The 222,734-nt window shown below is 59.9% G+C and carries 225 protein-coding genes, 3 tRNA genes, 3 pseudogenes and 1 riboswitch (2 of these 232 cut by a window edge); of the genes and pseudogenes, 139 read left to right on the plus strand and 92 right to left on the minus strand.

Translation table 11 applies throughout. The features are described 5' to 3' along the window. A protein-coding gene (gene thrC / locus QE432_RS16780; RefSeq protein WP_306625012.1) for a threonine synthase crosses the window boundary here: on the minus strand, positions 1-243 show its 5' portion. It extends 1,155 nt beyond the left edge of the window; only the first 243 of its 1,398 coding nucleotides appear in the window; it begins with the start codon at positions 241-243; its stop codon lies beyond the left edge, outside the window. A 276-nt stretch (positions 244-519) separates the two neighbouring features. Between thrC and QE432_RS16785 the strand changes: the two genes are divergently transcribed. Further along, complete coding sequence (locus tag QE432_RS16785) at positions 520-1,059, plus strand: PilZ domain-containing protein (protein ID WP_162690541.1); 540 nt, start codon at positions 520-522, stop codon at positions 1,057-1,059. Between the two features lie 196 nt (positions 1,060-1,255). Here the strand turns inward: QE432_RS16785 and QE432_RS16790 are convergent, their stop codons facing one another. Further along, positions 1,256-1,945, minus strand: a complete 690-nt coding sequence (locus tag QE432_RS16790; protein ID WP_003511821.1) for an HAD family hydrolase — start codon at positions 1,943-1,945, stop codon at positions 1,256-1,258. Positions 1,946-2,136: 191 nt separating this feature from the next. On the opposite strand from QE432_RS16790, the gene QE432_RS16795 reads away from it, so the two are divergent. Next, complete coding sequence (locus QE432_RS16795; RefSeq protein WP_013635630.1) at positions 2,137-2,817, plus strand: GntR family transcriptional regulator; 681 nt, start codon at positions 2,137-2,139, stop codon at positions 2,815-2,817. Positions 2,818-3,032: 215 nt separating this feature from the next. Beyond that, complete coding sequence (locus QE432_RS16800; protein WP_306627082.1) at positions 3,033-3,494, plus strand: DUF1284 domain-containing protein; 462 nt, start codon at positions 3,033-3,035, stop codon at positions 3,492-3,494. Here QE432_RS16800 and QE432_RS16805 read toward each other — a convergent pair. After that, positions 3,454-4,554, minus strand: a complete 1,101-nt coding sequence (locus QE432_RS16805; protein ID WP_306625014.1) for a hypothetical protein — start codon at positions 4,552-4,554, stop codon at positions 3,454-3,456. The genes QE432_RS16800 and QE432_RS16805 overlap by 41 nt on opposite strands. A gap of 232 nt (positions 4,555-4,786) precedes the next feature. On the opposite strand from QE432_RS16805, the gene QE432_RS16810 reads away from it, so the two are divergent. Next, a complete protein-coding gene (locus QE432_RS16810) occupies positions 4,787-5,929 on the plus strand; it encodes a site-specific DNA-methyltransferase (RefSeq protein WP_003511827.1) in 1,143 nt (380 codons plus the stop codon). 336 nt (positions 5,930-6,265) lie between these two features. Here the strand turns inward: QE432_RS16810 and QE432_RS16815 are convergent, their stop codons facing one another. Together QE432_RS16815 and mutY are read right to left on the minus strand one after the other, a co-directional pair. Beyond that, positions 6,266-6,877, minus strand: a complete 612-nt coding sequence (locus QE432_RS16815; protein WP_003511829.1) for an HAD family hydrolase — start codon at positions 6,875-6,877, stop codon at positions 6,266-6,268. Continuing rightward, complete coding sequence (gene mutY, locus QE432_RS16820) at positions 6,874-7,977, minus strand: A/G-specific adenine glycosylase (protein ID WP_065702726.1); 1,104 nt, start codon at positions 7,975-7,977, stop codon at positions 6,874-6,876. Before mutY ends, QE432_RS16815 begins: the two co-directional genes overlap by 4 nt. A gap of 97 nt (positions 7,978-8,074) precedes the next feature. Between mutY and QE432_RS16825 the strand changes: the two genes are divergently transcribed. From QE432_RS16825 to QE432_RS16835, 3 genes are all read left to right on the plus strand, one after another. Next, on the plus strand, positions 8,075-8,587 hold the full coding sequence (locus QE432_RS16825) for a DUF721 domain-containing protein (protein ID WP_003511832.1): 513 nt from the start codon (positions 8,075-8,077) through the stop codon (positions 8,585-8,587). A gap of 128 nt (positions 8,588-8,715) precedes the next feature. After that, on the plus strand, positions 8,716-9,396 hold the full coding sequence (locus tag QE432_RS16830; RefSeq protein WP_003511833.1) for a DsbA family protein: 681 nt from the start codon (positions 8,716-8,718) through the stop codon (positions 9,394-9,396). 84 nt (positions 9,397-9,480) lie between these two features. After that, a complete protein-coding gene (locus tag QE432_RS16835) occupies positions 9,481-12,948 on the plus strand; it encodes a chromosome segregation SMC family protein (RefSeq protein WP_003511835.1) in 3,468 nt (1,155 codons plus the stop codon). A 270-nt stretch (positions 12,949-13,218) separates the two neighbouring features. Here QE432_RS16835 and QE432_RS16840 read toward each other — a convergent pair whose 3' ends face one another. Beyond that, positions 13,219-14,196, minus strand: coding sequence for a VOC family protein (locus tag QE432_RS16840; protein ID WP_013635635.1), 978 nt, complete (start codon positions 14,194-14,196; stop codon positions 13,219-13,221). A 228-nt stretch (positions 14,197-14,424) separates the two neighbouring features. Between QE432_RS16840 and ppdK the strand changes: the two genes are divergently transcribed. Beyond that, on the plus strand, positions 14,425-17,151 hold the full coding sequence (gene ppdK / locus QE432_RS16845; RefSeq protein WP_306625017.1) for a pyruvate, phosphate dikinase: 2,727 nt from the start codon (positions 14,425-14,427) through the stop codon (positions 17,149-17,151). On the opposite strand, the gene QE432_RS16850 is transcribed toward ppdK, so the two are convergent. The 3 genes from QE432_RS16850 to QE432_RS16860 all read right to left on the minus strand — a co-directional run bounded on the left by QE432_RS16850 (position 17,129) and on the right by QE432_RS16860 (position 19,473). After that, a complete protein-coding gene (locus QE432_RS16850; RefSeq protein ID WP_003511845.1) occupies positions 17,129-17,401 on the minus strand; it encodes a hypothetical protein in 273 nt (90 codons plus the stop codon). The two genes, ppdK and QE432_RS16850, sit on opposite strands and share 23 nt — an antisense overlap. Positions 17,402-17,583: 182 nt before the next feature. Then, a complete protein-coding gene (locus tag QE432_RS16855) occupies positions 17,584-17,916 on the minus strand; it encodes an MliC family protein (protein ID WP_306625020.1) in 333 nt (110 codons plus the stop codon). A 192-nt stretch (positions 17,917-18,108) separates the two neighbouring features. After that, positions 18,109-19,473, minus strand: a complete 1,365-nt coding sequence (locus QE432_RS16860; protein ID WP_019564166.1) for a dicarboxylate/amino acid:cation symporter — start codon at positions 19,471-19,473, stop codon at positions 18,109-18,111. 531 nt (positions 19,474-20,004) lie between these two features. Between QE432_RS16860 and QE432_RS16865 the strand changes: the two genes are divergently transcribed. Further along, positions 20,005-20,925, plus strand: coding sequence for a DUF1499 domain-containing protein (locus tag QE432_RS16865; protein ID WP_013635638.1), 921 nt, complete (start codon positions 20,005-20,007; stop codon positions 20,923-20,925). Positions 20,926-21,048: 123 nt separating this feature from the next. Here QE432_RS16865 and QE432_RS16870 read toward each other — a convergent pair whose 3' ends face one another. Next, a complete protein-coding gene (locus tag QE432_RS16870; protein ID WP_003511851.1) occupies positions 21,049-21,957 on the minus strand; it encodes an MBL fold metallo-hydrolase in 909 nt (302 codons plus the stop codon). 202 nt (positions 21,958-22,159) lie between these two features. On the opposite strand from QE432_RS16870, the gene QE432_RS16875 reads away from it, so the two are divergent. Further along, positions 22,160-22,234 (plus strand) — tRNA-Gln (locus tag QE432_RS16875). Positions 22,235-22,497: 263 nt separating this feature from the next. On the opposite strand, the gene mqo is transcribed toward QE432_RS16875, so the two are convergent. Further along, positions 22,498-24,231, minus strand: a complete 1,734-nt coding sequence (gene mqo, locus QE432_RS16880; protein ID WP_306625024.1) for a malate dehydrogenase (quinone) — start codon at positions 24,229-24,231, stop codon at positions 22,498-22,500. A gap of 388 nt (positions 24,232-24,619) precedes the next feature. Beyond that, on the minus strand, positions 24,620-25,039 hold the full coding sequence (locus QE432_RS16885) for a hypothetical protein (protein ID WP_003511854.1): 420 nt from the start codon (positions 25,037-25,039) through the stop codon (positions 24,620-24,622). Between the two features lie 264 nt (positions 25,040-25,303). On the opposite strand from QE432_RS16885, the gene QE432_RS16890 reads away from it, so the two are divergent. Next, a tRNA-Pro gene (locus QE432_RS16890) sits at positions 25,304-25,380 on the plus strand. 160 nt (positions 25,381-25,540) lie between these two features. Here QE432_RS16890 and QE432_RS16895 read toward each other — a convergent pair. Together QE432_RS16895 and QE432_RS16900 are read right to left on the minus strand one after the other, a co-directional pair. After that, positions 25,541-25,861: a hypothetical protein gene (locus QE432_RS16895; protein WP_306625026.1), complete on the minus strand. Its 321-nt coding sequence runs from the start codon at positions 25,859-25,861 to the stop codon at positions 25,541-25,543. Then, entirely contained in the window at positions 25,858-26,079 is a 222-nt protein-coding gene (locus QE432_RS16900) for a hypothetical protein (protein ID WP_003511857.1), read from the minus strand. The genes QE432_RS16895 and QE432_RS16900 overlap by 4 nt, the downstream gene beginning before the upstream one ends. 103 nt (positions 26,080-26,182) lie before the next feature. On the opposite strand from QE432_RS16900, the gene QE432_RS16905 reads away from it, so the two are divergent. Then, the gene (locus QE432_RS16905) at positions 26,183-26,410 is read left to right on the plus strand and encodes a hypothetical protein (protein ID WP_075807497.1); all 228 of its coding nucleotides are present in this window, start codon (positions 26,183-26,185) and stop codon (positions 26,408-26,410) included. Between the two features lie 79 nt (positions 26,411-26,489). On the opposite strand, the gene cysN is transcribed toward QE432_RS16905, so the two are convergent. The 3 genes from cysN to QE432_RS16920 are packed head-to-tail and all read right to left on the minus strand — an operon-like array spanning position 26,490 to position 29,734. Then, on the minus strand, positions 26,490-27,971 hold the full coding sequence (gene cysN, locus QE432_RS16910; protein WP_003511861.1) for a sulfate adenylyltransferase subunit CysN: 1,482 nt from the start codon (positions 27,969-27,971) through the stop codon (positions 26,490-26,492). Next, a complete protein-coding gene (gene cysD, locus QE432_RS16915; protein WP_003511863.1) occupies positions 27,971-28,924 on the minus strand; it encodes a sulfate adenylyltransferase subunit CysD in 954 nt (317 codons plus the stop codon). The genes cysN and cysD overlap by 1 nt, the downstream gene beginning before the upstream one ends. 27 nt (positions 28,925-28,951) lie before the next feature. Then, complete coding sequence (locus QE432_RS16920) at positions 28,952-29,734, minus strand: phosphoadenylyl-sulfate reductase (protein WP_013635643.1); 783 nt, start codon at positions 29,732-29,734, stop codon at positions 28,952-28,954. A 204-nt stretch (positions 29,735-29,938) separates the two neighbouring features. On the opposite strand from QE432_RS16920, the gene QE432_RS16925 reads away from it, so the two are divergent. The 5 genes from QE432_RS16925 (at position 29,939) to QE432_RS16945 (ending at position 34,623) form a co-directional block, all read left to right on the plus strand. Further along, on the plus strand, positions 29,939-30,379 hold the full coding sequence (locus QE432_RS16925; protein ID WP_025592702.1) for an RrF2 family transcriptional regulator: 441 nt from the start codon (positions 29,939-29,941) through the stop codon (positions 30,377-30,379). Between the two features lie 245 nt (positions 30,380-30,624). Then, positions 30,625-31,650 carry a sulfate ABC transporter substrate-binding protein gene (locus QE432_RS16930; protein WP_003511869.1) on the plus strand — a complete coding sequence of 342 codons (1,026 nt, stop codon included), beginning with the start codon at positions 30,625-30,627 and terminating at the stop codon, positions 31,648-31,650. 201 nt (positions 31,651-31,851) lie between these two features. Beyond that, positions 31,852-32,709 (plus strand): sulfate ABC transporter permease subunit CysT, encoded by an 858-nt coding sequence (gene cysT / locus QE432_RS16935; protein ID WP_025592705.1) that lies wholly within the window; start codon positions 31,852-31,854, stop codon positions 32,707-32,709. After that, complete coding sequence (cysW, locus tag QE432_RS16940) at positions 32,702-33,571, plus strand: sulfate ABC transporter permease subunit CysW (protein ID WP_003511871.1); 870 nt, start codon at positions 32,702-32,704, stop codon at positions 33,569-33,571. Before cysT ends, cysW begins: the two co-directional genes overlap by 8 nt. Positions 33,572-33,582: 11 nt before the next feature. Continuing rightward, the gene (locus QE432_RS16945) at positions 33,583-34,623 is read left to right on the plus strand and encodes a sulfate/molybdate ABC transporter ATP-binding protein (protein WP_003511873.1); all 1,041 of its coding nucleotides are present in this window, start codon (positions 33,583-33,585) and stop codon (positions 34,621-34,623) included. A 563-nt stretch (positions 34,624-35,186) separates the two neighbouring features. On the opposite strand, the gene QE432_RS16950 is transcribed toward QE432_RS16945, so the two are convergent. The 3 genes from QE432_RS16950 to QE432_RS16960 form a co-directional block, all read right to left on the minus strand. Then, entirely contained in the window at positions 35,187-36,200 is a 1,014-nt protein-coding gene (locus QE432_RS16950) for an NAD(P)H-quinone oxidoreductase (protein ID WP_162632936.1), read from the minus strand. 88 nt (positions 36,201-36,288) lie between these two features. After that, entirely contained in the window at positions 36,289-38,091 is a 1,803-nt protein-coding gene (locus tag QE432_RS16955) for a GGDEF domain-containing protein (protein WP_013635646.1), read from the minus strand. A 183-nt stretch (positions 38,092-38,274) separates the two neighbouring features. Next, positions 38,275-38,514, minus strand: coding sequence for a ribbon-helix-helix domain-containing protein (locus tag QE432_RS16960; protein ID WP_025592709.1), 240 nt, complete (start codon positions 38,512-38,514; stop codon positions 38,275-38,277). A 346-nt stretch (positions 38,515-38,860) separates the two neighbouring features. On the opposite strand from QE432_RS16960, the gene betI reads away from it, so the two are divergent. The 3 genes from betI to betA all read left to right on the plus strand — a co-directional run bounded on the left by betI (position 38,861) and on the right by betA (position 42,695). Then, on the plus strand, positions 38,861-39,481 hold the full coding sequence (gene betI, locus QE432_RS16965) for a transcriptional regulator BetI (protein WP_003511878.1): 621 nt from the start codon (positions 38,861-38,863) through the stop codon (positions 39,479-39,481). An 11-nt stretch (positions 39,482-39,492) separates the two neighbouring features. Next, a complete protein-coding gene (gene betB / locus QE432_RS16970; RefSeq protein ID WP_306625031.1) occupies positions 39,493-40,974 on the plus strand; it encodes a betaine-aldehyde dehydrogenase in 1,482 nt (493 codons plus the stop codon). A gap of 71 nt (positions 40,975-41,045) precedes the next feature. Beyond that, positions 41,046-42,695, plus strand: coding sequence for a choline dehydrogenase (betA, locus tag QE432_RS16975; RefSeq protein ID WP_306625033.1), 1,650 nt, complete (start codon positions 41,046-41,048; stop codon positions 42,693-42,695). Positions 42,696-42,698: 3 nt separating this feature from the next. Here the strand turns inward: betA and QE432_RS16980 are convergent, their stop codons facing one another. Beyond that, a complete protein-coding gene (locus tag QE432_RS16980; RefSeq protein ID WP_019564154.1) occupies positions 42,699-42,998 on the minus strand; it encodes a type II toxin-antitoxin system RelE/ParE family toxin in 300 nt (99 codons plus the stop codon). Then, positions 42,995-43,267, minus strand: a complete 273-nt coding sequence (locus QE432_RS16985; protein WP_306625035.1) for a YlcI/YnfO family protein — start codon at positions 43,265-43,267, stop codon at positions 42,995-42,997. The genes QE432_RS16980 and QE432_RS16985 overlap by 4 nt, the downstream gene beginning before the upstream one ends. A 146-nt stretch (positions 43,268-43,413) precedes the next feature. Between QE432_RS16985 and QE432_RS16990 the strand changes: the two genes are divergently transcribed. After that, the gene (locus QE432_RS16990) at positions 43,414-44,757 is read left to right on the plus strand and encodes a chloride channel protein (protein ID WP_306625036.1); all 1,344 of its coding nucleotides are present in this window, start codon (positions 43,414-43,416) and stop codon (positions 44,755-44,757) included. Between the two features lie 7 nt (positions 44,758-44,764). Here QE432_RS16990 and QE432_RS16995 read toward each other — a convergent pair whose 3' ends face one another. After that, complete coding sequence (locus tag QE432_RS16995) at positions 44,765-45,517, minus strand: DUF3750 domain-containing protein (protein WP_003511884.1); 753 nt, start codon at positions 45,515-45,517, stop codon at positions 44,765-44,767. A 73-nt stretch (positions 45,518-45,590) separates the two neighbouring features. On the opposite strand from QE432_RS16995, the gene QE432_RS17000 reads away from it, so the two are divergent. Both QE432_RS17000 and QE432_RS17005 read left to right on the plus strand, forming a co-directional pair. After that, positions 45,591-46,583 (plus strand): asparaginase, encoded by a 993-nt coding sequence (locus QE432_RS17000; protein WP_013635650.1) that lies wholly within the window; start codon positions 45,591-45,593, stop codon positions 46,581-46,583. 244 nt (positions 46,584-46,827) lie between these two features. Continuing rightward, positions 46,828-47,448: a glutathione S-transferase family protein gene (locus QE432_RS17005; RefSeq protein WP_013635651.1), complete on the plus strand. Its 621-nt coding sequence runs from the start codon at positions 46,828-46,830 to the stop codon at positions 47,446-47,448. 99 nt (positions 47,449-47,547) lie between these two features. On the opposite strand, the gene QE432_RS17010 is transcribed toward QE432_RS17005, so the two are convergent. Continuing rightward, on the minus strand, positions 47,548-48,207 hold the full coding sequence (locus QE432_RS17010) for a glutathione S-transferase family protein (protein ID WP_003511889.1): 660 nt from the start codon (positions 48,205-48,207) through the stop codon (positions 47,548-47,550). Positions 48,208-48,288: 81 nt separating this feature from the next. Next, entirely contained in the window at positions 48,289-48,804 is a 516-nt protein-coding gene (locus tag QE432_RS17015; RefSeq protein ID WP_003511890.1) for a MarR family winged helix-turn-helix transcriptional regulator, read from the minus strand. Positions 48,805-48,945: 141 nt separating this feature from the next. On the opposite strand from QE432_RS17015, the gene QE432_RS17020 reads away from it, so the two are divergent. The 4 genes from QE432_RS17020 to QE432_RS17035 all read left to right on the plus strand — a co-directional run bounded on the left by QE432_RS17020 (position 48,946) and on the right by QE432_RS17035 (position 54,574). Then, positions 48,946-50,478, plus strand: a complete 1,533-nt coding sequence (locus QE432_RS17020; protein ID WP_003511892.1) for an MDR family MFS transporter — start codon at positions 48,946-48,948, stop codon at positions 50,476-50,478. Positions 50,479-50,704: 226 nt separating this feature from the next. Further along, positions 50,705-51,721 (plus strand): ligase-associated DNA damage response exonuclease, encoded by a 1,017-nt coding sequence (locus QE432_RS17025; protein ID WP_162719775.1) that lies wholly within the window; start codon positions 50,705-50,707, stop codon positions 51,719-51,721. A gap of 1 nt (position 51,722) precedes the next feature. Then, positions 51,723-53,348, plus strand: coding sequence for a cisplatin damage response ATP-dependent DNA ligase (locus tag QE432_RS17030; RefSeq protein WP_041694325.1), 1,626 nt, complete (start codon positions 51,723-51,725; stop codon positions 53,346-53,348). A 260-nt stretch (positions 53,349-53,608) separates the two neighbouring features. After that, the gene (locus tag QE432_RS17035) at positions 53,609-54,574 is read left to right on the plus strand and encodes an alpha/beta hydrolase family protein (protein WP_306625039.1); all 966 of its coding nucleotides are present in this window, start codon (positions 53,609-53,611) and stop codon (positions 54,572-54,574) included. 45 nt (positions 54,575-54,619) lie between these two features. On the opposite strand, the gene QE432_RS17040 is transcribed toward QE432_RS17035, so the two are convergent. After that, positions 54,620-57,340, minus strand: a complete 2,721-nt coding sequence (locus QE432_RS17040) for a heavy metal translocating P-type ATPase (RefSeq protein WP_306625041.1) — start codon at positions 57,338-57,340, stop codon at positions 54,620-54,622. 167 nt (positions 57,341-57,507) lie between these two features. On the opposite strand from QE432_RS17040, the gene QE432_RS17045 reads away from it, so the two are divergent. The 3 genes from QE432_RS17045 to QE432_RS17055 all read left to right on the plus strand — a co-directional run bounded on the left by QE432_RS17045 (position 57,508) and on the right by QE432_RS17055 (position 60,596). After that, positions 57,508-58,416 (plus strand): L,D-transpeptidase, encoded by a 909-nt coding sequence (locus QE432_RS17045; RefSeq protein ID WP_019564146.1) that lies wholly within the window; start codon positions 57,508-57,510, stop codon positions 58,414-58,416. 159 nt (positions 58,417-58,575) lie between these two features. Then, positions 58,576-59,301, plus strand: a complete 726-nt coding sequence (locus QE432_RS17050) for a L,D-transpeptidase (protein WP_013635657.1) — start codon at positions 58,576-58,578, stop codon at positions 59,299-59,301. Between the two features lie 266 nt (positions 59,302-59,567). After that, on the plus strand, positions 59,568-60,596 hold the full coding sequence (locus tag QE432_RS17055) for a calcium-binding protein (protein WP_209159378.1): 1,029 nt from the start codon (positions 59,568-59,570) through the stop codon (positions 60,594-60,596). 46 nt (positions 60,597-60,642) lie between these two features. On the opposite strand, the gene QE432_RS17060 is transcribed toward QE432_RS17055, so the two are convergent. Then, entirely contained in the window at positions 60,643-61,509 is an 867-nt protein-coding gene (locus tag QE432_RS17060) for a hypothetical protein (RefSeq protein WP_306625046.1), read from the minus strand. A gap of 78 nt (positions 61,510-61,587) precedes the next feature. Continuing rightward, positions 61,588-62,046 carry a MarR family winged helix-turn-helix transcriptional regulator gene (locus QE432_RS17065; protein WP_038490190.1) on the minus strand — a complete coding sequence of 153 codons (459 nt, stop codon included), beginning with the start codon at positions 62,044-62,046 and terminating at the stop codon, positions 61,588-61,590. A gap of 193 nt (positions 62,047-62,239) precedes the next feature. Here QE432_RS17065 and QE432_RS17070 point away from each other — a divergent pair, with 193 nt between their 5' ends. From QE432_RS17070 to QE432_RS17080, 3 genes are all read left to right on the plus strand, one after another. Next, entirely contained in the window at positions 62,240-62,662 is a 423-nt protein-coding gene (locus tag QE432_RS17070) for an organic hydroperoxide resistance protein (protein WP_003511906.1), read from the plus strand. Positions 62,663-62,758: 96 nt separating this feature from the next. Beyond that, on the plus strand, positions 62,759-63,142 hold the full coding sequence (locus tag QE432_RS17075) for an MbcA/ParS/Xre antitoxin family protein (RefSeq protein WP_038490193.1): 384 nt from the start codon (positions 62,759-62,761) through the stop codon (positions 63,140-63,142). Continuing rightward, the gene (locus QE432_RS17080; RefSeq protein WP_164876627.1) at positions 63,102-63,863 is read left to right on the plus strand and encodes an RES family NAD+ phosphorylase; all 762 of its coding nucleotides are present in this window, start codon (positions 63,102-63,104) and stop codon (positions 63,861-63,863) included. Before QE432_RS17075 ends, QE432_RS17080 begins: the two co-directional genes overlap by 41 nt. 43 nt (positions 63,864-63,906) lie before the next feature. Here QE432_RS17080 and QE432_RS17085 read toward each other — a convergent pair whose 3' ends face one another. The 4 genes from QE432_RS17085 to QE432_RS17100 all read right to left on the minus strand — a co-directional run bounded on the left by QE432_RS17085 (position 63,907) and on the right by QE432_RS17100 (position 66,763). Further along, positions 63,907-65,421, minus strand: coding sequence for an ABC-F family ATP-binding cassette domain-containing protein (locus QE432_RS17085; RefSeq protein WP_306625050.1), 1,515 nt, complete (start codon positions 65,419-65,421; stop codon positions 63,907-63,909). A gap of 158 nt (positions 65,422-65,579) precedes the next feature. Continuing rightward, a complete protein-coding gene (locus tag QE432_RS17090; protein ID WP_306625052.1) occupies positions 65,580-65,768 on the minus strand; it encodes a hypothetical protein in 189 nt (62 codons plus the stop codon). Between the two features lie 25 nt (positions 65,769-65,793). Further along, positions 65,794-66,216 (minus strand): YciI family protein, encoded by a 423-nt coding sequence (locus QE432_RS17095; RefSeq protein ID WP_038490203.1) that lies wholly within the window; start codon positions 66,214-66,216, stop codon positions 65,794-65,796. 100 nt (positions 66,217-66,316) lie between these two features. Then, complete coding sequence (locus tag QE432_RS17100) at positions 66,317-66,763, minus strand: MarR family winged helix-turn-helix transcriptional regulator (protein ID WP_019564141.1); 447 nt, start codon at positions 66,761-66,763, stop codon at positions 66,317-66,319. 150 nt (positions 66,764-66,913) lie between these two features. Between QE432_RS17100 and QE432_RS17105 the strand changes: the two genes are divergently transcribed. From QE432_RS17105 to QE432_RS17115, 3 genes are all read left to right on the plus strand, one after another. After that, the gene (locus QE432_RS17105; RefSeq protein WP_025592728.1) at positions 66,914-67,642 is read left to right on the plus strand and encodes a DUF899 domain-containing protein; all 729 of its coding nucleotides are present in this window, start codon (positions 66,914-66,916) and stop codon (positions 67,640-67,642) included. Between the two features lie 26 nt (positions 67,643-67,668). Further along, the gene (locus QE432_RS17110) at positions 67,669-68,157 is read left to right on the plus strand and encodes a DUF1579 domain-containing protein (RefSeq protein ID WP_003511919.1); all 489 of its coding nucleotides are present in this window, start codon (positions 67,669-67,671) and stop codon (positions 68,155-68,157) included. A 100-nt stretch (positions 68,158-68,257) separates the two neighbouring features. Continuing rightward, on the plus strand, positions 68,258-69,040 hold the full coding sequence (locus tag QE432_RS17115) for a VOC family protein (RefSeq protein ID WP_065702682.1): 783 nt from the start codon (positions 68,258-68,260) through the stop codon (positions 69,038-69,040). A gap of 46 nt (positions 69,041-69,086) precedes the next feature. On the opposite strand, the gene QE432_RS17120 is transcribed toward QE432_RS17115, so the two are convergent. After that, entirely contained in the window at positions 69,087-69,983 is an 897-nt protein-coding gene (locus QE432_RS17120) for a LysR family transcriptional regulator (protein WP_111783249.1), read from the minus strand. Positions 69,984-70,105: 122 nt separating this feature from the next. Between QE432_RS17120 and QE432_RS17125 the strand changes: the two genes are divergently transcribed. Both QE432_RS17125 and QE432_RS17130 read left to right on the plus strand, forming a co-directional pair. Then, entirely contained in the window at positions 70,106-70,828 is a 723-nt protein-coding gene (locus QE432_RS17125) for an SDR family oxidoreductase (protein WP_111783248.1), read from the plus strand. Positions 70,829-70,842: 14 nt separating this feature from the next. Next, positions 70,843-71,193 (plus strand): Atu4866 domain-containing protein, encoded by a 351-nt coding sequence (locus tag QE432_RS17130; protein ID WP_306625055.1) that lies wholly within the window; start codon positions 70,843-70,845, stop codon positions 71,191-71,193. 60 nt (positions 71,194-71,253) lie between these two features. Here the strand turns inward: QE432_RS17130 and QE432_RS17135 are convergent, their stop codons facing one another. Next, positions 71,254-72,816 carry a helicase HerA-like C-terminal domain-containing protein gene (locus QE432_RS17135; RefSeq protein WP_111783246.1) on the minus strand — a complete coding sequence of 521 codons (1,563 nt, stop codon included), beginning with the start codon at positions 72,814-72,816 and terminating at the stop codon, positions 71,254-71,256. A gap of 311 nt (positions 72,817-73,127) precedes the next feature. On the opposite strand from QE432_RS17135, the gene QE432_RS17140 reads away from it, so the two are divergent. Continuing rightward, positions 73,128-73,520 (plus strand): hypothetical protein, encoded by a 393-nt coding sequence (locus tag QE432_RS17140; protein ID WP_003511926.1) that lies wholly within the window; start codon positions 73,128-73,130, stop codon positions 73,518-73,520. 9 nt (positions 73,521-73,529) lie between these two features. On the opposite strand, the gene QE432_RS17145 is transcribed toward QE432_RS17140, so the two are convergent. Next, positions 73,530-73,961, minus strand: a complete 432-nt coding sequence (locus QE432_RS17145) for a winged helix-turn-helix transcriptional regulator (protein ID WP_013635666.1) — start codon at positions 73,959-73,961, stop codon at positions 73,530-73,532. A gap of 103 nt (positions 73,962-74,064) precedes the next feature. On the opposite strand from QE432_RS17145, the gene QE432_RS17150 reads away from it, so the two are divergent. From QE432_RS17150 to QE432_RS17160, 3 genes are all read left to right on the plus strand, one after another. Next, positions 74,065-74,823, plus strand: coding sequence for an SDR family oxidoreductase (locus QE432_RS17150; protein WP_306625058.1), 759 nt, complete (start codon positions 74,065-74,067; stop codon positions 74,821-74,823). Positions 74,824-74,892: 69 nt separating this feature from the next. After that, positions 74,893-75,699, plus strand: coding sequence for an AraC family transcriptional regulator (locus tag QE432_RS17155; RefSeq protein ID WP_113291410.1), 807 nt, complete (start codon positions 74,893-74,895; stop codon positions 75,697-75,699). 125 nt (positions 75,700-75,824) lie between these two features. Continuing rightward, positions 75,825-76,436, plus strand: a complete 612-nt coding sequence (locus QE432_RS17160; RefSeq protein ID WP_111803555.1) for a LysE family translocator — start codon at positions 75,825-75,827, stop codon at positions 76,434-76,436. A gap of 22 nt (positions 76,437-76,458) precedes the next feature. Here the strand turns inward: QE432_RS17160 and QE432_RS17165 are convergent, their stop codons facing one another. After that, a complete protein-coding gene (locus QE432_RS17165) occupies positions 76,459-77,286 on the minus strand; it encodes an aldo/keto reductase (protein ID WP_111803556.1) in 828 nt (275 codons plus the stop codon). A gap of 186 nt (positions 77,287-77,472) precedes the next feature. On the opposite strand from QE432_RS17165, the gene QE432_RS17170 reads away from it, so the two are divergent. Both QE432_RS17170 and QE432_RS17175 read left to right on the plus strand, forming a co-directional pair. Beyond that, positions 77,473-78,183 (plus strand): helix-turn-helix transcriptional regulator, encoded by a 711-nt coding sequence (locus QE432_RS17170; RefSeq protein WP_306625061.1) that lies wholly within the window; start codon positions 77,473-77,475, stop codon positions 78,181-78,183. A 49-nt stretch (positions 78,184-78,232) separates the two neighbouring features. Further along, a complete protein-coding gene (locus QE432_RS17175) occupies positions 78,233-78,601 on the plus strand; it encodes a VOC family protein (RefSeq protein ID WP_019564132.1) in 369 nt (122 codons plus the stop codon). 108 nt (positions 78,602-78,709) lie between these two features. Here the strand turns inward: QE432_RS17175 and tam are convergent, their stop codons facing one another. After that, positions 78,710-79,480 carry a trans-aconitate 2-methyltransferase gene (tam, locus tag QE432_RS17180; protein ID WP_003511945.1) on the minus strand — a complete coding sequence of 257 codons (771 nt, stop codon included), beginning with the start codon at positions 79,478-79,480 and terminating at the stop codon, positions 78,710-78,712. Between the two features lie 393 nt (positions 79,481-79,873). On the opposite strand from tam, the gene QE432_RS17185 reads away from it, so the two are divergent. Together QE432_RS17185 and QE432_RS17190 are read left to right on the plus strand one after the other, a co-directional pair. Next, positions 79,874-80,755, plus strand: a complete 882-nt coding sequence (locus QE432_RS17185) for a branched-chain amino acid aminotransferase (protein ID WP_111783242.1) — start codon at positions 79,874-79,876, stop codon at positions 80,753-80,755. 260 nt (positions 80,756-81,015) lie between these two features. Further along, positions 81,016-83,364 (plus strand): methyl-accepting chemotaxis protein, encoded by a 2,349-nt coding sequence (locus QE432_RS17190; RefSeq protein ID WP_080799137.1) that lies wholly within the window; start codon positions 81,016-81,018, stop codon positions 83,362-83,364. Between the two features lie 174 nt (positions 83,365-83,538). On the opposite strand, the gene QE432_RS17195 is transcribed toward QE432_RS17190, so the two are convergent. Then, the gene (locus QE432_RS17195; protein ID WP_065702667.1) at positions 83,539-84,426 is read right to left on the minus strand and encodes a LysR family transcriptional regulator; all 888 of its coding nucleotides are present in this window, start codon (positions 84,424-84,426) and stop codon (positions 83,539-83,541) included. A gap of 95 nt (positions 84,427-84,521) precedes the next feature. On the opposite strand from QE432_RS17195, the gene QE432_RS17200 reads away from it, so the two are divergent. After that, positions 84,522-85,064, plus strand: a complete 543-nt coding sequence (locus QE432_RS17200) for a GNAT family N-acetyltransferase (protein ID WP_003511952.1) — start codon at positions 84,522-84,524, stop codon at positions 85,062-85,064. A 4-nt stretch (positions 85,065-85,068) separates the two neighbouring features. On the opposite strand, the gene QE432_RS17205 is transcribed toward QE432_RS17200, so the two are convergent. Beyond that, positions 85,069-85,413 carry a hypothetical protein gene (locus QE432_RS17205; RefSeq protein WP_173994939.1) on the minus strand — a complete coding sequence of 115 codons (345 nt, stop codon included), beginning with the start codon at positions 85,411-85,413 and terminating at the stop codon, positions 85,069-85,071. A gap of 220 nt (positions 85,414-85,633) precedes the next feature. On the opposite strand from QE432_RS17205, the gene QE432_RS17210 reads away from it, so the two are divergent. Beyond that, complete coding sequence (locus QE432_RS17210; RefSeq protein ID WP_003511955.1) at positions 85,634-86,236, plus strand: superoxide dismutase; 603 nt, start codon at positions 85,634-85,636, stop codon at positions 86,234-86,236. Between the two features lie 132 nt (positions 86,237-86,368). Next, on the plus strand, positions 86,369-87,238 hold the full coding sequence (locus QE432_RS17215; RefSeq protein ID WP_080799133.1) for a metallophosphoesterase: 870 nt from the start codon (positions 86,369-86,371) through the stop codon (positions 87,236-87,238). Between the two features lie 110 nt (positions 87,239-87,348). On the opposite strand, the gene QE432_RS17220 is transcribed toward QE432_RS17215, so the two are convergent. Continuing rightward, the gene (locus QE432_RS17220; RefSeq protein ID WP_065702661.1) at positions 87,349-88,074 is read right to left on the minus strand and encodes a helix-turn-helix transcriptional regulator; all 726 of its coding nucleotides are present in this window, start codon (positions 88,072-88,074) and stop codon (positions 87,349-87,351) included. A gap of 133 nt (positions 88,075-88,207) precedes the next feature. Here QE432_RS17220 and QE432_RS17225 point away from each other — a divergent pair, with 133 nt between their 5' ends. The 6 genes from QE432_RS17225 (at position 88,208) to QE432_RS17250 (ending at position 92,106) form a co-directional block, all read left to right on the plus strand. Beyond that, positions 88,208-88,837, plus strand: coding sequence for a LysE family translocator (locus QE432_RS17225; protein WP_306625066.1), 630 nt, complete (start codon positions 88,208-88,210; stop codon positions 88,835-88,837). Between the two features lie 115 nt (positions 88,838-88,952). After that, positions 88,953-89,387 carry a c-type cytochrome gene (locus QE432_RS17230; protein WP_035197982.1) on the plus strand — a complete coding sequence of 145 codons (435 nt, stop codon included), beginning with the start codon at positions 88,953-88,955 and terminating at the stop codon, positions 89,385-89,387. A gap of 86 nt (positions 89,388-89,473) precedes the next feature. After that, positions 89,474-90,394, plus strand: a complete 921-nt coding sequence (locus tag QE432_RS17235) for a c-type cytochrome (protein ID WP_121556455.1) — start codon at positions 89,474-89,476, stop codon at positions 90,392-90,394. A 91-nt stretch (positions 90,395-90,485) separates the two neighbouring features. Next, positions 90,486-90,710, plus strand: a riboswitch (cobalamin riboswitch). 166 nt (positions 90,711-90,876) lie between these two features. After that, positions 90,877-91,059 (plus strand): CbtB domain-containing protein, encoded by a 183-nt coding sequence (locus tag QE432_RS17240; RefSeq protein WP_065688102.1) that lies wholly within the window; start codon positions 90,877-90,879, stop codon positions 91,057-91,059. Positions 91,060-91,070: 11 nt separating this feature from the next. Then, positions 91,071-91,787, plus strand: a complete 717-nt coding sequence (locus tag QE432_RS17245; protein ID WP_306625068.1) for a CbtA family protein — start codon at positions 91,071-91,073, stop codon at positions 91,785-91,787. A 4-nt stretch (positions 91,788-91,791) separates the two neighbouring features. After that, a complete protein-coding gene (locus tag QE432_RS17250; protein WP_080799128.1) occupies positions 91,792-92,106 on the plus strand; it encodes a hypothetical protein in 315 nt (104 codons plus the stop codon). Positions 92,107-92,211: 105 nt separating this feature from the next. Here the strand turns inward: QE432_RS17250 and QE432_RS17255 are convergent, their stop codons facing one another. From QE432_RS17255 to QE432_RS17270, 4 genes are all read right to left on the minus strand, one after another. Further along, entirely contained in the window at positions 92,212-92,778 is a 567-nt protein-coding gene (locus QE432_RS17255; protein WP_306625070.1) for a type 1 glutamine amidotransferase family protein, read from the minus strand. A 21-nt stretch (positions 92,779-92,799) separates the two neighbouring features. Beyond that, positions 92,800-93,288: a GNAT family N-acetyltransferase gene (locus tag QE432_RS17260; RefSeq protein ID WP_306625072.1), complete on the minus strand. Its 489-nt coding sequence runs from the start codon at positions 93,286-93,288 to the stop codon at positions 92,800-92,802. 205 nt (positions 93,289-93,493) lie between these two features. After that, the gene (locus tag QE432_RS17265; protein ID WP_065658158.1) at positions 93,494-93,907 is read right to left on the minus strand and encodes a MerR family transcriptional regulator; all 414 of its coding nucleotides are present in this window, start codon (positions 93,905-93,907) and stop codon (positions 93,494-93,496) included. A gap of 96 nt (positions 93,908-94,003) precedes the next feature. Further along, positions 94,004-94,357 carry a hypothetical protein gene (locus tag QE432_RS17270; protein WP_111783235.1) on the minus strand — a complete coding sequence of 118 codons (354 nt, stop codon included), beginning with the start codon at positions 94,355-94,357 and terminating at the stop codon, positions 94,004-94,006. A 127-nt stretch (positions 94,358-94,484) separates the two neighbouring features. On the opposite strand from QE432_RS17270, the gene dmeR reads away from it, so the two are divergent. Beyond that, positions 94,485-94,757, plus strand: a complete 273-nt coding sequence (gene dmeR / locus QE432_RS17275; RefSeq protein WP_003494395.1) for a Ni(II)/Co(II)-sensing transcriptional repressor DmeR — start codon at positions 94,485-94,487, stop codon at positions 94,755-94,757. 81 nt (positions 94,758-94,838) lie between these two features. Continuing rightward, on the plus strand, positions 94,839-95,849 hold the full coding sequence (gene dmeF / locus QE432_RS17280; protein WP_025592771.1) for a CDF family Co(II)/Ni(II) efflux transporter DmeF: 1,011 nt from the start codon (positions 94,839-94,841) through the stop codon (positions 95,847-95,849). A 10-nt stretch (positions 95,850-95,859) separates the two neighbouring features. Here dmeF and QE432_RS17285 read toward each other — a convergent pair whose 3' ends face one another. The 5 genes from QE432_RS17285 to QE432_RS17305 form a co-directional block, all read right to left on the minus strand. Next, a complete protein-coding gene (locus tag QE432_RS17285; protein WP_013635687.1) occupies positions 95,860-96,327 on the minus strand; it encodes a hypothetical protein in 468 nt (155 codons plus the stop codon). A gap of 178 nt (positions 96,328-96,505) precedes the next feature. Further along, positions 96,506-97,612: a quaternary amine ABC transporter ATP-binding protein gene (locus QE432_RS17290; RefSeq protein WP_111783234.1), complete on the minus strand. Its 1,107-nt coding sequence runs from the start codon at positions 97,610-97,612 to the stop codon at positions 96,506-96,508. Continuing rightward, entirely contained in the window at positions 97,605-98,513 is a 909-nt protein-coding gene (locus tag QE432_RS17295) for an ABC transporter permease (RefSeq protein WP_003511991.1), read from the minus strand. Before QE432_RS17295 ends, QE432_RS17290 begins: the two co-directional genes overlap by 8 nt. Before the next feature lie 240 nt (positions 98,514-98,753). Beyond that, positions 98,754-99,764: an ABC transporter substrate-binding protein gene (locus QE432_RS17300; RefSeq protein ID WP_019564115.1), complete on the minus strand. Its 1,011-nt coding sequence runs from the start codon at positions 99,762-99,764 to the stop codon at positions 98,754-98,756. A gap of 495 nt (positions 99,765-100,259) precedes the next feature. Then, a complete protein-coding gene (locus tag QE432_RS17305; RefSeq protein WP_145166364.1) occupies positions 100,260-102,359 on the minus strand; it encodes a S9 family peptidase in 2,100 nt (699 codons plus the stop codon). Positions 102,360-102,582: 223 nt separating this feature from the next. Between QE432_RS17305 and QE432_RS17310 the strand changes: the two genes are divergently transcribed. The 4 genes from QE432_RS17310 (at position 102,583) to QE432_RS17325 (ending at position 105,969) form a co-directional block, all read left to right on the plus strand. Next, positions 102,583-102,984, plus strand: a complete 402-nt coding sequence (locus QE432_RS17310) for a DUF930 domain-containing protein (protein WP_003511997.1) — start codon at positions 102,583-102,585, stop codon at positions 102,982-102,984. A 105-nt stretch (positions 102,985-103,089) separates the two neighbouring features. Continuing rightward, positions 103,090-103,998, plus strand: a complete 909-nt coding sequence (locus QE432_RS17315) for a dihydrodipicolinate synthase family protein (RefSeq protein WP_111803563.1) — start codon at positions 103,090-103,092, stop codon at positions 103,996-103,998. 52 nt (positions 103,999-104,050) lie between these two features. After that, positions 104,051-104,776, plus strand: coding sequence for a polysaccharide deacetylase family protein (locus QE432_RS17320; RefSeq protein WP_019564112.1), 726 nt, complete (start codon positions 104,051-104,053; stop codon positions 104,774-104,776). Between the two features lie 116 nt (positions 104,777-104,892). Then, entirely contained in the window at positions 104,893-105,969 is a 1,077-nt protein-coding gene (locus tag QE432_RS17325; RefSeq protein ID WP_306625078.1) for a bifunctional transcriptional activator/DNA repair enzyme AdaA, read from the plus strand. A gap of 7 nt (positions 105,970-105,976) precedes the next feature. Here QE432_RS17325 and QE432_RS17330 read toward each other — a convergent pair whose 3' ends face one another. Both QE432_RS17330 and QE432_RS17335 read right to left on the minus strand, forming a co-directional pair. Next, positions 105,977-107,161, minus strand: a complete 1,185-nt coding sequence (locus tag QE432_RS17330; RefSeq protein WP_013635695.1) for an AI-2E family transporter — start codon at positions 107,159-107,161, stop codon at positions 105,977-105,979. 83 nt (positions 107,162-107,244) lie between these two features. Further along, positions 107,245-108,105: a VOC family protein gene (locus tag QE432_RS17335; RefSeq protein ID WP_306625080.1), complete on the minus strand. Its 861-nt coding sequence runs from the start codon at positions 108,103-108,105 to the stop codon at positions 107,245-107,247. A 272-nt stretch (positions 108,106-108,377) separates the two neighbouring features. Here QE432_RS17335 and QE432_RS17340 point away from each other — a divergent pair, with 272 nt between their 5' ends. The 4 genes from QE432_RS17340 (at position 108,378) to QE432_RS17355 (ending at position 110,632) form a co-directional block, all read left to right on the plus strand. Beyond that, positions 108,378-108,788 (plus strand): universal stress protein, encoded by a 411-nt coding sequence (locus QE432_RS17340; protein WP_174049264.1) that lies wholly within the window; start codon positions 108,378-108,380, stop codon positions 108,786-108,788. Between the two features lie 61 nt (positions 108,789-108,849). Next, a complete protein-coding gene (locus tag QE432_RS17345; RefSeq protein WP_003512004.1) occupies positions 108,850-109,170 on the plus strand; it encodes a TraR/DksA family transcriptional regulator in 321 nt (106 codons plus the stop codon). A 188-nt stretch (positions 109,171-109,358) separates the two neighbouring features. Next, a complete protein-coding gene (trhA, locus tag QE432_RS17350) occupies positions 109,359-110,027 on the plus strand; it encodes a PAQR family membrane homeostasis protein TrhA (RefSeq protein WP_003512005.1) in 669 nt (222 codons plus the stop codon). Positions 110,028-110,134: 107 nt separating this feature from the next. Continuing rightward, a complete protein-coding gene (locus QE432_RS17355) occupies positions 110,135-110,632 on the plus strand; it encodes a GNAT family N-acetyltransferase (RefSeq protein ID WP_003512007.1) in 498 nt (165 codons plus the stop codon). A gap of 20 nt (positions 110,633-110,652) precedes the next feature. Here the strand turns inward: QE432_RS17355 and QE432_RS17360 are convergent, their stop codons facing one another. Both QE432_RS17360 and msrB read right to left on the minus strand, forming a co-directional pair. Then, positions 110,653-111,279, minus strand: coding sequence for a LysE family translocator (locus tag QE432_RS17360; RefSeq protein ID WP_019564107.1), 627 nt, complete (start codon positions 111,277-111,279; stop codon positions 110,653-110,655). 116 nt (positions 111,280-111,395) lie between these two features. Then, on the minus strand, positions 111,396-111,803 hold the full coding sequence (gene msrB / locus QE432_RS17365; protein WP_306625084.1) for a peptide-methionine (R)-S-oxide reductase MsrB: 408 nt from the start codon (positions 111,801-111,803) through the stop codon (positions 111,396-111,398). Positions 111,804-112,008: 205 nt separating this feature from the next. Here msrB and QE432_RS17370 point away from each other — a divergent pair, with 205 nt between their 5' ends. From QE432_RS17370 to QE432_RS17415, 10 genes are all read left to right on the plus strand, one after another. Then, complete coding sequence (locus QE432_RS17370; RefSeq protein ID WP_003512011.1) at positions 112,009-114,378, plus strand: putative monovalent cation/H+ antiporter subunit A; 2,370 nt, start codon at positions 112,009-112,011, stop codon at positions 114,376-114,378. Continuing rightward, positions 114,375-114,794 carry a Na(+)/H(+) antiporter subunit B gene (locus QE432_RS17375; RefSeq protein ID WP_003512013.1) on the plus strand — a complete coding sequence of 140 codons (420 nt, stop codon included), beginning with the start codon at positions 114,375-114,377 and terminating at the stop codon, positions 114,792-114,794. Before QE432_RS17370 ends, QE432_RS17375 begins: the two co-directional genes overlap by 4 nt. Beyond that, positions 114,794-115,171, plus strand: coding sequence for a Na+/H+ antiporter subunit C (locus QE432_RS17380; RefSeq protein ID WP_003509263.1), 378 nt, complete (start codon positions 114,794-114,796; stop codon positions 115,169-115,171). The genes QE432_RS17375 and QE432_RS17380 overlap by 1 nt, the downstream gene beginning before the upstream one ends. Positions 115,172-115,191: 20 nt before the next feature. Next, positions 115,192-116,769 (plus strand): Na+/H+ antiporter subunit D, encoded by a 1,578-nt coding sequence (locus QE432_RS17385; RefSeq protein WP_003512023.1) that lies wholly within the window; start codon positions 115,192-115,194, stop codon positions 116,767-116,769. Next, the gene (locus tag QE432_RS17390; protein WP_121556461.1) at positions 116,766-117,245 is read left to right on the plus strand and encodes a Na+/H+ antiporter subunit E; all 480 of its coding nucleotides are present in this window, start codon (positions 116,766-116,768) and stop codon (positions 117,243-117,245) included. Before QE432_RS17385 ends, QE432_RS17390 begins: the two co-directional genes overlap by 4 nt. Beyond that, on the plus strand, positions 117,242-117,628 hold the full coding sequence (locus tag QE432_RS17395) for a cation:proton antiporter (RefSeq protein WP_306625093.1): 387 nt from the start codon (positions 117,242-117,244) through the stop codon (positions 117,626-117,628). The genes QE432_RS17390 and QE432_RS17395 overlap by 4 nt, the downstream gene beginning before the upstream one ends. Beyond that, positions 117,625-117,957, plus strand: a complete 333-nt coding sequence (gene mnhG / locus QE432_RS17400) for a monovalent cation/H(+) antiporter subunit G (RefSeq protein ID WP_003512029.1) — start codon at positions 117,625-117,627, stop codon at positions 117,955-117,957. The genes QE432_RS17395 and mnhG overlap by 4 nt, the downstream gene beginning before the upstream one ends. 431 nt (positions 117,958-118,388) lie before the next feature. Then, positions 118,389-118,817, plus strand: a complete 429-nt coding sequence (gene ros / locus QE432_RS17405; protein ID WP_003512037.1) for a MucR family transcriptional regulator Ros — start codon at positions 118,389-118,391, stop codon at positions 118,815-118,817. Between the two features lie 391 nt (positions 118,818-119,208). Next, positions 119,209-119,631 carry a helix-turn-helix domain-containing protein gene (locus QE432_RS17410; RefSeq protein WP_003512040.1) on the plus strand — a complete coding sequence of 141 codons (423 nt, stop codon included), beginning with the start codon at positions 119,209-119,211 and terminating at the stop codon, positions 119,629-119,631. Next, complete coding sequence (locus QE432_RS17415; protein WP_306625097.1) at positions 119,624-120,481, plus strand: DUF6456 domain-containing protein; 858 nt, start codon at positions 119,624-119,626, stop codon at positions 120,479-120,481. The genes QE432_RS17410 and QE432_RS17415 overlap by 8 nt, the downstream gene beginning before the upstream one ends. Before the next feature lie 4 nt (positions 120,482-120,485). Here the strand turns inward: QE432_RS17415 and QE432_RS17420 are convergent, their stop codons facing one another. Together QE432_RS17420 and QE432_RS17425 are read right to left on the minus strand one after the other, a co-directional pair. Further along, complete coding sequence (locus tag QE432_RS17420) at positions 120,486-120,902, minus strand: SufE family protein (protein WP_025592801.1); 417 nt, start codon at positions 120,900-120,902, stop codon at positions 120,486-120,488. A gap of 199 nt (positions 120,903-121,101) precedes the next feature. Continuing rightward, entirely contained in the window at positions 121,102-121,527 is a 426-nt protein-coding gene (locus tag QE432_RS17425; RefSeq protein ID WP_025592804.1) for a DUF5330 domain-containing protein, read from the minus strand. Between the two features lie 485 nt (positions 121,528-122,012). Between QE432_RS17425 and QE432_RS17430 the strand changes: the two genes are divergently transcribed. The 3 genes from QE432_RS17430 to QE432_RS17440 all read left to right on the plus strand — a co-directional run bounded on the left by QE432_RS17430 (position 122,013) and on the right by QE432_RS17440 (position 124,903). Then, entirely contained in the window at positions 122,013-123,542 is a 1,530-nt protein-coding gene (locus tag QE432_RS17430) for a sensor histidine kinase (RefSeq protein ID WP_003512044.1), read from the plus strand. After that, positions 123,514-124,437, plus strand: a complete 924-nt coding sequence (locus QE432_RS17435) for a peptidoglycan-binding domain-containing protein (protein WP_013635711.1) — start codon at positions 123,514-123,516, stop codon at positions 124,435-124,437. The genes QE432_RS17430 and QE432_RS17435 overlap by 29 nt, the downstream gene beginning before the upstream one ends. Positions 124,438-124,549: 112 nt before the next feature. Beyond that, positions 124,550-124,903, plus strand: coding sequence for a DUF1491 family protein (locus QE432_RS17440; RefSeq protein ID WP_003512046.1), 354 nt, complete (start codon positions 124,550-124,552; stop codon positions 124,901-124,903). 58 nt (positions 124,904-124,961) lie between these two features. Here QE432_RS17440 and QE432_RS17445 read toward each other — a convergent pair whose 3' ends face one another. Then, on the minus strand, positions 124,962-125,870 hold the full coding sequence (locus QE432_RS17445) for a DUF2336 domain-containing protein (RefSeq protein ID WP_003512047.1): 909 nt from the start codon (positions 125,868-125,870) through the stop codon (positions 124,962-124,964). Between the two features lie 555 nt (positions 125,871-126,425). On the opposite strand from QE432_RS17445, the gene QE432_RS17450 reads away from it, so the two are divergent. Beyond that, positions 126,426-126,614, plus strand: a complete 189-nt coding sequence (locus QE432_RS17450; protein WP_013635714.1) for a hypothetical protein — start codon at positions 126,426-126,428, stop codon at positions 126,612-126,614. A 20-nt stretch (positions 126,615-126,634) separates the two neighbouring features. On the opposite strand, the gene QE432_RS17455 is transcribed toward QE432_RS17450, so the two are convergent. Together QE432_RS17455 and QE432_RS17460 are read right to left on the minus strand one after the other, a co-directional pair. Continuing rightward, positions 126,635-127,183, minus strand: a complete 549-nt coding sequence (locus tag QE432_RS17455; protein ID WP_306625099.1) for a DUF1254 domain-containing protein — start codon at positions 127,181-127,183, stop codon at positions 126,635-126,637. Continuing rightward, positions 127,176-127,763, minus strand: coding sequence for a DUF1214 domain-containing protein (locus QE432_RS17460; protein ID WP_003512054.1), 588 nt, complete (start codon positions 127,761-127,763; stop codon positions 127,176-127,178). The genes QE432_RS17455 and QE432_RS17460 overlap by 8 nt, the downstream gene beginning before the upstream one ends. A 108-nt stretch (positions 127,764-127,871) precedes the next feature. On the opposite strand from QE432_RS17460, the gene QE432_RS17465 reads away from it, so the two are divergent. Then, a complete protein-coding gene (locus QE432_RS17465; protein ID WP_306625101.1) occupies positions 127,872-129,260 on the plus strand; it encodes a M20 family metallopeptidase in 1,389 nt (462 codons plus the stop codon). Here QE432_RS17465 and QE432_RS17470 read toward each other — a convergent pair. Beyond that, positions 129,257-129,865: a LysE/ArgO family amino acid transporter gene (locus QE432_RS17470; protein WP_003512058.1), complete on the minus strand. Its 609-nt coding sequence runs from the start codon at positions 129,863-129,865 to the stop codon at positions 129,257-129,259. The two genes, QE432_RS17465 and QE432_RS17470, sit on opposite strands and share 4 nt — an antisense overlap. Positions 129,866-130,162: 297 nt before the next feature. Between QE432_RS17470 and QE432_RS17475 the strand changes: the two genes are divergently transcribed. After that, positions 130,163-131,062 carry a LysR family transcriptional regulator ArgP gene (locus tag QE432_RS17475; RefSeq protein ID WP_306625102.1) on the plus strand — a complete coding sequence of 300 codons (900 nt, stop codon included), beginning with the start codon at positions 130,163-130,165 and terminating at the stop codon, positions 131,060-131,062. Between the two features lie 6 nt (positions 131,063-131,068). Here QE432_RS17475 and QE432_RS17480 read toward each other — a convergent pair whose 3' ends face one another. Together QE432_RS17480 and QE432_RS17485 are read right to left on the minus strand one after the other, a co-directional pair. Continuing rightward, positions 131,069-131,527, minus strand: coding sequence for a VOC family protein (locus QE432_RS17480; protein WP_306625104.1), 459 nt, complete (start codon positions 131,525-131,527; stop codon positions 131,069-131,071). 181 nt (positions 131,528-131,708) lie between these two features. Further along, positions 131,709-133,904 (minus strand): transglycosylase domain-containing protein, encoded by a 2,196-nt coding sequence (locus tag QE432_RS17485; protein WP_013635720.1) that lies wholly within the window; start codon positions 133,902-133,904, stop codon positions 131,709-131,711. A 255-nt stretch (positions 133,905-134,159) separates the two neighbouring features. On the opposite strand from QE432_RS17485, the gene QE432_RS17490 reads away from it, so the two are divergent. The 4 genes from QE432_RS17490 to cueR all read left to right on the plus strand — a co-directional run bounded on the left by QE432_RS17490 (position 134,160) and on the right by cueR (position 136,819). Further along, complete coding sequence (locus QE432_RS17490) at positions 134,160-134,639, plus strand: YcgN family cysteine cluster protein (RefSeq protein ID WP_019564095.1); 480 nt, start codon at positions 134,160-134,162, stop codon at positions 134,637-134,639. A 150-nt stretch (positions 134,640-134,789) separates the two neighbouring features. Then, a complete protein-coding gene (blaOXA, locus tag QE432_RS17495; RefSeq protein WP_003512067.1) occupies positions 134,790-135,611 on the plus strand; it encodes a class D beta-lactamase in 822 nt (273 codons plus the stop codon). A gap of 34 nt (positions 135,612-135,645) precedes the next feature. Then, positions 135,646-136,254 carry a class I SAM-dependent DNA methyltransferase gene (locus QE432_RS17500; protein WP_306625106.1) on the plus strand — a complete coding sequence of 203 codons (609 nt, stop codon included), beginning with the start codon at positions 135,646-135,648 and terminating at the stop codon, positions 136,252-136,254. Positions 136,255-136,393: 139 nt separating this feature from the next. Next, positions 136,394-136,819 carry a Cu(I)-responsive transcriptional regulator gene (cueR, locus tag QE432_RS17505; RefSeq protein ID WP_306625108.1) on the plus strand — a complete coding sequence of 142 codons (426 nt, stop codon included), beginning with the start codon at positions 136,394-136,396 and terminating at the stop codon, positions 136,817-136,819. 28 nt (positions 136,820-136,847) lie between these two features. On the opposite strand, the gene QE432_RS17510 is transcribed toward cueR, so the two are convergent. Further along, positions 136,848-137,096 carry a hypothetical protein gene (locus QE432_RS17510; RefSeq protein ID WP_003512073.1) on the minus strand — a complete coding sequence of 83 codons (249 nt, stop codon included), beginning with the start codon at positions 137,094-137,096 and terminating at the stop codon, positions 136,848-136,850. A 175-nt stretch (positions 137,097-137,271) separates the two neighbouring features. Between QE432_RS17510 and QE432_RS17515 the strand changes: the two genes are divergently transcribed. Continuing rightward, a complete protein-coding gene (locus QE432_RS17515; protein WP_173992588.1) occupies positions 137,272-138,660 on the plus strand; it encodes an MFS transporter in 1,389 nt (462 codons plus the stop codon). Between the two features lie 22 nt (positions 138,661-138,682). Here QE432_RS17515 and QE432_RS17520 read toward each other — a convergent pair whose 3' ends face one another. The 3 genes from QE432_RS17520 to QE432_RS17530 all read right to left on the minus strand — a co-directional run bounded on the left by QE432_RS17520 (position 138,683) and on the right by QE432_RS17530 (position 141,766). Beyond that, positions 138,683-138,856: a hypothetical protein gene (locus tag QE432_RS17520; protein ID WP_003512077.1), complete on the minus strand. Its 174-nt coding sequence runs from the start codon at positions 138,854-138,856 to the stop codon at positions 138,683-138,685. Positions 138,857-138,913: 57 nt separating this feature from the next. After that, on the minus strand, positions 138,914-140,632 hold the full coding sequence (locus tag QE432_RS17525; RefSeq protein WP_306625111.1) for a glycoside hydrolase family 32 protein: 1,719 nt from the start codon (positions 140,630-140,632) through the stop codon (positions 138,914-138,916). Positions 140,633-140,695: 63 nt separating this feature from the next. Beyond that, positions 140,696-141,766, minus strand: coding sequence for a sensor histidine kinase (locus QE432_RS17530; RefSeq protein ID WP_246662299.1), 1,071 nt, complete (start codon positions 141,764-141,766; stop codon positions 140,696-140,698). Between the two features lie 177 nt (positions 141,767-141,943). Between QE432_RS17530 and QE432_RS17535 the strand changes: the two genes are divergently transcribed. Beyond that, positions 141,944-143,404 (plus strand): protein adenylyltransferase SelO, encoded by a 1,461-nt coding sequence (locus tag QE432_RS17535; protein ID WP_038492730.1) that lies wholly within the window; start codon positions 141,944-141,946, stop codon positions 143,402-143,404. Positions 143,405-143,541: 137 nt separating this feature from the next. On the opposite strand, the gene QE432_RS17540 is transcribed toward QE432_RS17535, so the two are convergent. Beyond that, positions 143,542-144,642 carry a saccharopine dehydrogenase family protein gene (locus QE432_RS17540; RefSeq protein WP_003512083.1) on the minus strand — a complete coding sequence of 367 codons (1,101 nt, stop codon included), beginning with the start codon at positions 144,640-144,642 and terminating at the stop codon, positions 143,542-143,544. 147 nt (positions 144,643-144,789) lie between these two features. Here QE432_RS17540 and QE432_RS17545 point away from each other — a divergent pair, with 147 nt between their 5' ends. Continuing rightward, positions 144,790-145,221: an Lrp/AsnC family transcriptional regulator gene (locus tag QE432_RS17545; RefSeq protein WP_003512084.1), complete on the plus strand. Its 432-nt coding sequence runs from the start codon at positions 144,790-144,792 to the stop codon at positions 145,219-145,221. Positions 145,222-145,324: 103 nt separating this feature from the next. Here the strand turns inward: QE432_RS17545 and QE432_RS17550 are convergent, their stop codons facing one another. Beyond that, positions 145,325-145,696, minus strand: coding sequence for a winged helix-turn-helix transcriptional regulator (locus QE432_RS17550; RefSeq protein ID WP_019564087.1), 372 nt, complete (start codon positions 145,694-145,696; stop codon positions 145,325-145,327). A gap of 143 nt (positions 145,697-145,839) precedes the next feature. Between QE432_RS17550 and QE432_RS17555 the strand changes: the two genes are divergently transcribed. Beyond that, complete coding sequence (locus QE432_RS17555; protein WP_306625117.1) at positions 145,840-146,679, plus strand: SDR family oxidoreductase; 840 nt, start codon at positions 145,840-145,842, stop codon at positions 146,677-146,679. A gap of 26 nt (positions 146,680-146,705) precedes the next feature. Here the strand turns inward: QE432_RS17555 and QE432_RS17560 are convergent, their stop codons facing one another. Continuing rightward, positions 146,706-148,346 (minus strand): alpha/beta hydrolase, encoded by a 1,641-nt coding sequence (locus tag QE432_RS17560; protein ID WP_065704941.1) that lies wholly within the window; start codon positions 148,344-148,346, stop codon positions 146,706-146,708. A 253-nt stretch (positions 148,347-148,599) separates the two neighbouring features. Here QE432_RS17560 and QE432_RS17565 point away from each other — a divergent pair, with 253 nt between their 5' ends. The 11 genes from QE432_RS17565 to QE432_RS17615 all read left to right on the plus strand — a co-directional run bounded on the left by QE432_RS17565 (position 148,600) and on the right by QE432_RS17615 (position 157,050). Beyond that, the gene (locus tag QE432_RS17565; protein WP_013635731.1) at positions 148,600-149,127 is read left to right on the plus strand and encodes a hypothetical protein; all 528 of its coding nucleotides are present in this window, start codon (positions 148,600-148,602) and stop codon (positions 149,125-149,127) included. Beyond that, positions 149,124-150,383, plus strand: coding sequence for a DNA-packaging protein (locus tag QE432_RS17570; protein WP_162633821.1), 1,260 nt, complete (start codon positions 149,124-149,126; stop codon positions 150,381-150,383). Before QE432_RS17565 ends, QE432_RS17570 begins: the two co-directional genes overlap by 4 nt. A 450-nt stretch (positions 150,384-150,833) precedes the next feature. Continuing rightward, positions 150,834-151,472 (plus strand): hypothetical protein, encoded by a 639-nt coding sequence (locus QE432_RS17575; protein WP_111789466.1) that lies wholly within the window; start codon positions 150,834-150,836, stop codon positions 151,470-151,472. A 43-nt stretch (positions 151,473-151,515) separates the two neighbouring features. Then, complete coding sequence (locus tag QE432_RS17580) at positions 151,516-151,839, plus strand: Dabb family protein (protein ID WP_003512096.1); 324 nt, start codon at positions 151,516-151,518, stop codon at positions 151,837-151,839. Between the two features lie 185 nt (positions 151,840-152,024). Continuing rightward, a complete protein-coding gene (locus tag QE432_RS17585) occupies positions 152,025-153,191 on the plus strand; it encodes a phage portal protein (RefSeq protein ID WP_306625119.1) in 1,167 nt (388 codons plus the stop codon). A 187-nt stretch (positions 153,192-153,378) separates the two neighbouring features. Continuing rightward, positions 153,379-153,699: a DUF6107 family protein gene (locus QE432_RS17590; RefSeq protein ID WP_003512100.1), complete on the plus strand. Its 321-nt coding sequence runs from the start codon at positions 153,379-153,381 to the stop codon at positions 153,697-153,699. Positions 153,700-153,740: 41 nt separating this feature from the next. Beyond that, positions 153,741-154,331, plus strand: a complete 591-nt coding sequence (locus QE432_RS17595; protein ID WP_065658134.1) for an HK97 family phage prohead protease — start codon at positions 153,741-153,743, stop codon at positions 154,329-154,331. Positions 154,332-154,368: 37 nt separating this feature from the next. Next, a complete protein-coding gene (locus QE432_RS17600) occupies positions 154,369-155,637 on the plus strand; it encodes a phage major capsid protein (RefSeq protein ID WP_041694343.1) in 1,269 nt (422 codons plus the stop codon). A 112-nt stretch (positions 155,638-155,749) separates the two neighbouring features. Then, complete coding sequence (locus QE432_RS17605) at positions 155,750-156,319, plus strand: head-tail connector protein (protein WP_111789361.1); 570 nt, start codon at positions 155,750-155,752, stop codon at positions 156,317-156,319. Positions 156,320-156,322: 3 nt separating this feature from the next. Further along, positions 156,323-156,658, plus strand: a complete 336-nt coding sequence (locus tag QE432_RS17610; RefSeq protein ID WP_065658132.1) for a phage head closure protein — start codon at positions 156,323-156,325, stop codon at positions 156,656-156,658. Further along, positions 156,655-157,050 (plus strand): DUF3168 domain-containing protein, encoded by a 396-nt coding sequence (locus QE432_RS17615; RefSeq protein WP_111783217.1) that lies wholly within the window; start codon positions 156,655-156,657, stop codon positions 157,048-157,050. Before QE432_RS17610 ends, QE432_RS17615 begins: the two co-directional genes overlap by 4 nt. A gap of 7 nt (positions 157,051-157,057) precedes the next feature. Here QE432_RS17615 and QE432_RS17620 read toward each other — a convergent pair whose 3' ends face one another. After that, positions 157,058-158,257, minus strand: a complete 1,200-nt coding sequence (locus tag QE432_RS17620) for an MFS transporter (RefSeq protein ID WP_306625123.1) — start codon at positions 158,255-158,257, stop codon at positions 157,058-157,060. A 107-nt stretch (positions 158,258-158,364) separates the two neighbouring features. On the opposite strand from QE432_RS17620, the gene QE432_RS17625 reads away from it, so the two are divergent. The 21 genes from QE432_RS17625 (at position 158,365) to QE432_RS17725 (ending at position 178,253) form a co-directional block, all read left to right on the plus strand. After that, positions 158,365-158,772, plus strand: coding sequence for a phage major tail protein, TP901-1 family (locus QE432_RS17625; RefSeq protein ID WP_003512111.1), 408 nt, complete (start codon positions 158,365-158,367; stop codon positions 158,770-158,772). Continuing rightward, positions 158,772-159,128: a gene transfer agent family protein gene (locus tag QE432_RS17630; protein ID WP_111783216.1), complete on the plus strand. Its 357-nt coding sequence runs from the start codon at positions 158,772-158,774 to the stop codon at positions 159,126-159,128. Before QE432_RS17625 ends, QE432_RS17630 begins: the two co-directional genes overlap by 1 nt. Next, positions 159,125-159,346, plus strand: a complete 222-nt coding sequence (locus QE432_RS17635; RefSeq protein WP_174042351.1) for a rcc01693 family protein — start codon at positions 159,125-159,127, stop codon at positions 159,344-159,346. The genes QE432_RS17630 and QE432_RS17635 overlap by 4 nt, the downstream gene beginning before the upstream one ends. A gap of 97 nt (positions 159,347-159,443) precedes the next feature. Then, the gene (locus tag QE432_RS17640) at positions 159,444-160,025 is read left to right on the plus strand and encodes a phage tail tape measure protein (protein ID WP_065658129.1); all 582 of its coding nucleotides are present in this window, start codon (positions 159,444-159,446) and stop codon (positions 160,023-160,025) included. Between the two features lie 92 nt (positions 160,026-160,117). Then, positions 160,118-160,756: a TIGR02217 family protein gene (locus QE432_RS17645; RefSeq protein WP_111789359.1), complete on the plus strand. Its 639-nt coding sequence runs from the start codon at positions 160,118-160,120 to the stop codon at positions 160,754-160,756. Next, complete coding sequence (locus tag QE432_RS17650) at positions 160,753-161,637, plus strand: DUF2163 domain-containing protein (RefSeq protein WP_111789358.1); 885 nt, start codon at positions 160,753-160,755, stop codon at positions 161,635-161,637. Before QE432_RS17645 ends, QE432_RS17650 begins: the two co-directional genes overlap by 4 nt. Then, the gene (locus tag QE432_RS17655) at positions 161,634-162,068 is read left to right on the plus strand and encodes a C40 family peptidase (RefSeq protein ID WP_111789357.1); all 435 of its coding nucleotides are present in this window, start codon (positions 161,634-161,636) and stop codon (positions 162,066-162,068) included. Before QE432_RS17650 ends, QE432_RS17655 begins: the two co-directional genes overlap by 4 nt. A 17-nt stretch (positions 162,069-162,085) precedes the next feature. Then, positions 162,086-165,889 (plus strand): baseplate multidomain protein megatron, encoded by a 3,804-nt coding sequence (locus QE432_RS17660; RefSeq protein ID WP_306625127.1) that lies wholly within the window; start codon positions 162,086-162,088, stop codon positions 165,887-165,889. Positions 165,890-165,923: 34 nt separating this feature from the next. Next, the gene (locus QE432_RS17665; protein ID WP_003512133.1) at positions 165,924-166,130 is read left to right on the plus strand and encodes a hypothetical protein; all 207 of its coding nucleotides are present in this window, start codon (positions 165,924-165,926) and stop codon (positions 166,128-166,130) included. A gap of 139 nt (positions 166,131-166,269) precedes the next feature. Beyond that, positions 166,270-166,524 carry a hypothetical protein gene (locus tag QE432_RS17670; RefSeq protein ID WP_003497070.1) on the plus strand — a complete coding sequence of 85 codons (255 nt, stop codon included), beginning with the start codon at positions 166,270-166,272 and terminating at the stop codon, positions 166,522-166,524. 96 nt (positions 166,525-166,620) lie between these two features. Further along, positions 166,621-167,292: a response regulator transcription factor gene (locus QE432_RS17675; protein ID WP_003512135.1), complete on the plus strand. Its 672-nt coding sequence runs from the start codon at positions 166,621-166,623 to the stop codon at positions 167,290-167,292. Continuing rightward, a complete protein-coding gene (locus QE432_RS17680; RefSeq protein ID WP_003512137.1) occupies positions 167,282-168,682 on the plus strand; it encodes a sensor histidine kinase in 1,401 nt (466 codons plus the stop codon). Before QE432_RS17675 ends, QE432_RS17680 begins: the two co-directional genes overlap by 11 nt. Before the next feature lie 107 nt (positions 168,683-168,789). Next, positions 168,790-169,218, plus strand: a complete 429-nt coding sequence (locus QE432_RS17685; RefSeq protein ID WP_025592860.1) for a membrane protein — start codon at positions 168,790-168,792, stop codon at positions 169,216-169,218. A 143-nt stretch (positions 169,219-169,361) separates the two neighbouring features. Beyond that, positions 169,362-170,516 carry a c-type cytochrome biogenesis protein CcmI gene (gene ccmI, locus QE432_RS17690; RefSeq protein WP_162693163.1) on the plus strand — a complete coding sequence of 385 codons (1,155 nt, stop codon included), beginning with the start codon at positions 169,362-169,364 and terminating at the stop codon, positions 170,514-170,516. After that, positions 170,513-171,025 carry a cytochrome c maturation protein CcmE gene (ccmE, locus tag QE432_RS17695; protein ID WP_306625140.1) on the plus strand — a complete coding sequence of 171 codons (513 nt, stop codon included), beginning with the start codon at positions 170,513-170,515 and terminating at the stop codon, positions 171,023-171,025. The genes ccmI and ccmE overlap by 4 nt, the downstream gene beginning before the upstream one ends. After that, positions 171,022-173,016, plus strand: coding sequence for a heme lyase CcmF/NrfE family subunit (locus QE432_RS17700; RefSeq protein ID WP_306625142.1), 1,995 nt, complete (start codon positions 171,022-171,024; stop codon positions 173,014-173,016). Before ccmE ends, QE432_RS17700 begins: the two co-directional genes overlap by 4 nt. Continuing rightward, positions 173,013-173,477, plus strand: a complete 465-nt coding sequence (locus QE432_RS17705; protein ID WP_306625144.1) for a cytochrome c-type biogenesis protein — start codon at positions 173,013-173,015, stop codon at positions 173,475-173,477. Before QE432_RS17700 ends, QE432_RS17705 begins: the two co-directional genes overlap by 4 nt. A 156-nt stretch (positions 173,478-173,633) precedes the next feature. Then, complete coding sequence (locus QE432_RS17710; RefSeq protein WP_003512147.1) at positions 173,634-175,187, plus strand: Do family serine endopeptidase; 1,554 nt, start codon at positions 173,634-173,636, stop codon at positions 175,185-175,187. Positions 175,188-175,458: 271 nt separating this feature from the next. Continuing rightward, complete coding sequence (locus tag QE432_RS17715) at positions 175,459-176,217, plus strand: response regulator transcription factor (protein ID WP_013635754.1); 759 nt, start codon at positions 175,459-175,461, stop codon at positions 176,215-176,217. A gap of 9 nt (positions 176,218-176,226) precedes the next feature. Then, positions 176,227-177,636: a sensor histidine kinase gene (locus tag QE432_RS17720; RefSeq protein WP_111783210.1), complete on the plus strand. Its 1,410-nt coding sequence runs from the start codon at positions 176,227-176,229 to the stop codon at positions 177,634-177,636. A 191-nt stretch (positions 177,637-177,827) separates the two neighbouring features. After that, positions 177,828-178,253 (plus strand): thiol-disulfide oxidoreductase DCC family protein, encoded by a 426-nt coding sequence (locus tag QE432_RS17725; protein WP_065661211.1) that lies wholly within the window; start codon positions 177,828-177,830, stop codon positions 178,251-178,253. A gap of 113 nt (positions 178,254-178,366) precedes the next feature. Here the strand turns inward: QE432_RS17725 and QE432_RS17730 are convergent, their stop codons facing one another. After that, positions 178,367-179,230, minus strand: a complete 864-nt coding sequence (locus QE432_RS17730) for a MipA/OmpV family protein (protein WP_162690529.1) — start codon at positions 179,228-179,230, stop codon at positions 178,367-178,369. A 323-nt stretch (positions 179,231-179,553) separates the two neighbouring features. On the opposite strand from QE432_RS17730, the gene QE432_RS17735 reads away from it, so the two are divergent. Further along, entirely contained in the window at positions 179,554-182,523 is a 2,970-nt protein-coding gene (locus QE432_RS17735) for a bifunctional [glutamine synthetase] adenylyltransferase/[glutamine synthetase]-adenylyl-L-tyrosine phosphorylase (protein WP_306625147.1), read from the plus strand. Between the two features lie 62 nt (positions 182,524-182,585). On the opposite strand, the gene QE432_RS17740 is transcribed toward QE432_RS17735, so the two are convergent. The 3 genes from QE432_RS17740 to pepN all read right to left on the minus strand — a co-directional run bounded on the left by QE432_RS17740 (position 182,586) and on the right by pepN (position 188,273). Then, positions 182,586-184,922: a PAS domain-containing sensor histidine kinase gene (locus tag QE432_RS17740; protein WP_019564062.1), complete on the minus strand. Its 2,337-nt coding sequence runs from the start codon at positions 184,920-184,922 to the stop codon at positions 182,586-182,588. A gap of 238 nt (positions 184,923-185,160) precedes the next feature. Further along, positions 185,161-185,481: a carboxymuconolactone decarboxylase family protein gene (locus QE432_RS17745; protein ID WP_003512161.1), complete on the minus strand. Its 321-nt coding sequence runs from the start codon at positions 185,479-185,481 to the stop codon at positions 185,161-185,163. Between the two features lie 143 nt (positions 185,482-185,624). Next, positions 185,625-188,273: an aminopeptidase N gene (gene pepN, locus QE432_RS17750; protein ID WP_306625149.1), complete on the minus strand. Its 2,649-nt coding sequence runs from the start codon at positions 188,271-188,273 to the stop codon at positions 185,625-185,627. Between the two features lie 493 nt (positions 188,274-188,766). Here pepN and QE432_RS17755 point away from each other — a divergent pair. Then, positions 188,767-189,706: pseudogene (locus QE432_RS17755) on the plus strand (DMT family transporter). Between the two features lie 161 nt (positions 189,707-189,867). On the opposite strand, the gene QE432_RS17760 reads toward QE432_RS17755, so the two are convergent. The 3 genes from QE432_RS17760 to QE432_RS17770 form a co-directional block, all read right to left on the minus strand. Further along, positions 189,868-190,059, minus strand: a complete 192-nt coding sequence (locus QE432_RS17760; protein WP_003497027.1) for a hypothetical protein — start codon at positions 190,057-190,059, stop codon at positions 189,868-189,870. Between the two features lie 153 nt (positions 190,060-190,212). Then, positions 190,213-191,112 carry a uracil-DNA glycosylase gene (locus tag QE432_RS17765; RefSeq protein ID WP_003512166.1) on the minus strand — a complete coding sequence of 300 codons (900 nt, stop codon included), beginning with the start codon at positions 191,110-191,112 and terminating at the stop codon, positions 190,213-190,215. A gap of 43 nt (positions 191,113-191,155) precedes the next feature. Then, positions 191,156-192,454, minus strand: a complete 1,299-nt coding sequence (locus QE432_RS17770) for an Hsp70 family protein (RefSeq protein WP_003512167.1) — start codon at positions 192,452-192,454, stop codon at positions 191,156-191,158. Between the two features lie 299 nt (positions 192,455-192,753). On the opposite strand from QE432_RS17770, the gene QE432_RS17775 reads away from it, so the two are divergent. Further along, a complete protein-coding gene (locus tag QE432_RS17775; RefSeq protein ID WP_038490403.1) occupies positions 192,754-193,731 on the plus strand; it encodes a sensor domain-containing diguanylate cyclase in 978 nt (325 codons plus the stop codon). A 22-nt stretch (positions 193,732-193,753) separates the two neighbouring features. Here QE432_RS17775 and QE432_RS17780 read toward each other — a convergent pair whose 3' ends face one another. After that, positions 193,754-194,542, minus strand: coding sequence for an SDR family oxidoreductase (locus QE432_RS17780; RefSeq protein ID WP_013635763.1), 789 nt, complete (start codon positions 194,540-194,542; stop codon positions 193,754-193,756). A gap of 143 nt (positions 194,543-194,685) precedes the next feature. On the opposite strand from QE432_RS17780, the gene QE432_RS17785 reads away from it, so the two are divergent. From QE432_RS17785 to QE432_RS17800, 4 genes and pseudogenes are all read left to right on the plus strand, one after another. Further along, entirely contained in the window at positions 194,686-195,606 is a 921-nt protein-coding gene (locus QE432_RS17785) for a cation diffusion facilitator family transporter (RefSeq protein WP_111783206.1), read from the plus strand. Between the two features lie 218 nt (positions 195,607-195,824). Then, positions 195,825-196,589 carry an isocitrate lyase/PEP mutase family protein gene (locus QE432_RS17790; protein WP_003512171.1) on the plus strand — a complete coding sequence of 255 codons (765 nt, stop codon included), beginning with the start codon at positions 195,825-195,827 and terminating at the stop codon, positions 196,587-196,589. Positions 196,590-197,093: 504 nt separating this feature from the next. Continuing rightward, positions 197,094-198,760: pseudogene (locus QE432_RS17795) on the plus strand (electron transfer flavoprotein-ubiquinone oxidoreductase). Positions 198,761-199,061: 301 nt separating this feature from the next. After that, positions 199,062-199,802: a pentapeptide repeat-containing protein gene (locus QE432_RS17800; protein ID WP_003512182.1), complete on the plus strand. Its 741-nt coding sequence runs from the start codon at positions 199,062-199,064 to the stop codon at positions 199,800-199,802. A 55-nt stretch (positions 199,803-199,857) separates the two neighbouring features. Here QE432_RS17800 and QE432_RS17805 read toward each other — a convergent pair whose 3' ends face one another. Further along, positions 199,858-200,874, minus strand: coding sequence for a zinc-binding alcohol dehydrogenase family protein (locus tag QE432_RS17805; RefSeq protein WP_019564052.1), 1,017 nt, complete (start codon positions 200,872-200,874; stop codon positions 199,858-199,860). A 103-nt stretch (positions 200,875-200,977) separates the two neighbouring features. Between QE432_RS17805 and QE432_RS17810 the strand changes: the two genes are divergently transcribed. Together QE432_RS17810 and QE432_RS17815 are read left to right on the plus strand one after the other, a co-directional pair. Next, positions 200,978-201,367 (plus strand): winged helix-turn-helix transcriptional regulator, encoded by a 390-nt coding sequence (locus tag QE432_RS17810; RefSeq protein WP_013635769.1) that lies wholly within the window; start codon positions 200,978-200,980, stop codon positions 201,365-201,367. A gap of 120 nt (positions 201,368-201,487) precedes the next feature. Continuing rightward, positions 201,488-202,324: an undecaprenyl-diphosphate phosphatase gene (locus tag QE432_RS17815; protein WP_003512187.1), complete on the plus strand. Its 837-nt coding sequence runs from the start codon at positions 201,488-201,490 to the stop codon at positions 202,322-202,324. 68 nt (positions 202,325-202,392) lie between these two features. Here QE432_RS17815 and mgtE read toward each other — a convergent pair whose 3' ends face one another. Further along, positions 202,393-203,766 (minus strand): magnesium transporter, encoded by a 1,374-nt coding sequence (gene mgtE / locus QE432_RS17820; protein ID WP_306625153.1) that lies wholly within the window; start codon positions 203,764-203,766, stop codon positions 202,393-202,395. A 286-nt stretch (positions 203,767-204,052) separates the two neighbouring features. Beyond that, complete coding sequence (locus tag QE432_RS17825) at positions 204,053-205,297, minus strand: MFS transporter (protein ID WP_013635774.1); 1,245 nt, start codon at positions 205,295-205,297, stop codon at positions 204,053-204,055. Positions 205,298-205,532: 235 nt separating this feature from the next. On the opposite strand from QE432_RS17825, the gene QE432_RS17830 reads away from it, so the two are divergent. The 3 genes from QE432_RS17830 to QE432_RS17840 all read left to right on the plus strand — a co-directional run bounded on the left by QE432_RS17830 (position 205,533) and on the right by QE432_RS17840 (position 208,559). Beyond that, positions 205,533-206,441, plus strand: a complete 909-nt coding sequence (locus QE432_RS17830) for a diacylglycerol/lipid kinase family protein (RefSeq protein ID WP_003512196.1) — start codon at positions 205,533-205,535, stop codon at positions 206,439-206,441. 211 nt (positions 206,442-206,652) lie between these two features. Then, a complete protein-coding gene (locus tag QE432_RS17835; RefSeq protein WP_038490419.1) occupies positions 206,653-208,029 on the plus strand; it encodes an aspartate aminotransferase family protein in 1,377 nt (458 codons plus the stop codon). A 59-nt stretch (positions 208,030-208,088) separates the two neighbouring features. Beyond that, positions 208,089-208,559, plus strand: a complete 471-nt coding sequence (locus tag QE432_RS17840; RefSeq protein ID WP_025592887.1) for an OsmC family protein — start codon at positions 208,089-208,091, stop codon at positions 208,557-208,559. A 4-nt stretch (positions 208,560-208,563) separates the two neighbouring features. On the opposite strand, the gene vapC is transcribed toward QE432_RS17840, so the two are convergent. From vapC to QE432_RS17875, 7 genes are all read right to left on the minus strand, one after another. After that, positions 208,564-208,953 carry a type II toxin-antitoxin system VapC family toxin gene (gene vapC / locus QE432_RS17845; RefSeq protein WP_013635778.1) on the minus strand — a complete coding sequence of 130 codons (390 nt, stop codon included), beginning with the start codon at positions 208,951-208,953 and terminating at the stop codon, positions 208,564-208,566. After that, the gene (locus QE432_RS17850) at positions 208,950-209,180 is read right to left on the minus strand and encodes a type II toxin-antitoxin system VapB family antitoxin (protein WP_013635779.1); all 231 of its coding nucleotides are present in this window, start codon (positions 209,178-209,180) and stop codon (positions 208,950-208,952) included. Before QE432_RS17850 ends, vapC begins: the two co-directional genes overlap by 4 nt. A gap of 66 nt (positions 209,181-209,246) precedes the next feature. Beyond that, positions 209,247-210,752, minus strand: coding sequence for an AMP nucleosidase (gene amn, locus QE432_RS17855; RefSeq protein ID WP_003512205.1), 1,506 nt, complete (start codon positions 210,750-210,752; stop codon positions 209,247-209,249). 102 nt (positions 210,753-210,854) lie between these two features. Next, a complete protein-coding gene (locus tag QE432_RS17860) occupies positions 210,855-211,028 on the minus strand; it encodes a hypothetical protein (protein ID WP_003509979.1) in 174 nt (57 codons plus the stop codon). 11 nt (positions 211,029-211,039) lie between these two features. After that, positions 211,040-211,222: a hypothetical protein gene (locus tag QE432_RS17865; RefSeq protein ID WP_013635780.1), complete on the minus strand. Its 183-nt coding sequence runs from the start codon at positions 211,220-211,222 to the stop codon at positions 211,040-211,042. Positions 211,223-211,381: 159 nt separating this feature from the next. Then, on the minus strand, positions 211,382-211,978 hold the full coding sequence (locus QE432_RS17870) for a hypothetical protein (protein WP_306625157.1): 597 nt from the start codon (positions 211,976-211,978) through the stop codon (positions 211,382-211,384). Between the two features lie 121 nt (positions 211,979-212,099). Further along, positions 212,100-212,438, minus strand: coding sequence for a DUF2147 domain-containing protein (locus QE432_RS17875; protein ID WP_013635782.1), 339 nt, complete (start codon positions 212,436-212,438; stop codon positions 212,100-212,102). Between the two features lie 481 nt (positions 212,439-212,919). Here QE432_RS17875 and QE432_RS17880 point away from each other — a divergent pair, with 481 nt between their 5' ends. Beyond that, positions 212,920-213,186: a sel1 repeat family protein gene (locus QE432_RS17880; protein WP_003496982.1), complete on the plus strand. Its 267-nt coding sequence runs from the start codon at positions 212,920-212,922 to the stop codon at positions 213,184-213,186. A 412-nt stretch (positions 213,187-213,598) separates the two neighbouring features. Here the strand turns inward: QE432_RS17880 and QE432_RS17885 are convergent, their stop codons facing one another. Together QE432_RS17885 and QE432_RS17890 are read right to left on the minus strand one after the other, a co-directional pair. After that, complete coding sequence (locus QE432_RS17885; protein ID WP_065704888.1) at positions 213,599-214,711, minus strand: pyridoxal phosphate-dependent aminotransferase; 1,113 nt, start codon at positions 214,709-214,711, stop codon at positions 213,599-213,601. Between the two features lie 159 nt (positions 214,712-214,870). Further along, complete coding sequence (locus QE432_RS17890; protein WP_013635784.1) at positions 214,871-215,218, minus strand: hypothetical protein; 348 nt, start codon at positions 215,216-215,218, stop codon at positions 214,871-214,873. A gap of 328 nt (positions 215,219-215,546) precedes the next feature. Here QE432_RS17890 and QE432_RS17895 point away from each other — a divergent pair, with 328 nt between their 5' ends. Together QE432_RS17895 and QE432_RS17900 are read left to right on the plus strand one after the other, a co-directional pair. Continuing rightward, positions 215,547-216,764 carry an NAD(P)/FAD-dependent oxidoreductase gene (locus QE432_RS17895; RefSeq protein WP_065704886.1) on the plus strand — a complete coding sequence of 406 codons (1,218 nt, stop codon included), beginning with the start codon at positions 215,547-215,549 and terminating at the stop codon, positions 216,762-216,764. Positions 216,765-216,771: 7 nt separating this feature from the next. Further along, on the plus strand, positions 216,772-217,572 hold the full coding sequence (locus QE432_RS17900; RefSeq protein ID WP_111796138.1) for an aldolase/citrate lyase family protein: 801 nt from the start codon (positions 216,772-216,774) through the stop codon (positions 217,570-217,572). A gap of 3 nt (positions 217,573-217,575) precedes the next feature. Here the strand turns inward: QE432_RS17900 and QE432_RS17905 are convergent, their stop codons facing one another. After that, positions 217,576-217,752, minus strand: a complete 177-nt coding sequence (locus tag QE432_RS17905; protein WP_013635788.1) for a hypothetical protein — start codon at positions 217,750-217,752, stop codon at positions 217,576-217,578. Between the two features lie 83 nt (positions 217,753-217,835). Further along, positions 217,836-218,189, minus strand: coding sequence for a hypothetical protein (locus tag QE432_RS17910; protein WP_306625159.1), 354 nt, complete (start codon positions 218,187-218,189; stop codon positions 217,836-217,838). Between the two features lie 163 nt (positions 218,190-218,352). On the opposite strand from QE432_RS17910, the gene QE432_RS17915 reads away from it, so the two are divergent. The 3 genes from QE432_RS17915 to QE432_RS17925 all read left to right on the plus strand — a co-directional run bounded on the left by QE432_RS17915 (position 218,353) and on the right by QE432_RS17925 (position 221,908). Further along, positions 218,353-218,443, plus strand: a tRNA-Ser gene (locus QE432_RS17915). Between the two features lie 779 nt (positions 218,444-219,222). Further along, on the plus strand, positions 219,223-220,269 hold the full coding sequence (locus tag QE432_RS17920; protein WP_111798960.1) for a porin: 1,047 nt from the start codon (positions 219,223-219,225) through the stop codon (positions 220,267-220,269). Positions 220,270-220,861: 592 nt separating this feature from the next. Next, a complete protein-coding gene (locus QE432_RS17925; protein ID WP_080849603.1) occupies positions 220,862-221,908 on the plus strand; it encodes a porin in 1,047 nt (348 codons plus the stop codon). A 145-nt stretch (positions 221,909-222,053) separates the two neighbouring features. On the opposite strand, the pseudogene QE432_RS17930 reads toward QE432_RS17925, so the two are convergent. Then, a pseudogene (locus QE432_RS17930) lies at positions 222,054-222,734 on the minus strand (lytic transglycosylase domain-containing protein); it runs 1,393 nt beyond the window's last position.

Raw genomic sequence — 222,734 nt, forward strand, 5'->3', positions numbered from 1 at the left:
CGCATAGGCGTCGTCGATCATCGCCCTGAACTTGTCGGCCGGAATTTCACCACCGGTGAAACGGTAGAGAACCTCAAACGCGATGTCCTGATAGGACTTGCCGCGCAGGTTGCGGATTTCATTTTTCGACATGGAGGGCCATTCGCGCGGCACGTAAAGCCCGCCATCACGGCCAAGGCCCGCCAGAAGCGCGTCGCAGAAACCAAGCGAAGGGGCCGCACCCCTGGTCGATACATATTTCACGAGATAGTCCCTTGTCGTTTACCGGTCTGTCCGTTGCCGTTACCGGCTCTTTATCAGCAGCATCCCGCCGGAATGAGGCGATTGGCGAGGTAATGAAGGGCTTTTTTGAAAATTCAAGCAAAACCAAACATGCCAATCGATTTTTTCCGGCGTCGCTGCTATAGACCATCGCCAACCTGCGTGAAAGGTCAATAAACAGCGTCTCCGGTTCGGTTCCGGGACAATGGAGAGGGAATTAGAAGAGTGTCAGGGAATTTCTTGCGTTTGTCCGCCGCGATGTCGCTTCTGGCCGTTGTTGCAGGATGCAATTCCTCCAATCCGTCAGACTCGCTTGCCGTCAACCCTCCGGCGGCGCAGGCAAATGCCGTTGCTCCGGTGGTGCAGGCCAACTGCCCGACGGTCACGGTTCTCGATGCCAATGCCGTCCACCGCGTCTATGCCGGTGGCGCAAAGGACGATCCGCAGAAGCTCGCCTATCAGGTTTCGCTGTCAGACACGACGCGCTCTTGTACCGCGAACGAAACCACGCTGACGGTAAACGTGCTGGCTCAGGGCCGTCTCGTTCCCGGCCCGATGTCGAAGCCCGGCCGCGTGACCGTACCGATCCGCGTCACCGTTAAGGACGGCGACGGCGAGATTTACGGCGAAACGACCAATTTCGCCATCGACGTTGCTGCAGGCAGTGCCGGCACGCAGTTCATCTTCAACAACGATCATGTCGCCATTCCCAACGGACCGGGCGGCGCACCGAGGTCGGTCAGTGTCTATATCGGTTTTGCCGAGCAGGGCGCTAAGGCCAAGACCAAGCGCCGGTGATTTGACGGCCGAAATGTAAAAACCGGAGGCTGCTTTTGCGGGCTTCCGGGCAGATCGCAAACAAACCATGGCTCATACGCAACGTCATCCTCGGGCCCGTCCCGAGGATTCAAACACGTATAGCAAAATCAACGCGTTGCAGATGCTCGGGACAGGCCCGAGCATGACGAAGTGGCGTTTGTGACAAAGCCAGAGATTAAAAAGCGCCTTCCCATTCCGCCATCGCTGCAATAACGGCGGGCAGGTCCTGCATGCGTGAAATCACCGTTTCCGCGCCCGCATCCGTCAACCGGTCGGCATGGCTGGGATAGGTGTGGGATGCGCCGGTGAAGCCGATGACGCGCATGCCGGCTGCCTTTGCACCATGCACGCCGTGCACGGAATCCTCGATTACGACGGCGCGATCCGGTGAAACGCCGAACTGGGCTGCGCCATGCAGGAAGATATCCGGCTTCGGCTTGACGCGGTCGGCTCCGAGATCCTTGGCGGAGTAGATATGTGGTGCGAAATAGGGTTTCAGGCCCACCTTCGTCAGCATCATGTCGAGGCGGTGGCTGGAGGAATTCGAGCAGATGCAGCGCGGTGTCGTCAGTCGCGACAGAGCGAACTTGACGCCCTCGATGATCTTCACGTCGCGTTCCAGCCGCGCGTCGAGCAGCTTTTCCGACTTGTCGAGCAGCGATGCGGAAAACGGGATGCTGGCTTCGCTTTCCACCTGCAGGAGGATGTTCTTCCAGGTCATGCCGGCGAAACGCTCGCCCATTTCCTCGACGGAGATCGGATACCCGGCCTCGGTCAGAAGGCGGGACTCCACCTGTGCGGCGATGATTTCGGAATCGACCAGAACGCCGTCACAGTCGAAAATAATGAGGTCGAAGCCGCTCATGGGCGCTCCCTGTATCGGATTTGCCTTGGAAAAAAGTGATGCCCGGGCTTTTAGACCAAGTCCGCGTCAATCTCAACCGGCTGGCCCGCAAGGGTCGGTCGCGCCCGGCTCATAGCTGGGATTTGGCTTTGCGCGTTTCCTGCGTGCAAAAACCGCTACACAGATCAGCGCCGGATGCGTTATGGGATGTTATGCCAAAGACAGCGAAAACCAGACCCGAAGATACCATTGCCGCACGCATCAGCCGCACACTGGCTGACCGCATCGTGCGCGGTGAGCTGTCGCCGGGTGAACGTCTGAGGCAGGATCACATCGCCGCCGAATTCGGCGCATCGCATGTGCCGGTGCGCGAAGCGTTCCGCAGGCTGGAGGCGCAGGGCTTGGCCGCCAGCATTCCGCGCCGCGGCGTGCGGGTCGCGGATTTCGGCCTCGCCGATGTGCGCGAAGTCGCGGAAATGCGCGCCGCGCTTGAGGTTCTGGCCCTGCGCCACGCCATTCCAAACATGACTTCAGCCATTCTCGACCAGGCGGAGGCCGCCACGCTCGAAGGCGATAGCGCGGTCGACGTGCAGCATTGGGAAGAGGCCAATCGCCGCTTCCACCGCCTCATCACGGCGCCTTGCAACATGCCGCGCCTGATGGAGGCGATCGACGGCCTGCATGCCGCGAGCGCCCGGTTCCTGTTTTCCGCCTGGCGGGCAGGATGGGAGCGCCGCACGGATACCGATCACCGCGCAATCCTCGACGCATTGCGCGGCGGCCGTGCCGAGGAGGCGGTGCGAATTCTCGACGGGCATGTGCAATGGATCGGCCGCAAGGCAATCCGCACCCCTTCAGGCTCGGTGCACGACGCCTTTGCCATCGTCGGATAGGCCGGGAACGATTGGCTGGGCTCGTTTGGACTCCGCCGGAAAAGTCGGTTATCGATATCCGCCCGCGATGACGATCCGCGGTGTGTGAAGGGAGCATGTATGGCTGCTGATACGGCGAAATCACGGAGCGGATTTTTCCTTTGTCCGCCGATCTGTTTCCTTGATCGGAAACGCGCCCTGTGACGGTCCGCCTTCGCCCCCATCACCTTCTCTGCATGCTGACCTATGTGGGGAAGGGATATACCTCCGGTTTTGTCGAAAACTACGACCGTGTCGCCGCTCGGCTGAACGCCGGCGAAGAGGATATCGAGCTGGTCGATGGGCCGGACGATATCTGCGTTGGCCTGTTGTGCGAAAGCCATGCCCACTGTTTCAACGAGGGCGTGGTGCAGAGGGACGAGGCGGCCCGGCTTTCGGTTTCAACGCTTTTGAACGAGACAATCACCGCCGGAAAGCGGCTGCGGGCAACGCCGGAGCTACTGGAGAAAATGCGTCTGGCCTTCGCCGCCGGAGACATCCGGCAGGCCTGTCGCGGCTGCCAGTGGATTAGGCTGTGCGATCGCATCGCGACATCAGGATTTACCGGCGTGAAGATTGGCGAGCCGCCGCCGCACCCGGCCGGGCATCGGCTTACTGCTACTGCGGCACATTCGTCTCGGTTCTCTCGGCGGCCTTGACCGTCGCCTTGATCTCCTTCGGCTCGCGCCCGGATTTCTTGTCGTAGCTCACCTTCACCGAATAATCGCCGGGATGCAGGGTCTCCTGATGCCGGTTGCCGTAACGGCCGGAGATTTCCTTTTGCGTACCCTGGAGGTCCTTGGTCGTTTCGACGATGTCGATCCGCTCCGCACCCGGTGCCGTGATTGCCAGAACACCAGCATCGAGGTTGAGGTTGATCTCGGTGCGCTTTCCGGCAGTTACCGTGAATGGCTGTTCCACCATGACCTTGCCCAGACGCGCGCGCATCACGAAATCGCCGGCAGGCATTTCCATGGTTTTGCCGGTGCCGTAAACGCCGTTGATGGTCTGGCGAGTGCCATCAAGCGTCTCCTTGGCTGAAAGCGCTTCGAAACGGATATCGTCCGTTTCCACAGCCTTGCCACCGTCCGTATAGGCCGCCTTGGCAACGACCACGCCGCTCGGGATGACTAGATCGTGGCTGATCGTCTCGCCCGCCTTGATGGCAAGCGTTTCCTGCGCACGCGCAGGGCCGATGCTGCCGGTGAGGAGGAGTTCGCCCGCAGGCACGAAGGTCGTGTTCTGCCCGTAGACGCTGTCCTTGAAATCGTCCTTGGTGATTTCGGTTTTCGCCTGGCTTTCCACATCGCCGCCGGGGCTGCGTTTTGGCACCACCGTCAGTTCCGCCGCGTCGAAATTCGCCTTTGGCCTCGTTAGGCTTCCCTCCTTCACCTCAAAGGGTATTTCGCGACGGATGTTGCCCAGTGCTGCCACGCCGACATATTTGCCCGCCGGCAGCTTCGCTTCGAAGGTGGCGTCGTAGGAGCCGCCGGCATTGACGTCGCTGCGCACTCCGGCCCGGTCAGCCTTGTAAAAATCCCAACGCACCCTGTCGCTGTTGCCGAGCGAGGGGCCGCCATCGAACAGCACAGCGTCGGTGACGACGTTGTATAGCGGTGCCGGCTCCTGCGCCCCCAAGCTTGACGGCAGCGCCGCCAGAAGAAGAGCCGCGGAAAAGGCATGCACTGAAAAAGAAGCCACTCGCGTTACGGACGTCATTTCGGATTACCCCCTGAGTTGCCGGTATTGCCAGCACCGACATGCGGAACAGGACAACCTGTTGTGCACAACGTTTTTGCGCCACTTCGGGTTCCCCGCCCGCGCCAGCAAATTGCGCGTGTCGGCCGCAACAGCCATTTATTTCGCATTTTCCGTGACTTGTTCAGGCTTTGATAACCATCTTCGGTAACCATAAGCATCAGTAGAGAGTAAGCGTATGGAGCGAGTACCAATGGCAGCAGTTTTTCCGCTGGCCGATTTTCGGCGTGCCGGTTTTGATCGTGCGGGCGAGAGTGACGCCTGGAAAGACAGCATAATCAAAGGTGATTGTGTCGCTGCCTTGGATGCCCTCCCGAGCCAGTCGGTGGATGCGATTTTCGCCGATCCGCCCTACAACCTCCAGCTTGGCGGTACGCTTCACCGGCCAGATCAGTCGCTGGTTGATGCGGTCGATGACGAGTGGGACCAGTTCTCCTCCTTCGAGGCCTATGATGCCTTCACCCGCGCCTGGCTGCTGGCCTGCCGCCGCGTGCTGAAGCCGAATGGTACCATCTGGGTCATCGGCTCTTACCACAACATCTTCCGTGTCGGTTCCATGCTCCAGAACCTCGATTTCTGGATCCTGAACGATATCGTCTGGCGCAAGACCAATCCCATGCCCAACTTCAAGGGCCGCCGTTTCCAGAACGCCCATGAGACCATGATCTGGGCGAGCCGCGATCCGAAAGCCAAGGGTTATACCTTCAATTACGAAGCGCTGAAGGCCTCCAACGATGACGTGCAAATGCGCTCCGACTGGCTGTTCCCGATTTGCAGCGGCCATGAGCGGCTGAAAGGTGACGACGGCAAAAAGGTGCATCCGACCCAGAAGCCGGAAGCATTGCTGGCACGCATCATCATGGCCTCCACCAAGCCTGGCGACATCGTGCTCGACCCGTTCTTCGGCTCCGGCACCACGGGTGCGGTTGCAAAACGTCTCGGCCGCCACTTCGTTGGTATCGAACGCGAACAGGATTACATCGACGCGGCCTCTGCCCGCATCGCCGCCGTCGAGCCGCTCGGCAAGGCGGAGCTGACCGTCATGACCGGCAAGAGGGCCGAACCGCGTGTTGCCTTCAACACTCTGGTGGAAAGCGGTCTCGTCCGTCCCGGCCAGGTGCTGACCGATGCAAAGCGCCGTTATAGCGCCATTATTCGTGCCGATGGTACGATTGCATCCGGCGGGACTGCCGGCTCCATTCACCGTCTTGGTGCAAAGGTGCAGGGTCTCGACGCATGCAACGGATGGACGTTCTGGCACTTCGAGGATGGCGACCAGCTGAAGCCTATCGATGATCTGAGAACAATCATCCGCAGTGAACTGGCAAAGGCCTGACAGTCTAAAGCCCAAAAGGCTGAAGGCAACGATCCACCGCCCGCCATTGTCAGCATACGTCTCCGTCCGGTTTAGTACCTTCAGTCCCGGATGGAGAACGACCAACGCCCGGCACTTCGGTGTCGGGCGTTGGTATTTTTGAATATCTAAATTTAGCCAGACAAGTTTCGCGCAAGAGAACGGTCATAGTGTCCTACGCAAAGCAATGGTTGTGAAAATCCGGTTTGGAAAGTTCACGAAAACATTGCTGTCCCATGCCGCTTGCGGCAGGACTGGCGCAGGCAGGAGACCGCCATTTCCGCCTGCGCCAATTTTCTTTTTGGATCTGATGGTCTGTCAGACATCCACGCCGTAGGATTGCAGATCCTGCTTCAGCTTTTCCGCTCCGGTAAAATGCACGGCCTGCCAGCCGGCGGCCTTGGCGCCTTCGACATTCACAAGCGTATCGTCAATGAAGATGCTTGCGGCAGGGTCGAGGCCAAATTCCTTCGCGTGCAACTCGTAGATCGCCACATCCGGTTTCAGCAGCTTCACATCGCCAGAGACCGTCACGCCGCGCGGCAGGGTGAGGAAGGGGAACATCTTCTGCGCTTCGCGGAAGGTATCTGAGGCGAAGTTGGTCAGCATCGTCACGTCGTGACCGTTATCGATCAGGCCGGTCATGATCGCGACGCTGTCGTCATAGGAATGCGAGACCATCTCATGCCAGAACTTGCGGAAGGCGCGGATATGCTCTTCCCGCTCGGGAAACTGCTCCATCAGCAGCGCCTCGGCGTCTTCCCAGCCGCGTCCGCGATCCTGTTCGAGGTTCCAGTCATGGGTGCAGACATTCTCGAAGAACCATTTGCGCTCGTCGGCATCGGGAATGAGGCGGCTATAGGGAATATGCGGATCGTAGTGGATCAGCACCTTGCCGATGTCGAATACGATATGCTCAATCTTGGTCATCGAAACTTCCTGCTTTCATCGAATGCGGATGGAATAGCCTGTGCGATGACTTTTTTCATCACCGTCGGCAAAGCTTGCGCGTCAAGATTTGTAACCGGCTCCCACCATCCGTCATCCGCGCCGGTTTCAAGCCCATCCGGTACCTGTGCCCGATAGACGGTGAGCCGCAGCTCGAAATGGGTGAAGACATGCACGATGACGCCCGCCGCTTGCCAAGACGCGGCAAAAGGCGCGTGGCTCGTGTCGGTGCCGCCATCCACGCGGGCGGTCCATGCTGTTGTCGGCACCTCCGTCATGCCACCGAGAAGGCCGCTTTCTATGCGCCGCCGCAGCAGAATTTCGCCGCTTGCATTCACCGCCACGAAGGCGGCTCCCAGCCGCACCGGTTTTGCCTTTTTCGCGGCCTTGACCGGAAACCGCTCCGGCTCGTCATGGGCAAGCGCCAGACAGCCGCCATTGAACGGACAGAGCGCGCAGGCAGGGCGCTTCGGCGTGCAGATCGTCGCACCGAGATCCATCATCGCCTGCGCAAAATCGCCCGGCCGGTCGGGAGGCGTAAGCTCCGCCACCTTCGCCTTCATGGCGGGTTTCGAGCCGGGCAGGGGTGCATCTATGGCGAAAAGGCGGGAGATGACGCGCTCCACATTACCGTCCATCACCGCCGCCTGCCGGTTGAACGCAATGGCCGCCACGGCAGCAGATGTATAGTCGCCGATGCCGGGCAGCTTCTTCAGGCCCTCTTCGGTATCGGGAAAGACGCCGCCATGCTCTTTCGCCACAGCTTCCGCACATTTTTTCAGGTTGCGGGCGCGGGCGTAATAACCAAGTCCCGCCCATGCAGCCATCACATCCTCAACCGGTGCCGCCGCCAGATCGCTGACATGAGGCCACGTTGCGAGGAACTTCAGGAAATAGGGTTTAACCGCCTGCACCGTCGTCTGCTGCAACATCACTTCGGAAAGCCAGACATGATAGGGATCGGCACGTTTTCCTTGTGCCGCCATGGCCGGCGAGGTGCGCCAAGGCAACTCGCGATGGTGGCGGTCGTACCATGCGAGCAGCATCTGCGCGTGCGATGACGGGGCGGTTTTTTGAAGCATGGTTTGCCGTTTCTCTTCGATTCGGCCTATAGTTGGGCCATTCATACCGACCTATCAAGAAGCTCCGGACTGTCCGGTCCTGAAACCCGAGTGAAAAATGCGATATCCACGCAAAGGCGTCATCCAGATTGCCGAAATAGCCAATGGCATCATGGATCCCCTCCTGTCTAAACGGGCGGGCATCAACACGGCGCTGCTCGGCTCGTGGGACGAGATCGCCGGCGATGACTTTGCCGATTGCACGCGGCCGGAAAAGATCACCTGGCCGCGTCGCGACGAGGGGCCGGATCGCGGCGGTTACCAGCCGGGCGTGCTGACGATTGCCTGCGAAGGCGCGCGGGCTCTGTTCCTCACCCATGCACAGGGCGAGCTCATCGCCCGCATCAACGGCTTTTTTGGCTTTCCGGCGGTACGCCAGATCAGGATCGTGCAGAAGCCGGTATCGCAGCCCGTTCCCCGCCGGCGAAAGCCGCCGCCGCTGCGCGGTGATGCGGCAAAACGTCTCGACGACATGATGGACGGCATAGAGAGCGAAGCGCTGCGCAAGGCAGTGGAAAGGCTCGGCACGGCGGTGATGCAGAAGAAGAAGCCGCGGGGCGGGACGATTTGATGTCGCGCACGGTCCTTGACTGGTCACAATTCTTTGACAAGAAGAGTTCAAAACCCCGCTTGTGATGAACAGGCCGTCGCTATATCGGAATCAACAGACAATAGAGTCTATTACCAACAGGTGCTTTCATGCATTTTTCCGAACTGACCATTTCCCGTCGCAGCCTTCTCGGCGGCGTTGCACTTGCTGCCCTTGCCACGGCCCTGCCGTTTGCCTTCACGCCGGGCGTTGCCCAGGCGCAGGAATTGCCTGAATCCACCGGTGACGTGGATATGGCTGCGGTGTTGAAGCCCGGTCCGCTGCCGGAAGCGGCGCTCGGCGATGCGAACGCTCCCGTCAAGATCGTCGAATATATGTCGATGACCTGCCCGCATTGCGCCAATTTCCACAACAAGACCTTTGACGAGATCAAGAAGAAATACATCGATACCGGCAAGGCCTATTTCGTCATCCGCGAATTCCCGTTCGATCCGCGTGCCGCTGCTGCCTTCATGCTGGCGCGCTGCGCACCGGAAGGACAGTATTTCCCGTTCGTTTCCATGCTGTTCAAGCAGCAGCAGAGCTGGGCAACAGCCCAGGATGCCCGTGCGGCCCTGCTGCAATTGTCGAAAATGGCCGGTTTCTCACAGGAGTCTTTCGAGGCCTGCTTGACGAACCAGAAGCTTCTGGATGATGTGAACGCAACGATGCAACGCGGTGCGACGGAATTCGGCGTCAACTCCACGCCGACTTTCATCATCAACGGCAAGAAATACGCGGGAGACATGTCGGTTGAAACCATGTCGGCTGTCATCGACAAGCTGCTCTGATCGCCGAACCCTCAAAGGAACGGGCGGCGGATATTTCCGTTCGCCCGTTTTTTATTGCCGTTATTTCAGGCGGAGCGGAGCGGCATGAAGTTCAACAAGCTCCGCGTCGTCGGTTTCAAATCCTTCGTTGAACCCTCGGAATTCATCATCGAGCCGGGTCTGACCGGTGTCGTCGGTCCCAATGGTTGCGGCAAGTCCAATCTGGTCGAAGCGCTTCGCTGGGTGATGGGCGAAAACTCCTATAAGAACATGCGCGCATCCGGCATGGATGACGTCATCTTCTCTGGTTCCGGCAATCGCCCGGCCCGCAACACCGCCGAGGTCGGCCTTTATCTCGACAATTCCGATCGCACCGCGCCCGCCGCCTTCAACGATGCCGATGAAATTCAGGTGACGCGCCGCATCGAGCGCGAAAACGGCTCGGTCTATCGCATCAACGGCAAGGAAGCGCGCGCCAAGGATGTGCAGCTTCTGTTTGCCGATGCCTCCACCGGCGCGCGTTCGCCCTCGATGGTGGGGCAGGGGCGTATCGGTGAACTCATCAATGCCAAGCCGCAGGCCCGCCGCCAGCTTCTGGAAGAGGCGGCCGGCATTTCCGGCCTGCATTCCCGCCGCCATGAAGCGGAGCTTCGCCTGCGTGCTGCGGAGACCAATCTGGAGCGGCTGGAGGATGTGACCGCCCAGCTTGAAAGCCAGATCGAAAGCCTGAAACGCCAGGCGCGGCAGGCCAACCGTTTCAAGATGCTGTCGGCGGATATCCGCGCCCGCGAGGCGACCCTGCTGCATATCCGCTGGGTAGAAGCCAAGGAAGCCGAAGGCGAAGCGGAAAGCGCGCTTAATCAAGCCACGAACATCGTTGCCGAAAAGGCGCAGGCGCAGATGGAGGCGGCCAAACAGCAGGGCATTGCCAGCCTGAAGCTGCCGGAATTGCGCGAGGATGAAGCGCGTGTCGCTGCCGCCCTGCAACGTCTACAGATTGCCCGCACCCAGCTGGATGACGAGGCTAACCGCCTGCTGCGCCGCCGTGATGAGCTGGCGCGCCGTCTATCGCAGCTTGGCGAAGACATCGTTCGCGAAGAACGGCTTGTCTCTGATAACGCCCAGATCCTTGCACGGCTCGATGAGGAAGAGGCAGACCTTCTCGAAATTCTCGCCGATTCCGGTCGTCATGCCGAAGAGATGCGCGAAGCCTTTGAGGCAGCTGCCGCTAAACTGACTGAAAGCGAAACCGTTTTCACTGCCATCACCGCCGAGCGCGCCGAGGCCGCCGCCGGGCGCCAGCAGCTGGAACGGGCGATCCGCGAGCTTTCCGATCGTAAACTCCGGCTGGAACGCCAGTCGCAGGAGGCATCCTCCGAGATCGATGCCGTCGATGAAAAACTTTCCGGCCTTCCCGATCCTTCGGAGCGCCGCGAGGCGGTCGAGGCAGCCGAGATCGCGGTGGAAGATGCTCTGATCGTGGCGGAGGAAGCCGAAGCCGCCGTTGCCGAGGCGCGTTCCGCCGAAGCGCTGGCGCGCGGCCCGCTGGAAACGGCGAGAAACCGGCTGAACGCTCTGGATACGGAAGCGCGCACCATCACCAAAATCCTGGCGGCCAGTGCTGCCGCCAATGGCAGCTTCACGCCGGTGGCGGAAGAAATGACGGTGGAACGTGGTTTTGAGGCAGCGCTTGGTGCAGCCCTTGGCGACGACCTCGAAAGTGCCCTTGATCCCGCTGCTCCCGCCTATTGGGCCGGCAATGGCGATGGTGCGGGCGATCCTGCTTTGCCGCAGGGCGTCAAGCCGCTTCTGAACTATGCGCAGGCGCCGGACGCATTAAGGCGCGGTCTCGCCCAGATCGGCGTTGCAGCCGACACTGCGGAAGCCTTGCGCCTGATGCCGTCGCTGAAGGCCGGTCAGCGGCTGGTGACGCGCGAGGGCGCGCTGTTTCGCTGGGATGGCCACATCGCCAGCGCTGATGCGCCGGGAGCCGCCGCCCTTCGTCTGGCACAAAAGAACCGGCTTGCCGAAATCGAGACGGAACTGGAAGAGGCCCGTTTCAGTCTGGAGGAGGCCGAAGAACAGCTCTCCATCAGGACCGACGACATCAAAAGCGCCGAGTTGCGGCTTTCGGAAGTGCGCGACAGAAGCCGACTGGTGACGCGTCATCTTGCCGAGGCACGAGAGGCGCTGACATCAGCCGAACGCGCCTCGGGCGATCTTCTGCGCCGCCGGGATATCGTCTCGGAAGCGCTGAACCAGATCGGCGCGCAGATCGACGAGATCGTCGTTCAGGAAGAAAACGCCCGCATCGAAATGGAAGATGCACCGGATCTTTCCGCCCTTGATCTGCGCCTGCGTGAAAGCCAGCTGGAAGTCGCGACAGACCGTGGCCTGCTGGCAGAAGCGCGCGCCCGCCACGAGGGGGTGAGCCGCGAGGCGGAAAGCCGCCAGCGCCGGCTTCAGGCAATCGCGCAGGAGCGCTCCACCTGGGCATCGCGGGCCGCCAGTGCCGCCGATCACATCGCCACCCTGCGCGAGCGTGAGGAAGAGGCGCGCGAGGAAATCGCCGAACTGGACATTGCGCCGGAAGAGTTCGACGAGAAACGCCGCAACCTCCTGACCGAGCTTCAGAAAACCGAAGACGCCCGCCGCTTGGCCGCGGACCGGCTGGCGGAGGCGGAAAACCTGCAACGCGCCGCCGACCGCGTTGCAACCACCGCTCTTTCCGAACTGGCAGAAGCCCGTGAAAAGCGCGGCCGCGCCGAAGAGCGGCTTGTTTCCGCCCGCGAGAAGCGGCAGGAAACCGAACATCGCATCCGCGAAACGCTAAATACCGAGCCGCATATGGCGTTGCGCCTGACCGGCCTTGGTCCCGACCAGCCGAAGCCAGATATTCGCGATGTCGAGCGCGATCTCGACCGGCTGAAGATCGAGCGTGAGAGGCTGGGCGCCGTCAACCTGCGTGCCGAGGAAGAGCAGGCGGAGCTGTCCGCCAAGCTCGCGGCCCTCATCAAGGAACGCGACGATATCATCGACGCTGTGCGCAAGCTGCGCGCCGGTATCCAGAACCTCAACCGCGAAGGCCGTGAACGGTTGATTGCGGCCTTCGATGTGGTCAATTCGCAGTTCCAGCGGCTTTTCACCCATCTGTTTGGTGGCGGCACGGCGGAATTGCAGCTGATCGAATCCGACGATCCGCTGGAAGCCGGCCTGGAAATTCTCGCCCGTCCTCCTGGCAAGAAGCCACAGACCATGACGCTGCTTTCCGGCGGTGAACAGGCGCTGACGGCCATGGCGCTGATCTTTGCAGTCTTCCTCACCAATCCCGCACCGATCTGCGTGCTGGACGAGGTGGACGCGCCGCTCGACGACCATAATGTCGAGCGTTACTGCAATCTGATGGACGAAATGGTTGCCTCCACCGAAACGCGTTTCGTCATCATCACCCACAATCCCATCACCATGGCGCGCATGAACCGTCTCTTCGGCGTCACCATGGCCGAACAGGGCGTGTCGCAACTGGTTTCTGTGGATTTGCAGACTGCCGAGCAACTGCGCGAAGCCGTCTGAGTTTCCCGTTCCGGGTCTACCCCTTAAGCCTTGTCCATCGCGAATTTATCTGGCCGCATCACCCATTCGGGTGGGCGACAATGCGCGGCATTTTGCTATGTCTTTTTGAAAGGAATTTGGGCTCTTTCCAGACCCCCCATCCGGTTTCCTGTACCGGATGGAAAGCCTTGCGAGGTCGCTGCCGTGGCCTCGCAAGGCTTTTTTTGGTCTTGTGCCTCGCGTCCCTCGTTCCTCAACCAGTCACAGGAAACCAGCCGACTTGCCGCCCTCTTATACCGGCACCAACCGCAGCCGCGTGCCCCACGGATCAATCGCTTCCACAACCTTGTTTTCCATCTCCACCAGCACATAACCGGCCGCCCGCAGCCGCGTTTTCTGCGCTTCAAGGTCCGTGGGATTTTTGATGGCAAGAGAGAACCAGTCGAGGCCGGTTTCGGTGGCGTTGCGCTCTTTCGCGCCCCGGCTGTTCCATGTGTTGACGGCCAGATGGTGGTGATATCCGCCCGATGACAGGAAGGAGGCATCCGAACGGGCATCCTGCGTCGGTTTGAGACCGACGGCTTCCTCGTAAAAGGCGCGTGCGGTGGCAATCTCGCCGACCCGCAGGTGAATATGCCCGATGCGCATGCCGGAAGGTGCGGCCTCGTAATCGCTCTTTTTGGTGTCGGTCAGCGTTACGAGATCATCGACGTCGAGCGGTTCGGTCCCCATTTTAACCACGCTGCCGCTCCAGACCCATGTGTCCTTCGGCCGGTCGCTGTAAACCTCGATGCCGTTGCCTTCGGGATCGTTGAGATAGACCGCTTCACTGACATTATGGTCGGCAAAGCCCGTGAGCGGCACCTGCCTTAACGCCGCATGTACCAGCCACCGCGCCAGATCCTTGCGGGTGGGCATCAGGTAGGCGATGTGGAACAGGCCGGCTGAGGTGGGGCTTTCATAATCCGCCGTTGGCTTGTGAACGAGATCAAGCAGGGGAACGGTGCCGGCGCCGAGCGTCACGCCCCGTGCGTTGCGCGCAACCTCATTCAACCCGAGCACGGAACGGTAATAATCGATCATCGGATCGAGATCGCGCACCCGAAGCGCTGCCTGACTGACATGCATCGGCGTGGTCAGCGCAAAGGGAAGGGCGGTGCCTGCACTTGCTGCTGGTGGGTCGCCTTCTGCTCTAAGAGCACCGGCAAGGGCGGTGGCGGCGCAAGAAATTCCGGCAAATTTCAACGTGTGGCGGCGAGTAAATTGCATGAATAATCTCTTTTTGGGCGATGTGGATGGCTTAGGGAACACTCCGTTTCTGCGCACTACACGAATGCGTCAGTAACGCTGTTATTTTGCTTTTGCGGCAATTCTGGCGCGCAATTCGCCGCAATTATGCTGCACTGCGATGTAAACTGGACGTTGTGGCGTTTCCAACATGCTGCCAATGCTGTAGATGATAGAAAAATGACAACGCTTCTGGGTGGAGAGCGTGGAATGAAAAAGTGGGTTTATACCTTCGGCAACGGTGCTGCCGAAGGCCGGGCAGGTGACGTTGCTATATTGGGCGGCAAGGGTGCAAACCTTGCCGAAATGGCAAGTCTCGGCCTTCCCGTTCCCCCCGGCCTCACCATCATAACCGATGCTTGCGCCCTTTATCACAAGAACGGCCGCGATCTCCCCGAAGAGCTGAAGCTGCAGGTCATGGCCGGCCTTCACGGCATGGAAGCCGTGACCGGCAAGACATTCGGCGGCCGCCAGACACCGCTGCTGTTGTCGGTCCGATCAGGCGCGCGTGCCTCCATGCCGGGCATGATGGACACGGTGCTCAATCTCGGCCTCAACGACCGCACGGTGCAGGCGCTGGGCCACGATGCAGGCGACGCCCGTTTCGCCTGGGACAGCTATCGCCGCTTCATCCAGATGTATGCCGATGTCGTCATGGGTCTCGACCATGAGCTGTTCGAGGAAATTCTCGAAGACGAGAAAGGCCGGCTCGGCCATGAATACGATACCGATATGTCGGCGGTCGAGTGGCAGCATGTCGTTGCGCTTTACAAGCAACTGATCGAGGACGAGCTGGGAGAGGCTTTCCCGCAGGATTGCCATGTTCAGCTCTGGGGCGCTATCGGCGCAGTCTTTGCCAGCTGGACGAACCACCGTGCCGTGACCTACCGGCACCTGCACAATATTCCCGGCGATTGGGGCACGGCGGTCAACGTCCAGGCCATGGTCTTTGGCAATCTCGGCTCGTCATCGGCAACCGGCGTTGCCTTCACCCGCAATCCCTCCACCGGAGAGGCGGAGCTTTACGGTGAGTTCCTCGTCAATGCCCAGGGTGAAGATGTGGTAGCGGGCATCCGCACGCCGCAATCCATCACCGAGGCCGCGAGACTGGCGTCGGGTTCCGACAAACCCTCCATGGAAAAGCTGATGCCGGAGGCTTTCGCCGAGTTCATGGTGATCTGCAAGCGGCTGGAGACCCACTATCGCGACATGCAGGATCTGGAATTTACCATCGAGCGCGGCAAGCTCTGGATGCTCCAGACCCGTTCCGGCAAGCGCACCACACGCGCCGCCATGAAAATCGCCGTCGATATGGTCGAGGATGGGCTGATTTCGCAGGAAGAAGCCGTCTGCCGCATCGAGCCGTCATCGCTCGACCAATTGCTGCACCCCACCATCGATCCCGGTATTTCCCGGCCCATCATCGGCTCCGGCCTGCCTGCCTCCCCGGGTGCGGCAACCGGCGAGATTGTCTTTACCTCGGAAGAAGCGGTCGCTGCGGAAGCCGAAGGCCGAAGCGTCATTCTGGTCCGCATCGAAACCAGTCCGGAAGATATTCACGGCATGCATGCCGCCGAAGGCATTTTGACGACGCGCGGTGGTATGACCAGCCACGCCGCCGTGGTGGCGCGCGGCATGGGCATTCCCTGCGTTACCGGCGCGGGTTCGATGCGCGTCGATATGCGCAACAAGGTGCTGATCGGCGTTGGCTGCATGCTGAAACGCGGCGATGTCATCACCATCGACGGCTCTTCCGGCCGGGTGATGAAAGGTGAAGTGCCGATGACGCAGCCTGAACTGTCAGGCGACTTCGGCAAGCTGATGCAATGGGCCGATAATCTGCGCCGTATGACAGTGCGCACCAATGCCGATACACCGGCCGATGCCCGCGCCGCCCGTGCTTTCGGTGCAGAAGGTATAGGTCTTTGCCGCACCGAGCATATGTTCTTTGAAGGCGATCGCATTCATGTGATGCGCGAGATGATTCTCGCCGAAAGCGAAAAGGGCAGGCGGGCAGCGCTTGACCGGCTTTTGCCGATGCAGCGTTCGGATTTCACCGAGCTTTTCCAGATCATGCACGGCCTGCCGGTGACGATCCGCCTGCTTGATCCGCCGCTGCACGAATTCCTGCCGAAGAGCGATGGCGAGATCGTAGAGGTCGCCGCCGCCATGGGCATGCCGCAGACCGTATTCCGCCAGCGGCTGGATGCGCTGCACGAATTCAACCCCATGCTCGGCCATCGCGGCTGCCGGCTTGCCATTTCCTATCCCGAAATTGCCGAAATGCAGGCGCGCGCCATTTTTGAGGCTGCGGTTGCCGCGGCGCGCATCACCGGTGCGCCTGTCGTGCCTGAGATCATGGTGCCGCTGGTCGGCCTCCGGTCCGAACTCGATTACGTCAAGGCTGTCATCGACACTGTGGCCGCCGAGGTGGCGGAAGAGACCGGCATGACGCTCGAATATCTGACCGGCACCATGATCGAGTTGCCGCGTGCGGCGTTGCGCGCACATGTGATTGCGGAAGCTGCGGAGTTCTTCTCCTTCGGCACCAACGATCTGACGCAGACGACCTTCGGCATTTCCCGTGACGACGCGGCACGTTTCATCAATACCTATCAGCGCAAGGGCATTATTGAACGCGATCCGTTCATCTCGCTCGATTTCGACGGTGTGGGAGAACTGATCCGCATTGCCGCCGAGCGCGGCCGCCAGACGCGTCCGGAGCTGAAACTCGGCATCTGCGGCGAACATGGCGGCGACCCGGCCTCGATCCATTTCTGCGAGGATGCGGATCTCGACTACGTGTCCTGCTCGCCCTTCCGCGTACCCATCGCGCGTCTTGCCGCCGCGCAGGCGACACTTGCCGCAAGGGCAAGGCAGGGTGAAACCGCCAGCAATGTCGCCTTCATTCCGGTCAGGGGTTTGGTTGGACGATGATCCGCCGCTCCACCACCACCGGCCGATAGAACATGTCGCGGTTCATCTGCGCCTGCCAGGCGCGGTTGTCGGCGCGGCGATCCATTTCCAGATCGAGAAGGCAACCCGCCATGGGGTCGGTGCCGGGGCGGAAACCATAACCCCGGCATGTCGCCTCATCCCGCGCCCGGCGCTCTTCCGGCGTCAGCGTCTGGCAGGCGGTGAGCGCCAGTAGAGCGGCGAGCGAACCTAAGACGATGGAAACGCGCATTTTGTTTCTCCCTAGAACATGACAGCCGGGCGGCACTTTTATTGCCGCGATTGATACGCCTGTTTCATGATCGGGAAAAGCGGGTGAAGACTGGAAAGTTGCATCGTCTATTACCTGATGCCGCAATCTTCTTTTTCACGCCAGGGATGGCCGCGGCCGCCACCCGTTCTTGTTTTGCATTATTACTCTGAGCAGCCGTCCAGTATCGTGCCCCTGCTATCTTCAAGCGAGGCGTTGCTGCCTTTCGTGCGCAAAGTGTAGCTATAGTTCGGGTCTATTGCGTTATAAACCGCTCCGGACGCCGATATTGTTTCCGCCATAGGTATCATTTCTTCCATCTGCTGGAGGATCGCGAAGCTTTTTCCATCGGCGCCGTTGACGTAAACTACACGTAGGACTTCGTTGTTGGCGCACGAATAGGATACGGAATCAACAGTTGTTTCCGCTGCTGCGGTCAAATTAGGGAGTGCAATGAAGGAGAAAATACTCAGGAGAATTATAGACGATTTTTTCATATTTTTTCTCGGTGCAATTTTGTTTCCCATAATTATATTAGGATAATTGCATTTAAAATTGATGATTCGCAAATTTATACTTCAATATTTTTGGGATTATTGTCAATGTGGGCATCGCTAAAGTGATAGCGACGCCCATCATAGAGATATGAGGGTACCACCCCGGCGGCACCACTTTCAGTCGTTCTTTGTTCAGGCAGGAACCGCGTCGCGGTCATCGAGTGCCTCGATGTCCTTGGCGTTGTTGTAGACTGCCTCGTCCAGAATGCCTTCACGTTTGGCGACGATGGTGGGCACCAGCGCCTGACCGGCGACGTTGACGGCCGTGCGGCCCATGTCGAGGATCGGGTCGATGGCGAGCAGCAGGCCAACACCTTCAAGCGGGAGACCGAGCGTGGAGAGCGTCAGCGTCAGCATCACCACGGCACCCGTCAGGCCCGCCGTTGCGGCCGAGCCAAGCACCGAGACGAACACGATCAGTACATAGTCCTGAATGCCGAGCGGCACCTGGAAGAACTGGGCGATGAAGATCGCCGAAATCGCCGGATAGATGGCGGCGCAGCCGTCCATCTTGGTGGTGGCGCCGAGCGGCACGGCGAAGGCAGCATATTCGCGCGGCACGCCGAGGCTTTTTTCCGTCACGGTTTCGGTGACGGGCAGGGTGCCGATAGAGGAGCGCGACACGAAGGCGAGCTGGATTGCCGGCCATGCGCCCGCAAAGAAGCGCGATGGCTTCAGGCCATGGGCGAGAAGCAGCGCCGGATAGACCACGAAGAGAACCAGCGCCAGACCGATATAAACGGCCGCCGCATACCAGCCAAGCTGCGAAAGCGTCGTCCAGCCATATTGGTCAACGGCGCGACCGAGCAGGCCGATGGTGCCAATGGGCGTGAGGCGGATGACCCACCACAGGATCTTGCGCACGATGGCAAGCAGCGACTGGTTGAAGGCAAGGAACGGCTCCGCCGCCTTGCCCGCTTTCAGCGCCGCGACACCAAAAGCAATCGACACCACGAGCAGCTGCAACACGTTGAAGTTCAGCGAGGTGCTGGCGGAACCGTTATTGACCTTGGTCGAGGCCTCGAGGCCGAACACGTTGGCCGGCACGAGACCCTTCAGGAAGTCGAGCCAGGAACCGGTGGAGGAGGGTGCTGCCGCTGCGGTATTGGCAATCGCGGTGTTCACGCCCGGCTGAATGACGAGGCCAAGGACGATGCCGATGACCACGGCGATCAGCGCCGTGATGGCGAACCACAGAAGCGTCTGCCAGACGAGCTTTGCCGCATTGGAGAGGTTCTTGAGATTGGCGATGGAGGCGACGATGGCCGTGAAAATCAGCGGCGGCACCAGCGCGCGCAACAGCTGCACGAAAATGCTGCCGATGGTCTGCAACGTCACGGAAAGCCAGTTCGGGCTGCCGGCGGCATCAGGACCGATATTGCGCGCAACGAGCCCGAGCAGCAGGCCGATGACCATGGCGATCAGAACCTGAAAGCCGAAGTTGCGATAAAAGGGTTTTGACCCGGATGAGCGGGCTGGCGTCGTTGCCTGTGACATGGCTTGTCTCTTTTTTATGCAAGAAAACGAGGATAATGCACTTTTTACACGCATTCTCGAAGGAAGTGACGAAGAATACGCCGATTTCCTCAGCAAATAAGGGATGAGCTTGCGTATTTGTTGCACTGCCGATGCATTATTCTCTTAAGGGGAGATAATGCGGAAAAATATTCCGCTCTATCGTGGCCGTGGGCTTTCACGCGCTCAAAACGATGTCGGAGGCTTGAGGAGCGTTTGCGTTTGCTGACGCCGTTGCGTTCCCACGCCGTCACCCCGGACCAGATCCGGGGTCCATTGCGATCAAGTCCTTGATCGCGGCAGGCTTCTTTCACCATGCAGACGCGCCGTGGCTGGATGCCGGATCAAGTCCGGCGTGACAAAGGCGGGTTTACGCACTTTACCCGCAGATCAGACCCGTCCTTGTTTTCCTAACCGCAAATCCGGTCTATGACATCATATGCAGGTGATTCCCTTGCCAGATTTCGGGTGCAACGCTTTTACGCCAATGCGATCTAACGGATATCCGCTTCCATGACTGTGCGTTTTGTCCGGCCTTTTTCAGTTGCAGCCTATCTTTCCCGCTATCTCGGTATGGCGGCGCTGGCGCTTTTTCTTGTCGCCGCCGGCATCCACCGTTTCGGACCGTTGACAACGCCCGATCTCGTCGGCCTGCTGATGATTGCCGCTGGAATCGCTTTGGTGGCAATGCTTCTGGCGTTGGTTGGTCTTGAACGGCTATGGACCACGGGTGCGCGCGGCGGCCTTTCTGCGCTTGCCGCGCTGCTGTTGTCGGCGTTGCCGCTCGGCGTCGTCGGTTACGGCGCATTTCTGTACTGGCAGCAGCCGAAGATTTACGACATCTCCACCGATCTTGCCGATGCGCCGGAATGGCTGGTGCCGCCCGTTGCCAATCAGCAATGGCTGGCAAGACCGGCCACTGTTGCAAAAGCGGACCGGGACGCGCAGGCGGTGGCCTATGCGAGCCTTGCCGGACGCCGTTATGAAGGTGCGATAGACCGCATCTACACAGCCGCCAAAAAAATGGCCGCCGCCCAGAGCATCCGCATCACCCATACCAAAGGCGTCATTGGCACGGTGGAGCCGCCCTCCGTCGGCGTTCCCGAACAGGACAAGTCGCAGCCCACCGAGGAAGCGCCGGTAGAGGACCTGCCCTCCATCGTGCCGGTTCCCATGGCACGGCCGGTCGAGGCACCGCAGCCCACCTTCTTTAACGGCAGCGGCGTGGTGCTGATGCAGGGCGAAAAGCGCACGCGCATCTGGGGCCTGCGTTTCGACATCCTCATCCGCCTGAAAGAGGAGGCGGAAACCACGATCGTCGATGTGCGCGTTGCCTCCCGTTACGGCCCGCACGATCTCGGCATGGGTGCAGCAATCGCAGAAGCCTATCTCGATGCGCTGGACGCGGAAATGCAGGGCCTGAACGACAATTGAGGCTCAGTTTCCTTCTTCGTCATTCCGGCTCAATGCCGGAACGACGGGAAAATGCGACGGTGGTTGAAATGTTTGAACCGGATATGATGACGCCGATATGAGCGTTGCGCCCACACGCCAGCCTCACGCCGGAAAATATTCCCCCAGCAACGAAGGCGCACCCTCGGTCCGCACCTCGCCCTTTTCGATCAGGTCTTCGATATGGGCCAGTACGGAAAGTGCCGCAGCCCCATGCAGGCGTTTGTCGGTGCTGGCATAGATCACCTTCACCATATCGGCGATCCGCCGGTCGCCTTCCCGGATGCGCTTCAGAACCGCCCGTTCCCGCATGCGGCGGTGGGCGCGAAGCCCGCGCATGAAGGCTGCGGGATCGTTGACCGGGCCGCCATGGCCGGGCAGGAACAGGCGGTCGTCGCGGGCGAGCAGGCGCTCCAGCGAGGCCATGTAATCGCTCATCGACCCATCAGGCGGTGCGACGATGGTGGTGGCCCAGGCCATGACGTGATCGGCGGAAAAGACGATGCCGCTGCCATCAAGTGCGAAAGCGGCGTGGTTGGCGGTGTGCCCCGGCGTGTGCAGCGCCGTCAGCGCCCAGCCGTCGCCGGAAAGGCTCTGCCCGTCGCCAAGTGCCACATCCGGCACGAAAGCCGTATCGGAACTTTCGGCAAAGGGATTGGTCTCACCCACATGCAGTGGCCGGGCGGCGCGGTGCGGGCCTTCCGCAACCGTGATAGCGCCGGTCGCCTGCCGCAGCCGCTGCGCAAGCGGTGAGTGATCGCGATGTGTGTGGCTGACGAAGATATGGGTAACCTCGCGTCCATCAAGCGCCGCCATCAGCGCCTGAAAATGCGCCTCGTCCTCCGGGCCGGGATCGATGACGGCAACGGACCGGTCGCCGACGATATAGGAGTTGGTGCCATGGAAGGTAAACGCCGAAGGATTGTTGACGGTGATGCGCTGGATGAGCGGGGCAACGGGAACCGCCTCGCCATAGGCCGGCCTGAAATCGAGATCGAATGCCGGGTCCGCCATCAAGACCTCCTGAAATATGCCATGCCACGCAGAGCCGCAGCCTCAGCCGCGCAATCGCCAAGCCCTAACATGCCATGTCAGGCACGGCATCCAAAAAGCTTGGATTTTGTGAAAAAATAAGCCGTCAGGTCATTGCCGCGTCGGGCAGGCTTTGCTAATCAGGCCCGGTTCAGGCAGCGGCGTTTCGCCCAAGCTGCCCTGTTGGGGCGTCGCCAAGCGGTAAGGCACCGGTTTTTGGTACCGGCATTCCCAGGTTCGAATCCTGGCGCCCCAGCCATCACTTCCAAAATCAGAACAGCGTGCACAGGTGCCGGCGTGCATCTACCAGCCGAGCTATTTCGCTGCGATCCCGGATGTTGTGACGCGCGAAAACCTGTCCTCCGTCATCATCAGCTTTGACCCGAGGATCCACAAGCCGTTGAAATCCATGGATCCTCGCGAAGAGGCCAGGATGACGCGTGTGTGTTAAAGGCCTGCTTAAACAGAAACGCCGCGCATCCAAAGACACGCGGCGTCCAAACTTAAAATCGCGGCTAAGCCTTAGAGCGCGATATCCGGAACCTTCTTCACCGGCGCGCCAGCAGGTGCCGCTCCCGCGCCCTTCAGCGCGCCAAGATCGATCTGCGGCGGGGTCGGCAATTGCAGGTGTTCGGCCGTATAGGCCCATTCCTGCTGCACTTTTTCCGGGTCGTCATTGAGCTTGGTGCCGTAGCTCGGAACGATCTGGCGGATCTTGGCCTGCCATTCCGGTGTTGCCACCTTGTCCTTGAAGACCTTTTCCAGAACGCTCAGCATGATCGGTGCCGCCGTGGAGGCGCCAGGGGAGGCGCCGAGCAGACCGGCGATGCTGCCATCCTGCGCGGCGACGATTTCCGTGCCGAGCCTGAGTACACCGCCCTTTTCCTCGTCGCGCTTGATGATCTGCACGCGCTGGCCCGCCTGCCACAGGCGCCATTCGCCCTGCTTCGCGTTCGGGAAATATTCCTTCAACGCGGCAAAGCGGTCGTCGTCCGACATCATCAGCTGGCCGGCGAGATATTCCACCAGCGGATATTCATCGATGCCGACGCGCACCATCGGCCAGGCATTGCTTGTCGTGACGGAGGAGACGAGATCGAAATAGGAGCCTTCCTTCAGGAACTTGGTGGAGAAGGTGGCGAAAGGTCCAAACAGGATGACGCGCTTGCCACCAAGCACGCGGGTATCCAGGTGTGGAACCGACATGGGCGGCGAGCCGACCGAGGCCTTGCCGTAGGCCTTGGCCAGATGCTGCATCGTCACGTCAGGATTGTCGTTGATCAGGAACGAGCCACCAACCGGGAAACCGGCGTAATTGTCGCCTTCCGGAATACCGGACATCTGCAACAGATGCAGCGCACCGCCGCCGGCGCCGATGAACACGAATTTCGCATCCACGGTCTGCTCAGCATCGGTCTTCAGGTTGCTATAGGTCACGCGCCAGCTGCCATCGGCATTGCGCTGGATATCGGAAACCTCGCTGTTGACCTGCAGGTCGAAATTCCGGTCGCTTTGCAGATGCGAAACGAACTGGCGGGTGATCTCGCCGAATTCCATGTCGGTGCCGAGCGGCGACCAGGTCGCGCCGATCTTCTGGGAAGGATCGCGGCCTTCCATCATCAGCGGCACCCATTTCTTAAGCTGCTCGGGGTCGCTGGAATATTCCATGCCCGCAAAAAGCGGGCTTGCCTTCAGCGCCTCGTAGCGCTTTTCGAGATAGGCGATGTTCTCATCGCCCCAGACGAAGCTCATATGCGGCGTGTGGTTGATGAAGGAGCGCGGGTTCTTCAAAACGCCGTTACGCACCTGCCATGCCCAGAACTGCCGGGAAATCTGGAAGGATTCGTTGATGTTGACGGCTTGGCTGATCTTGATGTTGCCGTTGTCGTCTTCCGGCGTGTAGTTCAGCTCGGCAAGCGCGGAATGGCCGGTGCCGGCATTGTTCCAGCCGTTTGAGCTTTCAAGCGCCACGCCGTCCAGCCGCTCGAGCATCTGCATCGACCAGGTCGGCTCCAGTTCACGCAGCCACACGCCGAGCGTCGCGCTCATGATGCCGCCACCGATCAGAAGCACGTCGACCTTCTTGGTAGCCGTATTGGCGAGAAGCGAGGATGTCGGCAGCGCTGTCGCTGCAAGCCCTGCGAGCGCAGTGCTGAGAACCTGTCTGCGGTTCATTGGAAGCGCATGGGAGGGAAGCGCGTCTGAGGAAAGATCAGTGAGCTGGGATTTGTCTTGATCGATGGGAGTCACGGCCATACCTGATTCTTGTTTTGTGTTAAAAACACTCCTCCCAGCCGCCCCGTTACAGCAAAGCCGAAACAGGCACAACCCTGACTTATTCACTCCAGTTCAAGCGCTTTTGCGGGGATTTTGCCGGGACATAAGGTCGCATTGGCAGTTTTTGCCATTTTGCGGATTGTCATTTTTGTGGTCGCGAGGATTAGACGGTGCTTTCAAACGGTTGAAAGTGTCTCAAGCGCGAATATCGCGAACACGCCGTCAATTCGGCGTTTGCCGCGCTTGGCGGATCAGGTTGCGCTGGTCCGTGTGAAAAAATTCAGGAAAAATGACAATAATCGCAAAAAAGTGAAAAGGCCCGCCGGTTAGGGCAGGCCTTGGCTCGTTTCGTCTGCTGGACGAAAACTCAGTTTGCGGCGAGGAATTCCGCGCAATAGCTCGGGCCGTTGACGCCGGGGCGGTCGGAAACCGTGCGTACCGAAGTGATCGTGTAGTCGCTGGAGACGGTGAGCTGAACCGTGCAGGAGAGCGAGGCGGTGCGGGCGGGCGAAATCTGGCGACCCTTCTTGCCGTCCTTGCCTTCTTCGAACTTGGCCGGAATGGTGGCCTTCTTGTAACCGCCGCGCCAGTTATAGATGGTCGAGCTGCCGGTTTCCGTGTCGCTCAGCGGCGGGCCGAATTTTGCAAAGAAAATACCTGCGGACTGACCGACCCACCGCGTTTCAACGGGGCTCTTCTGGGTGAAGGAAGGGGCAGAGCCCGTCGATGTCGTGCAGGCGGAGAGCGCAATGGCGAGCCCTGCGAGCGTTACGCTGCGAAATAGCATGGTGAAATGTCCTTTGTGCCGTGTCCGGCTTCCCGCCGGTCATTACGTTCCCCTAGCAGATTTGGCGGCGACGGGCAGGGGAGCTGTGCCGCTTGACGAAAATTTCCTGCCACAATTGCTTTTTTGTAACGTTTTCCCACACGCCACTCGGTGCGGCAGGCACTTGGCGACCGCCCTTCGCAGCGCGTTGAAAACTTGTCACAAAAAATGCAATATGCCGCTTGTCGAATGCTGGAGGCTGGTCTATAGAAGCGCCGCTGGTCACGGAGTGTAGCGCAGTCTGGTAGCGCACGTCGTTCGGGACGACGGGGTCGGAGGTTCGAATCCTCTCACTCCGACCAGCTTAAGCCCAATATTTCCCGGGGCTTTCAAATGATCCCAACACTTCTGAATATCCTTGGATCAAGGCATCGTACCGAGACCTGACCGTTTAAAACCGGAGGGGTAAACGCATTCGGCGTCCGCGGCTGCAAATCACGACTTTGGTGATTGCACGGAATGTCAATTTCTCCTACTCGCCAACGGGAGAATGAGCAAAACGCAAACAAGAGCCGTCGGCCAGAAGTCGGTTAAACCATCCCAGGACCAATTCCAGAAGTAATAACCTTCCAGATGGGGAGGAGGCATTTCTACGGACACCTCGTAGTCCCGCTTTTCCCGACCATGAAAATGACCGGCGGCGAAGGCCAGACCGATTATCCACGCCACTCGCCAGCTAACGAGCAGGCGAAACAGAACGGCGACAATCGCCGCCATGATGACGGCCTCTAGAATGTGCCCCGCCCAATCCCAATGGTCTTGAATGTAGGTCCAGTCGATCATCGGTAGCGGTAATCACCGCGCCAGTCGCGACGATCACGCCAATCCCTCCGGTCGCGCCAGTCACGACGGTCATAGTCACGGTAGTGGCGATCGCGTTCATAGGTGCGGTAGTACACGCCAGTCGTATAATATCCGCCGCTACGGTAGCCTCGATCATCGACACAGCCGCTTAGGATGCCCACCGAAACCAGGCAGATCGCTGCAGTCAGAATTTTCATAATCTTCATCTCCCAATGACGGACACTAACGTGCGCTGAACCACGCAGTTCCATTGCTGAGAGAGTGAGGTGTCGGTCATTAACCGTGCCTGAACACAGCGCCATGACGCTGGCCATCTTCTGGGCTCTGCCAAGCGTCGAAAACTTGATGCGTTTGACGTTATCGACTGCGATGAAGCCGTCGTCAGCGCAGTCGCAGGGAACGCAACCGCGCCTCAACCGTTATCCCACCACAACAACGATGGAGGATAACATGCTAAAAGGTATTGCACTGTGGGCGATGGGTGTTCCGATTTTTGTGATCATCCTGCTTTACATGTTCGTGTTTTAAACGAGGCCTGATCCAAAGGCTTTCAAACAAAAAAGGCGACCGCTTGGGCGGTCGCCTTTTTGTTGTGCGTGCGTGTCTGTCAGTCCAGATCGCTGATCAGCCGTGAGGCTGTCGCGCCATCCGTGCGGCGGATGTCGATCTCGTCGCGGTGCTTGGCCAGCAGTTCGCTTGCCAGAAGCTTCTCGGCCAGATGGGCGGGCAGGGAGAGAATGACGCGGTCACCCTGTTCTTCTGTCGCGCCAACGCTGCGTTTGCCGGCAATCATGCCACCCGCCACCGTGTTGTTGGTGTCGGGGTCGATCAGGATGAAGGAGCCGGTTGCCCGGTTCTGCTCATAGGCATCGAAAATCGCCGTCTCGTCGAAGGAGAGCCGCACCTTGCCGATGGCGTTCATCGGCAGCGATGTCTCGTGCGCCTGCCATTCGCCTTCTTTCAGGTTGAGCTGGCTGACCGGCTGCACGCTGACGCGCTGGCGGCGGCTGCCGCTTTTCAGCCAGTAACGTTTGCCGGCCTCGATGCCACCTGGCTGCAACGCCACGATCTGCGCGTCGAAGGCAAGCCCTGTCTGCGGTTGTGCCTCGATGGACACGATCATGTCGCCGCGCGAGACGTCCACCTGACGGTCGAGAACGAGCGTGACCGCGTCACCAGCAACGGCGGCGTTACGCACCAGATCGAAAGTGACGATCTGCTTGACATTCGCGACCATGCCCGACGGCAGCACGACAACGCTGTCGCCCGGCTTGACCGAGCCGCCGGCAACCGTGCCCTGATAACCGCGGAAACTTTCGCCGGGGCGCGACACGCGCTGTACGGGGAAGCGGAAACCACCCGATTGCGCCGAGCGCACCGTGGCAAGCTCCAGCGTTTCGACCAGCGTCGGGCCTTCATACCAGGGCATGGAGGCCTTGCCTGATAGCACGACGTTTTCGCCCTTCAGCGCCGACATTGGAATGGCTGTGATCTGCTTGATGCCGAGGTCGGAGGCGAAATCGCGGAATTCGTGGGCGATCAGTTCAAAACCTGCCTTGTCGTAATTCGTCAGGTCGATCTTGTTGATGGCCAGCACGAATTGCCGGATGCCCATCAGCGCCGCGATGGTGGCGTGTCGGCGTGTCTGTTCCAGAATGCCGGTGCGCGCATCGACCAAAAGTACGGCGAGATCGGCCGTGGAAGCGCCGGTCGCCATGTTGCGGGTATATTGCTCATGGCCGGGCGTGTCGGCCACGATGAAGGCGCGCCGGTCGGTTGAGAAATAGCGATAAGCGACATCGATGGTGATGCCCTGTTCGCGCTCTGCCTGCAACCCGTCGAGCAGCAGCGCGAAATCTGGCAGGCCGAGATCGTTCTGCTTGCCGCTATCGCGATGCAGGGTAGCGGCCTGATCTTCCTTGACGGCCTTGGTGTCCCACAGGAGACGGCCGATCAGGGTCGATTTGCCATCATCCACGCTGCCGCAGGTGATGAGACGAAGCGGGCGCGTATCACGCGTCGCCTTCGAATGTTCTGCAAAGGGCAGAATGGTGGCCGTGGAGGCGGTGTTGGTAGCAGCGGCGGTCATCAGAAATAGCCCTCGCGCTTCTTCTTCTCCATCGAGCCGGACTGGTCTCGATCGATGGCGCGGCCCTGCCGCTCGGAAACGGTGGCGATTTCCAGCTCTGCGATGACCTCCTGAAGCGTCGCCGCCTCGGAGTGGATCGCGCCGGTCAGCGGGAAGCAGCCGAGCGTGCGGAAGCGGATCGAGCCGTGCTGGATCTCTTCGCCGGGCAGCAGCTCCAGCCGCTCGTCTTCGGCAAGGATCATCATGCCGTCACGCTCGATATAGGGGCGCTCGGCGGCGTAATAGAGCGGCACCAGCGGAATGTTTTCCGCCTCGATGTAACGCCAGATATCGACTTCGGTCCAGTTGGAGAGCGGGAAGGCGCGCACGCTTTCGCCCTTGCGGACCATGCCGTTATAGATGTTCCACAGCTCAGGGCGCTGGTTGCGCGGGTCCCACTTGTGGTCCGGCGTGCGGAAGGAATAGATGCGCTCCTTGGCGCGGCTTGCTTCCTCGTCGCGGCGCGCACCGCCGAAGGCGGCATCGAACTGACCGGCGTCCAGCGCCTGGCGCAGCGCTTCCGTCTTCATGATGTCGGTGTAGAGCGCCGAACCGTGGGTGAAGGGCGTCACGTTTTCGCTCGCGCCGCGCGGGTTTGTATAGGAGATGAGATCGAGGTCATATTCCTTGACGATCTTGTCGCGGAATTCGATCATTTCCTTGAATTTCCAGCCCGTATTGACGTGCAGCAGCGGGAATGGCACGCGGCCTGGGAAGAATGCCTTGCGCGCCAAATGCAGCAGCACGGACGAATCCTTGCCGATGGAATAGAGCATCACGGGATTGTCGAATTCGGCGGCGACTTCACGGAAGATATGAATGGCTTCGTTTTCAAGCGCCTTCAGATGCGGATCGAGCGGCGGCTTGGATGCGACAGTATTCTTGCTGTCCGTCTCGTGGACTGCGTTGGACATTTTAAACTCCGGAACTGGTCTGAATGATTATCGTTGTGGGATGGCGGAAATGGCGGACGTCTGGTCCGCACCGGCGACGTGAAGACCGCATTCGCGCTTCTCGTCGTTTTCCCACCACCATCGGCCGGCGCGCTCAGGCTCGCCGGGCTTGATAGCGCGTGTACACGGCTCGCAGCCGATGGAGGGGTAACCACGCGCATGCAACGGATTGACGGGAATGTTTTCAGAAGCGACATAGGCCTTGATCTGGTCGATGTCCCAGTCCGCCAAGGCATTGACCTTGATTAGATTACGCTCGGCGTCGAACTCGGCAAAAGGTGTGGTCGCACGATTGCCCGACTGGCCGCGGCGGAGCCCAGTGATCCAGAAGGTGGCACCTTCCAGCGCCTTGCCGAGCGGGATCAGCTTTCTGACATGACAGCAGGCGTGACGGGCCTCGATGCTTTCGTAAAAACCGTTGAGGCCGTATTTTTCGGCATAGGCGTCGATATCGTCCTGTTCGGGCCGAAAGCGACGGATGTCGATGCCGAAGCGTTCCTCGGTTTCCTCGATGAGATCGACGGTTTCCTTGAAGAGCCGGCCGGTTTCCAGCGTCACGACGTCGATCGGCAACCGGTGGGTGCCGATGGCCGCCGTGATGACCTGGTCCTCGATGCCGAGGCTGGTGGTGAAGACCGCACGGCCGCCAAGACCGGCGATAAAGGAAAGTCGTCCTGCAAGATCGAGCCCGGCAAGCGTGGCGTCGAGGGATGCGGTATCGGCAGAGGCATTTGCTGAATTGATCGTCATTGTCACGTCCGGGATTTCCATGGCCGATTATTGTTGAAATCGGGCTTCTGGAACAGAAATGACAGTCTTTGTGCGCTGCACTTCAGAGCAAAAATGCCTCACGCGCACGATCTATGAGCAAAAGATGCCCGTTCACCTTCTTTGCAGCTTGGATTTGAATTGTGACAACTTCTGCGCTAAGCCGGAATTGCCGGGTATCCGGGCTTGTGTTCTACTGGTTTCACGATGATTTCGCAGAAGGCAAAATATGCGCTGAGGGCGCTTCTTTCGCTGGCAAAGGCCGACGGCGGCTGTCCTGTGCAAATTTCCGATATTGCCCGCGAACAGGCCATTCCGAAAAAATTCCTTGAACAGATCCTTCTCGAAATGAAGAAGGAACGCATCGTCGAAAGCAGGCGCGGCAAGCAGGGCGGTTATTTGCTGGCGCGCCCGGCTGCCGATATCACCTTCGGCGAGGTGCTGCGCCTCATCGACGGGCCGCTCGCTCCCTTGCCCTGCCTGTCGCAGACCGCCTATCGCCGGTGCGAGGATTGCGATGGCGAAAAGCAGTGCGAGATACGCCACGTCTTCGCCCGCGTGGCCGACGCCACCCGCAATATCCTTTTCAACACCACCGTTGCGGATGCCGTTGCAGGCGTGGAAGTGCCCGAACTTTTGACGGCCTGACGAAAAAATCGTCTAAAACCCCTGAATATTTTTCGCCGTAACGCTAAAAAATCGTCAAAAATGTGAAACGGTTTTGCATTCAGCAAAGTTTTACACGACGCTTGTTGCGCCTTTCGCCTATGCTGCGCTGTATTTGTTGCCCGTGGAAACGCTCTCGGGAAACACTTTTTCGATCGTATTCGGCCTCATTGACCAACTCTACCGGTCCAGTAGAGTTAAGCCATCTTCATCAGGAGGGAATACCGATGTCCAAGCTTCTGTCCGGTTTGAGCGTTTTCGCTCTCGGTCTATCGCTGGCTCTGGGAGGTGTCGGCTCGGCTGCCGCGCAGACCAAGCTGCTTAACGTGTCCTATGATCCGACCCGCGAACTCTACAAGGATTTCAACGAAGCCTTCGCCAAGAAGTGGAAGGCCGATACCGGTGAGGATGTCACGATCCAGCAGTCGCATGGCGGCTCCGGCAAGCAGGCTCGCTCGGTCATCGACGGTCTGGAAGCCGATGTGGTGACGCTGGCGCTGCAGAGCGATATCGATGCCATCGTCCAGAATTCCGGCAAGATCAACAAGGATTGGCGCGGCCGCCTGCCGCATAATTCCTCGCCCTACACCTCCACCATCGTGTTCCTCGTCCGCAAGGGCAACCCGAAGGGCATCCATAACTGGGGCGATCTGGTAAAGGGCGACGTGCAGATCGTTACCCCGAACCCCAAGACCTCTGGTGGCGCACGCTGGAATTACCTTGCCGCCTGGGCATGGGCGAATGAAGAGTTCAAGGGCGATCAGGACAAGATCAAGGCCTATGTCGGCGAACTCTACAAGCGCGCTCCGGTGCTCGATACCGGTGCCCGCGGCTCCACGGTCACATTTGCGCAGCGCCAGATCGGCGACGTGCTGCTGGCCTGGGAAAACGAAGCCTATCTGGCCGGTCAGGAATTCGGCGCGGATGCCTTCGACATCATCGTGCCGCCGATCTCGATCCTCGCCGAGCCGCCGGTCGCCGTGGTTGACGCGAACGTCGACGCCAAGGGCACCCGCAAGGCGGCGGAAGCCTATCTGCAATATCTCTATTCCGACGAAGGTCAGAACATTGCGGCGAAGCACTTCTATCGTCCTTCGAACCCCGCAGTTGTTTCCAAGGATCTGCTGAAGCAGCTGCCCGACATCAAGCTCGTCACCATCGACGATCCGCAGTTTGGCGGTTGGGCCAAGGCGCAGCCTGAACATTTCGGTGACGGCGGCATCTTCGACCAGATTTACAAGCCCGCCAAGTAAGCGGATGATGGGCTGAAGACAAATCCGCCCACCCCGCTTAAGGGAACTTGAAAAACGACAAATCGATCGACCGGACACCGTGCCGGTCGATCCTTTATAACAAGGCCGGGGAACACCGGCTCCCAGAGAGCATTTCCAGGAAAAGTGGACCCCGGTTTTCTGTCCGGAAATGTGCCAAACTAAAGATTATCCGGAGCGTTGATGAGCAATAATACATCCGGAAACAGGTGGAAGTGGCGTCAATCGAGCGTGATACCCGGCTTCGGCCTGACGTTCGGTTACACGGTCGTCTATCTGTTTCTTATCATTCTTATTCCGCTCGGCGGCCTCATCTGGTCCACGGCGAAACTTGGTTTTGCAGATTTTATTGCGATCGCTGTCGATAGCCGTACGCTGAATGCGCTGCGCGTCAGTTTCGGCACCGCCTTCATCGCCGCACTGGTGAACGCTGTTTTTGGTGTCATCGTCGCCTGGGTTCTCACGCGGTATCGTTTTCCCGGCCGGCGTTTCGTTGATGCCATCGTGGATCTGCCCTTTGCCCTGCCGACGGCGGTTGCCGGCATCGCGCTCACCACGCTTTATGCCAATCGCGGCTGGGTCGGCTCGCTGTTCGAACCCTTCGGCATCAAGATCGCGTTTACGCCGACCGGTATCGTCATCGCGCTGATCTTCATCGGCCTGCCATTCGTGGTCCGCACCGTGCAGCCGGTCATGGAAGAAATAGACCGGCAGGTGGAGGAGGTGGCGGCAACGCTCGGCGCCAACCGTTTCCAGACCATCAGCCGGGTGCTGCTGCCAAGCCTCACGCCCGCCATCCTGACGGGCTTCGCACTCGCCTTCGCGCGCGGTATCGGAGAGTACGGCTCGGTCATCTTCATCGCCGGCAATATTCCTTACGTCTCGGAAATCGCACCGCTCCTCATCGTCATCCGGCTGGAGGAGTTCAATTATGCGGGCGCGACGGCCATCGCCACCATCATGCTGATCATTTCCTTCGCCATGCTGTTCCTCATCAATCTCATTCAGGCCTGGAGCCGCAAGAGGTACGGTTATGTCTGATGCTTCCCGCACCTCGTCCCGACCGTTCCGCGATCCCGCCAGCGAGAGCCTGCCTGCCCGGCTGGTGCTGATTGCCATTGCTTTCCTGTTCCTTGCGGCTTTCCTCGTGCTGCCGCTGGTATCGGTGTTCTTCGAGGCATTTCGCAAAGGCGCCGATGCCTTCTGGGAAGCGATCGTCGAGCCGGATGCTCTCTCTGCCATCCGTCTGACACTGCTTGTCGCCGCCATTTCGGTGCCGCTCAACCTTATCTTCGGTGTCGCCGCCGCCTGGGCGATTGCGAAATTCGAGTTCAAGGGCAAGGCATTCCTGATAACGCTGATCGACCTGCCGTTCTCGATCTCGCCGGTCATATCGGGTCTGGTCTATGTCATCCTGTTCTCTTCGCACAGCGTGCTCGGGCCATGGCTGAAGAGTTATGGCATCGAAATCCTCTTTGCTGTTCCGGGCATCGTGCTTGCCACCATCTTCGTCACCTTTCCCTTCGTCGCGCGTGAACTGATCCCGCTGATGCAGGAGCAAGGTAATGGCGATGAGGAGGCGGCGATCTCGCTTGGCGCAACCGGCTGGCAGACCTTCTGGTATGTCACGCTGCCGAATATCAAATGGGGACTGCTGTACGGGGTGCTGCTCTGCAACGCCCGCGCCATGGGCGAGTTCGGCGCCGTCTCTGTCGTATCAGGCCATATTCGCGGCGAGACCAACACCATGCCGCTGCATGTCGAGATACTCTATAATGAGTACAATATCGGCGCGGCCTTCGCGGTGGCGACGCTGCTGGCTGGTCTGGCGCTCGTGACGCTCGTTCTCAAAACCATTCTCGAAATACGCTTTGGCGCGGGCAACGCAGCCGGCAAGCATTGAAAGGCATATTCATGGAAGTGAAAGTTTCCGGCATCACCAAGCAGTTTGATCGCTTTCCGGCGCTGAACGACGTGTCGCTCGACATTCGTTCCGGCGAGCTGATCGCGCTGCTCGGTCCCTCCGGTTCCGGCAAGACGACGCTGTTGCGTCTCATAGCCGGCCTGGAGCAGCCGACCCAAGGCCGCATCTTCTTCGGTGATGAGGATGCCTCGCACCGCTCGGTGCAGGAGCGCAATGTCGGTTTTGTGTTTCAGCACTACGCCCTGTTTCGCCACATGACGGTTGCCGACAACATCGCCTTCGGCCTGAAGGTGCGCCCTTCCGCCTCCCGCCCGCCGAAAGCGGAAATCCGCCGACGGGTATCGGAGCTTCTGGACATGGTGCATCTGACCGGCCTCGAAAAGCGTTACCCCACCCAGCTTTCCGGCGGCCAGCGTCAGCGCGTGGCACTTGCCCGCGCAGTCGCCATCGAGCCGAAAGTGCTGCTGCTCGATGAACCCTTCGGCGCACTCGATGCCAAGGTGCGCAAGGAACTGCGCCGCTGGCTGCGCGAGTTCCACGACCGCACGGGCCACACCACCGTCTTCGTTACCCACGATCAGGAAGAAGCACTGGAACTGGCCGACCGCGTCGTTGTCATGAGCCAGGGCAAGATCGAACAGGTCGGCACGGCGGATGACGTCTACGACACGCCCAATTCCCCCTTCGTCTTCTCCTTCATCGGCGAATCCTCCAGCCTGCCTGTGACGATCCGCGACGGCCAGGTGGTGTTTCAGGGCGAGAGCATCGGCGTCGCCGAAAATGGCGCAGGTGAGGGCGAGCTGTTCTTCCGTCCGGAAGATGTGGTGTTGACCGACGAGAAAAACGCGCTTTACGGCAAGGTTACCACCTGTCGCCGCCTCGCCGGCACCCGCATCGCCGAAATCGACATCGCCAATAACGGCCATGACCCCTATCACCTCGAAATCGAGGTGCCGCTCAACGCCGCCGTGGCGGTAGGTGCCGAACTGCGGTTTCGTCCGACCCGGTGGAAGGTGTTTGGCAAGAAGTAGGGGAGATGCGGCTGCGATTGGCAGCTGGCGGTTGCGCCTATCCTGAGTTCCCCGTCATACCGGCCTTGAGCCGGTATCCAGCCAACCCAACTCCGTGGGTTGAAAAGAACCTTTCCGCCGCGCAGACGCGCGTCCGACGGATGTATAAGATGTCTGCAACGCTAGCGTACACACCGTCATTCCTGTGATCGTCACAGGTTGCCAGCCGGCGCGCGTCTGCGCGGCGGTGAAACTCCATTCAGCCCAAAGACTTGGTCTGGCTGGATCTCTGTGACAAGCACAGAGATGAGGGAACCGGGTAAACGCGCCAATCACCCCAGAAACGGAAAAGGGTCGCCAGAGGCGACCCTTCCATGAGCTTGGTCCTGTTTACAGACCCGGGACTGTTTCTCAACGTTCCGAAGGCAAGAGGTTTTTACGCCGAGGGCTGCCCCGTCGAAAACCCACCCTTTCCATTGCCTGCACCAGAGACCGAAATCTCATTAGACATTGGATCACCTCCTTCCGATACGTTGAACATAACTAGAAGGTAGTACGATTCGTCATTAATGCAAGAGGTCTGATCAGGACACCCGCATCACGATCTTGCCGATATGATTGCTGGTTTCCATCAGCCGGTGGGCCTCCACAACTTCGTCCAGCGTGAAGACCTTGTTGATGACAGGCGTAACCTTGCCGCTTTCGATGAGTGGCCAGACCTGTTCGATAAGCTCATCACGGATGGCGCGTTTCTCGTCAGCGGTACGTGGCCGCATGGTGGAGCCGGTGACGGTCAGGCGTTTGACCATGATTGGCCGCAGATCAACCTTTTCAGCCACGGCGCCGCCCAGAAAGGCGATGATGGACAGACAGCCATCCTTGGCGAGTGCGGCAATGTTCTTTTCGAAATAGGCCGCACCGATCATGTCGAGAACCACATCGACACCCTTGCCATCGGTTTCGGCCTTGATGACGGCGGTGAAATCCTCGTCGCGGTAATTGATGGCCCGTTTGGCACCAAGCTTGACGCAGGCCTCGCATTTTTCCGCAGAACCCGCCGTCGCATAGACATCAGCGCCGAAGGCTTTGGCGAGCTGGATGGCGGTTGTGCCGATACCGCTGGTGCCGCCGTGGATGAGCACGCTTTCGCCTTCGGTCAGGCCCGCCATCTGGAAGAGGTTGGCCCAGACGGTGAAGAAGGTTTCCGGCAGCGCGGCGGCCTTGACGGCGTCGTACCCCTTGGGGAAGGGCAGGGCCTGCCCGGCCGGCACCGTGCAATATTGCGCATAACCGCCGCCATTGGCGAGCGCGCAGACCTTGTCGCCAGGTTTGAATTCGCTGACGCCTTCGCCGAGCGCCACCACTTCTCCGGCAATTTCGAGGCCGAGGATCGGGCTTGCGTCCTTCGGCGGCGGATAGGCGCCCTGCCTCTGCGCGACATCGGGGCGGTTGACGCCGGCCGCCTCGACCCTCACCAGGATTTCGCCTCTGGCGGGGGTTGGCAAAGGTGCTTGCGAAAGCTGCATCACCTCCGGGCCACCATGGGAGGGAAGGTCGATGAAACGCATTTTTTCGGGCAGGGTCACATTTTCGGGCATGGCCAGGGGCAATTCCTCATTTGTCGGCGTTACCTGAAGATTTAGGACAGATGTACCGCTTAGGGAAGGAGGCCCTTTGTCGCTGATGTCATTTTGTCTCCCCGAACACCCGGATGACGAGGCCGCCTTCGTTTTCTTTCGCGGCTGTCTTGATGCCGGCGATCTCGCTGCCGATGCGCTCGGGATTGGCGATGATCAAACCTTTTGGCAATGTGAGAACGCCGATGGAGCAACGCAGCAGGGCAAAATCCCGCTCATTGCCGCGACGGTCCAGCCCGACCATGCGACCGGCCTGACGGTCCTCTGGCGAATAGAGTTCGGCCACTTCACCGTGAAAATCGCTGAGCAGCCGCTCGAGGATTTCCGTCAGTTCCTCCACCGCCCAGTCACGCACGCCGACGAAGAAGTCGTCGCCGCCGATATGGCCGAGAAAGCAGTCGCCGGCGAAAAAGTAGCGACGCATCAGTGCGGAAAACAGAGTGATGGCGTGGTCGCCGGCATTGAAGCCGTATTTATCGTTGAAGGGTTTGAAATTGTCGAAATCGCAATAGCAGAAGAAACGGGTCTCATCGCCATCGCCGCAGCTGTCGGCGATGAAGCCGCCGATGGCGCGGTTGCCCGGCAGCGCCGTCAGCGGGTTCTGGTCCTGCGCCATCTTGAGCTGTTTTTCATTGATGACCTTGATGAGCGATGCGGCTGAGACGATGCCGGCGTAACGCATGTTTTCGGTCAGGATGATGCAGGCGCTGCCGCCCATGCTGGCGAACATGTTCATCAGTTGATCGGCATCGGCGTCGAGACCCACGATCGGCGCAGGATCGACGAAGTGGGAAATGGTGCGCTCGTAGATCTTGTTCTTGAGGAGATCGCGCCCGAAAGGCCGGTAGATGTATTCCTTGAGGTGATATTCGTTGATGACGCCGCGCGGTTCGCCATTGGCGTTGAGCACCGGGAAAAACGCCTGCTGCGGGTTTCTGCGGAACAATTCGAAGACGCTGTCGACGCTGTCATGCTCATAGACGGTGGGAAGACGCTCTATTTCGCGACGGATGAGGATTTCGTCCAGCGACTGGCTGTTGCGCCGCGCCACGCCCACGCGGTTGAGGTGCGGAAAGCTCTCGGGAAGTTCGCTGGTGAAAACCGTCGGCCTGGCGATCAGCCAGCCCTGCACCAGATCGACGCCATATTCGCGGCAGGTGAGAAATTCCGCTTCGGTCTCGATGCCTTCCGCAATGACCCGGACGCCGAGAACATGAGCGATGTTGACGATGTTGCGCACCAGATGCTGCTTGCGCGGAAGATGATCGACACCGCTGATGAAATGCCGGTCGATCTTCAGGTAATCAAGCGGATAGTCGCATAAAAGCTTCATCTCGCCGTGACCGGCGCCGAAATCGTCGATCGCCAGCTTGAAACCTTCCTTGCGCATGCGGGCGATCAGCGCCTTGAACTCCGGCACGCTGGTATTGTCGAAACGTTCGGAAAGTTCAAAGCATATGGAGGAGGCCGGAATGCCCGCCCGCGCCAGATGGCCAACGAGCTTGTCGAGAATGGCGTCCCCGTGCGGGATAAGCCTTACATCGAGATTGAGGAACAGGGTGGTGGTGGAAAAATCCGCCAGGGTGGAGAATTTAGCGAGCGCCCGGCTTGCCAGCATCTGCTCGAAGGCCTTCAGCTCGCCATCCTCGGCAGCCTGGTCGAGAAGCGCGAGCGGATTGGAAAACCCAAGCCGGTCATGGCCGCGCATCAGTGATTCATATCCGAAAATCGTGCCCGTCGTCGCCTCGACGATCGGCTGAAACGCGGTTTCAAGCACAAGCTTCGCCATGGGAAACATGTGCCCGGAGGCAAACCGCCTTATGACATCGTTCTCCAGCGTTACGGCCGGCATTTCTGTTCTCCGCTATTGGCCAGTTCCCGTTGGTGGCATGACAAGTCAAATGCACACACGGGAACTTGTCTCTTTTCAGCAGACAATCGCAGATTACAGGTCAACAAAAGCTTTCACGACTGTGAAGCTTTAATGAAGGTTTTGTCACGGGCCCCTCAATAGCCAGGGGTATCCGGCAGGCCCTCAGGCCCGGCGCACATGTCCGGTGTGAGCGGCGTAAAGTTCCGCAACATTCAGGCGTTCGCGATCCGCCTCGACAGGTGCTGCAGCCTCTGTATCTGCGCCGGTTGCGGCAGCAGAGGCCGCCCATAGTCTCAGCGCGGCCCTTACGACCTCGCTGCCGGATGCGTAGGCGCCGCTATTCACGGCCTCGCGCATTCTTGCTGCCTGTTCCGGGGAAATCGATACTGTCACCATTGGCATGATATCACTCCCTTGTTCAACCGTTGCGAAGGCATCTCCGGTCCGTGCCGGGACCTGATGGGGATCGCGGTCTTGCGGGCGTTTTTTCAGTTTTCGTCTGGCGCCGCTTCCAGCGAAATTTGTATCACTCAGCATATTAGCACGAAACGTGTTCCATTCCCAATTTGCAGTATATCACGGTTTAGTTTTTCCCCCGTGAGCGGCTCCTCAGCATGGGAGCGGCTAGTCTTATCCGGCCTTGCCCGGTTTTCTTTGATCCATGGCAAATCAGCGACATGAAATGGCGCGTTTTTTATTGATTGATTGATCAATCAAGAATATTTTGCCCGCCATCAAGGAGACCCTTATGCCCAAGATCGGAATGGAGCCTTTGCGCCGCAAGGCGCTTGTGGACGCGGCGTTACGCACCATAGGCCACCATGGTTCGCTGAATGTGACAATGTCGGATATTGCCCGGGAAGCGGGCGTATCGCCGGCGCTTGCGCATCATTATTTCGGCAGCAAGCAGCAGCTTCTTCTGGAAACCATCCGCAGCCTGCTGCGGGATCTGAGGCGCGATGCGGTGGCGGCGCTGACCCGCGCCAATGGACCGCGCGAACGGCTGAGCGCCATCGTTCACGTCTCTTTCCAGAGCGACCAGTTCACGCCCGAGACGGTGGCGGCATGGCTTGCCTTTTATGTGGAGGCGCAGCGCTCGGAAGAAACGCGCCGCCTGCTGGTGCTCTATTCCCGTCGTCTGCGCTCGAACCTCATGGCAAGCCTAAACCGGCTATGCCCGCCCGATGACGCGGCGCGCATTGCGGAAGGGGCGGCAGCCCTTATCGACGGGCTGTATATCAGACACAGCCTGCGTTCGGCCCCGCTTGGGCTCGCCTCAGCGCCGGCCCTTGTCGAAGACTATTTCGACTTGCAGCTCAAACCATATCCTGATGGACAGCGCCCGAAGCCGTCCGTCCGCATTCTCTAGGAGTATTCGACATGACTATCGCGACGTCTCTCAGGGCGCAGCCCAAAGCCTCGCATTTCATTGATGGCGACTATGTCGAAGACAATGCCGGCACGCTTTTTGAAAGCGTCTTTCCGGCCACCGGCGAAGTCATTGCAAGGCTGCATGCGGCAACGCCCGCGATTGTCGAGCGCGCCATTGCATCGGCCAAACGCGCCCAGAAGGAATGGGCGGCAATGAGCCCCATGGCGCGCGGGCGTATATTGAAACGCGCCGCCGATATCATGCGTGAACGCAACGAGGCGCTCTCCACGCTCGAAACGCTGGATACCGGCAAGCCGATCCAGGAAACCATCGTCGCCGATCCGACCTCGGGTGCCGATGCCTTCGAATTTTTCGGCGGTATCGCGCCTTCCGCGCTGAACGGCAACTACATCCCGCTCGGCGGCGATTTCGCCTATACCAAGCGCGTGCCGCTCGGCGTCTGTGTCGGCATCGGCGCATGGAACTATCCACAGCAGATCGCCTGCTGGAAGGCGGCCCCGGCGCTCGTTGCCGGCAACGCCATGGTCTTCAAGCCATCGGAAAACACCCCGCTCGGCGCTTTGAAGATCGCCGAAATCCTGATCGAGGCAGGGCTGCCCAAGGGCCTGTTCAACGTCATTCAGGGTGATCGCGATACCGGCCCGCTTCTGGTCAACCACCCGGATGTCGCCAAGGTCTCGCTCACCGGCTCGGTGCCCACCGGCCGCAAGGTGGCCGCCGCCGCCGCCGGGCATCTGAAGCACGTGACGATGGAACTCGGTGGAAAATCGCCGCTGATCGTGTTTGACGATGCCGATATCGAAAGCGCTGTCGGCGGGGCGATGCTCGGCAATTTCTATTCTTCCGGTCAGGTCTGCTCCAACGGTACCCGCGTTTTCGTGCAGAAAAAGGCGAAGGACCGCTTCCTCGAAAACCTGAAGCGCCGCACTGAGGCGATGATCCTCGGCGACCCCCTGGATTACGCCACCCATCTCGGCCCGCTGGTCTCCAAAGCCCAGCAGGAAAAGGTGCTTGGCTATATCGAAAAGGGCAAGGCGGAGGGTGCGACGCTGGTAACCGGCGGCGGCATTCCCAACAATGTTGCAGGCGAGGGCGCCTATGTGCAGCCGACGGTGTTTGCAGATGTCACCGATGACATGACAATCGCGCGCGAGGAAATCTTCGGCCCGGTCATGTGCGTGCTGGATTTCGATGATGAGGTTGAGGTTCTCGCCCGCGCCAACGCCACCGAATTCGGCCTTGCCGGCGGCGTCTTCACCGCCGATCTCGCCCGCGCTCATCGCGTGGTCGACCAGCTGGAGGCGGGCACGCTGTGGATCAACACCTACAATCTCTGCCCGGTGGAAATCCCATTCGGCGGCTCCAAGCAGTCTGGTTTCGGGCGCGAGAATTCGGCGGCGGCGCTGGAGCATTATAGCGAGCTGAAGACGGTTTATGTGAGCACGGGGAAGGTGGACGCGCCTTATTGAGATTTGGTGGGGGGGGGGGCCACCCTCAGCCCGTTAATCGGAACCAACGCTCATTGAAGAGAGAGCAAATCATGCACGCAGATTACGTCATCGTCGGTTCCGGTTCCGCAGGCTCCGCCATCGCCTATCGCCTGTCGGAAGACGGCCGTTATTCGGTAATTGTCATCGAGGCTGGCGGCTCGGATTTCGGGCCTTTCATCCAGATGCCGGCCGCACTCGCCTGGCCGATGAGCATGAAGCGCTACAATTGGGGCTATCTCTCCGAACCCGAACCGAACCTCGACAATCGCCGCATCACCGCCCCACGCGGCAAGGTCATCGGCGGTTCGTCCTCCATTAACGGCCTTGTTTACGTGCGCGGCCATGCCGAGGATTTCAACCGCTGGGAGGAATTGGGCGCGCATGGCTGGGCCTATGCGGATGTGCTGCCTTATTTCAAGCGCATGGAACACAGCCATGGCGGCGAAGATGGGTGGCGCGGCACGGATGGGCCGCTGCATGTTCAGCGCGGGCCGGTCAGCAATCCGCTGTTCCACGCCTTCATTCAGGCTGGTGCGCAGGCAGGCTTCGAGCTGACAGACGACTATAACGGCTCCAAACAGGAAGGTTTCGGCCTGATGGAGCAGACCATCCATAATGGCCGCCGCTGGTCCGCCGCCAATGCCTACCTGAAGCCGGCGCTGAAGCGCGGTAATGTCACGCTGGTCAATGGCTTCGCCCGCAAGGTCGTCATTGAGAACGGCCGTGCCGTCGGCGTCGAAATCGAGCGCAGGGGCGGGGTGGAAACCATCAGGGCCGATCGTGAGGTCATCGTCTCGGCATCGTCTTTTAATTCACCGAAATTGCTGATGCTTTCGGGCATCGGGCCTGCCGCTCATCTGAAGGACATGGGCATAGAGGTTAAGGCGGATCGGCCGGGTGTCGGCGCAAACCTTCAGGACCATATGGAGTTTTATTTCCAGCAGGTCTCCACCAAGCCGGTGTCGCTTTACTCCTGGCTACCCTGGTTCTGGCAGGGGGTCGCGGGTGCGCAATGGCTGCTGTCGAAAGGCGGGTTAGGGGCCTCCAACCAGTTCGAGGCCTGCGCCTTCCTGCGTTCAGCGCCCGGCTTGAAACAGCCTGACATCCAGTACCATTTCCTGCCCGTCGCCATCTCCTATGATGGCAAGGCTGCTGCGAAAAGCCATGGTTTTCAGGCACATGTCGGCTACAACCTGTCGAAGTCGCGCGGCAATGTCACGCTGCGTTCCGCCGATCCGCATGACGACCCGGTCATCCGCTTCAACTATATGAGCCACCCGGAAGACTGGGAAAAATTCCGCCATTGCGTGCGCCTCACGCGCGAGATTTTCGGCCAGAAAGCCTTCGACGATTTTCGCGGGCCTGAAATCCAGCCGGGCGAAAAGGTGCAGACGGACGAGCAGATCGACGCCTTCCTGCGCGAACATCTGGAAAGCGCCTATCACCCCTGCGGCACCTGCCGGATGGGCGACAGGAACGACCCCATGGCGGTCGTTGATCCCGAATGCCGGGTGATCGGCGTGGAGGGGCTACGGGTCGCCGACAGCTCGATCTTCCCGCATGTGACCTATGGTAATCTGAATGGCCCGTCGATCATGACGGGCGAAAAGGCGGCGGACCACATCCTTGGCAAAACCCCGCTGCCGCGCTCCAATCAGGAGCCGTGGGTAAACCCGCGCGCGGCCGTCAGCGACCGGTGAGGATCAATGGTAATCGTCCTCGCGCTGGTGGCGAACGGCGGCAATGGTGACTGTTTCCGGGCCGTCGATGCGGAACAGCACGATATAGCCGGATGACCCGAACGGCACGAGGAGTTCACGTATCAGCCCGTTTTCAGAAGATGCCTTACGGCAACTGAAGGGAAATTCGCTGAGAATGTCTAATCCTGCTCTTATGGCGTGAATGGCCTTCTCGGCCACATTGATGTCGTATGCGATCAGAAAATCATAGATGCGATCGAAATCCGCCAGTGCTTCTTCGGTATAACGAAGCTGATATGTCATTTCCGTTTCGCGGCTTTCGCAGCATCGAGTTTTCTTTGCATCGTCGAAAGAACATCGTCGGTGCTATAATAGACACCGGTTCGCTCCGCTTGTTCGAGCGACGCCAGCCCGCGCGCAATGAACTCCGCCTGCGATTTGCGGATTTCCACCTGCCTGCGGACCGAATCCTCGACAAATGACGATAGCGTCTCGCCGTCTTTCAGAACGCTTTCTGCCGCCTCGCGGAAATCCGCCGTTACACGCAGCGAAGGCAAAGTTGCGGTTTTCATCTTTTCTCTCCATGCGTTGCATTTGCGATGCGCAGCTTCTGCCATCTGTCGCAACGAGTCAAATGCAAAACTTGCAATCGCCGGCTGGCAGGCAGATAAACGGGTTTCCCGCCCGACAATAACTGAAATCACCGATCTGGATCCCCATGCCCGTCGACTACAAAAAGCTGAAGATGCTCCGCCGTTCCCGTGTTGTGTGGGGTTCATGGCGGGTGTGGAAGCCGAGGGCGGTTTTCTGGATCGGCGCTATTGCGGTGGGCCTTATCAGCGTCGGTTTTGCCTGGGCGGCGGATCGCGCCCAGCATCTTTTCTTCTCGGCAACATCTTCCGGCGAATGGGCGTTTCTGCTGCCGCTTGTCGTGACGCCGCTCGGTTTCACGCTGTGCGCCTGGCTGGCGCTGACGGTTTTTCCAAATGCCGGCGGCAGCGGCATTCCCCAGGCCATCGCCGCGCGGCACCTGCGTGACGACGCGGATCGTTCGCGGCTCCTGTCGCTGAAACTCGCTTTCGGCAAGGTCTTGCTGACGGTCGTCGGGCTTTTGTCCGGTGCGTCGATCGGGAGAGAGGGACCAACGGTGCAAGTCGGGGCCTCGATCATGCTTCAGGCGGCGCGCTGGGGCGGCATGGCACAGGCAAAGGGTCTTATTCTTGCCGGATCAGCGGCGGGTATTGCGGCAGCGTTCAACACACCGCTGGCCGGCATCGTGTTTGCCATCGAGGAAATGAGCAAGACCTACGAATCCCGGGCAAACGGCCTCGTCCTTACCGCCGTCATCCTGTCCGGCCTTGCCTCGCTGGCGCTGGTCGGCAGCTATACTTACTTTGGCACCAGTTCCGTCATGGCGAAAACCATGATGGACTGGCTGCTTGTACTGGTCTGCGGCATTGGTGGTGGTGCGTTCGGCGCGCTGTTCAGCGCGTGCGCGCTGCGCCTGTCCGCGCGTATCCGGCGCTTCGCCCAGGCCATGCCGTCAAGGCGGATGCTGGCGGTTGCCGCCGCCTGCGGCCTTGCCTCCGCCGTCATCGGTATTGCAACTGATGGCGCGACCTTCGGAACGGGTTACGAACAGGCGCGCGCCGCAATCGAGGGCCAGGCCGCACCGGCCTTCTTCTTCATCGAAAAGCTGGCGGCCACGTTTCTGGCGATGATGTCGGGCATTCCGGGCGGTATATTCGCGCCGTCGCTGTCCGTGGGCGCGGGCTTTGGCAGTACGATGGCGACTTTGCTGGGTACGAGCATCGGCCTTGGCGCCATTGTCGGCATGGCGGGATATTTCGCGGGCGTGGTGCAGGCCCCCATGACGGCTTTCGTGATCATCCTCGAAATGACCGGCAATCATGACGGCGTCATCCCCATCATGGTGGCATCGATGCTGGGATATCTAACCTCCCGGCTTTTCTCCCGGGAGCCGCTCTATCACGGCCTGTCGCGTGTTTTTATTGCCCAGAGCATCCGCGCCAAACGCGCAGCACACGCCGCTGAGACCTGACCCGACTTTACGCGCGGATACCCGCCACTCCGAAATAGCCAAGTCCCGGTATCTTCACGCCGGGCCGGCTGAAATCGAAACCCGCGACCAGGCCGAGGAAATTGACCTCGAAGCCACTGCGTGCGCCCGCCGAAATGCCGAACAACCCGCCAAGCGAGAGGCTCGCATCCTTCCAGTCGTCGGCGACGTGGTAAAACGCGCCGTTGGGCAGATAGTCGCGGCCCACCGCGTCTGATGGCAGAACCACACCGAGCTCCGGCACGCTGCGCAGAACATGGGCAACGAAAGTGTTGGAGTTGGGACCGGGATAGATACGATAGCCGCCCGGTTTGCCATAGGGATAGTCGGCAATCGCCTGTTCGATCTTCGGGATCAGTTTTTCCGCTGCCGCCCCATGAATGGCCACCACCTGACGCGGCGTGTTGGAATACCAATAGGCATCCGCCGGATAGCCATTATGGCGTATCGGCATTCCCCAGCCCACCTTGTCGTAGCGATCGTAGGCCGTCGCGCCCGGCTTTTTCAGCACGATCCAGGCATGGCTGGCGACGGAGCCTTTAAAGCCACCGGTCATGGCCGAAAAAACGTAAACCGCCGCCTGCCGGTCGGCACCTGCTTGCGGCAGGGTGCCGGAGGAAGACCAGCGCGCATCACGCCAGCCCTGCGGGTGATCCCTCATGGCCCACAACCCCGCCGATGCCAGAGCTGGCAGCAGATAGATGATGGCAATCGCCAGCAGCAGACGTTTTGCAAATTTCACTGATAGCCTCGTGCATCGAAAAATCAATTGCGCTATCAACGACATAAAATCAGAACTTTTTGAGGCCGCAAAAATGAACAATTCCGTTACCGTCGAAGTCCTCAGGGGCAGTCTGGTCGAAAGCCGCCACCAGGGTCTTGCAGTGGTGGTGGATGGCGATGGTGGCGTCGTGTTTTCAGCTGGTGATGTCGAGCGTGGCGTCTTCCCGCGTTCTGCCTGCAAGGCCATGCAGGCGCTGCCGCTGGTGGAAAGCGGCGCGGCGGATGCCTATGGCTTCGGCAATCGCGAACTGGCGCTTGCCTGCTCTTCTCATTCCGGCGAGGATGAACACGCGGCGCTCGCCGCCTCCATGCTCGCAAGGGCGGGCAGGGATGTGGATACGCTGGAATGCGGCGCGCACTGGTCTTCCGACCAGAAGACCATCATCCATCAGGCCCGCACGCTGGAAAAGCCGACGGCGCTTCACAATAATTGCTCCGGCAAGCACTCCGGCTTCATCTGCGCCTGCTGTCACACAGGCACCGACCCCAAGGGCTATGTCGGTTACGACCACCCCCTGCAGCGCGAAATCCGCGCGACGATGGAAAGCCTGACGGGTGCGACGCTTGGCCATGACAATTGCGGCGTGGACGGTTGCTCGATCCCCACTTATGCCGTGCCGCTCAAGGGTCTGGCGCATGGTTTTGCCAAGATGGCGACGGGCAGGGGGCTGGAGGCCGGGCGCGCGCAAGCCTCCCGCCGGCTCTTTGACGCCTGCATGGCGGAACCCTTTTACGTGGCGGGCACCGGCCGCACCTGCACCAGGCTGATGCAGATCGCGCCGGGCAGGATTTTCGCCAAGACCGGCGCGGAAGGCGTGTTCGTGGCCGCACTGCCGGAAAAGGGCATCGCCATGGCGGTGAAATGCGAAGACGGCACGACGCGTGCGGCGGAAGCGATGATTGCCGCAATGCTGGCGAAATATTTCGATGGCGCCGAGAACGAGGCGCTGCTTGCCATGGCAAACCGGCAGATGCGCAACTGGAACGGCATCCACGTCGGCGATATCCGCGTCGTCGGCCTCTAGAGCATCTCCTGTAAAACTGCGCAGCGGCTTTACGTCCGGAACACGCGTAAAGACAAAAAATAAGGCGCGCGGTATGCCTTCGGTTAAACGCGACGCGCTTCAGAAATAACCTTTGACGCGGCCCGCTGCCGGCAGGATTATGGATTGCCCTTGCATGTGATGGTCTGCCAGATCGCCGCCGCAGGGGCTGGCGTCTGCACGCGAGGAGGTGGGCGCCCCTCATTGCCCTGGAGGTTGCATATTCATGTTCACACTGTTTTTCTCCCCCGGTTCCTGCTCCCGCGCCAGCCATATCGTGCTTGAGGAATCCGGCCTGCCTTACACGGCCCATCGCGTCAACTTCGCCGAGGGCGAGCAGCGCTCCGAGGCATTCCTGAAGATCAACCCGAAAGGCCGCGTGCCAGCGCTGGCAACGGCAAGCGGGGTGCTGACGGAAACGCCTGCCATCCTCGCCTTCATTGCGCAGATGGCTCCGGAGAAGAAACTCGCCCCACTCGACGATCCCTTCGAATTCGCCCTGATGCAAGCCTTCAACGCCTTCATTTCCTCCACGGTGCATGTCGCCCATGCGCATGGCCGGCGCGGCAGCCGCTGGGCGAGCGAGGATAGTTCCCTGGCGGATATGAAAGCGAAGGTGCCGCAGACCATGACCGATTGTTTCGAACTGATCGAGCACGGCATGCTGCACGGCCCATGGGTCTTGGGCACCGCCTATTCGGTCGCCGATCCCTATCTATTCGTCATGTCCGGCTGGTTGGAAAGCGACGGCGTGGATATCGCCCGCTTCCCGAAGGTGCATGATCACTTCAGGCGCATGAACGAGCGCCCGGCCGTGCAGCGGGCGCTGGCGGGTGAGAAGGGGTGATGTGCTAAAAAGCTTGCTTCGTCGTCCTCGGGCTTGTCCCGAGGATGACGTCGAGTGCGAAGAGAGGTCTGCCAACTATCCCCTAGCTAGTGCCTTCGTTCACGCCGCCTCGGCGGCCCGGCTGTCCCACATGGACTTGAATGCCGTGCGGGCCTGGCAGCGCTCCAGCCAGGCTTTCAGCGCCGGATGGGCGTCAAACAGCGGCTGGTGGCCCTGCGCGTAACGGACGATTTCCGCCACGTTGAGATCGGCGACGGTGAAGCGGTCGCCTACCAGATAATCGTGGCTGGCAAGATGTTGCTCCAGCACCCGGAAGGGCCGCCTCAAAAGGCGCGCGGCGACATCGATCACCGCTTTGCCGGCATCGCTTTCCGAAAGGCCTTCGGCGATGGCGGAGGAAATCTTCAGCGAATTGGTCTCGATTTCGGTCGCGGCAAAGAACGACCATTGCAGCATCGCCGCATCTTCCTTCAGGTCGACCGGTGCGAGCGGTCCGCCATATTTGCGGACGAGATAAAGGTTGATGGCCATGGATTCATAAAGCACCATGCCGTCATCTTCGATGCAGGGGATGGTGCCCATCGGATTGATGGCCAGAAACGCGGGGGACAGCGTGTTGAGCGGCGCGTCTGCGGCCAGGGGATCGGCAACGCGGCGGGCCTGCACGACAGGCACGTGCTTGAATTCCATGCCCAGTTCCCCGGCAAGCCAGAGCGTGCGAGTGGCGCGGGAACGGTAGACACCATAGATCGTCAACATCGAAGTCACCCTTTTACCTTTTTGATGGCGGCACGTTAAGGTCTCGTCCTTTTAAAGTGAAGTTGTGGATGTCAGGGTCAACTATGATTTTTTCTGATCCGTCAGGAGGTCCGTATCCGGTGACAGCCGGGCCTCGAAACGGTCGATGAACCGATCGAAAAGCCGGGCGAATGTCTCGACATCCTCCTCCGGCCATCCATCCATCACGTCCTGGATGACGCTCATCTTGGTCCGGCGCATTTCCTGCAGCAGACTGGTGCCAAGTGGTGTGATCTCGACGATGCTGCGGCGGGCATCCTCCTGCGAGACGCCGCGTTTCAACAGGCCGCGCCCGACCATATCCGCCACCACCCGGCTGCCGCGCGAGGGGTCGATGCGCATGCCCTCGGCAATCGCACCAACGGTGACATCGCCGTCCGCGCGGCGCAATATATCGAGAACGTCGATATGGGAGAGTTCCAGACCCGGAGCCACCTTGGCAAGCGCCATGCGCCCGATGATGCGCCGTCCGATCATGATGCGCATACGCGTCATCGTATTGCCGATGCGCTTGATGTCTTCGGGCAGATCCTCGTTCCAGTCTTCCTCAGTCGACACGCTTAGCCGTTCCTTTCAATCCCGATTTGCGATCACATTTAGCGCCAATATCATGGATGTCAAAAACTTGCCATTGACATATATATGCTAATAGCACACAAATTGTCGCAGCAAAATTGCCGAAACTCAACGAGATTTTTCATGGATATGTCCGTTGCCCCCGTGGCGCCGCTTGTGTCGGATCACCGGCGTAGGCTCATCGTTTTCCTGTTTCTGATGCTGGCCATGTTCATGGCTACCCTCGACAACCAGATCGTCTCGACAGCGCTGCCCACCATCGTCGGCGAATTCGGCGCGCTGGAGCGTTTCGGCTGGATCGGTTCGGCCTATCTTCTGGCGACCAGCGCGGTCATGCCTGTTTATGGCAAGCTCGGAGACCTGTTCGGGCGAAAATACGTGATGATCGCGGCGGTTATCATCTTCACGCTCGGCTCGCTCGCCTGCGGGCTGGCCTGGTCGATGGATAGCCTGATCGCGGCCCGCGTGCTTCAGGGCCTTGGCGGCGGCGGCATCATGGTTTCGATCTTCTCCGTCAATGCCGATCTGTTCGAACCGCGTGAAAGAGCCCGTTACCAGAGCTATTCCAGCCTCACCATCATGGCGTCGGGCAGCGTCGGGCCCATTCTCGGCGGCACGATGAGCGATCTGTTCGGCTGGCGGTCGATCTTCCTCATCAACCTGCCACTCGGGCTTATCGTCATCACCGGCCTGATTTTCCTGCTGCCCTACCGCCGTCCCGCGCGTCAGCCGAAGATCGACTATCTCGGCGCCGTCTTGCTGGCAGCGACGATCGCAAGCGTCGTCTTCTGGGCCGACAGCAGCGAATTGTTCGGTTCGCTTATTGCAGGTCCCAGCCTCGGTATTATCGCTTTCGCCGTCATCGCCGCCTTCCTCTGGGTGCAGGTGGAACGTCGCGCGCCGGAACCCGTGGTGCCGCTCAGGCTCTTCAAGGACAGCACCTTTCCGCTGTTGATGATCGTTTCATTGACCAGCGGCGGCATTGGCATCGGCATGGTCAATTATTACGCGCTGTTCCTGCAGACCACGACCGGGCTTTCCCCATCCCATGCCGGCCTGTTCTTCATCGCCGTCACCGGCGGCATCGTCATGGGTTCACTGTCTGCCGGGCGGTTGATCTCGATCACCGGCGTCTACAAACCGTTTTCGGTGGCCGGGCTTACTATCAATGTCATCGCCATGCTGCTTTTCACGCAGATGCATGCGGGAACGCCGCTTTGGCTGATTGCGATTCTCATGCTGGCGCAGGGTTTCGCCGTCGGCCTCGGCCAGCAGGCACCCATTATCGGCGTGCAGAATTCCGCGCCGAAGACCGATATCGGTGCCGCAAGCGGCGCGGTGACGCTCACCCGCATGGGCGGCGCAGCAATCGCCATCTCGGTCTATGGCGCGATCGTCACCTCCAGCCTCAAGGGCGTTGCCGTGACCATTCCGGGTGTCGGACGGATTGAGGAATTGACGCCGAAGATGCTCTCCGAACTGCCCGCGGCATCCCAGGCCGCCGTTGCCTCGCTCTATTCGGATGCCTTCACGCCGCTGTTCTTCGCAGCCGCCGCAACCGCCGCCATCGGCCTTGCCGCAGCACTGATGCTGAAACCGGTCCGGTTGCCAGCCGCAGCACAGGCGGCCAAGCCGGCGGAAAGTGCGGGGGAGTAGGGGGCGGCTGTTCCTATAAGGCGCGGTGAACTCGAGCTGTGCCTTCCTCCGGCAACTTGCTCTTCCCTTCTCCCTGTGAGAAGCACAAGGATGAGGGATGGTTCCGGGCCTTTCCAATATGCCCGCGACCTCTGAGCGCGAAAACAAAACCGCACCCCTGGAAATTTAACGCCCGTTCCGCGTTATGCTCGCAGCACTTTAAATTCGCGCGGGCGGCCCTATCTCAATGAATATGAAGCCGGAACAGCTCCTGAACTCCACGCCCAAGGGTCTTTATTGCCCGCCGGGCGATTTTTATATCGACCCGGTGCGGCCGGTGGCGCGTGCATTGATAACCCACGGCCATTCCGATCACGCCCGCGCCGGCCACGGGGCGGTGCTGGCCACACGCCAGACGCTCGATATCATGCGCATCCGTTACGGCGAGGACTTCTGCGGCAGCGAGCAGGCGGTCGCATTCGGGGAGACGGTGGAGGTAAACGGCGTGACCGTCGGTTTCCACCCGGCGGGCCATGTGCTGGGTTCGGCACAGATCTCCGTGGAAATGAACGGCATGCGCATCGTTGCCTCCGGCGATTACAAGCGCGGTATCGATCCCACTTGTACACCCTTCGAAACGGTGCCGTGTGATGTCTTCATCACCGAGGCCACCTTCGGGTTGCCGGTGTTTCACCACCCGCTGCCGCGGGTGGAAATCGGCAAGCTGCTCACCTCCATCAAGCAGTTTCCCGAGCGCACCCATCTGGTCGGCGCTTATTCACTCGGCAAAGCGCAGCGCGTTATCAGGCTCCTGCGCGACAATGGTTATGCCGATCCCATCTATATCCACGGCGCGCTGGCGCGGCTTTGCGATTATTACGTGTCGCAGGGCATCGATCTAGGTGATCTACGCCCCGCGACGCTTGAAAAAAGCGATCCCGCCATTTTCAAGGGCGCGATCGTCGTCGGCCCGCCCTCTGCATTTCAGGAGCGCTGGGCGCGCCGTTTCAACGAGCCGCTGATCGCATTCGCGTCCGGCTGGATGATGGTCCGACAGCGGGCGAAACAGGGCGGCGTGGAGCTGCCTTTGGTCATCTCCGACCACTGCGACTGGCCGGAACTGCTGGAAACCATCAAGGAAATTGGCCCGCAGGCCGTCTGGGTCACGCATGGCCGTGAAGAGGCGCTGGTGCGCTGGTGCGAATTGCAGGGCGTTGCTGCCAAACCGCTGCATCTTGTCGGTTACGAAGACGAGGGGGATTGAGATGAAAGCCTTCGCCACCCTTCTCGACCGACTTGTCCTCACCCCATCGCGCAACGGCAAGCTGAAGCTTTTGGCCGATTATTTCCGCGATACGCCTGACCCAGACCGGGGGTATGGGCTGGCGGCGATTGCCGGCACGCTGGACCTCAAAAGCGTCAAGCCCGCAATGCTGCGCGAGCTGGTGCTGGAGCGCATGGACGAGGTGCTGTTCCGCTATTCATACGATTATGTCGGCGACCTGGCCGAGACCATCTCGCTGGTCTGGGGCAATATCGGCGGTCTGGATGATTCCGAGGCGCAGGATCCCCGTCTTGGCGAAGTCGTGACGCTGATGAATTCGCTCGGCCGCACCGAAGTGCGCGGAGCGGTGCGCGATCTGCTCGACCGGCTCGATACCTCCTCGCGTTTCGCCTTCCTGAAACTCGCAACCGGCAGCCTTCGCATCGGCGTTTCGGCGCGGCTGGCGCGGCAGGCACTGGCGGATTTCGCGGATAAGGACATCATCGAAATCGAAACCCTCTGGCACGGTCTGACGCCGCCTTACACGACGCTTTTCGCCTGGCTGGAGGGCAAGTCCGAGCGACCGGTTCTGGCAACGCCCGCCATCTTTCACTCGGTAATGCTGGCCACCCCGGTTGCAGACGGCGATCTCGATGGTCTGGACCCTGCCGATTATGCGGCCGAGTGGAAATGGGACGGCATCCGTGTGCAGCTTTCCCGCGCAGGCGAGACGCGCAAACTCTACTCCCGCTCCGGTGACGATATTTCCGGCGCATTTCCCGACGTGCTCGATGCCATTGATTTCGAAGGCGTGATGGATGGTGAATTGCTGATTGGCGGCACGGCGCGCTCGAACAATCTCACGCGCACCTTTTCCGACCTTCAACAACGGCTGAACCGCAAGACGGTGACGGCCAAGATGCAGGATGACTATCCGGCCTTCATCCGCGCGTATGACCTGCTGTTCGATGGTGAGAGCGACATTCGCGCGCAGACCTATCTAGAACGCCGTGGCCGCCTGTCGGATATCATCGAACATGCCCCGCATGACCGCTTCGACCTGTCTCCGCTCATCGGTTTTTCAACATGGGACGAGCTGAATACGCTGCGCGCCGCGCCGCCCGATCCGGTGATCGAAGGCGTCATGATCAAGCGCCGCGACAGCGCCTACCAGGCCGGCCGGGCCAAGGGACCGTGGTTCAAGTGGAAACGCGATCCCTACAATATCGATGCTGTCATGATGTATGCGCAGCGCGGCCATGGCAAACGCTCGAGTTATTATTCCGATTTCACGTTCGGCGTATGGGCGGAAGGGGAGGATGGTGAACAGCTGGTGCCGGTTGGCAAGGCCTATTTCGGTTTTACCGATGCGGAGCTTGAAGTGCTGGACAAGTTCGTGCGCGACAATACCGTCGAGCGTTTCGGACCCGTGCGCGCGGTGCGCGCCACGCCGGATTTCGGTTTCGTGCTGGAGGTGGCTTTCGAGGGCATCAACCGTTCCAACCGCCACAAATCCGGCGTTGCCATGCGGTTTCCACGCATTGCGAGGCTTCGCGCCGACAAACTCCCGGCGGAGGCGGATCGCCTGGCGACGCTTGTGGCGATGATCGATGGCGTTGATGGGTAGGGGTCCCCGCTACCTCCCTCATCCCTGTGCTTGTCACAGGGATCCAGCCAGCCCAAGTCCTTGGGCTGATGGGACTCTTACCGCCGAGCCGATGCGCGTCGACTGGATTCCTGTAACAAGCCCAGGAGTAAGGGAATGTTTTGTCCAGAAAATGCCATGATGGCTGCGAATACATTGTTGTCATTCGCGAATCCGTGATTGGACAGCCTCTCGCCGCAGTGCTGAACTGCTTCTAATGTTTTGATCACTCAGGTGCGCATATGCCAGATAAACGCTTTCTCTCCTCAGCATTCGGACAGGAAGAAAGCGGCGCGACCTTAAGGAGCCTGACGCGGCGCAATCTGCTTGTGGGTGCCATGGGCCTGTCAGCAGCGGCACTTCTGCCCGCGGGTGCGAAAGCGGGCATTCCCACGCCCGAAGTGCTGCCGCTGGAAAAGCAGGATTACGGCGAGGCGCGCAAACGGTTCCATACCCATTTGCTGCGCAAAATGTCCGCTCCGGAAAAATCATCGCCGCTCGGCACACCGCCGGGCGCGGAACGGGTCACCTATCGTGGCGGGCCGGATGGTTCCATCGAGCTTGTGGCCTGGCTTTCCCATTATCAGCCCTCGACGGTACTCAAACCCGCGGTGCTTTTCCTGCACGGCGGCAACGCCACCGGTGACGGCCATTGGGCGATGATGAAGCCCTATTGGGAGGCGGGTTTCGTGGTGCTTTTGCCGTCCTTCCGGGGCGAAAACGGCCAGAACGGCAATTATTCCGGTTTCTACGACGAAACAGCGGATGCGCTGGCGGCGGCGACCTATCTGGAAAGCCTGCCCGGTATCGACAGGAAACGCTTCTTCATTGCCGGGCATTCCAATGGCGGCACGCTGACGCTTTTGGCCGCCATGAGCCGCAAATACCGTGCTGCCGCGCCGATTTCGGCGGGCGTCAATTCATGGCGTTACTTCAACCGCTACTCGGACGAACTCTGTTTCGACGAAACCGACGAGCGGGAATTCATCATGCGCTCTTCGGTCTGTTTCGGCCCCAGCCTCAAATGCCCGGCGCTGTTGCTGCGCGGCACGGAGGAGCGCCCGTTCGACGCCGATCACCAGCTTTTCGTCGACCGCGCCGTGTATTCGGGATTCAAGGTCGACAAAAAACTGCTGCCCGGCACACACAATGGCGTGGTGCCGGGCGCCGTGACGGAAAGCATCCGCTTTTTCAACGAATTTGCATAAAAAAGGGCCGAAAACCGCTTTGCAGCTTTCGGCCCTCTCGTAAAGTCAGGCGCTCTTCTTGAAGTAGCCGAGCAGCCGCATGGCATTGGCGGTGACGAGAACCGTAGCGCCGGTGTCGGCGAAGACAGCGAGCCACAGGCCGGAGAGGCCGGTAACCGTTGTTACCAGGAATACCGCCTTCAGGCCGAGCGCGATCGTTACGTTCTGGTGGATATTGCGCATGGTGGCGCGCGATAGGCCGATCAGGCGGGCAGCATCGCCGACATTGTTGCGCATCAGCGCTGCATCCGCCGCTTCCATCGCCACATCCGTGCCTGAGCCGATGGCGACACCGACGCTTGCAGCCGCGAGGGCGGGCGCATCGTTGATGCCGTCGCCCACCATCACCACGGTTTTCTTCTGGGCAAGCTTGCGGATTTCCTCGACCTTGTTCTGCGGCAGGAGCTCGCCGCGCGCTTCAAGTCCCAGCTTGTTGCCGATTGCCTTTGCCGTGCGGGCATTGTCGCCAGACAGCATAAGCGAGGAAATACCCATCTCCTTCAATGCCTTGATGCCTTCTGCCGCATCCTTGCGCGGTTCGTCGCGCATGGCGAAGAGACCGCTTGCCGCACCCTCGGCCATGACGACGGCCACGGTCTTGCCTTCGCTTTCCAGTGCGGAAATGCGCTCTGCAAGTTCCGTCGATACGGTCCCGACTTCGGTTGCAAAACGCGGCGCGCCGATAAACAGGCGCTTGCCGCCGACGGTGCCCTGCATGCCACGACCGGAAATCGCCTTGATCTCCGAGCCGGGCAGGGGAGTTACGCCTGCTCTGTTGGCATGGTTGACGATGGCTCTGGCAAGCGGATGGCTGGACTCGTTCTCGATGGTTGCGGCTTGCGCGATCAGCCCGGCCTCGTTGCCGTCAAGAGCCACCACATCCGTCACGACAGGTTCGCCGAGCGTCAGCGTGCCGGTCTTGTCGAAGGCCACGGTTTCGGTGCGTGCCAGCATCTCGATAACCGCACCGCCCTTCACCAGCATACCGTGCCGTGCCGCAGCCGAAAGGCTGGAGGCGATGGCAGCCGGAACGGAAATGACGAGTGCGCAGGGGCAACCGATCAGCAGCAGGGCGAGACCGCGATAAATCCAGGTGTCCCAGTCGCCAAGGCCCACAAGCGGCGGCACGACGATGGTAAGTGCGGAAATCGCGACGATCAGCGGCATGTAGTAACGCGAGAAGTTCTGGATAAAGCGCTCGGTCGGGGCGCGGGCGTCCTGTGCTTCTTCAACGAGCGTGATGATGCGGGCAATGGTGTTGTCTTCCGGCGCGCGGTCGACCCGAATGCGCAGCGAACCATCATGGTTGATCGAACCCGCAAAGACGCGTGCGCCTTTTTCCTTGGCGACCGGAATGCTCTCGCCGGTCATCGGCGATTCGTCGACGCTGGATTCGCCTTCCATCACCACGCCATCGGCAGCAATGCGGTCGCCCGGACGCGCCACGACCAGATGTCCGATGCGAACCTTATCGGCGGCCACCTGCCGGAGCGTACCGTTTTCTTCCACCAGTGCCGTTTTTGGCAGCAGGGAACCGAGAGCCTTTATGCCCGAGCGGGCACGTGCGGCGGCAAAGCCTTCCAGCAACTCGCCAACGGAGAACAACAGCACGACGATCGCCGCTTCTTCCGCCTCGCCAATGATGATGGCGCCGATGGCGGCAATCGTCATCAGCATCTCGATGGTGAAGATCGCCCCAAAACGCGCGGCGTTGAAGGCGTTGCGCGCAATGGGAAACAGCGTGACCAGCGTTGCGACGATGAAGGCGTAACTGCCCCATGCCGGGAAGCCAAGCTCCGCAGCATAGGCAACGGCCACGAGAATGGTGCCGGTGAAGGTGTTACGTGCCTTGGCCGTGCGCCACCACACGCCTTTTTCATCCCCGCCATGGGCGTGGCCTATGTCGGCGCTCTGCGCGACGGTTTCAACGCTCCCGTGGCTATGCGCGTGCTTCGCATCGTCATGATGGTGGCCGCCGCAGCTTGAGTGGTCGTGGTCGGCGTTGTTATGGCCCGAATGGTCGTGGCCTGAATGATCATGTTTGTGATCGTGATCATGGCCGTGATGACCGCCGCATGATCCATGGTCATGGTCGTGCGCATGATCATGATTATGTTCTTCGACCTTGCCGAGTGCGGTTTTTTCCTGCGGCAGCAAGGCAGGCTTGAAGCCGAGCTTGCGCAGCGTGTCCTCGATCTTGTCGACCGGGGTTTTGTTGTTTGCCAGAGAAAGGTTCAGCCTTTCGCGCGCAACGGATACCTTGACGTCGGCAACACCGGGCAGACGCGAGAGCGCGGTTTCAATCTTGGCCGCGCAGCTGCCGCAATCCATGCCGCCGACAGAGAAGGCCAGGGCATTGTTCTGCTCAATGCTCGGTGGTGCTTCCGCATGGTGATGACCACCGCACGATGAATGGTCATGATCATGCCCATGATCGTAATGTTCCGCCGCAATCTTTTCGCGCGGAGCCTTGTCCTGCGGCAACAAAGCGGGCTTGAAGCCAAGTTTGCGCAGCGTATCCTCGATTTTTGCGACCGACGTTTTGTCTTCCGCCAGCGAAAGGTTCAGCCTTTCGCGCGCAACGGAGACCTTGACGTCGGCAACGCCGGGCAGGCGGGAGAGCGCCGTTTCGATCTTCGCCGCACAGCTGCCGCAATCCATGCCGCCGACCGTGAAGGTCAGGTCTCCTGATTCCCCGTTCAAACTGCCGCGTGTCGAAATATTCATGGTTCTAGCTCCTGAATTCCACTCGACAGCCAATCTGGCACCTCTAGCAACTAGAGGTTCAAGGGCAAAAATGCGCTTTTCCGATTTTTTTTGAAAGGCACACACCAGCCTCGCGCCAGCCGCGCAATGCATCATGCCTTCAAACTTGGTTTCATGAAGCGGTTCAGATGACAGCACTCCTATTGAAAAACTGCCGCCGGGCGGCCTCGCTGGCGGTTATTGCGCTGCTGCCTTTCCTGAGCGGCTGCCTTTTCGTGACGGATACGAGCCGGATGAACCCGGACGTCTTCGTTCAGGAAACGGCGCCGGTGTTCAATTTCAATTCCGTAAGCTCTAATCGCCAGCCGGAACTGCCACCACAGCCGGGTCAGCTTTCCACGCGCCCGCCGGATCTGTTCAGAACCCGCTTCCATCAGGAATACGGTCCGCCGGTGCGCGGGCAGGGCCTGAGCGCGCCGCAGGTGCAGGGATTGAATGTGCCGCAGGCGCAGGGTCAGGCGATGGCCTATGGCCTTCCGGTCTCCAATCCGCTGCACCGGGTCATGTATGGCCCGATCCGCGATGACGACCGGTCCCTGCCGGCCATTCCCTATGGTCGCATCGATCCGCGTTATCTCCGGCAGGAGGTGAGTTACCAGACGGCGGAAGCGCCGGGTACAATCGTCGTGGATACAAAGCAGCATTTTCTCTATCTGGTGCAGCCGGGCGGCAAGGCTATCCGGTATGGCGTTGGCCTCGGGCGCGACGGTTACGCCTGGTCGGGTCGCGGCAAGATCCAGTGGAAGGCGAAATGGCCGCGCTGGACGCCGCCCGACGAAATGGTCAGGCGCCAGCCGGAACTCACCTCCATTTCCGCCGCCAATGGCGGCATGACGCCGGGTCTCAACAACCCGCTCGGCGCGCGTGCCCTTTATATTTTCAAGGACGGCAAGGACACGCTTTACCGCGTGCACGGAACGCCCGACTGGCAGTCCGTCGGCAAGGCAACTTCGTCCGGCTGCGTGCGCATGCTCAATCAGGATGTGATCGACCTCTACGAGCGCGTACCGAAGGGCGCACAGATTGTGGTTATCTGACCACTTTCTAAAAGAAAGCGCTGCATCGTGGGGTTCCCCCAGCGCCTTCTGACTGGCTTTTAGCGGTCGGTTAACTATTTTCGCAATACGCCTGTGTACGTGGAACAAACGATGTACAACGGCGATATAGCCGTTCGAAATGTGGGACAATCCGGCCTTATGACAAGCACCGACACAGATCTTTCCAGACGCACTTTCCTTTCCCTTCTGGGTATTTCCTCCGCTTCGTTGCTGGCGGGCTGCGCTTCTTCCGGCACGGGTGAAGCCATTCGCCAGCAGGCGAGCAGCATCGGCAGCGATTTCCGCCAGATGTTCTCGTCGGGCGTTAGCGATGCGGAACTGGCCGTCATGTACGGTTCGGTCGAGGATGGCGGTTACGTCATTCCCGCGGTTCCCTACCAGAAGATTGACCGGCGTTATTATCGTCAGCGCGTCGTCGATCCGACCGGCGAACGCCCCGGCACCGTCGTCGTGGATACGCGCTCGCGTTTCCTCTATGTCGTGGAGCAGGGCGGCAGCGCCATGCGTTACGGCGTCGGCATCGGCCGTGATGGTTTCGCCTGGTCCGGCGAAGGCGTCATCCAGTGGCGCCAGAAATGGCCGAAATGGACCCCGCCGGACGAAATGGTCGCCCGCCAGCCGGAACTGGTCAAATATTCTTCCAAGAACGGCGGCATGCCACCGGGCCTGAAAAACCCGCTCGGTGCCCGCGCGCTCTATATCTTCCAGAACGGCAAGGACACGCTTTACCGCCTCCATGGATCGCCGGAATGGAACTCCATCGGCAAGGCCGTCTCTTCCGGCTGCGTACGCCTGATGAACCAGGACGTCATCGACCTCTATGACCGCGTGCCGCAGAAGGCACGTGTGGTTGTTTGGCAGTAGGTCTGACTGGAAGCTCTGATAGGCATCCGCTAAATTAACTGGCGAATAATGGCTGCAACATGAAGCATGTTGTGGCCATTATTTATTTCTAATATATCGACATTATTTTTAATGTTAATAATCAATTCTGTAGTATATTTAGAAATTCCGTGACTTTTGTTGATTTTATACTATAATGGGTTTGGGTATTCATAAGTATTTTCGAAATGAATTTCCTGCATTGCAATCATTCTAATATCTCTGTCGTTAATCGAGGAGTGAATGGCATGACTCTTTATCTCTCAAATATTTGGCAGGTCGGTACTAGCCCCTACGAAATCTTTTACGGTGATCGCTATGGTGTGGCGAGAAACGACGTATTTCAGCTGGGCGGCAGCGAGACCGGCACTCTGGGTGGTGTTCGAAACGGATGGGAAAAATTTTATGGCGGCGCGGGTGTAGACACGATTTACGTCGCTCCCAAGTATTATTACTCCTGGACTGCCGTGATGATCGACCACAATGGCTTGGACAGCGTGGAACGTATCGAGTTTAACAGCGCCACCTCCTGGCCGGTAAAACCAGTCTATTTCGCTGGAATGGCAGATTTTTCGAGCGTCACATACATGTCGCCCGGCGTGACGATCTATGGCCGCGAGAACAGCAATATATTCGTCGGTAGTCAGCTTGGGGAAAGGGTCGAAGGCGACGGCGGTGACGATCTGCTCTTTGGCAACGCCGGAGACGACACGTTGTACGGTGATACGACCGCGGTAAATCCCTGGCCGGCGCAATTGAATGCCGCTGGCAATGACTGGTTGTTCGGTGGCGCCGGAAATGACTATCTTGATGGTCAGGGTGGTAACGACAATCTGTCCGGCGACGCTGGCGATGACACTCTTTACGGCGGACCCGGAAGCGACCAGCTTAGCGGTGGAGACGGCGCCGATAAGCTTTTTGGCGGAACCGGAAATGACCAGTTGCGCGGCGGTGCGGGAAATGATGAGCTACATGGTGGAGATAACGATGATCTGCTTGATGGCGGTTCCGGTAGGGACATTCTCTGGGGTGACGCGGGCGCGGATACTTTCCAGTTCGTAACAATTGGCGCTTCGAGTTTGGTTGAAGACTTTCAAATCGGCGTTGATAAGCTACGTTTTCATAACGCCATTGCCGATGAATTCAGCGATTTAACGATCATCGATAATTCAACCGGGTACGCAAGTATAACTGTGGGCGATGTTGAAGTTATTTTGAACGGGGTGTCATCAGCCTCTTTAAATAGTTCTATGTTTGAGTTTGGCGTGTATGCATGATGCGAACGGCTCCGCCGGGACAAGCGGCGGAGCCTTATTAAATTTATTAGGATTGAAGCTCTGACTTTTTATATTTCTTTGTGAAATTTCCATTTGAATCAAATATTTCCAACTCACCGTTTTCGTTGTATTCAATCATTTTCCGTCCATTATCATAGTATATAACGCCTGGTGTCACGGATACTTGGCCGTTTTCTCCAAGTTTAAGAGCCATAGCGGAACCGAAAAATTCCTTCAAAGCTCTTTCGCTATAATACATATCTTGGCGTGATACTGCGCAGTAATAGCCATTGTTTGCTTTTCTGAGTGCTGCCAATTCGACGCGAGCCTCATAGGCGCGATCACTGGTGAAATGCTCGACCTGCTTTTTAACAACAGTTTCATCTTCGCCATTCGCGATGCGTTTTGCACCCCATTCAGCATACTGAGCATTATATTCTTCACGCGGCGGTACTATGATTTCGGGATCATAGCGTGGACTGGCTCTTGATGCTTGGATGATCAGGTTCGTTACGATGAACTCCGCATTTTCCGCGGTGCGCTCAATCGGATTGACGTAATAGGACGACATCATATTCGTGGCGGCGGCGTTCATGGCGCTCATCGTCGCCTGCGGAATGGCGGCGGAGACGGTTTCTTTTTTTGCGACGGTTTCCAGCTTTGCTTTGGTAGCCTGCGAAGCGAGCGTCGAAATCGTCTCAATGGCCTGCGAAGTTCTTTGCTGGCCTCCGGATACCATCGCGAGTATCGAGCTTGCGGCATCTTTGTCCGATATTTTTGTCACTGAAAAAGTTTGATTGAGAATGGTCAGCGCCGTTGAATTTGCAGAGATAAAAGCCATCGCCATGCCTTTTGAAATCTGCCGCAAAATGCCTTCATCGGCTTCTGGGGCTGGAACGCAGCCATAAGTCATTTTAGCTGCATAAAATATAAATGCAACTTTATCGGGAAGTGGTTAACAGATGCTTTATGACCCCTGGTTTTTCAGGGGTTAACTCCTCGCAAGCCCATCTTTAAGCGCATTCACCTGGTCGCGCAGCTGCACCAGTTCCTCCAGCCCGCAGCCCGTGGCGTCGCCGATTGCCGCCATGATCTTCACGCCCTCCTTTTTGAGATCGGCGCCCTTGGGCGTTACGGCCACCAGCACCTGCCGCTCGTCAACAGTTCCGCGTTTGCGGGTGATCAGCCCGGCATGTTCCAGCCTTTTCAGCAACGGCGAAAGCGTGCCCGAATCGAGGCCCAGCATTTCACCGAGTGCCTTCACGGTGGAGGTTTCCTTTTCCCACAGGGCCATCATGACCAGATATTGCGGATAGGTCAGGCCGATCGGGTCCAGCAGTGGCTTATAGGCGCGGGTGAAAGCGTGCGCCGCGCCGTAAAGGGCAAAGCATATCTGCTGGTCCAGCCTCAACAGGCTTTCCAAATTGGTGTCGTCGCTCTCTGCGCCCATTGTTCTGCTCCAAAAATCAACCGGGAAGGGAACAATCAGCCCTGCCTTTCGGTTCCTGCCACATGGATGCGCGGCGAAATTTCGTGAAATTATCGCAAAAAACAATTTTTTATTCAATGCGCAAAATTATATTGCGCACAATTGAATTGCGCATTATAAGAAGCCTAACACCAACCCAACGGGAGTAAATGCCATGCCTATTCTCTACACGACCAAAGCATCCGCCACCGGTGGCCGCGCCGGCAACGCCAAGTCGGAAGACGGCGTGCTCGACGTAACGCTGACCGTTCCGAAGGAACTCGGCGGCGATGGCGCCCGCGGCACCAATCCGGAGCAGCTTTTCGCAGCCGGTTATTCCGCCTGCTTCCTCGGCGCCTTGAAGGCTGTCGCCGGCAAGCAGAAGGTAAAGATTCCTGAAGACACGACTGTGACGGCAACCGTTGGCATCGGTCCGCGCGAAGACGGCACCGGCTTCGGCATCGAAGTGTCGCTGAAGGTCAACATTCCCGGTCTTGAGCGCGAAAAGGCAGAAGAACTGGTAGCCGCCGCTCACATCGTGTGCCCTTACAGCCACGCCATGCGCACCTCCACGGAAGTGCCGGTCTCTGTGGCCTGATCCAGCAAGTTCCAGCAGCAAGGCCGGGTTAATCCCCGGCCTTCTTGTTTGTGGAAAGAAAAGTGCTATATTCTTTCTAAGGAAAGGATATATGCCATGAATATTCACGCGAAGACCGCCATGGATCCTGCTTCGCAGGGCAGGGTCGTCACCAAGGCCGTTGTGACCGCTGCCGAGCGGCTGGGCCTTAACGCGGCCCGCACCGCGGATATTCTCGGTGTTTCCGCCCCTACGGTGTCGCGCATGAAGCGGCTCGATTTCCTGCTGGAGCCGGGCGCCAAGTCTTTCGAGCTTGCGGTGCTGCTGATCCGGGTTTTCCGTTCGCTGGATGCAATCGCCGGCGGCGATGAGGCGGTAGCCAAAAACTGGCTGCGCAATCACAATACGGCGCTTAACGCCGTGCCTGCCGAGAGGCTCACCACCATTACCGGATTGATCGATGTCCTCTCCTATCTGGACGCCCGACGCGCTCCTGTCTGAAAAGCGCGCCGCATCGGGAAAATACTGGCGGCTGGTGGAAGCGCAGCATCAGGTTTCCACCATGAAGCTGGTGGATACGGTGGAGGAGCAATCGCTGCTGGAAGATATTCTGGAGGCGAGCAAGCGGCCCTTTCCGCCGGAATGCGCCGGGCTCGATTATCTTCTTGCCACGCCCTTCCGGTATGGTGCGGCTTATCCCCATGGCTCGCGTTTCCGCCGGGCTGGCTTTACCGAAGGCGTTTATTACGCCGCAGCCAAGGTGGAAACCGCGCTTGCCGAAATGGCCTTCTACCGGCTGCTGTTTTATGCGGAATCTCCCGGCACACCGCTGCCTGCCAATCCCGCCGACTATTCCGCCTTTGCCGCCCGTATCGCCACCGATGCGGCGCTGGACCTGACGCAACCGGAATTGAACCGGGACGAGGCGCTGTGGACCGACCTGCAGAATTACGAGCCATGCCAGGCGCTGGCCGAGCAGGCGCGTCTGGCGAAGATCGAGGCGATCCTCTACCGCTCGGTGCGCGATCCCGCAGGTGGCCTCAATATCGCGGTCCTGTCGCCGACAGCCTTTGCCGAAAAAATGCCGGTGGAACGGATGAGCTGGCGCATCCGCCTGTCGAAGACCGGGGTGCAGGCACTGTGCGAATTTCCGATGCGCAGAACAGGGTTTGCGGTCGCGGATTTTTCCGGTGATCCACGCCTCGCCAGCCTGTTGGGCTGACGGGCGTTTCGCTTGTTTTTACTCTCAGCCCGTTTGACGGGCCTCATGCCGACGCGAAAAACGCTTCGGGATCGTCGACTTCCACCAGCCTGCGCTTGTCGATCAGCCAGAAACGTGTTCCGACCGCCCGCACGAAACTCCTGTCATGCGAGACGAAGGCGCAACTGGCCGAACGGTTGATGATTTCCGCCTCAAGCGCTTCCTGCCCGTCTATATCAAGATGGTTGGTGGGCTCGTCCAGCAGGTAGAAATTCGGTTCCGCCAACCGCAGCGCCAGCATGGCGAGCCGCGCCTTTTGGCCGCCGGAAAGCGTTGCGATCCGACGTTTCTGCATTTCCATGTCGATACCGGCACCCGCAAGCAGGCCGTGTATGCGCTGGTCGCCAATGTCGAATCGGCGGGTCATGAGCGCAAATGGCGTGCTGTCGTCGTCGATTTCGGCAAGCGACTGATCGACGTATCCGGCCACCAGCGAAGGCGTTGTCTTTATGCCGTCCTGTATTTGGCCTTCATCCATCACCGCCGCTTTCAGAAGCGAGATCAGCCGCGTCTTGCCGACGCCGTTGCGGCCGAGAATGACGACGCGGTCGCCCTGGTGGACAAATTGCCGGCCGGTGCGAAACAGCAATGTCCCGTCCGGCGTCGAGACCGGCACATCCTCCAGAGTGACCAGAACCTTGGCGTGCGTACCGCGATTGGCGAGCTGGATCTTGCCGGCGGAGCGCTCGCTATGTGCTGGGCGCGCATTCTCCTCCAGTTTCTCGGCACGCTGGCGCAATTGCTTGGTCTTGACAGTCAGAAGATCGCTGCCCGAATTGATGCCGATATTGTTGAGCTTGGCGGCCTGCCGGCGCAATTGCTGCGCGGTTTTCATGTCGCGCTGGAAACGCCGCTCATCGGCGGCATCCTCCTCTTCGAGTGCCGCACGCGCATGGCCGTAAGGCAGCCGGAACAGTGCCGAATTTTCCGGCCGCAGGAACAGCGTGGTCTTCGTGACATTGTCGAGAAAGGCGCGGTCATGGCTGACGATGACGACCGCCGTGTCGCGCGGCAATTGACCGAGCCAGCTTTCCAGCACGTTGATTTTCTCGAGGTCGAGATGGTTGGTCGGCTCATCGAGCAGGAGAACGTCAGGCTCGGTGATCCACGCCCGCGCCAGCATGGCAAGTCGCTGCCAGCCACCGCTCAGCTCTTTCAAATGGCGATGACGATAGGGTTCCGGCACCAGCATGGCATCAAAAATAATGTCTGCGCGCCAGCTCTCATTGTCGATCTCATCCGCCGGCAGGGCGGAAAGCACGGCGTCCCGCATCGTCTTTTCCAGAAGCGGGGAGGGCAGGTGCTGGTGGACGATGGACTGCGTCAGCCCGCGCAGCCGGGTGATATCACCGCTGGTAGCGTCCAGTTCACCGGCAAGGCAATTCAGCAGGGTGGATTTGCCGTGGCCATTCGCAGCGACGATGCCGATGCGGTCTCCGGCATTCACGGTGAGGCCAAGATTGGAAAAAAGCGGCTTTCCCAGAATGATTCCGAGGTTTCGAAGCGTGATAAGTGTCATGAAATTGTCTCTGGCAAAACGGATCTGTGACGAACCGTGGTCTGCGACAATGCAGTACGGGATATCGGTCGAGGTGATCCGTCGTGAAAACATGCGCAACGGCAGACAAGCTGCATTCTGCGCGGCCTTTCGGGCAAACCAGAGTTTTGGTGTTCCGGTCAGCCCTGCAAACGCGTCTGCAGGGCAAAAAGGTGGCAGATCTGGCGGTTGCGCCAGAAGCAGGAAATATCCATGCGAAGCCTCCTTTCTTGATACGTGTTCAACCGTTCTACAATTAACAGCGGCAGGGGTTCGAGGCAATGGCTTTTGAAGAGGCGGGTGGTGCCGGAGGATACGGCGACCCGCATTCTCCAGCCCTCAAGCGCGGCGCCCTTACTGTTTTGCCACGCGCTCGCGCAGTTTTTCCACATGTTCGGCGATTTCAGGTGTCACCGCGTCGCCGAAATCCTCCATTTCGAACATCGGGCGGATTTCGATTTCGCTGCGCTCCAGCATCGGATTGGGGCAACGCTTCACCCACTCCACGGCCTCATCCATGTCCTTCACCTTCCAGAGCCAGAAGCCGGCAACCAGCTCGTTGGTGTGCGGGAAGGGGCCGTCGATCACGCTGCGGCTGTCACCATCGAAAACAACTCTTTTGCCTTTGGAGGAAGGGTGGAGGCCGTCACCGGAAAGCATGATGCCGGCATTGACCAGTTCTTCGTTGAACTTGCCCATGGCTTCCATCAGTTCGGTGGTCGGCATTATGCCATCCTCGCTGCTGCGGGTGGCCTTTACGAAAACGATAACACGCATGGTTTCCTCCCTTGTTGCGTCTTCCTCGTTAGTTTCGCCGCCCGGCACGACGGGTAGATGACATTTTCACGGGTAAAAGTGGCAATACGCCGCTTTCCCGTCAGCCGAGATCAATGAGGTCGCGGCGCAGCCGGTCGGGGTCGCCGCTGCCGATGCGGGCCTCGATTTCGGCGTGGGTCTGTTGCCAGATAGGGAAGGCGGCGGTGAGTACGGCCATGCCTTCCACCGTAAGCCGCAGCCGCTTGCCGCGCTTGTCCTTTGGGTCTTGCTCGATACTGACCAGCCCACGCCGCTCCAGTGGCTTCAGCGCTGCCGTCAGCGTCGTGCGGTCCATCGCCAGAAGATTGGCGACCGGCCCCATCGGCGGCGGCTCCGGCCGGTTGAGCGACATCAGCAGGGAAAATTGGCCGTTGTTGATGCCCACGGGCTTCAATGCGTTATCGAACAGCCGCGCCAGCGCCCGCGCCGCACGTTGCGCATGCAGGCAAAGACAGGAGTCCCGCACTAAAAGAGTTGCCGAAAAAGGAATCACACTGGTGTTTGACATGGACTATATATGTTGATATCAACGTAATTAGTCAAGCGGAACCTGTCGCCTTGCTGACGGTTTTCCTGGCTTTCAATGCAGACACAGGCGGCGCCCACCATGGAGGCGGAGCGGTGCCGTGGTGAAAGACGGATCCAAGGAGGAAAGATCATGTCTCATCCCGTCGTTTCTAATGAGGAGTGGCTTGCGGCCCGCCGCGATCTGCTGGTGAAGGAAAAGGAATTGACCCGCGCGCGCGACAGGCTGAACGAGGCGCGCCGCGCATTGCCATGGGAAGAGGTGACGAAAGATTATATTTTCGACGCGCCGTCCGGCCCGAAATCGCTGAAGGAACTCTTCGGCAATTGCAGCCAGCTCATCGTATACCACTTCATGCTGGCACCCGACTGGGAGGAGGGCTGCACCGGCTGTTCCTTTTTCGCCGACCATGTCGATGGTGCGATGGTTCACCTGAAGCACGGCGATGCGGGTTTCGTTGCGGTCTCGCGCGCACCGCTCGAAAAGATCGAGGCCTATAAAAAACGCATGGGCTGGAAATTCCCTTGGGTCTCGGCCAACGGCAGCGACTTCAACTATGATTATCAGGCCTCCTTCCGTGATGAGGATATCGAGAGCGGGGCGATCACCTACAATTACCGTGAGATCGAGCCGATGGGCGACCTGAAGGACCTGCACGGCGTCAGCATTTTCGCCAAGGGCGAGGACGGCAGGATTTACCATAGCTATTCCGCCTATGCCCGCGGCATGGAAGAGACGCTCGGTACATTGATGCTGCTCGATCTGGTGCCAAAAGGCCGTAATGAAGACGGTGTAATGGATTGGGTGCGCCGGCACGACCAGTACGAGGACGAGCCCAAGGCCGCGTCTTGCTGCCACTGAAATAGGACGAGGAGGAGGAGACGACAATGGAAAATGCCAAGCCGCAGAAGGAACACGCGTTCCTGGGCAGGATCGTCGGCGACTGGGTCATGACCGCCAGTTCCGGGCATGAGGGATACGATCCCGATGACCCCGCCCAGCGGTTCACCGAAACCGTCAGCTCCATCGGCGGGCTGTGGATCATCGGGCACGGCACCGGCAAGATGCCTGACGGGACGGAGATGACGGCTGTCATCACCGTGGGTTTCGACCCTGCCAAGGGCCATTTCGTCGGCACCTGGGTGGGGTCGATGATGACCAATCTCTGGGTCTACAAGGGCTGGCTGGAAGACGACGGCAAGACCCTGACACTCGAAGCGGAAGGACCGGCCTTTGACGGTTCCGGCCGCATCGATACCTATCGCGACGTGCTGGTGCTGCACGACGACAATAACCGCAGCTTTTCCGGCAGCGTCCGGCAGCCGGATGGCAGTTTCAAGACCTTCATGACATCGGAGTTCCAGCGCAAGGCGTGACGCCCCGCCGGAATTTGCCCGATCGCGCCGAATAATGCGCTGCCGCGTCCTGCGGCGGCCGATCGCCAGAAAAATGACGCCATAACCCCGGAGAGATTCAATGTCCGATACACACGGAAAATTCATATGGGTTGAACTGATGACGCCTGACATGGAGCAGGGTGCCCGCTTCTATGGTCATGTCGCCGGCTGGCAGACCAAGGATTTCGGTTCGCCGGAAATGCCCTATCTGGTGCTGGAGGCCGATGGTAAAGGCATGGGCGGCATCATGGAACTGACCGAAGAACACAAGAGCCAGGGCATTCCTCCCAACTGGACCGGTTATGTCGGCGTTGACGATGTGGACGCCACGGCAAAACTTTTCGCGGAAAAGGGCGGTTCGGTCAGGCGCCCGCCGCAGGATATCCCGGAGATCGGTCGTTTCGCCGTGGTGGCTGATCCTTCCGGTGCGGTTCTGTGCATCATGACGCCGCTGCCGATGGAAACCGGCGGTTTTCCGCAGGAGACGCAGAACCTGCCGGGTCACGTCGGCTGGTACGAACTTGCCACCAACAATGTCGACGACGCCATAGCCTTTTACGGTGAGGTCTTCGGCTGGACCAAGGACCATGATTTTGACATGGGCGCAGAAATGGGCCCGTATCGCATCTTCGCCCATAACGGCAAGGTCGTCGGCGGCATGATGAAATGTATGGCGGGTGCGCCCACCTGTTATTGGGGTTATTATTTCAACGTCGACGGCATCGATGACGCCATCACCCGGGTCAGCACCGGTGGCGGCAAGGTCGTCAACGGCCCGATGGAGGTTCCCGGCGAGAGCTGGATCGTCAATTGCCAGGACCCGCAGGGCGCATTCTTCTCGCTGCTGTCGCAGAAGAAGTAACCCTTCTGGGCTGACATACCGATCTGCCGGAGGTTACTCCGGCAGATTACCGGTTTCTCGGTAGCCGAACGTGATCGATAAAGGCGCGGAGCTTCGGCGCAAGATGACGTCGATTCGGATAATAGAGATAAAATCCCGCAAAAGTCGGAGAATGGTCCTCCAGCATGGAAACAAGCTGGCCGCTCTCCAGGTAGGGACGGAAGGTCTCTTCCATGCCGAATGTGATGCCGGCGCCGGCACAGGCCAGCTTTATCATCAACTGCATGTCGTTGGTGGTGAAGTCCGGCTGCACCGCGACCGCGAACTCCCGGCCGTTTTCGGCAAATTCCCACCGATATGGCGCAACGTCCGGACGAGGGCGCCAGCCGATACATCTGTGATGGATCAGTTCGCGCGGCTGCGTCGGTAAGGTGACGCGATCTCGATATTGCGGGGAGCAGACGGCGAGCTGCCGCTGCGGCCCGGAAACCGGAACGGCAATCATATCCTGCGCGATCAGCTCCCCCAGACGCACGCCGGCATCGTAATGTTCGGCGACGATATCGAATTCCTCATCCGTCACGACAATATCGAGTTGCACTTCCGGATGGATTTCAGCAAAGCGCGCCAGTAATGGCCCGGACAAGAAGCGCTCCGCTATCGAGGAAACGGCAAGCCGCAATTGCCCCCGAGGCATTCCACTCAGGGAAGAGGCGGCCTGTGTCGCTTGCATGAGGTTGCCGATGGATGGCGAAACATCGGCGTAAAGCTGTTTCCCCGCTTCCGTCAGGCTAACGCTGCGCGTTGTGCGCTGAACGAGCGCTATCCCCATCGTTTCTTCAAGCCTGCGGATGGTCTGGCTGACGGCTGACCGTGTTACGCCGAGCCTGTCCGCAGTAGCCCGAAAATTGCGTTCCTCGGCAACCATGCAGAAGGTGGAAAGCGCGTTGAGATCAACATTCATTGGTTAGCAAATATATCCATGGAGGTTATCATTGGGGTAATTATCACGACAATGGCAAAGCTTTATCTTTCCTGCAACGGCCTCCTCTCGAAAAAGCGGGCCGTAAAGCCAAGGAGAAAGCCATGACATTGAACAAAGTTATTCTCATAACAGGTGCGTCGAGCGGGATAGGTGAGGGTATCGCCAGAGAACTTGCCGCTGCAGGCGCGAAACTGGTTCTGGGTGCGCGCCGTATGGACCGTTTGCAGGCCTTGGCCGACGAACTGCGCCAAACGGGCGCTGAGGTTGTCGTGCATCCCCTTAACGTCACGGAAAGGCAGAGTGTCGAGGCTTTTGCTGCGGCGGGACGTGAAGCGTTCGGACGGATCGACGTCATCGTCAACAATGCCGGCATCATGCCGCTATCGTTGATGTCGTCCCTCAAGGTCGATGAATGGGACCGCATGATCGACGTCAACATCAAGGGCGTGCTTTATGGCGTCGCCGCCGTTCTGCCTGAGATGACCGCCCGCGCATCCGGCCACATCGTCAACATCGCCTCCATCGGTGCGCTCGCCGTTTCGCCCACGGCTGCCGTCTATTGCGCGACGAAATTTGCGGTGCGGGCGATTTCGGACGGACTGCGACAGGAAAACCGCGACCTGCGGGTTACCTGCATTCATCCCGGCGTGGTGGAAAGCGAACTTGCCCACACCATCACCGATCCGGCCGCTGCGGAGCTGATGCAAAGCTACCGGGCCATAGCATTGAAGCCGGACGCCATTGGCCGCGCAGTCCGCTATGCCATCGAACAACCCGACGACGTGGACGTCAATGAAATCGTCGTCCGCCCGACCGCCGCATAGGGAGGATCGGGACAATGAAGATTGTTTCGACATCGCTTGCCCTTGTAATCGCAACGGCCGCCGCCGATACCGGCCACCATCAGGAGGATCGTGCCGTGAAAGGGAATATGGACAAGATGGCCCAGACCGAAAGCCACCCCTATATCGGCATGTGGGTCACCGGCGACGGCCATATCCGTCAGGAGCTTTTGCCTGATGGCCGCTACGACGAGGCGCGCGGCAAACGCAAAAGCGCCTATCAGGGGCGTTATGAGGTGAGGGGCAACCATATCGACTATTGGGATGATACCGGCTTTACCGCCGATGGCGAGTTCATCGACGATGTGCTCTACCACGGCGGCATGATTTTCTATCGCGAGCCGTGAATCGTCACGCTAACAGGAAAAAATCCGTCCGGCTGATCGAGGCCGGGCGGATTATCTGTTTTAACGCTTCAGGCTTCCCAGTATGCCGCGAACGATGGCGCGGCCCACGGATGTGGCAACCGAGCGGGCGGCGCTTTTCATTGCCGCCTCGATCACGGTTTCGCGCTGATAACCGCTCGTCTTGCGGGCGCCGGTGGTGGAGGCCTTTGTGGGTTCCTCGTCGCCGAAACCGGGCAGGCGCCAGCGTCCCGAGGCACTGTCGGACTGGCTGGAGGCATTTTCCTCTTCCGCGCGCTTGGCGGCTTCGGCTTCCGCAGCCTTCTGGGCGCGTGCGTTGAGGATTTCAAAGGCCGATTCCCGGTCCACGTCCCTGTCGTATTGACCGGCAAGCGGGCCGGTATCCATCAGCAATTTGCGCTCGGCGTCGGTGAGCGGCCCGACGCGGCCCGAGGGCGGCCGCACAAGGGTGCGCTCGACGATGGAGGGCGCGCCCTTGTCATGCAGGGTCGAAATCAGAGCCTCGCCCGTACCGAGCGTGGTGATGATGTCGGCTGTGTCGAAGGCGGGGTTCTGGCGGAACGTATCGGCTGCGGTGCGCACAGCTTTCTGCTCGCGCGGCGTATAGGCGCGAAGCGCATGCTGCACGCGGTTGCCCAGCTGGGCAAGAACGGTTTCCGGCACGTCCAGCGGGTTCTGCGTCACGAAGTAGACGCCCACACCCTTGGAGCGGATAAGCCGCACCACCTGCTCCACGCGCTCGACGAGCACCCTTGGCGCGTCGTTGAACAGCAGATGCGCCTCATCGAAAAAGAACACCAGACGCGGCTTTTCCGGGTCGCCCACCTCCGGTAGTTCCTCGAAGAGCTCCGAGAGCATCCACAACAGGAAGGTGGCGTAAAGGCGCGGGTTCATCATCAGCTTGTCGGCGGCGAGAACCGAAACCGTGCCACGCCCGTCCGTGCCGACGCGCATGATGTCGGCAATGTTCAGCGCCGGCTCGCCGAAGAAGTTTGCGGCACCCTGCTGTTCGAGAACCAGCAGCCCGCGTTGCAGCGAACCGACGGAGGTCTTGGAAATCAGGCCGAACTGGCTGGACAGCGCACTTGCATTGTCGCCCATGTAGTTCAGCAGCGATTGCAGGTCTTTGAGATCGAGCAGCGGCAACCCGCCCTGATCGGCGATCTTGAAGGCGATGTTGAGCACGCCTTCCTGGGCTTCCGAAGCATCCATCAGCCGCGCCAGCAGCAGCGGGCCCATTTCGGCAATGGTGGCGCGCACGCGATGGCCTTTTTCACCGTAGAGATCCCAGAAGATCACCGGCGATTTGCCATAGGAAAAATCCGTGAAACCGATCTGTTCGGCACGTTTCTGCACCCAGTCCTTGGTTTCGCCTTGCGCGGCGATGCCGGAAAGGTCGCCCTTGATATCGGCGCAGAAAACGGGAACGCCGGCTTGCGAGAAACCTTCGGCAAGAACCTGCAGGGTCACGGTCTTGCCCGTGCCCGTTGCGCCGGTGATCAGGCCGTGGCGGTTGCCGAATTTCAGCTCCAGATATTCACCCTTGTTCAGGCTGTCGTCCGGATTGCGGCTGGTCCCGATATAGATCTGTCCGTCCTGCAACATCGACCATTTTCTCCTGCGACTGATGCATGCCCCTTAAATCGCGATCGATTTGAAGATGGTCATGTCCGAATTGAACTTTTACGGCACCCTCTGGCCGCTACTGCCAAAGCGGCCTTTTCATAGTATGGTTGTGATGATCTTATAAGGACAGTTTCAAGGCGCAACAACTGCTTGATGGCGATGAAGAAAAACCGCTTCATGAAAGTTGCCGCACCCGCCTGCCGCCCGCTTGAATGCGGCATGAGATTGTTTTACGTTGACGTTAACGTCAGTTATTCGGTGTTGGCGTCGTTTTTCAACAGGAGGCAAGAATGAACGAAGTCGTTGACCAGATCGCCGCAAAGGCGGGCATAGACCCTGCGCTGGCCGAAAAGGCTGTTGGCATGATTCTGGGTTTTCTCCAGCGCGAGGCGGCAGATGGTCCGATCGCCCGCATGATCGAAGCCATTCCGGGTGCCAGCGATCTCGTGGCACAGTATAATGGCGAGGGCGCTGGTGGCGGCGGTCTGCTGGGCGGATTGATGAGCGCGATCGGCGGCGGCGGCATCATGGGTCTCGGCCAGCAACTGATGAGCCAGGGCATCGGCATGAGCGAAATCACCACGCTCGCCAAGGAAACCATCGCCGTTGCTCGCCAGCACGCGGGCGATGAGACTGTCGATCAGGTGATCGCTTCGGTTCCGGGCCTCAGCCAGTTCGCGTAAGGCGACATTTTATTCGATAGCGGGGCGCGGCGGCTGTTCATTGAATCGGCGCCGCGCCTCTTCTATTTCCGCATGGTGGGTTTCCGCCCATATCCACACGCCGCAAAAGGCGCTGCCAAGGGTCTCTCCGAGAGACGTGAGGCCATAATCCACATGCGGTGGAATGACGGGGTGCACGGTGCGGCGCACCAGTCCGTCGCTTTCCATCTGCCTCAGCGTTTTCGTCAGCATCTTCTGGCTGATGGTGCCGACCAGCCTGCCGATCTGCGTAAAGCGAAGCGTGCCATGTTCTTCCAGCACCTCAAGGATCAGCATCGTCCATTTGTCCGCCACTTTCGCGATGATATCCTCAACCAGCGCCTCGATGACCGGATCGGTTTCCGTGGGCGGCGGAGACTTGCGCCTGTTCTCGATCATGGGATCGGCGGCATACCGTTTCATCTCACACTCTCCTTTGGGTAAGTATAATTCTTTTGGGTGCCTACTTACGAATGGAGAGTATAGCCGCTAATTTCCCGTCATCCAACAGGCAAAGGACTTTTCGATGAAAACGACAGGCAACACCATTCTCATCACCGGTGGCGGCTCCGGCATCGGCCGGGCGCTGGCGGAAGCGTTTCACCGGCTGGGCAACAAGGTCGTCATTTCCGGCCGCCGCCAGAATGTGCTGGATGAGGTAACGGCCGCCAATCCCGGCATGGCCGCGATGGTCATGGACGCGACCGACGCCGAAGGCATCCGCTCTTTCGCCGACAATCTCATCAAGACACATCCGACGCTCAACGCCGTCATCAACAATGCCGGCATCATGCGGCCGGAGGACATCGCCTCGGCCCCGGACTATCTGGACACGGCGGAGGAAACCATCGCCACCAACCTTCTGGCGCCCATTCGCCTGACGGCGGCGCTGCTGCCGCATTTCCTCAAGCAGCCTGAAGCGACAGTGCTCACGGTATCCTCCGGCTTGGCCTTCGTGCCCATGGTGGTCACCCCAACCTACAGCGCCACCAAATCGGCCATCCATGCCTACTCGGTCGCACTTCGCGAACAGCTGAAAGAAACCTCGGTTGAGGTTATCGAAATCGTGCCGCCCTATGTGCAGACGACGCTGATGGGGGAAGGCCAGGCAAGCGACGAAAGAGCCATGCCGCTCGAGGCCTTCATTTCGGAAGCGATGGACATTCTCGGCGGTCGCCCGGATGAGAAGGAAGTGGTTGTGGAACGCTGCAAGCGGCTGCGTTTCGCCGCGCAGAACGGCAATTTTGATCAGGTGTTTTCGATGGTCAACGGCATGCATCCGTAAGGCTCGGCCCTGTCTCGGACGCATCGCCTGTGATAGCGTGGCGCTCTTTAAAGGGAGCGCCAGCTTTTTATGGGCAGCCGTCAATTCCTCATGCCGAAAACCGCCATGCCCGGTATTGCTGCCGTGGTTGCGGATAGCGACCGCTCTTTTCCACGTCACATGCACGACCAGTTCGGCATCGGCCTTGTGGAGCGCGGCGCGCAGAAATCGCTGAGCGGGCGCGGCATGGTGGAGGCTGAAGCCGGCCATGTCATCACTGTCAATCCGGGTGAGGTTCATGACGGCATTCCGCTGGGAGAGGGCGGGCGCGCCTGGCGGATGATCTATCTCGACATTGATATCGTGCAGGCCGCCATTGCCGATATCATCGAAAAGGATCACGGCTTTTTCGAATTCGCCTATCCCGTCGATACAAGGCCTCTGGCGGACCGGTTCCGCGCGCTTTTTTCAGCCGTGACGGCAACTGATCGCCCGGGTGACACCCTTCGCTGCGACGAGACCCTGCTTATGCTGCTCGTGGGTGCAATGGAAACGGTGGCAACACCACGCGAGACGGCAGCGCCCGATAGCATAAGACGGGCGAAAAGCAGGATCGATGACGATCCTGCCCGGCCATTGCGCCTAACCGATCTGGCGCAGGAGGCCGGCATGAGCCAGTTCCGCTTCCTGCGATCCTTCAGCAAGACCACGGGGCTGACGCCGCACAGCTACCTTTTGCAGCGACGCCTGCATCTGGCGCGGGGTGCACTGGCCAAAGGCGCACCGCCCGCCGAGGTGGCGTTTTTCGCCGGTTTCTCCGACCAGAGCCATTTGAACAGGTTTTTCGTAAGGCAGTTCGGAGTGACGCCTGCGGCGTATAGGGCGGCGGTTTCGTAGGGCAGGTTTGGGTAATAGGGCTACAGACGCGAGCCTCCAAGCCTCAACGCTGCAATTTCATCCAAGACCCCCGCGCCGGACACAGTCATGCTCCTGTCCTCCATTCAACAGGACTTGCAGAAACCATGACGCCCGAATTCCTCATCACATCCCTGATCATCGCCGCTTCTCCCGGAACAGGCGTGGTTTACACGCTGGCCGCCGGCCTGTCCCAAGGGTCGAAGGCGAGCGTCGTCGCGGCTTTCGGCTGCACGCTCGGCATCGTGCCGCATCTGCTGGCCGCCATCACCGGACTTGCCGCCATTCTGCACGCGAGCGCCCTTGCCTTCGGCGTGATCAAATATCTGGGTGTCGCCTACCTGCTCTACATGGCGTGGAACACGCTTCGGGAAGATGGTTCGCTGAAGATCGACGACAAGCAGGACCACCGCAGGGCAGGGCGGGTCATCGGTGAGGCTATCCTCATCAATCTCCTGAACCCGAAACTGTCTATCTTCTTTTTTGCTTTCCTGCCGCAATTCATCGCGCCGGAGGAGGTTTCTCCGACGTGGCGCATGGTCGATCTCGGGCTGATCTTCATGGCCATGACGTTTCTGGTCTTTGCGCTTTACGGCTGTTTTGCCGCCTCGGTCAGGCGGCAGGTTGTGGCACGCCCGGCCGTGCTCACCTGGCTGAGACGCAGTTTCGCCGCCGCGTTTGTGGCGCTCGGGGCGAAACTGGCGTTGACGCAGCGGTGAGACCGGACCGGGTTCAACGCAGTCAATCGTCCCAGTCGGGTGCAAGGTGACCGGGGTTGACGATGCGGCCATCGGGTTTGGCAAGCGCGTGGATCGCCTGCATTTCCTCTTCCGAGAGCGCAAAATCGAAAATGTCGAAATTCTCCTTGAGGCGGCCTTCGGTTGCGGTCTTGGAAAGCGCCACGACATCCGGCTGCTGCACCGCCCAGCGCAGCGCCACCTGTGCGGCCGTCTTGCCGTGCCTTGCACCAATATCCTTCAGAACCGAATCATCGGGCACCTTGCCATCCGCCATCAGATAATAGGCAGTGACCGAAAGCCCGTGTTTGCGCGCGGCCGCAATCACCTTCGTCTGGTCCAGATAGGGATGGTATTCGATCTGGTTGGTGGCAAGCGGCGTGTCGGAGAGTTTGACCGCCTCTTCCGTCAGCGCCACGTTGAAGTTGGAAATGCCGATATTGCGCACCTTTCCGGCCTTGCGCACGTCGTTCAGCGCGCCGATCCTTTCCGCCAGCGGCACATCGCTTTTCGGCCAGTGCAGCAGCAGGAGATCGACATAATCCGTCTTCAGCTTTTGCAGGCTTTCATCGACGGAGGCGAGAAAATCAGCGTGGCGGTAGCGGTCCACCCAGACCTTGGTGGTCAGGAAAATATCGTGCCGGGAAATGCCGGACTTTGCGATCACTTCGCCAACCGCACCTTCATTCTTGTAGATCTGCGCCGTATCGACATGGCGGAAACCAAGTTTCAGCGCCTCCGGCAAAATGCGCCTGATATCCTCTTCCGGAATGCGGAAGGTGCCGAAACCGAGGGCGGGAATGTTCGCGCCATTCGCGTTGACGTCATACATGCATGTCTCTCCTGTTTATTGCAAACATGGCCGGCAAGGACTGCCGGATGGGGAAGCGGTCTTTTATTAACTGGTGTCAGCGCCATTGGTTTCAAGCGTCTCGCCATTGCGAGGCGCTGTGCGCGAGGCTACCAGTCGATGGCGAAACGTCGTAGATGGCATGATCGGAATGTGGAGGAACCACGCGTGTCGCGCTCACAACGGCTTCTTGATCTGTTGCAGATCCTGCGCGCCCACCGCATGCCGGTCAGCGGTATGGCGCTGGCCGCGCAAACCGGCGTCAGCCTGCGCACGCTTTACCGCGATATAGCAACGCTTCAGGCGCAGGGTGCTGACATCGAGGGCGAGGCGGGTGTGGGTTATGTGCTGCGTCCCGGTTTTTTGCTGCCGCCGCTGATGTTTTCGCAGCAGGAGATCGAGGCGCTTGTGCTCGGGTCGCGATGGGTCGCGGGCCGTGCCGATGAGGGGTTGGCGCAGGCCGCCCGCGCCGCACTCGTCAAGATCGCCGCCGTTTTGCCCGATGCCCTGCGTGAGGAACTCGATAATTCCACCCTGCTTGTCGGCCCCGGGCAGGCCATGGCAACCATCCACGTCGATCTCGCCGCCATTCGCGATATTATTCGCAAGGAGAGCAAGGTCGTGATGACCTATCGCGACGAGAAGGGTGAATTGACGGAGCGGGTGATCTGGCCCTTCGCGCTCGCTTTTTTCGATCTGGTGCGGGTGGTGCTGGCATGGTGCGAGACGCGGCAGGATTTCCGCAGTTTCCGGGCCGACCGCATCGAGAGCTTCAACCCTCTGTACAAGCGTTATCCCCGCCGCCGCCATTCCCTGCTGAAGGACTGGCGCGAGCGGGAAAAACAGCGACGGCAACAAAATCATGCTGACAAAAACTGACAGCACGGGGGTCTAGAACCTGTTCATCCGCAACTCAAGGAGAACAGCCATGACCCACCCCGATTTCACCATTCTCTACGTCGACAACCCGCCGGCCAGCACGGAATTTTATAAAGCCCTGCTCGGCGCAGAGCCGGTCGAAGCCTCTCCGACATTCTCCCTGTTCGTGCTTCAAAACGGCATGAAGCTCGGCCTCTGGTCGAGGCATACGGTGGAGCCGAAGGCATCGTTAACGGGCGGTGGCGGGGAGCTTGCCTTCCGCGTCGAAAGTGATGCGCAGGTGGATGAAGCCTTCGCCGACTGGAAGACAAAGGGCATCGCCATTTTGCAGCAGCCCGGCACGATGGACTTCGGCTACACATTCACTGCGGCCGACCCCGACGGCCATCGTCTGAGGGTCTACGCCTTCGCGGGTTAGAGATAATGCGTTGAGGCCGATTGGCTAAATAGTGTCGTAGCCATGTCGTACTCTAAGCTCTCCTCATCCCTGTGACAGGCACAGGAATGAGGGGAGGCGAAAACTACGCTACTTCTTCACCGCCACCACGAACAGGCGCGGAAAACGCAACAGCAGCCGGCCGTCCGCCATGGGCGGATAGGCGGCTGCGATGCGCCTGGTATAGTCGTTGAGGAAGGCCTCGCGGTGTTCCTCGCCGGCGGCGGCAAGATAGGGGCGCAGACCCGTACCCTTCACCCATTCCACAATGCTTTCCGCATCCTTCATGGGGTGGTTGTAGATGGTGTGCCACACATCCACCCGCGCGGATTTCGGTGTCAGCGCATCGAAATAGGCTGATGGCGCGGGCAGGGGTTTGCGGCGTAATCTGCCATCCGCAAACTTGTCCTTCCAGGGGCCGTCTGCTCCCGTTTCCTCCATGGCGCGATGTGTCGGCTCCTGCAGATTGTCAGGCATCTGCACGGCAAGAACGCCGCCGCTTTCCAGCTGGTCCATCAGCTGCGAAAGAACGGCAAGATGATCCGGCACCCATTGGAACACCGCATTGGCATAAAGCAGGTCCGCCTTCTGGCTGGGCCGCCAGTTGCCGAGATCGGCCTTGCCGAAACGGGTGTTGGGCAGCCGGTCCGCCGCCTTTTCCAGCATGTCGTCGTCGCTGTCGATGCCGGTGATGACGTTGACGCCGTAACGATCGGTCAAAAGCTCGGTGGAATTACCCGGGCCGCAGCCCAGATCGTAACCGTTCAGCACGCGCTCCAGCGGCACCTGCGCCAGAAGATCCCTTGCGGGGCGTGTCCGCTCGTCTTCAAATTTCAGATATTGCTGGGCGGACCATGCCATGATTTTCTCCTGCTGACGTGTTGCATTCGGATCGGCGAACAAGAATGGTAAAGGGCGTTGCAAGCGCCGTCAGACTGCCAGCATCGCATGGGCGAAATCCCCCCGCCATCATCCAATGCATGAATTATTGTGATGGATCTATTCATCAACCTTTTGTTTCGCCTCACAAAACGTCTTTGTCAGGGCATGCATTTGTTATTTTCCATCAAAATAAGACATGGCGGCAATTAAAACTTGACCTCACCCGGTCAGAGGCATTCACTCCCGCCGATTTCAGAGCATTGCCAGCAAAAGTGCGAAGCGGTTTTGCGTGCGGCAATGTGGCAGGACGAAAAAGATGGAGCTCTTTCGCTTTTTGCAGAAAGGCGGAGATGCTCAAGACAGGAGACAGTCATGACCGTCGATACCGCACCCCGATCAACCACCTGGACCTATGTTGATGGTCAATGGCTGCCCGGCAATCCGCCGCTCATCGGCCCGACCTCGCATGCCATGTGGCTGGCCTCCACGGTGTTTGACGGCGCGCGCTGGTTCGATGGCGTGGCTCCCGATCTCGATCTGCATTGCCAGCGCGTCAACCGCTCGGCCATCAACATGGGCATGAAGCCGACCATGACGGCGGAAGAGATCGAGGCATTGGCGCTGGAAGGCGTCAATAAATTCGACGGCAAGACTGAAATCTACATCAAGCCGATGTATTGGGCAGAACACGGTTCGCCGGGCAGCGTCGTCGCGCCCGATGCCAATTCCACCCGTTTTGCGCTGTGCCTTTTCGAAGCGCCGATGAATGCCGGCGCGTCGCTGACACTCACCGTCTCGCCGCTGCGCCGTCCTTCACCGGAAACCGCGATGACGGATGCCAAGGCCGGTAGCCTTTACCCCAATAGCGGCCGCGCCATTCTGGAAGCCCGTGCACGCGGTTTCGACAACGCCCTGATGTGCGACATGAACGGCAATGTCGCTGAATCGGCATCGTCCAACGTCTTCATGGTCAAGGACGGCGTCGTCTTCACCCCGGTTCCGAACCGCACCTTCCTTGCGGGCATCACCCGTTCGCGGGTGATGAGCCTTCTGCGCCAGGCCGGTTTCGAAGTGCGCGAAGCGACCCTGTCGGTCGAGGATTTCCGCGGGGCGGATGAAATCTTCTGCTCGGGCAATTATTCCAAGGTTTCCCCTGTTGTGAAACTGGATGACCGCGCATTGCAGGCAGGCCCGGTCGCCCGCAAGGCGCTCGATCTTTACATGGATTGGGCACGTCTCGGCGCAGACGTCTAGAGCGCCGTGCGTCCTGCCGGACGCTCTGACTCTCTTTAATCTGCGCATCGTTACGGACGAAAATCGAATGTGATTTTCTGTCTGGTGGGCAAAGCTGACACGTATTTCGATCAGGGCCATGGCAGGCGTTAGGCTTGCCGTGGCCTTTTGTTTTTGCAGTGCAGTATTTTCCCGCGAAAACTGAGGGGAATTTAATCCAATTTTAGACAAACCACACGTAGTTTGCAGCATCTTCCCTTCCGGCTAACGAGGGCCGCCAGATGTCTTTCAGCATTCGTAATGTACTTGTAGGATTTTTTCTTACCATCAGCCTCGCGCTGGCCGGTTTGGTCGGAAACGAGTTGTGGCGGTCGGCCAATCGCGCCGGCACCTTTTCAGAGGTTGCGCAACTCGTCTCGCTCGACAAGCTTCTTTTCAACGCTCTTTTGAATTTCCGCAGTGAACGCGGCGACAGCGCCACGGCACTGACGCTCGATCCGTCGAAATCGACGGGCAGCGTCGCCAGCGTGCAGGCCGCACGCCAGAAGGTGGATGCTGCCATGACGGCATTCCTCACGCAGTCTTCGTCGCTTGAAGACACTCAGCTTCAGGCACCGCTGAAGCGCGTTAAAGATGTCTACGCGCAGTTCGTCGAATTGCGAAAGAAGGTTGACGCCAACGTTTCGCTGCCGCTTGACCGGCGCGAAGGCGGGCTCGACAAGACGGTCATGGCGCTCGGCGGCGATTTCCTCGCCTCGCTCGAGGCGGGCTCGACGGCGCTTGAAGGCACTGTTCGCTCTCTCGATCAGGGCCAGACCGGTTTGATCCAGTTGCGCTCCTACGGCTGGTCTGCCCGTGCCCTTGGCGGCAGCGCCACCGTCATTCTCAACGCTGCCGTTGCCCAGAACCGTCCACTGACGGCGCAGGAGATGCAGCAGCTCGGCGCATTCGATGCCGGTGCGGCTTTCGCCTGGAAAGCGACCGGCGATCTGGTTACGCATGAATCGACGCCGCAATCGCTCAAGGATATCTACGCCACGGCGGACAAGACTTACTTCAAGGGCGATTTCAGCACGCAGCGCGCCAAGCTCATCGACGATCTCATGAATGGTCGCACGCCTGCCTTCACCATGGACAGCTGGCGCACCACCGTCACCGAAAACCTCGGCACGATTGCGAAAATCGCTTCTGCCGCCATGGATGTTCTGGACGCAAATGCCGCACAGGCCAAACAGGACGCCTTCATCGATGCGATGATCTATCTCGTCGTCTTCATCGCGACGCTGGCGCTCTGTATCCTGTCGCTTGCCGTCATCGTCGGGCGCGTCACCCGGCCGATCAGCCGCCTGACCAACGCGATGATGGAGCTTTCGGGCGGCAATCTTTCGATCGATGTCGCCGGCGCAAAACGCGGCGACGAGATCGGCGAGATGGCCCGCGCGGTGGAAATCTTCCGCGAGGCGGCAATCCGCAACAGGCAGCTGGAATCCGAAGCCCTGGCCAACCGCGAGCGGGCCGAGCGGGACCGTATCGAGTTGCAGCAGCGCGCCGAGGCCGAGGCCGAAGAACGGCTCAATCAGGCCACGGGTTCGCTGGCGGGCGGTCTTCGTCGTCTCGCTTCCGGCGACATGGTCTGCGAGATCGCCACGCCGTTCGCACCGCAATTCGAGGCGCTGCGGCACGATTTCAACAGCTCGGTCGTTCAACTGCGCGAAGCGCTGACAAGTGTCGGCCAGTCCGTGCAGACGGTAAATGGCGGCGCTCACGAGGTTTCGTCGGCATCCGACGATCTTTCCCGCCGCACGGAGCAGCAGGCTGCCTCTCTGGAAGAGACCGCTGCCGCGCTGGAAGAGATCACCGCCAATGTTTCGGCCACTTCCAAGCGGGCAAGCGATGCGCGCGACACGGTGCGTGAGGCAAGGGCAAAGGCCGATCTTTCCGGCAAGGTGGTGCGCGATGCCGTTTCCGCCATGGAACGCATCGAGCATTCCTCGCGCCAGATCGGCCAGATCATCGGTGTTATTGACGAAATCGCCTTCCAGACCAACCTTCTGGCGCTGAATGCGGGCGTCGAGGCGGCGCGGGCGGGCGATGCGGGCAAGGGTTTTGCAGTCGTTGCACAGGAAGTGCGCGAACTGGCCCAGCGTTCCGCCAAGGCCGCCAAGGAAATCAAGCAGCTCATCAACACGTCAGCCGTTGCGGTGGGTGAAGGCGTGAAGCTTGTCGCCGATACTGGCGTCGGGCTTTCCGAGATCGAGCAGCTCGTACTGTCCGTCAACACGCATATGGACGCCATCGCCACCGCGGCGCAGGAACAGTCCGCCGGTCTCTCCGAGGTCAACACCGCCGTCAACCACATGGATCAGGCTACGCAGCAGAACGCCGCGATGGTTGAGGAAATGAATGCGGCCGGTGCTGGTCTTGCGCAGGAATGTGCCAACCTCCAGGCTTTGTTGGCGCAATTCCAGCTCGGTCAGCAGACTTCCGCATTGCGCGAGACGGCAAGGCACATGCGAGAGGCAAGCCCCGCACGTGCACCTGTCTCCCAGCCGTCCAGATCCCGCCCGGTCACTGCTTCGCGTGGCAATGCCGCGCTGGCCGTGAAGGGTGATGACTGGACCGAGTTCTGAGGACGAGATTGCCTTTGGCTCCGGGGTCCAGCGCGGTCAAGTCTCTGATCGCGTACGACTCTTCTCACGGCGCAGACGCGCCGTGGCTGGATGCCGGATCCAATCCGGCATGGCGAAAGAAAAAAGTCGCAAGCATCAACAGATCGAAGCCCGCGTCCGAAATCGACGCGGGCTTCATCGTTTCTGCAGGTTTGGCAATGCAGCAGCGAGCGCCCTTAGTGGCGCGGTCATGTGCTTGTCGCGTCTGAGGGCAAGGGCGATCCGCCGTTCGAGCGGCGGCTCGAGCGAGCGCCATTCAAGCCCCGATGCAGCACCTTCATGCTCCATCGCCATGCGTGGCACGATGGCAAGGCCAAGGCCCGCGCCGGCCAGTTTCTTGATGGCCTCGACGCTGCCCAGTTCCATGGCGGGTTGCACGGTGCGGCCGCTTGCCGAAAACCATTGATCCACGAGCTTGCGCGTATTGCCGCCCTCGTAAAGCAGCAATGGCTGTGTCGAAAGCGTCTCGGCATTCAGGATTGTTGCATCGCTGATGGTGCCAAGCGGGAAAACCGCAACCAGTTCATCGAGATGGATGTCGCTGATATCGAGGCTGCGGCCGCTGGCCGGCAGGGCCACCACCGCCGCATCGATCGTATTGGCTTCGAGAAGCCTCAGTATATCGTGGGTATTGCCGGTCTGCACGACGATGTCTATCCCCGGCATCACCTGGCGGATTTTGCCCAGCACTGGCGGCAGAAGATAGATGCAGGCGGTGGCGCCCGTGCCGATGCGCAGGCGTCCCGTCACGCCGCTGCGATGAGGGGCTACGGTATCGATGGCATGCGCCACTTCTTCCGCAATCCGTCTTGCATGGATGAGAAAGTCCCGGCCCGCCGCCGTCGGCTGCGCGCGCCTGCCGACCCGTTCGATCAGCCGCACACCGAGCTGCTTTTCCAGCAGCCGGATGTGCAGGCTGATGGCCGGCTGCGTCAGCCCCGCCTTATCGGCTGCGGCGGAAAAGCTGCCGAGTTCGGCGACATCCATGAAGCTGCGCACCTGCCGCAGATCGAGGTCCATCATCAAAGAAAACCTTATCGTTTGTATAAGACAGATAATCTTTATTTTGACTGAGCCGCAATGCACAATAATGCCGTGAATGACCACAGGACACGAGAATGACCCTTCCCACAATTTCCAGCCTTACCATCCGCCCCTGCGAGGAGGCGGATATTCCAGCCATTACCGAAATCTACCGGGATGCCGTGCTGCATGGCCGCGCCAGCTTCGAGATCGATCCGCCAAGCGTGGATATGATGCTTGAGCGCCGCCGATTGCTGGTGGAAGGCAACTACTCCTATCTCGTCGCCGAAATCGACGGAAAGGTAGCCGGATATGCCTATGCCGGCGCCTATCGTCCGCGCCCGGCCTATGGTGCTGCTGTGGAGAATTCCGTTTATATCGATCCGGCCATGAAGGGCATGGGAATTGGCCGCAAGCTGCTCGATGCGCTGATCGAGGATGCGACTTCGCGCGGCTTTCGGCAGATGATTGCGGTCATCGGCGATAGCGCCAACGCCGCCTCCATCGGGGTTCACCGCGCCGCCGGTTTCGAGCATGTCGGCACATTCAAGTCCATCGGATGGAAACACGGCCAGTGGCTGGACACGGTGCTGATGCAGCGCGCGCTGGGCGATGGCGACACCACGCCCCGTTTCTGAAACCTCAGGGCTTGGTGGAGCCGGGGATTTCAACCTTCAGCGTATCGCCGGCAAGCTCGCTGCCGAGTTCGACGGCCTTGGTCTTCTTGTCGTAAACGCAGATATGGCTGATCGTCGCATCCGCGCCCTTGGCCTTGCCGGTGAGGACGGCGAGGCCATAATTCTCGCTGCCCACCGGATCGACCACCACCTTGGCGTCCTCGATCATGTCTTTGCCGGCGCCAAGGCACGCCGTCTGCACATCCGCCACGAATTCCTTCCAGGCATCGTCAGACGATGCGACGGCGGGTAGCGCCAGCGAGGAGAAGACGGCGAAAAGCAGCGCGCGATGGATCATGGGGCGGGTCATGGAATTTCCTTCCTGCAATTTCATCAAAAGCGAACCGATAGGGTGGAAAACAGTACGCCAGGGTTGTGAAACAAATGTGGTGGCGGCTGGCTTGAGAGGAATTTTCTCTTTTGTCGGAACATTTTGATATTTCACAGGTTGCCCAAACAGAGGTTCGCTCCTATGGTCCGCTCACACGGTTTCTAGGAGCGGTAACCCGCTGCAAAAAGGAGTAAAAACCATGGCCTTCGAACTTCCTGAACTCCCCTACGACTACGACGCGCTTGCACCATACATGTCGCGCGAGACGCTCGAGTTCCATCACGACAAGCACCACAAGGCATATGTCGACAACGGCAACAAGCTGGCGGCGGAAGCCGGTCTTTCCGACCTTTCGCTTGAGGAAGTCGTGAAGAAGTCCTTTGGCACCAATGCTGGTCTCTTCAACAATGCTGCCCAGCATTACAACCACGTCCATTTCTGGAAGTGGCTGAAGAAGGACGGCGGCGGCAACAAGCTGCCGGGCAAGCTGGAACAGGCGTTCGCCTCCGATCTCGGCGGTTACGACAAGTTCAAGGCTGATTTCATCGCTGCCGGCACCACGCAGTTCGGCTCGGGCTGGGCATGGGTTTCCGTCAAGAACGGCAAGCTCGAAATCTCCAAGACCCCGAACGGCGAAAATCCGCTGGTTCATGGCGCAGAACCGATCCTCGGCGTCGACGTATGGGAACACTCCTACTACATCGACTACCGCAACCTGCGTCCGAAGTACCTCGAAGCCTTCGTCGACAACCTCATCAACTGGGACTATGTCCTGGAGCGTTACGAAGCCGCTTCCAAGTAAGTTTTGCGGATTGTAATTTTTTGAGCACCCGGCCCCCCAAAGGCCGGGTGTTCTGCTTTTGAGGTCGACAATCCAGCGTGTCGCTCCCATTTGTCACAAGCCTGTCATCCGCCCGGTTTATCGCGGCGCATCATGACTGAAAAAACCACACCGCTATTCTCATTCGGCATTGTTGCCGATCCCCAATATGCCGATGCCGAACCCCGCCCGGATATGGGCCGGTATTATGCCGAAAGCCCGAAAAAGCTTGGCGAAGCGATCGACGCCTTCAATCGCGAGGAACTGGCCTTCGTGGTAACGCTGGGCGATATCATCGATCGCGGTTTTGAAAATTTCGATGCGATCCTTGGCGTCTACGAGCAGCTTCGCCACCCTTCGGTGATGCTGCCGGGAAATCACGATTTCGCCGTTGCCGCCGAACACCTGTCCGCCATCCATGCCCGCCTCGGCATGGCGTCGCCCTGGCACGATTTCACCATCGATGAGATACGTTTCGTGGTGCTTGACGGCAACGAGGTCAGCCTGTTTGCCCCGCCGCCCGGCGATCCACGCCGCACGCTAGCGCGAGAGCGTCTGAAGCACCTGCAAGAGGTGGGTGCGATCAATGCGCAGGACTGGAATGCGTCGCTCAGCGACGAACAGTTCGAATGGCTGCGGACCGTTCTGCAAAAGGCGGATGCGGCGGGTGAAAAAGTGGTCATTCTCTGCCACTATCCGGTCTATCCGAACAACGCCCATAATATGTGGGACGCGCCCCGCATCCTCGATCTTCTGGATGTACACCCTTCGGTCGTCGCATGGTTCAGCGGCCATAATCATGAGGGCAATTACGGGGTGCAGGGCAACACTCACTTCGTCAACTTCAAGGGCATGGTGGATACGCCCGACCAGAACACCTTCGCCATTGCCGATGTGTTTGCCGACCGAATCGTCATCCGCGGTTTCGGGCGCGAGGACGATAGGGTGCTGGAGCATTTGCGGCATAACGCTGACGTGCTTTGAAGTCAGCACCACCCTCTCAACCGTCATTACTGTCCCTGTCACAGGAATGACGGTTGAGACGGAGGCACCGACACACAAAGAAGGTTGAAAGACGCGCTAAATCAGTTGCTTTACGCGCCGGCTTGATTCGTCGTTCGTTCCGAAGTCCCCAGCTGATTGCTCTGCCAGCCGCTCATCCACAATTGCCGCAACCTTTCGCCTTCCATCTTGAAAAAGCTGCCGGTTGTCTTGCAGGTCAGAACGCGGTCGGAGCGGAAATTGCGGATCGCTTGCCTGAGCTCGCACCAGGCGACGATATTGGTCGTCTCCGAATAATAGATCATGGCGATGGGCCGGATCTGTCGCCGGGTCTCGGTACCGGTTTCATCGCCATAGGTTATGTCCAACCGCTCCTCGTCGCGCACCGCCCGCCTGACCATGGCAAGATCGACGCCGGCGGGTGAGGGCGCGATGCTGCCCCAGGCGTGCAGGGCATTGGCCGACAGGGTTTTCGACAGGGGTTCTGGCAGGGATGCGGCAATCTTGTCGCTGACCTTTTTGGCCGCCTGCCGCAATTCGGTATCGCCCGTGCGCGCGACCATGGCGAGCGCAAGCACGATCGCCTCCGTCTCCTCGATGGAAAACATCAGTGGCGGCAGGTTGAAGCCGGGACGCAGGATGTAACCGACGCCGCGTTCGCCTTCGATCGGCACGCGCATGGTTTGAAGGGCCGAAATATCGCGATAGACCGAGCGCACCGTGACCTCCAGTGCCTCGGCAATGGTCTGCGCGGTGATCGGCCTGCGCGCCACCCGCAGGATCTGGATGATCTCGAACAGTCTCGATGCCTTGCGCATTGCCGTTTTTCCCGGTGGTTTCCCAACGCAACTGACACAACGCTGTCAGTTGGCTTTTCCTATAAGCAGCAAAACACATTGAGAAACATGAGTTTTCTCGAGTGTGTCGCAAACTGTCTTGGGAGATACTGACATGAGTTACGCCGAAAATCTCTGGCTTTTCTTTCTGGTCCTGTTCGGCATCATCATCCTGCCGGGCATGGATATGCTGTTCGTGCTGGCAAGTGCGTTGACGGGTGGCAAAAGAACCGGGCTTTCCGCCGCAAGCGGCATGAGCGCCGGCGGCATGGTGCATTCACTTTACGGTGCGTTTGGCGTCGGCATGCTTGCCGCCTGGATGCCGTCGCTGTTCCTGCCGCTGCTGGTCGCCGGCGCCGCTTACATGGTCTGGATCGGCATCGGCCTTATGCGCAGCGCTATCACCGTCAATGGCGATGAGGCGCAGGCGAGCGCCTCTGTCAGAAAGGCGTTCTGGCGGGCCGTGCTCACCTGCCTTTCCAATCCGAAAGCCTATCTCTTCATGATGGCGATCTATCCGCAATTCCTCAACCCCGACTATGGTCCAATCTGGATGCAGGGGCTGGTAATGGGCGCGATGGTGGCCATTACGCAGTTCACGGTCTATGGCGCTCTGGCGCTGACGGCGGATAAAAGCCGGGCATGGCTCGTTTCCTCGCCTGCCGCGACGATTTTCATCGGCCGCGCCGCCGGTTTCATGCTGATTGCCGCAGCCCTGGTTACGCTTTGGGAAGCTCTCTCCTAGACTTCTGTTTTCTTGGGGAAATTCACTGCAATGTGACTTCTTTTCGCCATGCGGAAAGGGCATCCTCGCGCCGTTATCGCGCGTTCGGCATCTGCCGGAATCAAGGAGAGAGTGTATGAAACTGAAAACCATCGCGGCGGCCATGCTTTTCGGCTGTCTTTGCGCCGGAGCGGTCTACGCTGCCGGCGAAGTCGAAAAACGTGAAGGCATGATGAAGCAGATCGGCGGCTCCATGGGGGCGCTTGCTGCCATCTCCAAGGGCCAGAAGCCTTATGACGCCGAAGCCGTAAAGGCTGCCGTGACGACCATCAGCACCAACGCCAAGGCTTTCCCTGACCAGTTTCCCCCGGGCAGCGAGACCGGCAGTGCTGCGGCACCCGCGATCTGGGAAAATTTCGATGACTTCAAGTCCAAGGCCGCCAAGCTCGGTGCCGATGCGGACAAGGTCCTCGCCAGCCTTCCCGCCGATCAGGCAGGCGTCACCACCGCCATGCAGACCCTCGGTGCCGATTGTGGTGCGTGCCACCAGACTTACCGTCTGAAGAAGTGATCCTATTAAGAACGCCGCTTCCCGGCGGCGTTTTTTTCAGCGGGAATGATGCCTGATCTCATCAGGTGATAATGGGGAGAGGGGTCATGGCCTCCATTTGGACGAAGCTCGCGGGCGGGATCGCGGTGGCGGCCATTGCCGGTTTCGGCATTTTCGCCTGGATCACCGCGCCTGTGCGTCAGGCACCCAGCCACTGGGTGAGCCTTGGCGAGCCGGACCTTGCCAATGGCGAAACGCTGTTCTGGGCGGGTGGCTGCGCAAGTTGCCATGCGGCACCAGATGCCAAGGGCGATGCGCTTTTGACGCTTTCGGGCGGGCAAGCGTTGAAAAGCCCCTTCGGCACCTTCCATGTGCCCAATATTTCCTCCGATCCGCAGCATGGCATTGGCGGCTGGACGCTTTCGGAATTCGGCGATGCGATGACGCGCGGCGTCGGCAAGAACGGCGAACATCTCTATCCGTCCTTCCCTTACGCCTCCTATGCCCGCATGACGCAAAAGGACATCAACGACCTCTTCGGTTATTTGCGGGTTCTGCCCGCCAGCCAGAATGACGCGCCGGATCACGAACTGCCGTTCCCCTTCAACATGCGCATGGCATTGGGCGGCTGGAAATTCCTCTATTTCGATACATCCGCGCCACCCCGCGTCGAGCTTGCCGATGCCAATGCCGAATTGCTGCGCGGCCAATATCTGGTGGAAGGCCCGGGCCATTGCGGCGAATGTCACACGCCGCGCAATGCGCTTGGCGGTTTTCTCGATGGCAAATGGCTGGCCGGTGGTCCCAATCCCGAAGGCGAGGGCCGCATTCCCGATATCACCCCCGGCTCGCAGAGCGTCGGAAGCTGGGAGGCGGCCGATATTGCCAACTATCTGGAAACCGGCTTCACCCCGGAATTCGACAGCGTCGGCGGCTCCATGGTCAAGGTGCAGCAGAACATGGCGCATCTGACGGCCGAAGACCGCAATGCGATCGCCGCCTATCTTAAGGCCATCCCGGCACGGTAGCCCTTTGCCGTCATGCCGGACTTCATCCGGCATCCAGCCACGGCGCGCAATTCTCACGCCGGCCTGCCATTGACTCCCACCCACACCCATCGGATAACGATCCTGTGATGGTTCCTTCCGGGCGTTCCGGAAGGTGAAAAGGGAACACGATAGGGAGACATCCTCATTCGTGGCTGCCCCCGCAACTGTGAGCGGAGAGCCTGAAACGAAATGCCACTGGTAAGCATCTCGCCGGATATGGGCGAGGGCAATGCCGGGAAGGTGTTTCAGGTTTTGACCCGTAAGCCAGGAGACCTGCCATCACGGAAATGTCCATGCCGGCGGGGTGTCCGGAAGAGCGGAATTTCAGGGTGGTGGCGCTTGAACGTGCCGCCCTGTGTCAGTCTCGTATCCCCGTGGTGAAGTGTATCGCATGCGGCTGCACGGCGTTTGCCGTTCCGCCGCGTCTAAAGGCGCGGGGTCGCGCCGTAAGAGGGGTCACCATGTCCATCAACCAGAATACGGCAAATGCCGCCGTTTCAGCAAAAACGGGCAGCTTCGCGCAATCGCTGACGGCGATCGTGCTTGGTCTGTTCGTCATCGGTTTTGTCGGCTTTTCGCATGTGGAAGCCGTTCACAACGCCGCGCATGACACGCGTCATGCCAATGCTTTCCCTTGCCATTGAGGGGAAAAAGCATGTCGTTCTTTCGCAATATCGTTTTTACCGCCGTCCTCGTCGGCATCGTTGGCGGCTTCGCCGTTTCGGCCATGCAGGCTTTCGGCACCACGCCGCTGATCCTGAAGGCGGAAACCTATGAAAATGCCGGTGGCGAAGCGCCCCACAGCCATGATGCTCCGGCCACGACCGGCGCTGCCGTTCCCGCGCACGAACATAATGAGGAAGCCTGGTCTCCGGCCGACGGCTTCGAGCGCACCGCCTATACGGTCGCCGCCAACGTGCTGACCGCCATCGGTTATGCGCTGGTGCTCACCGGCCTCATCTCGCTGCGCGGCACCGATGCCGGCTGGCGCGAAGGCCTTTTGTGGGGTGTGGCCGGTTTTGCCGCCGTCATGCTTGCGCCGATGATCGGCCTGCCGCCGGAACTGCCGGGCAGCCCGGCGGCCGCGCTTGAGGCGCGTCAAATCTGGTGGCTTTCGACGGTTGCGGCGACCGCAGGCGGCATTGCGCTGATCGCATTCCGCCGCGAACCCTGGGCAATCGTGCTCGCACTGGTGTTGATCGTTGCTCCACATGCGGTGGGCGCGCCCCTGCCGCCGGAAGGTGAACATGCGCTGGCGCCGCTGCCGCTGGAACGACAGTTCATCGTTGCCGCCACCGTGACCAGCTTTGTCTTCTGGGCCTTGCTCGGAACATTGAGCGCGTTTTTCCTGAAACGCTTCCAGCAGGCTTGAAACCATGCAGGACGCAGCGGAATGGAGTGAGGAACTCGACGCGCTGCGTTTTGCTGTTCCCGGTCACGGCGCTTTCTGCGCCGTGCACCGCCTTGCTTTCAAGGCAGTCCTTGGCGTCAGCCCGGAACGGGAAGCGGCGCTCGCCTATTTTCATGAGAATGAGGCTGCCTTTACGGCCGCAGCCCTTGCCAAGATAAAACGCTCGGCTTTGCCGGCCGGTCGCAGTCTGCATCTCAACAGCCGCGATATCCGCCGTGCGATTGCGGGGGAGGGCGGGGATGTCGCGCCCCGTGTCTGCCGGGTGCTTGATCAGGGGTGATTTGTGATGGTCTCGCGGCTTAACTTCTCCACCACCCTCATTCCTGTGACAAGCACAGGAATGAGGGTGGGAGGATCCGCAAAACTCCCGACACCAAGGTGAGCCTCACCGGTGCTCCGCCGCAAAAATTCCAAGTTCCGCCTCGGCTTCCGGACCAAAGAGGCCGAGGTGTTTCAGAATTTCCACTGCGAAACTGACGGGTGCACTGCCGGCTGCGGTTACGATTCCGCCATCGCTGACCGCCTTCGGCTGGTCGCGATAGAGCGCTTCGCCGCGATAGGACGGATAGGCTTTGTGAGAGGCGAGCGAATTTCCGGTATGGGCGACGTCATCAAGGGCGCCCGTGCCTGCAAGCGCGCTGGCAGCCGCGCAGATGCCGGCAACCAGCCGGCCCTTCTCGCGAAACCGCTGCACCAGCCCGCAAAGATCGACAGCCGTTCCCTTTTCCCAGCTGAGACCGCCGGGAATGACGAGCGCATCGATGTTAGCAGGATCAAGCGCGTCATAGGATGTGTCGGGCGTAACGTTGAGCCCGCCCATTGAAACCACGGGCCGGCCGTCCGGGGTTGCGTAAACGATCTCGGCGCCGAGATAGCCGCGCGCGGCGGCGGCAAGCAGCGCCGGTTCCCAGTCCGCAAAATCCTGCGCAAGCGCAATGGCAATCCGTGTCATGACCGTCTCCAAAGGTTGCAATCAGGCGATAGACTGCATGTAGCGCATGCCGGTGACCGGGCGCGGCGCGAAATCCATGCTTTCGTAGAAACGATGCGCGGCGACATTGCCGGTCGTGGCGCTGACGGAAAGATAGTCGCAACCGAGGCGCTTGGCGATATCGCGGGCGCGGGAAACCAGGTGCTGGCCGGTGCCATGGCCGCGGTGACCGTCACGCACGAAAAGATGGTGCAGCTCAAGCCCGCGGCGGCCTTCCTGCGCCCTGTAGAGCGGCAGCATCAGGGCGTAACCGATCAATGCGCCGTCGGCTTCCGCCACCAGCCCATGCACCCAGGGAAGCGGGCCGAACAGGTCGCGTTCCAGTTTCGCCGACGTAATCGCCGCCGCATCGCCATGAAAGGTGGCAAGCAGGGTGATCATCTCATTGAGCTCAGGCAAATCGGTCTTGCGTGCGCCACGAATGATGACGACGGGCGGTCTTTCCAGTGTAAGGGAACTATCTTCGGTCATTTTTCTGGTCCTTCGGTTTTATCGGTGCCGTCAGGACGCTTGAAAAACAACAAAGCCGCCTGACGGCGGCTTGTTGACAAAATGATCTGTCGAGCCGCCCTTTACAGGTAGGCCCAAAAGTACGAGCAGGAGATGGGTGCGCGTTCGTTGATCATGTCCATGCAATGCGCTCGAATCTGAAATCTGTCAAGCCTGCTCTTCAGCATCAATGCTCCCCTTCGCACATGCCATGGTCGGAAAGCGCGCGGATGACATAACAATCCTCGATCGAATGACCATGGCAATGGGAGACGATACGTTCCAGCTCATGCTCGAGCTTCTTGAGGCTGCTGATTTTTTCGCGCACATGGGCGAGGTGTTCGGCGGCAATGCGGTCCGCACCCTCGCACGGCATTTGCCGGTGCTGGCTGAGCGCAATCAATTCTTTGATAGCGTCAATATTGAGCCCGATATCGCGGGCATGGCGGATGAAAGCCAGCCTTTCGAGATCGGATTTTTCGTAACGGCGCTGGTTGCCTTCCGAGCGGTCTGCCTCGCGGATGAGGCCCATCTGCTCATAATAGCGGATCGTCGGAACCTTCACGCCGGTACGTTTGGACAATTCACCGATGGACAGCATTGCCTTCTCCATATCCTCAAGAGCAGCCGGGACAAGAACGAGCCGGATGCTCTAGTCTCTAGAGATATAGCTTTTCAGCCTGCCGTTCAATGGGTGTCAGGCGGCAGCATCCACGCCGAGTGCCTGCGCCAGGGCTTTGAGAACTTCTGTCTCGATGCTGGAGGCGGCGTCAGGCTGCGCTGATGCGGCGATATCTACCGCCGGTTCGGTTGTGGCCTGTGCGCCGCTGTCCAGGTTCCAAAGTGCTGCGGCAAGTCCGGCGGAAACGCTGGCGGCGGCAGGTGCGGCGGAAACGGCAACGCTCTCGGCGCTGGAAATCGCGCGGTGTGCCGCCCGTGTCAGTTCCAGCAAGGCCTCGGTGGTTGCATTTGTTTCCCTGGTCTTTGTCGGCTCAAGGGTTCGGACCGGAGTTGCGTAATAGCTGCTGGTTGTTGCTGCGATAGTCGTCATGACTGAGTCCCCTAAGTTTCATGGGGTATTTTTAGGGGTCGAAACATTCGCGAAGGTTGCGTCGCGCAGGGCTTGAACCAAAAAACATCGCAATATAGTATACCCCCCTATAGTATATGAGGTACTCATGTCCCATACGATCCGCAACAAGGAGAAGCTTCTCGCTCGCATCCGTCGCCTCAAGGGGCAGATGGAGGCGGTGGAGCGTGCTTTGGACGATTCCAAGCCCTGCGGCGAGGTGCTGCAATTGCTGGCCTCGGTGCGCGGTGCGCTTTCCGGCCTGACGGGGGAGGTGATGCAGGAACATCTGCATGAGCACGTCGTGCACGCCGAAAATGAAGACGAGCGGGCGCGTGCGGCGGAAGAGCTGGCCCAGGTGCTGAAGACCTACATCCGCTAACCTCTCTCCCAAAAGTGTCCGCGGCTTTGGGAAAAGACATGCGTGAAACAGAATATTCCAGGATCGAACAGGATTAGCGACATGACGACGACATCCGAATTTTCCGCAGCGTCCGGCCACGACCATGTTTTCCTAGGCCGGAACCATGAGCGCAATGAAAAGCGCGTGTGGATGGTGATTGCGCTGACCACAGTCATGATGGTGGCTGAGATCGTCGCCGGCCACTGGTTCGGTTCCATGGCGCTGACGGCGGATGGCTGGCACATGTCCACCCATGCGGGCGCAATGCTCATCTCGGCGCTGGCCTATCTCTATGCCCGGCGCGAGGCGCGCAATCCGCGCTTCACCTTCGGCACCGGCAAGTTCGGTGATCTCGCCGGTTTTGCCAGCGCCATCGTGCTGGCGGTGGTGGCGCTGCTCATCGCCGTCGAAAGTGCGATGCGGCTTTTCAATCCTGTTCAGATCGACTTCAATCAGGCGATCCTCGTCGCCGTCATCGGTCTTATCGTCAATCTCGTCAGCGCCGTGCTGTTGAAGGATGACCACGATCACGGCCATGGCCATGGTCACGCACATGGTTCGCATGCCCATCACGGCCATGGCAGCCACGCCCATCACGATCACGGCTCGCACGCGCATCACGGCGAGCACGGAGCGAAGGGCGGCAGGGACAATAATCTGCGCGCAGCCTATCTGCATGTACTCGCCGATGCGCTGACTTCCGTTCTCGCCATTGTCGCGCTGCTGCTCGGCAAGTGGAACGGCTGGTCCTTCCTCGATCCGTTGATGGGTATTGTCGGCGGTGTGGTGATTGCCCGCTGGTCATGGGGACTCATTCGCTCCACGGCAACGACGCTGGTTGATGCAGTTCCGCTGACGGAGGACTTGCCGCAGGAAATCCGTGAAAGCGTGGAAACGGAAGAAGATCGCATCACCGACCTGCACGTCTGGCAGGTGGGGCCGGGGCATCACGCCGCCATTGTCGCCATCCACTCGCAGGTGCCGAAGGCACCGGCTTTCTACAAGCAGAAGCTTGCAGCCATACATGAACTCTCACATGTAACGGTGGAGGTCAGCCCGGCAAGGGCCTGATCGGAATCATCTATTCGTATTCGGAATAGGCGCTGCGCACCCATTCGGCCTGCGCTTCTGCCTTGTCCTCGGCGGAGGTCGCAGCCGGCGTGTGGGCCGGCGCGCTGCCATTGCCGACGGCCCACAGCACGTTGGCCAGCGAACGGGAAAGAACGGTGCTGGAAACGGTCGGGTTGCCGGGGCCGCGTTTTACGGCTTGTTCTTCGGGCGCGCTCTGCGCGCTGCCGGGTTTTTCGATGTCGCGGACACGAGCCTGATAATTGTATCCGCCAATATTGCTTTCGATCTGCATGCCAGTGATTCCGCGTTCAAAAGTTAACAAATGGTTAACAGCGGCGGCTTGCCCGAAGCTTGCGCTTGCTGCATTGCAATGTCGTTCCCGGCTTGACACGTGGCAAAGGGGTGCTTCGTTTTTGCATGGTTGGATGGGAAGGCGGGCATTGCCGGCCTTGCCCACACTTCGCGTCGTGCTCGCCATGGCGACCCTGTTGTGCCGCTCAAACTCTGGCGCCAAACACCCCACTCCCGTCATGCCGGCTCTAGGCCGGTATGACGAAAGAGTTTGGGCGCGGCCAGCCAGCTCCGATGTCTTTTGCGCAGCGGGGCTGGGGCTTTTTCGGTCCTCTGAAAGAAAGGCAAATCCTGTTGGTGCCGGATTACGCAGTTTCCTTTTCCACAGGCGCCGCCGGTTCCGGGATTTTTTCCGCTTCCTCCACGACTGCCACCCCGGCCTCCGTCTCCTGAGGTGCCGGCGTGACCATCGCCGCCACCAGCGTGTCGAGGCCGATGGCGCCGACTGGCTTGCCGTCTTCATCCACCACATGGGCGCTGGTTTCGTTCGCCTCCGACATATCGCGGGCGATGGTTTCCAGAGTCGCGTTTTCCGGCACCGACATGCCCTCGGGTTTCGCCGTCAGCGGCTCCATCACGGTGGTCGCCTGAAGCACGCGGCTGCGGTTGACGTCGCGCACGAAGTCGGTGACGTAACCATCCGCAGGGGAAAGGATGATGCTCTGGCCGTCGCCCTGCTGCACCACTTGGCCGTCTTTCAGAATGGCAATGTGGTCGCCGAGCCGCAAAGCCTCATCCAGATCGTGAGTGATGAACACCACGGTCTTTTTCAGCTCCTGCTGAAGGTCGAGCAGCATCGTCTGCATATCGACACGGATCAGCGGATCGAGAGCCGAATAGGCCTCATCCATCAGGAGAATATCGGCATCGTTGGCAAGCGCGCGGGCAAGGCCAACACGCTGCTGCATGCCGCCGGAAAGCTGGTTCGGATAATAATCCTCATAGCCGGCAAGACCGACACGATCCAGCCAGTAACGGCCTTTCTCTTCGCTGTCCTTGCGTGGCATGCCCTGAATATCGAGGCCGTAGACGCTGTTTTCCAGCACGGTGCGATGCGGCAGGAGGCCGAATTTCTGGAACACCATCGCCGTTTTGTGACGGCGGAATTTCCGCAGCGCCGAAGTGCTCATGCCGCAAATGTCCTCGCCGTCGTAGAGGACCTCACCTGCGGTCGGGTCGATCAGCCGGTTGATGTGGCGGATCAGCGTCGACTTGCCGGAACCGGAAAGCCCCATGACCACGGTAATCTTGCCGCCCGGCATGGTGATGTTGATGTTGTTGAGACCGAGCACATGGTTGTGTTTGTCGTTCAGCTCGACCTTGTCCATGCCTGATCGCACCGCTTCGAGATATTTCTCGGGATGCTTGCCGAAGATCTTGTAAAGATTCCTGATTTCGATGCTTTTAGCCATGGGAGACCTCGCGGTATTTCTGCAGGCGCTTGCCGAAAGCCTGGCTTGCCCGGTCGAACATGATGGCGATGGCGACCAGAGCGAAACCGTTCAGGAAGCCCACCGTGAAAAACTGGTTGTTGATGGCCTGCAAGACATTCTTGCCGAGCCCGCCGACACCGACCATGGAGGCGACGACAACCATGGCGAGCGCCATCATGATGGTCTGGTTGATGCCGGTCATGATGGTGGGCAACGCCAGCGGCAGCTGCACATTGAACAGCTTCTGGCCGTTGGAGGAGCCGAAGGCATCGGCGGCTTCCAGCACCTCCCGGTCTACCAGGCGGATGCCGAGGCTGGTCAGGCGGATGACGGGCGGAATTGCGTAGATCACCACTGCGATCAGGCCCGGTACCTTGCCGATGCCGAAAATCACCACCACGGGGATGAGATAAACGAAGCTTGGCAGGGTCTGCATCACGTCGAGCACGGGATTTATGATACGCTGCAACCGTTCGGAGCGTCCCATCAAAATGCCGAGCGGCAGGCCGATGACGATGGCGATCAGCGTGGCGATGGCGACGATGGAAAGCGTCGTCATGGCGTCGCGCCAGAGGCCGACTGCGCCGATCATGAGCAGGGAGATGGCCGTGCCACCGGTGATCTTGAAGCTGCGCCCGGCCAGATGCACGATCGCCAGAATGACCAGCATGGTGACGATCCACGGGGTCTGGATGAACAGCCGCTCCGAGGAGTTGAGAAAGAGCTGCAGCGGATGCACGATCACATCGATCGCATCGCCGTAATTGCGCACGATATCGCGAAAACCGTCATCGATGGTCTTGCGTGCCACACGCATCGTGCCGTTATCGATGGCCGGAAACTTGCACAGCATATCCGGCAGATAGTTACAGAGGGCCATTATTGTTGTTTTCCCTTTGGGTTTTGGGGGATGGGTGGTCGAGGCTGGAGCGCGGGGCACCCCTCCGTCCTGCCGGACATCTCCCCCACAAGGGGGGAGATCGATCCGAGGCAAAGTCTCGCCCGTCAAACAGGTTGCGGATTTGTGAGAAGGGTGAGCCTAGCCGATCTAGATGCCCGGCAGGGCAGAGGGGGGTAAAGCCACGGATGACAACCGAAGCTTCCCACTCTCATCAACCAATCACATCGAAGCCTTGATCTTCTCCGCCACCTCGGGCGAAACCCACTTCGTCCAGATATCCTCGTTGTTCTCGAGGAAATATTCCGCGCCGTCTTCGTTGGTGCCCTGGTTTTCATCCATCCAGGCCAGAACCTTGGCGACGGTCTCGTTGTCCCACTGCCGCTTGCGGATATAGTCGATGGAAGGACCGGCCTTCTCGGCGAAGTCCTTGGTGACAACAGTGAATACCTCTGCCACCGGATAGGCGTTTGGCTTGGGATCGGCGCAATCAGGCTTGGCGATGCAATTGTCGTAGGCCTCGCGGTCGAGTGCCACGCCATCGTCCAGTTTCACCATGTCGTACTTGCCAAGAATGGCCGTCGGGGACCAGTAATAGCCGAGCCAGCCCTGCTTTTTCTCATAGGCATTGGAGATCGAGCCATCGAGGCCCGCGGCGGAGCCGGTATCGATCAGGGCGAAGCCCTTCTCATCGGCCTTGCGTGCCTTGAACAGGTTGGCGGTCGTTGGCTGGCAGCCCCAGCCCGGCGGGCAGCCAAACACGGCACCCTTGCTGGCGTCTTCCGGCGCCGGGAAAAGCTCGGGATGCTTGAGTGCGTCCTCAACTGTCTTGATATCAGGGTGTTCGTCGGCGAGATATTTGGGAATCCACCAGCCTTCAACGCCACCTTCACTCAGGATTTTGCTTTCCTGGATCAGGTTGCCCTTCTTGACGGCGTCCTCATAGGGGGCGCCAAGGGTATTCACCCACATTTCGGGCGCCATATCCGGCTGGCCCTTTTCATTCATGGAGGTGAATGTGGGAGTGGTGTCGCCGCTGATGACGTTGACCGTGCAATCATAGCCGTTTTCCATGATGAACTTGTCGACGTAAGCCGCAACACCGGCGGACGCCCAGTTCATTTCGGCGATGGTGACACTGCCGCATGTTTCTGCGGCGTTGGCGGAATTTGCTGCACCGGCAGCGATGGTAAAGCCCGTTACGAGAATGGTCGAGGCCAGGAGTTTCTTCATGGGAGACCTCCAAGTCTGATGCAGTGTTTTCAATTGGCAAAGCGGGAGCACTGCAAAGCCCGGATTGCCAAGGGCGAACTGACATGGCGCATGAAAAAGCCGAAAAAATCCGGCGATAAGATTATCCGCAAGACGTGCTGCAGGATTGCCGCGAGAAAGGCGGCGAAAAGGCGCATGAATATGTCAACGGCCCGGATAATACGGCCGAAAAGTGATATTGCAATGCGAAATGGCGCAACGCAGCCATGCGTTCGATTTCCGGAACATTTTTTCCGGTGGCGTAATACATGGGAATTATTTGCGTTTGCGGAAGATATATTATGAGTTGCAGCAACTGGAAATAAAAATTCAATGTCGATAAAGATGTTATTTAAATAAAAGATGCGTATGATAATTTGTGGAAAAAATATTCAGTAACGAGATTTTTGCAGGTATTTTCGTCCAAAATAAGATCGGGCGACGATTGGATCGCCGCCCGTTTCTGCATTCAGCGTGTCAGACGGTGTCCTTGCCCGCGACCTTCAGTGCGAAGGCATATTCGAAGGCAATTTCTTCCAGCCGCTGGAAACGGCCCGACTTGCCTCCATGGCCAGCCGCCATGTTGGTCTTGAGCAGGATCGGGGCTTCCCCCGTCGTCTTTTCGCGCAGTTTCGCCACCCATTTGGTCGGTTCCCAATAGGTCACGCGCGGGTCGGTGAGGCCGGAAAGCGCAAGCAGCGGCGGATAGGGCTTTTCCCCGACATTGTCATAGGGGCTGTAGGCGGCGATCCACTGATATTCCTCTTCCGATTCCAGCGGATTACCCCATTCCGGCCATTCCGGCGGGGTTAGCGGCAGCGTGTCATCAAGCATGGTCGTCAGCACGTCCACGAAGGGAACCGCAGCGATGATGCCGGCAAATTTTTCCGGGGCCATGTTGGCGACGGCGCCCATCAGCATTCCCCCTGCCGAACCGCCTTCCGCGATAATGCGATCGTAGGAGGTAAAGCCTTCCTTGACCAGATGATCGGCAGCCGCGATGAAATCCTTAAACGTGTTCTCTTTGTCTTTCATCTTGCCGGTTTCATACCACTCGAAACCCTTGTCCTTGCCGCCGCGAATGTGGGCGATGGCATAGATGAAGCCACGGTCTGCCAAAGACAGCGTTGTGGTGGAGAAGGAAGCGGGAATGGTGATGCCATAGGCGCCGTAGCCATAAAGCAGGCAGGGGGCCGAACCGTCGAGCGCTACATCCTTGCGGTAAAGCAGCGAGACCGGCACCAACTCGCCGTCATGGGCAGGCGCCATGATGCGGCGGGTAATGTAATCGTCGGGATTATGGCCGGAAGGCACTTCCTGCGTTTTCAGCAGCGTGCGGTCGCGCGTCACCATATTGTAGTCGAACAACTGGCTCGGCGTCGTCATCGAGGAGTAGGAGAAGCGGATGACATCGGTGTCGTATTCTGCAGCGCCATGCAGGCCAAGCGAATAGGCTTCCTCGGCAAAGGCGATGGAATGTTCCTCGCCCGTGCGGCGATCGCGGATAACGATGCGCGGCAGGCCGTCGCGGCGCTCCAGCCAGATCAGATGGCGGGCATAGGCATCGACGGAGAGAATGAGGCGACCCGGCTCATGCGGCACGACCTCCTTCCAGTTTTCCTTGCCCGGCGCGGTCACGGGCGCTTCCATGATGCGGAAATCCTTGGCATCGCCGTCATTGGTGAGGATGTAGAAGACATCGCCGCCTTCGCACATCGAATATTCGATACCTTCCTCGCGCTCCGCAACCACGACAGGCTCGGCCATCAGGTCCTTGGTGGAAAGAATGCGGTATTCGCTGGTCTCATGGTCGTGAATGTCGATGAAGATGAAGTCGTCGAGCACGGACGCGCCAACGCCCATGAAGAAGCCCGGGTCCTTTTCCTCATAGACCAGCCTGTCGGCCGACTGCGGCTCGCCGATGATGTGGTGGAAGACCTTCGAGGGGCGGTGGTTTTCGTCCTGTAGCGTATAGAAGAAGCTCTTGCCGTCAGGCGCCCATGCCCCGCCGCCGCCGGTATTTTCCACGACATCGGCAAGGTCTTCACCGGTTTCGAGATTACGGATGCGCAGCGTGAAATATTCCGAACCCTTGTCGTCATAACCCCAGATGCCGTGACTGTGATCGGAAGACTGGTCGAGGCCGGCAAGACGGAAATAATCCTTGCCTTCAGCTTCCCTGTCGCCATCAAGCAGCACGTGCTTTTCGCCGCCATCACGCGGGGTGCGGAAATAATGCGGCTGCTCGCCGCCGGTCACGAACAGCGTGCCATAGGCATAGGGCCCGTCATTGACCGGAACAGAGGAATCATCCTGCTTGATACGGCCTTTCATCTCCTCGAACAGCTTTGCCTGAAGCGCCTTGGTGTCGCCCATTGCGGCTTCCATATAGGCGTTCTCGGCCTCCAGATGGGCGCGGATGGCTGGGTCGAGCAGGGTAGGGTCCTTGAACATGGCCTGCCAGTTATCGGCCCGGAACCATGCGTAGTCATCGGTGCGGGTGATGCCGTGATGCGTATCCTGGACGGGCCGTTTTTCGGCGGTCGGGGCGGCGGGCAGGTTCTTGAAAATCGGCAAGGGAAACTCGCTTTCGTATGAAAAATGCGTGGGCGGCACCCAAGATGTAGAGTGCCCCTCACCACCGATCAAGTTTCAAATCTCCACAGGTGAAATGAGGCTTGGGCACAATTTCGTCAGTTTTCGATCACATTTTGGCAATATCCGGCAAATCAGCGATGATACGCGCCTGCCACCGGCCTGCCGTGCATCGATAAGAACAAACGAAAACTGACAGGATCCCATGCGAAAGTTTCTTCCCGCTGCTCTTTCTGCGTTTTTCCTTGCCTTGCAGGCATCTACACCCGCTTTCGCAATAGACGCCAACGTCATGCGGCAGCTGAACGTGCTCGCCCCCGAGGAGCGCCTGGAGCAGCGATGCGACATAGAGGCGATGGAGCGGATCGCGACGGAGCAGAAGGGCATGAAGCCGGATAAGGTCATTGCCTATACCTTCGGTGATCCCGAGGTTGGCAAGAATTCGATAAAGGCGTCGGGTGCAGTCTTCAGAAGCGCCGGTGAATGGTACAAGCTCAAATACAAGTGCCAGCTGAAAAGCGACAGCCTCTCCATCCAGTCCTTCGATTACCGTGTCGGCGACAAGATTCCCGAAGAGCAGTGGAAGAAGTTGTATCTTTATGACTGATCGGAGAATTCTTCGTCCGCGGTCGCCGGTTTAAACCCCGCTTTTCTTGCCGCCCTGCCAATGGGTCTGTAACGCTGTCCTTCGATCGAAGTGAGGGGCGAGAACATGGCGAAGCAATTCAAGGGACTTTCGGCTTTTCCGATCACGCCCGCTGACGAGGCCGGGCAGGTGGATAGCCAAGCCTTTTCCGCCCTCGTCGAGCGGCTGGATGCGGCGGAGGTCGATTCCATCGGCATTCTCGGCAGCACCGGAACCTATATGTATCTATCGCGTGCCGAGAGGCGGCGCGCGGTCGAGGCAGCCCATGCCGTCCTCAAGGGCAGGCGCACGCTGATGGCAGGCGTCGGCGCATTGCGTACCGATGAGGCCGTGGCGCTGGCGAAAGATGCCGAAGCCGCCGGTGCCGATGCGCTGCTTCTGGCACCCGTTTCCTATACGCCGCTGACTCAGGAAGAGGCCTATCACCATTTCGCCGCCGTCGCCGGCGCAACCGATTTGCCGCTCGCCATCTACAACAACCCGACGACGACGCGATTCTCCTTCAGCGATGAGCTTCTGGTCAGGCTCGCCTATATTCCGAATATCCGCGCCATAAAGATGCCGCTGCCGGCCGATTCCGACTATGCGGGAGAGCTTGCGCGGCTGCGGCCGAAACTGACGGATGATTTCGCCATCGGTTACAGCGGCGACTGGGGGTGTGCGGAAGCAACGCTTGCCGGTGGCGATGCCTGGTACAGCGTCGTTGCGGGCCTGCTGCCGGTTCCGGCATTGCGGTTGATGCGCGCCGCTCAGGCCGGGGATGCGGAGGAGACGCGCAGGCTCGATCTGGCCTTCCAGCCGCTCTGGGCGCTCTTCAAGGAATTCGGCAGTATCCGCGTGGTCTACGCCGCCGCCAATGCTTTGTCGGTAACGGCATGCGAGCCGCCCCGGCCAATCCTGTCGCTCACCAGCGCGGAGCGCCAGCGGGTGGAAGAGGTGCTGAACGCTCTGTCCACGCTGGAAGCCGCGCCATAATTCGGGCGTTTTGCAGGCGGATTGCCACATCTTACCCTTCGGAAACTGAAAAATGCTGCGTAGCCTGCCCTTTGCCGCTCTCTTCCTGTCGCTCTCCACTGCCGCCTTCGCGGGGACGGGTCTCGTCGAGCCGACGCTGAAAATGACGCCGAGGCATGACGGCAGGGTGCGGGTGGCGATGACTCTGGACGCCTGCATGGGCAAGACCGACCATCGCATTCTCGATACGCTGGTGCAGGAAAAGATACCGGCGACGATCTTCGTCACTGCCCGCTGGCTGAAGCACAATAGCGAAGCGCTTGCCGTAATGATGGCGCATCCGGATTTGTTCGAGATTGAAAACCACGGCGAAAACCATGTACCAGCGGTGGACAAGCCCGTTGCCATCTACGGCATTGCCGCTGCCGGTTCGGAAGCGGCAGTCGAGCAGGAGGTCGAGGGCGGCAGGCAGGCAATTGTCGCCATGACCGGTCTTCAACCGCAATGGTTTCGCGGTGCGACGGCGAAATATACCACCTCGTCCATGGCTACCATCAACAGGCTCGGCATGCGGGTGGCGGGTTATTCCGTCAATGGCGATGGCGGCTCGCTTCTGGGCGCGGCCGCCACGGCAAAGCACATCGCTTCGGCCAGGGACGGCGACGTCATCATCTCCCACATCAACCAGCCCACCCACGAAGCGGGTGAGGGCGTGGTGAGGGGCCTTCTGGCGCTGAAGGCGCGCGGCGTGGTGTTCACAAGGCTGGATGACCCGTCGTTTACGCCGCCGGGTAATTGAGCGCGGTGGCTCTCTCCTCATTCCTGTAACAAGCACGGGAACGAGGGAAATGAGCATCCCACATCCACGCCCGTTTTTCGGCGGCATACCGCGCAAATTTGCGCTAGCATCCTCCCATGCTGTTCAAACGCCCCGACACCGAAACCCTATATTCCGCCCTTGTTAACAAGGACCCCGCCTATGAGGGCGTGGCCTATGTGTGCGTGACCTCGACGAAGATTTTCTGTCGCTTTACCTGTACGGCGCGAAAGCCGAAGATCGAAAACTGCCGCTTTCGCGAAACCATCGCCGAATGTCTGGAAGCTGGCTTCCGCCCCTGCAAGCGCTGCAAGCCGATGCTTTCCTATGGCACGGCGGATGAAACCGTCACCGTACTTCTGACGGCACTGGAAAACGAACCGGCGCGGCGCTGGCGTGAGGAGGATGTGGTGGCGATGGGCCATGACCCTTCCACCGTGCGCCGCACCTTCAAACGCCGTTTCGGCATGAGTTTTCTGGAAATCGCAAGGCTGCGGCGGCTGGGAGATGCGGCGACAAGCCTCGCATCAGGAGAAGCCGTGATCGGCGCGCAGATCGATGCCGGATATGAATCCGGCAGCGGTTTCCGCTCGGCCATCAACCAGTTCTTCGGCACCTCTCCCGCCGCCATGAAGGGCAAGGGGTTCCTGAAGGGCGACTGGATCGACACGCCGATCGGCCCGATGCTGGTGGTTGCCGATGATCACGCCCTGCATCTTCTCGAATTTGCCGACCGTCCAGCGCTTCCGGCCGAATTGAAGCGGCTGAAGGCCCGCACCGGCGCGGATATGGTGCTGGGCAGGACGCCGGTCACCGGCCAGATCGCAGCAGAACTCGCGGCCTATTTCGCCGGGCACTCGGCTGACTTCGAAACCCGGCTTGCCGGACACGGCACACCCTTCGAGCGCGATGTCTGGCACGCATTGCGGGAGATACCGGCGGGAGAGATCGTCAGCTATTCTTCGCTTGCGACGTCGATGCAACGGCCATCCGCCGTGCGTGCCGTCGCCCGCGCCAATGGCGCTAACCAGATTGCCATCATCGTTCCCTGCCACCGGGTGCTGGGCGCAGATGGCAGCCTGACCGGGTATGGCGGTGGGCTGTGGCGCAAGAAATGGCTGATCGAGCACGAGCGGCGCATGGCCGATAAGCTCCGCATCCCTCTCGCCTCCTGACCGGCCATCAGGCCGGCAGGTTTGGAACGATGCGGCGTGAGGGAAACAGCTCGCGCGTTACTGTCATGGCGATCAGCGACAGCGGAAGTGCCAGCATGGCGCCCGCAGCACCCCACATCCACGTCCAGAAGATGATCATCACGAAGACGAGGAAGGGGTTGATCTCCATGTTGCGGCCCACCACTGCCGGAAAGGCCAGGTTTTCCATCAACAGGTGAATGGTGAAGAAGATCGCGGATGGCAGCAACGCCAGCACCATGTTGTCATGCGTGATGATGCCTGCCACCGCCAGCGACACCGTCATGGCGGTGATGCCGAGAAACGGCACGAAGCTGGAGAGAAAGGCGAAAAGCCCCCACAGAAGCGGCATGGCCAGCCCGCCGAAATAGGCGATTGCCACCATCGTCACGCCCAGCGCCGCATAGATCAGCGCTGCCGTGGCAAAATAGGTGCCGAGCACTTCTTCCACCGAAGCGATGATGCGAATGGCCCTCAGCCGCTGGTGCCGGGCCGGAAAGGCCATGATGATCGCCTTGCGCAGCCTCAGGCGGCTGTAGAGGAACATCAAAAGCGCGGCGAGGAAGATCATGCCCTGAACGACTGCGGGGGTGACGTTGGAACCGAGCAGGGAAATTATCTCGCCGCTGCGCGAAATCAGCGACTCCATTGAAATCGACCCCATGCTGAAGGTCGCTGCCGAAATGTTCAGCCATCGAATGCTTTGAAGATAGGGCAGGAAGCGGTCCATACTGCGTTCGATCAGCGCTGGTCCTTCGGAGGCGAGCTGCGACAACGGGTCGATCAGCGAATTGATCACGAAAAACATCACGGCCGCGACAAGGCCGGAGAGAATGACCGCCACACCGGCACCGGGAATGCCATAGGAACTAAGCTTCTCCGCCGCGATGCCGAGGATCATGCCCACGACAATCGCCAGCACCACCGGTATGAGGATCAGAGACAATTCATGAATGACCGCCATCATGACGACAAGAAAAATGCCGATCACCGACCATGCAACGGCCACATCGAGCGCTTCTCGGCCAAGCGGTTGCTGGCTGCGCGCGTCGTCACGGTGCGACCCGGACGCCAGACCCTCGAAAGGGTCGGCCCTCGTCGACGGAGCGTTTGCGGCGCGCCGCCCGATATTGCCCAATATGCCGGTATTTTCCGGCCTGGCATTCTCATTCATCGAACTGTCCCCCAATAAGACATCAAACGTTCGAAAAATGAGGCGGTTCCGGAGCGGCAAAAATTTCTGCCGCCCCGTGGTCTTTACGCGGAAAGCTTCAGGCCTATGCCCCACGGATCTTTGAGAACAATACCGTCGCTCTGCCGTTCCGTAGCTATTTCCAGCCGGTCGAGAGCGGCCATTGCAGTATCGAGCGCCACACTGTCGTTGAACTTCAGCGAGTAGCCCGAAAGGCCGGTCATGTTGTCCTTGCGGGCCGTGGCGCCGCGGCTGTTCCAGATATTGGCGGCCACATGGTGATGATAAGCGCCCGAGCCGAAGAAGCTGGCACCCGGATAACGCGCCATGATCTTCAACCCCAGTACATCCTGATAAAACTCATCCGCCTGCGGAATATTGCCGACCTGCAGATGCATGTGGCCGATGGCCGTTCCATCGGCGGCGCCCTCGAACGCCGTTTTCGGCGCACTGTCATACAGCGCCTGTAGGTCGAGGCGGAGCGTGGCCATCTCCACCGTGCCGTCCTGCTGGTAGGTCCATTCCGACGGCGACCGGTCGCGATAGACCTCGATGCCGTTGCCTTCGGGGTCGGCCAGATAGATCGCTTCACTCACCAGATGGTCGGATGCGCCCTGAAGCTGGATATTGTTGTGCGCGGCATGGGCCAGCCAATGGGCCAGATCCTCGCGGCGTGGCATCAGGAAGGCGGTGTGGAACAGGCCTGCTGCATTGCGCGGCGCGCGTTCAACCGTGCCGGAGGTGGAAAGTGTCAGCAGCGGCTGGCCGTTGACACCAAGAACCTCGCCGCTCGGGCTTTTCTCGATGACGGAGAGGCCGATGATTTTCTGGTAGAATTCCGAAATGCGCGGCAGATCGTGAACGACAAGATGAGCCTGACCGACATAAGCCGGCCGCGTCAGGGCGAATTGTTTGATTTCACTCATCATAATCTCCATATTGAATCCGGCGTGCTGACGACGCGGATTTGCGCGTCTGCATCAGCCGACGCCGCTTTGCGGCGTTCATTTGTGGTGAATATGGGCGGGTTTTGTCGTTCAGCAAAGATCGCCATCTGGCGATTGACCGTCCACTATTCGTTGACAATGCCCCTGTTGCTGCTCCGACGCAGCTTTGACTTCAATCAAGGCGAAGGGCGCATCGGCAGGGAAATATGAGCCCGACACGTGAACGGCAGATTACGCCAAAGGAGATAGCCATGTACAAGAAAATCATCGTACCGGTAGACCTCAGCGCCATCGACAAGGGAGAGAAGATTCTCGCCAAGGCCAAGGCGCTGCTGGATGCCGATGGCGAGATCGTCCTCATCAATGTGGTTGAGGAACTGCCCGGCTATATGGCGATCGACCTGCCGGTAGATCTCATCGAAAATGCCATCAAGGATGCCAAGACGAAACTTGCGGATATTCAGGTGAAGGCCGGCTTCAAGGGCAAGCACGAAATCAGAAGCGGCGCGCCGGCGCGTGAAATCATAGCCGCTGCCGAAGAGCACAAGGCCGATCTCATCATCATCGCATCGCATATGCCTGACTTTACCAATTATTTCATCGGCGCCACCGCCGACCGCGTGGTGCGCCATGCCAAGTGCTCGGTGCTGATTGACAGGTAAAGTGAGTTGAAATCTTGGGGTTGCGGGCGATTTTCGCCCGCACCGGCTGGAGGAGAAGACCATGAATGTCGAAAGTTACGAGAAAATCCTGCGCGACCGCCAGCGCGAGCTTTACAGCCGCCTGCACAAAATCGAGGCGGATTTCGAAGAACCGCGCAACCCCGATGACGACGATCGCGCCGCTGAACGCAGCAATGACGAGGTGCTGGATGAAATTGGGCAGGTGGGCCAGGACGAGTTGCGCGCCATCGACGCCGCACTCGACCGCATCGCGAACGGTACCTACGGCACCTGCGTCAAATGCGGCAAGAAAATTTCGGAAGACCGCCTGAAAGCCGTGCCCTATACGCCGTTCTGCCAGGAATGCGCTGCGGCCTTGTGAGGGCGCTCCTTTTTCCCTCCTCATTCCTGTGACAAGCGCAGGAATGAGGGAAACGGCGAGGCCACCGATCAACCTCTCCTTTCGCAACAGCCCGGAACGCAATTTGATCGCCGTTAACCGGCTGCTGTCTTGTTCCTGTCTAATATTGCCGTCATGCTTGGCCACAAGCAGGCAAACGGGAATGGACTATGAGTAACGTGTGGCGGTTTGGTCGCCAGTATGATTTTCACGAGATTGTCGCCGATGGTATCGTCCACGGCGTGGGTATCGTTTTTGCGCTGGTGGGCGCCACGGCGCTGATTTTTTACGCGACCGTCTGGGGCAGCCTCAGCGCCATCGCGGCCGCCTGGATTTACGGACTCGGCCTTGTCGCCTGCCTTTCCGTGTCCTTCACCTATAATATCTGGCCGCATTCCAACGTAAAATGGTTCCTGCGCCGGCTGGATCACTCGGCGATCTTCATCCTGATCGCCGCCACCTACACGCCGTTCCTGATGCGCGGTATCCACGAGCCGCTGATTGCCACCATGCTGGGGCTGATCTGGCTTGCCGCCATCTGCGGCATCTTGCTCAAATGCCTGTTTCCCGGCCGTTACGACCGGGTCGCCATAGGCCTTTATCTCGCCATGGGCTGGAGCGGCATCATGGTGGTGCAGCCGCTCTCAACGCATCTGGCCCCCGTCACGCTCTGGCTAATTGTCGCTGGCGGTGTCATCTATTCGCTCGGCGTGGTCTTCCACGTCTGGGAAAAGCTGCGATTCCAGAACGCCATCTGGCACGGTTTCGTCGTTGCCGCCGCCGTTGTCCACTATTTTGCCGTGGTCACTTCCTTCAGCCTCGTTCCCATGTCTTCCTGAGCTAGAGAGCACTGGACAGCCATCCGCGTCATCGCCTAATGCTCGCCTGAAGGTCGTGCCCCGGAACGTTGGGCGCGCGATGCAGACAAGAATGAGGGCGAACGATAATGAGTTTGGAACTGCGCGATGCCACCGTGGACGATCTTTCCGGCATCATGGAGATTTACAACGACGCGGTCCTGAACACGACGGCGATCTGGAACGAAGTGCTGGTCGATCTGGAAAACCGCAAGGAATGGTTTTCCGCCCGCAAGTCACGCGGCTTTCCTGTGATAGTCGCGATTCTTGACGGCAAGGTTGCCGGCTATGCTTCCTATGGCGACTGGCGCGCCTTCGACGGCTATCGCCACACCCGCGAACATTCGGTTTATGTCCACAAGGACGCGCGCGGCCACGGCATCGGCAAGCGGCTGATGCAGGCGCTTATCGACCACGCCTCCGGCAACGATGTGCATGTGCTGATCGCCGCGATCGAATCGGAAAACGCCGCCTCCATCCGCCTGCACGAAAGCCTCGGTTTCACCGTTGCCGGCCGGTTTTCGGAAGTGGGCACCAAGTTTGGCCGCTGGCTGGACCTGACTTGCATGGAGCTTAAACTGAACTAGTACGCGGGCCGGGATTTCTCTCAGGCGGGGCGCCGGGCGAAGGCCAGCATGACGCCGAAAGCCATCATCATCGAGCCGCTGATCCGGTTGACGCGCTTCAGGGCGCGCGCATTGCGCATAAGACCGGACAGTCGCGAACCGACAAAGGCATAAACGGTGATTGCCACCACCTCGAGCAGCAGGAAAATTGCCCCGAGCGTGGCGAAGCTCTGCCAATAGGCGTCCTGCTGGATGAATTGCGGGAAAAAGGCCGTGAAGATCAGGATGGCCTTCGGATTGCCGGAGGCGACAAAAAACTCCTGCCGCAGATAGGTCTTGAGAATATTTCCGTTGCCCGAGGAGATATCGGGAGCGGTGACATCCGCCCTTGAGCGGATGAGCTTGAAGCCGATCCACAGCAGGTAGAGAACGCCGATCCATTTGATCAGCGAAAACATCATTTCGGAAGCCATCAAAAGTGCGCCGAGGCCCAAAGCGGCGATCGCGATCATGCCCGCAAACGCAACCAGCCGACCGCTCGCGGCCATCACTGCCGTTGCCATGCCGTATCGCGCACCAACCGTCATCGACAGGAGATTGTTTGGCCCGAACGCCATGTTCAGGGCAAAGCAGGCGGGAATGAATATGAGGATGGTTTCGAGCGCCATGATGGTGATCCGGAAGGAGTGAGATCGCGATAGTCTCACTCTCCGGTCCGGCTGTCGAGACGGTCATTTTCTTCGCAAAAACGGCCGGCAGGCAACCGGCCGTTACCTGTCTCCCATCAGATCGGTTCGAACACCATCGAATGGCCGTTGATGCAATAACGCAGGCCGGTGGGCGGTGGGCCGTCCGGAAAGACGTGGCCGAGGTGGCCGCCGCAATTGGCGCAGCGGATTTCGGTGCGCACCATGCCAAGCGTCGCATCGCCATGTTCCGTCACAGCACCCGGTTTCACCGGTTCGAAATAGCTCGGCCAGCCGCAACCTGCATCGAATTTGGTATCGGACAGGAACAGCGGCTCGTCGCAGGCGGCGCAGCGATAGAGGCCTTTCTGGAACGTGTCCCAGTAGGGACCGGTAAATGGGCGCTCGGTGCCGTGTTCACGCAGGATGCGATATTGCTCCGGCGTGAGCTGCTCGCGCCAGTCGGCATCGCTCTTGTTCACTTTCGGGGATGTCAGATCGCTCATGGAATGATCCTTTCTGTTCCTGCCAGAAATAGGCATCGGCGCTGCAGATTGAAAGAGGGCAGCTGTCATAACGAGTACGTTATGGGCAGGTATGAGAGTCGATTTGGGTTGAGATGGCGGTGTCTATGCCTTAACTGAAAAATACGATTTGAAAAGAACGCCATTCATGGGCGTACAGGGGTAGGGGAAGCCCTGGGAGATGTGAATGACATCAGATGTCACGCAGCTGACATTCCTGTCGCTGTTTTTGCCGTTTCTGGCAGCGCTTGCCGCACCGATGCTGGTGAAAAGATTAGGTCACAATGCCGTCTGGATATTGGCGATCGCGCCCGCGCTGGCTTTTGTCCACTTCGCACTGATGCTGCCGCAGGTGGCGGCTGGCGGCGTGGTCACGGGCGGTTACGTCTGGGTTCCAAGTTTCAACCTCAGCTTTTCGTGGTTCATCGACGGCCTGTCGCTGACCTTTGCACTTCTGATCACCGGTATCGGTCTGCTGATCGTGCTTTATGCCGGCGGTTACATGAAGGGGCATCCGCAGCAGGGCCGCTTCCTGTCTTTCCTGCTTCTGTTCATGGGCGCGATGCTGGGCGTCGTGGTTTCGGACAGCCTGTTGATGCTATTCGTTTATTGGGAACTGACCTCGATAACCTCGTTCCTGCTGATCGGATTCGACCATGCGCGCCCGGCCGCACGCCGTGCCGCCTTGCAGGCGCTGGTGGTAACGGGCGGCGGCGGTCTGCTGCTGCTCGCCGGGTTGATCTTCATCTGGGACATGAGCGGCATGACGCAATTGTCCATGCTGGTGCGTGGCGGCGATATATTACGCGACAGCCCGTTCTATCTGGCTGCGCTGCTGCTGGTTCTCGGCGGCGCGTTCACCAAATCGGCGCAGTTCCCGTTCCATTTCTGGCTTCCCAACGCGATGGAGGCACCGACACCGGTTTCGGCCTATCTGCACTCGGCAACCATGGTGAAGGCCGGCGTCTATCTTCTGATGCGCCTCAACCCCGTTCTCGGCGATACCGCTGCCTGGCAGATCCTGCTGCCGTTCTTCGGCGGGTTGACCATGCTGACCGGCGCGCTGCTGGCCGTGCGCCAGACCGACCTGAAGCTGATGCTGGCCTATACCACCATGTCCTCGCTCGGTCTGCTGGTGATGCTGACCGGCTTCGGCTCGGACCACGCGATTGAGGCGGCTGTGCTTTATCTGGTGGCGCATTCGCTTTTCAAGGGCGCACTGTTCATGGTCGCCGGCATCATCGACCACGAGACCGGAACCCGCGATGTGACGAAGCTCGGCGGCTTGCGAAAAGCCATGCCGATCACCTTTGCGGCAGCACTTGCCGCAGCCATCTCCATGGCCGGCCTGCCGCCCTTCTTCGGCTTTCTCGCCAAGGAGGAGATTTATTATGCGCTGGCGCATGGCAATCCGCGTGCCGTGCTGTTCACCGGCATCGCCATTCTCGGCAATGCGCTGATGTTTGCCGTCGCTTTTGCCGTGGCGCTGAAACCTTTCCTCGGCAAGCCCGTGAAAACCCCGAAACACGCTCATGAGGGACCACTGCTGCTGTGGCTCGGCCCGGCGCTGCTGGCGATAAAGGGGCTGACCATCGCTCTCTTCGCTGGCCTTTCGCATTTTTACATTTCGACGCCGATGGCAAGCGCGATCGCGGGTGAGGCGCGCCCGGTGGAAATCTCGCTCATTCCCCATATCGGCGTGCCGCTCGGCCTGTCGCTTCTGACGATCGCGCTCGGCATCGTCCTCTACATGCAGCTTTCCGCCGTTCGCGGCCTGATGGTGCGCACCTTCAAGGCGCTGGGTGCAGGGCCGGACAGGGGCTTCGATGTTTTCATCGAAACGCTGGTCAAAATCTCGTTCCACGTTGTCAGGCTTATCCAGCCCGGCAGGCTGGAATTTTACGTCACCGCCACTTTCGCCGTCATCGCCGTCGTGCTGCTTGCGCCGCTGTTTCTCTATGGCGAAATGCCGTCCATGCCGGCGTGGCCGCACGACATGAAAATCCATGAGCTGACCTTCATTGCCATCGCGGTTGCGGGCCTTGTCGCTGTGCTCACGGCGTCCAGTCGGCTTACGGCCATCATCGCGCTCGGCATTCAGGGGTTTGCGGTGGCGGTCATCTTCCTGCTGTTCGGTGCGCCCGATCTGTCGTTTACGCAATTCATGGTCGAAACCCTTTCCGTGGTCATTCTGACGCTGGTCATGACAAGGCTTCGCCTGTCGCCGTCAGACCATCGCGGCCCTGGCCAGAAGCTTCTGGACAGCACCATCGCCATTGCCTGCGGAACCGGCTTTGCCCTGTTCCTGATGCGGGCGACGGAAGCGTCGTTCGATAATCGCCTCACCGATTTCTACAACACCTATTCCAAGGTCATCGCCCACGGGGCGAATGTGGTGAATGTCATCATCGTCGATTTCCGCGGCACGGATACGCTGGGCGAGATTGCGGTGGTGATGATAACAGGCCTGGCCATTCTCGCGCTCATCCGCATCCGCCCGGCTGCTGCCATCAAGGGACCAGCAAAAATAGCGAAGAAGAAGGGAGCGCGGGCTTGAACACGCTTATCCTGCGCACCGTCGCCCCCGTGGTCACCAGCCTCATGGTGCTGTTTTCCATCTTTGTATTGCTGCGCGGCCATAACGAGCCGGGCGGCGGTTTCATCGGCGGGTTGATCGCGGTCTCGGCGCTGGCGATCTACGGCATCGCTTATGGTGTGGCCGCAGTCCGGCGCGCCATCGTGTACCATCCGCTGTCCATTGCCGGCGCGGGGCTGCTGTTGGCGATGTTGTCTGGTCTCGTCTCGATTGCAGCCGGCGTGCCCTTCATGACCGGGCTGTGGGTCTATCCGAGCCTGCTCGGTGTGGAAGTGCCACTCTCCACCGTCATGTCCTTCGATATCGGCGTTTATCTCGTCGTGGTCGGTGCCATCACCTCCATTGCGCTGGCTCTGGAAGAAAGGGATAGCGACTGATGGAAGCTGTTTTCTCCATTCTCGTCGGCATCTTCTTTTCGGTGGCGATCTATCTCATGCTCTCGCGTCACAGCATCCGCATGCTGCTCGGCATCGCCATTCTCGGCAACGCAGTCAACCTCCTGCTGTTCACGGCGGGAAGGCTGACGCGCGAAGTGCCGCCGATCATTCCGCCCGGCATGGACACGCTGCCGGCGGGTGCCGCCAATCCGCTGCCGCAGGCGCTTATCCTCACGGCAATCGTCATTTCCTTTTCCTTCTTCTGTTTCCTGCTGGTGCTGACCTGGCGCGCGTTCCAGGAATTGCAGACCGACGACACCGACGAAATGCGCACCGCAGAACCGGCAGGCGAGCCTTTGCCGCCGCTCGGTTATTGAGCGGGGCGGGGCACAGACACATGGCTTCATCCACCACTTCCGCAATATCAGATCTTTCCGCAGCGCTTGTCACGGCACCCGTGCCGCTATCCGACTGGCTGATCATCCTTCCCGTCGCGCTCTCAATCGGCGCAGGTGCGGTGCTGATGATGCTGCGCCACACCATGCGTCTGCATGCGCCCATTGCAATCACGGCACTTGTTCTGCTGGTACTGCTCGATGCTGCGCTTCTGTGGAAGGTCGTGACCCAAGGGCCGTTCACCATGGTCATGGGCCGCTGGCTGCCACCCTTCGGCATTGCCTTTACGGCTGATCTTACCGGCACGCTGCTGTCGCTCGCCGCCGCCATCGTAGCGCTGGCCGGTGCCATCCATGCCAGCGCCGATATCGATGCCAGCGGCAGGCGATACGGTTTTTATCCGTTCCTGATGCTGTTGATGGCGGGTGTCACCGGTGCGTTCCTGACCGGCGACCTCTTCAACCTCTATGTCTGGTTCGAGGTGCTGCTGATCTCGTCCTTCGGCCTCATCGTGCTGGGCTCCACGCGCGAGCAGATCGATGGCGCGCTGAAATACGCCATCCTCAACCTCATTGGCACGACGCTGTTCCTGATCACGGTTGGTTATCTCTATGCCATCTTCGGCACGCTCAATATGGCCGATATCGCGCTGAAGGCGACGCAGCTGCGCGGCACGGCTCCGCTGATGACGCTTGCCAGCCTGTTTGCTCTCGCCTTCGCCATGAAGGCGGCGGCCTTTCCGGTGAATTTCTGGCTGCCCGCCTCCTATCACACGCCGCGCATCGTCGTTTCCGCCCTGTTCGGCGGCCTGCTTACCAAGGTCGGCATCTACGCGCTGCTGCGCGTCATGGTCATGCTGTTTCCGGTCGAGCGGGAGGAGCTGAGTATCGTCATCGCCATCTCTGCGGCGCTGACAATGGTGCTCGGCGCAATGGGTGCGCTGGCACAGAACGATATCCGCCGCATGCTCGGTTACATCGTCATATCGGGCATCGGTTACATGATGGCGGGCATCGCCATCGGCACGCCCTCCGGCGTTGCCGGCGCGATCTTTTACGCGCTGCACTCCATGGTGCTGATGACGGCGCTTTATCTCGCCGCCGGCCACGCCGCCCGCCTTGGCGGCAGTTTTACCCTGACTTCGCTCGGTGGCCTTTATCGGCAGGCGCCGTGGTTTTCGGGCCTCGCGCTCGCCTTGTTTTTCGCCGGTTCCGGACTGCCGCCGTTTTCCGGCTTCTGGCCGAAGGTGGTTCTCGTCAAATCGGCGATCGATATCGGCGCCTGGTGGCTTGCCGCAGCCCTTCTCCTGTCCGGCTTCATCGCCACCATCGCCTTCGGGCGGGTCTTCCTCTTATGTTTCTGGCGCCCGGCAGTGGCCTCAACCGGCCAGGCGCCGTCGCTGCCTGCGTCGCCTCTGGCGGCCCCTTCTTTCGTCCCGCTGGTCGGGCTGACATTGCTGGTAGTATTCTTCGGCCTGTTTCCGGAAAGCCTGCTCAATCTCAGCCAGCAGGCGGCGGCGGGGCTCGGCAACCCCGAAGCCTATATCCAGTCGGTGTTTCCCGAAGGGAGCAGACCATGAGCCGCTACATCCTGTTACTGCTCTTCGTTGGCGTATGGCTCGCCGTAAGTGGCAGCGTCACGCCGGCGAACATTCTCTTCGGCCTCATCGTCTCGGCGCTGGCGCTCGGCCTTATTCGTCACCAGATCCCCGAGGGCGGCCGTCATCGGCTGCGTCCGGTCCGCGTGCTGTCGCTGCTGCTGCTGTTCTTCAAGGAGCTGGCGCTGTCGGCCTGGAAGGTGGCGGTGATGGTGACGCGGCCGAAGCTCGATGTGCAGCCCGGTATCTTCGCCTATCCGCTCAGGCTGACGACGGATTTCGAGATCACGCTGCTTGCCAATCTCATCACGCTGACCCCCGGCACACTTTCGGTCGATGTTTCCGAGGATAAAACAACGCTCTACGTCCACGCGATCGATTGCAGCAATATCGAAGCCGCAAAGAATGACATCCGAAACGGCTTCGAAAAAAAGATCATGGAGGCGTTTCAGGGATGACGCCGGAACTCATAGTTTCATTTGCAACTGTACTTGCCACGGTTGTACTGTCCGCTGCCTTTTTGCTGACAGTATATCGCGTCGTCGTCGGTCCGACCTTGCCGGACCGAATCGTCGCGCTCGACATGCTGGTCGGTATCGCCATCGGCTTCATTGCGGTTATCGCCATCCGCACCGGCGTCGATCTTTATGTCGATATCGCCATTGCGCTCGGACTGGTGGGTTTTCTCGCAACGGTGGCTTTTGCCCGCTTCGTCCTGTCGCGCGGTGCAGATGGCAGGCGCAGGACAAAGGCTGTTCTGGACGGCGAGCGGGCATCGGAAGTTGTTGAAAAATCTGAAAAACAAGTATCCAGGCGTGGAAAAAGAAGGGGCGGGCGATGATGGGCTGGATCGTGGCTATTCTGGTTGCGGCACTGACGGTCTCAGGTGCCGCCTTCTCGCTGATTGCGGCAATCGGGCTTAATCGCCTGCCGGATGTCTACACCCGCATGCATGCGGCTTCCAAGGCGGGAACGGTGGGCTCAGGCCTGTTGTTGCTGGCTGTCGGCATTCATTCCACGGAAATATCGACGCTGGCACGGGCACTTGCCGGTTTCTTTTTCTTCGTTCTGACAGCACCGGTCTCCGCACATCTTCTTGCAATGGCTGCACACAAGGCAGGTTATCCACTTGCTGATAAATCGGTAGTTGATGACCTAAAGAAAATTTGAAGTTGAATTACCCCCTAATAATGGGGGGTCTTCGTTTTGCATTACTACTTGGCATAGTATTTTATTACCCGTGATTTTTTGTATTCCAATTAGACTGTTTTGAACTGAAAAAATCATAATAGGAATTTGACTTTTGCTGTTTTGATGCTATCCAAATTAAGTGTAAAATTGCTTATTGCGATTTGCATCTAGCCTCTTCATGGTCGGCATAGGCATTTTATTAATGTCTAATCTATGGTTGATCAGACCTTTGTTGGCCATGTCGCGGGCTACAAGTTGAATCTCGGATCAATTCGTTTCCGGTTTCGCTTGAAATCTAGGGGTAGATTTCACGTTGGTTTCAACAGGGCGAAGGAGGGGCACCGGGTAACTTCACATCGCTCGATGCGGCGTTCATCCGTGTCTGGAGATAAATAACAGGAGATACTTAAATGACGGAAACTGCATACGGTAACGCCCAGGATCTGCTGGTCGAACTGACGGCGGATATTGTGGCTGCCTATGTTAGCAACCACGTCGTTCCGGTAACTGAGCTTCCCGGCCTTATTTCGGATGTTCATACGGCACTCAGCGGAACATCGGCACCGGCATCGGTGGCGGTCAATGTTGAAAAGCAGAAGCCTGCTGTGTCCGTTCGCAAGTCGGTTCAGGACGATCATATCGTCTGTTTGGAATGTGGTGGCTCGTTCAAGTCGCTCAAACGCCACCTGACGACGCATCACAGCATGACGCCGGAAGAATATCGCGAAAAATGGGATCTGCCGGTCGATTATCCGATGGTTGCTCCCGCCTATGCCGAAGCCCGTTCGCGGCTCGCCAAGGAAATGGGTCTCGGTCAGCGCCGCAAGGCGAACCGTTGATTTTCTAAGACGGATTGTGTCGCGGCTGTATTTTCTCCCCGTCCGGGGAAAGATGGCCCGAAGCGCCGGATAAAGGGGACCTTGGCAGCATATTGCTGGCCTTGCCCCTTAACTCGCCGCCGTGACCTTTTGCCTTAGCAGGAGATGGCGGCAGGGCGCGCATGCCCGCTCCATACACAACTTGCACCATAGTGTTATGTCCAGCTGGTCCTTAGACCGGCTTTTTTATTGCCGCGCGCAATTTCGACAGAGGAAAAAAATCCTTGTTGAGGCGTCACCTTTATTCAAAAACAAAGCGAAATCAATCGCATGTTTTTCGACGCCAAATTTGCCCTTCCCCGCGTCCATCCTCAGGTGTATGAATTAATTCCTATTCGTAAAGGAGTTGCATATGCCTTCGGACATATCGTCTTTGCCTGCCCCCTTTCGGCCCTGTGTGCAGGTTGCCGATAGCAATTTCCGCCGTTTTCCGCCTGCTGCCGGGCGGGATGAGATCTCCCGGATTTGCCGGCTGGTCCGGCAACTGGCCGGGGAAATGGTGCAATTAACCGGCGATCGTGTGGCTGCGCGCCGGGACAGGCGGCGCACCGAATGCCATATCCGCCAGATCGCCATGTATGTGTGCCATGTGCAGCTCGGTATTCCCATGTCAGATATCGGCCCCTGTTTCGGCAGGGACAGAACGACAGTCGGCCATGCCTGCCAGGTGGTTGAGGATCGTCGCGACGAACCCGCCTTTGACGAGTTCGTTGCCACACTGGAGCGGCTTTCCGGCAGCATTTTCAACGTGATGAAAGGTGTTCGGGATGAGTGAGACAAAAAGCGCTCCATCGATACTTCCCGATCCTGTCCTGTTGCGGCTCCTGCGCTGCATTGCTGCGGGCACGGCTGATATATCGGAGGATCGCGGCGATATGGTATTGCAGCGACCGGAGGCCGGGAACGGCAGGACAGGGCGTCCGGCGTTGCGGTTTCCGGCCACCACGGTGCAGCTCGCCCTCTCTTCGGGGCTGATCGAGAGACGTGAAAACACGCTCTCCGCCGCGCCGCCGCTCGCCTCCTATTTGAAGCGCGCTATAGCCAGGGATCGCGACGAGATTTTTCAGGAACAGCACTGGGATTTGCAGACGGTGGTTCTGGATGTCGGCAAGGACAGGCAGCCGGCCCGGCGCAACCTCAATAGCTCGCCACTGACAGGGCTTTCACGGCTGAAGGAAAAGGATGGCACGGCATTCTTCCCCAGCGATGCCTTGCAGGCGGGCGAACGCCTCGCCGCCGATTTTCACCGCGCGCAGTTGAACCCGAAGGTGACGGCAACATGGGAGCCGAAAATTGCAAGCCGCACGAAGGGGGAGGCGGGTGGCAAGCTCGATCTTACCGATGCGGCGATTTCCGCCCGGACGCGGTTTTCCCGTGCAGCCGATGCTATGGGGCCTGAACTTTCAGGTGTCGCCATCGATATCTGCTGCTTTGAAAAGGGGCTGGAGGCCGTAGAGCGCGAGCGGCAATGGCCGGCGCGTTCGGCAAAACTGCTGCTGCGGGCCGCTCTGCTATCGCTTGCCCGGCATTATGCGCCGCAAGCGCAACGCAGCAGAAGGACAAGCCACCATTGGGGCGACGAAGATTATCGCCCGCCGATGGCGCCAACGATGGCGACAGAATGAAGGCTCAGGCGGTCAGAAGTCTCGCTTCCTCGCGGATACGTTTGACCATGGAACGCAGGCCATTGGCGCGCTGCGAGGACAAATGTTCCACCAGCCCGATCTTGTCGAACACCTCAATGGCGTCGAGACCGGCGATTTCGGAAGCTTTTTTACCGGAATAGACGGCAAGAACGATGGCGACGAGGCCGCGCACGATATGCGCATCGGAATCGCCCTCGAAGGTCATGAGAGGATCTTCGGCACCATCGCTGTGGCTGACGAGCCAGACCTGGCTTGCGCAGCCCTGCACCTTGTTCTCAGGCGTGCGCTTGTCTTCCGCAAGGTCGGGAAGCGCCTTGCCGAGTTCGATGACGTAACGATAGCGATCCTCCCAGTCGTCGAGGAAGGCGAAATCGTCAAGGATCGTATCGAGAGAGGCCATGTTGCGCGCCGTACCGTTCGTTATTGCCATGCTTTGCTACGATATAGGGCAAGTGCGGACGGTTTTGAACCATGCGGACCATGAAAAAGCCCACGGAAACAGGTTTCCGTGGGCAAGTTTGGCAGGCAGTCACGCAGGCGGACATATCCGGCTGCAGAGAAGGGGCGGGCGGCGCGGCGTCAAGCGGCGGCGCAAAATATCAGGGGGTGGGGCGCTTCTGCGGCAGGGGAATGATGGTGCCGGTCTTCAGCATGTCGGCATTCCCAGGGAATTCGACGCTGATCGCCGGTGCTGCGGCCAGTTTTTCGCTCTCGCTGGCGAGTTCGGCTGCGGGTGCCGTTTTATCACCGGATGCAAGCTGCGCGTCGAGCAATTCATAGGCGACCTTGGCGCCTTCCTTTGCCCGTTCACCGAGCGCGTGGAAGGTTTCGGCGCCCTTGACGCAGACGTCGGGTTTTTCGATGCAGATGGCGCTGACATAACGATAGGCCTCACCGGCTGCCGAAACGGCGCTGGGAATATCGAATGCCGAAGGTTCCTTGGTCGGATCGTTGCTGCTACCGAAATAGGACAGCGCGACCAGCACCAGCGAAAACCAGAATGTTCCTTTGATCAGAAACCACATTGTCAGACTACCCTGCCAGATGATCTTTGTTTTGAAGCCCCGCCCTTTTTGGGTCATCGGCCTTTGTCCCGTTTTTCGGGCTTGGAGAGAAGCTACAGGCGACCGGCGAACAGCCAATTGCAAAAAGCCGCGCAATTTAATTCAAATTGTATCTATTCTCCCCGCATCGGGACCGGCTCCAGCAATTCCGTCGCATTTTAACAGTCCATGTTAAGCATAATTGCGACAGATGCCGTCTGTTCCGGGCAAAAGTGCTCATCCGTGCTGCCACAAAGGTTAACGCGATGGCAAAAATAAAGCGAAATCCGTCGCTTACCCGTCATTAACCATGATTGGCAAAGCTTGGTTGAAATGCTCCGTAATGGGACTGCGGCGCATTTCGAGGCTGTTTGGTGCCGTTCTTTTTATCCATTCCTTAAGCCGCGGGCTTCTATTGTCGGAGCCGTTAGATCCGTCTCAGGGATTCAGGTTTGGTATTGCGTAATATGAGAAAAAAAGCGGTCGCATTGGTCGACCATGCCGCAGGCAGATGGCTTGCGCGTATGGAGGAGGACGCCGAAAGGCGCGCCGGCACCGTTGCGCGCCTGCGCCGCCTGTTTGCCTTCAGCGCCGTCGGCTTTCTGGTCGTTCCCGCCCTGTTCAGCCTCGTCTTCAGCCCCGCCATCGCGCTGCCCATCGGCGCCGCTCTGGTGCTGGCGCTCTATCTGGCCGCAGCCGCCCTGTTGATCGCCTTTTCGCGTCCCGCCCGTGGCGCAGCGTCCCTGTCCGCTCAAGCCGGCGACGATGACCTCGTTGCGGCATCGCAGGTGCCCGGCCTCGTACTCACCATCAATGAAAACGGCCTCGTCGAGCGCGTCTCCGGCCGCGACCTTGAAACGTTTCCAGCCGATCTTCAGGCCTGCAAGGGCCATGTCTTTGCCGAATATGTCTATGTTTCTGATCGCATCGAGCTGATGCAGGCTTTCGACCTTCTGCGGCAGGGCGAGGAAAAGTCCAGCGTGGAACTGCGGTTCGAAACCGGCGCGAAATCGCGCCAGGCGCAGTTCATCCACGCGCGTATGGAAATGACGGCGATCCGCAATGCGGCCGGCAGGCTGCGCCGCGTCGTCGCCCAGCTCTCCGACGTCACCGAGATGGAGCTTCTGCGCCGCGATGTCGCCCGCAAGGCGGCGGAGGCGGAATCGGCCAACGACGCCAAGTCGCGGTTCCTCGCTGCCGTCAGCCACGAGCTGCGCACCCCGCTCAACGCCGTCCTCGGCTTTTCCGACATTCTGGCGGGCGAATATTTCGGCCGGCTGGAAAACGACCGCCAGCGGGAATATGTCGGCTTGATCCGCCAGTCCGGCGCGCATCTCCTGTCGGTGGTCAACACCATGCTGGATATGAGCAAGCTGGAAGCAGGCCGTTACGAGCTGATGATGGAAAGCTTCCCGATCGGCGAAACCATCTCGTCCTGCGAGGCCATGCTCGGCTTGCAGGCGAAGGAAAAAGGTCTGACATTGACCAGCCGCATCCAGCGCGGTATCGGCGAAATCTCCGCCGACCAGCGCGCCATCCGCCAGGTTCTCATCAATCTGGCCGGTAACGCCATCAAGTTCACCGATGCCGGCGGTGTAGTGTCGATCGATGCTGCGCGTGAAGGCAGGATGCTGAAACTGACGGTCAGCGATACCGGCATCGGCATCGCATCCGACAAGATTGAACTCCTGGGCCAGCCTTTCATGCAGGTCCAGAACGAATATACCCGTCGCTATGAGGGCACGGGTCTGGGATTGTCCCTGGTCAAGGGTCTGGTAGCACTGCATGGCGGCACTTTCGCCATCACCAGCCAGCCCGGCGCGGGAACGGTCGTAACGATCATGTTGCCTGCCGACGGTTCCGGCATGGCGGGTGGCGAAAACGCTGAAACCGAATGCATGGTGGAGTTTCCGCCGCGCATCAAACGGCTCGGCGAAATGGCCGCGATTATGAAGAAGGATGGTGACGATGGCCCCGCGAAAGCGAAAATCGCCTAAGAAAACAACGGCCCAGATTGGCGCCGGGATTGTTTCCTTGGTGGTTTCGGCCATCGGGCGCGAACTCCTGCGCCGTCCCAAACTGGTGGGCGGCTCAGGCGCCTTCGTGGTCGTCTTCGGTTTTGTCGCCGCCAACGCGCTCTGGTACCAGCCGGGCGTTCACCCGTCTCCTTTCCTGCGTACCCGCGATGCGGCAAACCCGAACGGCATTGCCGGTTATCGCGCGGCAGAGCCGCTCGGCACGCAGGGCCATGTTACGACCTTCCGCATAGAACGCCCCAGCGAAACCGAAACGGCACAGCAACCGGCGGCCGCAACGGCGACGCCTGCGACATCGGTTGCGGCGGAAAACCAGAAGCCGCAGCAGATCGTTGCCGATATTCAGGCCGAACTTAAAAAACGCGGGCTTTACGAAGGCGAGGCGGACGGCAAGATGGGACCGCGCACGGCTGCCGCCATCATGTTCTTCGAAGAAACACTCGGCATGGAACAGACCGGCGAACCGACGACACGGGTGCTGGCGGCGCTCAGGATCGACGGCGCAACCGTCGCCGCAATCCCGAAGGATCGGCCTTCCGACGCCAACACCGGCGGCGGCGTTGAGATCGACCCGGTCGCGGCCGCAATCCGCAAGGCTGAAGCGCCTCGTCCCAAGGCCGAACCGGTCTCCTTGAACAGCGCTGCCGCCGCTTCAAAGCCGGTGAGCCGCGATCTGATTGCAAAGATCCAGCAGGGACTGATCAATATCGCCTATGCCGATGTGAAGGTGGACGGTGTGGCCGGCGAGCAGACCCGCAACGCCATCCGCCATTTCGAAAAACACTACCGCCTGCCGGAGACCGGTGAACCGAGCGAAGCCGTGCTGAAGAAGCTGAAATCGATCGGGGCGCTTTAGGGGACTGGGTCTCAACTCTCTCCATTCTTGTGACAAGCGCAGGAACGAGGAAAGAAGAGAGCGTAACAACACGGACAGGCAGCGGCCTGGCGCCTCCATCGAAAGCACCCCAATGCGCCTCAAATCCGAAATCTTCGTATCAGCCCTTATCCGCCGCGTGTTTTCCGCTGGTGGCTTTGCCGCTGTCGAAAAGAAGGGTGCGGAAGAGGCCGGTGCGATCTTCATCCGCCAGCGCCTTCGTGATGGCCGCGAAAACCTCTACGGGCCTGCGCCGCAGAGTTTTGCCGAGGACGAGGAAGTCCGGGCCGAACGCCGTTTCGAGACGCGCCTTGCGGGTGTGGAGGGGGAGGAAAGTGCTGCTCTTCTCGAAAGGGAGCGGCGCTTCGACAGCGATCTATGGGTCGTCGAGATCGAAACGGACGAGATCGGCACTCTCCTGACGCTGGTGGACCAACCGAAGATTTAAAGCGTGCAGCAGCTTTGCGCCCGGAATTGCTCCGGGCGAGGGGGGGCCGCCTTAACCCTCACGTCCCCGTTCTGTGAATGACAGGTGCGCTGTGGTTCGGTCGTTCGCGGCCGTGGGTGTAGCTGTCGGCGCGCCGCCAGCTTTCCACCCGCTCTTCGCATTCAATGATTTCGAGGCGGTCGAGCATGGCCTCGGCGCGGCTCATGTCGCCTTCGGCGGCGGCAAGATGCGGATAGAAGCATTGCAATATGAAGGCGGCTTCGGAAAATTCCATGCCGAGCCCGATCAGGGTGGTGGCGAGCTGCGTGCCTGATATGTCGAGCATGATGCGCTCCGACAGCCAGTAGCTGGACGACAGCGAATCCGCCAGCGTCACCGCAAACTGCCGCGCATCACGCTCGCGCGCGAACCGCACGAGCAGCGCTTCCTGCACGTCACTCAGGCGGCGCAGGCCAAGAACGTCGCTTTCCGGGCGGCTGAGCTGATGCGCCATCCGTTTGATGCGCTGGCGCATTTCCTCTTCCACGGCGGTGGATTTGATCTGGGCGTCTGCCGGCTGCGCAATGGCGGGCTCCGGCATGGCGGGAGGCGTCGCGTCATCGGGTCGCTTCAGGTCTTCCATGTGCCGCAGGCCGACTAGCGCGTCGATGACGGTCGGCGACAGGTCCTCGCGCCGCACGATGGCGCGGGCATGGGCGGCCCCTTGCGTGCGGGCAATGGTGATCAGCGTGTCGTCATCAAGGCACTTCGACGAAATCAGGAAGGGGGCGGCAATGGAAATCGGCTGGCAGGCGATGAAGAAGGCAACCGCCGAAGGCACGTTGGGATGCTGGGAAAGCGCTGCAATGGCTTCCCGCTTGGCCTCTTCGGTGGAAGCGTTGAAAAGCGGCATGAAAAGCTCGGCAAACTGCCGAAGGTCCGTTTTTGACGGATGGGGAACAGTCTCAAAATTCGTGACAGTGGCCATTAGCACCACATCTTTCTTCCTCACGGCTCTTGGCCTCTCAAGTTCTCGAAACCGGTCGGTCAACGCACTACCCAACAAAAACGCAAACACAATATCGGTTCAAATTAGAGCAAATCCGTTGACACCCTGTTAACTATGGGGGGTGGCAAGCGTTATTGTGCGTTTATCAACAAGGAAATTTTAAAACCTTCGTGACGGACAAAACGTCATGGAACCTTGCCGTCTCGCCTTTGTTTTCAACGGGTGCAGCTTTATGAAGGATAAGTTGGCGCCCGGCGATTAGGGTTAACGGATCCTTAACCTCTGTCTGTTTCTAATTTCATGGGCAGTATTAGGATTCCATGTTATTCTGATTGATAGAATAATTTCGAAAATGGCATGCCGAAGCCCTGATATGCGCACGACACCTTGCAAAATCGCCATCGATTTTTGGGTCGTGCGAAAACCAGTCTGTGGGCTGGATTATGCGCAATGTGATGGTGATGAAATTCCCGACGCAAGACGAGGCTTGCGCGGTTCCCATGGGCAACATTGACTCCCGAAGAGGAGACGAGCATGGCAGTTATTATTCCAATCGCCGAGGCCCGACGAAGCCTGCGCCCGGCCGGAATGTCCGGCAAGGTTATGGGCCCGGCAAAGGTCGTGCTGTTTACCGGCGTGCGTTATGAAAAACGCGATACGGAACCGGCTGGCAAGGATGCGCGCAAGCGCAAGCCCGCACCGGAAACCGCCTTCAAATCCTGATTACGCTTGGTTGACCGGCGCTATTTCCACGGTGTCGGCTGGCATTTCGCCTCGTTCAGGAACCGTTCCGCTTCCTCCCCGAAGCTCGGCTGCGGCACCATGGTCCGCAACACCACATACCCTTCCGTCTGATCCGATTCCGCCAGAATGGCCTGTGAAAGCGATGGCGGCTGCGCCTTGCGAATGGCCGCGATCTGCACCGAATCCGCCACCAGAATATCCATCACCCCGCCTGCGGACGTGCGGTCGTTCATGCTGAACACCTCGTTCGACGCCTTGTCGTAAACCGCGACCGACCAGAAGGGCACCGCGCCGATGGCCGTCAGCCTGACGGGCTTTTCCTCGATATTGAAGGTGCAGACGGCAACTCGGATGAAGGGATCGCCGCTTCCCAGTGTCTTTTTCTCCGTCGTTTCTTCGAGAAGATGAAACTGATGCGGCTTACCTTCCGCCAAGGCGCGGGTATAGGCGTCGCGATTGCTGAAATGCGGTATCGCCAGAAGAATGACGACATGCAGCACGGCGGCGGCGACAAGGCCGGTGAGGATGGCGAGCAGGGTCCTAAGCATTGCCACACCCCAGCTTGCGGATTTGCGGCATGGCGATGTCGATAAGGCCGGAACTGCCGGCAACCGGCGTGTCGAGCAGCGTCATGACCAGCTTGAATGTCTGCCCCTGCGGCACGGCCAGCCAGTTATAGGTCTGGGCATCGGGTGCAATGGTGATGTCGATGCCGCCATCGGCACTGCGCAGCAGCGTGCGCGAATTGAGCGCAAAGGGTCGTCCGGCATCTTCCGCCAGAACATTGCCCTGCTGGTCTGCGGTATAGAGCGTCCAGAACCGTGAGGGCGGCACGGCGCCCGCCAGCTGGTAACGGCATTCGCCGGTCAGGCGCTGGCCGTCGCTGTCGACGGAGGCGGTAAAGGCCAGCCCCTCGGCCGTTCCATAAAGCAGCTTGCCGGCATCGGCGCGGTGCGACTTGGCGTAGGGATCGGCCTCGATCGTCTGCGCTTCCGGAAAGGCATCCCATGAGCCGATGCGGATCGAGCCGAAGCCGGATGTCGCCTCAAGTGCTGCCAGCGTCGCGGCAATGCCGCCGCCAAAGGCGATCAATAGGGCGATGCCGACAAGGAATGGAACTCGAAACACGCTGTTTTCCCGTTTTTGAACAGGTCGAGGACTATCACTGATTCCCTGTTTGGAAAATGGTACGCCTTGTTTAGTCTTGATGGAAATGACCAGAAGAGGGATTCCACCATGTCGCGACAAGCCGCCATCGACCACGCCACCCGCTTTTTCGACGATGGCAGGTTCGAGCAGGACTTGGCGCGGCGCGTTTCGCTGCGCACCGAAAGCCAGGATGAGGCGCGCGGTGCCGAGCTGGCGCTCTATCTGGAGCGCGAAATGCAGCCCGCTTTCACCGCCATGGGGTTTTCCTGCACGATCCTGCGCGACCCGGCGGCGGATTTGCCGTTTTTGATCGCCGAACGTTTCGAGGGTGAAAATCTGCCGACCGTGCTGGGTTATGGCCACGGCGATGTGGTGCGTGGTCTTGACGACGGCTGGGCAGAAGGCCTTTCGCCTTTCGTGATGTCCGAGCGCAATGGCAGGTGGTACGGGCGCGGCACCGCCGACAACAAGGGGCAGCATTCGGTCAACATGGCGGCGCTGAAAGCGGTGCTGGAGACGCGTGGAAGACTTGGGTTCAACGCCAAATATCTGATCGAGATGGGCGAGGAGAGGGGTTCTCCCGGCTTGAGGGAAGTTTGCCGGAACTATAGCGAGCGGCTGAAAGCCAATCTTCTGATCGCCTCCGACGGCCCGCGCCTGAATGCGGAGCGGCCGACCGTTTTTCTCGGTGCGCGCGGCGGCATTACCTTCGATCTGGTGATCGAGGCGCGGGAAGGCGGCCATCATTCCGGCAATTGGGGCGGGGCGCTGTCCAACCCCGGCGTCCAGCTGGCGCATGCCATGGCAAGCCTCGTTGGCCCATCCGGGCAGATCCGCGTGCCCGAACTGGTGCCCGAAGAGCTGCCGCAGGCGGTGCGTGACGCGCTTGCCGATTGCGAGATCGATGGCGGCCCGGATGGTCCGAAAATCGATCCTGACTGGGGCGAGCCCGGCCTTTCCACCGCCGAGCGTGTGTTCGGCTGGTGTGCGCTGGAGGTGCTGGCCTTCGAGACCGGCAATCCGCGCGCGCCGGTCAATGCCATTCCGCCACGGGCATGGGCGCGGCTGCAATTGCGCTTCGTTGTCGGCATCGATCCGGAAGCCGCGCTGCCCGCCATCCGCCGCCATCTCGACCGGCAGGGGTTCAGCATGGTTCGGATCGTACCCGCCGGCGACGAGATTTTCCGCGCCACGCGGCTCGATCCGCAGGACCCATGGGTCGGCTTCACTCTGAGTTCCATGGCCCGCACGACGGGCAAGAAACCGGCACTTCTTCCCAATCTGGGTGGCTCGCTGCCCAACGATATCTTTGCCGATATACTGAAACTGCGCACCATCTGGGTGCCGCATTCTTATCCCGGCTGCTCTCAGCATGCGCCGAACGAACATCTGCCGAAAGAGATTGCCCGCGAGGCGCTTGCCATCATGGCCGGGCTTTACTGGGACCTCGGAGAGGGAGATACCCCTCCGCTTTAAGCGCCCATGACCAGCTTGAAGGCGATGGCCCACATGGTGAAGGCGATAACCCCTTCGAGGATGCGCCAGGCGGACGGCTTTTCGAAGATCGGGCGCAGCCAGCGCGCGCCGTAACCCAGCGAAAAGAAGAACAGCAGGGAGCCGGTGGCGGCACCCGCCGCGAAGGTTTTTTCAAAGCCGGGAAATTGCGTGGAGATGGTGCCGAGCAACACGACGGTATCGAGATAGACATGTGGGTTGAGAAAGGTCAGCGCCAGGCAAATGGCAAGCGTCTGCCAGAGGCTCGCCTCCCGCCTTTCCGCCACCGAAAGCACCTCCGACGAACGCAGGGCCGAATGTAGGCTTTTCGCGCCATACCAGATGAGAAACGCCGCACCGGCATACCGCATGATGGGATCGAGTGCCGGCATGACGGCGCTTATCCGCTGAAAACCGAAGACGCCGACGGTGATCAGCAGCGCATCGGAAATTGCGCAGGTGGCACAGACGGCAAAGACATGGGAGCGCGCCAGCCCCTGCTTTAGAACGAAAGCATTCTGCGCGCCGATGGCAACGATGAGGCTGAGACCCATCGTCAGGCCGGTGAAGAAGATCTGAATGTCCATGTGCTGGCTGCTGCCTTTTTGTCTCTGCCTGTGCGGATGGATGATGCCACCGCTTCCAGACCGAGTGCTTTGATATTTCCCTCGCATGGTTTAATCAAATTAAACAAACTCAGTTCAAGTAAGTAAAACTAATGACGGGCAAAAACTATGCGACAGGGCGATTTCATCTGCGGGCACCTCGCCTGACCCTCATTCCTGTGACAAGGACAGGAATGAGGGAAGAGGAGAGTGCTACTGCTACTGCCCGGACGCTTCCCGCCCAACACGCCCGTATCAACCTTTACAAGGAGGCCTGTGATGCTGGACTATCCTTCCATGCGCGCCGTGGCGCTCGTGGCCCAGACCGGCAGCTTTGAGAAGGCGGCACAGGTGCTGTGTGTCACGCCCTCGGCCGTTTCCCAGCGTATCAAGCAGCTGGAGGAGCGCCTCGGCGTGGTGCTGATCGTGCGCGGTAATCCTTGCGTGGCGACGGAAAAGGGCGAGTGGCTCTGCCGGCACATGGACCATGTCGGCATGCTGGAAACCGAACTGTTCCGGCAGCTTCCGGTTCTTTCGGAAGCGGGCGCGGCGGCAGAGCGTGTCACACTCAACATTGCCACCAATGCCGATAGTCTCGGCACATGGTTTCTCGACGCGGTTTCGAAATTCACCGGTGGCAGCGACTATCTCGTCAACATCGCGGTGGACGATCAGGACCATACGGTGGAATGGCTGCGCGGCGGCAGGGTGCTCGCCGCCGTCACCGCCCATGCCAAGCCTGTGCAGGGCTGCCGGGTCTTGGCTCTCGGTGTGCTCAGATATCACGCCACCGCCAGCCCGGCTTTCATGGCGCGCCATTTCTCCGATGGCGTCACGCCCGCCGCGCTTGCCCGCGCGCCGGGGCTTACCTTCAACCAGAAGGACAGGCTGCAGGCCAGCTGGATCAAAAAAGCGCTGGGTGAGGATATATCCTATCCCACCCACTGGCTGCCCTCGACCGACGGTTTCGTGAAGGCAAGCCTTGCCGGCATGGGCTGGGGCCTCAACCCGGTGCAGCTGGTGGGAGAGCACCTTCAGGCGGGGCGGCTTGTGGAAGTCGTTCCCGGCACACCGCTCGATATCCCGCTCTACTGGCAGGTCAATCGGCTCGCCGCTGAACGCCTCGGCACGCTCACCGCCCATGTGGTGGAAACAGCACGGGCGGCGCTTCTTTCCTGAGGCAGATCAAATAGTCTGCCATTCGCTCCAGTTCAACACGCGCGGAATCTGCGGTTTTGCTTCGCCGCCAAGAAACGCGATATATTCCAGCGAGTGGCCGTCGGGATCCTTGAAATAGACGCTGGCTGCCGGCATCCATGGAAAGACGACGGGCTCGTCGATCTCCTTTTCGCCGTCAAAACCGAGCGGCGTTACGCCGTTCCGGCGTAGATAGTCCGGTGCGGCGAGAAGCTGATCAAAATCGACGCTGAAGGCGATGTGCAGTCTCATATTGATGGGTGCGGACTGGATGGACCATAGGCCAAGCATCGAATGCCCACGTTCGCCGGTCCAGAAGAACGCCACATTCCGTTCAGGGAATCGTTGTGCCGGCTCCAGACCGACAACATTACGATAAAACTCAACCGAGCGTTCCAGGTTCGAAACCGTCAAATGCGTCTCGAACAATGCTTTTACTTTCACCATTTCCTGTCCTCAATTGCCTTAGCGCTGCGCCTTTCGGGCATTCGCTTTCTTGCAATCGGACTGTGCAACCTCAACCATGATTGAGGTCAAGCACCAAATGTGGATTTTTCTAAAGCCGAGTGCAGGCAGCAATCTGGAGGGAAAAACGCCTTCAGCATTATGAGCCAAGGTTGCCAAGCCGTCACCGCCGGGCCGCATCCCCCGGGCCATCCCGCAACGACGCATCCGCAACCTTTTGCGTCGTGACGGTCAAAGGCGCGGCTTCCTTCATCTTCTTGGCGATGGAACGGATGACGCGGGTTGCTTCGGCTGAGAGCGAGCGTGGGCGGGTGAGTGCCGGCATGGCGGGTGCAGCGGTGGCGGATGCGGCAGCGACCTGGGCCGAAGGCTGCGGGCGCGCGCCTGTCGGCAGCGGGTTCTGGATGCCGGGAATGGGGCGCAGCTCCATGCCTTGATGGGCGTAGTCCATAAGCCGCTTGAAGGTCATGGCGGGAAGCGCGCCGCCGGTCATGTTGTTCATCGGCGTGAAATCGTCGTTTCCGAACCAGACCGCCGTGGTGTAATTGCCGGTGAAGCCCACATACCAGGCGTCGCGGTAAGCCTGCGACGTGCCGGTCTTGCCGCCGGAAACGATGCCGTTTTCAAGCGCGCCGCGCCGGGCCGTTCCCATCACGGGAATGGTGACAAGCATCTGGTTCATCTTCGAATTGGCCTCTTCGGAAAGCACCCGCTTGGCGGGTTCCTCGTCACGGCCGAAATCGTAGAGAACCTTGCCCTCGTAATCCAGCACCTGCTCGATGCCGTGGCGGCGCGATTGCATGCCATCGGCCGGGAACACAGCATAGGCCGTAGCCTGATCGAGAACCGTCAGTTCCGATGTGCCGAGCGGAATGGTCTTGTCGCTGCGCAGCGGCGTGGCGACGCCCATCGCCTTGGCGGTGTCGACGATCACCTGCGTGCCGAGCACGTCTTTGGCGAGACGCACCGGCACGGTGTTGTAGGATTTGGCAAGCGCCACCTGCAACGTCACCTTGCCGGCGTAGGAGCGGCCATAATTCTGCGGCGACCAGCCGCGCCAGGTCACGGGCGCGTCGGAAATCAGCGTCTCCGGCTTCATGCCCTTTTCCATGGCGGCCGAGTAGGTATAGACCTTGAAGGAGGATCCCGGCTGGCGCAGCGCCGCCGTGGCGCGGTTGAACTGGCTTTCGCCGTAGTCACGCCCGCCGACCATGGCGCGCAACGCGCCGCCGTTCTCGATCATCACCATCGCGCCCTGCTTGACGCGGTAGCCCTCGCCATACTCGCGCAGCTCCATTTCCATCGCCTGCTCGGCTGCCTGTTGCAGCCCGGTATCGATGGTGGTGCGCACGACGACGGTATGGTCCTTGAACCTGCCCTGCGCCGCCAGTCGCTGTACCTCGTCAAACGCCCAGTCGAGGAAGTAATCCGGGGCCTTAACATCGGCGCGGTCAATGACGGTGGCCGGATTGCGCCGCGCGCCGATCACCTGACCCTCGGTCATCAGCCCGCTCTGCACCAGGTTGGAAAGCACGGTGTTGGCGCGCGCACGTGCGGCTGGCAGGTTGACATGCGGTGCGTATTTGGCCGGCGCCTTGAACAGGCCGGCGAGGATGGCGGATTCGGCAAGCGTGACATCGGTCAGGTTCTTGCCGAAGTAAAATTGCGCCGCCGCTGCCGCCCCGAACGTGCCGCCGCCCATATAGGCGCGGTCGAGATAAAGGCTGAGGATTTCCTTCTTCGACATGTTGGCCTCGAGCCACAGCGCGAGGAAGGCTTCCTTGATCTTGCGCTCAAGCGAGCGCTCATTGGTAAGGAACAGGTTCTTGGCAAGCTGCTGCGTCAGCGTCGAGCCGCCCTGCACGACGCCGCCGGCGCGGGCATTCTCGCTCATGGCGCGTGCAAGGCCAATGAAATCGATGCCGAAATGGTCGAAGAAACGCCTGTCTTCGGTGGCCAGAACCGCCTTGATGAAATGATCCGGCATCTGGTCGATCGGGACGGAATCCTCATGGATGATGCCGCGATGGCCGATGGTGTTGCCGTAACGGTCAAGGAAGGTCACGGCAAAATCACCGCGATAACGCCAGTCCTTCTTGGTCTCCTCAAAGGCGGGCATGGCAAGCGCCAGAAGCACGACACAGCCGGCCGTTCCGAAGGTCAGCGCGTCGCACGTCAGGTTGACGAGAAGCTTCTTCCAGCCGCGCACATGCAGTTTGCGCGAGGCAATGGTGACGTCTTCCCAGAAATCCACCAGCCTTGCCGCAGCCGTCCACAGGCCGGAGTCGATAAAGCTATCGATTCTCAGCAGGATGTGCCGCTTTTTGCGACCGTTTTTATCGTCTTTTTCTTCCTGCACCTGGCGATGTTTTCCTGTTCAACGCAACGCGGATTGTCGATGTTTCTGCGCTTCATCCAATTCCGGACGCAAAACCATGACATGGTTCTGCTGGAATTGCTTGACGCGGCGGCCTCTCGCGGGTCAATGACCCTTTGCCACTCGCCAAAATGCTAAAATATCGTACAAACCAGCCCTTGGCGATACGATATTAAGGATTAGGGATCGGTTAAACCTTGCCCTCGAAGAGATCAAAATGGAACGGAAATGTTAACGATGAATGACGCGCCGTTCTGGAAAACCAAATCACTGGAAGAGATGAGTGGCCAGGAATGGGAAAGCCTGTGCGACGGCTGCGGCCTGTGCTGTCTGAACAAGCTGGAAGATTGGGACACCGGCGAAGTGGTGTTCACGTCGGTCCGCTGTCAGCTGCTTGACGGTGAAAGCTGTCGGTGCTCCGACTATGAGAACCGCCGCGCCACCGTGCCGGACTGTATCCAGCTGGATTTGAAAAAGGTGCACGAAATCGGCTGGCTGCCGCCCACCTGTGCCTACGCGCTGGTACGCGATGGCAAGGATCTGTACTGGTGGCACTATCTCGTCTCCGGCGACGTGAACACGGTGCATCAGGCCGGCATTTCCGCGCGCGGCCGCACCGTCAACGAGCTGGATGTGGAGGTTGACGATTTCGAGGATTATGTGGTGGACTGGCCGCTCACAGTGGGTGAGACGGCGGGCGAAAAAGAGAATAGCTGACGGAAGTCGCCAATTTTCGTGTTGGTCCTATTCCTGCCCCATCGTTTTCTTAAGGCATGTTTCGGAAGAACGGCATGCCTGAAACAAGGGCCGCCGTTCATCCATTCCGGCATATGATCCGCAGAATGCGGACGAGGGACATCAAAACGCATGCGCTATCGGCTGCCCGCCATCGTTCTTTCGTGCATTGCCCTTCAGGGTATTCTGCCGCTTTCCGCCTCCGCCCAGCAATCGCAGGCTTTTGAATGCACGCTGGTCACCTCCATCGAGACCGGCGCTGTCATCAACCAGCAGGGCGCCTGCGATCAGCGCGTGGCGCCGGCCTCCACCTTCAAGGTGCCGTTGGCTCTGATCGGTTATGACGCCGGCATCCTGCTGGATGACAAGACCCCCGCATGGGACTGGAAACCCGGCACGGAGGCCCGCGCGCAGGACCGCAAGACGGTTGATCCGACCATATGGGAGCAGGATTCGGTGCTGTGGTATTCGCGCGAACTCACCCGCCGCCTCGGCCCGGAAAAATTCGCCGCCTATGTCAAACGTCTGGGTTACGGTAATGCCGATGTCTCCGGTGAGCCCGGCAAGAATAACGGTCTCACCCATTCCTGGCTCGGTGCTTCCCTGACCGTTTCCCCGGTCGAGCAGGTAGGATTCATCCGCCGCCTTCTGGCCGGAAATCTGCCGGTTTCGCGCGACGCGCAGGCAAAGACACGGGCGATCGTGCCGGTGTTCGATGCGCCGGAGAGCTGGAGCGTGCACGGCAAGACCGGCACGGGCTTCATGCGCGACGAAAAAGGCAACCCCGACCGAAGCCGCCCCTTCGGCTGGTTCGTTGGCTGGGCGGAGCGCGAAGGCCAGCACATCGTCTTCGCAAGGCTTCGCGTTGCCGACAAGCCGTCGAGTGAACCGCTCGGCCCCGCAGTGCGCGACGCCTTCCTGCGCGATATTGCCCGGCTGGCAGTGCACAGATGATTATACGGCTGGCCAGCCCCAAGGAAAAGCGGACATGGCGGATGCCTCCAACGATGTGATCAAGCTCTACACCGACCATGGGGCCGATTTCGACAGGCTGCGCGGTCGTTCACTCGCCGAAAAACCCTGGCTGGATCGGTTCACGTCGCTTTTGCCGCAGGGCGGATCCATCCTCGATATCGGCTGCGGTTCAGGCGAGCCGATCGCCGGCTACTTCATCGGCAACGGATATGACGTGACCGGCATCGATACGTCATATCCCCTGATAGAAATTTGCCGCACCAGATTTCCGGAAAAGCGCTGGGTGGTCGCCGATATGCGTGAACTCGTGTTGAGTAGCCGCTTCGACGGGTTGATTGTCTGGCATAGTTTTTTCCATCTGAAGGCCGACGATCAGCGCCGCATGTTCGGTATTTTCCGGCAGCACGCCAATGACGGCGCCGCACTGATGTTCACGGCCGGGCCGGGACACGGGGAAGCGACGGGGACCCTTCAGGGAAAGCTGCTTTACCATGCCAGCCTCGCTCGCGAAGAATATGAAAGCCTGCTTGCCGCGCACGGGTTTCGACTTCTCGACCACATCGTCAACGATCCCGATTGCGGTGGGGCGACGATTTATCTCGCCAGACGTGTGGCGGCGTAACCATCGAATTCAGAGCCCTGCCAAGCACTCACGATTGTGTGTGCGATAAAAAATGTCGTTATCCCTTGACCTTCCCATGATGGGAATCCTTACATAGTAGCCATAAACGGGCGAAAGTCGCCCTGAGGGAAGTGGCATTATGAATATCGGACAGGCTTCGGATGCATCCGGCGTTTCCGCCAAGATGATCCGTTATTACGAGCAGATCGGCCTCATCACCCCCGCCGCCCGCACCGGCAACAACTACCGGGTCTATGGCGAGCAGGACGTGCATAATCTTCGCTTTATCAAGCGGGCGCGCACGCTTGGCTTCTCGCTGGAGGAGACGGAAACGCTCCTGAAACTCTGGCAGGACAAGAGCCGCGAGAGTTCGGCGGTGAAGGACATTGCGCTCGGCCATATCGCCGATCTCGAACAGAAGATTGGCGAGATGAAGGGCATGGTGAAGACGCTGTCCCACCTTGCCCATTGCTGCGGCGGCGACCACCGGCCGGATTGCCCGATCCTCGATGATCTAGCGGCAGGCGTCGAAAAGGCCGCCCACAAGCCTGCGAAGGCCCACTGACTGCCGCATCCCGCCCCGCCGCCAGTCCCTAAACCTCGTCGAACGCACCGCCTTCGCGCGAGGGATTGCGGTCGATCACGCGCTCTTCCGCGTCATCGGGAAGGGCCTCGTCGCTTTCCTGATAGGGGTCGTCCTCGCTCTCGGCCTCTTCTTCCTCGATTTCATGTTCGATGGACTGCGGAATTTCTCCCTTTGCCGGAAGGGCGTCGATATCGAGATCGAGCAGTTCCTCGTCCATGGCGTCTTCGTTGAGAGGTGTGATTTTCTTGCGGTCCATGGTGGTATCCTTTCTGTCTGGTCATTGCGCAAACGACCGGGGAGGCAGAGGGTTCCTGATGCCTGCAAGTTCGCTCGAGCGGAATAGGTGAAAAGGCGCCTTGACCTCAATGGTGCTTGAGGTTCTAGTTTGCCCGCCGTATCGCAAGAATGGAAAGGATACGGCTTTGACGAGTATGGAAATGACGGAGAAAAATAGCTGGTCGGAATTGCTTGGTGGGGCGAACCTCTCGCTTCTGACCGTCATTTCCTCCGGTATCGGCCTGCATGCCTTCAACCAGTTTGCAGTAGTCACGGCCCTGCCGGTCGCGGTGCGCGAGATTGGCGGCGCGGCCTTCTATAGCTGGGCCTACAGCCTCTATTTCGTCGGTTCCGTGGCAGGCGGTGTCACCGCTGTTCTGTTTCGCGAGCGTTTTGGCGCACGCAGCGTTCTATTCCTGTGCTGCCTTATCTTTTCCTTCGGCTCCGTCATGTCGGCGCTCGCCGACAGCTTTTTATGGGTCGTCATCGGCCGGGCGTTGCAGGGACTTGCCGATGGCCTGATCGTGGCGGTGTGTTACAGCCTCATACCTGCCGGCTTTCGCTCGGCTCTACTGCCGAAGGTCTTTGCCATCGAGGCGGCCATCTGGGCGGTGGCGTCCTTCGTCGGGCCGCTCACCGGCGGGTTTGCCACGGAGCATATCTCCTGGCGCGCCACATTCCTGTTGTCTGCGCCGCTGATCGTGCTGCTGCTGGCCTATACGGCGATTGCGGTCTCGGCGGAACGGTCGGTCGCGACCTCGCGCAAGCCGATGGTGCCGCTGCTCCTTTGCCTCGTCGGCGCATTGGCTTTCTCCGCACCCTCCGCCTTTGAGGATGCCGGTCTGCGCATCATGTCGCTGCTGGTTGGTGCGGCCCTGTTGTGGGCATCGCTGAAGGCGGGCATCCAGCCTTCCTCCGGCCTGTTCCCCAGGGATTCCTTCCGGTTGAAAACGGTACTTGGCAGCGGTTTCTGGGTGCTGTTCCTGATGTCCTATGCCCATGCACTCGGCAGCGTCTATCTCGCTTATGTCGCCATCAATCTCTGGCACCATGAGCCGACCTTCGCCGGTTTTATTGTCGTGACGATGCCGCTTGCCTGGAGCTTCGTGGCAATGCTGATCGGCAGCCTGCGTTCGGGCCGCCTGCGGCAGCTTTGCCTGAATTACGGACCCTACCAGATGGTGCCGGGCTGTGCGCTGCTCGGGCTTGGGCTGGCGACGGGGAACTGGCCGGAAATGCTGATCGGGCAGATATTGATCGGTTCAGCTTTCGGCATGTCCTGGGCAGGCATCAGCCAGGCGGCCATGGAAGCCGCGCCGGAAGAGGAGCGCAAGATGACGGGCGCGCTGCTGCCTACGGTCGCGACGCTGGGTGCCGCGGCCGGTGCGGGCGCAAGCGGCACCGTCGCTGCCGCGAGCGGTCTCGTTCTGCAGATCGATCGTGCGGATGTGACGATGCCGATGCTCTATCTCTATGGGCTGGGTGTCATCGTCTCGCTTCTGGCGATCCTGACAACCCGCGGCTTGCGAAGCGGACAGCGCTGACGCCTCTGCGGCGTGTGTGCCGTTAAGACTGCGTGGTGGCGATGGTGATCGCCGCCAGATACACCACGAAAGCCATGATCGCGACTGCGCCAATAATGATGACGACACCCTTGCCCGCGCGTTTTTTCTCGGTCTTGTTTTCGTTGGCTTCTGTCGGAAACAGGATGGGATCGCGGGAATCGCTGATTTTTGTCATGCCGTTTCTCCTTTGAGCGGTTGCTGCTTATCAACAGCAGATCCGCCAAAAGGTTCCTCACGGACGCAGCGCCCAGCTGGTGGCGTGCACTACAGCCCCCGGCGCTGCCTTGAGGAGCGCTGAACGCACGGGCTCGAAACCCTCTATGCGTTTTGTCCCCACATACCGGCCCCGGTTGGCGAACACTTCGATGGATCCGTAGTCCAGAAAGACGCGGATGTGCGAGGCCCTTGCCCCTCTGGCGATATAGTGCGGCGAGGGGGCATCGCGCCCGTCATCATGGCGGATCCACAGGCCCGTTTCATCGGCGATGAGGCCCAGTGTGACCACGGGATGATCGAGCACCAACTCGAACGGTGTGCCGGGCGAAGCAAGCTCGATCAGCATCTCCACCGCACCGTTGATGAAGGTGACGCGCTCCCCGGCCGCCAGCCGCGTGCGATCGATAATATGGCTTCGCAGGCTTTCCGCCGCACCGATGGGCGGGGTCAGTAGCTCGCCGTTCGAATAGTGGATCCGGCGCGGCAGCGTCATGGATGTCGGGAAATCGATCTCCGGATTGGCATCCGCCCAATTGGCGAGCCAGCCGATGCCGATGATGCTGTCGCCATCCAGAAACGCCTGGAAGGCGTAATTGTCGGTGCCGAAATCCAGCTCCTGCCCGAATTCTTTGGTGAAGACCTTGCCGTCGAACCAGCCGACATCGGCCATGGTCAGGTTCTTGCGGCCGGTTTCAGGGTCTTCGGAATGCATCAGCCCATAGACCAGAACCCAGCGCGTGGATCGGGCATTGGCCGGGCCGTCGAGCGGCAGAAGGCAGGGGCATTCAATGGCAGTGGTCTTGTAGCGCGTTTCCACCCAAAGCTTGCCCACATAGGTCCAGCCTGACGCCGCCGTCGGGTCCAGCGTCTCGTAAAGCAGGATGACGCCGCCACCGTCGCTCTGACTTCCGAGCAGCATTTTCCAAAGTCCATCCGGGCCGCGAAAGACGTAAGGATCGCGGAAATCCGGCGTCAGCCCCTGTCCGTCCGGGCGATGGCCGAGAATGACTTCGGCCTGTCCGGCCATGATGAGATCGGAAGAAGTGGCGGTGAGCTGGATCTGCTGTTCGGGAATGCGATCCTGCACCTGCTCGGTGAAGAACACGCGGATGCCCGAACCTTCGACCAAAGGAATTGTCGAGCCGGAATAAGCGCCGCCGCGCTTGTCCGGCCGCGTCGTCAGATCCTCGGAAGGGAAGAGGAAGATCGGCAAATGCCTCCAGCGCAGGTAATCGGAGGAAACCGCGTGGCCCCAATGCATGGTGTTCCAGCGCAGCCCGTGTGAATAATGCTGGTAGAACAGATGCGGTCGTCCTTCGAACCGGCCAAAGCCGTTCGGATCGTTCATCCAGCCGAAGGGCGGGCGGAAGTGGTAGCTGTCAGGCAGTTCCGGTGCGGCATTGTCCGGCTTGGTATGGACGACGGTTATCCCGGTTTCCAGCACGTCGGCGGCGGTGAACCAGTAGATGACGGAAACGGCGGTCGTGACAGTATCGTAGCTCAGTTCCACATGGCCGCCGCCGAAGACCTGATAGATTCTAAATCCGAACTCTTCCGTGTTGAGGCTTGAAACCTCAGCGAATTTTCCATTCGCATTGGAAAAGGAGACGGCGCCGGGTTCCGCCGGTTTTTTCGCCTTCAGCCATACATGGAAAGTGGCGTTAACAGGCAGATCGGTGTGCAGGATGCGGATTGCGCTTTCCGGCTCGGCGGCTACGGCTTCAACGACGGTCATTCCCGTTCCTTTCGTTGCTGCTACTTTGGTTCAGGAAACGCAACGAATGGGACGAAAGAAAGTTCAACCGCCAGAGGTTTCGCCGTCGCCAGCTTCGTATTTGCCATCCAGCTCGAACAGCAGCCCATCTGGATGATAGAAGGTGCGGCCTTCGCCGGAGAAGTAAGCCGCAACGATCTGGTTGGTCAGCCGCGAGCCGAAACCCGTACGCGTCGGCGTCCTGACCGCAGGTCCGTCCGTCTCGCGCCAGCGCAGTTCGAAGCGGTCATCGTCGTCCAGCGTCCAAAAGATTTCGATTTTGCCGCTCTCGTTGGAAAGTGCGCCATATTTCATCGCGTTGGTGGCCAGTTCATAAATGGCCAGAGACAGGCCCAGCGCCTGTTGCGGCGCGATTTCCATGTCCGGTCCGGAAATCGTTACGCGCGCCTTGTCGTCGAGATGCGGATAAACGGACTCGCGGACAAGCGCGGAGATGCTGGCACCCTTTCCCGAAGCATGAATGAGGTTCTGGGCGTTGCCGAGTGCTGCGATACGTCTTTTGATGGTGTCGCGCGCATCCTCAAGCGTCTGCGAATGGCGCAGAGTGGCGCTGACGACCGCCGTGGTGATCGCCATCGTATTCTTGACCCGGTGGACGAGTTCGCGCCGCAGAAGATCCTCCCGGCTGCGGCTCTGCACCGCTCCGGTCGTGTCGACGGCTATGTCTATCAGCCCTGCGATCTTGCCCTGGTCGTCGTAAAGCGGGCTGTAGGAAAAGGTCCAGTAGGTGTCTTCGGGGTAGCCGTTGCGGTCCATGACGAGATGCATGTCCTCGGCGAACGTGCCCTTGCCGGAGAGTGCCTGATCCACGAAGGGTTTCACATCGTTCCAGACATCGGACCAGATGATGTGAAACGGCTTGCCGAGCGCACCCTCTTCCTTCAGCCCGAGAAACGGGCGGTAGGCGTCGTTGTAGACGATGTTGAGGTCAGGCCCCCAGAACAGACAGATTGCATGGCCTTGCTTGAGGATCATCTGCACGGTGGTTTTGAGTGATACCGGCCATGTCTCTATCGGCCCCGTGCTTGTCGACGCCCAGTCGAAGCGGCGGATGGCCTCGCCCATTTCACTGTCGTCATAGGGGAACTCTGGCACGAATTTATCCTGCTTGCATTGCGGCTCATTCATTGGATGTTTGTATGTTCAAATATACCTGAAGTTCAAATTGATTTTTCCAAACTCCGCTGCGGCTTCCCGTAATTGTGGCTATTCACCCCTCGCAACCGGGCGGAAAAAGGGCCATATCAGGTAAAAGCAGGGAGTTTACCCGTGATCAGATTCGACAATTCCTATGCCCGCCTGCCGGAAAGGTTCAGCGCCGCCGTCTTGCCAACGCCGGTGAAGGCGCCACGCCTCATCGCCTTCAATCGCGCGCTGGCAGACGAGCTTCTTCTCGACGTCTCAGGCCTCGACGACGACAGGCTGGCGGCGATCTTTTCCGGCAATGTGGTACCGCAAGGGGCCGAGCCGCTGGCGATGGCCTATGCCGGCCACCAGTTCGGCGGTTTCGTGCCGCAGCTCGGCGATGGTCGTGCCATTCTTCTCGGTGAAGTCATCGACAAACACGGCAAACGTCGGGATATCCAGCTGAAGGGCTCCGGCCCGACGCCGTTTTCGCGAAGGGGCGACGGGCGCGCGGCGCTCGGCCCGGTGCTACGCGAATATATCGTCTCCGAGGCAATGTTCGCGCTCGGCGTTCCCGCGACAAGGGCGCTCGCCGCCGTCCTGTCCGGTGACAGGGTGCAGCGCGAGGTGGGTCTGCCGGGCGGGGTTTTCACCCGTGTTGCGGCAAGCCATATCAGGGTCGGCACCTTCCAGTTCTTCGCCGCGCGCGAGGATGATGAGGGGATCAGAAATCTCGCGGATTATGTGATTGACCGCCACTATCCCGAAGTGAAAAACGCGGACAATCCCTATCTCGCCCTGTTGCAGGGCATCGCTCAGAGGCAGTGCGAACTCATCGCCCGCTGGATGATGGTTGGCTTCATCCACGGCGTGATGAATACCGACAATATGGCGATCTCCGGCGAGACGATAGACTTCGGTCCATGCGCCTTCCTTGACGAATACAATTCGAACAAGGTGTTCTCCTCCATCGACGCACAGGGGCGCTACGCCTTCAATAACCAGCCGGGCATCGCCCAATGGAACATTGCAAGGCTGGCGGAATGCCTGTTGCCGCTGCTTGACCCTCAAGTGGAGAAAGCAGCCGAACTCGCAAACGCCGTGCTCGCTGATTTCGCCGCCGCGTTTCCCAAGCGCTGGCTTGCCGGCATGCGCGAAAAGCTTGGGCTGACGGGCGAAGAGGAGGGCGATATCGAGCTGGTGCAGGCGCTTCTTTCGCTGATGCAGGCATCGGAAGCCGATTATACGCTGACCTTCCGGCGTCTTTCTCACGCGGTAGAGGGCGATGCCGAGCCGTTTCGCGGCATGTTCATCGATATCGCGGCGGCGGATGCATGGCTGGCGCGCTGGCAGGAGCGGGCCGGGCGGGAAGAAGTCTCTGCCTCCGAGAGGTCGCGGGCGATGCTCGCCGTCAACCCGGCCATAATTCCCCGCAACCATCGCATCGAGGAACTGATCGAGGCGGCGGTGGAAGACGGCGATTTCGAACCGTTCCACGCCATGCTGGCGGCGATTGCCACGCCATTTGAGGAACGGCCGGACAATTTCGTCTACATGCAGCCGCCGATGAGCGATGAGAAGGTGTTTCGGACCTTTTGCGGGACGTGATTTGGGAGAGGCATTCCGCCGCTCGTCGTCATGCTCGGGCCTGTCCCGAGCATCTGCGACCTATCTATTTCGTGAGACGTTAGATCCTCGGGACAAGCCCGAGGATGACAGTGTCGGGGCCGATTGCTCCCCTTAACTCACCCAACCCGGGCCAGCGGCTCATGCGCGCCGTAATATCTTCCAAACCGGTTTTCCAGGAATTTCGGCAGGGCCACTTCTTCCTGCCGGACAAACCCCTTCTGCGGCAGGGCGCCTTCCGCAAGCAGGTCGAGAACCGTGCAGATACCGGCTGCGGTGGTGATCTGGATTGCGCTCATCATCCGGCCGGAAACGGGGCCGGCATAGACCTTGTTGGCATAGGTTTCCTGCAGGAACCGGCCGTTGCGGGTGCCGCAGACGGTAACGAAGACAATGACCACGTCCTGCATGGTGCCGGGCAGGGCGTTTTCGAACAGGTCCTTCAGCACATCGCGGCGGTTGCGCAGGTTGAGGTCGTTCAAAAGCGCCTTCATGATTGCGACATGGCCGGGATAACGGATGGTGCGGTAATTCATCGTCCGCACCTTGCCTTCCAGCGTCGCACATAGCGTGCCGAGGCCGCCCGAGGTGTTGAAGGCCTCATATGTCACGCCGTCGAGCGAGAACTCTTCGCGCTCTTCCAGCGCCGGAACGGCGGTGAGGCGGCCTTCGACGATGGCTTCGCAGGGCTCGATATACTCGTTGATCAGCCCGTCCGTGCTCCAGGTAAGGTTGTAGTTGAGCGCATTGGACGGATATTGCGGCAGCGCGCCGACACGCATGCGCACGCTGTCCAGCTTGTCGAACCGGGCGGCAAGATCTGCGGCGACGATGGAGATGAAACCGGGGGCAAGGCCGCATTGTGGAATGAGCGCGGTCTCAGCCGTTTCCGCCAGTGCCTTGACCTTGCGGGTGGATTCGACGTCTTCAGTCAGATCGAGATAATGCGTGCCGACTGTAACCGCAGCTTCCGCAATGCCCGCCGTCAGGTGGAAGGGGGCAGCGGAAAGCACGGCAAACTTGCCTTTCAACAGCGCTTCCAGCGCCGGACGGTCGCCAATGTCGACGATTTCAGTGTCGACACGCTCATGCGCCGGCACATTCGTCAGCTGGTCTGCCGAGCGATCGGCAACCGTGATGCGATAATCGCCGGTGACAGCCAGCATCCAGGCGATGGCTGAACCGATATTGCCCGCGCCGATGACGACGATGTTTTTCATGTTTTTGTTCCCCGCAGTAAATTCATATGCCTCTGCGCACTGGATGCGCTTCATAGACAGAATGCCAGCTTTTTTGGACGATTCGCAGCTTCACTATGTGCGGATAGCGGGTTAATATTGGACAATTAGACGACAGGATTGGTCATTATGACGATTGCCGACAAGGACCGGGCGCTGCTCGCCCTGCTTTCCGAAAACGCCCGCATGCCGGTGGCGGAACTGGCCCGCAAACTTGGCCTTTCGCGCACCACCGTGCAGGCTCGAATCGAGCGGCTCGAGGCCGAAGGGGTGATCGCCGGTTATGGCCTGAGACTTTCGGAAAGCTATCTTTCCGGGCTGGTGCGCGCCCATGTGCTGATCACCATCGGGCCAAAGGCGCTGCCCGGCGTGACGGCGGCGCTCACCGCCATCAAGGAGGTGACAACGCTGCATTCGGTCAGCGGTACTTTCGACCTGATCGCCATTCTGGCAGCACCTTCCATTCTCGACCTTGACCGGTTGATCGACAGGATCGGCGCGCTGGACGGCGTGGAACGCACGCTATCGTCGATCATTCTTTCCACGCGGATTTCGCGGTAGGCGTTGGAGGGTTTGGCAGGCAAAAGGCGGACGAGTGCGCGCAATGCTCTCGTCTCCCTCATTCCTTTGACAAGCACAGGAATCAGGAAGGTGGGGGTCTGCCTTACCCTAACCCACCCCTCTCATCATAAGCCTTCTGGGCCGCCAGCACCGCGTCCATGTTGCCCTCCGCCCAGTGGGCCAGTGCCGCAACCGTGTCGGTCAGCGTGCGCCCGAGCGGCGTCAGGGAATATTCGACCGTGACCGGCACCGTCGGAAAGGCCTGCCGCGAAATCAGGCCGTCGCGCTCGAGCTTTTTCAGCGTCTGAGACAGAACCTTCTGCGAAATGCCCTTGATTTCCCGCCGCAGCAGGTTGAAGCGCACCGCGTCCACCCGCAGCTTGTCGAGGATCAGCAGCGCCCATTTGTCAGCGATCCTGTCCAGCACCATGCGTGTGGGGCAGCGATCCTCGTAAACGTCATAGACATGTTCCATGGGTCTCATCCCGCTCTGAAAAGCCCGGGTCGGTTTCCTTGAGGATACCAGATAACCGGAAAGTGCTCTCTTTTCCTGATTTCGAATACGCAGTACGTATGTTTTCGAAACATGGTTTCTACTAGATACTACGGAGATTTGAGATGACTGGCAAGATACTCGTAATCGGTTCCACCGGCACCATCGGCACGCCGCTGGTAAAGGCGCTTCTGGCCAAGGGCGAAAGCGTGAAAGCGGCCTCGCGCACCGGCAAGGCAGCCGAAGGCGCGGAAGGGGTGCGCTTCGATTATACCGACGCCTCGACCTACACGGATGCCTTCGATGGCGTTGATCGTCTGTTTCTGATCCTGGCTGGCGGGCGTCTGGATGCAATCGACGCGCTGACGCCGGTTGTCGAGGAAGCTGCCCGCCGCAAGGTGAAGATCGTGTTTCTCAGCGTCTTCGGCGTCGATGCCGACGATTCCATTCCGTATCGCCAGGTGGAACTGAAGATCATCGCTTCCGGCGCGCCTTACGTCATTCTGCGCCCCAACTGGTTTGCCGATAATTTCCACACCTACTGGAAGCCCGGCATCGAACACGGCCAAATCGCCGTTCCGGCAGGCGAAGGCAAGTCGAGCTTCATCGACGTGCGCGATATCGCCGAAAGTGCAGCGTCAGCGCTGACCTCGACGGCTTTCGATAATAAGGCGTTCAACCTGACCGGGCCGAAGGCTTTCAGTTACGGCGAGGCGGCCGCGATCATCTCGCAGGTCATCGGCAAGCCGGTCGGCTATAGCGCGGTTTCGGACGATGTTTTCATCGGCATTCTGACCGGCGCTGGCGTTCCGAAGGATTACGCCGCCTTCCTCGCGTCGATCTTCTATCCGGTGCGCGAAGGCTGGACGTCGGCGGTCACCGGTGATGTCGAGACTTTGACCGGCCACGCACCGCGCTCGCTGGAAACCTATGTGGCCGACCATGTGGCCGCGCTGAAGGACTGACGCTCAGAAACCACACGCCCGTCGCGTCACGCCGGATCGGTGGAGCCGCGGCGGGCCTTGAACAACATCTTGAGCCGCTGGATATCATCCGCATTCCAGCCCTGCGGTGCGGTTACCTCCATCCACGCATCGATATAGTGCTCAGGCGCGTAGACATGGCCGTAACCGATCGGCGCCGTGGTGGCGGCGGCAACATCAAGACCGAGCTGCAGCAGGGTCACGACGGGGAACCAGCGGAAGGATGTGGAGACGTCAGGGCCGTGATGAACCATCCATTGCGGTCGCCGGTAAAGCGATGCGGCCTCGAAGAAGGTGATCGGGTCGCTGGCATATTGCAGATAGACGATGCGCATCGGGCCCCACTTCGCATCAGGCATATGCGCAGTGGTATATTGGTTGGCGAAGCGGATGACCGAGGAATCGCGGAAACGCGGCAGCCATTCCGGCGTACCCGCCACGCGCCCATTGGTGGCCATGCGCCATGTGGGGCTGGAAAAGGGCGGACCGCTCCACAGCGCACCCTGGAACGGGTCCGAGAGCACGTCGTAAAGATCGGATGATTTCTGCGAGTTCAGCGAACCGAGGCTCAGCCCGTGCAGATAGAGTTTCGGGCGCGTCTCCTTCGGCAGGGTGGTCCAGTAACCGTAGACGGCCTGAAACAGCGCGCGCGCCGTTTCCACACCGTAATCTGGTTCGGTCAGAAGCGCGATCCAGCTGGAAAGATAGGAATATTGCACGGCAACGCTGGCGATATCGCCGTCATGCAGATATTCGACCGTATCAAGCGCTTCCGGATCGATCCAGCCGGTGCCGGTGGGAATGACGACCAGCAACACCTTGCGCTCGAACCCGCCAACCCGCTTCAGCTCTTCCAGCGCAAGTGCTGCCCTTTCCTCGGGCGTTGCCGCAGAATTCAGGCCTGCATAGACCCTGAGCGGTTCCCTGGCCGGGCGGTGGGTGAAGGCGGAAATCTCCTGTGCCTCCGGCCCGCCGGCCACGAATTCGCGGCCTCTGCGGCCAAGCGATTCCCATGTCATCAGGGAAGCGCTGCTGCCGGTTTTGAGCGCATCGGAAGGGCGCGGTACATCCGGCTCGATCAGCGCATCCACCTGTTTCAGCGAGGAATCGGCAAACTTCAGGCCGATATCGAAGATCAGACCGTTCAGCAGCATCCATGACAGCACGATGGCGGCGGCTATACCGAGCACATTGGCGAGCCGGCGCGGCAGGAAGTGACGGCTGCGCACCGAGAAGAATCGCCGGATGAGCTGGAAAAGCCGTCCAGCGCCGATGAGGAGGGCGGAGACCAGCACCGAAACGCCGCCGGTCTTGGTGGGGTGGGCGCTGGGCAACGGATCGAGCTCCATCAGGATACGGATGGAATTCTGCCAGTCTTTCGCCTGCCAAAGAAACGCGATCGCCGTTATCGCGCTGGCAAGGGCGATGAGAAAGCGGATGCTGCGCCGGTTATGGCGCGAGGGGTGGGGCAATTCCAGATAGGTCCATATGGCGGTGAGCGCCACGCCGATCAGATAACCGATGGCAAAGGAAAATCCGCACAGCACACCCTGCATCAGCCATGTGCGCGGCAGAAGAGACGGCGTGAGCGAAGCGCAGAACAGAATAGTGCCAAAGACGATGCCGGTTGCCGAAAGACCCGCAAACAACCGCCCAACCCATTGTTTCAACAACTTGACTTGCCCCTTTTTCCCGCCGTCTGGCACGAGTGTAGTATGCGGTGGGCGAGGGTGCAAACCCTGTTAGCAGGATAAAAATCACAATTATAGGAAAATAATCCTTTACAGCGTGACGGTGGTTTGATAGGTTTAGGTTACAGTCGGAGATTTGCGGCTGAGCGGCAAAGGTCGGTTTAGCCGATGCTTTTTCCGCGACACGTCATTTCTCTCGCAGGTCCACCTCATGGCAAATATCCGCAATTGCGATCTGGCGCTCCACGGCGTCTGGCAGGAAAGCTGCGCCTATGGCGGCGAGGGCAGGCTGGAGGCCGCACCCGAGATAAAATCGCGGGCCGACAAGCTGGCTGCCGAAGATGCGGCGCGCAATGGCAATCTGCGGCAATTGCTGAACGAGCTGACGGTGGAGATGCGCGAACAGTTCTGCATGTACCGCAACCTGCGGCAGACAAGCGAAGCGGCATTTTTATCAACGGTGGAGGATGCCTCGGGCAAACAGGCGCGCGCCGACGTGAAGGCCGCAACGGATCAGCTTTCGCTGATTGTGCGCACACTGGAACGGATCGATGCCCTGCAACGGGTGCTGGCAGAAGAGAGGCAGGCTCTTGCCGGCGAGGACGAAGCCGATACCGAAGATTACGAAATGGCGGTGGCGCATTTTCTCAAACGCATCGACGAACTGGCAGAACAGAAATGCCGCGCGAGGCTGGAGGCCGATCTGGCTCGTAGTGCATCTACAGAAGCTGACACATGACGGATGTTTCGAGCGAACCCCAACTGCAAAAGCAGGTCTTCACCCTTCTGCGCGACTGGCGTTTCATCGGTAACCTGCCGCAACAGCCGCCTGAGGGTGACTGGCGGACGTGGCTTCTGATCGGCGGGCGCGGATCCGGCAAGACGCGCGCCGGGGCCGAATGGGTGCACAGGATTGCGTCCGCCGGCAAGCAATCTGATTTGCGCATCGCGCTTGTTGCGGAAACGCTGGGGGATGCCCGTGAGGTGATGATTGACGGCATTTCCGGAATCTGCCGTATCGCCCGCCGTTGCCGCCCCGCCTTCGAGGTATCGCGCCGCCGGCTCATCTGGCCAAACGGGGCCATGGCGCAGGTGTTTTCCTCTGAAGACCCAGAAAGCCTGCGCGGCCCGCAATTTCACATGGCTTGGGCCGATGAACTTGGAAAATGGAAATATCCGCAGGAAACATGGGACATGCTGCAATTTGGCCTGCGTCTGGGTGAGGCCCCACGGCAATTGGTGACGACGACGCCACGGCCCATTCCGCTCCTGAAGGCGCTTCTCGCCGACCCTTCGAGCCGGGTGGCCAAAATGCCGACGGCGATGAATGCGCAAAATCTCTCACCCGGTTTCCTGAAAGCCATGCACGACCGTTACGGCGGCACGCGGCTGGGGCGTCAGGAGATCGGCGGCGAACTGATTGATGAGCGCGAAGGCGCGCTATGGAAACGTGCCGATCTGGAAGCAATTGTGGAAACCGACCATGAGCCGCTGGCGCGGATCGTGGTCGCGGTAGACCCGCCCGCCGGTATCGGTGAAAATTCCTGCTGCGGCATCGTGGCGGCCGGGCTTGGCATATCAGGCAAGTTGGTCGTGCTTGCGGATTGTTCGGTGGAAGGTGAAACACCGGCCGGCTGGGCGCGGGCCGTTGTCGCTGCCGTTCGCCGTCATGAGGCCGACCGGGTGGCGGCGGAAGTCAATCAGGGCGGCGAGATGGTGCGGGCAATGTTGCAGAGCATAGACGCCAATCTGCCGCTGACCCTGGTGCGGGCAAGCCGGGGCAAGTTCACCCGCGCCGAGCCGGTGGCGGCACTCTACGAACAGGGCAGGGTACGCCACGCCGCACGGTTTGAAAAACTAACCGACCAGATGGCGGATTTCGGACCCGACGGTCTTTCATCCGGACGCTCGCCCGACCGGCTGGATGCGCTGGTCTGGGCAATAACAGCGTTGACGACGACTGTTGCGAGTGAGCCGAGGGTGCGAGGGATGTGATCTCGGCGGTTATTGGCCCCATGAATGAGAGCCAATTGCCTATCTAGCCGACGCATATTGGTTCTTCTCCCCGGCGGGGAGAAGAAATCCGGGTCGCCGTTAACGCCCAAAATCGGACGTCTGGCAGATGCTACTTCTTCGGAGACTGCGCGGGTTTCGGCTGAGAACCGGTTTCGCGCATCTGGCGCCACTCGTTTTCGAGCCGGTCATAAACGGTCTGGGGGATTGTCGCTGTCATGGTGGCATTCCTCCTTGAATGGTCAACGCTGCGGAAGTGCGCGGTGAATGGAGTTAGCGCGCTAAGGTTCCGCAACTCAAGGAATTTTTTACCTCAAAACCCCGGTCAGCGGATTAAAATCGATTAGGATTTTTTCAAATCGATTTAGTTCTGACGGCCGTCATGTGGAAAAAACAAAGGGTGATATCGCCCCCGATTTTCAGGAGCCGGCTGTGGCCTATGACGAGGCGCGATTCTTCGCGTCGGTGCGAATTTCCATCTACGATGGTCGCCTGCGAGCTGCACAGCTTGACGGGACGAAGACGATCCTGGCCGGCTTCGGTAAGGCCCTGCCGGGCGGTGATCCCCGCTGGCTCGCCTACATGCTGGCCACTACTTTTCACGAGACGGCTGCGACCATGCAGCCGGTGCGCGAGACATTGGCGGCAAACGATGCCGAGGCGATCGCAAGGCTGGACCGGGCCTTTGCGGCAGGCAGGCTGCCCATGGTGCGCAAACCCTATTGGCGGCCAGACGCCGACGGCAAAAGCTGGCTCGGGCGCGGTTTCGTGCAACTGACGCATCGCCGCAATTACGAGGCCATGTCGCAGCTGACCGGTGTGGACCTTCTGGAGCGTCCCGAGCGCGCCATGGAACCGGATGTGGCAACCGCGATCCTGATCCACGGCATGGTAGCCGGCAGCTTTACCGGCCGGAAGCTTGCCGATGTCTTCGAGGGTAAGCGTGAGGATTGGGAGGGTGCGCGCGCCATCATCAATGGCCGCGACCGGGCGCGGCTTGTCGGGGACTACGGCCGGGCATTTCATCGCGCCCTTTTGGCGGCGCGGATTGAACCGGCGCGGGCCAGATGATAACCCGTTAGCAAGCGCCGCAAGGGCCATATTCGAATTTTGCATGACAGGTGACACCGTGATCCGCCATATCGTTTTTTTCACCGTTCCCGAGGAAAACCGCGACGCCGTGCGCAAGGGGCTCTCCGGCCTCACCGCCATACCGCATTCGCTGAAGCTGGAAATCGGCGAGAATGTGAAGAAGGACCAATGGGGCAATTCGGTCGATTTCATCGTCTATGGCGAGTTCGAAAACGAGGCGGCGCTCGCGGCCTACAAAGCCGACCCCGCTTATGATCTTTCGACGCGTACGGTGAAGCCGCTGCGCGAGACGCGGGTTGCCGCTGATTTCAACAGCGATACGGCAGTGAAAGCGCCAATCCGGTAAGTTTCGTCAAGACTCGGGCCCTCCACCCTCATTTCTGTGCTTGTCACAGGAATCCAGCCGACGCGCGTCTGCGCGGCGAAAGAGTGCTTTCAGTCCAAAGACTTGGGCTGGCTGAATCCCTGTGACGAGCACAGGGATGAGTGCCTGGCGGGAAACTGAGCCCGCATTAAAACAAGGACAATTCCATGCGATTTCCGTTTTCCCTGCCGTGGCGGCGCCCGGCGGATGGCAGAGCCGTGCCTGAACGCAAGACAGCGGCGGGCGGCTTCATGGCGGTTGCGGCGCAGGGTGGGCAGGCATTCTGGTCCGGCCGCTCCTATGCCGCGCTCGCCCGCGAGGGCTTCATGAAAAACCCGGTAGCGCACCGCGCCGCCCGCATGGTGGCAGAAGCCTCCGCATCAGTGAGCTGGCTGCTTTACGATGGCGATGAGGAGATCGGCGATCATCCGCTGCTCGCACTTCTAGGCAAGCCCAGCGCGCATATGGGCGGGCCGGACTTTTTCGAGACGCTGTATGGCCATCTGATGTTGGCTGGCAACGCCTATATCGAGCCGCTAGTGGTCGGCGAACGACTGCGCGAGCTGCATCTTCTGCGGCCGGACAGGGTGAGCATCATCGAAGGCGAGGATGGCTGGCCCGTGGGTTACGATTATCGTGCCGAGGGCCGCGCCATCAGGCGCATTGCTGCTGAACGAGACGGGCTGGGGCTGCTGCACCTGAAGCTTTTTCATCCACTGGACGATCGGGCCGGGTTCGCTCCCCTTGCTTCGGCGGGCGCGGCTCTCGATCTCCACAATGCCGCAAGCCAGTGGAACAAACGTCTGCTCGACAATTCCGCTCGCCCTTCCGGTGCACTGGTCTATCAGCCGAAAGAGGGTGGCAATCTCTCCACCGAGCAATATGAGCGGCTGAAGCGCGAGCTGGAGGAAGGTTATCAGGGCGCGATGAATGCAGGCAGGCCGCTTCTTCTGGAAGGCGGTCTCGACTGGAAGGCCATGGGGCTTTCGCCGCGCGATATGGATTTTCTGGAAGCACGCAACGGTGCCGCACGCGACATAGCGCTTGCACTCGGCGTACCGCCGATGCTGATCGGCATTCCCGGCGACAATACCTATGCCAATTACCAGGAGGCAAACCGCGCGTTTTATCGTCTCACCGTGCTGCCGCTCGTCAACCGCACGGCGGCACGGCTCTGCGGCTGGCTGTCGCCGATTTTCGGCTCCGGGCTGCGGCTGGAACCGGATCTCGACAGGATCGCCGGTCTTGCCGGTGAGCGGGACGCCCTGTGGACAAGGATCGGCGCAGCGTCGTTTCTGACCGACGAGGAAAAGCGGGAGGCGGTGGGGTATTAGCCACCGTGCTTGAGCCACCGGGCTGCGTCTTCGACCAATTTCTGAACCAGCGGAATCGTTTTGTGAGGTTCGCCGTTCAAGCGATTCTGAAGACTCGCGAAATGGCGTTTTGAAACTGCACACCCGACCTGCGGGCGACGCGACGCGTCTGTCCGATTTTTCACATCCTAAACCGGAATGATTACCCATGTCTGAATTCGCCAATGAAGGCGGCATCTGGGCCGCCCGCATCACCGGTGCCGTCGCAGGCGCGGGTGTGTCGCTCGTCTACCTCCTGCCGAAAAGCAAACGCGAGGCGGCGAGCCGTTTCGTGACCGGCGTCTCCTGCGGCATGATCTTCGGCGGCCCCGTGGGCCTGTGGATCGTGCAGCAACTCGAGATTGCCGGCGCGCTCTCAGGCCGGGAAATCATGGTGGCGGGCTCCGCCGCTGCCAGCATGGTGGCCTGGTGGGGGCTTGGCCTGCTGGTGCGCGTGGCCGACCGTTACAACGCCCGTCCGCGCGCTTAGCCTCCACGCGGCACCCCCTTTTCACATCGCAGGAGTTTCCCATGCACGTCTATCGCGGGCCGCGCCCCGCCACGCGCAAATTCGCCAATCTGGAACTGCGCGGCATAGCTGGCGACGGCACGTTTTCCGGTTATGCCAGCGTCTTCGGCGAGGTCGATCTCGGCCGCGACGTGATCGAGCACGGCGCTTTCCGCCGCTCCATCGAGGAACGCGGTGCGGGCGGTATCCGGATGCTCTACCAGCACGATCCGGCCGAGCCGATCGGCGCATGGCGCACCATCCGCGAGGATGAGCGCGGGCTTTACGTGGAAGGTGTTCTCGCCCCCGGCGTCGCCCGCTCGCGAGAGGTCCATTCGCTGATGAAGACAGGCGCGCTGGACGGGCTTTCGATCGGTTTTCGCACGGTACGTGCCAGCAAGGAGGGGCGCTCCGGCAAGGCGGCACGCTCTGGCGTCAGGCGCATTCTGGAGGCCGATCTCTGGGAAATCTCTGTGGTGACCTTTCCGATGCTGCCGTCCGCGCGGGTATCGGATGTCAAACACGCCCGCTTCTTCCGCGACCGCGAAACCGAGCTGGTGCGCACCATGCGCCGCGCGGCGCGTTCGCTTTTCGACACAGCCTTCAAACGCTGACTTCCTCCCAAACACTTCCGAAAACAAGGATGGCGACATGACAGACCAGATGACCAAACCGGCCGCAATGACGGTCGCGCCGCAGGTGAAGGCCGTGCCCGATACGATGACGGCGGCCTTCGACGAGTTCATGGAGGCCTTCGAGGCCTTCCGCGACACCAACGACCAGCGGCTTTCCGATATCGAACGCAAGATGGGGTCCGACGTCGTGACCCGCGACAAGCTCGACCGCATCGACAAGGCGCTCGATGACAACCGCAAGATCATGGATGATCTGGCGCTCAAGAAAGCGCGCCCGGCGCTCGGCCGCAAGCAGGCGCATTCCCTCGATACGGATGAGCACAAGGCCGCCTTCGAAGCCTATATCCGCCGGGGTGAGGAGGGCGCGCTGCGCGATCTGGAGGCCAAGGCCTTTGCCGGATCGACAGGCGCCGATGGCGGTTATCTGCTGCCCACCGAAACGGATGGCGAGATCGGCCGCCGCATGACGGCGATTTCACCGATCCGGTCGCTTGCGACCGTGCGGCAGGTTTCCACTGCCGTGCTGAAGAAGCCGTTTTCGCCAGGCGGATTTGCCACCGGCTGGGTTTCTGAAACTGCGGCTCGCCCCGAGACGACAACACCGAAGCTCTCCGAACTTTCCTTCCCGACTATGGAACTCTACGCCATGCCTGCCGCAACCCAGGGGTTGCTGGATGATGCGGCCGTGGATATCGAGGCCTGGATCGCCTCGGAAGTGGACATTGCCTTTGCAGAACAGGAGGCAGCGGCGTTCATCGCCGGCGACGGTACCAACAAACCGAAGGGTTTCCTCTCCTATACGGCCGTCGCCAATGACAGCTGGAGCTGGGGCAATATCGGTTATGTCGCCACCGGTGTTGCGGGTGGCTTCGCCTCCGCGGGGCCAATGGATGTGCTGCTGGATGCCGTCTATGGACTGAAGGCAGGCCACCGCCAGAACGGCAACTTCGTGATGAACCGCAAGACGCAAGGCGCGCTGCGCCGCTTCAAGGATACCAGCGGCGCCTATCTCTGGCATCCGCCCGCTGCCGCCGGGCAGCCCGCCTCGCTGATGGGCTTTCCCGTGATGGAGGCCGAAGACATGCCGAATGTCGCGGCAAACAGCTTCGCCATCGCTTTCGGTGATTTCCGCGCCGGTTACCTCGTGGTGGACCGCACCGGCGTGCGCATCCTGCGCGATCCCTATTCGGCAAAACCCTATGTGCTGTTCTACACCACCAAGCGCGTGGGCGGCGGCGTGCAGAACTTCGAGGCGATCAAGCTGGTGAAGTTCGGGGTGAATTGACCGCAATCTTCCCCGTCACCCCGGACCAAGTCGGGGGTGACGGCGTGCGGATGCTACATTTTCGCCAAACGCTTTCGGCCGGAATTCTTTCTGTCCCATATCCGGAGACCCCATGACCTATGCCCTCATTCATCCGCCGCAGGCGGAGCCGCTGACGCTTGCCGAGGTGAAGGCGCATTTGCGTCTCGACGGCGGCGACGAGGATGCGCTGCTGGCTGCGCTGATCCGTACCGCCCGCGAGCATCTGGAACGTACGACGGGACTTTGCCTGATACGCCAGACCTGGCGGCTCTATCTCTACCGGTGGCCGCCGAGTGGCATGATTCTGATTGGTAAGGGACCGGTGCAAACCATCGAAACGATTCTGGTTTTTGACGGTCAAGGGCGCGCGGCCGACATCACAGCCGCCGACAGATTGCTTGACGGCGAGGCGCGCCCGGCGCGGCTGTGGCTGCGCGACCCGCCAGCCCCCGGACGGGTGATGAACGGCATCGAGATCGACTTCATTGCCGGTTACGGTGAGGCGGGAACCGATGTGCCCGATACGCTGAAACGCGCCATGCTGATGCATGTGGCCCAGATGTTCGCCTTCCGCGGTGCCGTTGCTCTGGAAAATCAACCCGCAGCGGTTCCGGCCGGTTACGAGCGGCTGGTGTCGCCGTTCTGCCGTGTGGGGCTCTGAGCCATGAACCTCGTTTTTCTCGACCCCGGCAAGCTTACGGCGCGGTTGGAGCTGGAGGTGCGCAGTGAGGTACCGGACGGGCAGGGTGGGGCCGCGGAAAGCTGGAGTTTCCTGCGTTCGCTCTGGGCGGCTATCGAACCTGTTTCGAATGCCTCGCATGAGCGGGCCTCGGCTGAGGGCGTAACAATCACCCACCGCGTCTGGCTGGTCTGGCGCAGCGACATTGCCGCCGGAATGCGCTTTCGCAAGGGACGGCGCATTCTGGCGATCCGGGCCGTGATGGATCCGGACGAGACCCGCCGTTTCATCGTCTGCCGCTGTGAGGAGGAAAGCCCGTGAGTGCCGCAAATGTGCTTCTACAGGCGATTTTCGCAAAACTTTCCGGCGACGCTGCTCTGATGGCGCTCATCCCCGGCGGTATCGTCGACCGGCTTTTGCCGCGCGCCATCCTGCCCCTGATCGTTATCGGCGAACTTGAAAGCCGCGATTACTCGACGGCGACGGAAAAGGCCGAAGAACATTTTCTGTCGCTGGACATCTGGAGCGATGCCAATGGCCGCAGGTGCGCGGGTGAGATTGCCGGGCGGGTGAAAACCCTGCTCGACGATGCCACCTTTCCACTTGTCGGTATCTCGCTCGTCAATCTGCAGCTTCTCTCCAGCCGTTCGCGGCGGGATCCGAAGACACGGAACTTCCTCGCAGAAATGCGTTTCAGGGCGGTAACGGAATAGGGTCGGTTCAGGAATTCTGTTTGCGCACGGTGCGCCAGAGCACGATCAGCAGCAGAAACGAAATGCTGATCAGCACGGCGGCGATGGTGAGCATGGCCGCCACCCCGCCGCGATCCAACGCCAGCGTGAAAATGACGGGCGCCACGGCAATGGCAAGGTTCTGCGGCAGGGAGATACGCGCGGCCTGAAGGCCATATTGTTCCGGTGAAAATACCGCGAGCGGCAACACCGCGCGACTGACGGTGAGCACGCCCGCGCCAAAGCCGAAGAAAATGATGAAACCGATGAAAGCGGGCATGGCCGGGGCAAAAACGAGCAACAGCACGAAGGATGCGAGCAGCATACCTAAGCCGATCATGCAGGTGACGAAAGGATTGCCGTGTTTTCCAAGCAGAAAATCCAACCCGCGCGCCATGATCGCAAGCACGCTGCGCACGGCTGCCAGTTGCACGGCGAGCGATTGCGATGCGCCGGCATGGACCAGCAGCAGAGGCAGGAGCGGCGAAAAGCCAAAGGCTGTGAAGGCGCTAAGCGTCGTCATTGCCGCCAGAAGCAGAAAGGCGCGCCGCGTATCGACAGGCGATGTCGAGACCGCAGCGCCTTTCGACGTGCCTGGAGTATTGCTCGTCCTTCGTCCGGGAAGGACAAAAACATAGAGTGGCAGAAGCACGAATATCTGCAGACAGGCATATACCAAAAGGGTGCCGCGCCAGCCCAGGTACTGATCTGCGACGGTGGTGACGGGCAGGAAAACCGCTGCCGAAAGCCCGGTAAACACCATCAGAAGCGTCAGCGACCGGCCACTTTCCGCGCCGACACGTTCCACCACAGCCGTATGGGCCGCCGTCGTCAGGCCGCAGGTCGCGGCCAGACCCATCACGATCCAGCCGAGGACGTAGCTGATCACGCCGCCCGCAAAGGCGAGCACGATAAAACCCGCCGTGAAGAGCAACGAACCCGCCACAAGAACAGGGGCGGCACCACGGCGCACCAGCGTTCTTCCGAGAAGCGGGCCGCAGAGGGCGCTGATCGTCATCATGACGGTGAGACCGGCAAAAACGACCTCGTTTGCGATGGCCAGTTCCTGTCCAATGCGTGGCCCCAGTATGGCCAGCATGTCGAAACCGGTGCCCCAGCTGACGACCTGCCCAACCGCAAGCACGCCGATAAGGCGCGCGCGAGACGTGAAGGGGGTGGCATCAGACATGATGAAAATCGCGGGTGCGAGATGCGGGAATGCTTTTGGTAGCAGGCCAGTTGCGACCCGGCAACATCAAACGAGACGACATCAATCGAAACGAGAGGGAGACCACCATGGTGGCGCAGAAGGGCAAGGACCTGCTGCTGAAGTTCAACAACGCCGGCTCCTATGTAACCGTGGCGGGGCTCAGAACCAAGCGTCTGGCCTTCAACGCGCAGGCGGTTGATATTACCGACGGCGAAAGCGCCGGGCGCTGGCGCGAGCTTCTGGCCGGCGCCGGCGTGCAGCGGGCATCGCTGACGGCGTCGGGCATCTTCAAGGATCAGGCAAGCGATGCACTGGTGCGTGGCGCATTTTTCGCCGGCTCCATTCCGGGCTGGCAGATCGTCATTCCTGACTTTGGCACGATCACCGGGCCGTTCCAGATCGTCGCGCTCGAATATTCCGGTCGCCACGATGGCGAAGTGCAATTCGAGACTGCGCTGGAATCGGCCGGTTTCCTTAATTTCGGAGCACTGTGATGCCACAAGGGTTGCGTTACGGGCGGGCGAACCGCCATCGCGGCGAGATCGAGGCGCTGATCGATGGCGAAAGGCGCGTTCTTTGCCTGACGCTCGGCGCTCTCGCCGAACTCGAAACCGCCTTTCAGGCCGATGATCTCACCGCGCTCGCCGAACGTTTCGCAGCCGGACGTATGAAGGCGACCGATATGATACGGGTGATCGGCGCAGGTCTGCGCGGCGCGGGCAACGTGTTTTCCGATGAGGACGTGGCCGCAGCCACGGTGGAAGGCGGCGTTGCCGGCCACGCCGCCATCGTCGCCGATCTCCTGACAGCCACCTTTGCCGGTTCGAGGGGCACACCGCCGGACCCTTGAGTGCCGCAGCAGGTGAGGTGGGCGATCTGACGCCGCGTCCTTTTCCCTGGGAGGCGGTAATACACACCGGTTTCCACCTGCTGCGGCTTTCCTCCGAAACCTTCTGGCGGCTGACGCCAAAGGAGTTCTTTGCCATGACCGGCGGCATCCGCCCCGCTTTCCACACCCTCGACCGCCCGGCGATGGATGCGATGATGCGGCGGTTTCCGGATGGGTGAGTGTGGTTTGCTATTTTGGGGGACGTGCATCTTTCGTGAAAACGACCAGGCAATTCAAACATCTACGGCTCCGTTTTGAATCAGAAAGGCAAGCGTGATGGCAGGCGAAGTATCGATTGCGGACAGTCGCGAGGAAGCGGAAGCGCTCTCGGAGGTGATGGGTGATCTCGAACGGCGTTCCGAGCGGTTCGGGGCGGCGTTGACTTCTGCCATGCAGGCCGCGGTGACGGGCGGCAAGGGGTTGGATGAAGTGTTGCGCGGGCTTGGCGAACGGCTCTCTGGCATTGCGCTTTCCGCCGGGCTGAAGCCGCTTGAGAACATGATCGGCAATGCCGTGGGCGGGCTTTTAAATGGCGGCGGTTCGCTGTTTGCCTTTGCCGATGGCGGGGTGCCGGGACGCAGTATCACGCCTTTTGCCGATGGCGGTGTGGTCGCAAGCCCGGCCTTCTTCCCGATGGGCGGCGGGCTTGGCCTGATGGGCGAAGCGGGTGCCGAGGCGATCCTGCCGCTGAAGCGTGGTTCGGATGGGGCGCTCGGTGTTGCCGCACCGGCGGGTGGCGGCGGCGCGCAGATCGTTTTCAATGTGACGGCGACGGATGCGGCGAGCTTCAGAAAAAGTGAAGGCCAGATCGCCGCCATGCTGGCGCGCAGCGTCGGGCGTGGCCAGCGCGGCCTGTGACGGATTGGACCTCCTCCCCGCAAGACCTCTGTGTCGAGCGTGATCCTTCCATCTTTCCCAGACCACCAAAAAACGAATCCAGGAACAACGACATGGCGGCATTTCATGAAGTGCGGTTTCCGCTGAGGCTGGCACTTGGCGCAAGCGGCGGGCCGGTAAGGAGAACCGATATCGTCAACCTTTCCAATGGGCGGGAGAACCGCAACCAGCGTTGGAAGAATGCCAGACGCGCCTATGACGCAGGATCGGGCATTCGCTCCGTTGCCGATCTTTACGAGGTGCTGTCCTTTTTCGAGGCGCGGCGCGGTGAACTCCATGGCTTTCGGTTTCGCGACCCGGTGGATTTCAAATCATGTCCGCCGGGCCAGACACCTGCTGCAAGCGACCAGAAGATCGGCACCGGTGACGGCACGACGACGGCTTTTCAGCTGGTGAAGACCTATGCCGATGCGGGCGGTTCCTTCACCCGGCGGGTGGCGAAGCCGGTCGAGGCTTCGGTCATCATCTCAGTCGATGGAGTGAAAGCCGCTTTGTCGGATTTTTCGGTCGACCATGCGACCGGTACGGTGACGTTTCGCGCCGGTAAGGCGCCGCCTGCCGGTGCCGCAATCCGGGCCGGTTTCGAATTCGACGTGCCGGTGCGATTTGCAATCGACCGCGTCGACGTGAACCTTACCGCCTTCGAGGCGGGCCGCATTCCCTCCATTCCATTGATGGAAATCCTGCCATGAAGCCCATTCCTGCCGCTTTGGCCGAACATCTGGCGGACGAGGCCACGACCACCTGCCATTGCTGGAAAGTGACGCTGAAGGACGGCGAGGTCATCGGTTTTACCGACCATGACGGAACCCTTTCCTTCGCTGGTACCGCCTATCTGGCCGCAAGCGGCTTTGGTGCGAGTGACAGCGACAGCGAGGCCGGACTTGGCGCGAGTGCGGGCGAAGTGACGGGCGGCTTTTCCAGTGAGGCGATTTCCGAAAGCGATCTGGCCGCCGGACGTTTCGATGGTGCGCAGGTGGCGCTCTACCTCGTCAATTGGCAGGCGCCGGAACAGCATGTGCTGCTGAACATGCGCGAAATCGGCGAGGTGACACGCGCGGGCGGAGCGTTTCGTGCCGAGCTGCGCAGCATCGCCCATCGTCTTTCCCAGCCGCAGGGCAGGGTCTATGGGCGGCGCTGCGATGCCGCCCTTGGTGATCGGCGATGCGGCGTCGATCTCAAGCGATTTACCGGCACCGGCAGCGTTGCGGGCACGGACGCGGCGGGCAACCTGCTGGTGACAGGGCTGGACGCTTTCGCCGATGGTTTCTTCAGCCGTGGGAAATTGCGGTTTCTGAGCGGCCAACTTGTCGGCCAGGGTTTCGATCTCGACGGCCACGAGAAACGCGATGGCGGCACGCTTCTGTCCTTTTGGCTCGCTCCGGAGCAACCGCCGCAGCCGGGTGATGTTTTTTCCGTCATCGCCGGTTGCGACAAGAGTTTTGCGACCTGCAAGGCGAAATTCGCCAATTACCTGAACTTTCGTGGCTTTCCGCATCTGCCGGGGGCGGATTTCGCCTATTCCTACGCCAGCGGCGGCCAGACCCATGACGGCAAGGCGCTGTTTCCATGAGCAGTACCTCAGAAAAAGTGCTGGCGATCGCGCAAGGCTGGATCGGCACGCCCTACCGGCATCAGGCGTCGTTGCAAGGCGTTGGCTGCGATTGCCTCGGCCTTGTCAGGGGCATCTGGCGCTCGCTTTACGGCGAGGAACCGGAACTGCCGCCGCCCTACACACCAGATTGGGCCGAGCGGGGCGGCGAGGACCGGTTGCTGAAGGCCGCGAAACGTTATTTTTCGGCGGTGCCTGATATGGAAGAGGCCATGCCGGGCGACCTGCTGCTCTTCCGCTGGCGGGCCGATGCAGCGGCGAAACATCTCGGCATCCTCGCCGGGCCGCAGCATTTCATCCATGCCTATGAACAGGTGGCAGTGGTGCGCTCGGCGCTGGTGCCCGGCTGGAAGCGACGTATTGCCGGCGTCTTCCGATTTCCCGAACCCTGACATTTTTCGAGGCGACCATGGCGACCATTCTCTTTCAGGCGGCGGGTGCAGCACTCGGCGGCGTTTTCGGCCCCGTGGGTGCCATCATCGGTCGCGCGGCTGGCGCGCTGGCGGGTAATGCCGTCGACCGCGCGCTGCTTTCGAACGGGCGGACGGTGTCCGGCGCCCGGCTTTCCACAGCGCGTATTCCGGGTGCGGACGAAGGCGCGGCCATCAACCGGCTTTACGGCACGGCGAGGATCGGCGGTACGCTGATCTGGGCGACGCGCTTTGAGGAAAGCGTCGAGGTGACGCGTCGCGGCGGCAAGGGCAATCGCGGCCCGAAGGTCGAGACCTTTCGCTACTTCGCCAATCTCGCCGTCGGGCTGTGCGAGGGCGAGGCGGCCATGGTGCGGCGTGTCTGGGCCGATGGGCGGGAACTGGACCTGAGCGCCATCGAGATGCGCTTTTATCCCGGCAGCGAGACGCAATTACCGGATCCGCTGATCGAGGCAAAACAGGCCGCAGGCAATGCACCCGCCTTTCGCGGGTTGGCCTATGTGGTGTTCGAACGCCTGCCGCTTGACAGCTATGGCAACCGCATTCCGCTGATGCAGTTCGAGGTGGTGCGACCGGTCGGCCGGCTGGAAAAAGCCATCCGTGCCATCACCGTCATTCCCGGTGCGACGGAACACGGTTACGCCACGGCGCAGGTTTCGGAACGAACTGGCATGGGTGAAAGCCGCATCATGAACCGCAATTGCCTGACTGCCTTGACCGACTGGCAGGCCGCGATCGACGAATTGCAGGCGCTGTGCCCCAATCTGCAAAGCGTGGCGCTGGTGGTGAGCTGGTTCGGCACCGACATGCGCGCGGGCGAATGCCGCATTCTGCCGGGTGTGGAAGTGGCGGGTCGCGACAGGGAAAGTGCAGCATGGTCCGTCGCCGGTGTTTCGCGCGGGCAAGCGCATCTCGTCAGCCATCACGGCGGCGGCCCGGCCTATGGTGGCACGCCGGATGATAAAAGCGTTGTGCAGGCGATAGCCGACCTCAAGGCGCGTGGTCTGAAGGTTTGCCTTTACCCATTCGTGATGATGGATGTGCCAGCCGGCAACGGCTTGCCGGACCCCTACGGCAAAGGCGAGCAGGACGCCTATGGCTGGCGCGGACGCATCACCTGCTTTCCGGCACCTGGCCTGGCAGGTTCGCCCGACCGCAGTGCAGGCACGCGCACGGAGATTTCCACCTTCTGCAACCGCACTGAGGGGTATCGCCGCATGGTGCTGCATTATGCGGCGCTGGTGGCGCAGGCGGGTGGGGTGGATGCCTTCCTGATCGGCTCGGAGCTGCGCGGGCTGACAAGCCTGCGCGACCATAACGACGCCTTTCCTTTCGTGGAGGAACTGGTGCGGCTGGCGGCGGATGTGCGCGCCGTTGTCGGGTCGGCAACGAAACTGACCTATGGCGCGGACTGGAGCGAATATTCCGGCTATCAGCCGGCGGACGGTTCCGGCGACGTGTTCTTCAATCTAGATCCGCTGTGGGCAAGCCCTGATATCGATGCCATCGGCATCGACAACTATATGCCGCTTTCCGACTGGCGCGACGAGGATGCCGCAAACGGCAATCCTGATGGTATGAGCGGCCCGGACGATGCTAACGCCTTCCGTCGTGCCATTACGGCGGGCGAGGGTTTCGACTGGTATTACGCCAGCCATGCCGACCGCGCGGCGCGGCGGCGCACGCCCATCACTGATGGTCTCAAGGGCAAGCCGTGGGTATTCCGCTACAAGGACCTGCGAAGCTGGTGGCAGAATACCCATTTTGACCGGGTGCGCGGTGCGGAGAAGTTGACGCCAACCGCATGGGTGCCGGGGTCGAAACCGATCTGGTTCACCGAACTCGGCTGCCCGGCGGTGGACAAGAGTGCGACGCGCCCGAATGTCTTTCCCGATCCGAAATCGGCGGAAAACGCTTATCCCTATTTTTCCCGCAGAAGCCGCGCCGACAGCCAGCAGCGACGGTTTCTGGAGGCGCATCTCGACCATTGGAGGGGGAAGGGGGATGCGGCGATGGTGGATCATAACCGCGTCTATATGTGGACCTGGGATGCGCGGCCGTTCCCCGCCTTTCCGCAGAACGGCGCGGCCTGGAGCGATGGGGCCAACTGGCGTACCGGCCATTGGCTGAACGGCCGGCTTGGGACTGCCACACTTGCCGATACCATCGCCGCGATCCTGACGGACCATGGATTTTCCGGCTTCGACGTCTCCGCCGTCAGTGGCGATCTGACGGGATATGTGCAGGGCGACGTGACCTCGGCCCGCAACCTCCTGGAGCCGCTGATGACGGCGTTTCAGGTGGATGTCGCCGAGGACGGCGGAACCCTGCGCTTCCGCTCTCGCAATACGGCGGTTCTGCCCGTGCGTGACGCTGCCGTGCTGGCCGATCTGGACGACGAACCGCTGTGGTCGGAAAATCGCGGCCATGACAGCGATTTCGCCGCAGAGGCCGTGCTGACCTCGTTCAATCCGGCGCTGGACTACGAGCAGGCGAGCGTGCGTTCGCGCCGTATCGACAATGCCGGCAGCCGCGTCATGCGGCTCGACCTTAGCGCGGCACTCCCGGCGGAAAAGGCGGAAGCCGCGGCGGAGGCCCTGTTGCGTGACAACAGGCAGGCACGGCGCACACTGCGTTTTGCGTTGCCGCCCGCAGATATCGCTCTGGAACCCGGCGATTGCATTCGTCTCCCGCAGAATGTGTTTTCGGAGGCTCCGGCAGGGAGGTTTCTGATCAGCCGGATTGAGGACGGTACTGTACGGCAGGTGGAGGCGCGCGCCTTTTCCGCCGCATCCGCTGCTTTTTCGGGCGCTGTGGATGAGCGTCGTGTTGGCGGGGCAAACGGCGCGGAAGGTTTTGCCCCGGAGGTGCTGTTTCTCGACCTGCCGCGCCATGACGGCACAGCGTCTGAAAATTCGGCGCAGATTGCCGTTTTTGCACGGCCATGGCGGCCAATCGTCGTTTCGTCCTCCGCCGGCACGGAAGGCTACCGGCAGCGCGCCGTGCTTGACCGGCCCGCGATGATCGGCACGTTGGCCATGTCGCTGACATCAGGCCCCTCCGGCCGTTTCGACCGGCAAAACACCATCCTGATCGATCTGCCATCCGGCGAGCTTTCCTCGGCCACGGAGCTTTCGGTGCTGAACGGCGAGAACCGCATGGCGGTGAGGGCCGCAAACGGTGTTTGGGAGATCATCGCTTTCGCGCGCGCAGAGGAAATTGCGCCCGCGCGCTGGCGGCTTTCCGCTTTGTTGCGTGGGCTTGGCGGCACTGAAGATGCGTTGGCCATTGGCGCGCCGGTGGGCGCCCCTGTTGTGGTGCTGGACGCGGCGGTGCAGCCGCTCGGTCTTGCCGCGACCGAACGCGGACGGCGGCTGAACTGGATCGCCGAGGCGGCGGGAATGGCGGGCGCCCCCGCCGGTCCTTTTGTCTTCGAGGGTGGCTTGCGGGCTGAAACGCCGCTCGCGCCGGTGCATCTTGCGGCCGAGCGGCGCAGGGACGGCATTTTGCTGCGCTGGGTGCGCCGAGGCCGGATGGAGGCCGATGGCTGGGACGCGAGCGAGATACCGCTGGAAGAGCCGTTCGAGCGTTACCGCGTGGAGGTGCTGGATCGCGAGGCCGTTCGACGCACGGCAGAGGTCTCCGAACCCTTCTGGCTGTACCCCAAAGCGGGCGAACTCACAGATTTCCCGACCTTGCGGGATCACATTTCCGTGCGTGTCCGTCAGCTCGGCCGCGCGGTGCCTCTGGGAGTGGCGGCGCACGCCGTTCTCCCACTCTGACAACCACCTGAAAAACAACGCAAAGGACGAGATTATGGAGAGTACCAAGGCATGGTATCAATCGCGCACTATCTGGGGCGCCCTGGTTGCGGTTTTCGCACCGCTTTTCAGCGTCGCTGGTCTTGATCTTCCCGCCGGCCTGCACGGCGAGCTGGCGGAGGGACTGGTGACCGTTGCGGGCGGAATTGGCGGCCTCGTCGCACTTTACGGCCGCCTTTCGGCAACCCGTGCCATCCGCTGACGCCACTAGCGCCCATACCGTCCCCGCCGTGCGTCGTGGCGTCGGGGGCGGCATTCATTTGCCATTCAGACGCTTTGCGCTACATATTCGGTCACAATACGGTTCGAGACGCAGCCGATTTTTTTGGAAGATTTGTGCAATGGCATCACCTCTCATCATCGCGACGCTTGCAGCCGGGCTTTCCGGTTTCACGGCGCCCGAGGCTGATTTGCAGGGCCATTACATTCTGGCTGCAAGCGATTGCGGCGCGGCCGTTGCCCGCGTGGTGCGCGAAACCGGTGGCCAGCTTCTTTCGGTCTATCCCTCCGGTGACGGTCAGTCCTGTGTAGTTACCGTTCTCGTCCAGGGTAATGGCGAGCGCCCGCGCAAGGTAACGATGCGCGTGCCGATGTAGCCTTGCCCGCATCGCCGAAATATCGGAAAACAATCCGACACAGTTAGCATGACCGGCGACGCGCGCGCGGGCCGGGACGTAAGGAAAGGGCGGATAATGCGTATTCTCGTGGTTGAGGACGATGCCAATCTCAATCGTCAGCTGACCGACGCGCTGAAAGAAGCCGGTTATGTTGTCGATCAGGCATTTGACGGCGAGGAAGGCCATTATCTAGGCGATACCGAACCCTATGACGCGATCGTTCTCGATATCGGCCTGCCGCAGATGGACGGCATCACCGTCGTCGAGAAATGGCGCGCGGCGGGCAAGGCCATGCCGGTCCTCATTCTCACGGCCCGTGACCGCTGGAGCGACAAGGTGGCGGGCATCGATGCCGGTGCCGACGATTACGTGACCAAGCCCTTCCATGTCGAAGAAGTTCTTGCCCGCGTGCGTGCGCTCATCCGCCGCGCCGCTGGCCACGCTTCCTCAGAACTCGTCTGCGGACCGGTCAAGCTCGATACCAAATCCTCCAAGGCAACGGTCAACGGCGTGACGCTGAAGCTCACCTCGCATGAGTTCCGCCTGCTTTCCTATCTCATGCATCACATGGGCGAGGTCGTCTCGCGCACGGAGCTGGTCGAACATATGTACGATCAGGATTTCGACAGGGATTCCAACACGATCGAGGTGTTTGTCGGACGTTTGCGCAAGAAGCTCGGGGTTGATCTGATCGAGACCATCCGTGGCCTCGGTTACCGGATGCAAGCGCCGGCAGATGCGAAGTAGCTCTCTTACCGCCCGCGTTCTTCTTCTCGCCTCGGCCTGGTCGGCGCTGGCGCTGGTGGTCATTGCCGTCGTGATCTCGACGCTCTACCGGCAGGGCGTGGAGCGCAGCTTCACCGATCTTCTGCGGGCGCAGCTTTATAACGTCATTAATTCCGTGACGATTTCGAACGAGAATACGCTGGCCGGCAGCCCGCAGCTCGGCGATCTCCGGTTCTCGCAGCCCGATACCGGCTGGTACTGGGTGGTGGAGCCGCTCGGCAATTTCCAGACGGCACCGCTGGTCTCCTCTTCGCTCGGCGTCGCGTCCTTGCCGGTGCCGAGCATTATCGATGCTCCCTTCGATAACAGATACGAGCGTTTTTATGCCGTGACCGACGAGGCGGGCAACAAGGTGCGGGTGGCGGAAACGGAAGTCGTGCTGGATGGTGAAGGCCGTGCGGCGCGTTTCCGCGTTTCCGGCAACCTCAACGTCGTTGAAGACGATGTGCGCAATTTCTCCAACAGCCTTTATCTGGCGCTCGCCGTCTTCGGTGTCGGCAGTCTGGTCGTCAATGGTCTTGCGATTCTCTACAGTCTGCGGCCGCTCGATCAGGCCCGTCTGGCGCTCGGAAAGATCAGGGGCGGGGAGGCGGAAAGCCTCGAAGGCGAATTCCCGCGCGAAATCCAGCCATTGGCGAACGAAGTCAATGCGCTGATCGACAGCAACCGGCGCATCGTCGAGCGCGCCCGCATGCAGGTCGGCAATCTCGCACATTCGCTGAAAACGCCGATTGCCGTGCTTCTGAACGAGGCCCGCACGCTGGAGCCGCAGCATGGCGATCTGGTGCGCGCGCAGGCTGACGCCATGCAGGCGCAGGTGCAGTCTTATCTTTCGCGCGCCCGCATTGCCGCCCAGCGCGGCTCGATTCTTGCGCGCGTGGAAGCGGAGCCGGCGCTGGAACGGCTGGTGCGCGTCATGCGCCGCCTCAACCCCGACAAGCAGTTCGAGCTGAATTTCGAGCATCCGGGCGCGGTGCTGGGCATGGAACAGCAGGATCTGGAGGAGATCGTCGGCAATCTTCTCGAGAATGCCGCGCGTTTTGCACAGACCAAGGTCGTCGTCACGCTTGCGACCGGCACTCACCCGTCCTCCGACCCCGAAATGGGCCGGCGCTCATGGGTGGAGTTGATCGTGGAGGATGACGGGCCGGGGCTGGAGCCCGGGCAGATAAGCGAAGCGATGAAGCGCGGCAGGCGGCTGGACGAAAGCCGTCCGGGCACCGGCCTCGGATTGTCGATCGTTTCCGAAGTGGTGTCTGAGTACCATGGCCACTTTTCCCTCTCGCGCAGCGGGATAGGTGGCCTGAAAGCCGATCTGATTTTGCCTGGCCTCTCGAAAGAGCTTGCGTGAGGCAAGAAAAAAGGCAAGAAATTCAATGCCGATATATAACGCGCGGTGCGGTAAGGAAAAGAGGACAGGGTTTGGTTGACGTGTATGATGGCTGCCGCTCCGTGACGATGCGTTCGCTGGTGTCACGCCCGGCACTTCTCTCGATCCTGTGCGTATCGATGCTGAGCGCCTGCACCACCACGGGCACCCGCTCGGCCGGTGGCAGTCTGTTCGGCGGTTCGGCACAACCTTCAACGCCGTTCCTTGCCAACATGCAGGGCGGCATTGTCGGACGAAGCGGTCTGCAGCTCGAAAAGGGTGACCGCACCAAAGCGCTCGAGGCCGAATATCGCGCACTGGAAACCGCCCCGGTCGGTACGCCGGTGACATGGACCGGCGACGATGCCAGCGGCCAGGTGGTTGCCAATGCGCCCTATCAGGTGGGCAACCAGAATTGCCGGCAATATTCCCACACGCTGACTGTCGATGAAAAGGAAACCCGGGTTCGCGGTGCGGCCTGTCGCAATGCCGATGGCAGCTGGTCTCCTTTGACGTAAATCAAGGTCATGGACCTTTCCGAGTGACAGGAAGGGCTATAGCGATGCACCTGGATGCCGGGCGGTGCGGCGTGATGTCTCAAATTCGCGTCATCTCCGCGCTTCATGTTTCCATGTGCCGTGCATTCGAGTAATTGAGCCATATGTTCTGGATTGTCGTTGCGATATTGACGGCGGCTGTCGCCATCGTCCTGATGTACCCGCTGATGCGGAAGACCGAGGTGTCGCAGACGCGCCGCGACGGCGAGGTTGCAGTCTATCGCGACCAGCTTGCCGAACTGGACCGCGAGCGTGCCGCTGGCCTGATCGGCGAGACGGAGGCGGAATATGCCCGCGCCGAAATCGGCCGCCGGCTGCTTGCCGCAGCCGATACCCGTCAAGACGCTGAAAGCAGCGCCCGACCGCTGCGGCACAATCTCGCCGTAACCCTGATTACCGTTTTGCTGCCCGCACTTGGCCTCTGTCTTTACATCTGGAAGGGAAGTCCGGAAGTGCCGGACATGCCGCTCGAGGCACGTCTGGAGCAACCCGGTAACGACATGAACCTTCTGGTCGCCCGTGCCGAGCGGCACCTGGCCGAAAACCCCGACGACGGTGCAGGCTGGGATATCCTGGCGCCGATCTATTTCAAGACGATGCGGCTTGGCGATGCCGAGCTTGCCTATCGCAACGCGCTTCGTCTGCAAGGGCCGAGCACAGAACGGCTGACGGGACTTGGCGAAACACTGGTGGCGAGCAATGACGGCATCGTCATCGAGGCTGCGCGTGAGGCCTTTGCCGAAGCCGAGCGGCTGAGACCCGGCAATCCACGCGCCCGCTTTTATCTGGCGCTGTCGCTGGAGCAGGCGGGCAAGGCGCAGGAGGCGCGTGCGGCCTTTGCAGCACTGGCGGCGGATGCACCAGCCGGTGCGCCATGGTTGCCGCTGGTGCGGGAACATATCGCCAGAACCGGCGGCGAGGCAGCGCCCGGCCCGACCGCAGGCGACGTGGCGGCGGCGAAAGACATGACGCCCGCCGACCGGCAGGCGATGATCGAGGGCATGGTGGCGAGCCTCGACGCCAAGCTCAAGGAAAATCCCGGTGATTTCGAAGGCTGGATGCGCCTCGTGCGCGCCTATTCCGTCTTGAACAATGCAGCGAAGGCGGGCGAGGCACTGAGAGCCGGTTTGCAGGTTTTCCCGCCTGAGGGCGAAGAGGGTAAGCAGCTACTGGCGCTGGCGAAGGAATTGGGAGTTTCCGCCGGACCCGTTCGCATGGACGGGCAAGGGCGCGCGATGCCGCAGGGAGTGACGCAATGACCCGCAAACGGAAACGGCTCGCAATCATCGGGGGCGGCATGAGCTTCATCGTCGCGGCCGTGCTGCTCGTCATGTTCGCCTTCGGCCAGTCCATAGCCTATTTCTACATGCCGGCCGATCTGGAGAAGACGCCGGTCAATCCCGGCACCCGCATCCGCCTTGGTGGGCTGGTGGCGGAAGGCTCCGTCAAGCGCGGGGAGGGCCGCACGGTGAGCTTCACGGTGACTGACGGTGAAGCAAACGTGCCCGTCAGCTATACCGGCATTCTGCCCGATCTTTTCCGCGAGGGGCAGGGCGTGGTGACGGAAGGCGTTTTCGATGCCGCGACCCATGGCTTTGTTGCCGACAGCGTTCTGGCCAAGCATGACGAAAACTACATGCCGAAGGAAGTGGCCGACCGGCTGAAAGACAAGGGCCTGTGGCAGAACACCGGAGAGGGCGGGCAACCTTCCGGCGCAGCGCCTTCTCCTGCGGGAGCTTCAGCCGACAAGACCGGAGCGATAAAATGATCAATGAGATCGGCCACTACGTTCTGGTTCTGGCACTCGCCGTGGGGCTGATCGTCTCGACGCTGCCGGTGATCGGCGCGCGCCGCAACGACCGGGCGCTGATGGATATTGCCTCGCTCGGCTCCGTCGTGATGTTCCTGCTCGTGGCCTTGTCCTTTGCGGCGCTGACGCGGGCCTATGCGGTTTCGGATTTCTCCGTGCGGAACGTCTGGGAAAACTCCCACTCGCTGATGCCGATGCTCTACAAGTTGACCGGCGTCTGGGGCAACCATGAGGGCTCCATGCTGTTGTGGCTGCTGATCCTGGTGTTTTTCAGCGCGCTCGTTGCCGTCTTTGGTCGCAACCTGCCGGAAACGCTGAAAGCCAATGTGCTGTCCGTGCAGGCCTGGATTTCCGTCGCTTTCCTGCTGTTCATCCTGCTCACCTCCAATCCGTTCATGCGTCTGGAGCGGGTGCCGGCCGAAGGGCAGGACCTGAACCCTGTCCTTCAGGACTTCGGCCTCGCCATACATCCGCCGCTGCTTTATCTCGGTTATGTCGGCTTTTCCGTCTGTTTCTCCTTCGCCGTCGCTGCACTTCTGGAGGGCCGGATCGATGCGGCCTGGGCGCGCTGGGTAAGGCCGTGGACGCTCGCCGCATGGACCTTCCTGACGGCAGGTATCTCCATGGGATCTTACTGGGCCTATTACGAACTCGGCTGGGGCGGCTGGTGGTTCTGGGATCCGGTTGAAAACGCCTCCTTCATGCCATGGCTTGCGGGCACCGCACTGCTGCATTCGGCACTCGTCATGGAAAAGCGCGAAGCGCTGAAAATCTGGACCGTGCTTCTGGCGATCATGACCTTTTCGCTGTCGCTGCTCGGCACCTTCCTCGTGCGCTCCGGCGTCTTGACCTCCGTGCACGCCTTCGCCACCGATCCGAGCCGCGGCATCTTCATTCTCGGCATCCTTACCGTTTTCATCGGCGGAGCTTTCGCGCTGTTCGCATGGCGGGCGCCCTCGCTGAAGGTGGGTGGATTGTTCGCGCCGATCTCACGCGAAGGGGCGCTGGTCCTCAACAATCTGATCCTGACGGTCTCGACCGCAACAGTACTGATCGGCACGCTCTATCCGCTCATTCTCGAAACGCTGACAGGCGAAAAAATCTCGGTCGGCGCGCCGTTCTTCAACCTCACCTTTGGCCTCCTGATGATCCCGGTCCTGATCGTCACGCCCTTCGGGCCGATGCTCGCCTGGAAGCGCGGCGATCTTCTCGGCGCTTTCCAGCGGCTTTATGTGGCGGCCGCCATTGCAGCCCTTGCCGGGCTGACGCTCTGGTACGTGGAGAACGGCGGCCCGGTGCTCGCCGCACTTGGCATCGCAGCCGGTTTCTGGCTGGTCTTCGGGGCGCTTGCCGATCTCTGGTATCGGGCCAATTTCGGCAAACTGGCCTTCGGCATCGCTTTTCGACGCCTCAAGGGCCTGCCGCGTTCGGCCTTCGGCGCCGCTCTGGCCCATATGGGGCTTGGCATCACCGTGCTTGGCATCGTCACCGTCACCACCTTCGAGACCGAAACCGTTCTTGAAATGAAGCAGGGCATGGAGGCGAAGGCGGGCGGCTACAGTCTCACCTTCGATGGCATCCGCCATGCAGTCGGCCCTAATTTCACCGAGGATCGCGGCCATTTCACCATACGCAAGGCGGGTGTGGAAGTGGCCGACGTCTGGTCCTCCAAACGGCTCTACACGGCACGGCGAATGCCGACCACGGAAGCGGGCATTTTGACCTTCGGCCTCAGCCAGCTCTACGTCTCGCTCGGTGACCCGATGGCGGATGGCGGCATGGTCGTGCGCATCTGGTGGAAACCCTTCATCCTGTGCATTTGGGGCGGCACGCTGTTCATGATGGCCGGCGGTTTGATATCGCTCTCCGACAGACGGTTGAGGGTGGGCGCACCGAGCCGCAAGGCGAAGCCGGCAAAAACGGCCGCGATGCCGGAGGCGGCGGAATGAGGGAGGTTGTGGCGGGGCTCACGCTCCTTCTCGTTCTCATGTTTACGTCATGGCCGGCCTTCGCCTTCAACCCGGACGAGGTGCTGAAAGACCCCGCACTGGAACAGCGCGCGCGCAATCTCACGTCTCAACTGCGCTGCATGGTCTGTCAGAACCAGTCGATCGATGACAGCAATGCCGAACTGGCACGGGACCTGCGCGTCCTGGTGCGGGACAGGCTGGTGGCAGGCGATAGCGATCAGGCTGTAGTCGACTACGTCGTGTCTCGTTATGGCGAATTCGTGCTGCTGAAACCGCGTTTCAGCCTGCGCACCGCACTTTTGTGGGGCGCGCCCATCGTTCTGGCGCTTGCGGGAATATTCGCCATCCTCGTTTTTTCGCGTCGGCGCGCCACCCAGGAGCGGCCGGAAAAACTGAGCGCGGACGAAGAAGAGAGAATTCGTAATATCATTGAAAAATAACCGATTTTCATATCCGTCCTCGGTTCTTTTTCAACATTACGGTTTTTTCATTCGTCAGACACTTCGCTGTAAGGTGTCGCCTCCTATATCTTCATCATCCACCGCTTCTCCCCCGGTCAAACGGGTTCCAGTCTGAATGAAGAAAGAAGGTACACCATGTCTCACTCGCAAAACGGACGCTCCTCGTTGAAGACGGTTCTGAAGGCAACGACCGTTGGCGGTCTTGCCGCGCTGATGCTTTCCACAGGCATCGCCGCACCGATCGTTCATTCCTTTGCCGCTCCGGTCGAGGTGACTGCGCCGCAGGTTCCGAGCTTCGCCAATGTGGTCGAGGCGGTTTCGCCCGCCGTCGTCTCCGTTCGCGTCCAGTCGAACGTGCAGCCCGCTTCCGATGATTCCAGCAACTTTTCCTTCAATTTCGGCGGCCGTGGTCTCGACCAGCTGCCGGACGACCATCCCCTGAAGCGCTTCTTCAAGGAATTCGGCGGCCCCAACCAGGACCGTCCCGACCGTGGTCCGAACCGTCACCGTGACGGCAAGGGTCCGCTGCGCCCCGTCGCTCAAGGATCCGGCTTCTTCATCTCCGAAGACGGTTATGTCGTCACCAACAACCACGTTGTCGATGACGGCTCCGCCTACACGGTGGTGATGAATGACGGTACCGAACTCGAAGCCAAGCTCGTTGGCCGTGATCCGCGTACCGATCTGGCGCTGCTGAAGGTCGATGTGAACCGCAAGTTCACCTATGTGCAGTTTGCCGACGATAGCAAGATTCGCGTCGGTGACTGGGTCGTAGCCGTCGGTAACCCCTTCGGCCTCGGCGGCACGGTAACCTCGGGCATCGTTTCCGCCCGTGGCCGCGATATCGGCTCCGGCCCCTATGACGATTACCTGCAGATCGACGCCGCCGTGAACCGCGGCAACTCTGGTGGTCCCGCCTTCAATCTCAACGGTGAAGTCGTTGGCATCAACACCGCGATCTTCTCGCCCTCCGGCGGCAATGTCGGTATTGCTTTCGCCATCCCGTCGTCCGTTGCCAAGGACGTGATCGCCGACCTGCAAAAGGACGGCAAGGTCGAACGCGGCTGGCTCGGCGTGCAGATCCAGCCCGTCAGCAAGGACATTGCCGAGTCGCTTGGTCTTGCCGAAGCGAAGGGCGCGCTCGTCGTCTCGCCGCAGTCCGGTTCGCCGGGCGACAAGGCTGGCATCAAGCAGGGTGACATCATCACTGCCGTCAATGGCGACCCGGTCAAGGATGCCCGCGATCTGTCGCGCCGTATCGGCAGCATGACGCCAAACAGCAAGGTTGAAATCTCGCTCTGGCGCGGCGGCAAGTCGCAGTCGGTCACCGTGACGCTTGGCGATCTCGCAAGCGACGATGCCTCCAAAGCAACGCCGGGCCAGGAAAACGACAGTGGCAGCAAGCCTTCCAGCGCAAAGGTGCTGTCGAGCCTCGGCCTGACGGTTGCGCCCGCTGACGACGGCAACGGCCTTGCCATCACTGATGTCGATCCGGACAGCGACGCCGCTGCCCGTGGCCTGAAGACGGGTGAGAAGATCACCTCCGTCAACAACCAGCAGGTGGCTTCTGCCGCCGATATCGAGAAGGTTCTCGAGCAGGCGAAGAAGGACGGACGCTCCAAGGCGCTGTTCCAGATCCAGACGGACAGCGGCAGCCGCTTCATCGCACTGGATATCGACCAGGGTTGATAATCTGAGATGCGACGCCGGTTCTTCTTCGAGCCGGCGTCGCTCGGGACTGTGTCTCCCCCTTGAGGGCGGGACAGAGTATGTGGAACGCGCGTGCCGCTTGTTTCTTCTCCGCGAGGGAGGAGAAGGTCGTGGCAGCGGGATCAAGGGCAAGGCCAGCGATAGACCGCGCCCTTGCCCCCTCATCCGACCCTTCGGGCCACCTTCCCCCCGCCGGGGAGAAGACAAGGACCCACAAAGCCGGTCCAGTCAGCACCGAGGAGGAAATCTCATGGAAAACAAGGTTCAGGAAATGTCTGTCGCATCTGTTTCCGGTTGTGCGGAAAAGGGCGAGGGCGCTATTGTCCCGCACATGAAGATTCTTGTTATTGAAGACGATCTCGAGGCTGCGGCCTATATGACCAAGGCGTTCCGGGAAGTCGGTATCGTTGCCGATCACGCGAGCGATGGTGAAAGCGGCCTGTTCATGGGCTGCGAGAATTCCTATGACGTGATGGTGATCGACCGCATGCTGCCGCGCCGCGACGGACTTTCCGTCATCAGCGAGCTGCGCCGGCGCGGCATCGAGACGCCGGTTCTCATTCTTTCGGCGCTTGGGCAGGTGGACGACCGCGTGACCGGCCTGCGTGCCGGCGGCGATGATTATCTGCCCAAACCCTATGCCTTTTCCGAACTTCTCGCCCGCATCGAAGTGCTGGGCCGCCGCAAGGGCAAACCCGAACAGGATATGGTCTACCGTGTCGGCGATCTCGAACTTGACCGGCTTTCCCACGATGTCCGGCGCGGTGGCAAGGAAATCCTGTTGCAGCCGCGTGAGTTCCGCCTGTTGGAATATCTCATGAAGAATGCCGGCCAGGTGGTGACCCGCACCATGCTTCTGGAAAACGTCTGGGATTATCATTTTGACCCGCAGACCAATGTCATCGACGTGCATGTGTCCCGCCTTCGTTCGAAGATCGAAAAGGACTTCGAAAAGCCGCTGCTGAAGACCATTCGCGGCGCGGGTTACATGATGAAGGACGAGGGCTGATTGGCGAAAATGGTCCGCCTCAGAATATTGTTCCGGTCAACAGCGGTGCGCCTTTCTGCGCTCTATATCCTGCTGTTTGCGCTCTGCGCAGCCTTTCTGGTCTTTTATGTCACCGCCCTTTCCGAACGGCTGCTGAACCAGCAGACGCGTGACGCGGTGCTGCAGGAAGTGTCGGATGTGCAGCGCATCTACAATCGCGGCGGCATCAACCCGCTGTTGCGGATGATGGAGCGCCGTGCCCGCCAGCCGGGGGCGAGCCTTTACATCATCGCCGGCCCCAATGGCGAAATCCTTGCAGGCAACGTCGCTTCCGTGCAGCCCGGCGTGTTTGACAAGGAGGGCTGGACGGGTTTCCCCTTCCGTTACGAACGTTATTCCGAAAGCGGCGACAGCGTGCAGCATATGGCGACCGCCAATGTCTTCATGCTGGACAACGGCCTGCGCATCCTGATCGGCCGCGATCTCGGCGAGCCCACCAAATTCCGGGCGCTGGTGCGCAATGCGCTGATGGTGGCGCTTGCCATCATGAGCGCCGGTGCGCTGCTCATCTGGTTCGGCATCGGCCGCAATGCCTTGAAACGCATCGACCGCATGTCGGCAGCGACCAAGAAGATCATGGCCGGCGATCTTTCGCAGCGCCTGCCGCAGGGCCGCTCCGGCGACGAGTTCGATCGGCTGTCCGGCTCGCTCAACGCCATGCTCGGCCGTATCGAAAAGCTGAACGAGGGCTTGCGGCAGGTGTCCGACAACATCGCCCACGACCTCAAGACACCGCTGACGCGGCTGCGCAACAAGGCGGCCGCCGCCTTGGATGACGACGACGAGACGAAACGCCGCGCGGCACTCGAAGGCATCATCGCCGAATCCGACCAGTTGATCCGCACCTTCAATGCATTGTTGATGATTTCCCGCGTCGAGGCAGGCTCCATCGCCGCCGAAATGACCGATGTGGACATGTCGGCAATCGCCGCCGACAGCGCCGAACTTTACGAACCGGTGGCCGAGGACGCGGGACTTACGCTTGAGGCCGAGATCGAACCCGGTCTTTCGGTGCAGGGCAACCGTGAGTTGATCGGCCAGGCGCTTTCAAACCTCATCGACAACGCCATGAAATATGCCTGCGAATGCGAGAGCGACAAAAAACTCATCGTGCGTCTGGTGAGCGAACCGGACGCCATCGTGCTGTCCGTCTCCGATAACGGCCCCGGCATCCCCGCCGACAAGCGCGGCGAGGTGCTGAAACGTTTCGTGCGGCTGGACGAAAGTCGCTCCAAACCCGGCACGGGGCTAGGCCTGTCGCTGGTGGAGGCCGTGATGGAATTGCACGGCGGATCGCTCGCGCTGTCGGACACCGACACTACAAATTCCGTCTGCCCGGGCCTGACCGTCTCGATGATCTTTCCCGTTTCGACCCAGTAAGCCGCGCTGTCCAACGCCGCCGACACCAGCACCGGCTGGTCACCGCTATTTGTGCGGAAATTCGTTCACCTCCGAGAAATAATCGTCTTTCGAGATTGAATTGAAAGATGATCGGAAGAATATCTTATAAGGTTCTACAGCTGCACTTTATGAGGGGATCGCATCGCGATCGGCAAAAGGACTTATGATCGATGGCAAACATGGCCCCCTTGGTCGGCGACCACCATGGACCGATCATTCTGTTCGATGCCGAATGTGTGCTGTGTTCGGTGAATGCGCAATTCGTACTGCGGCATGACAAGGCCGGATATTTCCGGCTGGCCTCCATGCAGGGAGCCGTCGGCACGGAAATCTACCGGCGGCACGGAATGGACCCCAAAAATCCGGTCAGCCTGCTCGTTGTCGATGGCGACAGGGTGCGACAGGATAGCGACGGCGTTCTTGCTATCTATGAGGCGCTTGGCATGCCCTGGCGGCTGCTTGGCATGTTGCGCATAATTCCCGCATTTCTGCGCGATCCCGTCTATCGTTTTGTCGCCCGCAATCGCTACCGTTGGTTCGGAAAACGTGCGCAATGCTGGGTGGCGCCGCCGGAATACAGGGACAGGATTCTCTGAACTTAGCGACGATCCTCCGCCCAGGGCAGGCGACAATTTCAGGCGGCGGGACAGACACGTGACGGCGTTGCGGAGATGGTTACGCATCCCCGCAACGCCACGTCGCCATCGGGTCAGAACGTATAAGCCACGCCCACCATCGCAAACGGCTGAATATCCTTTTTCGAAAGGGGGCTTTCCTTGGCATCGCCCAGCAGGAAGCCAACACCGCCGGCGCCGGTGATCGACCAGTTCTCGGTCATAAGGTAAGTGAGGGAGGCGCTGGCGTCGATGCGCTTGAAGCCTGCCTTGGCGTCATAGCGGCGCAGGCCGGAACGGGCGGATTGGGCCGAGGTGACGCCGAAATAGGATTTCATGTGCTTGTCGTCCGCCCAGGTGGCGGAGAGGTCCGCGCCAAGGATGAACTGGTCGACTTTGTGCGAAACGCTGGCGCCGACGGTTGCGGTCAACCCTTCGCTGCCGCTGATGGTCTTGTCCACCTTCGCATAGACCTCGAAGGGATCGATGCCATAAGCGATAACACCGCCGACCACGCCGCCCGCCTTGATGTCACCCATTCCGCGAAGATTTTTCTTGTCGTCCTTTTCCTTGCGCCCGGCTTCCCAGCCGCCCTTCACGCCCAGTCTGAAGCCGTTGCTGTTCAGCAGGTTGACGGTGACGCCGCTGAAATCGATGCTCAGCGTATCTCCATACTCAACGGAAACCAGGGGAACCGCGCCTGCTTCCAGCTTGTCCGAGCCCTCATATTTGGGAGCGTAGGCAGCACCCACGCCAAGTGTGATTTTCCACTCACTGGAACTGCTGTAGCGGGCATTGTCGAAATTGCCCTGCGGTTCGGCGAACCTGTCCGATTTGCCGAGATCGGCAGCGAGGACGGGCGTGCAGATGCCCTGCGCCAGGGGCAGCGCGGTCAGGCACAACGCCATTGCACGCAGGTTCTTTTGCCATTTCACTGTAAAAATCTGTTTCATGATCATATCCGTTGCAGCATCAAGCGTTGCAAAACATGGGAGTCGGGTTTCGTTGAGCAGGACGCTACGTGGGCATAATTGCGGAGACATTACGCGAGATTGCCGGCCACGACTGAAATGGCGCTTCCGCAGGCCGGACCTCGGAAAAGATCGGCAAAAACGGTTTTCCTGATCGCAAAGCGCCACGCATTTGTTACAACGCGGAGTGTATGCGCCCGGAAGCTTCGACAATGCGTGGCGGCAGGACGATTTTGCGGGGAGCGATCCTTCCTGAGAATCAGGCACGGTCGAAGCGCAAGGATGGGTCGCTCGGGAGAGGGAGAGAGACAGTGACGAAACGGGAAACCGCTGAAAGGCGGCTGAGCGAGGTTCTGCCGGGAGTTATCCGCCCCTATACGCAGACGGAACTGAAATCCGTTCTCTCCACGCTGAAGGATATCGCCAAGGGCGAGCCAGCTGTGGCCGCGCTTCTTGCCGCCGAAAGCCCGCTGAAGGACTTCATCGCTGCGGCTTTCACGCTGTCGCCCTATCTGCGCGACATGGCTGCGGCGGATGAGGGGCTGCTGACGCTCGCGATTTCGAAGCCGCTGGAGCCACTACTGGCCGCTCTCGTCCGTGAAGCGCGCGATTGCTGGAAGCCGGGGCAAGAGGGCGGCGTGCCCGTCGAAAACGAGGTGATGTCGCGCTTGAGGATCGCCAAGCGTCGGCTTTCCTTTGTCGCCGCGCTTGCCGATCTGGCGCGCATCTTCACTGCCCGCGATACCACGCGCTGGCTGAGCGACATGGCGGATGCTTCGCTGTCGGCCGCCATCGACCACCTGCTGCTTGTCGGCCATGAGACCGGCAAGCTCAAACTTAAGAACGTTGCCGCGCCAAGCGAAGGTTCCGGCCTGATCGTGCTTGGCATGGGCAAGCTCGGCGCGCGTGAACTCAACTATTCCTCGGACATCGACGCAGTGGTGTTCTTTGAACCCTCTGCTGGCATTATCGATGATCCCTATGCTGCGACAGAGAATTTCGGCCGCATGATGCGCCGCCTCGTGCGTATCATGCAGGAACGCACGGCAGACGGTTACGTCTTCCGCACCGATTTGAGGCTCCGGCCAGACCCCGGCTCGACGCCGCTCGCCATTCCAGTGGAAGCGGCGCTGCTTTATTACGAGGGCAGGGGTCAGAACTGGGAACGCGCCGCCTATATCAAGGCGCGGCCGGTGGCCGGCGATCTGAAGGCCGGTGAAAATTTCCTGCGCGAACTGACACCTTTCATCTTCCGCAAATATCTCGATTACGCGGCGATTGCCGATATTCACTCCATCAAGCGGCAGATTCATGCGCATAAGGGCCATGGCGCGATTGCGGTTAAGGGCCATAACGTCAAGCTCGGACGCGGCGGCATCCGCGAGATCGAGTTCTTCGCGCAGACGCAGCAGCTGATTGCCGGCGGCCGTATGCTGGCGCTCAGGGTCCGCGCGACGCAGGAGGCGCTGGCGGCGCTCACCGAAGCGAAATGGATCGATGCCGAAACGCGCGATAGCCTGACTGAAGCCTACTGGTTCCTGCGCGAAGTGGAACACCGCATCCAGATGGTGCGCGATGAGCAGACCCACGTGCTGCCCGACACCGAAACCGAACTGAAGCGCATTGCCTTCATGCTCGGTTTTGAAGATACCAAGGCGTTTTCCGAGAAGCTGGAAAAGGTGCTGCGGCTGGTTGAGCGCCGTTATTCGGCGCTGTTCGAACAGGAGACGAAACTCTCCGGTGAGGCAGGCAATCTGGTCTTCACTGGCCAGAAGGACGATCCAGATACGCTGAAAACCCTCTCAGCACTTGGTTTTCAGCGGCCGGAGGATATTTCCCGCGTCATCCGCACCTGGCACAATGGCCGGTACCGGGCGACTCAATCCGTCGAGGCACGCGAGCGGCTGACGGAGCTGACGCCGGATCTGCTGCGCGCCTTTGGCGAAAGCAAGCGGGCGGATGAGGCGCTGCTGCGCTTTGATAATTTCCTCTCCGGGCTACCGGCGGGCATCCAGCTCTTCTCGCTGCTCGGCAACAATCAGGCGCTGCTGTCGCTGCTGGTGACGATCATGTCGTCGGCCCCGCGGCTTGCCGAAATCATCGCCGCCCGCCCGCATGTTTTTGACGGCATGCTGGACCCGGCGCTGATGAGCGACGTGCCGACGCGCGACTATCTTGCCCAGCGCATGGGCAATTTCCTCTCCAATGCCCGCCACTACGAGGATATTCTCGACCGGCTCCGTATTTTCGCCGCCGAGCAGCGCTTTCTCATCGGCGTGCGGCTGTTGACAGGCGCGATCCGTGGCGAGATCGCCGCCCGCGCCTTCACCCATCTTGCCGATCTGGTAATTGAAGCGGCCCTGAATGCCGTTCTCTCGGAGATGGAGACGGCACATGGGCCATATCCGGGCGGGCGCGTGGCCGTGATGGGCATGGGCAAGCTCGGCTCCTTCGAGCTGACCGCGGGTTCGGATGTCGACCTCATTCTCCTCTACGATTACGACGATGCCGCCCATGAATCGACCGGCGCAAAACCGCTCGATGTGGTGCGTTACTTCACTCGCGTCACCCAAAGGCTGATTGCCGCACTATCGGCACCCACAGCCGAGGGCGTGCTTTACGAGGTGGACATGCGGCTTCGCCCCTCCGGCAACAAGGGGCCGGTGGCGACGCGCATTTCCGCCTTTGAGAAATACCAGCGCGAGGAAGCCTGGACCTGGGAACATATGGCGCTTTCCCGCGCTCGCCTGATCTGTGGCGAAGCCTCGCTGATGGAAGATGCGCGCGGCATCATCGCCTCGATCCTTTCGCAAAAACGCGATGTGGCGAAGGTTTCTGCTGACGTGCTGGAGATGCGCAGCCTCATCGAGCAGGAGAAGCCGCCGGAGAACATCTGGGATTTCAAGCTCATCAATGGCGGCCTGATCGACCTCGAATTCATCGCCCAATATCTGGCGCTGGTCGGTCCCGCCAGGGGTCTCCAGCCGCACGAACCGGGTCGCAACACGGCAGAGGCATTGCAGGTGCTGGCCGCCCCGGTGATGGAGCAGCAATCCTTCGACGACTGCATGGCGGCGACGGCGCTTTACACCGAGATATCGCAGATCGTGCGGCTGTGCATCGACGGTGCTTTCAATCCGAAGGAAGCGCCTGCCGGTCTTATCGATCTGGTTTGCCGGGCCGGGGATTGCCCGGATATTTCCACGCTGGAGGGCGAGGTGAAGCGGCTGGCGAAGGTTGTCAGGAAGGCGTTTGTGGCAACGGTGAAGAATGGCGGGTGATAGTGGGTATCGCGCGTTCTGCCGTCACTTACTGCAACGCAGCGGGCATAGCCCAATATTCCTCAATGCACCGTGCCACAGCACCCTGCCGCATGCGGGATGATAATCGTCACCACCGTGCCTCTGCCTTCGCAGGAGCGGATTTTCATCGTGCCACCATGCAGCCTGACGAGCGAGCGCGAGATGGCGAGCCCGAGGCCTGAGCCGCCCTGGCTTTTGGCGTATTGGCTCTGCACCTGCTCGAAGGGCTGGCCAATCTTGTCGAGCGCCTCGGCGGGAATGCCGATGCCGGTATCGGCGATGGTGAGGATCATGGCGGCCTGATGCACATGGGTGCGCAGCGCTACGCGGCCGCCGTTGCCGGTGAACTTCACGGCATTGGACAGAAGGTTGAGCATGATCTGCTTCATGGCGCGGCGGTCGCCCTGCATCGTCAGCCCGGCGCAGACCTTCTGCTGCACGGTGATGTTCTTCTGTTCCGCCTGGATGGCGGTCAGCCGCAGGGTTTCCTCGATAAGCGGCGCGAGATCGATTGTCTCGCGGTTGATCCGCATATGGCCGGCTTCGATCTTGGACATATCGAGAATGTCGTTGATGACATTTAGGAGGTGCTTGCCGCTGTCGTGGATATCCCGGGCATATTCGGAATATTTCGGCGAACCAACCGGCCCGAACATCTCGTTTTGCAGGATGTCGGAAAAGCCGAGAATGGCGTTGAGCGGCGTGCGCAGTTCATGGCTCATATTGGCGAGGAATTCGGACTTTGCGAGGTTTGCCGCCTGGGCGCGCTCTTTTTCGGCGAGATAATTGGCGTTGGCGTCTGAAAGCTCCGTCTTCTGCCGCTCCAGCTTATGCTGCGAGGCGGAAAGATCGCCGATGGTGGCCATCAGCCGGCGTTCGGAGTCGCGCAGGCGCTCCTGATGGCGTTTCAGAAGCGTAATGTCGGTGCCGACGGAGACGAGGCCGCCGTCACGGGTGCGGCGTTCATTGATCTGTAGCCAGCGATCATCGGCAAGCTGCACTTCCGTCATGCGCGAAAGGCCGGACTGATCGGGGTCCGCAACGCGCCGCTCCACGACCGGGCGCGCCGCAGCCGCCTGCACGGCGCTCTTTTCGGTGCCCGCTACCAGAACGCTGTCCGGCAGGCCGTAAGCCTTCTGGTAATGGGTGTTGCACATGACGAGACGGTCGTTCTTGTCCCACAGCACGAAGGCTTCCGAGGTGGATTCGATGGCGTCTGCAAGGCGCTGGTCTGCCTCGGCATAACGTTGCGCAAGGCGGTGCTGCTCGGTCACGTCCATGGCGATGCCGATGACGCGCGGGCCGTTATTGGTGCGGATGACCTGGGCGCGGGCGCGCAGCCAGACATAGTGGCCTTTCGCGTGGCGCATGCGGAAGATCTGGTCGATCTGGCGCAGATCACCGCAGCCGACAGCACGGGCAAGCTCGTAGAGGTTTCCATCTTCGGAATGCATCATGCGCGCCGCATCGGAAAAGGACAGCGGTGCGGCCTTCGGCGGTCTGCCGAGGATTTCGTAGAGCGAGCCGGACCAGAACATGCGCCGCGTGGAAAGATCGAAGTCCCACAGGCCGCAGCGGCCGCGTGACAGCGCCGTCTCCACCCGCAGGTTCGATTCGGCGAAGATGTCGTCGGCATCGCGGGCGCGTTTGACCTGCATGTAATAGGCGTAGAGCACGACGAGAAGGATCGAGGAGATTCCGGCAAACAGCGTCACGTTCATTGCGATTTCGCTGCGCCAGAAAGAACGGATCGGCTCAAGCGAGCGCGCCGCGATGACCATGCCTCCATCGTCGCCGAAGGGGATCATCGTCGCATAATGCGGCTGGTTGTCGATATTCGTTTCGATGGTGCCGGGCGCGCCGGGAAAACGCTGAACAATGGCGATTTCGGGAAGCAAAGCCGGCAGGGAGGTGCCGATATAAAGCGTGGCGCCCTTGCCGGCGCCGGCGAAAATCCGGCCGTTGCTGCCCGACAGAAGCACCATGGTGCCATCAGCAAGGCTGCCCGAAGGCAGCGCTGCGGCAAGGCTCGCCTCTGCGCGGGTGCGCTCTTGCGAGGCAAAGACAATACCGTTGTTGATAAGGGCTGCTTTGGCCGTCAGCGCTGTCAGTGCGGTAGAGTGGCGGGCGGCCTCTTCCATGCGGCTATATTCGGCAACGATGCCCAGCATGCGTGACGCCGCGATGACGACGAGAAATGCAAGAATGAGAATGGGAATGAGGCGCTTCAGCAGGGTCTCGACCTGCGGCATCGGGCGGTCGGAGCCGTTCATCAAACCCATCAGGTCGCTGGAAAGCCTTTCGCCCCAGGCCGCAAGATCAGAAAATTTGGCATACGGCCGCTCATCGCCCGCAGTCGCCCGCCGCACGTTCGTCATTGTCCCGCCTTCAAGATATCCCCACTGATTCGAAGCGCCGCCGCTCGAATATGCATAGTGAATCAAATGCGATTCGCCGTGTCCAGAGGCAAAAGTTAAAAGAATTTTAACCCCTTGAACCGACTCCGTATTTTTTCGGGACAGCGCGTTACGGTCTGCACAGCGGCGCCAGGCATTGGAAAAACCGACACCCCGATAGTCGGTCTGGGACGTTCCGGTATGTTACGTCCGGTGGTTCTCAAGCCTTGTCGAAAGCCTCAAGAGCAGGTCCAAGTGCGCCGAGAACGCCGTTTCCGGCGGCGGGAAGCCCGGTCAGCACCGCGCTGATGATGTCGTCACGGCTTGCGCCATGCGCTTTGGCTTCCAGCACATGAAATGCCACGCCGCCTTCCAGCCGCAGTGCGGCGAGAATGCCGATATAGACCAGGCATTGCGTCTTGGCATCCAGCGTGGACGCCGCACCCAGCCCCTGAACGGCCTGAAGCCAGACAGCCTGATGGGCCGGGGCTTCGGTGATGAAACGCTGGAACGAATTGCTGGTGTTGGAAATATCCGTCATTTGAAGTCCCTTTCCGCTTGCGGCCGCGTTCCGGCCTGTCGCTGACGATTGTGTCGCGCAATGCGTTGCGCCGCCTTGACGGAAATCAAGACGGCGCACAGGCATTGTCCGGAGTAGGGGAGTTGGCGAATGTTCGCCGGGCATTATCCTTTCAGAATACGCCCGACGATATCGCTGACATCCGTCGAAAGACCTTTTGCTTCGGCGATCGTCGAAAGTGCTGCCTTGGCGTGTTCGGCGCGGCTTGCTTCCAGCGACCGCCAGGAGCGCATGGAGGTGAGAATGCGCGCGGCAAGCTGCGGGTTACGCTTGTCGATAGCTATGATCTGCTCGGCGAGGAACCGATAGGCGGCACCATCGGCGCGGTGGAAACCGGTCGGGTTGGAGAAGGCGAGCGTGCCCACCAGCGACCGCACCCGGTTGGGATTAGAGGCGATGAAGTGTTTCGACGTCATCAGCGCCTTGATACGTTCCAGCGCGCCGTCGCCGGGAATGGCGGCCTGTAGCGAGAACCATTTGTCGAGAACCAGCGCATTGTCGGCAAAGCGGGCTTCGAAGGCGGCAAGCGCCTCCTTTGTCTCCGTGCTGTCGGGGAAACGTTGGGTCAGTACACCAAGCGCATGCGCAAGATCGGTCATGTTGGTGGCGCTGGCATAGGCCTTTGCCGCCCTGTCAGGCGTTCCCTCAGCAAAAGCAAGGAAGCTCAACGCGCCGTTGCGAAGCGAACGCCGTCCGGCGCTGTCGGCATCGGGGCTGTAGGCTTCACCATTGCCGTCGCTGTCGGCGAGCCCGCGGAGCGTCTCGATACCGGCCGTGGCAATGGCCTTGATCGTCGCGTTACGTGCCTTGTGGATGGCGTCCGGGTCGGTATTGCCGCCCAGTTCGCGAGCGATGTCCGTTTCGCTCGGCAGCGCCAGCGCCTGTGCGCGGAAAGCGGGTTCAAGCGAAGCATCGCCGACGATTTCGATCAGCGTTGCGATGAGGTCGGCGTCCGAGCGTACTTCTTGGCCGTTCTGCACGGCCCTGGTAGCGGCAATCAGCGCCGGCAAAGCGAGATCGGTAAGCGCCTGGAAACGGGCAAACATATCCGTCTCGTGCCGGGCAACCTGCACCAGATCGGCAGCACTCTGTTCGAAATGCAGGTTGATCGGCGCCGAGAAGCTGCGGTTGAGCGACAGCACTGGGCGCGATGAAATGCCGGAGAAGGAGAATGTCTGGTTGCGTTCGGTCAGATGCAGCACGCCGTCGCGGTATTCTCCGCCCGTGACAGCCTGCGGCTCGGCGATCTGGCCATTGTCGAGAATCAGCGCCAGCGACAGCGGAATATGACGCGGTTGCTTCACCGGTTGGCCGGGCGTTGGTGCGACGGTCTGTTCCAGCGTCAGCCTGAAGGTCGCCTTGGCGGCATCGTAAGCGGAGGAAACGGAGACGAGCGGCGTGCCGGCCTCGGTGTACCACAGCGAAAACTGCGACAGGTCGCGGCCGCTGGCATCGGCAAAACTCTTGACGAAATCCTCAACAGTCGCCGCTTCGCCGTCATGACGTTCGAAATAAAGGTCCATGCCTTTCTTGAAGTCGTCTTCGCCAAGGATCGTGGCGATCATGCGGGTGACTTCGGCGCCCTTTTCATAAACGGTCGTCGTGTAGAAGTTGTTGATTTCGCGATAGGTATCGGGGCGTGGTGGATGGGCCAGCGGACCGGAATCCTCTGGAAACTGCTCCGATTTCAGGTGACGCACATCGGCGATGCGCTTGACCGGGCGCGAGCGCATGTCGGCGGAAAATTCCTGGTCGCGATAGACCGTCAGGCCTTCTTTCAGGCACAGCTGAAACCAGTCGCGGCAGGTAATGCGGTTGCCGGTCCAGTTGTGGAAATATTCATGCGCGATGATGCGTTCGATATTGGCGTAGTCCGCATCGGAGGCAGTTTCCGGGTCGGCCAGCACGAATTTGTCGTTGAAGACGTTGAGACCCTTGTTCTCCATCGCGCCCATGTTGAAATCGGACACGGCGACGATCATGAAGATATCGAGGTCGTATTCACGGCCGAAGCGTTCCTCATCCCACTTCATCGAGCGCTTCAGCGCATCCATGGCATAGGCCGCGCGCGGCTCCTTGCCATGCTCGACATAGATCTTCAGCGCCACTTCGCGGCCGGAAAGGGTGGTGAACGTGTCTTCCACCACGCCGAGATCGCCGGCGACAAGCGCAAAGAGATAGCTGGGTTTCGGGTGCGGATCGAACCAGGCTGCAAAGTGGCGGCCTTCATCGTAATTGCCGCCGCCGAGGAAGTTGCCGTTCGACAACAGCAGCGGATTGCCCTCCTTCGCGGCGATGATCGTCACCGTATAGGGTGCCAGAACATCGGGCCGGTCCGGGAAATAGGTGATGCGGCGGAAACCTTCCGCCTCGCACTGGGTGCAATAAACGCCGTTGGTGCGGTAAAGCCCCATCAGCTGCGTATTGACCTGCGGATTGATGTAATTGGTGACACAGATCTCGAAGGGCGTCCCCGCAGGCAGATCGCGGATCGTCAGGCTATCGGGCGTCGCGTCATATTGGCTTGCGGGAATGTCCACCTGATCGAGCAGCAGGCCCGAAAGCATCAACTCGTCGCCATCGAGAACGAGCGGCGCTGACACATCGACGCCCTCTCGGCGATGAAAGATCAGACGGGCTTCGACCTTGGTATTCTTGGGGTCGAGTTCGAAGGTGAGATCCACCCGCTCCAGAACGAAATCGGTGGGGCGGTAATCTGCCAGGTGAACGATCTGGCCCGTGTCTGTTCGCATGACTGTTCCTGAATAACTTTGTCGTTGTCCTCCGGGCATCATGTCGTCATAAGGCCCGGATGTAAAATAGGTAGAGTATTCGTCACAATCATGTGCGCATCGGGAGGACGTTCTGTCCTGCCATGGAAGGCTTTGCCGGCCCTGCAGACGATCCTGCCGCTGCCGGACCTGCGGACCATGCCAGCAAATGTTGAACGATTGCTGAAATTGTATTTTATTTTCTTCAAATTTTAGCGCGTGTCGCTTTTGGTCTGATTCTCACGTCGCCATCAGGGCTGAAGGCCTGAACAATGGGGGTGAGGAGGCCACAAGCCGGGGAAAGCAATCCTGCGCCTCACCAGATCAACGGAATTCATGGGTAAATAACATTTTTTGTTGTAAAGCGCTTCGGGAATGCTCTAGCCTTGGGCAAATCCAATTCCCCCGCGTCGTCCTCCCCCGCATGAACAATCTCCCGATGGCGTGTTTGCGCAGCCGATATGAGTAACTGCCGATGAACGCCGAACCGACAAATCCCTTTCGGGGGATAAGCCTGAAGCTGATTTCGGTTGGCTTTTTTCTGGTGATGCAGACTTGTATCAAGGCCTCCGGTCCCGATGTGCCGGCCGGTCAGATCACTTTCTTCCGCTCCGCTTTCGCCATCATCCCCATCGTCGTTTATCTTGCCTGGCTGCATGCGCTGACGAGCGCGCTGCACACCAACAATCTCATCGGCCATTTCAAGCGCGGGTTTCTCGGCATTCTCTCCATGGCCTGCGGGTTTTACGGGCTAACGCTGCTGCCGTTGCCGGAATTCATCGCCATCGGTTATGCCTCCCCGCTGCTGGCGCGTCGTGTTCGCCGCCTTCATCCTGCGCGAGAAAGTGCGCATCTACCGCTGGAGCGCGGTTTTCGTTGGCATGATGGGCGTGCTGGTTATCCTGTGGCCGAAGATGACCCTGTTGCGTGAAGGCGGTTTTGCCGCGGGCGAGGGGCTGGGCGCGATCGCCGTGCTCTGCGGGGCAACACTTGGCGGTCTCGCAATGATCCAGGTGCGGCAACTGGTGGAAACGGAAAAGACGCCGACCATCGTTCTCTATTTCTCGCTCACGGCCACCTTGCTGTCGCTCGTCAGCGTACCCTTCGGCTGGAGCGCTCTGGATACCAAGCAGGCCGTGCTGTTGATCACCAGCGGCATTTGTGGCGGCGTCGCACAGATCTTCCTGACGGAGAGCTATCGCCACGCGGAGGTCTCCACTATCGCGCCCTTCGAATACAGCTCCATCGTTTTCGGGATAGCGGTCTCCTATATCCTGTTCGGAGACATTCCAACGCTCACCATGCTGATCGGCACGGCAATCGTGATTTTCGCCGGCATCTTCATCATTTTCCGCGAGCACCAGCTGGGCCTGGCGAGACGCGCGGCACGCAAGGCCTCCACGCCGCAGGGGTGACGCACCAAATTTGACGGAGGTCGCAAACATGCGGCATCGTCGATGCCAGAGCCGTTGTCGTGTCGGCGCCTAGTCCCGCAAATGCAAAAGGCGCCTTCCCGAAGAAAGACGCCAGCGCGCAATCAAAGATATGGACCGGTTTTACACCGGCCTGAGTGCTTTCAGCGCTCGCGGAAATCCGCAAAGACAGCTGCAGGACGTGTGACGCGAACCTGCTGCATGGCAGCACGTGCGGTCATCTGTTCGTTAGCGGCAGCGCCGAAACGATGGTAACCCTGACTGGAGCGAGGGCCGAGGCCCGCCAGTCGGAGCGTTTCAAAGCCGGAATGTACCGGACGGAAGCGAGTGGTCATTGCCTTGGTTCCTTAAACCGAATTCCTCCCAAGACACAGGCTGGCTTATCGCAGTGCAGCATGGATTCGGCAAGCCGGGTCAGCGCGCCGCTGTTATGCGTAATACGCATGGCTTCTTTCATACTTCGTTTACTCTGAGTAAGAATCAGGCAATCAGCCTTCGGAGATTTTTGCCTGAAACGCCAATAAATCCTGCCATGCCAATGACTTGCTGGCAGGTGCGTTTAGAAGTTCCTGCGGATGCAGGCTCGCCAGCGCCGGTAAAACCAGGTGCCCGGCTGCGACATCACGCCACTGTCCGCGCAGCGTATGGATCGTTCCGGTGCCGCCGAAAAAGAAACGTGCGGTCAAGTTGCCAAGAAGCAACAGGTGTTTCGGCTCCGCAAGTGCGATCTGGCGCTCGATGAAGGGGCGGCAAATATCCATTTCGGCCTGAGTCGGCGGGCGGTTGCCCGGTGGACGCCAGGGCACGACATTGCCGAGCATGATGCGTGCGCGGTCAAGGCCGATAGCGGCCAGCATACGGTCGAGCAGCAGCCCGGTCTTGCCGGCAAAAAGCTGGCCCTCGCGGTCGTCATCCGCATCCGGCATCGGGCCGATGACCATGACGGCGCAAGCAGGGTCGCCTTCGGTGAATACCGTGTTGCGGGCGCTGTTCTTGAGGTTGCAGCCGCTGAAACCCTCAAGCGCGATTTTCAGTTCGGAAAGCGACCTTGCGCTTTCAGCCGCAAAACGGGCAGCCGCCACGGCCTGTTCGTCCGGCATGGCAACATTCTGCTGAAGTGCCGGAGCAGGCGGCGCGCCTCTCGTCGGCGCGCTGCGACCTGCCGTCTGCCGCTGCGGAGCATCGGCACGACGCTCCGTGCCGCTGTCCATCTGGTGTGCGGGCGCAGAGCTTTCCTGACGCGCTGCCGGTCGGGCAGGGCGGGAGGCGGCAAATTCGGCGAAACGGTCAACAGGTCCGTCTTCCAGCAACCAGTCCACGCCCGCATCCGCATGGAAATGCAGAAGCGCGGCGAGTTCGGCCGGGGAGAGGTCGTGAGCGGCGATCATGGGGTGAAATTATCCCATGTTCCCCGCCCGGGGAACCCGTAAATCACGCTGTCCAGCGCTGAATGTCACCGCTTTCGCCGATCATGGCCAAACCATGGGCAATCGAGAGCAACTCGCCGCCGGTTTCGATCCGGTCCGCGTCGAAACGACGGGTGAAAAGCTCGCGCACCGCCGGCACGAAGGAGGTGCCGCCGGTGAGGAACACCTTGTCGATTGCCTCAGGCGCGACTTGCGTCTTCTCCAGAACCTCGTCCAGCGCGCCCTCGATCTTGGCGAGGTCGTCGGCGATCCAGTTGTTGAAGTCGCTGCGCTTGACCATTTTGCGGCCGGCCTTGCCGAGCGGCGCGAAGTTGAATTCCGCTTCTTCGGCCGAGGACAGCGCCATCTTGGTGGCGGAAATCGACTGATAAAGCGGATAACCCTCGTCATGCTCCACGAGATCGATGAAGAGTTCGAGCTTGTCCGGCTCCAGCGCCGAGCGCACCAGCGATTTCAGATCGGTGAATTCCTTCGAGGTCTTGAAGATCGACAGCTGGTTCCAGCGACCGAAATTCACGTAGTAGCCGGAAGGCACGTCCAGCACCTTGTCGAAGCTCTTGAACTTGCTGCCCTTGCCGATTTCCGGCGAAACCAGATTGTCGATCATGCGGAAGTCGAAATGGTCACCGGCGACACCGACGCCGGAATGGCCGATGGGGGTGGCGGAAAGCTTGCCGGCATGGGTCTCGAAGCGGATCAGCGAATAGTCGGTGGTGCCGCCGCCGAAATCCGCCACCAGCACATTGGCGTCCTTCTTCAGGCTCTGGGCGAAATAATAGGCGGCCGCCACCGGCTCGTAGACATAGTGGATTTCCGGAAAACCGGCACGCGTCAGCGCTTCGTTGTAGCGGGAGAGCGCCAGCGTCTCATCCGGATTGCTGCCGGCGAAACGCACGGGGCGACCGGCGATGACGGTCGAGACGTCGCTTGGCCACTCTGCGCCCGCATAGGTTTTCAGCTTGCGCAGGAACACGTCCATCAAATCCTCGAAGCTCTGGCGCTTGGCGAAGATCAACGTACCCTGGAAGAGCGGCGAGGCCGCAAATGTCTTGATCGACTGAAGGAAGCGGCAATCGCCCGCATTGTCGATGAATTGCCTGATGGCTGCGTGGCCCGCTTCCACGTGCAGGGCAGCCGCACCAAGGCCCGAATCCTTCATGAAGGAGAGCGCGGTGCGCATGCTGTCATCCGTGCCAGCGCTGCTGGTAAACTGCATGGAGCGGCTTTCGCCGCCGCCGTCGGAAAGAGCCATGACCGTGTTGGTCGTGCCGAAATCGAGGCCCAGTGCCCGCTTTTGCGTCATCGCCATATCCTTGTCGCCGATAGAAATGCTCGCCCGGCCCAAAGGCGGCCCGGCGTGAGAATAAGGGACGCATTTGGCATCCCGATGTCAGAGGAGGGCGGTTGATTGCACAGGCCCGGCAGAATGGCAAGCGCCACTTCTCGGTTTATTAAAACATTAGAATAAAGTAATTTTTCGTTATAAATACAGTTTTGCGATGCAAATTAAATATTTTTTCGCAATCGCAAAGTATAAATAAAGGCTATATCCTCAGGGAGCTTTCTTAATTGTAGCTGTCGCGTTGTAACCCGGAAGTCCAGATGTCCCGCAAGCAGGCATGTTCCGCCCTCCAAGATGTGCCGCCCGGGCCGGAGGTCCTCATTCGCGGCGACGTGGAAATTTTCCATTCCCAGCTTATGAACCTCATGGCGTCATCGCAGCAGGGTTATGCCCTTTTCGATGGCAGCGATGAGTTGCGCTTTGCCAATGCGGCCTTCCGCGAGGCGCTGGGCATGGCTCCGGACGGTTTTCCGAACTGGATGGAGCTGATGCGCGGCGGGTATCGCAGCTCGACAGGAACGGCGGTCGAAACCACCGATTTCGAACTGTGGTTGCGCTCGGCGCGGACAAGGCGCGGCAAGTTGCCTTACCGCACCATCGAAACCAGCCTGAACGATGGACGCTGGATGCTGACGACGGAAACGACGCTGCCGGGCGGCTGGATGTTGTGTGTCGTGACCGATGTTTCCGAGCTTGGCATCCAGTTGCGCGATCTGCGGCAGGAGCGCGACAGGGCGCTGAAATCGGCGCTGAGCGACGAACTCACGGGCCTCGGCAACCGCCGCTATGCCATGGATATCCTCAACCAGATGCTTGGCCCCAACAAGGCGCAGGCGCTTGCGGTGATCATCATGGATATCGACCACTTCAAGGCGGTGAACGACCGTTTCGGGCATGCCTGCGGCGATCTCGTCCTTAAGGATTTCGCCACCCGGCTTTCCGCTGCGATCGGCCGGGACGATCTGGTGGGGCGGATCGGCGGTGAGGAGTTTCTGCTCGTTCTCAGCGGTTCGCGAATGCTGAGCGCGGAAAGCACCATGCAGAAGCTGCTGGCGACGTTGACAGAGGCATCGCCGCTGAGCGATGTGCCGGATTTCCGTTACAGCTGTTCGGCTGGCATTGCCTTTGCCGATCCCGGCGAGAGCGCGAGCGATGTGCTGCGCCGCGCCGACACGGCACTCTACGAAGCCAAGAATACCGGCAGAAACCGCTTCGTAGTCTACGGAGCGGCCTCTTGACCGCTCCGGCGTGTAACCGGCGTCAGTTCGATTTCGCTGCGCCGCCGTCCACCCGCAGCATTGTGCCGGTGATGTAGCTTGCCGGAACCGAGCAGAGGAAAGCCCCGGCGGCGGCGAATTCTTCCACCGTGCCAAGCCTGCCTGCCGGAATGCTCTTGACCGAAGCCTCGCGGATTTCCTCCATGCTTTTACCCAGGCGCTTGGCATTGGCGCCATCCAGCTCGTCGATGCGGTCGGTATGGATGCGGCCGGGCAGAAGAAGGTTGGAGGTGATGCCGAAACCGGCCACTTCGCTTGACAATGTCTTGCTCCAGCCCACCAGCGCCCCACGCAGCGTGTTGGAGAGCGCCAGATTGGGGATGGGTTCGAACACGCCGGAGGAGGCAACGGTCAGGATGCGGCCAAAGCCCTGTTCCTTCATCTGCGGCAGCAGCGCATTGGTGAGCGTGATGACGCGCAGCACCATCGACTGGAAGAAGCTCTCCAGCTTCTCGGTCGTGATCTCCTGCGCAAGACCCGGCGTTGGGCCACCGGTGTTGTTGACGAGAATGTCAATGCCGCCGAGCTTGTCGTTCACGGCCTGAACCATGGCCTCGACGAAATTGTCATCGCCAAGATCGCCCCGCACCCAGTCGGCCTTGCCCTTGCCGAGTGCATTGATCGTCTTGCAGTTCGCGTCCAGCTTTTCGCTGCTTCTGCCAACGAGAAGAACATTCACGCCTTCGTTCGCCAGCGCTGTGGCGATGCCCAGCCCAAGGCCGCGAGAGGAGGCGAGAACGAGGGCGCGTTTGCCGGAAATGCCGAGATCCATGGGTTTTGTCCTGTCTTGTTTGCAGCGGATCAAAGAATCGAAGCGTGACTACAGGCGAAAACCTTCCACAGTTTTCGCTATCCCGCTCCATCTGTGCTGTTTATAGGAAGGCGGCGCCCGCTTTTGAAGGTTAAATACGCGTCATGACCGAACAATCTCTGCTGAAATTCTCAATTGCCATCACGGTTCTTCTGGCCGCGTTCGGCATTGGTGCAGGCCTGTTTTCCGGCTCTTTCGCGGTGGTGTTCGATGGCGTTTATGCCCTGACGGATGCCTTTATGACGGTGCTGGCGCTACTGGTGGCGCGGCTGATCGCGGCTTCCGCCGCCCCACGGCCCGGTGGCCGGCTGGCAGAGCGTTTTACCATGGGCTTCTGGCATCTGGAGCCGATGGTCCTCGGCCTCAACGGCACGCTTTTGATGGGCGCTGCGATCTATGCCCTGATCAACGCCATCGACAGCCTGATGGACGGCGGCAGATCGATCGAGTTCGATTACGCCATCATCGTCACCTTCGTCAGCTTTGCCGTTTCGCTCATCATGGCATGGTTCGTCAAACGCCAGAACCGCAGACTGAAATCGGCCTTCGTGGCGCTGGACGCCAAAAGCTGGCTGATGAGCGCGCTCCTGAGCGCGGCCCTGTTCCTCGCCTTCGCCATCGGCTACGGGCTGACGGGAACGGCGCATCAGTGGATCGCGCCCTATATCGACCCCGCCGTTCTTGCGCTGGTCTGCCTCATCATCATTCCCATGCCGCTCGGCAATGTGAAGCAGGCGCTCGCCGACATCCTTCTGGTGACGCCTTTTGAATTCAAGCAGCATGTGGACAGGGTAGCGGCCGAAGCCGTCGAAAAATTCGGCTTCGCCTCGCACTATTCCTATGTCGCCCGCGTGGGTCGAGGCCGCCAGATCGAACTCTTCTTCATCGTCCCGAAAAACTGGCCACCCCGGCGTCTCGAAGAATGGGACGCGATCCGCGACGAGATCGGCGATGCACTCGGCGGCGAGGGGACGGATCGGTGGTTGACGATTGTGTTTACGACGGATGAGGAATGGGCGGTTTGAACGGGATGTTTGATTTTAGCTGCTTGCGGTACTCATCCTGATTCGCAAGTAGAGGACTCTCGTAATTTTAGACAAAAAGAAATAGGTGCCCGAAAATCGGCGTTCTGAGCATTTTCCCGGTGCTAGTCGTTTCCAGGTAACGGCCGCGGCCTTTAGAACAGGCGACGGCTGAACGAAATTGAGCGAAAGCTCAAAGATAGCACACGGGAGACACCAAAATGAGCAATCAGATTGAACGTGCAGAAAAGTTTCGAAGCTTGCACATTCCGGGCGATCCCATCGTCCTTTACAACATCTGGGATGCAGGAAGCGCGATGGCCGTTGCCCGCAGCGGTGCGAAGGCCATTGCAACCGGAAGCTGGTCCGTTGCTGCCGCGCAAGGCTATTCGGATGGTGAGGAGATGCCGCTCGATGACGCACTGGCGGTCGTCGCTCGAATAATGAAATGCATCGATCTGCCTCTCACTGTGGATTTTGAAGGCGGTTATTCGAGTGATGCTGCAACGGTCAGGCGCAACGTAGGTCGTCTACTCACCCTCGGCGTCATCGGATTGAACTTCGAGGATCAGGTGGTGCACGGGACGGGCCTCTATGATGTCGATTATCAGGTGGACCGGCTTCGAGCTATTCGCAGCGCTGCCGAAGACCACCGTGTCCCGGTCTTCATCAATGCGAGAACGGACGTGTTTCTCAAAGCAGATGAGGGCATCGATCATGCGGTCTTGCTGGATGAGGTGCTCGCTCGCGGGGCAGCCTATAAGGCGGCAGGAGCAGATGGTTTTTTCGTGCCCGGGCTAAAAGACAAAAAGCTGATCAAAGAAATATGCGACCGCGCGACTTTACCGGTCAATGTTATGATATCGGGCGACCTGAAAGATATCCGAGAGCTGGCAGACCTTGGTGTGGCCCGGATCAGTTTTGGCCCCACGCCATACATCAAGGTGGCTGGAGACTTGGAAAACAGCGCACGCGTTTTTGCCTGAAAGCAACTCTTGTACTGACCTGATCTCATCATTGCTGAGGTCAAAGTCGGAAGAGCGGCGTTAGCCCGGCTGAGTCGGCCTTGGCGGAAAAACACTTTGCAGCTCGAGTTTTCGGCCGGCCGGATGGCTGGGAGTGCGAGCTGCAATGAACGGCGGGAAGCGTCCTGACCGCCCTGGCGACTTGGGCTCGGTGCAATCCTTGGAATTGGCAATCCTTTGCCATCAAATAATGACAAACCTTGACGCCTACCCACGCAACTCCTATTCTCAATCTTACGTGCACGTAAAAGTAATAAAATGCTCATCAGGTTGTCTGACAATTGAGTGGCGTGCGACATGTTTTGCCGCTATGGAAGCTCGACAAAGGCGTCGTGCTTTGCGAAGACAGGCTAGGGCGAATGTGTTGTCGCAGACTGATTTTTCGGCCAGTGCAGGCAACACGGTGCGAATGCCGGAAGCGGATATAACAACAGCCGGATGGGACCGGCGAGGTGAGAGGACAAGATGACGGAAGCGATGGAACTGCCGGAACGCGAAGCGATGGAATTCGACGTTGTGATCGTCGGTGCGGGTCCTGCGGGCCTTGCCGCTGCGATCCGTCTGAAGCAGGTCGAGCCGGAGCTTTCGGTCGTCGTTCTGGAAAAGGGTGCTGAAGTCGGCGCGCATATTCTCTCAGGTGCCGTGGTTGATCCCATCGGCATCGACCGGCTTCTGCCCGGCTGGCGTGAGGAAGAGGGGCATCCCTTCAAGACCGAGGTCAAGGACGACCAGTTCATGTTCTTAGGCCCGGCCGGCTCCATCCGTCTGCCGAACTTCATGATGCCGCCGCTCATGAACAATCACGGCAATTATATCGTCTCGCTTGGGCTGGTCTGTCGCTGGCTGGCGGAAAAGGCGGAAGCGCTCGGCGTCGAGATCTATCCGGGCTTTGCCGCCACCGAAGTGCTTTATAATGAAGAAGGCGCAGTGATCGGTGTCGCCACCGGCGATATGGGTATCGAGAAGAACGGTGAAACCCGGCCCCGCCTTCACGCGCGGCATGGAGCTGCATGGCAAATATGTGCTGATCGGCGAGGGCGTGCGCGGTTCGCTCGCCAAGCAGCTGATTTCCAGGTTTGACCTTTCGAAAGATCGCGAACCGCAGAAATTCGGCATCGGCATCAAGGAACTCTGGCAGGTCAAGCCGGAACACCACAAACAGGGCCTCGTGCAGCACTCCTTCGGCTGGCCGCTCGGTTTCAAGACCGGCGGCGGCTCGTTCCTCTATCATCTGGAGGACAATCTCGTTGCCGTCGGCTTCGTGGTGCATCTCAATTACAAGAACCCCTATCTTTATCCTTTCGAGGAATTCCAGCGCTTCAAGACGCATCCGGCCATCCGTGACACTTTCGAGGGCGGCAAGCGCATTTCCTATGGCGCGCGCGCGATTACCGAGGGCGGTTACCAGTCGGTGCCGAAGCTGACTTTCCCCGGCGGCGCGCTGATCGGCTGTTCGGCCGGTTTCGTCAATGTGCCCGCGCATCAAGGGCAGCCACAATGCGGTGTTGTCGGGCATGCTGGCGGCGGAAAAAATCGCCGCGGCTATTTCCGCCGGTCGCGCCCATGATGAGGTGGCCGAGATCGAGGCGGAATGGCGCGACGGCGATATCGGCAAGGACCTGAAACGGGTGCGCAACGTCAAGCCGCTGTGGTCGAAGTTCGGCACGCTTATTGGCGTCGGTCTTGGCGGTCTCGACATGTGGACCAACCAGCTGTTCGGTTTCTCCGTTTTCGGCACGCTGAAACACGGCAAGACGGATGCGCAGAGCCTTGAGCCGGCCTCCAAACACAAGCCGATCGCCTATCCGAAACCGGACGGCGTTTTGACCTTCGACCGGCTGTCATCGGTGTTCCTGTCCTCCACCAACCATGAGGAAGACCAGCCGGTGCATCTTCAGGTGAAGGATATGGACTTGCAGAAGCGTTCCGAACACGACGTCTATGCCGGTCCTTCGACGCGTTATTGTCCTGCCGGCGTTTATGAGTGGGTGGAGAAGGACGGTGAGGAGGTCTATGTGATCAACGCGCAGAACTGCGTGCACTGTAAGACCTGCGATATCAAGGATCCGAACCAGAACATCAACTGGGTGCCGCCGCAGGGTGGCGAAGGGCCGGTTTACGCCAATATGTGATCGCGGTGCTAGTCTGCCGGCAACCTTCGTCTTGCCCGGGCTTGCCCCGGGCATCTGCAGCCGATTGATTTCACGATACGTGGTTGGATCCTCGCGACAAGCGAAAGGATGACGTCTCGTGCGCGAGGCATCGAAAGTCTCGTCCCCCTAGTATTTGTGGATTGCCCTTCGATTTCTTACATATAGGATGTTGGGGTGTTGTAGCTTTGCATGGTCCATGGATTGTGGGCCAGGAATGCGGTAACGCCTTGAATGTGCATATGTTGCGTTTGGGCCGTCGCCCGGCGGCAGGAGTGATGGAATGTCCGGCTTTCAGAGGCTGAATATCGTGCGGAATACAAGGATCGTCGCCGGTCTGGCGGCAGGTATGGTAGTTGCCGTTTCGCTCAGTGGCAGCCCGCTGATGGCCGCCAGCTGCCGCGCCGACGCCATGGCCGGCATCGACTGGCGCGAATGCAACAAGCGCCTCCTGATGCTGGGCGGCAGCAACCTCGATTCGGCGATGCTTTACGGCACGGATTTCACTTATACGGATTTGCGCGGCTCCTCGCTGAAGGGCGCCAATCTTGAAAAGGCGAAACTCATCCGGACGGCTCTTGGAGAGGCGAACCTGCAGGGCGCCAACCTGACGAAGGTGGAAGCCTACCGCAGCGACTTTTCCGCCGCCGACGCCACCAGCGCAAAATTCATCAATGCGGAAATGCAGCGGACCAATTTCAACAAGGCCAAACTGGACGGCGCGGATTTTACCAAGGCTGAACTCGGGCGTGCCGAGTTTGAAGATGCCAGCCTGTCCGGCTCGAAGTTTTCGCTGACCAATCTGTCGCGTGCCAGCTTCCAGGGCGCAAAGCTCGGCGGCGCGGTGGATTTTGCCAACGCCTTCCTGCTGTTGACCCGCATAGAGGGGGTCGATCTTTCCGCCGCCACCGGCCTTGAGCAGAAACAGATCGACATCGCCTGTGGCGACGCCAAGACAAAACTGCCGAGCGGCCTGACGACGCCTGCCGCATGGCCATGCCCGGAAGATCCGGAAGACGATTGACCGGGAAGGGCGCGCTTTATCAGGCGCGCACCTCCCACTTCGTGTGACGTGAAGATCAAAAGCCCGAAAGCACGATCTTGCCCTTGGCCGTGTTGCTTTCAATCAAGGCGTGGGCCTTGATGAGGTTTGCGGCGTTGATGGTGCCGAAAACCTCGGTCAACGTCGTCTTGATCTTGCCGGCATCAACCAGTTCCGCAACGTGATTGAGCAGCTTGTGCTGTTCGATCATGTCAGGCGTCTGGAAAACCGCGCGTGCAAACATCATTTCCCAATGGATTGAAACGCATTTGCGCTTGAACGCCATGGCGTCGAAACCGCCGGCCGGATCGTCGATCAGCGCAAAACGGCCCTGCGGCGCAATGGTCGCCACGCTGTCTGGGGCGTGAATGTCGCTATGGGTGGTCGAGAATACGAAGCCCGGTGCACCAAGGCCAAGCGCTTCCACCTGCGGGGCAATCGGCTTGCTGTGATCGACGACATGATGCGCGCCGAGGTCTTTGGCCCATTGCATCGTTTCCGGCCGCGAAGCCGTGGCAATGACGGTGAGATCGGTCAGTGCGCGCAGAAGCTGGATGGCAATCGAGCCGACGCCGCCGGCGCCACCGATCACCAGAACAGCATTTGCCGCACCCGGAACGGGCTCTGTCACCCGCAGCCGGTCGAACAGCGTCTCGTAGGCCGTGATCGCGGTCAGCGGCAGTGCCGCCGCTTCCTCGAAATTCAGCGACTTCGGTTTGGCGCCAACGATGCGCTCATCGACCAGATGGAATTCGCTGTTGGAGCCGGGGCGGTTGATGACACCAGCGTAAAACACCTCGTCGCCGGGCTTGAACAGCGATACCTTGTCGCCGACGGCTTTCACCACGCCCGCCGCATCGAAGCCCAGCACGCGGGCAGCACCGTTTTCCGGCGCCTGGTTGCGGCGAACCTTGGTGTCAACAGGATTGACCGAAACGGCCTTCACCTCCACCAGAATATCATGCCCCGTCGCCTCCGGCTGCGGCAGGTCGAGGTCGATAAGGGCATCCGTTGCGGTAATGGGCTGGCTCGTCTTGTAACCGATGGCGCGCATGAACAGTCTCCTTTGCTTGTTTGCGTGCCTCTTACTTGATACATATGAACATCGATCGCAAGAATGCACATTTTGTGATGATACATACAAAAAGGATACTGTGATGTCGCGACCGCGCGCCAAGCTTACCGGCAATTTTCCGGGCTGCCCGGTGGAGTCTGCCTTGAGTTTTCTCGACGGCAAATGGAAAGGCGTGATCCTCTATCACCTCATCAACGAGGGCACCCTGCGCTTCAACGAGTTGCGCCGCCACATCCCAAGCGTCACCCAGCGCATGCTCACCAAGCAGCTGCGGGAACTGGAAGAGGCGGGCCTGATTTCGCGCACCGTCTTCCCGGTTGTGCCGCCGCGCGTGGACTATGCGCTGACGCCACTTGGCGAAACCATGAAGCCGGTGATCTCGGCGCTGAAAAGCTGGGGCGACGCCCATGTTGTGTGCAAGAACGGCGCGAAATACACCCTTCATCCTGAGCCTGCGGAGAAAGCAGCCTGAAAAATAACGGGTAAAACCAAGCCCTCCCGCACTTCTTTTTCATGGTGCGATGCAACACGGATTTGCCCGGTTTGATGCATAATGCTGCGAATTCGATTCGCAGCAGGGACATCAAATCACATGAGCATCGGTTGGTTGGAGGCCGGATTTCTCGGCCTTTTGCAAGGACTTACGGAATTTCTTCCGGTTTCTTCAAGCGCGCATCTGAGGATAGCCGGGGAGTTTCTGCCCTCCGGTGCGGATCCGGGCGCCGCCTTCACGGCGATTACGCAGATCGGCACGGAAGCGGCGGTGCTGGTCTATTTCTGGTCCGATATCATGCGGATCGCCGCCGCCTGGCTCCGGCAGAACCTTCGCCTCGGACCCTATGACAAGTCCGATGCGCGGCTTGGCTGGCTGATCATCGTCGGCTCGGTGCCGATCGTGCTGCTCGGCCTGTTCTTTAAGGATGCCATCGAGCATTCGCTGCGCAATCTCTATATCACCGCCGTAATGCTGATTGTCTTCGGCATCATTCTCGGCGTCGCCGACAGGATCGGCAAGAAGCGCTACAAGCTGAACCAGCTGATATGGCGTGATGGCATCCTGTTCGGTTTCGCGCAGGCCATGGCGCTCATCCCCGGCGTCTCGCGCTCGGGCGGCACCATCAGCGCCGGCCTGCTGTTAGGCTACACGCGCGAGGCGGCCGCACGATATTCCTTCCTGCTCGCCGTTCCCGCCGTGTTCGGTTCCGGCTTCTACCAGCTGTTCAAAAGCATCGGCGAGGAGAACCCTGTAGGCTGGGGCCAGACGGGGCTTGCAACCCTGATCGCCTTCGTCGTCGGTTACGCCGTGATCGTTGTCTTCCTCAAGCTGGTCTCCACCAAGAGCTACATGCCCTTCGTCTGGTACCGGGTGGTCATCGGCGTCATTCTTTTGGGACTTCTCGGAACGGGCGTTATCAGCGCCGGCGGTTGAGGGGTGGTTGCCCTGTCGAAAACGCTGCAAATGAAAAGGCCCGCTCTTTCGAGCGGGCCTTTTGTGTTTCAGAGCAGCGTGCCGCTGAGGATAACCAGCGCCACCGAGAAGTAGATGACGAGGCCGCTGACATCCACCAGCGTGGCGACGAACGGTGCAGATGCGCTGGCTGGATCCAGCCGCAGACGCTGTAGCAGGAATGGCAGCATGGAGCCGGCAAGCGAGCCGAAGGTGACGATGCCGACGAGTGCGGCAAAGACGGTGGCGCCCACCAGCAGCCAGTGGTCGCCATAATCATAAAAGCCTGCCTGCTGCCAGATGGTCAGACGCAGGAAGCCGATGGCGCCGAGAATGCAGCCGAGCGTCAGGCCCGTCGGGATTTCCCGCAGCAGCACCCGCCACCAGTCCGAAAGCTTCAGTTCGCCGAGCGCCAGCGCCCGGATGATGAGCGAGGTGGCCTGCGAACCGGAGTTGCCGCCTGATGACATGATGAGCGGTATGAACAGCGTCAGCACGACGGCTTTTTCCAGCTCGCCTTCAAAATGCTGCATGGCGCTTGCCGTCAGCATTTCACCCAGGAACAGGGCAGCCAGCCAGCCTGCGCGCTTGCGGATCATGTCCGGAAAGCCCATTGCCATATAGGGCTTGCCGAGTGCTTCCATACCACCGAACTTGTGGGCGTCTTCCGTGGTGTCGGCGATCATGGTGTCGATCACGTCGTCGACCGTGACGATGCCGAGGATATGCGAATGATAGTCAACGACGGGAAGCGCCAGAAGGTCGTGCTTGCGGATGAGCCGGGCAACATCCTCCTGCGACATCAAGGGGCTGGCACAGACGATGCCTTCCTTCGATGCAACGGAGAGAATGGAGGCGCCGGCCTCGCCGGTCAGCAGGCGACGCAGCGTCACGACGGTGGACAGCGTTCCGTCCTGCGCCAGAACATAGATGGCATAGACCGTTTCACGCGACCGCTCGACGACGCGGATGTGCGAAAGGGTCTGTTCCACCGTCCAGTTATCCGGCACGCTGACGAATTCCGTGGTCATGATCGAGCCGGCGGTGCGCGGCGGATAACCCATCAGATGTTTGATGGAGAGCGCGGTCGTGCGGTCCAGCCGGGAAAACAGCTTTGCGCGCGGCTCTTCGTCCATTTCCGCCATGACGTCGGCAACGCGGTCGTCAGACATCAGGTTGACGAAGCGGGCGGCCTGGTCAAGCGGAATACCGGCAATGATGGCGGCTGCGTCATGCAGTTCCGGCCGGTCGAGAATGGCGACGGCCTTTGCCTGCGGCATGGCGAGCAGGGCGGCGACTGCCTCATGCGTATCGAGTGTGTTGAGATGCTCGACGCGTTCTGCAATGGTGGTGGAACCGGCATTTCCGCTGCGGAGAAGACGTGCGGCCTTGCTGGCTCTCTGGGAGAGGGTGTGGAAGTTCATGATTGCTCACCTTTCCGTCGATTCGCCGATTACGACGAACGCGGTGGTGAGCCGACAGGTGCCGGATCAGTTCCCGTTCGCCGCTTTCGGCAAAGGCAATCGACTACTACTGTCGCTAGACATCAAATGATGCTCCGTTAAAATCCGCGCTGTGCCGGGTCACGGCCTGCGCGTAACGCCGTGTTGCGCCCGAAACCAAAAAGAGTCAAGCGAGCCGATCGTGAAATTTCCGTAAGGTTTATTGCAGGTGCCGGAACGGGTGTTGCGGCCGCTGAAAAACCGGCTTTCAGCCGGCTTTTGCGCGCCGTTCGACGGTGACGGACACAAGGAAAACGCCAAGCCCGAGAAGCGAAAGAACAGCGCCCACATAACCGGTGGAGGCATATCCATAGCCCATGGCGATGACCATGCCGCCAAGCCATGCGCCGAGCGCGTTGGCGATGTTGAAGGCGGAGTGGTTGGAGGCAGCCGCAAGCGTCTGCGCATCCGCTGCCACATCCATCAGCCGCGTCTGCACGGCGGGGCAGGCGGCAAAACCGCAGCCGATCAGGAAGACGCAGAGACACATCATGAATGGGTCATGCGCCGTCATGCCGAACACGGCCATGACCACCACGTTAAAGGCGAGCATGCCGCCGATCGTGCCGTTGAGCGAGATATCGGCCAGCCGCGAGCCGACCACATTGCCGACATTCATGCCGATGCCGAAGAGGGCGAGGACCATGGAGACGGTGGAAACCGGCATCATCGCGACATCGGTGGTGGTCTTGGCGATATAGCTGAAAACCGAGAACATGCCGCCGAAACCGACCGATGCGATGGCGAGCGTCAGCCACACCTGCACGCGGCGGAAAGCCCCGAGTTCACGCCAAACGCTGGCACCTTCCTCTACCCTGTCGCGCGGCTGGAACAGCCACAGCAGGGCGACTGTCAACAGCCCGATGCCGCCCACCAGCATGAAGGCTGCGCGCCAGGAAAGCATCTGCCCGAAGAAAGTGGCAAGCGGCGTTCCAAGCAGCGTGGCGATGGTGAGGCCAAGCATGACGCGGCCAACGGCGCGGGCACGTTTGTGGATTGGCGCCATGGAGGCAGCCACCAGCGCTGCAACGCCGAAATAGGCGCCGTGCGGCAGGCCGGTGATGAAGCGCAGCACGGTGAAGCTCAGGAAATCGGGTGCGACGGCGCTCAAGATATTGCCGAGTGCGAAAAGTCCCATGAGGCCGAGAAGCAGGGTGCGCCGCGTCATGCGCGCAGCCAGCACCGCGATGATGGGAGCACCGATGACGACCCCCAGTGCATAGGCCGTGATGACGTAACCTGCCTGGGGCACTGTGACGCCATAGGTCGTTGCGACGTCAGGCAGCAGGCCCATGATGGCGAATTCGCCGGTGCCGATGCCGAAACCGCCGGCGGCAAGCGCCAGTTCGATGAGTGCGACGGCAAACGGCGTCAGTGCCACGGCAGGCCTTGCCGCAACAACGGTTTCACTCTCCGCCTCGAGGCGGGCTTCCGACAAATTCGAATGGCTCATTGCGACCTGAAAAGGGGGAGGACCCCACAGAAAAAAGGGCAAGACCGTATGGGAACGGCCTGCCCTGACTGGAGATGCGCGGTCATGAAAATGACCTTAAGTGATATCTAACATGAAATGATGCATTGCGGTAGAGCGATTCTCGGCAAAAGAGCATCTTCACGCGATGGTGTTTGGAACCCTATATAACCCCAAGCATTTACGCGCGGCTGCCTCACAGGATCAGGTTGGAAATATGAAGCTCATTGCAATTTTCAATCGTGACGGCGGCACCTTCCGCACCACGGATATGGACGCCTATTGCGACCACGCCCGCGAGGTCTTTTCCCGCGCCGGCCACACGATCGACTGCCGCGTGGTCTCCGGCAAGGAAGTTGTCGAGGAGATGGAACGCGCCGCCGATGAGCCTGATATCGAAGGCATCATTGCCGGCGGTGGTGATGGAACGATTTCGGCCGCTGCCGGTATCGCCTGGAAACACGGCATCGCGCTCGGTATCGTACCGGCCGGCACCATGAACCTGTTCGCCCGCTCGCTGAAGCTGCCGCTCGATATCCGCCAGGTCCTGGAGACACTGGCGAATGGCGAGATCGCCAATGTCGATATCGCCAGCGCCAACGGCCGTCTTTTCGTCCACCAGTTTTCCGCAGGCCTGCATTCGCGCATGGTGCGCTATCGCAACAATCTCGCCTTCGCCTCCCGCCTTGGCAAGATCAAGGCAAGCGTCCGCGCCGCCATCAGCGTCATTCTCAATCCGCCGGTCTTCGAGGTGGAATATACGGTCAATGGCAAGACGCAGCGCCGCAAGGTGTCAGCAATTTCCGTCTCCAACAATGAATTCGGGCAGAACTCACTTCTGGTCGCGGATAATGTCTCGGGCGGCCATCTCGGCTTCTATCTCACCGATCCCTTGCGCCCCTCGGGCGTCGCAAGGCTCGCTTTCGACATCCTGCGCGGCAAGCTGAAGGAAAACGCTGCTGTAACGGCCACGACCGTTACGGGTGTGGAACTTCATTTCCCCAAGAAGCGCCATGACGTGCGTTGCGTCATCGATGGCGAATTGCTGCCGATGGAGCGCGACGTGGCACTTGAAGTCCATGCCGGCGAATTGAAGGTGCTGGTGGGGCGAGGGGTCTTGGCGTAGCGCACCACCTCCATAACGCTGGAATCGAACCTGCTTAAAGGTAGCGGCGCATTTCTTCTCCCCGGCGGGGGAGAAGAAACAAGCGGCAAGGCCGACTCATCGTCTCGATCCCCCAAAAAACGCCAGTCTTGCCAAATCGAAGCCGCCCGGCCATGTTCGGTCGGGTGCGGCTCCGGAAGGCGCCGTCGTCTTTGCGGGAGTGCGATCTGTCATGAATGAAGTCTCCAAGCCGGTGTCCAACCTTGCCGCCATCGATGCCGCCCATCACCTGCACCCCTTTTCCGATATGGGTAAGCTGAACGCGAGCGGCACCCGCATCATCGAGCGCGCAGAAGGCGTCTTCATCTATGACAGCACCGGCAAGAAGTATCTCGACGCCTTTGCCGGACTATGGTGCGTCAATATCGGTTACGGGCGCCGCGAGATCGCCGATGTCGTGCAGCGCCAGATGAACGAACTGCCCTATTACAACGCCTTTTTCGGCACTACGACACCATCAGCCACACTCCTGGCTCAGAAGATCGCTTCCCGTGCCGGGCCGAAGATGAACCATGTGTTCTTCACCAATTCCGGTTCGGAAGCCACCGACACCTGGTTCCGCATGGCGCGTGTCTACTGGAAGGCGCTCGGCCATCCGACGAAGACCAAGGTGATCGCTCGCCGCAACGGCTATCACGGCTCTACGGTCGCCGGCGCTTCGCTCGGCGGCATGAAGTGGATGCACGAGCAGGGCAATCTGCCGATCGAGGGTATCGCCCATATCGGCCAACCCTATTGGTATGCGGAAGGCGGCGATCTCTCACCCGCGGAATTCGGCCTGAAGGTGGCCCGCGAACTGGAAGCGAAGATAGACGAGCTCGGTGAAGAGAATGTCGCGGCTTTCGTGGCGGAACCCATTCAGGGCGCCGGTGGGGTCATTGTGCCACCGGAAACCTACTGGCCGGAAATCGCCCGCATCTGCAAGGCGCGCAACATTCTGCTGGTGTCCGACGAGGTGATCTGCGGTTTCGGCCGCCTCGGTTCCTGGTTCGGCTACCAGCATTTCGGCGTGGAGCCGGATCTCGCGCCCGTCGCCAAGGGCCTGTCATCCGGTTATCTGCCGATTGGCGGCGTCCTCGTTTCCGACCGGGTGGCGGAGGTGATGTTGTCCGAGGTCGGTGATTTCAACCATGGCTTCACCTATTCCGGCCACCCCGTCTGCGCCGCCGCCGCTCTGGAAAATATTCGTATCATCGAGGATGAGGGGCTGGTGGAACGGGTGCGGGATGATATCGGCCCTTATTTTTCGCAAGGCTGGAAAAGCCTCACCGACCACGAGTTGGTGGGTGAGGCAGTGAATGTCGGCCTCATGGGTGGCCTGCAGCTTGCGGCCGACAAGGCGACCCGCAGGCGTTTTGCCAAGCCGGATGACATCGGCACCGCCGTGCGCAACCATTGCCTGGCAAACGGCCTCGTCATGCGTGCCACCGGCGACCGCATGCTGGCATCACCGGCGCTGACGATCAGCCGCTCGGAGGTGGACCAGATCATCGAGACTCTGCGCAAGGGGCTCGATCACCTGCGCGATACACCAGAGCATTTCCAATAGAAGCGCGTAGTTGTTTTACGTCCGGGAAATGCGACAAAAAACTCTAAGGGAGAAATGAAATGGCAGGACAGGAACATCACTATGCCGTTCAGGTGAAGTGGACCGGCAATCGCGGCAAGGGTACCTCGGGCTACCGTGACTATGAACGCGACTACACGATTTCCACGTCCGGAAAAGCGGATATCGCCGGCTCTTCAGATCCCGCCTTTCGCGGCGATGCCTCCCGCTGGAACCCGGAAGACCTGCTGGTTGCCTCGCTCTCAGCCTGCCACAAGCTATGGTACCTGCATTTCTGCTCCGTCAACGGCATCATCGTTGAAGACTATGTCGACAATGCCGAAGGCACGCTGGTGATGGAAAAGGACGGCGCCGGGCAATTCAGCGAGGTAGTGTTGAAACCGGTCATCACCATCTCGAAGGGTGATCTTGCGCGGGCTGATGAGCTGCACCACGATGCCCACGACAAATGCTTCATCGCCCGGTCGGTGAATTTTCCGGTGCGTGTGGAGGGGACGGTGAAGGTGGTTTGAAAGATCAGGCCAGTCGCAGACCGAGATGATCGGCCATAGGCTGAAAGTCTCGGTCGTTGTGCAGCAGTTCGTATCCGTTTTCGATGCAGTAAGTGCCGATGATGAGGTCGTTGTTTTTACGGATCGTATAACCGCGCCCCCGTAGGAAGCGGTAATTCGAGGCAGCCTTGATAGCGAGTTGGGGAGACATCATCGCGACGCAGGGAAATTCGCTTAACATTTGCTCCAGACGGCGAGCATGTTGGCCGTCGCGTGCACCCTGAAGAACCTCCAGGAGAACAATGTCTCCGACAAGGATGTTACTCTGCGTTATGGCGGTGCGAAGCTTTAAAGCGAGGGCGGGTGAATCTTTTCGAATGAGCGAAATCCATGCAGACGTATCTGCGACGATCATTTGGAATCCTCTATGTCCCAATCCGTTTCCGCATCCCAGTCCGTCCGCATCTCATCCAGATTGCCTTCCCAGCCCATGCCCTCTAATGCATCAAGCGCACGCATTTGACGGTGAATGCGCACGAGATCCCGCAATGCCTTTTCTACCGTCGCTTTTTTGGTGGAGAGACCGGTTATTTCCATCGCCTCGGCGATCAAGGCGTCATCAAGTTCAATGTTGGTGCGCATTGGGAAAACCTTGGTGTATCGATTTTCGAAACAATACACCAAGGACGTTTCTAGCGATATCTATTTTTACTGGAACGCCGTCTCGTAGAAGCTTCTGAGCTTGCGCGAATGCAGCGTTTCCGTTGGCATGGCGGCGAGTTTCTGCACGGCGCGGATGCCGATCTGCAGATGCTGGGCAACCTGCGTGCGGTAGAACTCCGTCGCCATTCCCGGCAGCTTCAATTCGCCGTGCAGCGGCTTGTCGGAGACGCAGAGGAGGGTGCCGTAGGGCACGCGGAACCGGAAGCCGTTGGCCGCGATGGTGGCCGATTCCATGTCGAGTGCGATGGCGCGCGATTGCGACAGGCGCTTGACCGGGCCCGCCTGGTCGCGAAGCTCCCAGTTGCGGTTGTCGATCGTGGCGACGGTGCCGGTACGCATGATGCGCTTCAGCTCGAAGCCCTCGTAACCGGTGACTTCCGCAACCGCACCTTCCAGCGCCAGCTGCACTTCCGCCAGAGCAGGAATCGGCACCCAGACCGGCAGGTCGTCGTCCAGAACGTGATCCTCACGCACGTAGGCGTGTGCCAGCACATAATCGCCAAGGCGCTGGCTGTTGCGCAGGCCGGCGCAATGGCCAACCATCAGCCAGGCATGCGGGCGCAGCACGGCGATATGGTCGGTGATCGTCTTGGCGTTGGAAGGGCCGACGCCGATATTGACCAGCGTAATGCCGGCATGGCCCTTTTTCTTCAGGTGATAGGCTGGCATCTGCGGCAGGCGGCCAAGCACCGCATCCGTGTCCGGCCTGTCGGAGCCAGCGGGGGTGATGATGTTGCCCGGCTCCACGAAGGCCGTGTAGCCTTCGCCACCATTCTTCATCAACTGCCGCGCCCATGCGGCGAATTCGTCGATATAGAACTGGTAGTTGGTGAACAGCACGAAGTTCTGGAAATGGCTGGCGCTCGTTGCCGTATAATGGCTGAGGCGGGCCAGCGAATAATCGATGCGCTGCGCGGTGAACGGCGCAAGCGGCGCGGGTTCGCCGGGCACCTGATCATATTCGCCATTGGCGATGAGATCGTCGGTGTTGTTGAGATCGGGCGTGTCGAAAAGATCGCGCAACGGCACGTCGGACAGCGAGGATGCCGCCGCCGCCTCGACATAAGCGCCTTCGCCAAAGGCGAAATGCAGCGGAATGGGCGTGGCCGATTCGGCAACCGTCACCGGAACGCCGTGGTTCTTGATCAGAAGCCCCAGCTGCTCTTTCAGGTAGTGGCGGAAAAGCTCCGGCCTGGTAATCGTCGTCGTGTAGACGCCGGGGGAGGTGACATGGCCATAGGAAAGGCGCGAATCGACATGACCGAAAGTGGATGTCTCGAGGCTGACCTGCGGATAACAGGCGCGGTAGCGGCCGGTAATCGGCGCACCCTTGGCAAGTTCGGTGAAGGAGTTGATGAGGAACGCCGTATTGCGTTCGTAAAGCGCGGTCAAAGCCTCAACAGCTTCTTTCGGGTCCGTGAACGTCTGCGGCGCGAAAGGCTCGGGGCTGATGAAGGAGAAGGGCGGAATCGTTCGTTTTGCTATTGTCATGGCCCATTATAGGAGGCCTATTTCGACAGGCAAGCGACAGAAATACGAAGAAACTGAAAAGAAACGGAAAAATGGCTGAGGCAAAGGGCAGGCGGTGAAATCTCAGCCGAGCGCGCCGCGTTGCAGGCTCATCAGCAGCACGAAACCGGCGCCCTTTGATGCCGGGCGGGGATCTGCCTTGTAAACTGCAAGTCCCGCCACCGGGCCTAGAAAGATCGATGCCATCAGCACCAGTCTCAGTGCGGAAAACAGGCCGTTGGAAAAGCTCGTCGTCATCGGCCGGTCCCTTACAGCACGACGGGGCAATTGGCGGCGGGTGCCGGGCTGTGCTGGCAGGCAAGCGCCGCACCCGCATTCACCCGCTGAAAGCTGCGGTTGGGATTAACGACGAGCGAGGCGAAGGACATGGCGAAGATCGCCATGAGAAACGCGAAGATTGCCAGCCGGCTGATCAACTTTGTCATGTCCATTCCCCTTTATTGGAGTTCATGGACAGAGTTTTGCCACACTCGGACTGAACGGACCCTGAGACCCCGGTTCATATGGTGTTCAGGGAGATTAACGGGATACTTCCAGTGTGAATTAGGGCGGAGGCTGACTTCAGCGGCCTCAAATCGCCTGCTTTTGCATCACGCCGGAGAGGCTACCGCACGGGCTGTAAGTTCGTTGACGAGGCCATCGAATGCTTCGGGATTGGCGATGTCGACGATCGGGACGTGATGGTGTCGCGCGGATGCCAGCATTTCGGTATTTTCGCGCAGGGACCGCTCAATGAAGGCGTCCATGATCCGGCGCTGGCCCGCCGTCGCATCTTTATATCCTGCATGCGCGCGCATTCTGTCGGAGAGAAAGTCGTTCTGTGCGTGAAGAAAGATCCCGGCTACCGTGCTGCCCAGCAGGGGCGCTATAAATTCCGGCCGCAAGGCCGCGCCCTCGAAGATGACGATATTGCCGGTGCCTGTCTTGCTGTCGATCAGCCCGCGCACAAGCGGCCAGATATTCTGGTGATGCACCTTCAGAAACCAATGGATCGTTTCTGCCGACAGCTGCCTGTAATATTCCTCCACAGGCGCGGGTATGCCCTGCCATGGCCTCCCGGGGTGGCGTGCCAGGCTGTCGGTTGAAATTGCCTCGCAGTGGAGCTTTTCGCTTAACAGGCCGGCTAGGGTGCTTTTGCCGACATGGGACGTACCCGAAATCAGGATTATGGAAAGGGTGGCAGGCATGCGTCGCTCTTAAGAGTGTTCGTTCGGGCCGCGACGATACATCAACGGATATATGCGTTACACACGACGTCCGTCTGCGACGACGGACAGGCTGTTACAAGCCTGTCCGCCGCATCTTATCTCACAACCGCGTCCAGGTCTGCGATTTGCACAGGATTTTCAGCACGCAGCCCTTCATGCTCAGCGAATTGCCGGAAACGGTGCCGGAGCCGCTATAGGTCTTGTCATTGGCGGGATCGGTAATATCGCCCGAATAGCTGTTTCCCTTGCCGGAAAGCTTGCCGATCTGTTTTCCCGCATGTTTGCCTGTCTTCAGCGTCACGCAGAAAGCTGCGCCGCAGGGGCCGATTACGGCTGTCTCGCCGCTCGCCGTCTTCCAGTTGCCTTCAATGGGCTCAGCAGCAAAAGCAAGGTTGCTGCCGATCAGCAGGCCTGCGGCAATCATCATTACACGCTTCATAAAAACTCCTCCGTCCATGTCGCGCTTTCTTTGCCCGTTTCGTCCTCCGCACGGGCATGCGGATAGTATTTGACGTTCACGTAAAAGGAAACAGAAAATTCCAGCTGCGAGACGGCATTTGCGTCGGTCAGGAGAGTGGGAGAGGGGCAATTCGAAAAACCGTTGTTTGGATCGTGGTGAATGAAGGGTTGAAATCCAATTCTAAAGTTTTCGTAAAATTCGCTCGAAAGTCCTTAATTTCCGCACCTCGTGATATTTAACAAAAACCCAATTTTACCAATCGTTTGCAGTTTGTTTGCGGCCCATTAATCATGCCTTTTAAGCGCCCGTTGAAAGCCTCATGACATATTGGGGTCATCAAAAGCGCAGGGAAAACCTGCCGGCCGGAAGAACAAAAAAGCCGCAAAAGACGGCAGTTCCAAAGGTTAGCCTCGACAAGAAGGCACTTGATGAAACAGGCGAGAAGACAGGGATTAAAACGATGGCACGCTTTGAAATTCGCGATATCGAAATGGCAGTTGCCGGTGGCGAAACCCGCGCCGACACCCTTTGCAATCTCGGCCTGGTCTATGCGACCGGCCGGGGATGCAAGGTGGATCTGGTCGCGGCCCACAAATGGCTCAACATCGCCGCGATCCGCGGATCGGAAAGAGCCGCTTCGCTGCGAGCAGATCTTGCCCGCAACATGACCAAGGCGGAACTGGCCGAAGCGCTGCGTGCCGCACGAGACTGGATGACGATGCACTGACGCACCTTATCCGCGACAGAATTTCCGGTCCGGTTCCCTCCAGTCCCGAAGACCGGTACAAACGAAAGTAAACCCGAAGGGGAATGCGGCGAGGGCTTTGAAAAGGAGCTTTTGCGCTGACACATCAAACCGCGACCGGCAGGAACAAGGCCGGCGCGGTTTTCTTATGTCTGGCGATGTCGGTTGATGGAAAACGATTCGCGAACAGTGGTTTGTCAGAGGATGTTGAATCGATGCACGCAATGGTCGATCGCACCATATACCGCCTGGCTCGCCACCCTCATCCCTTTGCCTGCCACGGGGATCCAGCCGGCACACGTCTGTGTGGCGAAAGACTCCTTTCAGCCCAAGGACTTGGGCTGGCTCGATTCCTCGTGACAAGAACAGGAATGAGGAGAAGGCAAGCGAAACCTCAACCCAGCGCCTTGATGACCTTCGGCAATGCCTGTTCAAAAAGATCAAGCTTGTCATCAGGTCCCACACTCACACGAATGCAGCGGTTGAGCGGCGCCACGCCCGGCATGCGGATGAACACGCCATGTTCCATCAAGCCGTCGACGATGGCGCGGGCGTAAGTGCCGTCGCGCTGGCAATCGATGGTGACGAAATTGGTTGCCGACGGCAGGGGCGAGAGGCCGTTATTGCGGGCAATCGCGGAAATGCGATCTCGAGCCACCGCAATTTTTCCAACGACGTCATGCAGATAGGCCTGATCCTTCAGCGCCGCCAATGCGCCGGCGACCGAAACGCGTGCCATGCCGAAATGATTGCGGATCTTGTCGAAGGCTTCGACATTGCCGAGCGTGCCGATGGCATACCCCACGCGGGCGCCGGCAAGCCCATAGGCTTTCGAGAAAGTCCGCATGCGCAGGATGTTCGGCTGGCCGACAAGGGCGTCGATGCTTGGCACGGCGCTGGCAGGTGCGGTCTCGCAATAGGCCTCGTCCAGAATGAGCAGGCAGGTTTCCGGCAGCGCACGGGCAAAGGCTACGACCTCGCTTGCCTCCCACCAGCTTCCCATCGGATTGTCGGGATTGGCGAAATAGACCAGCGGGGCATTTTCCCGGATGACGAGATCGAGAAGCCCGTCGAGGTTCTCGTGATCGTCGACATATGGCGTGGTCACGAGTTTTCCGCCAAAGCCGTTCACATGGTAGTTGAAGGTAGGATAACCGCCGAGCGAGGTGACCACCGGCGTGCCCGGCTCAACGATTAGCCTGACGATCTCACCCAGCAAACCATCGACACCGCCGCCAATGGCGATATTGCCACGCGAAACGCCGTGGTGGATGGCGAGTGCTTCCTTCAGTTCGAAATTTTCCGGATCGCTGTACATCCAGGTCTCGGCCGCCGCATCCCGCATGGCCATAAGCACGGATGGGGCAGGGCCGAACCCGCTTTCATTGGCGCCTATCCGCGCTTCCACCTTCAGGCCGCGGCCCCGCTCGATGGCTTCCGGGCCGACGAAGGGAACGGTTGAAGGAAGAGAGACGGCAAGCGGCGTAAGACGTGAGAAAGCGGACATTGGCTGAGATTTCCAGTACCTGTTTGAAAACCCGGCACACAATAGGTGCAAAAAAACCGGACGCAAGTCGCGCCCGGTTGCCGGATGGCTGTTTTGGAACAGTTTTTTCCACCGTCGCGCCGTGAGAGAAAAACTCCGCCGCGAATCGGTCGATGCGGCTCAGACGCTGGTCTCGAAACTCAGCCTGCGCACATGGTGCAGGAACTCCGCGTCGATCAACATGTTGAATCCGATGGTGACCTTTTCCTCTTCCCTGCGGATCAGGTTGCAGCCGATCTCATCGCGAATGCCGAGAATTTCCAGATAGAAGTTAGTGGGCATCTCCAGATGCGGGCTGACCTCGATCTCTGCGCCATAAAGCGAGATGCTGCGCACCAGGCAGCGCATGGTATCCTTGGCGCTGAGGTGATGCCCGATGAAGGTGATCTTTCCGGGCCGGTCGATCTGAAACTTCTCGTATTGCTCGTCCTGCGGGACGCTTTGACGGTGATCAATATGTAAAGCCATGACAACCTCCCGGATTGCCTTTTCCTGATGCCGATTTTAACGCGGCTTCCTTGCCAGTGCGTGAAGGAAATCCGCGCAATTGTCTGTTCTGCGTCTCGACATGGGCCAGACCGCTTGTCGGAAGCCAATGTTTCCCTTGAGGAAATGCATCCGGCTCCTTCCGGTTGCAAGGGTGTCGCAGTCTGGGGTGATAATGTGTCATGCTTGCACCGGGCTGGTGGCGCTGTACGGTTGACGCGGGCCGTACTTGGCGTTACGCCTGATCCCGCAATATGGCTTCGCAGGGTGCGGCAAATCTGCCCATTGGCGATTGTTCTGGGAGTGGAATGTGGCGGGAAGGCTGGTAATCGTCGGGGCGGGGCAGGCCGCTTTCGCGCTGGCGGCAAAGCTTAGGGCGCTGAAGGATGAGCGCCCCATCACCATCATCGGCTCGGAGGATGCCTATCCTTATCAACGGCCGCCACTGTCGAAAAAATACCTTTTAGGCGAGATGAGCTTCGACCGGCTGATGTTCCGCCCTGAGGAGTGGTACGCGGAAAACAATGTCGATATCCGGCTCTCCACCTTCGTGGAGGAGATCGACCGCGCTGCCAAATCCTTTCGCATGCAGGATGGCAGTACGCTTTCCTACGACAAGCTGGTACTGGCGACCGGTGCTGCACCACGCGAGCTGCCCGCCAGCATCGGCGGCGATCTCGAAGGGGTTCTGACCGTCCGCGACAAGCGCGATGCTGACCGGCTGTTTGAGGAAATGAAACCCGGCCGCAGGCTGCTGGTTATTGGCGGTGGTTATATCGGTCTGGAAGCGGCAGCCGTCGCCCGCAAGCTCGGTCTCGAGGTCACGCTGATCGAAATGGCCGACCGCATTCTCCAGCGCGTGGCGGCAAAGGAAACCGCCGATATCATGCGCGGCATCCATCAGGAGCACGGCGTCTCCATCCGCGAAAAGACCGGCCTCGTGCGGCTCGTCGGCATGGATGGCCGGGTGGCCGCTGCCGAGCTTTCCGATGGTTCGGTGCTTGACGTGGATTTCGTCATCGTCGGCATTGGCGTAACCCCGAACGATCGCCTTGCCCGCGAATCGGGCCTCGATGTCGGCAATGGCATCGTGGTGGATGAACACACCCGCAGCTCGGACAAGGATATCCACGCGGTGGGCGATTGCGCGTTGCTGCCGTGGCGGGGCCAGCTTGTGCGTCTCGAATCAGTCCAGAACGCGGTTGATCAGGCCGAGGCCGCCGCGCATGTACTGGCAGGCGCTGAAGTCGCCTATGATGCCAAACCCTGGTTCTGGTCTGATCAATACGAGGTAAAGCTGCAGATCGCCGGCTTCAACCTCGGTTATGACGAGACGGTGCTGCGGCCCGGCGCGCGCGAAGGCAGCTGGTCAGTCTGGTATTTCCGCGACGGGCGATTCGTGGCGGTTGATGCCGTCAACGATGCCAAGGCCTATGTTTCCGGCAAAAAACTGCTCGATACCGGCGCTGAGCCGGATCGCGCCATCCTGGCGGACCCGTCCGCCGATCTGAAATTACTGCTTTCCTGAGGACATCATGCCCGCTCCCGAAAATCGTTTCAAAACAGCCATCCACGCCGGCAGGCCGCAAATCGGCCTCTGGCTCGATATGGGTGAGGCCATCACGGCGGAAATTGCCGGAACAGCGGGTTTTGACTGGCTGGTCATCGATGGTGAGCACGGCCCGAACGATCTTCGCAGCATCATCGACCAATTGCGCGCTCTCGCTACATCGCCCGCCGAACCGGTGGTGCGTGTGCCCGTTGGCGAAAGCTGGATGATCAAGCAGCTGCTGGACGCAGGCGCCCGCACGCTTCTGGTGCCCATGGTCGATTCGGCGGCGCAGGCTGAAGCTTTGGTCAGTGCTATGCACTATCCGCCGCGCGGCATTCGCGGCATGGGGGCGGCGGTTGCCCGCGCCTCAGCCTTCAACACCATAACCGATTATGCCGACAGTGCGTCCGACAGCGTGTGCCTGCTGGTGCAGGCCGAAACGCGCGCCGCGATCAATGATCTCGACAATATTCTTGCGGTGGAAGGTGTGGACGGCATCTTCATCGGCCCGGCCGATCTTGCTGCGGATATGGGCTATCTCGGCAGGCTGGACGAGCCGGAAGTGCAGGCCGTAATCGAGGCAGCGATCGTCAAGATCGTGGCGGCCGGCAAAGCTGCGGGCATTCTTACCTTCAACGAGACCTTCAATCGCCGTTATCTGGAACTCGGCGCATCTTTCGTGGCTGTTGGCGCCGATGTCACGGAGTTTTCCAATACACTGCGTGCGCTCTCCAGCCGCTACAAGGGCGGCTCAGCGCCTGCGCCATCCAAATCCGGATATTGAGTCTTAGTCATCGTTGCTGGCGTTCAGCTTTTCCGGCGGAATGCCTTCTTCGCCGGAAGCGAGATAACCGTTATTGATGAGTGCCGCGCGGACGATGCGCTGGATAGCCTCATCCCTGTCAATGCCGTGATCTCTCGCGAAATCCGACAATGCTTCTTCAAGATCGCTGCTGAACACCATTTCCGCCCCCCGTTCGTCAATTCTCTCAAATAAATGCGAACAGGCAAGGCGGAACGTATCCCGCCTTGCCTGAATTCTAGCCTCTAGTGCGGCAATGAGCGCCAGCGATAAAGGCTGCTGTTCGAAGAACTCTGCTGAGTACCAGCGCCGACCGCATAACCGATCGCAAAGCCGAGTGCGCCGACGATCGTCAGCAGCGAGGTTGCAGTGCCGGGGTTTTCCTTGACTGCTTCCACAACGTTCTGGCCCTGGGCGCGCACATTGCTTGCCGCCTTGCGAACGCGGCCACGAGCCTCATCCAGAAATTCGGATGCATCTTCACCAACGCCTTCCGCACGAGCGGAAACGGACTTGGAGAGAGACGAAATCTGCGAACGCAACTCCGCAATCTGGTTTTCGATCGTATCTTCGACAACATTCAGTTTGGTCTGAGCCATTAGAACACCTCTTTTTGTTACCGAAGCCAGAACGTGCCGGAAGAGAAGAAGTTCCCCAATGGCCCGCAAAGTTTCGCTGGCGGGTGTTCGGCCAACAGGTTTTTCGGCTTCTTGGCGAAAAACCCTTGCATTCATTTTTTTAAAGCAATAATCAGGCCGCACCGGAGAGGTGGCCGAGTGGTCGAAGGCGCTCCCCTGCTAAGGGAGTATACGTCAAAAGCGTATCGTGGGTTCGAATCCCATCCTCTCCGCCATTTCGGCACGCAGCCTGAAATTATAAATCTCCCTAAACAGCTACTTATTCTCAGCAGGCACCCAAAGCATGCGTTTCCGCATGCCAGTTCGTTCTTCAGCACGTTTCGCGAAACGCCGGACCCCTGCGATAAACCGGATGATAGTGGAGAGAGCTAATGGGCCGACTCGATTCTGCCCCTCGTTTCTTGCAGGCAGTTATAAAGCACTCTGTACCCAAGTGACACACACACTTGTATCCCGCGCCGTTTTCGCGACTCGTCCCATAACGCTTGCGGACGCAATCGGCCAAACAATTGAAGTGCCGGAGCCTGCGAGCCGAATCGTTGATGGGGAATCGGTGGCGAACCGCTCGGGTTTCACTGTTGTTTCTCTGTGAGCGCCGGGGCGCCATACTAAGTGTGGGGCCGGAACGGGGCAAAAGTTTCCATCGCCCTTCCCCTGCGGGGCAAGGGATCTCCGAAAAGGCCTATAGTTTAGAAAGACCTTGTTAACCGCGCTAACTAACGGATTTTCAAGTCATTTCTTAACGCATGGTAAAGCCGCCTGTGGGCCGTGTGCCCACTGTGTGCTGTTTCCGCAACAAACCGAAATGAAGCATGTACGTAAATGCGCTTTATCGGATGTTGGCGATTGCAAGCGGCGAAACCTTTTGTATTTTCACGACCAGAAGCGAGGCGGTGGATCGTTTGGCTTCTAAGAACACGGGAATGGGGCAGGGAATGCTGTCCTTCGGCAAAAGTACCCAGACCCACTTAAAAACTTTGACTGGAGGTCAATCATGAACATCAAGAGCCTTCTCATCGGCTCCGCTGCGGCTCTCGCAGCAGTATCCGGCGCTCACGCTGCCGACGCTATCGTCGCTGCTGAGCCTGAGCCCCTGGAATACGTTCGCGTTTGCGACGCTTTCGGCACCGGCTTCTTCTACATCCCCGGCACAGAAACCTGCCTGAAGTTCGACGGTTACGTCCGTTTCCAGACCGACTTCGGCCGCAATCAGTCCGGTACGTCTGACTGGAACTCGTTCACCCGCGCCCAGTTCAACATCGACACCCGCACCGACACCGAATTCGGCGCTCTGCGTGGTTACATCGGTCTCCGCGGCCAGGCTAACAACGACTCCGCACGTGGCGTTGTTGTCGACCAGGCTTTCATCGAGCTCGGCGGCCTGAAGGTTGGTTACTTCTACTCGTACTGGGATGACGGTCTCTCTGGCGAAACCGATATCCTTTCGTCGAACCAGACCCGTCAGAACGCCATTCGTTACACCTACGACGCTGGCTCCTTCTACGTTGGCGTTGGTGTTGAAGAACTCGAAGCAGCTCGCGCTACTTCCAACCTGACCGGCTTCGGTAAGGGCGGTTCGTTCGAAGGCCCGAACAACGTTGGCGTAACCGGCATCATCGGCGCTAAGTTCGGTGGCGTAAACGCCAACCTGCTCGGCTCCTACGACACCGACCAGGAAAATGGTGCAATCCGTGCAATCATCACGGCTGACATCGGTCCGGGCACCTTCGGTCTCTCTGGCGTTTGGGCTTCTGGCGCAAACTACTACTACGAAGAGTCCGAGTGGGCAGTTGCTGCTGAATACGCAATCAAGGCAACTGACAAGCTGACCATCACCCCCGGCGCTCAGTACCTCGGTACGATCGACATCGGTGCTGACAACGACTTCACCGGCGACCGTGACGCATGGCGCGCTGGCCTGACTGTTGATTACAAGATCACACAGGGCCTCTCTGCTAAGGTTGCTGCTAACTACCAGGACGTAGACGGCCCGAACGGCGACAGCTGGACCGGTTTCGTTCGCCTTCAGCGTTCGTTCTAATCTGATCTGACATTGTCAGTGATGGAAAGCCCGGCTCTCGAGCCGGGCTTTTTCGTTTGATGCACATTGGCGAGGGGCAGGCAAAGCGTCGATTGGCCGGCGTTTCGATATCCCGGCGACTTTCCGTTACGGCTTAAGTCGGTTTGTATCGTTGCCGATTCGTCTGCCACTCAACTGTTTTGGGCCTGTCGAACTGGGAACTGATTCTCTCCTGCTGCGGATGGAAGCGTTGCTGCCGACAGCCCGATTTCCCGCCAATGGCACCGCGTTTCAGACGATTTCCCATGGCGCAGCGATGTCAGAATTCTGGCGGTGGGATGAGGAATGACTTATCTCGTTTATCGGCATTTCGCTTAAGTCGCTGAAAAGCATGAATTATTAACGTTTTGTTAGGAAGTGCTACCCGTCGGTTAGAATTGTAGCTATTTCGCAACAATGCAAAACTAAGGTCCCCTTACTGTCTTCCTTTTGTCATCATTGGGATTGCCTCCCCGGCCGGTTTTGGCTCTAATCATCTCCATAAGCGGCACGCATTTAGTTGTGTTTCCCCACCCGCTGCTTAGAAAATTAAGCGTTTGACTGGAGGTCAACCATGAACATCAAGAGCCTTTTGATCGGCTCCGCTGCGGCTCTCGCAGCAGTATCCGGCGCTCACGCTGCCGACGCTATCGTCGCTGCTGAGCCTGAGCCCCTGGAATACGTTCGCGTTTGCGACGCTTTCGGCACCGGCTTCTTCTACATCCCCGGCACCGAAACCTGCCTGAAGTTCGACGGTTACATCCGTTTCCAGACGGACTTCGGTCGTAACCAGTCCGGTACGTCTGACTGGAACTCGTTCACGCGCGCCCAGTTCAACATCGACACCCGCACCGACACCGAACTCGGCGCTCTGCGTGGTTACATCGGTCTTCGTGGCCAGGCTAACAACGACTCGAGCCGCGGCGTCAACGTCGACCAGGCTTTCATCGAGCTCGGCGGCCTGAAGGTCGGTTACATGTACACCTGGTGGGATGACGATCTCTCCGGCGAAACCGACATCCTGTCTTCGAACACCACCCGTGGCAACGCTCTGCGTTACACCTACGACGCTGGTTCGTTCTATGCTGGTATCAGCGTTGAAGAACTGGATGCCGGCCGTGACGTTTCGAACCTCACAGGCTTCGCCAAGGGCGGTTCGTTCGAAGGCCCGAACAACGTTGGCGTCAGCGGTATCGTTGGTGTTAAGTTCGGTGCTGTCACCGCCAACCTGCTCGGCTCCTACGACACGGACCAGGAAAACGGCGCAATCCGCGCTATCCTGTATGCTGACATCGGTCCCGGCACCTTCGGTCTCTCTGGCGTTTGGGCTTCTGGCGCAAACTACTACTACGAAGAGTCCGAGTGGGCAGTTGCTGCTGAATACGCAATCAAGGCAACTGACAAGCTGACCATCACCCCCGGCGCTCAGTACCTCGGTACGATCGATATCGCTCCTGATGGTGACTTCACCGGCGACAACGATGCATGGCGCGCTGGCCTGACGGTTGATTACAAGATCACCCAGGGTCTCGATGCCAAGATCGCTGCAAACTACCAGGACGTCGATGGTCCGACCGGCGACAGCTGGACCGGCTTCGTTCGCCTTCAGCGCACGTTCTAATCTGATCTGACATTGTCAGTGATGGAAAGCCCGGCTCTTGAGCCGGGCTTTTTCGTTTGAGTGCGGTAAATCCTGAAAACAAAAAAAGCACCGGGCCTGCCGGTGCTTTGATATTTTGACAGTAGTCAACTGATGAACCGGTCTTCTATCCCGCCCGGCCATGACGCAGGTCATCAACAATATCGGCCTGTTGCCCCAGCCTCGTCTTGTAGACCTGATAATTCTCCATCACCCGCTGCACGTAATTGCGGGTTTCGGGGAAGGGGATGCGCTCGATCCAGTCCACGACATCGTCGATAGGCTTGCCACGCGGGTCGCCATAGCGGGCGATCCATTCCGGCACACGTTTCGGGCCGGCATTATAGGCGATGAAGGTGAGGATGTAGGAGCCGCCGAAACTGTCGATCTGTTCGCCGAGATAATGTGCGCCGAGCGTGGCGTTATATCCGGCGTCGCTGGTCAGCATCGCCTGAGTGTAGGGCAGGCCGTGGCGTCCGGCCACGCCCTTGGCGGTTCCCGGCAGCAATTGCAGCAGACCGCGAGCATTCGCAGCGGAGACGGCGGCCGGGTTGAAGGCGCTTTCCTGCCGGGCGATGGCATAGGCAAGCGCCTTGCCGGAGCCGGCAATATTGGCACTGGCGGGAATGACACCGAGCGGATAGGCAAGGGCGGCCGCGTCGATGCCGCGGCTGAAGGCCCGTCTTGCCGATTTGCAGTGATACCTGATGGTTGCCGTTGCCCTCCGCCCTTGCTGCCAGAATGGCAAGCTCGCCCGGGCTGTCGAGCTGATCTGCCAATGACCTGTAGAGGCTGTCAGCCCGCCAGC

The sequence above is a fragment of the Agrobacterium sp. SORGH_AS_0745 genome, assembly GCF_030818995.1.
Lineage (GTDB): Bacteria > Pseudomonadota > Alphaproteobacteria > Rhizobiales > Rhizobiaceae > Agrobacterium > Agrobacterium tumefaciens.

Bases quoted from the DNA above. Each gene is read 5' to 3' on its own strand.
- QE432_RS17650 (WP_111789358.1), top strand. From the start codon at position 160,753: ATGAAGCCCATTCCTGCCGCTTTGGCCGAACATCTGGCGGACGAGGCC.
- QE432_RS17475 (WP_306625102.1), top strand. From the start codon at position 130,163: ATGCTGGACTATCCTTCCATGCGCGCCGTGGCGCTCGTGGCCCAGACC.
- betI (WP_003511878.1), top strand. From the start codon at position 38,861: ATGCCCAAGATCGGAATGGAGCCTTTGCGCCGCAAGGCGCTTGTGGAC.
- QE432_RS17725 (WP_065661211.1), top strand. From the start codon at position 177,828: ATGGCAAACATGGCCCCCTTGGTCGGCGACCACCATGGACCGATCATT.
- QE432_RS17555 (WP_306625117.1), top strand. From the start codon at position 145,840: ATGACTGGCAAGATACTCGTAATCGGTTCCACCGGCACCATCGGCACG.
- QE432_RS17190 (WP_080799137.1), top strand. From the start codon at position 81,016: ATGTCTTTCAGCATTCGTAATGTACTTGTAGGATTTTTTCTTACCATC.
- QE432_RS17885 (WP_065704888.1), bottom strand. From the start codon at position 214,711: ATGTCCGCTTTCTCACGTCTTACGCCGCTTGCCGTCTCTCTTCCTTCA.
- QE432_RS17810 (WP_013635769.1), top strand. From the start codon at position 200,978: ATGTCGCGACCGCGCGCCAAGCTTACCGGCAATTTTCCGGGCTGCCCG.
- QE432_RS17380 (WP_003509263.1), top strand. From the start codon at position 114,794: ATGGAAGCTGTTTTCTCCATTCTCGTCGGCATCTTCTTTTCGGTGGCG.
- QE432_RS17925 (WP_080849603.1), top strand. From the start codon at position 220,862: ATGAACATCAAGAGCCTTTTGATCGGCTCCGCTGCGGCTCTCGCAGCA.
- QE432_RS17585 (WP_306625119.1), top strand. From the start codon at position 152,025: ATGCGATTTCCGTTTTCCCTGCCGTGGCGGCGCCCGGCGGATGGCAGA.
- QE432_RS17490 (WP_019564095.1), top strand. From the start codon at position 134,160: ATGAATGACGCGCCGTTCTGGAAAACCAAATCACTGGAAGAGATGAGT.
- QE432_RS17520 (WP_003512077.1), bottom strand. From the start codon at position 138,856: ATGACAAAAATCAGCGATTCCCGCGATCCCATCCTGTTTCCGACAGAA.
- QE432_RS17700 (WP_306625142.1), top strand. From the start codon at position 171,022: ATGATCAATGAGATCGGCCACTACGTTCTGGTTCTGGCACTCGCCGTG.
- QE432_RS16900 (WP_003511857.1), bottom strand. From the start codon at position 26,079: ATGAAAATTCTGACTGCAGCGATCTGCCTGGTTTCGGTGGGCATCCTA.
- pepN (WP_306625149.1), bottom strand. From the start codon at position 188,273: ATGCGAACAGACACGGGCCAGATCGTTCACCTGGCAGATTACCGCCCC.
- QE432_RS17070 (WP_003511906.1), top strand. From the start codon at position 62,240: ATGCCTATTCTCTACACGACCAAAGCATCCGCCACCGGTGGCCGCGCC.
- QE432_RS17620 (WP_306625123.1), bottom strand. From the start codon at position 158,257: ATGTCTGATGCCACCCCCTTCACGTCTCGCGCGCGCCTTATCGGCGTG.
- QE432_RS17525 (WP_306625111.1), bottom strand. From the start codon at position 140,632: ATGACCGTCGTTGAAGCCGTAGCCGCCGAGCCGGAAAGCGCAATCCGC.
- QE432_RS17125 (WP_111783248.1), top strand. From the start codon at position 70,106: ATGACATTGAACAAAGTTATTCTCATAACAGGTGCGTCGAGCGGGATA.
- QE432_RS17080 (WP_164876627.1), top strand. From the start codon at position 63,102: ATGTCCTCTCCTATCTGGACGCCCGACGCGCTCCTGTCTGAAAAGCGC.
- amn (WP_003512205.1), bottom strand. From the start codon at position 210,752: ATGACAATAGCAAAACGAACGATTCCGCCCTTCTCCTTCATCAGCCCC.
- trhA (WP_003512005.1), top strand. From the start codon at position 109,359: ATGAGTAACGTGTGGCGGTTTGGTCGCCAGTATGATTTTCACGAGATT.
- QE432_RS17195 (WP_065702667.1), bottom strand. From the start codon at position 84,426: ATGATGGACCTCGATCTGCGGCAGGTGCGCAGCTTCATGGATGTCGCC.
- QE432_RS16805 (WP_306625014.1), bottom strand. From the start codon at position 4,554: ATGACGTCCGTAACGCGAGTGGCTTCTTTTTCAGTGCATGCCTTTTCC.
- QE432_RS17065 (WP_038490190.1), bottom strand. From the start codon at position 62,046: ATGGGCGCAGAGAGCGACGACACCAATTTGGAAAGCCTGTTGAGGCTG.
- QE432_RS17570 (WP_162633821.1), top strand. From the start codon at position 149,124: ATGACGGATGTTTCGAGCGAACCCCAACTGCAAAAGCAGGTCTTCACC.
- QE432_RS17150 (WP_306625058.1), top strand. From the start codon at position 74,065: ATGAAAACGACAGGCAACACCATTCTCATCACCGGTGGCGGCTCCGGC.
- QE432_RS17600 (WP_041694343.1), top strand. From the start codon at position 154,369: ATGACAGACCAGATGACCAAACCGGCCGCAATGACGGTCGCGCCGCAG.
- dmeF (WP_025592771.1), top strand. From the start codon at position 94,839: ATGACGACGACATCCGAATTTTCCGCAGCGTCCGGCCACGACCATGTT.
- QE432_RS16985 (WP_306625035.1), bottom strand. From the start codon at position 43,267: ATGAAAACCGCAACTTTGCCTTCGCTGCGTGTAACGGCGGATTTCCGC.
- QE432_RS17455 (WP_306625099.1), bottom strand. From the start codon at position 127,183: ATGCTTAGGACCCTGCTCGCCATCCTCACCGGCCTTGTCGCCGCCGCC.
- QE432_RS17430 (WP_003512044.1), top strand. From the start codon at position 122,013: ATGAGAAAAAAAGCGGTCGCATTGGTCGACCATGCCGCAGGCAGATGG.
- QE432_RS17785 (WP_111783206.1), top strand. From the start codon at position 194,686: ATGACCGAACAATCTCTGCTGAAATTCTCAATTGCCATCACGGTTCTT.
- cysW (WP_003511871.1), top strand. From the start codon at position 32,702: ATGTCTGATGCTTCCCGCACCTCGTCCCGACCGTTCCGCGATCCCGCC.
- QE432_RS16860 (WP_019564166.1), bottom strand. From the start codon at position 19,473: ATGTCACAGGCAACGACGCCAGCCCGCTCATCCGGGTCAAAACCCTTT.
- QE432_RS17665 (WP_003512133.1), top strand. From the start codon at position 165,924: ATGGAGAGTACCAAGGCATGGTATCAATCGCGCACTATCTGGGGCGCC.
- QE432_RS17235 (WP_121556455.1), top strand. From the start codon at position 89,474: ATGGCCTCCATTTGGACGAAGCTCGCGGGCGGGATCGCGGTGGCGGCC.
- cysT (WP_025592705.1), top strand. From the start codon at position 31,852: ATGAGCAATAATACATCCGGAAACAGGTGGAAGTGGCGTCAATCGAGC.
- QE432_RS16920 (WP_013635643.1), bottom strand. From the start codon at position 29,734: ATGGAAATCCCGGACGTGACAATGACGATCAATTCAGCAAATGCCTCT.
- QE432_RS17310 (WP_003511997.1), top strand. From the start codon at position 102,583: ATGCGAAAGTTTCTTCCCGCTGCTCTTTCTGCGTTTTTCCTTGCCTTG.
- QE432_RS17680 (WP_003512137.1), top strand. From the start codon at position 167,282: ATGCGAAGTAGCTCTCTTACCGCCCGCGTTCTTCTTCTCGCCTCGGCC.
- QE432_RS17060 (WP_306625046.1), bottom strand. From the start codon at position 61,509: ATGACTTATGGCTGCGTTCCAGCCCCAGAAGCCGATGAAGGCATTTTG.
- QE432_RS16810 (WP_003511827.1), top strand. From the start codon at position 4,787: ATGGCAGCAGTTTTTCCGCTGGCCGATTTTCGGCGTGCCGGTTTTGAT.
- ccmE (WP_306625140.1), top strand. From the start codon at position 170,513: ATGACCCGCAAACGGAAACGGCTCGCAATCATCGGGGGCGGCATGAGC.
- QE432_RS17770 (WP_003512167.1), bottom strand. From the start codon at position 192,454: ATGACGCAAAAGCGGGCACTGGGCCTCGATTTCGGCACGACCAACACG.
- QE432_RS17790 (WP_003512171.1), top strand. From the start codon at position 195,825: ATGAGCAATCAGATTGAACGTGCAGAAAAGTTTCGAAGCTTGCACATT.
- QE432_RS17865 (WP_013635780.1), bottom strand. From the start codon at position 211,222: ATGGACATGACAAAGTTGATCAGCCGGCTGGCAATCTTCGCGTTTCTC.
- QE432_RS17880 (WP_003496982.1), top strand. From the start codon at position 212,920: ATGGCACGCTTTGAAATTCGCGATATCGAAATGGCAGTTGCCGGTGGC.
- QE432_RS17285 (WP_013635687.1), bottom strand. From the start codon at position 96,327: ATGGCGAGCACGACGCGAAGTGTGGGCAAGGCCGGCAATGCCCGCCTT.
- QE432_RS17805 (WP_019564052.1), bottom strand. From the start codon at position 200,874: ATGCGCGCCATCGGTTACAAGACGAGCCAGCCCATTACCGCAACGGAT.
- QE432_RS17675 (WP_003512135.1), top strand. From the start codon at position 166,621: ATGCGTATTCTCGTGGTTGAGGACGATGCCAATCTCAATCGTCAGCTG.
- QE432_RS17910 (WP_306625159.1), bottom strand. From the start codon at position 218,189: ATGGCTCAGACCAAACTGAATGTTGTCGAAGATACGATCGAAAACCAG.
- mqo (WP_306625024.1), bottom strand. From the start codon at position 24,231: ATGGCCGTGACTCCCATCGATCAAGACAAATCCCAGCTCACTGATCTT.
- QE432_RS17230 (WP_035197982.1), top strand. From the start codon at position 88,953: ATGAAACTGAAAACCATCGCGGCGGCCATGCTTTTCGGCTGTCTTTGC.
- QE432_RS17545 (WP_003512084.1), top strand. From the start codon at position 144,790: ATGACGATTGCCGACAAGGACCGGGCGCTGCTCGCCCTGCTTTCCGAA.
- QE432_RS17020 (WP_003511892.1), top strand. From the start codon at position 48,946: ATGGATATGTCCGTTGCCCCCGTGGCGCCGCTTGTGTCGGATCACCGG.
- QE432_RS17775 (WP_038490403.1), top strand. From the start codon at position 192,754: ATGTCCCGCAAGCAGGCATGTTCCGCCCTCCAAGATGTGCCGCCCGGG.
- blaOXA (WP_003512067.1), top strand. From the start codon at position 134,790: ATGCGCTATCGGCTGCCCGCCATCGTTCTTTCGTGCATTGCCCTTCAG.
- QE432_RS17765 (WP_003512166.1), bottom strand. From the start codon at position 191,112: ATGATCGCCGCTCACGACCTCTCCCCGGCCGAACTCGCCGCGCTTCTG.
- ppdK (WP_306625017.1), top strand. From the start codon at position 14,425: ATGAAAAAGTGGGTTTATACCTTCGGCAACGGTGCTGCCGAAGGCCGG.
- QE432_RS17610 (WP_065658132.1), top strand. From the start codon at position 156,323: ATGAACCTCGTTTTTCTCGACCCCGGCAAGCTTACGGCGCGGTTGGAG.
- QE432_RS17290 (WP_111783234.1), bottom strand. From the start codon at position 97,612: ATGGCTAAAAGCATCGAAATCAGGAATCTTTACAAGATCTTCGGCAAG.
- QE432_RS17900 (WP_111796138.1), top strand. From the start codon at position 216,772: ATGCCCGCTCCCGAAAATCGTTTCAAAACAGCCATCCACGCCGGCAGG.
- QE432_RS17085 (WP_306625050.1), bottom strand. From the start codon at position 65,421: ATGACACTTATCACGCTTCGAAACCTCGGAATCATTCTGGGAAAGCCG.
- QE432_RS17390 (WP_121556461.1), top strand. From the start codon at position 116,766: ATGAGCCGCTACATCCTGTTACTGCTCTTCGTTGGCGTATGGCTCGCC.
- QE432_RS17225 (WP_306625066.1), top strand. From the start codon at position 88,208: ATGAGTTACGCCGAAAATCTCTGGCTTTTCTTTCTGGTCCTGTTCGGC.
- QE432_RS17300 (WP_019564115.1), bottom strand. From the start codon at position 99,764: ATGAAGAAACTCCTGGCCTCGACCATTCTCGTAACGGGCTTTACCATC.
- QE432_RS16785 (WP_162690541.1), top strand. From the start codon at position 520: ATGTCGCTTCTGGCCGTTGTTGCAGGATGCAATTCCTCCAATCCGTCA.
- QE432_RS17595 (WP_065658134.1), top strand. From the start codon at position 153,741: ATGCACGTCTATCGCGGGCCGCGCCCCGCCACGCGCAAATTCGCCAAT.
- QE432_RS17875 (WP_013635782.1), bottom strand. From the start codon at position 212,438: ATGAAGCGTGTAATGATGATTGCCGCAGGCCTGCTGATCGGCAGCAAC.
- QE432_RS17640 (WP_065658129.1), top strand. From the start codon at position 159,444: ATGGCAGGCGAAGTATCGATTGCGGACAGTCGCGAGGAAGCGGAAGCG.
- QE432_RS17355 (WP_003512007.1), top strand. From the start codon at position 110,135: ATGAGTTTGGAACTGCGCGATGCCACCGTGGACGATCTTTCCGGCATC.
- QE432_RS17905 (WP_013635788.1), bottom strand. From the start codon at position 217,752: ATGGTGTTCAGCAGCGATCTTGAAGAAGCATTGTCGGATTTCGCGAGA.
- QE432_RS17165 (WP_111803556.1), bottom strand. From the start codon at position 77,286: ATGTATGACGTCAACGCGAATGGCGCGAACATTCCCGCCCTCGGTTTC.
- QE432_RS17670 (WP_003497070.1), top strand. From the start codon at position 166,270: ATGGCATCACCTCTCATCATCGCGACGCTTGCAGCCGGGCTTTCCGGT.
- QE432_RS17205 (WP_173994939.1), bottom strand. From the start codon at position 85,413: ATGACCCGCCCCATGATCCATCGCGCGCTGCTTTTCGCCGTCTTCTCC.
- ros (WP_003512037.1), top strand. From the start codon at position 118,389: ATGACGGAAACTGCATACGGTAACGCCCAGGATCTGCTGGTCGAACTG.
- QE432_RS17200 (WP_003511952.1), top strand. From the start codon at position 84,522: ATGACCCTTCCCACAATTTCCAGCCTTACCATCCGCCCCTGCGAGGAG.
- QE432_RS17715 (WP_013635754.1), top strand. From the start codon at position 175,459: ATGGAAAACAAGGTTCAGGAAATGTCTGTCGCATCTGTTTCCGGTTGT.
- QE432_RS17000 (WP_013635650.1), top strand. From the start codon at position 45,591: ATGAACAATTCCGTTACCGTCGAAGTCCTCAGGGGCAGTCTGGTCGAA.
- QE432_RS17685 (WP_025592860.1), top strand. From the start codon at position 168,790: ATGCGTTCGCTGGTGTCACGCCCGGCACTTCTCTCGATCCTGTGCGTA.
- QE432_RS16830 (WP_003511833.1), top strand. From the start codon at position 8,716: ATGCATTTTTCCGAACTGACCATTTCCCGTCGCAGCCTTCTCGGCGGC.
- QE432_RS17035 (WP_306625039.1), top strand. From the start codon at position 53,609: ATGCCAGATAAACGCTTTCTCTCCTCAGCATTCGGACAGGAAGAAAGC.
- QE432_RS17470 (WP_003512058.1), bottom strand. From the start codon at position 129,865: ATGGACATTCAGATCTTCTTCACCGGCCTGACGATGGGTCTCAGCCTC.
- QE432_RS17445 (WP_003512047.1), bottom strand. From the start codon at position 125,870: ATGGCCACTGTCACGAATTTTGAGACTGTTCCCCATCCGTCAAAAACG.
- QE432_RS17605 (WP_111789361.1), top strand. From the start codon at position 155,750: ATGACCTATGCCCTCATTCATCCGCCGCAGGCGGAGCCGCTGACGCTT.
- QE432_RS17265 (WP_065658158.1), bottom strand. From the start codon at position 93,907: ATGCTGTCCATCGGTGAATTGTCCAAACGTACCGGCGTGAAGGTTCCG.
- QE432_RS17480 (WP_306625104.1), bottom strand. From the start codon at position 131,527: ATGGTGAAAGTAAAAGCATTGTTCGAGACGCATTTGACGGTTTCGAAC.
- betB (WP_306625031.1), top strand. From the start codon at position 39,493: ATGACTATCGCGACGTCTCTCAGGGCGCAGCCCAAAGCCTCGCATTTC.
- QE432_RS17325 (WP_306625078.1), top strand. From the start codon at position 104,893: ATGCTGTTCAAACGCCCCGACACCGAAACCCTATATTCCGCCCTTGTT.
- mgtE (WP_306625153.1), bottom strand. From the start codon at position 203,766: ATGAACTTCCACACCCTCTCCCAGAGAGCCAGCAAGGCCGCACGTCTT.
- cueR (WP_306625108.1), top strand. From the start codon at position 136,394: ATGAATATCGGACAGGCTTCGGATGCATCCGGCGTTTCCGCCAAGATG.
- QE432_RS17255 (WP_306625070.1), bottom strand. From the start codon at position 92,778: ATGACACGGATTGCCATTGCGCTTGCGCAGGATTTTGCGGACTGGGAA.
- QE432_RS17105 (WP_025592728.1), top strand. From the start codon at position 66,914: ATGTCTCATCCCGTCGTTTCTAATGAGGAGTGGCTTGCGGCCCGCCGC.
- cysN (WP_003511861.1), bottom strand. From the start codon at position 27,971: ATGACCGCCGCTGCTACCAACACCGCCTCCACGGCCACCATTCTGCCC.
- QE432_RS17710 (WP_003512147.1), top strand. From the start codon at position 173,634: ATGTCTCACTCGCAAAACGGACGCTCCTCGTTGAAGACGGTTCTGAAG.
- QE432_RS16795 (WP_013635630.1), top strand. From the start codon at position 2,137: ATGCCAAAGACAGCGAAAACCAGACCCGAAGATACCATTGCCGCACGC.
- QE432_RS17850 (WP_013635779.1), bottom strand. From the start codon at position 209,180: ATGCGCACCAACATTGAACTTGATGACGCCTTGATCGCCGAGGCGATG.
- QE432_RS17240 (WP_065688102.1), top strand. From the start codon at position 90,877: ATGTCCATCAACCAGAATACGGCAAATGCCGCCGTTTCAGCAAAAACG.
- QE432_RS17245 (WP_306625068.1), top strand. From the start codon at position 91,071: ATGTCGTTCTTTCGCAATATCGTTTTTACCGCCGTCCTCGTCGGCATC.
- QE432_RS16815 (WP_003511829.1), bottom strand. From the start codon at position 6,877: ATGACCAAGATTGAGCATATCGTATTCGACATCGGCAAGGTGCTGATC.
- QE432_RS17110 (WP_003511919.1), top strand. From the start codon at position 67,669: ATGGAAAATGCCAAGCCGCAGAAGGAACACGCGTTCCTGGGCAGGATC.
- QE432_RS16945 (WP_003511873.1), top strand. From the start codon at position 33,583: ATGGAAGTGAAAGTTTCCGGCATCACCAAGCAGTTTGATCGCTTTCCG.
- QE432_RS17420 (WP_025592801.1), bottom strand. From the start codon at position 120,902: ATGGCCTCTCTCGATACGATCCTTGACGATTTCGCCTTCCTCGACGAC.
- QE432_RS17320 (WP_019564112.1), top strand. From the start codon at position 104,051: ATGCTGCGTAGCCTGCCCTTTGCCGCTCTCTTCCTGTCGCTCTCCACT.
- QE432_RS17510 (WP_003512073.1), bottom strand. From the start codon at position 137,096: ATGGACCGCAAGAAAATCACACCTCTCAACGAAGACGCCATGGACGAG.
- QE432_RS17270 (WP_111783235.1), bottom strand. From the start codon at position 94,357: ATGACGACTATCGCAGCAACAACCAGCAGCTATTACGCAACTCCGGTC.
- QE432_RS17705 (WP_306625144.1), top strand. From the start codon at position 173,013: ATGAGGGAGGTTGTGGCGGGGCTCACGCTCCTTCTCGTTCTCATGTTT.
- QE432_RS17655 (WP_111789357.1), top strand. From the start codon at position 161,634: ATGAGCAGTACCTCAGAAAAAGTGCTGGCGATCGCGCAAGGCTGGATC.
- QE432_RS17830 (WP_003512196.1), top strand. From the start codon at position 205,533: ATGAAGCTCATTGCAATTTTCAATCGTGACGGCGGCACCTTCCGCACC.
- QE432_RS17120 (WP_111783249.1), bottom strand. From the start codon at position 69,983: ATGAATGTTGATCTCAACGCGCTTTCCACCTTCTGCATGGTTGCCGAG.
- QE432_RS16825 (WP_003511832.1), top strand. From the start codon at position 8,075: ATGCGATATCCACGCAAAGGCGTCATCCAGATTGCCGAAATAGCCAAT.
- mutY (WP_065702726.1), bottom strand. From the start codon at position 7,977: ATGCTTCAAAAAACCGCCCCGTCATCGCACGCGCAGATGCTGCTCGCA.
- QE432_RS17515 (WP_173992588.1), top strand. From the start codon at position 137,272: ATGGAAATGACGGAGAAAAATAGCTGGTCGGAATTGCTTGGTGGGGCG.
- QE432_RS17025 (WP_162719775.1), top strand. From the start codon at position 50,705: ATGAATATGAAGCCGGAACAGCTCCTGAACTCCACGCCCAAGGGTCTT.
- QE432_RS17135 (WP_111783246.1), bottom strand. From the start codon at position 72,816: ATGTTGCAGGACGGACAGATCTATATCGGGACCAGCCGCAATCCGGAC.
- QE432_RS16990 (WP_306625036.1), top strand. From the start codon at position 43,414: ATGCCCGTCGACTACAAAAAGCTGAAGATGCTCCGCCGTTCCCGTGTT.
- QE432_RS17385 (WP_003512023.1), top strand. From the start codon at position 115,192: ATGGCTTCATCCACCACTTCCGCAATATCAGATCTTTCCGCAGCGCTT.
- QE432_RS17140 (WP_003511926.1), top strand. From the start codon at position 73,128: ATGAACGAAGTCGTTGACCAGATCGCCGCAAAGGCGGGCATAGACCCT.
- QE432_RS16955 (WP_013635646.1), bottom strand. From the start codon at position 38,091: ATGCCGGCCGTAACGCTGGAGAACGATGTCATAAGGCGGTTTGCCTCC.
- QE432_RS17415 (WP_306625097.1), top strand. From the start codon at position 119,624: ATGAGTGAGACAAAAAGCGCTCCATCGATACTTCCCGATCCTGTCCTG.
- QE432_RS16960 (WP_025592709.1), bottom strand. From the start codon at position 38,514: ATGCCAATGGTGACAGTATCGATTTCCCCGGAACAGGCAGCAAGAATG.
- QE432_RS16930 (WP_003511869.1), top strand. From the start codon at position 30,625: ATGTCCAAGCTTCTGTCCGGTTTGAGCGTTTTCGCTCTCGGTCTATCG.
- QE432_RS17890 (WP_013635784.1), bottom strand. From the start codon at position 215,218: ATGGCTTTACATATTGATCACCGTCAAAGCGTCCCGCAGGACGAGCAA.
- QE432_RS17465 (WP_306625101.1), top strand. From the start codon at position 127,872: ATGTCGCGACAAGCCGCCATCGACCACGCCACCCGCTTTTTCGACGAT.
- QE432_RS17115 (WP_065702682.1), top strand. From the start codon at position 68,258: ATGTCCGATACACACGGAAAATTCATATGGGTTGAACTGATGACGCCT.
- ccmI (WP_162693163.1), top strand. From the start codon at position 169,362: ATGTTCTGGATTGTCGTTGCGATATTGACGGCGGCTGTCGCCATCGTC.
- QE432_RS17315 (WP_111803563.1), top strand. From the start codon at position 103,090: ATGGCGAAGCAATTCAAGGGACTTTCGGCTTTTCCGATCACGCCCGCT.
- QE432_RS17160 (WP_111803555.1), top strand. From the start codon at position 75,825: ATGACGCCCGAATTCCTCATCACATCCCTGATCATCGCCGCTTCTCCC.
- QE432_RS17370 (WP_003512011.1), top strand. From the start codon at position 112,009: ATGACATCAGATGTCACGCAGCTGACATTCCTGTCGCTGTTTTTGCCG.
- QE432_RS17220 (WP_065702661.1), bottom strand. From the start codon at position 88,074: ATGCGCAAGGCATCGAGACTGTTCGAGATCATCCAGATCCTGCGGGTG.
- QE432_RS17835 (WP_038490419.1), top strand. From the start codon at position 206,653: ATGAATGAAGTCTCCAAGCCGGTGTCCAACCTTGCCGCCATCGATGCC.
- QE432_RS17720 (WP_111783210.1), top strand. From the start codon at position 176,227: ATGGTCCGCCTCAGAATATTGTTCCGGTCAACAGCGGTGCGCCTTTCT.
- QE432_RS17565 (WP_013635731.1), top strand. From the start codon at position 148,600: ATGGCAAATATCCGCAATTGCGATCTGGCGCTCCACGGCGTCTGGCAG.
- QE432_RS17645 (WP_111789359.1), top strand. From the start codon at position 160,118: ATGGCGGCATTTCATGAAGTGCGGTTTCCGCTGAGGCTGGCACTTGGC.
- QE432_RS17335 (WP_306625080.1), bottom strand. From the start codon at position 108,105: ATGAGTGAAATCAAACAATTCGCCCTGACGCGGCCGGCTTATGTCGGT.
- QE432_RS17010 (WP_003511889.1), bottom strand. From the start codon at position 48,207: ATGTTGACGATCTATGGTGTCTACCGTTCCCGCGCCACTCGCACGCTC.
- QE432_RS17090 (WP_306625052.1), bottom strand. From the start codon at position 65,768: ATGCGGGTCGCCGTATCCTCCGGCACCACCCGCCTCTTCAAAAGCCAT.
- QE432_RS17800 (WP_003512182.1), top strand. From the start codon at position 199,062: ATGTCCGGCTTTCAGAGGCTGAATATCGTGCGGAATACAAGGATCGTC.
- QE432_RS17005 (WP_013635651.1), top strand. From the start codon at position 46,828: ATGTTCACACTGTTTTTCTCCCCCGGTTCCTGCTCCCGCGCCAGCCAT.
- QE432_RS17055 (WP_209159378.1), top strand. From the start codon at position 59,568: ATGACTCTTTATCTCTCAAATATTTGGCAGGTCGGTACTAGCCCCTAC.
- QE432_RS16905 (WP_075807497.1), top strand. From the start codon at position 26,183: ATGACGCTGGCCATCTTCTGGGCTCTGCCAAGCGTCGAAAACTTGATG.
- QE432_RS17210 (WP_003511955.1), top strand. From the start codon at position 85,634: ATGGCCTTCGAACTTCCTGAACTCCCCTACGACTACGACGCGCTTGCA.
- QE432_RS17740 (WP_019564062.1), bottom strand. From the start codon at position 184,922: ATGACGAACGTGCGGCGGGCGACTGCGGGCGATGAGCGGCCGTATGCC.
- QE432_RS17825 (WP_013635774.1), bottom strand. From the start codon at position 205,297: ATGAGCCATTCGAATTTGTCGGAAGCCCGCCTCGAGGCGGAGAGTGAA.
- QE432_RS17815 (WP_003512187.1), top strand. From the start codon at position 201,488: ATGAGCATCGGTTGGTTGGAGGCCGGATTTCTCGGCCTTTTGCAAGGA.
- QE432_RS16870 (WP_003511851.1), bottom strand. From the start codon at position 21,957: ATGGCGGACCCGGCATTCGATCTCGATTTCAGGCCGGCCTATGGCGAG.
- QE432_RS17330 (WP_013635695.1), bottom strand. From the start codon at position 107,161: ATGAATGAGAATGCCAGGCCGGAAAATACCGGCATATTGGGCAATATC.
- QE432_RS17040 (WP_306625041.1), bottom strand. From the start codon at position 57,340: ATGAATATTTCGACACGCGGCAGTTTGAACGGGGAATCAGGAGACCTG.
- QE432_RS17075 (WP_038490193.1), top strand. From the start codon at position 62,759: ATGAATATTCACGCGAAGACCGCCATGGATCCTGCTTCGCAGGGCAGG.
- QE432_RS17410 (WP_003512040.1), top strand. From the start codon at position 119,209: ATGCCTTCGGACATATCGTCTTTGCCTGCCCCCTTTCGGCCCTGTGTG.
- QE432_RS17260 (WP_306625072.1), bottom strand. From the start codon at position 93,288: ATGACCGAAGATAGTTCCCTTACACTGGAAAGACCGCCCGTCGTCATC.
- QE432_RS16835 (WP_003511835.1), top strand. From the start codon at position 9,481: ATGAAGTTCAACAAGCTCCGCGTCGTCGGTTTCAAATCCTTCGTTGAA.
- QE432_RS16950 (WP_162632936.1), bottom strand. From the start codon at position 36,200: ATGCCCGAAAATGTGACCCTGCCCGAAAAAATGCGTTTCATCGACCTT.
- QE432_RS17920 (WP_111798960.1), top strand. From the start codon at position 219,223: ATGAACATCAAGAGCCTTCTCATCGGCTCCGCTGCGGCTCTCGCAGCA.
- QE432_RS17870 (WP_306625157.1), bottom strand. From the start codon at position 211,978: ATGCCTGCCACCCTTTCCATAATCCTGATTTCGGGTACGTCCCATGTC.
- QE432_RS16980 (WP_019564154.1), bottom strand. From the start codon at position 42,998: ATGACATATCAGCTTCGTTATACCGAAGAAGCACTGGCGGATTTCGAT.
- QE432_RS17185 (WP_111783242.1), top strand. From the start codon at position 79,874: ATGACCGTCGATACCGCACCCCGATCAACCACCTGGACCTATGTTGAT.
- QE432_RS17030 (WP_041694325.1), top strand. From the start codon at position 51,723: ATGAAAGCCTTCGCCACCCTTCTCGACCGACTTGTCCTCACCCCATCG.
- QE432_RS17100 (WP_019564141.1), bottom strand. From the start codon at position 66,763: ATGTCAAACACCAGTGTGATTCCTTTTTCGGCAACTCTTTTAGTGCGG.
- QE432_RS17450 (WP_013635714.1), top strand. From the start codon at position 126,426: ATGGCAGTTATTATTCCAATCGCCGAGGCCCGACGAAGCCTGCGCCCG.
- QE432_RS17540 (WP_003512083.1), bottom strand. From the start codon at position 144,642: ATGAAAAACATCGTCGTCATCGGCGCGGGCAATATCGGTTCAGCCATC.
- QE432_RS17250 (WP_080799128.1), top strand. From the start codon at position 91,792: ATGCAGGACGCAGCGGAATGGAGTGAGGAACTCGACGCGCTGCGTTTT.
- QE432_RS17215 (WP_080799133.1), top strand. From the start codon at position 86,369: ATGACTGAAAAAACCACACCGCTATTCTCATTCGGCATTGTTGCCGAT.
- mnhG (WP_003512029.1), top strand. From the start codon at position 117,625: ATGATGGGCTGGATCGTGGCTATTCTGGTTGCGGCACTGACGGTCTCA.
- QE432_RS17840 (WP_025592887.1), top strand. From the start codon at position 208,089: ATGGCAGGACAGGAACATCACTATGCCGTTCAGGTGAAGTGGACCGGC.
- QE432_RS17500 (WP_306625106.1), top strand. From the start codon at position 135,646: ATGGCGGATGCCTCCAACGATGTGATCAAGCTCTACACCGACCATGGG.
- QE432_RS17045 (WP_019564146.1), top strand. From the start codon at position 57,508: ATGACAGCACTCCTATTGAAAAACTGCCGCCGGGCGGCCTCGCTGGCG.
- QE432_RS16850 (WP_003511845.1), bottom strand. From the start codon at position 17,401: ATGCGCGTTTCCATCGTCTTAGGTTCGCTCGCCGCTCTACTGGCGCTC.
- QE432_RS16840 (WP_013635635.1), bottom strand. From the start codon at position 14,196: ATGCAATTTACTCGCCGCCACACGTTGAAATTTGCCGGAATTTCTTGC.
- QE432_RS17175 (WP_019564132.1), top strand. From the start codon at position 78,233: ATGACCCACCCCGATTTCACCATTCTCTACGTCGACAACCCGCCGGCC.
- QE432_RS17660 (WP_306625127.1), top strand. From the start codon at position 162,086: ATGGCGACCATTCTCTTTCAGGCGGCGGGTGCAGCACTCGGCGGCGTT.
- QE432_RS17145 (WP_013635666.1), bottom strand. From the start codon at position 73,961: ATGAAACGGTATGCCGCCGATCCCATGATCGAGAACAGGCGCAAGTCT.
- QE432_RS17155 (WP_113291410.1), top strand. From the start codon at position 74,893: ATGGGCAGCCGTCAATTCCTCATGCCGAAAACCGCCATGCCCGGTATT.
- tam (WP_003511945.1), bottom strand. From the start codon at position 79,480: ATGGCATGGTCCGCCCAGCAATATCTGAAATTTGAAGACGAGCGGACA.
- QE432_RS17435 (WP_013635711.1), top strand. From the start codon at position 123,514: ATGGCCCCGCGAAAGCGAAAATCGCCTAAGAAAACAACGGCCCAGATT.
- QE432_RS16800 (WP_306627082.1), top strand. From the start codon at position 3,033: ATGCTGACCTATGTGGGGAAGGGATATACCTCCGGTTTTGTCGAAAAC.
- QE432_RS17860 (WP_003509979.1), bottom strand. From the start codon at position 211,028: ATGACGACGAGCTTTTCCAACGGCCTGTTTTCCGCACTGAGACTGGTG.
- QE432_RS17630 (WP_111783216.1), top strand. From the start codon at position 158,772: ATGCCACAAGGGTTGCGTTACGGGCGGGCGAACCGCCATCGCGGCGAG.
- QE432_RS17395 (WP_306625093.1), top strand. From the start codon at position 117,242: ATGACGCCGGAACTCATAGTTTCATTTGCAACTGTACTTGCCACGGTT.
- QE432_RS17340 (WP_174049264.1), top strand. From the start codon at position 108,378: ATGTACAAGAAAATCATCGTACCGGTAGACCTCAGCGCCATCGACAAG.
- QE432_RS16855 (WP_306625020.1), bottom strand. From the start codon at position 17,916: ATGAAAAAATCGTCTATAATTCTCCTGAGTATTTTCTCCTTCATTGCA.
- QE432_RS17580 (WP_003512096.1), top strand. From the start codon at position 151,516: ATGACAGGTGACACCGTGATCCGCCATATCGTTTTTTTCACCGTTCCC.
- QE432_RS17760 (WP_003497027.1), bottom strand. From the start codon at position 190,059: ATGACCACTCGCTTCCGTCCGGTACATTCCGGCTTTGAAACGCTCCGA.
- QE432_RS17550 (WP_019564087.1), bottom strand. From the start codon at position 145,696: ATGGAACATGTCTATGACGTTTACGAGGATCGCTGCCCCACACGCATG.
- QE432_RS17625 (WP_003512111.1), top strand. From the start codon at position 158,365: ATGGTGGCGCAGAAGGGCAAGGACCTGCTGCTGAAGTTCAACAACGCC.
- betA (WP_306625033.1), top strand. From the start codon at position 41,046: ATGCACGCAGATTACGTCATCGTCGGTTCCGGTTCCGCAGGCTCCGCC.
- QE432_RS17345 (WP_003512004.1), top strand. From the start codon at position 108,850: ATGAATGTCGAAAGTTACGAGAAAATCCTGCGCGACCGCCAGCGCGAG.
- QE432_RS16865 (WP_013635638.1), top strand. From the start codon at position 20,005: ATGACTGTGCGTTTTGTCCGGCCTTTTTCAGTTGCAGCCTATCTTTCC.
- QE432_RS17050 (WP_013635657.1), top strand. From the start codon at position 58,576: ATGACAAGCACCGACACAGATCTTTCCAGACGCACTTTCCTTTCCCTT.
- QE432_RS17360 (WP_019564107.1), bottom strand. From the start codon at position 111,279: ATGGCGCTCGAAACCATCCTCATATTCATTCCCGCCTGCTTTGCCCTG.
- cysD (WP_003511863.1), bottom strand. From the start codon at position 28,924: ATGTCCAACGCAGTCCACGAGACGGACAGCAAGAATACTGTCGCATCC.
- QE432_RS17440 (WP_003512046.1), top strand. From the start codon at position 124,550: ATGCGCCTCAAATCCGAAATCTTCGTATCAGCCCTTATCCGCCGCGTG.
- QE432_RS17780 (WP_013635763.1), bottom strand. From the start codon at position 194,542: ATGGATCTCGGCATTTCCGGCAAACGCGCCCTCGTTCTCGCCTCCTCT.
- QE432_RS17425 (WP_025592804.1), bottom strand. From the start codon at position 121,527: ATGTGGTTTCTGATCAAAGGAACATTCTGGTTTTCGCTGGTGCTGGTC.
- QE432_RS17295 (WP_003511991.1), bottom strand. From the start codon at position 98,513: ATGGCCCTCTGTAACTATCTGCCGGATATGCTGTGCAAGTTTCCGGCC.
- QE432_RS17130 (WP_306625055.1), top strand. From the start codon at position 70,843: ATGAAGATTGTTTCGACATCGCTTGCCCTTGTAATCGCAACGGCCGCC.
- dmeR (WP_003494395.1), top strand. From the start codon at position 94,485: ATGTCCCATACGATCCGCAACAAGGAGAAGCTTCTCGCTCGCATCCGT.
- QE432_RS16895 (WP_306625026.1), bottom strand. From the start codon at position 25,861: ATGATCGACTGGACCTACATTCAAGACCATTGGGATTGGGCGGGGCAC.
- QE432_RS16790 (WP_003511821.1), bottom strand. From the start codon at position 1,945: ATGAGCGGCTTCGACCTCATTATTTTCGACTGTGACGGCGTTCTGGTC.
- QE432_RS17745 (WP_003512161.1), bottom strand. From the start codon at position 185,481: ATGACGGATATTTCCAACACCAGCAATTCGTTCCAGCGTTTCATCACC.
- vapC (WP_013635778.1), bottom strand. From the start codon at position 208,953: ATGATCGTCGCAGATACGTCTGCATGGATTTCGCTCATTCGAAAAGAT.
- QE432_RS16925 (WP_025592702.1), top strand. From the start codon at position 29,939: ATGATTTCGCAGAAGGCAAAATATGCGCTGAGGGCGCTTCTTTCGCTG.
- QE432_RS17590 (WP_003512100.1), top strand. From the start codon at position 153,379: ATGTCTGAATTCGCCAATGAAGGCGGCATCTGGGCCGCCCGCATCACC.
- QE432_RS17095 (WP_038490203.1), bottom strand. From the start codon at position 66,216: ATGCGTGTTATCGTTTTCGTAAAGGCCACCCGCAGCAGCGAGGATGGC.
- QE432_RS17730 (WP_162690529.1), bottom strand. From the start codon at position 179,230: ATGATCATGAAACAGATTTTTACAGTGAAATGGCAAAAGAACCTGCGT.
- msrB (WP_306625084.1), bottom strand. From the start codon at position 111,803: ATGAGCGATCTGACATCCCCGAAAGTGAACAAGAGCGATGCCGACTGG.
- QE432_RS16885 (WP_003511854.1), bottom strand. From the start codon at position 25,039: ATGCTATTTCGCAGCGTAACGCTCGCAGGGCTCGCCATTGCGCTCTCC.